This is a genomic window from Streptomyces sp. NPDC052052 (assembly GCF_040680455.1).
In the GTDB taxonomy this organism is placed as follows: Bacteria; Actinomycetota; Actinomycetes; order Streptomycetales; family Streptomycetaceae; genus Streptomyces.
Map to the genome: position 1 here is coordinate 1 of NZ_JBFAWU010000016.1, position 191,459 is coordinate 191,459.

Annotated in this window: 179 protein-coding genes, 4 tRNA genes, 8 pseudogenes and 1 riboswitch; of the genes and pseudogenes, 100 read left to right on the forward strand and 91 right to left on the reverse strand. The window is 69.8% G+C overall.

The window, feature by feature from the left end; translation table 11 throughout:
* Nucleotides 1–264 precede the first annotated feature (264 nt).
* The 5 genes and pseudogenes from gap to AB0L71_RS19935 form a co-directional block, all read right to left on the reverse strand.
* Nucleotides 265–1,263, reverse strand: coding sequence for a type I glyceraldehyde-3-phosphate dehydrogenase (gene gap, locus AB0L71_RS19915; RefSeq protein ID WP_365244372.1), 999 nt, complete (start codon nucleotides 1,261–1,263; stop codon nucleotides 265–267).
* A gap of 107 nt (nucleotides 1,264–1,370) precedes the next feature.
* Nucleotides 1,371–2,327 (reverse strand): helix-turn-helix domain-containing protein, encoded by a 957-nt coding sequence (locus tag AB0L71_RS19920; RefSeq protein WP_365244375.1) that lies wholly within the window; start codon nucleotides 2,325–2,327, stop codon nucleotides 1,371–1,373.
* Between the two features lie 254 nt (nucleotides 2,328–2,581).
* A complete protein-coding gene (locus AB0L71_RS19925; protein WP_365244378.1) occupies nucleotides 2,582–2,791 on the reverse strand; it encodes a DUF397 domain-containing protein in 210 nt (69 codons plus the stop codon).
* Between the two features lie 87 nt (nucleotides 2,792–2,878).
* Nucleotides 2,879–3,094: a DUF397 domain-containing protein gene (locus tag AB0L71_RS19930; protein ID WP_365244380.1), complete on the reverse strand. Its 216-nt coding sequence runs from the start codon at nucleotides 3,092–3,094 to the stop codon at nucleotides 2,879–2,881.
* A gap of 6 nt (nucleotides 3,095–3,100) precedes the next feature.
* Nucleotides 3,101–3,985, reverse strand: a pseudogene (locus AB0L71_RS19935) (helix-turn-helix transcriptional regulator).
* 280 nt (nucleotides 3,986–4,265) lie between these two features.
* Here AB0L71_RS19935 and AB0L71_RS19940 point away from each other — a divergent pair.
* From AB0L71_RS19940 to AB0L71_RS19950, 3 genes are all read left to right on the forward strand, one after another.
* A complete protein-coding gene (locus AB0L71_RS19940; protein ID WP_365244383.1) occupies nucleotides 4,266–4,739 on the forward strand; it encodes a hypothetical protein in 474 nt (157 codons plus the stop codon).
* 697 nt (nucleotides 4,740–5,436) lie between these two features.
* Nucleotides 5,437–6,006, forward strand: coding sequence for an SMI1/KNR4 family protein (locus AB0L71_RS19945; RefSeq protein ID WP_365244386.1), 570 nt, complete (start codon nucleotides 5,437–5,439; stop codon nucleotides 6,004–6,006).
* 278 nt (nucleotides 6,007–6,284) lie between these two features.
* On the forward strand, nucleotides 6,285–6,860 hold the full coding sequence (locus tag AB0L71_RS19950) for a GNAT family N-acetyltransferase (protein ID WP_365244389.1): 576 nt from the start codon (nucleotides 6,285–6,287) through the stop codon (nucleotides 6,858–6,860).
* 125 nt (nucleotides 6,861–6,985) lie between these two features.
* Here the strand turns inward: AB0L71_RS19950 and AB0L71_RS19955 are convergent, their stop codons facing one another.
* Nucleotides 6,986–7,573: an Imm21 family immunity protein gene (locus AB0L71_RS19955; RefSeq protein WP_365244392.1), complete on the reverse strand. Its 588-nt coding sequence runs from the start codon at nucleotides 7,571–7,573 to the stop codon at nucleotides 6,986–6,988.
* A 117-nt stretch (nucleotides 7,574–7,690) separates the two neighbouring features.
* Here AB0L71_RS19955 and AB0L71_RS19960 point away from each other — a divergent pair, with 117 nt between their 5' ends.
* Together AB0L71_RS19960 and AB0L71_RS19965 are read left to right on the forward strand one after the other, a co-directional pair.
* Nucleotides 7,691–9,052 carry a hypothetical protein gene (locus tag AB0L71_RS19960; RefSeq protein WP_365244395.1) on the forward strand — a complete coding sequence of 454 codons (1,362 nt, stop codon included), beginning with the start codon at nucleotides 7,691–7,693 and terminating at the stop codon, nucleotides 9,050–9,052.
* 267 nt (nucleotides 9,053–9,319) lie between these two features.
* Entirely contained in the window at nucleotides 9,320–10,114 is a 795-nt protein-coding gene (locus AB0L71_RS19965) for an inositol monophosphatase family protein (RefSeq protein WP_365244398.1), read from the forward strand.
* Between the two features lie 40 nt (nucleotides 10,115–10,154).
* Here the strand turns inward: AB0L71_RS19965 and AB0L71_RS19970 are convergent, their stop codons facing one another.
* Nucleotides 10,155–10,475, reverse strand: coding sequence for a MafI family immunity protein (locus AB0L71_RS19970; protein WP_365244401.1), 321 nt, complete (start codon nucleotides 10,473–10,475; stop codon nucleotides 10,155–10,157).
* Nucleotides 10,476–10,552: 77 nt separating this feature from the next.
* Here AB0L71_RS19970 and AB0L71_RS19975 point away from each other — a divergent pair, with 77 nt between their 5' ends.
* The 6 genes from AB0L71_RS19975 to AB0L71_RS20000 all read left to right on the forward strand — a co-directional run bounded on the left by AB0L71_RS19975 (nucleotide 10,553) and on the right by AB0L71_RS20000 (nucleotide 15,238).
* Nucleotides 10,553–10,705, forward strand: coding sequence for a hypothetical protein (locus tag AB0L71_RS19975; RefSeq protein WP_365244404.1), 153 nt, complete (start codon nucleotides 10,553–10,555; stop codon nucleotides 10,703–10,705).
* Complete coding sequence (locus AB0L71_RS19980) at nucleotides 10,702–11,181, forward strand: YbaK/EbsC family protein (RefSeq protein WP_365244407.1); 480 nt, start codon at nucleotides 10,702–10,704, stop codon at nucleotides 11,179–11,181. Before AB0L71_RS19975 ends, AB0L71_RS19980 begins: the two co-directional genes overlap by 4 nt.
* A gap of 170 nt (nucleotides 11,182–11,351) precedes the next feature.
* Nucleotides 11,352–12,008: a class I SAM-dependent methyltransferase gene (locus AB0L71_RS19985; RefSeq protein ID WP_365244410.1), complete on the forward strand. Its 657-nt coding sequence runs from the start codon at nucleotides 11,352–11,354 to the stop codon at nucleotides 12,006–12,008.
* A gap of 118 nt (nucleotides 12,009–12,126) precedes the next feature.
* Nucleotides 12,127–13,080 carry an N-acetylmuramoyl-L-alanine amidase gene (locus tag AB0L71_RS19990; RefSeq protein ID WP_365244413.1) on the forward strand — a complete coding sequence of 318 codons (954 nt, stop codon included), beginning with the start codon at nucleotides 12,127–12,129 and terminating at the stop codon, nucleotides 13,078–13,080.
* 185 nt (nucleotides 13,081–13,265) lie between these two features.
* A complete protein-coding gene (locus AB0L71_RS19995) occupies nucleotides 13,266–14,102 on the forward strand; it encodes a hypothetical protein (RefSeq protein WP_365244416.1) in 837 nt (278 codons plus the stop codon).
* Nucleotides 14,103–14,224: 122 nt separating this feature from the next.
* On the forward strand, nucleotides 14,225–15,238 hold the full coding sequence (locus tag AB0L71_RS20000) for an LLM class F420-dependent oxidoreductase (RefSeq protein WP_365244858.1): 1,014 nt from the start codon (nucleotides 14,225–14,227) through the stop codon (nucleotides 15,236–15,238).
* Here the strand turns inward: AB0L71_RS20000 and AB0L71_RS20005 are convergent.
* The 4 genes from AB0L71_RS20005 to AB0L71_RS20020 all read right to left on the reverse strand — a co-directional run bounded on the left by AB0L71_RS20005 (nucleotide 15,225) and on the right by AB0L71_RS20020 (nucleotide 18,416).
* On the reverse strand, nucleotides 15,225–15,809 hold the full coding sequence (locus AB0L71_RS20005) for a VOC family protein (protein ID WP_365244418.1): 585 nt from the start codon (nucleotides 15,807–15,809) through the stop codon (nucleotides 15,225–15,227). The two genes, AB0L71_RS20000 and AB0L71_RS20005, sit on opposite strands and share 14 nt — an antisense overlap.
* A 4-nt stretch (nucleotides 15,810–15,813) precedes the next feature.
* A complete protein-coding gene (locus AB0L71_RS20010) occupies nucleotides 15,814–16,899 on the reverse strand; it encodes a PHP domain-containing protein (RefSeq protein WP_365244421.1) in 1,086 nt (361 codons plus the stop codon).
* 139 nt (nucleotides 16,900–17,038) lie between these two features.
* Nucleotides 17,039–17,821, reverse strand: coding sequence for a maleylpyruvate isomerase N-terminal domain-containing protein (locus AB0L71_RS20015; RefSeq protein ID WP_365244424.1), 783 nt, complete (start codon nucleotides 17,819–17,821; stop codon nucleotides 17,039–17,041).
* 40 nt (nucleotides 17,822–17,861) lie between these two features.
* Nucleotides 17,862–18,416 carry a hypothetical protein gene (locus AB0L71_RS20020; protein WP_365244427.1) on the reverse strand — a complete coding sequence of 185 codons (555 nt, stop codon included), beginning with the start codon at nucleotides 18,414–18,416 and terminating at the stop codon, nucleotides 17,862–17,864.
* Between the two features lie 252 nt (nucleotides 18,417–18,668).
* Here AB0L71_RS20020 and AB0L71_RS20025 point away from each other — a divergent pair, with 252 nt between their 5' ends.
* Together AB0L71_RS20025 and AB0L71_RS20030 are read left to right on the forward strand one after the other, a co-directional pair.
* Nucleotides 18,669–18,932 carry a CopG family transcriptional regulator gene (locus tag AB0L71_RS20025; RefSeq protein ID WP_365244430.1) on the forward strand — a complete coding sequence of 88 codons (264 nt, stop codon included), beginning with the start codon at nucleotides 18,669–18,671 and terminating at the stop codon, nucleotides 18,930–18,932.
* Nucleotides 18,925–19,068, forward strand: a pseudogene (locus tag AB0L71_RS20030) (DNA-binding protein); the annotation flags it as partial. The gene AB0L71_RS20025 and the pseudogene AB0L71_RS20030, both read left to right, overlap by 8 nt.
* Before the next feature lie 75 nt (nucleotides 19,069–19,143).
* Here AB0L71_RS20030 and AB0L71_RS20035 read toward each other — a convergent pair.
* Complete coding sequence (locus tag AB0L71_RS20035) at nucleotides 19,144–20,085, reverse strand: aldo/keto reductase (protein ID WP_365244433.1); 942 nt, start codon at nucleotides 20,083–20,085, stop codon at nucleotides 19,144–19,146.
* 99 nt (nucleotides 20,086–20,184) lie between these two features.
* Between AB0L71_RS20035 and AB0L71_RS20040 the strand changes: the two genes are divergently transcribed.
* Nucleotides 20,185–20,775: a TetR family transcriptional regulator gene (locus AB0L71_RS20040; RefSeq protein WP_365244436.1), complete on the forward strand. Its 591-nt coding sequence runs from the start codon at nucleotides 20,185–20,187 to the stop codon at nucleotides 20,773–20,775.
* A 235-nt stretch (nucleotides 20,776–21,010) separates the two neighbouring features.
* Nucleotides 21,011–21,415, forward strand: coding sequence for a VOC family protein (locus AB0L71_RS20045; RefSeq protein WP_365244439.1), 405 nt, complete (start codon nucleotides 21,011–21,013; stop codon nucleotides 21,413–21,415).
* A gap of 238 nt (nucleotides 21,416–21,653) precedes the next feature.
* Here the strand turns inward: AB0L71_RS20045 and AB0L71_RS20050 are convergent, their stop codons facing one another.
* The 3 genes from AB0L71_RS20050 to AB0L71_RS20060 all read right to left on the reverse strand — a co-directional run bounded on the left by AB0L71_RS20050 (nucleotide 21,654) and on the right by AB0L71_RS20060 (nucleotide 23,740).
* Nucleotides 21,654–22,040, reverse strand: coding sequence for a hypothetical protein (locus AB0L71_RS20050; RefSeq protein ID WP_365244442.1), 387 nt, complete (start codon nucleotides 22,038–22,040; stop codon nucleotides 21,654–21,656).
* A gap of 121 nt (nucleotides 22,041–22,161) precedes the next feature.
* Nucleotides 22,162–22,728 carry a GNAT family N-acetyltransferase gene (locus AB0L71_RS20055; RefSeq protein ID WP_365244445.1) on the reverse strand — a complete coding sequence of 189 codons (567 nt, stop codon included), beginning with the start codon at nucleotides 22,726–22,728 and terminating at the stop codon, nucleotides 22,162–22,164.
* Nucleotides 22,729–22,801: 73 nt separating this feature from the next.
* Nucleotides 22,802–23,740 carry a MerR family transcriptional regulator gene (locus AB0L71_RS20060; protein WP_365244447.1) on the reverse strand — a complete coding sequence of 313 codons (939 nt, stop codon included), beginning with the start codon at nucleotides 23,738–23,740 and terminating at the stop codon, nucleotides 22,802–22,804.
* A 283-nt stretch (nucleotides 23,741–24,023) separates the two neighbouring features.
* On the opposite strand from AB0L71_RS20060, the gene AB0L71_RS20065 reads away from it, so the two are divergent.
* The 3 genes from AB0L71_RS20065 (at nucleotide 24,024) to AB0L71_RS20075 (ending at nucleotide 25,873) form a co-directional block, all read left to right on the forward strand.
* Nucleotides 24,024–24,566, forward strand: coding sequence for an SMI1/KNR4 family protein (locus AB0L71_RS20065; protein WP_365244450.1), 543 nt, complete (start codon nucleotides 24,024–24,026; stop codon nucleotides 24,564–24,566).
* 129 nt (nucleotides 24,567–24,695) lie between these two features.
* Entirely contained in the window at nucleotides 24,696–25,088 is a 393-nt protein-coding gene (locus AB0L71_RS20070; RefSeq protein WP_365244453.1) for a hypothetical protein, read from the forward strand.
* 173 nt (nucleotides 25,089–25,261) lie between these two features.
* Nucleotides 25,262–25,873, forward strand: a complete 612-nt coding sequence (locus AB0L71_RS20075; protein WP_365244456.1) for a hypothetical protein — start codon at nucleotides 25,262–25,264, stop codon at nucleotides 25,871–25,873.
* A 19-nt stretch (nucleotides 25,874–25,892) separates the two neighbouring features.
* Here AB0L71_RS20075 and AB0L71_RS20080 read toward each other — a convergent pair whose 3' ends face one another.
* From AB0L71_RS20080 to AB0L71_RS20090, 3 genes are all read right to left on the reverse strand, one after another.
* Entirely contained in the window at nucleotides 25,893–26,966 is a 1,074-nt protein-coding gene (locus tag AB0L71_RS20080) for a prenyltransferase (RefSeq protein WP_365244459.1), read from the reverse strand.
* Nucleotides 26,963–27,727 carry a class I SAM-dependent methyltransferase gene (locus tag AB0L71_RS20085; protein ID WP_365244462.1) on the reverse strand — a complete coding sequence of 255 codons (765 nt, stop codon included), beginning with the start codon at nucleotides 27,725–27,727 and terminating at the stop codon, nucleotides 26,963–26,965. Before AB0L71_RS20085 ends, AB0L71_RS20080 begins: the two co-directional genes overlap by 4 nt.
* Nucleotides 27,728–27,794: 67 nt before the next feature.
* The gene (locus tag AB0L71_RS20090) at nucleotides 27,795–29,126 is read right to left on the reverse strand and encodes a glycosyltransferase family 4 protein (RefSeq protein WP_365244465.1); all 1,332 of its coding nucleotides are present in this window, start codon (nucleotides 29,124–29,126) and stop codon (nucleotides 27,795–27,797) included.
* 231 nt (nucleotides 29,127–29,357) lie between these two features.
* On the opposite strand from AB0L71_RS20090, the gene AB0L71_RS20095 reads away from it, so the two are divergent.
* The 7 genes from AB0L71_RS20095 to AB0L71_RS20125 all read left to right on the forward strand — a co-directional run bounded on the left by AB0L71_RS20095 (nucleotide 29,358) and on the right by AB0L71_RS20125 (nucleotide 36,108).
* On the forward strand, nucleotides 29,358–29,978 hold the full coding sequence (locus AB0L71_RS20095) for a TetR family transcriptional regulator (protein ID WP_365244468.1): 621 nt from the start codon (nucleotides 29,358–29,360) through the stop codon (nucleotides 29,976–29,978).
* 314 nt (nucleotides 29,979–30,292) lie between these two features.
* Nucleotides 30,293–31,534, forward strand: a complete 1,242-nt coding sequence (locus tag AB0L71_RS20100; protein WP_365244471.1) for a substrate-binding domain-containing protein — start codon at nucleotides 30,293–30,295, stop codon at nucleotides 31,532–31,534.
* 18 nt (nucleotides 31,535–31,552) lie between these two features.
* On the forward strand, nucleotides 31,553–32,329 hold the full coding sequence (locus AB0L71_RS20105; RefSeq protein WP_365244474.1) for an ABC transporter ATP-binding protein: 777 nt from the start codon (nucleotides 31,553–31,555) through the stop codon (nucleotides 32,327–32,329).
* A complete protein-coding gene (locus AB0L71_RS20110; protein WP_365244477.1) occupies nucleotides 32,326–33,195 on the forward strand; it encodes an ATP-binding cassette domain-containing protein in 870 nt (289 codons plus the stop codon). Before AB0L71_RS20105 ends, AB0L71_RS20110 begins: the two co-directional genes overlap by 4 nt.
* Nucleotides 33,195–34,082 carry a branched-chain amino acid ABC transporter permease gene (locus tag AB0L71_RS20115; RefSeq protein WP_365244480.1) on the forward strand — a complete coding sequence of 296 codons (888 nt, stop codon included), beginning with the start codon at nucleotides 33,195–33,197 and terminating at the stop codon, nucleotides 34,080–34,082. Before AB0L71_RS20110 ends, AB0L71_RS20115 begins: the two co-directional genes overlap by 1 nt.
* The gene (locus AB0L71_RS20120; RefSeq protein WP_365244482.1) at nucleotides 34,079–35,227 is read left to right on the forward strand and encodes a branched-chain amino acid ABC transporter permease; all 1,149 of its coding nucleotides are present in this window, start codon (nucleotides 34,079–34,081) and stop codon (nucleotides 35,225–35,227) included. The genes AB0L71_RS20115 and AB0L71_RS20120 overlap by 4 nt, the downstream gene beginning before the upstream one ends.
* The gene (locus AB0L71_RS20125) at nucleotides 35,224–36,108 is read left to right on the forward strand and encodes an alpha/beta hydrolase (RefSeq protein ID WP_365244485.1); all 885 of its coding nucleotides are present in this window, start codon (nucleotides 35,224–35,226) and stop codon (nucleotides 36,106–36,108) included. The genes AB0L71_RS20120 and AB0L71_RS20125 overlap by 4 nt, the downstream gene beginning before the upstream one ends.
* A 91-nt stretch (nucleotides 36,109–36,199) precedes the next feature.
* On the opposite strand, the gene AB0L71_RS20130 is transcribed toward AB0L71_RS20125, so the two are convergent.
* Together AB0L71_RS20130 and AB0L71_RS20135 are read right to left on the reverse strand one after the other, a co-directional pair.
* Nucleotides 36,200–38,170 (reverse strand): GAF domain-containing protein, encoded by a 1,971-nt coding sequence (locus AB0L71_RS20130; protein WP_365244488.1) that lies wholly within the window; start codon nucleotides 38,168–38,170, stop codon nucleotides 36,200–36,202.
* Nucleotides 38,171–38,200: 30 nt separating this feature from the next.
* On the reverse strand, nucleotides 38,201–39,067 hold the full coding sequence (locus AB0L71_RS20135) for a 3-hydroxybutyrate dehydrogenase (protein WP_365244491.1): 867 nt from the start codon (nucleotides 39,065–39,067) through the stop codon (nucleotides 38,201–38,203).
* A gap of 317 nt (nucleotides 39,068–39,384) precedes the next feature.
* Here AB0L71_RS20135 and AB0L71_RS20140 point away from each other — a divergent pair, with 317 nt between their 5' ends.
* Nucleotides 39,385–40,881 carry a PHB depolymerase family esterase gene (locus AB0L71_RS20140; protein WP_365244494.1) on the forward strand — a complete coding sequence of 499 codons (1,497 nt, stop codon included), beginning with the start codon at nucleotides 39,385–39,387 and terminating at the stop codon, nucleotides 40,879–40,881.
* Between the two features lie 112 nt (nucleotides 40,882–40,993).
* Here AB0L71_RS20140 and AB0L71_RS20145 read toward each other — a convergent pair whose 3' ends face one another.
* Nucleotides 40,994–41,662 (reverse strand): SDR family NAD(P)-dependent oxidoreductase, encoded by a 669-nt coding sequence (locus tag AB0L71_RS20145; RefSeq protein ID WP_365244497.1) that lies wholly within the window; start codon nucleotides 41,660–41,662, stop codon nucleotides 40,994–40,996.
* Between the two features lie 150 nt (nucleotides 41,663–41,812).
* Between AB0L71_RS20145 and AB0L71_RS20150 the strand changes: the two genes are divergently transcribed.
* The gene (locus tag AB0L71_RS20150; RefSeq protein WP_365244500.1) at nucleotides 41,813–42,244 is read left to right on the forward strand and encodes a helix-turn-helix domain-containing protein; all 432 of its coding nucleotides are present in this window, start codon (nucleotides 41,813–41,815) and stop codon (nucleotides 42,242–42,244) included.
* 67 nt (nucleotides 42,245–42,311) lie between these two features.
* On the opposite strand, the gene sigJ is transcribed toward AB0L71_RS20150, so the two are convergent.
* The gene (gene sigJ / locus AB0L71_RS20155; RefSeq protein ID WP_365244503.1) at nucleotides 42,312–43,184 is read right to left on the reverse strand and encodes an RNA polymerase sigma factor SigJ; all 873 of its coding nucleotides are present in this window, start codon (nucleotides 43,182–43,184) and stop codon (nucleotides 42,312–42,314) included.
* Between the two features lie 97 nt (nucleotides 43,185–43,281).
* Between sigJ and AB0L71_RS20160 the strand changes: the two are divergent.
* Nucleotides 43,282–43,641 (forward strand): annotated as a pseudogene (locus tag AB0L71_RS20160) (hypothetical protein); the annotation flags it as partial.
* Nucleotides 43,642–43,785: 144 nt separating this feature from the next.
* Here AB0L71_RS20160 and AB0L71_RS20165 read toward each other — a convergent pair.
* The gene (locus AB0L71_RS20165; protein WP_365244505.1) at nucleotides 43,786–44,019 is read right to left on the reverse strand and encodes a ferredoxin; all 234 of its coding nucleotides are present in this window, start codon (nucleotides 44,017–44,019) and stop codon (nucleotides 43,786–43,788) included.
* Nucleotides 44,019–45,479 carry an aldehyde dehydrogenase gene (locus AB0L71_RS20170; RefSeq protein WP_365244508.1) on the reverse strand — a complete coding sequence of 487 codons (1,461 nt, stop codon included), beginning with the start codon at nucleotides 45,477–45,479 and terminating at the stop codon, nucleotides 44,019–44,021. Before AB0L71_RS20170 ends, AB0L71_RS20165 begins: the two co-directional genes overlap by 1 nt.
* 265 nt (nucleotides 45,480–45,744) lie before the next feature.
* Between AB0L71_RS20170 and AB0L71_RS20175 the strand changes: the two genes are divergently transcribed.
* Nucleotides 45,745–46,785 (forward strand): MBL fold metallo-hydrolase, encoded by a 1,041-nt coding sequence (locus tag AB0L71_RS20175; protein WP_365244511.1) that lies wholly within the window; start codon nucleotides 45,745–45,747, stop codon nucleotides 46,783–46,785.
* A gap of 29 nt (nucleotides 46,786–46,814) precedes the next feature.
* Here the strand turns inward: AB0L71_RS20175 and AB0L71_RS20180 are convergent, their stop codons facing one another.
* The 4 genes from AB0L71_RS20180 to AB0L71_RS20195 all read right to left on the reverse strand — a co-directional run bounded on the left by AB0L71_RS20180 (nucleotide 46,815) and on the right by AB0L71_RS20195 (nucleotide 51,126).
* Nucleotides 46,815–47,588: a glucose 1-dehydrogenase gene (locus AB0L71_RS20180; protein WP_365244514.1), complete on the reverse strand. Its 774-nt coding sequence runs from the start codon at nucleotides 47,586–47,588 to the stop codon at nucleotides 46,815–46,817.
* 82 nt (nucleotides 47,589–47,670) lie between these two features.
* On the reverse strand, nucleotides 47,671–49,077 hold the full coding sequence (locus AB0L71_RS20185; RefSeq protein ID WP_365244517.1) for an MFS transporter: 1,407 nt from the start codon (nucleotides 49,075–49,077) through the stop codon (nucleotides 47,671–47,673).
* Between the two features lie 167 nt (nucleotides 49,078–49,244).
* Complete coding sequence (locus AB0L71_RS20190) at nucleotides 49,245–50,174, reverse strand: VOC family protein (RefSeq protein ID WP_365244520.1); 930 nt, start codon at nucleotides 50,172–50,174, stop codon at nucleotides 49,245–49,247.
* 97 nt (nucleotides 50,175–50,271) lie between these two features.
* Nucleotides 50,272–51,126, reverse strand: a complete 855-nt coding sequence (locus AB0L71_RS20195) for a fumarylacetoacetate hydrolase family protein (RefSeq protein ID WP_365244523.1) — start codon at nucleotides 51,124–51,126, stop codon at nucleotides 50,272–50,274.
* Between the two features lie 345 nt (nucleotides 51,127–51,471).
* Between AB0L71_RS20195 and AB0L71_RS20200 the strand changes: the two genes are divergently transcribed.
* The 8 genes from AB0L71_RS20200 (at nucleotide 51,472) to AB0L71_RS20235 (ending at nucleotide 59,885) form a co-directional block, all read left to right on the forward strand.
* Nucleotides 51,472–52,179, forward strand: coding sequence for a GntR family transcriptional regulator (locus tag AB0L71_RS20200; protein WP_365244526.1), 708 nt, complete (start codon nucleotides 51,472–51,474; stop codon nucleotides 52,177–52,179).
* A 129-nt stretch (nucleotides 52,180–52,308) separates the two neighbouring features.
* Nucleotides 52,309–52,384: riboswitch (cobalamin riboswitch) on the forward strand.
* A 126-nt stretch (nucleotides 52,385–52,510) separates the two neighbouring features.
* Complete coding sequence (locus tag AB0L71_RS20205; RefSeq protein ID WP_365244529.1) at nucleotides 52,511–53,785, forward strand: prenyltransferase/squalene oxidase repeat-containing protein; 1,275 nt, start codon at nucleotides 52,511–52,513, stop codon at nucleotides 53,783–53,785.
* Nucleotides 53,782–54,474: an SCO2322 family protein gene (locus tag AB0L71_RS20210; protein WP_365244532.1), complete on the forward strand. Its 693-nt coding sequence runs from the start codon at nucleotides 53,782–53,784 to the stop codon at nucleotides 54,472–54,474. Before AB0L71_RS20205 ends, AB0L71_RS20210 begins: the two co-directional genes overlap by 4 nt.
* On the forward strand, nucleotides 54,471–55,625 hold the full coding sequence (locus AB0L71_RS20215) for an energy-coupling factor transporter transmembrane component T (RefSeq protein ID WP_365244535.1): 1,155 nt from the start codon (nucleotides 54,471–54,473) through the stop codon (nucleotides 55,623–55,625). The genes AB0L71_RS20210 and AB0L71_RS20215 overlap by 4 nt, the downstream gene beginning before the upstream one ends.
* On the forward strand, nucleotides 55,622–57,349 hold the full coding sequence (locus AB0L71_RS20220) for an ATP-binding cassette domain-containing protein (protein WP_365244538.1): 1,728 nt from the start codon (nucleotides 55,622–55,624) through the stop codon (nucleotides 57,347–57,349). Before AB0L71_RS20215 ends, AB0L71_RS20220 begins: the two co-directional genes overlap by 4 nt.
* A 5-nt stretch (nucleotides 57,350–57,354) precedes the next feature.
* Nucleotides 57,355–58,188 (forward strand): ECF transporter S component, encoded by an 834-nt coding sequence (locus tag AB0L71_RS20225; RefSeq protein ID WP_365244860.1) that lies wholly within the window; start codon nucleotides 57,355–57,357, stop codon nucleotides 58,186–58,188.
* A 321-nt stretch (nucleotides 58,189–58,509) separates the two neighbouring features.
* The gene (locus tag AB0L71_RS20230) at nucleotides 58,510–58,938 is read left to right on the forward strand and encodes a transglycosylase SLT domain-containing protein (RefSeq protein ID WP_365244541.1); all 429 of its coding nucleotides are present in this window, start codon (nucleotides 58,510–58,512) and stop codon (nucleotides 58,936–58,938) included.
* Nucleotides 58,939–59,180: 242 nt separating this feature from the next.
* Nucleotides 59,181–59,885 (forward strand): hypothetical protein, encoded by a 705-nt coding sequence (locus AB0L71_RS20235; protein WP_365244543.1) that lies wholly within the window; start codon nucleotides 59,181–59,183, stop codon nucleotides 59,883–59,885.
* A gap of 136 nt (nucleotides 59,886–60,021) precedes the next feature.
* On the opposite strand, the gene AB0L71_RS20240 is transcribed toward AB0L71_RS20235, so the two are convergent.
* Nucleotides 60,022–61,200 carry a steroid 3-ketoacyl-CoA thiolase gene (locus AB0L71_RS20240; RefSeq protein ID WP_365244546.1) on the reverse strand — a complete coding sequence of 393 codons (1,179 nt, stop codon included), beginning with the start codon at nucleotides 61,198–61,200 and terminating at the stop codon, nucleotides 60,022–60,024.
* A 280-nt stretch (nucleotides 61,201–61,480) separates the two neighbouring features.
* Here AB0L71_RS20240 and AB0L71_RS20245 point away from each other — a divergent pair, with 280 nt between their 5' ends.
* Together AB0L71_RS20245 and AB0L71_RS20250 are read left to right on the forward strand one after the other, a co-directional pair.
* Nucleotides 61,481–62,761, forward strand: coding sequence for a cytochrome P450 (locus AB0L71_RS20245; RefSeq protein WP_365244549.1), 1,281 nt, complete (start codon nucleotides 61,481–61,483; stop codon nucleotides 62,759–62,761).
* Nucleotides 62,762–63,264: 503 nt separating this feature from the next.
* Complete coding sequence (locus tag AB0L71_RS20250) at nucleotides 63,265–64,635, forward strand: MFS transporter (RefSeq protein ID WP_365244863.1); 1,371 nt, start codon at nucleotides 63,265–63,267, stop codon at nucleotides 64,633–64,635.
* Between the two features lie 15 nt (nucleotides 64,636–64,650).
* Here AB0L71_RS20250 and AB0L71_RS20255 read toward each other — a convergent pair whose 3' ends face one another.
* On the reverse strand, nucleotides 64,651–66,663 hold the full coding sequence (locus tag AB0L71_RS20255) for a bifunctional glycosyltransferase 87/phosphatase PAP2 family protein (protein ID WP_365244866.1): 2,013 nt from the start codon (nucleotides 66,661–66,663) through the stop codon (nucleotides 64,651–64,653).
* A 244-nt stretch (nucleotides 66,664–66,907) separates the two neighbouring features.
* Between AB0L71_RS20255 and AB0L71_RS20260 the strand changes: the two genes are divergently transcribed.
* Entirely contained in the window at nucleotides 66,908–67,384 is a 477-nt protein-coding gene (locus AB0L71_RS20260; protein ID WP_365244552.1) for a GNAT family N-acetyltransferase, read from the forward strand.
* Between the two features lie 118 nt (nucleotides 67,385–67,502).
* Here the strand turns inward: AB0L71_RS20260 and AB0L71_RS20265 are convergent, their stop codons facing one another.
* A complete protein-coding gene (locus tag AB0L71_RS20265; RefSeq protein WP_365244555.1) occupies nucleotides 67,503–69,560 on the reverse strand; it encodes an MDR family MFS transporter in 2,058 nt (685 codons plus the stop codon).
* 321 nt (nucleotides 69,561–69,881) lie between these two features.
* Here AB0L71_RS20265 and AB0L71_RS20270 point away from each other — a divergent pair, with 321 nt between their 5' ends.
* From AB0L71_RS20270 to AB0L71_RS20285, 4 genes are all read left to right on the forward strand, one after another.
* A complete protein-coding gene (locus tag AB0L71_RS20270; RefSeq protein ID WP_365244558.1) occupies nucleotides 69,882–70,832 on the forward strand; it encodes a peptidoglycan-binding domain-containing protein in 951 nt (316 codons plus the stop codon).
* A 158-nt stretch (nucleotides 70,833–70,990) separates the two neighbouring features.
* Complete coding sequence (locus AB0L71_RS20275; RefSeq protein ID WP_365244561.1) at nucleotides 70,991–71,653, forward strand: HAD-IA family hydrolase; 663 nt, start codon at nucleotides 70,991–70,993, stop codon at nucleotides 71,651–71,653.
* A 719-nt stretch (nucleotides 71,654–72,372) separates the two neighbouring features.
* Nucleotides 72,373–73,017: an HNH endonuclease family protein gene (locus AB0L71_RS20280; protein WP_365244564.1), complete on the forward strand. Its 645-nt coding sequence runs from the start codon at nucleotides 72,373–72,375 to the stop codon at nucleotides 73,015–73,017.
* 468 nt (nucleotides 73,018–73,485) lie between these two features.
* A complete protein-coding gene (locus AB0L71_RS20285) occupies nucleotides 73,486–74,175 on the forward strand; it encodes a VTT domain-containing protein (RefSeq protein WP_365244567.1) in 690 nt (229 codons plus the stop codon).
* Here AB0L71_RS20285 and AB0L71_RS20290 read toward each other — a convergent pair.
* The 4 genes from AB0L71_RS20290 to AB0L71_RS20305 all read right to left on the reverse strand — a co-directional run bounded on the left by AB0L71_RS20290 (nucleotide 74,162) and on the right by AB0L71_RS20305 (nucleotide 77,071).
* A complete protein-coding gene (locus AB0L71_RS20290) occupies nucleotides 74,162–74,386 on the reverse strand; it encodes a DUF2277 domain-containing protein (protein ID WP_365244570.1) in 225 nt (74 codons plus the stop codon). The genes AB0L71_RS20285 and AB0L71_RS20290 overlap by 14 nt on opposite strands.
* 53 nt (nucleotides 74,387–74,439) lie before the next feature.
* Nucleotides 74,440–75,837 carry a DUF1254 domain-containing protein gene (locus tag AB0L71_RS20295; protein ID WP_365244869.1) on the reverse strand — a complete coding sequence of 466 codons (1,398 nt, stop codon included), beginning with the start codon at nucleotides 75,835–75,837 and terminating at the stop codon, nucleotides 74,440–74,442.
* A gap of 81 nt (nucleotides 75,838–75,918) precedes the next feature.
* Nucleotides 75,919–76,353 (reverse strand): hypothetical protein, encoded by a 435-nt coding sequence (locus AB0L71_RS20300; RefSeq protein ID WP_365244573.1) that lies wholly within the window; start codon nucleotides 76,351–76,353, stop codon nucleotides 75,919–75,921.
* Nucleotides 76,354–76,855: 502 nt separating this feature from the next.
* Nucleotides 76,856–77,071 (reverse strand): hypothetical protein, encoded by a 216-nt coding sequence (locus tag AB0L71_RS20305; RefSeq protein WP_365244576.1) that lies wholly within the window; start codon nucleotides 77,069–77,071, stop codon nucleotides 76,856–76,858.
* 278 nt (nucleotides 77,072–77,349) lie between these two features.
* Between AB0L71_RS20305 and AB0L71_RS20310 the strand changes: the two genes are divergently transcribed.
* Nucleotides 77,350–77,646 (forward strand): GYD domain-containing protein, encoded by a 297-nt coding sequence (locus AB0L71_RS20310; protein ID WP_365244579.1) that lies wholly within the window; start codon nucleotides 77,350–77,352, stop codon nucleotides 77,644–77,646.
* Between the two features lie 104 nt (nucleotides 77,647–77,750).
* The gene (locus tag AB0L71_RS20315) at nucleotides 77,751–78,737 is read left to right on the forward strand and encodes a hypothetical protein (RefSeq protein WP_365244582.1); all 987 of its coding nucleotides are present in this window, start codon (nucleotides 77,751–77,753) and stop codon (nucleotides 78,735–78,737) included.
* Nucleotides 78,738–79,056: 319 nt separating this feature from the next.
* Here the strand turns inward: AB0L71_RS20315 and AB0L71_RS20320 are convergent.
* A pseudogene (locus tag AB0L71_RS20320) lies at nucleotides 79,057–79,257 on the reverse strand (SMI1/KNR4 family protein); the annotation flags it as partial.
* 95 nt (nucleotides 79,258–79,352) lie between these two features.
* Here AB0L71_RS20320 and AB0L71_RS20325 point away from each other — a divergent pair.
* Entirely contained in the window at nucleotides 79,353–80,081 is a 729-nt protein-coding gene (locus AB0L71_RS20325; protein ID WP_365244585.1) for an SDR family NAD(P)-dependent oxidoreductase, read from the forward strand.
* Nucleotides 80,082–80,341: 260 nt separating this feature from the next.
* On the opposite strand, the gene AB0L71_RS20330 is transcribed toward AB0L71_RS20325, so the two are convergent.
* Together AB0L71_RS20330 and AB0L71_RS20335 are read right to left on the reverse strand one after the other, a co-directional pair.
* On the reverse strand, nucleotides 80,342–81,400 hold the full coding sequence (locus tag AB0L71_RS20330) for an HNH endonuclease (RefSeq protein ID WP_365244588.1): 1,059 nt from the start codon (nucleotides 81,398–81,400) through the stop codon (nucleotides 80,342–80,344).
* A gap of 512 nt (nucleotides 81,401–81,912) precedes the next feature.
* Nucleotides 81,913–82,455: a hypothetical protein gene (locus AB0L71_RS20335; RefSeq protein ID WP_365244591.1), complete on the reverse strand. Its 543-nt coding sequence runs from the start codon at nucleotides 82,453–82,455 to the stop codon at nucleotides 81,913–81,915.
* A gap of 288 nt (nucleotides 82,456–82,743) precedes the next feature.
* Here AB0L71_RS20335 and AB0L71_RS20340 point away from each other — a divergent pair, with 288 nt between their 5' ends.
* Complete coding sequence (locus tag AB0L71_RS20340) at nucleotides 82,744–83,265, forward strand: hypothetical protein (protein WP_365244594.1); 522 nt, start codon at nucleotides 82,744–82,746, stop codon at nucleotides 83,263–83,265.
* Here the strand turns inward: AB0L71_RS20340 and AB0L71_RS20345 are convergent.
* Nucleotides 83,187–84,161, reverse strand: coding sequence for a hypothetical protein (locus tag AB0L71_RS20345; protein ID WP_365244597.1), 975 nt, complete (start codon nucleotides 84,159–84,161; stop codon nucleotides 83,187–83,189). The two genes, AB0L71_RS20340 and AB0L71_RS20345, sit on opposite strands and share 79 nt — an antisense overlap.
* Nucleotides 84,162–84,223: 62 nt before the next feature.
* On the opposite strand from AB0L71_RS20345, the gene AB0L71_RS20350 reads away from it, so the two are divergent.
* Nucleotides 84,224–84,895 (forward strand): helix-turn-helix domain-containing protein, encoded by a 672-nt coding sequence (locus AB0L71_RS20350; protein ID WP_365244600.1) that lies wholly within the window; start codon nucleotides 84,224–84,226, stop codon nucleotides 84,893–84,895.
* Between the two features lie 203 nt (nucleotides 84,896–85,098).
* Here the strand turns inward: AB0L71_RS20350 and AB0L71_RS20355 are convergent.
* Nucleotides 85,099–85,173: transfer RNA gene (locus AB0L71_RS20355), tRNA-Val, on the reverse strand.
* Between the two features lie 318 nt (nucleotides 85,174–85,491).
* Here AB0L71_RS20355 and AB0L71_RS20360 point away from each other — a divergent pair.
* From AB0L71_RS20360 to AB0L71_RS20370, 3 genes are all read left to right on the forward strand, one after another.
* Nucleotides 85,492–86,868 (forward strand): hypothetical protein, encoded by a 1,377-nt coding sequence (locus AB0L71_RS20360; protein WP_365244603.1) that lies wholly within the window; start codon nucleotides 85,492–85,494, stop codon nucleotides 86,866–86,868.
* 120 nt (nucleotides 86,869–86,988) lie between these two features.
* Entirely contained in the window at nucleotides 86,989–87,573 is a 585-nt protein-coding gene (locus AB0L71_RS20365) for a DUF4383 domain-containing protein (RefSeq protein ID WP_365244606.1), read from the forward strand.
* Between the two features lie 144 nt (nucleotides 87,574–87,717).
* Nucleotides 87,718–87,942: a zinc ribbon domain-containing protein gene (locus tag AB0L71_RS20370; protein ID WP_365244609.1), complete on the forward strand. Its 225-nt coding sequence runs from the start codon at nucleotides 87,718–87,720 to the stop codon at nucleotides 87,940–87,942.
* 86 nt (nucleotides 87,943–88,028) lie between these two features.
* On the opposite strand, the pseudogene AB0L71_RS20375 reads toward AB0L71_RS20370, so the two are convergent.
* From AB0L71_RS20375 to AB0L71_RS20390, 4 genes and pseudogenes are all read right to left on the reverse strand, one after another.
* A pseudogene (locus AB0L71_RS20375) lies at nucleotides 88,029–88,244 on the reverse strand (O-methyltransferase); the annotation flags it as partial.
* Between the two features lie 66 nt (nucleotides 88,245–88,310).
* Nucleotides 88,311–89,150 carry an HAD family hydrolase gene (locus AB0L71_RS20380; RefSeq protein ID WP_365244871.1) on the reverse strand — a complete coding sequence of 280 codons (840 nt, stop codon included), beginning with the start codon at nucleotides 89,148–89,150 and terminating at the stop codon, nucleotides 88,311–88,313.
* Nucleotides 89,151–89,260: 110 nt separating this feature from the next.
* Nucleotides 89,261–91,846 carry a phosphoribosyltransferase gene (locus tag AB0L71_RS20385; protein WP_365244612.1) on the reverse strand — a complete coding sequence of 862 codons (2,586 nt, stop codon included), beginning with the start codon at nucleotides 91,844–91,846 and terminating at the stop codon, nucleotides 89,261–89,263.
* 82 nt (nucleotides 91,847–91,928) lie between these two features.
* On the reverse strand, nucleotides 91,929–93,092 hold the full coding sequence (locus tag AB0L71_RS20390; protein ID WP_365244615.1) for an HpcH/HpaI aldolase/citrate lyase family protein: 1,164 nt from the start codon (nucleotides 93,090–93,092) through the stop codon (nucleotides 91,929–91,931).
* A 220-nt stretch (nucleotides 93,093–93,312) separates the two neighbouring features.
* On the opposite strand from AB0L71_RS20390, the gene AB0L71_RS20395 reads away from it, so the two are divergent.
* Nucleotides 93,313–94,212, forward strand: a complete 900-nt coding sequence (locus AB0L71_RS20395) for a TerD family protein (protein ID WP_365244618.1) — start codon at nucleotides 93,313–93,315, stop codon at nucleotides 94,210–94,212.
* Nucleotides 94,213–94,309: 97 nt separating this feature from the next.
* Here AB0L71_RS20395 and AB0L71_RS20400 read toward each other — a convergent pair whose 3' ends face one another.
* From AB0L71_RS20400 to AB0L71_RS20425, 6 genes are all read right to left on the reverse strand, one after another.
* Nucleotides 94,310–95,044: a Tellurium resistance gene (locus AB0L71_RS20400; protein WP_365244621.1), complete on the reverse strand. Its 735-nt coding sequence runs from the start codon at nucleotides 95,042–95,044 to the stop codon at nucleotides 94,310–94,312.
* Between the two features lie 142 nt (nucleotides 95,045–95,186).
* The gene (locus AB0L71_RS20405) at nucleotides 95,187–96,329 is read right to left on the reverse strand and encodes a DUF475 domain-containing protein (protein ID WP_365244624.1); all 1,143 of its coding nucleotides are present in this window, start codon (nucleotides 96,327–96,329) and stop codon (nucleotides 95,187–95,189) included.
* A 65-nt stretch (nucleotides 96,330–96,394) separates the two neighbouring features.
* The gene (locus AB0L71_RS20410) at nucleotides 96,395–96,970 is read right to left on the reverse strand and encodes a TerD family protein (RefSeq protein ID WP_365244627.1); all 576 of its coding nucleotides are present in this window, start codon (nucleotides 96,968–96,970) and stop codon (nucleotides 96,395–96,397) included.
* Between the two features lie 364 nt (nucleotides 96,971–97,334).
* The gene (locus AB0L71_RS20415) at nucleotides 97,335–97,910 is read right to left on the reverse strand and encodes a TerD family protein (protein ID WP_365244873.1); all 576 of its coding nucleotides are present in this window, start codon (nucleotides 97,908–97,910) and stop codon (nucleotides 97,335–97,337) included.
* Nucleotides 97,911–98,058: 148 nt separating this feature from the next.
* A complete protein-coding gene (locus tag AB0L71_RS20420; RefSeq protein WP_365244630.1) occupies nucleotides 98,059–98,517 on the reverse strand; it encodes a peroxiredoxin in 459 nt (152 codons plus the stop codon).
* Between the two features lie 204 nt (nucleotides 98,518–98,721).
* On the reverse strand, nucleotides 98,722–99,159 hold the full coding sequence (locus AB0L71_RS20425) for a DUF3052 domain-containing protein (RefSeq protein ID WP_365244633.1): 438 nt from the start codon (nucleotides 99,157–99,159) through the stop codon (nucleotides 98,722–98,724).
* A 469-nt stretch (nucleotides 99,160–99,628) separates the two neighbouring features.
* Here AB0L71_RS20425 and aceE point away from each other — a divergent pair, with 469 nt between their 5' ends.
* Nucleotides 99,629–102,361 carry a pyruvate dehydrogenase (acetyl-transferring), homodimeric type gene (gene aceE / locus AB0L71_RS20430; protein WP_365244636.1) on the forward strand — a complete coding sequence of 911 codons (2,733 nt, stop codon included), beginning with the start codon at nucleotides 99,629–99,631 and terminating at the stop codon, nucleotides 102,359–102,361.
* A 122-nt stretch (nucleotides 102,362–102,483) separates the two neighbouring features.
* Here aceE and AB0L71_RS20435 read toward each other — a convergent pair whose 3' ends face one another.
* Nucleotides 102,484–102,900 carry a peptidase inhibitor family I36 protein gene (locus tag AB0L71_RS20435; protein ID WP_365244876.1) on the reverse strand — a complete coding sequence of 139 codons (417 nt, stop codon included), beginning with the start codon at nucleotides 102,898–102,900 and terminating at the stop codon, nucleotides 102,484–102,486.
* Between the two features lie 209 nt (nucleotides 102,901–103,109).
* Complete coding sequence (locus AB0L71_RS20440; protein ID WP_365244639.1) at nucleotides 103,110–104,720, reverse strand: MFS transporter; 1,611 nt, start codon at nucleotides 104,718–104,720, stop codon at nucleotides 103,110–103,112.
* 153 nt (nucleotides 104,721–104,873) lie between these two features.
* Here AB0L71_RS20440 and AB0L71_RS20445 point away from each other — a divergent pair, with 153 nt between their 5' ends.
* Nucleotides 104,874–105,572 carry a TetR family transcriptional regulator gene (locus AB0L71_RS20445; protein WP_365244879.1) on the forward strand — a complete coding sequence of 233 codons (699 nt, stop codon included), beginning with the start codon at nucleotides 104,874–104,876 and terminating at the stop codon, nucleotides 105,570–105,572.
* 233 nt (nucleotides 105,573–105,805) lie between these two features.
* Entirely contained in the window at nucleotides 105,806–107,017 is a 1,212-nt protein-coding gene (locus AB0L71_RS20450; protein WP_365244642.1) for an alpha/beta hydrolase, read from the forward strand.
* Nucleotides 107,018–107,205: 188 nt separating this feature from the next.
* Here the strand turns inward: AB0L71_RS20450 and AB0L71_RS20455 are convergent, their stop codons facing one another.
* The 5 genes and pseudogenes from AB0L71_RS20455 to AB0L71_RS20475 all read right to left on the reverse strand — a co-directional run bounded on the left by AB0L71_RS20455 (nucleotide 107,206) and on the right by AB0L71_RS20475 (nucleotide 110,379).
* A complete protein-coding gene (locus AB0L71_RS20455) occupies nucleotides 107,206–107,682 on the reverse strand; it encodes a pentapeptide repeat-containing protein (RefSeq protein ID WP_365244882.1) in 477 nt (158 codons plus the stop codon).
* Nucleotides 107,583–108,272, reverse strand: a complete 690-nt coding sequence (locus AB0L71_RS20460; protein WP_365244891.1) for a hypothetical protein — start codon at nucleotides 108,270–108,272, stop codon at nucleotides 107,583–107,585. The genes AB0L71_RS20455 and AB0L71_RS20460 overlap by 100 nt, the downstream gene beginning before the upstream one ends.
* Before the next feature lie 423 nt (nucleotides 108,273–108,695).
* Nucleotides 108,696–108,845 (reverse strand): annotated as a pseudogene (locus AB0L71_RS20465) (IS110 family transposase); the annotation flags it as partial.
* Nucleotides 108,846–108,901: 56 nt separating this feature from the next.
* Complete coding sequence (locus AB0L71_RS20470) at nucleotides 108,902–109,918, reverse strand: aldo/keto reductase (protein ID WP_365244645.1); 1,017 nt, start codon at nucleotides 109,916–109,918, stop codon at nucleotides 108,902–108,904.
* Nucleotides 109,918–110,379: a MerR family transcriptional regulator gene (locus AB0L71_RS20475; RefSeq protein ID WP_365244648.1), complete on the reverse strand. Its 462-nt coding sequence runs from the start codon at nucleotides 110,377–110,379 to the stop codon at nucleotides 109,918–109,920. Before AB0L71_RS20475 ends, AB0L71_RS20470 begins: the two co-directional genes overlap by 1 nt.
* Nucleotides 110,380–110,897: 518 nt before the next feature.
* Between AB0L71_RS20475 and AB0L71_RS20480 the strand changes: the two genes are divergently transcribed.
* A complete protein-coding gene (locus AB0L71_RS20480) occupies nucleotides 110,898–117,146 on the forward strand; it encodes a DNRLRE domain-containing protein (protein WP_365244651.1) in 6,249 nt (2,082 codons plus the stop codon).
* Nucleotides 117,147–117,193: 47 nt separating this feature from the next.
* Nucleotides 117,194–117,667, forward strand: coding sequence for a hypothetical protein (locus AB0L71_RS20485; protein WP_365244654.1), 474 nt, complete (start codon nucleotides 117,194–117,196; stop codon nucleotides 117,665–117,667).
* A gap of 490 nt (nucleotides 117,668–118,157) precedes the next feature.
* Here AB0L71_RS20485 and AB0L71_RS20490 read toward each other — a convergent pair whose 3' ends face one another.
* On the reverse strand, nucleotides 118,158–118,547 hold the full coding sequence (locus AB0L71_RS20490; protein WP_365244656.1) for a hypothetical protein: 390 nt from the start codon (nucleotides 118,545–118,547) through the stop codon (nucleotides 118,158–118,160).
* A gap of 25 nt (nucleotides 118,548–118,572) precedes the next feature.
* On the opposite strand from AB0L71_RS20490, the gene AB0L71_RS20495 reads away from it, so the two are divergent.
* Nucleotides 118,573–118,710, forward strand: coding sequence for a hypothetical protein (locus tag AB0L71_RS20495; RefSeq protein ID WP_365244894.1), 138 nt, complete (start codon nucleotides 118,573–118,575; stop codon nucleotides 118,708–118,710).
* Nucleotides 118,711–118,750: 40 nt separating this feature from the next.
* Here the strand turns inward: AB0L71_RS20495 and AB0L71_RS20500 are convergent, their stop codons facing one another.
* The 4 genes from AB0L71_RS20500 to AB0L71_RS20515 form a co-directional block, all read right to left on the reverse strand.
* Nucleotides 118,751–119,143, reverse strand: coding sequence for a hypothetical protein (locus tag AB0L71_RS20500; protein WP_365244659.1), 393 nt, complete (start codon nucleotides 119,141–119,143; stop codon nucleotides 118,751–118,753).
* Nucleotides 119,144–119,303: 160 nt separating this feature from the next.
* Nucleotides 119,304–120,539 (reverse strand): hypothetical protein, encoded by a 1,236-nt coding sequence (locus AB0L71_RS20505; RefSeq protein ID WP_365244662.1) that lies wholly within the window; start codon nucleotides 120,537–120,539, stop codon nucleotides 119,304–119,306.
* A gap of 453 nt (nucleotides 120,540–120,992) precedes the next feature.
* Nucleotides 120,993–121,370: a hypothetical protein gene (locus AB0L71_RS20510; RefSeq protein ID WP_365244665.1), complete on the reverse strand. Its 378-nt coding sequence runs from the start codon at nucleotides 121,368–121,370 to the stop codon at nucleotides 120,993–120,995.
* A 130-nt stretch (nucleotides 121,371–121,500) separates the two neighbouring features.
* Nucleotides 121,501–121,743: a hypothetical protein gene (locus AB0L71_RS20515; protein WP_365244668.1), complete on the reverse strand. Its 243-nt coding sequence runs from the start codon at nucleotides 121,741–121,743 to the stop codon at nucleotides 121,501–121,503.
* Nucleotides 121,744–122,030: 287 nt separating this feature from the next.
* Between AB0L71_RS20515 and AB0L71_RS20520 the strand changes: the two genes are divergently transcribed.
* The 5 genes from AB0L71_RS20520 (at nucleotide 122,031) to AB0L71_RS20540 (ending at nucleotide 125,338) form a co-directional block, all read left to right on the forward strand.
* Complete coding sequence (locus tag AB0L71_RS20520; protein WP_365244671.1) at nucleotides 122,031–122,570, forward strand: winged helix-turn-helix domain-containing protein; 540 nt, start codon at nucleotides 122,031–122,033, stop codon at nucleotides 122,568–122,570.
* Nucleotides 122,567–123,094, forward strand: coding sequence for a transposase (locus tag AB0L71_RS20525; protein WP_365244674.1), 528 nt, complete (start codon nucleotides 122,567–122,569; stop codon nucleotides 123,092–123,094). Before AB0L71_RS20520 ends, AB0L71_RS20525 begins: the two co-directional genes overlap by 4 nt.
* 85 nt (nucleotides 123,095–123,179) lie before the next feature.
* Entirely contained in the window at nucleotides 123,180–123,647 is a 468-nt protein-coding gene (locus AB0L71_RS20530) for a hypothetical protein (protein WP_365244677.1), read from the forward strand.
* Between the two features lie 185 nt (nucleotides 123,648–123,832).
* Nucleotides 123,833–124,360 carry a DinB family protein gene (locus AB0L71_RS20535; RefSeq protein ID WP_365244680.1) on the forward strand — a complete coding sequence of 176 codons (528 nt, stop codon included), beginning with the start codon at nucleotides 123,833–123,835 and terminating at the stop codon, nucleotides 124,358–124,360.
* Nucleotides 124,361–124,516: 156 nt separating this feature from the next.
* A complete protein-coding gene (locus AB0L71_RS20540; RefSeq protein WP_365244683.1) occupies nucleotides 124,517–125,338 on the forward strand; it encodes a serine hydrolase domain-containing protein in 822 nt (273 codons plus the stop codon).
* Here the strand turns inward: AB0L71_RS20540 and AB0L71_RS20545 are convergent.
* Nucleotides 125,298–125,789, reverse strand: a complete 492-nt coding sequence (locus AB0L71_RS20545; protein ID WP_365244686.1) for an ATP-binding protein — start codon at nucleotides 125,787–125,789, stop codon at nucleotides 125,298–125,300. The two genes, AB0L71_RS20540 and AB0L71_RS20545, sit on opposite strands and share 41 nt — an antisense overlap.
* 85 nt (nucleotides 125,790–125,874) lie before the next feature.
* Between AB0L71_RS20545 and AB0L71_RS20550 the strand changes: the two genes are divergently transcribed.
* Together AB0L71_RS20550 and AB0L71_RS20555 are read left to right on the forward strand one after the other, a co-directional pair.
* Complete coding sequence (locus tag AB0L71_RS20550; RefSeq protein WP_365244689.1) at nucleotides 125,875–126,723, forward strand: helix-turn-helix transcriptional regulator; 849 nt, start codon at nucleotides 125,875–125,877, stop codon at nucleotides 126,721–126,723.
* Entirely contained in the window at nucleotides 126,683–126,949 is a 267-nt protein-coding gene (locus AB0L71_RS20555; RefSeq protein WP_365244691.1) for a DUF397 domain-containing protein, read from the forward strand. The genes AB0L71_RS20550 and AB0L71_RS20555 overlap by 41 nt, the downstream gene beginning before the upstream one ends.
* Nucleotides 126,950–127,030: 81 nt before the next feature.
* Here the strand turns inward: AB0L71_RS20555 and AB0L71_RS20560 are convergent, their stop codons facing one another.
* Nucleotides 127,031–128,275, reverse strand: a complete 1,245-nt coding sequence (locus AB0L71_RS20560) for a DUF4157 domain-containing protein (protein ID WP_365244693.1) — start codon at nucleotides 128,273–128,275, stop codon at nucleotides 127,031–127,033.
* Nucleotides 128,276–128,423: 148 nt separating this feature from the next.
* On the opposite strand from AB0L71_RS20560, the gene AB0L71_RS20565 reads away from it, so the two are divergent.
* A complete protein-coding gene (locus tag AB0L71_RS20565; protein WP_365244696.1) occupies nucleotides 128,424–129,014 on the forward strand; it encodes a GNAT family N-acetyltransferase in 591 nt (196 codons plus the stop codon).
* A gap of 33 nt (nucleotides 129,015–129,047) precedes the next feature.
* Here the strand turns inward: AB0L71_RS20565 and AB0L71_RS20570 are convergent, their stop codons facing one another.
* Both AB0L71_RS20570 and AB0L71_RS20575 read right to left on the reverse strand, forming a co-directional pair.
* Complete coding sequence (locus AB0L71_RS20570) at nucleotides 129,048–129,614, reverse strand: hypothetical protein (protein ID WP_365244699.1); 567 nt, start codon at nucleotides 129,612–129,614, stop codon at nucleotides 129,048–129,050.
* 187 nt (nucleotides 129,615–129,801) lie between these two features.
* Nucleotides 129,802–130,476 (reverse strand): pirin family protein, encoded by a 675-nt coding sequence (locus tag AB0L71_RS20575; RefSeq protein WP_365244702.1) that lies wholly within the window; start codon nucleotides 130,474–130,476, stop codon nucleotides 129,802–129,804.
* Nucleotides 130,477–130,636: 160 nt separating this feature from the next.
* On the opposite strand from AB0L71_RS20575, the gene AB0L71_RS20580 reads away from it, so the two are divergent.
* The 5 genes from AB0L71_RS20580 to fabF all read left to right on the forward strand — a co-directional run bounded on the left by AB0L71_RS20580 (nucleotide 130,637) and on the right by fabF (nucleotide 135,537).
* Nucleotides 130,637–131,836 carry a helix-turn-helix domain-containing protein gene (locus AB0L71_RS20580; protein ID WP_365244705.1) on the forward strand — a complete coding sequence of 400 codons (1,200 nt, stop codon included), beginning with the start codon at nucleotides 130,637–130,639 and terminating at the stop codon, nucleotides 131,834–131,836.
* A gap of 89 nt (nucleotides 131,837–131,925) precedes the next feature.
* Nucleotides 131,926–132,840 (forward strand): ACP S-malonyltransferase, encoded by a 915-nt coding sequence (locus AB0L71_RS20585; protein ID WP_365244707.1) that lies wholly within the window; start codon nucleotides 131,926–131,928, stop codon nucleotides 132,838–132,840.
* Between the two features lie 13 nt (nucleotides 132,841–132,853).
* Nucleotides 132,854–133,885 (forward strand): ketoacyl-ACP synthase III, encoded by a 1,032-nt coding sequence (locus AB0L71_RS20590; RefSeq protein ID WP_365244710.1) that lies wholly within the window; start codon nucleotides 132,854–132,856, stop codon nucleotides 133,883–133,885.
* A gap of 64 nt (nucleotides 133,886–133,949) precedes the next feature.
* On the forward strand, nucleotides 133,950–134,198 hold the full coding sequence (locus AB0L71_RS20595; protein WP_365244713.1) for an acyl carrier protein: 249 nt from the start codon (nucleotides 133,950–133,952) through the stop codon (nucleotides 134,196–134,198).
* Nucleotides 134,199–134,274: 76 nt separating this feature from the next.
* A complete protein-coding gene (fabF, locus tag AB0L71_RS20600; RefSeq protein ID WP_365244716.1) occupies nucleotides 134,275–135,537 on the forward strand; it encodes a beta-ketoacyl-ACP synthase II in 1,263 nt (420 codons plus the stop codon).
* A 119-nt stretch (nucleotides 135,538–135,656) separates the two neighbouring features.
* Here fabF and AB0L71_RS20605 read toward each other — a convergent pair whose 3' ends face one another.
* Nucleotides 135,657–136,151, reverse strand: coding sequence for a DUF3145 domain-containing protein (locus AB0L71_RS20605; protein ID WP_365244719.1), 495 nt, complete (start codon nucleotides 136,149–136,151; stop codon nucleotides 135,657–135,659).
* A gap of 350 nt (nucleotides 136,152–136,501) precedes the next feature.
* On the opposite strand from AB0L71_RS20605, the gene AB0L71_RS20610 reads away from it, so the two are divergent.
* Nucleotides 136,502–137,404, forward strand: coding sequence for an SGNH/GDSL hydrolase family protein (locus AB0L71_RS20610; RefSeq protein ID WP_365244723.1), 903 nt, complete (start codon nucleotides 136,502–136,504; stop codon nucleotides 137,402–137,404).
* 11 nt (nucleotides 137,405–137,415) lie between these two features.
* Nucleotides 137,416–138,411 (forward strand): aldose epimerase family protein, encoded by a 996-nt coding sequence (locus AB0L71_RS20615; RefSeq protein ID WP_365244726.1) that lies wholly within the window; start codon nucleotides 137,416–137,418, stop codon nucleotides 138,409–138,411.
* Nucleotides 138,412–138,492: 81 nt separating this feature from the next.
* On the opposite strand, the gene AB0L71_RS20620 is transcribed toward AB0L71_RS20615, so the two are convergent.
* The gene (locus AB0L71_RS20620) at nucleotides 138,493–140,964 is read right to left on the reverse strand and encodes a glycoside hydrolase family 3 C-terminal domain-containing protein (RefSeq protein ID WP_365244729.1); all 2,472 of its coding nucleotides are present in this window, start codon (nucleotides 140,962–140,964) and stop codon (nucleotides 138,493–138,495) included.
* A gap of 279 nt (nucleotides 140,965–141,243) precedes the next feature.
* On the opposite strand from AB0L71_RS20620, the gene AB0L71_RS20625 reads away from it, so the two are divergent.
* A complete protein-coding gene (locus tag AB0L71_RS20625; RefSeq protein WP_365244732.1) occupies nucleotides 141,244–143,190 on the forward strand; it encodes an FAD-dependent oxidoreductase in 1,947 nt (648 codons plus the stop codon).
* 79 nt (nucleotides 143,191–143,269) lie between these two features.
* Here the strand turns inward: AB0L71_RS20625 and AB0L71_RS20630 are convergent, their stop codons facing one another.
* The 3 genes from AB0L71_RS20630 to AB0L71_RS20640 form a co-directional block, all read right to left on the reverse strand.
* Complete coding sequence (locus AB0L71_RS20630; protein WP_365244735.1) at nucleotides 143,270–144,049, reverse strand: EI24 domain-containing protein; 780 nt, start codon at nucleotides 144,047–144,049, stop codon at nucleotides 143,270–143,272.
* 68 nt (nucleotides 144,050–144,117) lie between these two features.
* Nucleotides 144,118–145,137, reverse strand: a complete 1,020-nt coding sequence (locus AB0L71_RS20635) for an NADP-dependent oxidoreductase (RefSeq protein WP_365244738.1) — start codon at nucleotides 145,135–145,137, stop codon at nucleotides 144,118–144,120.
* 208 nt (nucleotides 145,138–145,345) lie between these two features.
* Nucleotides 145,346–146,119, reverse strand: coding sequence for a hypothetical protein (locus AB0L71_RS20640; protein ID WP_365244741.1), 774 nt, complete (start codon nucleotides 146,117–146,119; stop codon nucleotides 145,346–145,348).
* Between the two features lie 78 nt (nucleotides 146,120–146,197).
* Between AB0L71_RS20640 and AB0L71_RS20645 the strand changes: the two genes are divergently transcribed.
* From AB0L71_RS20645 to AB0L71_RS20655, 3 genes are all read left to right on the forward strand, one after another.
* On the forward strand, nucleotides 146,198–146,764 hold the full coding sequence (locus AB0L71_RS20645) for a hypothetical protein (protein WP_365244744.1): 567 nt from the start codon (nucleotides 146,198–146,200) through the stop codon (nucleotides 146,762–146,764).
* A 146-nt stretch (nucleotides 146,765–146,910) separates the two neighbouring features.
* A complete protein-coding gene (locus AB0L71_RS20650) occupies nucleotides 146,911–147,948 on the forward strand; it encodes a rod shape-determining protein (protein WP_365244746.1) in 1,038 nt (345 codons plus the stop codon).
* A 23-nt stretch (nucleotides 147,949–147,971) separates the two neighbouring features.
* Nucleotides 147,972–149,564, forward strand: coding sequence for a GAF domain-containing protein (locus AB0L71_RS20655; RefSeq protein WP_365244749.1), 1,593 nt, complete (start codon nucleotides 147,972–147,974; stop codon nucleotides 149,562–149,564).
* On the opposite strand, the gene AB0L71_RS20660 is transcribed toward AB0L71_RS20655, so the two are convergent.
* The gene (locus AB0L71_RS20660) at nucleotides 149,542–149,973 is read right to left on the reverse strand and encodes an Lrp/AsnC family transcriptional regulator (protein WP_365244752.1); all 432 of its coding nucleotides are present in this window, start codon (nucleotides 149,971–149,973) and stop codon (nucleotides 149,542–149,544) included. The genes AB0L71_RS20655 and AB0L71_RS20660 overlap by 23 nt on opposite strands.
* Nucleotides 149,974–150,193: 220 nt before the next feature.
* Between AB0L71_RS20660 and AB0L71_RS20665 the strand changes: the two genes are divergently transcribed.
* The 3 genes from AB0L71_RS20665 (at nucleotide 150,194) to AB0L71_RS20675 (ending at nucleotide 154,265) form a co-directional block, all read left to right on the forward strand.
* Nucleotides 150,194–151,330, forward strand: a complete 1,137-nt coding sequence (locus tag AB0L71_RS20665) for an MFS transporter (protein WP_365244885.1) — start codon at nucleotides 150,194–150,196, stop codon at nucleotides 151,328–151,330.
* Nucleotides 151,331–151,426: 96 nt separating this feature from the next.
* Entirely contained in the window at nucleotides 151,427–152,890 is a 1,464-nt protein-coding gene (locus AB0L71_RS20670) for an acyl-CoA synthetase (RefSeq protein ID WP_365244755.1), read from the forward strand.
* Nucleotides 152,883–154,265, forward strand: a complete 1,383-nt coding sequence (locus AB0L71_RS20675) for a carboxyl transferase domain-containing protein (RefSeq protein ID WP_365244758.1) — start codon at nucleotides 152,883–152,885, stop codon at nucleotides 154,263–154,265. Before AB0L71_RS20670 ends, AB0L71_RS20675 begins: the two co-directional genes overlap by 8 nt.
* A gap of 22 nt (nucleotides 154,266–154,287) precedes the next feature.
* Here AB0L71_RS20675 and AB0L71_RS20680 read toward each other — a convergent pair whose 3' ends face one another.
* The 3 genes from AB0L71_RS20680 to AB0L71_RS20690 form a co-directional block, all read right to left on the reverse strand.
* A complete protein-coding gene (locus AB0L71_RS20680) occupies nucleotides 154,288–155,553 on the reverse strand; it encodes an MFS transporter (RefSeq protein WP_365244761.1) in 1,266 nt (421 codons plus the stop codon).
* A 109-nt stretch (nucleotides 155,554–155,662) separates the two neighbouring features.
* Nucleotides 155,663–157,486 (reverse strand): ABC transporter ATP-binding protein, encoded by a 1,824-nt coding sequence (locus AB0L71_RS20685; RefSeq protein WP_365244764.1) that lies wholly within the window; start codon nucleotides 157,484–157,486, stop codon nucleotides 155,663–155,665.
* Between the two features lie 874 nt (nucleotides 157,487–158,360).
* Complete coding sequence (locus tag AB0L71_RS20690) at nucleotides 158,361–158,846, reverse strand: Lrp/AsnC family transcriptional regulator (RefSeq protein WP_365244767.1); 486 nt, start codon at nucleotides 158,844–158,846, stop codon at nucleotides 158,361–158,363.
* Between the two features lie 416 nt (nucleotides 158,847–159,262).
* Between AB0L71_RS20690 and AB0L71_RS20695 the strand changes: the two genes are divergently transcribed.
* Nucleotides 159,263–160,720, forward strand: a complete 1,458-nt coding sequence (locus tag AB0L71_RS20695) for an amino acid permease (protein WP_365244770.1) — start codon at nucleotides 159,263–159,265, stop codon at nucleotides 160,718–160,720.
* 22 nt (nucleotides 160,721–160,742) lie between these two features.
* A complete protein-coding gene (locus tag AB0L71_RS20700) occupies nucleotides 160,743–161,561 on the forward strand; it encodes an SDR family oxidoreductase (RefSeq protein ID WP_365244773.1) in 819 nt (272 codons plus the stop codon).
* A 10-nt stretch (nucleotides 161,562–161,571) separates the two neighbouring features.
* Here AB0L71_RS20700 and AB0L71_RS20705 read toward each other — a convergent pair whose 3' ends face one another.
* The gene (locus AB0L71_RS20705) at nucleotides 161,572–162,021 is read right to left on the reverse strand and encodes an Lrp/AsnC family transcriptional regulator (protein ID WP_365244776.1); all 450 of its coding nucleotides are present in this window, start codon (nucleotides 162,019–162,021) and stop codon (nucleotides 161,572–161,574) included.
* A gap of 247 nt (nucleotides 162,022–162,268) precedes the next feature.
* Between AB0L71_RS20705 and kynU the strand changes: the two genes are divergently transcribed.
* The 7 genes and pseudogenes from kynU (at nucleotide 162,269) to AB0L71_RS20740 (ending at nucleotide 169,304) form a co-directional block, all read left to right on the forward strand.
* The gene (gene kynU / locus AB0L71_RS20710; protein WP_365244779.1) at nucleotides 162,269–163,558 is read left to right on the forward strand and encodes a kynureninase; all 1,290 of its coding nucleotides are present in this window, start codon (nucleotides 162,269–162,271) and stop codon (nucleotides 163,556–163,558) included.
* Nucleotides 163,555–164,880 (forward strand): NAD(P)/FAD-dependent oxidoreductase, encoded by a 1,326-nt coding sequence (locus AB0L71_RS20715; RefSeq protein ID WP_365244782.1) that lies wholly within the window; start codon nucleotides 163,555–163,557, stop codon nucleotides 164,878–164,880. The genes kynU and AB0L71_RS20715 overlap by 4 nt, the downstream gene beginning before the upstream one ends.
* 99 nt (nucleotides 164,881–164,979) lie before the next feature.
* Complete coding sequence (locus AB0L71_RS20720; protein ID WP_365244785.1) at nucleotides 164,980–166,455, forward strand: 2-hydroxymuconic semialdehyde dehydrogenase; 1,476 nt, start codon at nucleotides 164,980–164,982, stop codon at nucleotides 166,453–166,455.
* 106 nt (nucleotides 166,456–166,561) lie between these two features.
* The gene (locus tag AB0L71_RS20725) at nucleotides 166,562–167,323 is read left to right on the forward strand and encodes a 4-oxalocrotonate decarboxylase (RefSeq protein WP_365244788.1); all 762 of its coding nucleotides are present in this window, start codon (nucleotides 166,562–166,564) and stop codon (nucleotides 167,321–167,323) included.
* Nucleotides 167,323–167,730: pseudogene (locus AB0L71_RS20730) on the forward strand (RidA family protein); the annotation flags it as partial. The gene AB0L71_RS20725 and the pseudogene AB0L71_RS20730, both read left to right, overlap by 1 nt.
* A 45-nt stretch (nucleotides 167,731–167,775) precedes the next feature.
* Nucleotides 167,776–168,297 (forward strand): 3-hydroxyanthranilate 3,4-dioxygenase, encoded by a 522-nt coding sequence (locus AB0L71_RS20735; RefSeq protein WP_365244888.1) that lies wholly within the window; start codon nucleotides 167,776–167,778, stop codon nucleotides 168,295–168,297.
* A 2-nt stretch (nucleotides 168,298–168,299) separates the two neighbouring features.
* Nucleotides 168,300–169,304 carry an amidohydrolase family protein gene (locus tag AB0L71_RS20740; RefSeq protein ID WP_365244791.1) on the forward strand — a complete coding sequence of 335 codons (1,005 nt, stop codon included), beginning with the start codon at nucleotides 168,300–168,302 and terminating at the stop codon, nucleotides 169,302–169,304.
* 270 nt (nucleotides 169,305–169,574) lie between these two features.
* Here AB0L71_RS20740 and AB0L71_RS20745 read toward each other — a convergent pair whose 3' ends face one another.
* The 4 genes and pseudogenes from AB0L71_RS20745 to AB0L71_RS20760 form a co-directional block, all read right to left on the reverse strand.
* Complete coding sequence (locus AB0L71_RS20745) at nucleotides 169,575–169,895, reverse strand: hypothetical protein (protein ID WP_365244794.1); 321 nt, start codon at nucleotides 169,893–169,895, stop codon at nucleotides 169,575–169,577.
* A 231-nt stretch (nucleotides 169,896–170,126) separates the two neighbouring features.
* Nucleotides 170,127–170,363: a hypothetical protein gene (locus AB0L71_RS20750; protein WP_365244797.1), complete on the reverse strand. Its 237-nt coding sequence runs from the start codon at nucleotides 170,361–170,363 to the stop codon at nucleotides 170,127–170,129.
* A gap of 797 nt (nucleotides 170,364–171,160) precedes the next feature.
* Nucleotides 171,161–171,568, reverse strand: a pseudogene (locus tag AB0L71_RS20755) (transposase family protein); the annotation flags it as partial.
* Between the two features lie 354 nt (nucleotides 171,569–171,922).
* Entirely contained in the window at nucleotides 171,923–172,741 is an 819-nt protein-coding gene (locus AB0L71_RS20760) for a hypothetical protein (protein WP_365244800.1), read from the reverse strand.
* A gap of 34 nt (nucleotides 172,742–172,775) precedes the next feature.
* Between AB0L71_RS20760 and AB0L71_RS20765 the strand changes: the two genes are divergently transcribed.
* Nucleotides 172,776–173,351, forward strand: a complete 576-nt coding sequence (locus AB0L71_RS20765) for a hypothetical protein (protein WP_365244803.1) — start codon at nucleotides 172,776–172,778, stop codon at nucleotides 173,349–173,351.
* An 87-nt stretch (nucleotides 173,352–173,438) separates the two neighbouring features.
* On the opposite strand, the gene AB0L71_RS20770 is transcribed toward AB0L71_RS20765, so the two are convergent.
* The 4 genes from AB0L71_RS20770 to AB0L71_RS20785 form a co-directional block, all read right to left on the reverse strand.
* Nucleotides 173,439–173,885, reverse strand: coding sequence for a hypothetical protein (locus tag AB0L71_RS20770; RefSeq protein WP_365244810.1), 447 nt, complete (start codon nucleotides 173,883–173,885; stop codon nucleotides 173,439–173,441).
* Nucleotides 173,882–174,145, reverse strand: a complete 264-nt coding sequence (locus AB0L71_RS20775) for a hypothetical protein (RefSeq protein WP_365244813.1) — start codon at nucleotides 174,143–174,145, stop codon at nucleotides 173,882–173,884. Before AB0L71_RS20775 ends, AB0L71_RS20770 begins: the two co-directional genes overlap by 4 nt.
* Nucleotides 174,146–174,291: 146 nt before the next feature.
* On the reverse strand, nucleotides 174,292–174,483 hold the full coding sequence (locus tag AB0L71_RS20780) for a hypothetical protein (protein WP_365244816.1): 192 nt from the start codon (nucleotides 174,481–174,483) through the stop codon (nucleotides 174,292–174,294).
* Between the two features lie 27 nt (nucleotides 174,484–174,510).
* Nucleotides 174,511–175,143, reverse strand: a complete 633-nt coding sequence (locus AB0L71_RS20785) for a TetR/AcrR family transcriptional regulator (RefSeq protein WP_365244818.1) — start codon at nucleotides 175,141–175,143, stop codon at nucleotides 174,511–174,513.
* 125 nt (nucleotides 175,144–175,268) lie between these two features.
* On the opposite strand from AB0L71_RS20785, the gene AB0L71_RS20790 reads away from it, so the two are divergent.
* The 4 genes from AB0L71_RS20790 to AB0L71_RS20805 all read left to right on the forward strand — a co-directional run bounded on the left by AB0L71_RS20790 (nucleotide 175,269) and on the right by AB0L71_RS20805 (nucleotide 179,918).
* Nucleotides 175,269–176,879 (forward strand): bifunctional 3-(3-hydroxy-phenyl)propionate/3-hydroxycinnamic acid hydroxylase, encoded by a 1,611-nt coding sequence (locus tag AB0L71_RS20790; protein WP_365244821.1) that lies wholly within the window; start codon nucleotides 175,269–175,271, stop codon nucleotides 176,877–176,879.
* Between the two features lie 8 nt (nucleotides 176,880–176,887).
* Nucleotides 176,888–177,763, forward strand: a complete 876-nt coding sequence (locus AB0L71_RS20795) for an alpha/beta fold hydrolase (RefSeq protein WP_365244824.1) — start codon at nucleotides 176,888–176,890, stop codon at nucleotides 177,761–177,763.
* Entirely contained in the window at nucleotides 177,760–178,773 is a 1,014-nt protein-coding gene (locus AB0L71_RS20800) for a VOC family protein (RefSeq protein ID WP_365244827.1), read from the forward strand. Before AB0L71_RS20795 ends, AB0L71_RS20800 begins: the two co-directional genes overlap by 4 nt.
* 95 nt (nucleotides 178,774–178,868) lie before the next feature.
* Nucleotides 178,869–179,918, forward strand: coding sequence for an amidohydrolase family protein (locus AB0L71_RS20805; protein WP_365244830.1), 1,050 nt, complete (start codon nucleotides 178,869–178,871; stop codon nucleotides 179,916–179,918).
* A gap of 600 nt (nucleotides 179,919–180,518) precedes the next feature.
* Here AB0L71_RS20805 and AB0L71_RS20810 read toward each other — a convergent pair.
* From AB0L71_RS20810 to AB0L71_RS20820, 3 genes are all read right to left on the reverse strand, one after another.
* Nucleotides 180,519–181,055, reverse strand: coding sequence for an SMI1/KNR4 family protein (locus tag AB0L71_RS20810; protein WP_365244833.1), 537 nt, complete (start codon nucleotides 181,053–181,055; stop codon nucleotides 180,519–180,521).
* A gap of 37 nt (nucleotides 181,056–181,092) precedes the next feature.
* A complete protein-coding gene (locus AB0L71_RS20815; protein WP_365244836.1) occupies nucleotides 181,093–181,320 on the reverse strand; it encodes a hypothetical protein in 228 nt (75 codons plus the stop codon).
* Between the two features lie 385 nt (nucleotides 181,321–181,705).
* Nucleotides 181,706–183,187 carry a DHA2 family efflux MFS transporter permease subunit gene (locus tag AB0L71_RS20820; protein WP_365244839.1) on the reverse strand — a complete coding sequence of 494 codons (1,482 nt, stop codon included), beginning with the start codon at nucleotides 183,185–183,187 and terminating at the stop codon, nucleotides 181,706–181,708.
* Between the two features lie 139 nt (nucleotides 183,188–183,326).
* Here AB0L71_RS20820 and AB0L71_RS20825 point away from each other — a divergent pair, with 139 nt between their 5' ends.
* A complete protein-coding gene (locus tag AB0L71_RS20825; RefSeq protein WP_365244841.1) occupies nucleotides 183,327–184,004 on the forward strand; it encodes a TetR/AcrR family transcriptional regulator in 678 nt (225 codons plus the stop codon).
* 296 nt (nucleotides 184,005–184,300) lie between these two features.
* Here the strand turns inward: AB0L71_RS20825 and AB0L71_RS20830 are convergent, their stop codons facing one another.
* From AB0L71_RS20830 to AB0L71_RS20845, 4 genes are all read right to left on the reverse strand, one after another.
* Nucleotides 184,301–184,519: a hypothetical protein gene (locus AB0L71_RS20830; protein WP_365244844.1), complete on the reverse strand. Its 219-nt coding sequence runs from the start codon at nucleotides 184,517–184,519 to the stop codon at nucleotides 184,301–184,303.
* Nucleotides 184,520–185,053: 534 nt separating this feature from the next.
* Nucleotides 185,054–185,127, reverse strand: a tRNA-Ile gene (locus AB0L71_RS20835).
* A 235-nt stretch (nucleotides 185,128–185,362) separates the two neighbouring features.
* Nucleotides 185,363–185,435: transfer RNA gene (locus AB0L71_RS20840), tRNA-Asn, on the reverse strand.
* A 5-nt stretch (nucleotides 185,436–185,440) separates the two neighbouring features.
* Nucleotides 185,441–185,513 (reverse strand) — tRNA-Asn (locus AB0L71_RS20845).
* A 193-nt stretch (nucleotides 185,514–185,706) separates the two neighbouring features.
* Between AB0L71_RS20845 and AB0L71_RS20850 the strand changes: the two genes are divergently transcribed.
* The 4 genes from AB0L71_RS20850 to AB0L71_RS20865 all read left to right on the forward strand — a co-directional run bounded on the left by AB0L71_RS20850 (nucleotide 185,707) and on the right by AB0L71_RS20865 (nucleotide 191,345).
* Entirely contained in the window at nucleotides 185,707–186,006 is a 300-nt protein-coding gene (locus AB0L71_RS20850) for a YtxH domain-containing protein (RefSeq protein ID WP_365244847.1), read from the forward strand.
* 64 nt (nucleotides 186,007–186,070) lie between these two features.
* Nucleotides 186,071–187,516 carry an FGGY family carbohydrate kinase gene (locus AB0L71_RS20855; RefSeq protein WP_365244850.1) on the forward strand — a complete coding sequence of 482 codons (1,446 nt, stop codon included), beginning with the start codon at nucleotides 186,071–186,073 and terminating at the stop codon, nucleotides 187,514–187,516.
* 164 nt (nucleotides 187,517–187,680) lie between these two features.
* Nucleotides 187,681–189,414, forward strand: coding sequence for an ABC transporter ATP-binding protein (locus tag AB0L71_RS20860; protein WP_365244853.1), 1,734 nt, complete (start codon nucleotides 187,681–187,683; stop codon nucleotides 189,412–189,414).
* Nucleotides 189,414–191,345 (forward strand): ABC transporter ATP-binding protein, encoded by a 1,932-nt coding sequence (locus AB0L71_RS20865; RefSeq protein WP_365244856.1) that lies wholly within the window; start codon nucleotides 189,414–189,416, stop codon nucleotides 191,343–191,345. Before AB0L71_RS20860 ends, AB0L71_RS20865 begins: the two co-directional genes overlap by 1 nt.
* The last annotated feature ends 114 nt before the right edge of the window (nucleotides 191,346–191,459 follow it).

Genomic DNA, 191,459 nt, shown 5'->3' on the forward strand with positions numbered 1-191,459 from the left:
GCACTCGGCGCCAACTCTCCCTTCCTGTTCGGCAAGGAGCTGTGGCGGGAATCGCGGCCACCGCTCTTCGAACAGGCCGTGGTCGTGAAGGCCGACGTCGTGTCTGCGGAGGGTGTCGGTTCCGTTGCGCGCCAAGAGGGCCGGCGGGGTTGCGGTGCCGGTCGTGCGATTCACCGAGGGTCTCCCGGACCGACAGGCACCGACACCGTGCGTTTTGGCACCGCGACGCGCGAGGAGCACCCCGGACCGCGCCGTGGCGACCGGTCAGCGGGGGGCGAGGAACTCAAGCGTGTCGATCACGCGGTTCGAGAAGCCCCACTCATTGTCGTACCAGGCGACCACCTTGACATGGCGGCCGTCGACGCGGGTGAGGGCCGAGTCGAAGATCGACGAGGCGGGATTGCCCGTGATGTCGGACGACACGAGCGGGTCGTCCGAGTACTCGAGGATGCCGGCGAGCGGCCCCTGCGCCGCGGCACGGTAGGCCTCCAGCACCTCGTCGCGCGTCACGTCGCGGGCGACGGTCGTGTTGAGTTCGACGATCGAGCCCACCGGCACCGGTACGCGGATCGAGTCGCCCGACAGCTTGCCGGCGAGATTCGGCAGCACCAGACCGATCGCCTTGGCGGCACCGGTCGTGGTCGGCACGATATTGACACCGGCAGCCCGGGCGCGACGGGCGTCGCGGTGCGGACCGTCCTGCAGGTTCTGCTCCTGCGTGTAGGCGTGCACCGTCGTCATGAACCCGTGCTCGATACCGGCGAGTTCGTCGAGGACCGCGGCCAGCGGCGCGAGCGCGTTGGTGGTGCAGGAGGCGTTCGAGACGATCGTGTGCAGGTCCGGGTCGTAGGCGTCGGTGTTGACCCCGAACGCGAGCGTGACGTCCGCGCCGTCCGACGGCGCGCCGACGAGGACCTTCTTCGCGCCCGCGTCGAGGTGGGCACGGGCAGCCTTGGCCGAGGTGAAGCGGCCGGTGGCCTCCAGAACGATGTCGACACCGAGTTCGGCCCACGGCAGCTGCGCCGGCTCGCGCTCGGCCAGCACCGTGATCCGCCTGCCGTCGACGACGAGTGCGTCCCCGTCGACAGTCACCGGACGCCCGAGCCGGCCGGCCGTGCTGTCGAAGGCGAGCAGCCGGGCGAGCGTGGCGGGCTCCGTGAGGTCGTTGACGGCGACGATCTCAAGGGCGCTGTCGCGCTCCAGCAGTGCCCGCAGGACATTGCGTCCGATACGGCCGAATCCGTTGATGGCGATGCGAGTCATGAATGGTGTCCCTTCCGTTCGCCACCAGGCTCTCCCGCAGATCGCACCGTCGGCAGTGGTGCGATCGCCACGGTTCGAAAGGATCCCGCCACGCGCTGCCGGGACGGCTACTCGCCCTGGCTGAAGGTGCGCCGGTAGTCGCTCGGTGTGGTGCCCAGGACACGCCGGAAGTGCAGGCGCAGGTTCGCGCCGGTGCCGAGCCCGACGTCGGCGGCGACCTGTTCGACGCTGCGCTGGGACCGCTCAAGCAGTTCGCGGGCCCGGTCGATGCGGGCGCGCATCACCCACTGCATCGGCGTGTAGCCGGTCTCCTCGACGAAGCGCCGGGAGAACGTACGCGGCGAGACCCCGGCCTGCCGCGCCAGTACGTCGAGGGTGAGGGGCTCGCCGAGCCGGCGCAGCGCCCACTCGCGGGTGGCGCCGAAGCGCTCGCCGAGCGGCTCGGGCACGCTGCGCGGCACGTACTGGGCCTGGCCGCCGCTGCGATAGGGGGCCGCGACCAGCCGGCGGGCCGCGTGGTTGGACGCGGCCACTCCGAGGTCGCCGCGCAGGATGTGCAGGCACAGGTCGATGCCGGAGGCGGCGCCGGCCGAGGTGAGCACGCTGCCCTCGTCGACGAACAGGACGTTCTCGTCGACCCGTATGAGCGGATGCCTGGCCATGAGTGCTCGCGTGTAGTGCCAGTGCGTCGTGGCACGCCTGCCGTCGAGCAGGCCCGTGGCGGCGAGCGCGAAGGCGCCCGTCGAGATGGCGGCGAGCCGTGCGCCGCGCGCGTGGGCGGCGATCAGTGCGTCGGCGACGGGCTGCGGCGGGTCTTCGCGGTCCGGGTGCCGATAGCCGGGGACGAAGACGATGTCGGCCCACTCAAGCGCGTCGAGGCCGTGGGCGACGGAGTACGCCAGGCCGTCGCCGCCGGTCACGGGACCGGGTGTCGCTCCGCACACCCGCACCTCGTACGGCATGCTCGCGCGCGTCGTGAAGACCTGCGCCGGAATGCCGACATCGAGCGGCTTGGCACCCTCCAGCACAAGGACGGCGACGCGATGCAAGGGGGAGGCAGGCACGGGAGAGAGCTTACGTGGGGAGTGATTTCCCTACGTATCGGGCATTGCCGTGACGTGCGGTGCGGCATTGCGGTTGCTAGGTGACTGCCGGGTCGGCCATGGGCCATGCACGAGTGAGGCACCCGGCCTCGGCGTGAGCACGAGGCGGGCAAGAACCCCGCCGCTTCTCCGCTCTTCCCGGCCGTAGCAGGCCGGGCCGCCGACGCGACGAAGGTCCCTGCCCACTCCCGACAGGGACCTTCGTTCAGGAGACCTCAGGCAACGGTGTCGCCGGTCTTGATCTCATCGACGAACGCGAGCCAGGCGGCGGCGGGAAAGACGCAGACGCCCTGCTCCGGGTCCTTGGAGTCCCGGACAGCCATCCGGTGCGCGTCGAGCCGGGCGCCCTCCACGCATTGGCCACCCTGGTCGTTGCTGTAGCTGGACCTGAACCAGTGGGCACCGGCGGGCGCATGAGTGGTCATGTGAATCAATGCTCCTTGATCGCTTCTCTGATCAGGCCGGGCGTGCTTCCGCGACCACTCCGGGCAGGGGCCCTTCGTTCAAGAGGCTCAGGCAACGGTGTCGCCGGCCTTGACCTCATCGACGAACGCGAGCCAGGCGGCGGCGGGAAAGACGCAGACGCCCTGCTCCGGGTCCTTGGAGTCCCGGACAGCCATCCGGTGCGCATCGAGCCGGGCGCCCTCGACGCAGTTACCGCCCTGGTCATTGCTGTAGCTCGACTTGAACCAGTCGGCTCCACGCAGGGTCTCAGCCGTGATGCTCATGGGTCTTCATAGCTCCTTGATTGCCGTCTGGATCATAGTCAGGGACTCCTGTGGTCCAGGAGCAAGTGCGGATAGGTCGGTGAACGCCTCGCCGTAGCGCTCAACGCTGCCCTCTCGCCGTGTGACTCACGCGTCTGCCAAGTTCTCCAAGTAGACGATCGGCTTGAGGGCTGCTCGGTCCGGAAAGTGCAGGACGACGAACGGCCCGTTCATCCCGGAGTGCGCACCCAGCTTGAAGGGAATGACCTGCACTCGTACGTTCGGCATCGAGTCCGCCAACTCGGCGATATGGCGGAGCTGATCACGCATGACAGTCCGAGACCCCACCTGCCTGCGCAGGACTGCCTCGTTGACGATGGCCGTGAATTTGAGCGGTGCGACCTCCCGCCGCAGCACCTCCTGCCGCGTCACGCGCACCGTGACGAGCTTGTCCACCTCGTCCATTCCAAGGCCTTGATGGGCCCGCTGGTGGATGACTCGGACGTACGCCTCGGTCTGAAGCAGTCCGGGCACGAACTCGGACTCGTACGTCTGAAGCACGCTCGATGTCGCTTCCAGACCGAGAAACGCCTTGAACTGGGGTCCGATGACCGGCCGATACTCCGGCGACTGCCACCAGTCCTGCTTGGTCTTGGTGACTGCCGCGTACCCCAGGAGCAGTGCACGCTTCTCCCGGTCGGCGCCATAGATCTCACACAGAGCCATCACGTCACTCGTCTCGACGGAGGCGTTCTCTCCTGACTCCAGTCGAGTCAGCTTGGACGGGCTCCAGATGAGTTGCTTGACCACCCGAGTGGACTTCAATCCGGCAGCGAGGCGTAACTGACGTAGCTCGCTTCCCAATTGGAGGCGGCAGAGAGCTGGTGTTGCCGACTCTATGTCCAGTGTCATGCGGCATCCCTTCACTGCACGTAACCCAGTGTGACGGAGAAGGTTCCGACTCGGCAAGGAACGTTCTGCGTCACAGCAGAAGGAGGCAGATTTTCGCGCGAACTCTCTTTCCAGTGAGAGACGTCCACACAAAAACTTGTCAGCAGAATTGCGCTGGTTCGGTTCCAACGATAGCCGTTTCGGTGCCACTCTTACCGTCAGCTCCCTAACGAGCGCACGGAGTGACCGATTTTCAGAGCTTCGCGCACGTGCACCCCCACACCTCCCGCCAGGAGTCCCCATGGCAGACCCCACGCCGACCCGGCCGTCGGGACCGGCCGCGAAGGCCGACGTCCCGCATGCCGCCGACCTCCCCTTGGACACCGAAACCGCGGCTCAAGCCGCTGATGACGCCCTACGGCTCCGACTCGGCACCATCACTCGCCAGGAAATCGATGTGCGGACGGCCGAACTGCGCGGATGCGTAGGCCTCTTGACCGAAAAGGTCTTCGACCGCGCACCGACCACCGCAACGCGCTCCATCCGAGAGGAGGTCGACCAACTCCTCACCTCTGCACCGGCGGACGACACGCTCGTCTTCCACGCCTTCCAGCACCTGCGCGACCTCGCCCGGATGCTGCACCGCCTGGTCGCCGAGCACGGGAAATGGGTTGAAACGGCCGACGGCGACGAACCTGTCAGGCCCCACCCGCCCCTCGTCGGCTCCGCAGCGGAACACAAGGCCCTGCCGACCAAGGAGGAGATGGGGGCATGACCGAACTCATGCGGCAGATCGCGTACATCGCCTGCCTCACCGCGCTCGGCGGCTCGCTGGTCGTGGCGGTGCTGCGATGACACAACAACCAATGACCGAAATCCACGACCCGGCGGGCACACCGGCCCGGAGGAGGGACCGCAGGCTCATGAGAGCGCCGCATACGGACGCGCGGCCGTGGGAATACACCACGTTCGCCCCCTCGGGAGAGACCTGCCCTGCGTGCATGAAACCGATCAAGTCCCTTGAGCGGTGCCACCGCGGTGAGTTCGGGCGGGCGTCCGGAGAACCGATCACCTTCTACCGACACATCGACTGCGAGAACCCGCAGGGGACAAAGAGGCGACCGAGGCGATGAGACCGGAGCGCTGCTGCGCCGCACCGCTCCGCCGCCGTACGCTCGTACCGTCCGCGAGAAACCACGGCAGCTTCGTCTTCATGGTCTGCCCGGCGTGACCAACTCATGCGCGAGCCCGCCGATGCTGCAGTCGCGGTAGCCGGGGCGCGGGCCTGCGTCGATGCGACGCAGGGGCAGTCGCCCCACTCCGAGTACCATGCCCGCGAGGTTTTCCGGTCAGCGCTCCGCAAGGTGGCCTTCTTGCGCGCGCTCAGGATTGCGGCCCCCGGCGTCGACGCTTCGAACAGAAACCCGCAGCGAAGCAGGCGCACAGGGTGCTCACGCAGAGAGCAGTGGGGAATGAGTGTGGTGGAGAGCTGGTCCCGCGTGATGAGTCTTCTTCGGGAGCACGCCCCGGCCGATCATGCGGATCTGCCCGGGCCGGCCACGGAACAGATGCTTGCGGCCGCCGAGGAACGGATGGGCATCCCGCTTCATCGGGAACTGCGCGCGTGGCTGTTGCAGAACAATCTGGATCTTCCTGAGGAAGACGTGGACGACTATGTGGCGTGTTGCGGTTTCGCCGGGTTTCCGGACGAGGGAAGTTTCTTTCTGGGCGTCCGTGCGATGGAGAAGCTCTACGCGAACCACTACACGTCCGGTGGGGTCAACCCGCCGGATCAGCCGGACAATCCGTTCTGGCGCAATGAGTGGATCCCGTTCCTGTCGGACCAGGACGGCTGGATGGGAAAGTTCATCGACGTGCGGGACGGCCGTATCGGCAGGTGGTTCGTGGGTGAGATCACGACCACGGGCGAGTACGCGTCACTGGCTCACTACTTCGACTCCGTGGCGGAAATGCTGACGAAGATCGCCGATGGAAGCCATCGGACCTGCTCGGCCGTCGAAGGACGACTCGTCTGGTCGTGAAACCAAAGTGCCCCCGGTTGTTCCGGGGGCACCTTTCATCTCGCGCTGACGACGTGGGCGCCGTGAACCCGTCCAGGTCAGCCGGTACTCGTAGGACAACAGCGGCGAACCCCTCTCGCCCCGCCACTCGGTAGCCGGAACCCGCAAGACCGCGCGCGTTGTTCACCTCGCAGCCCTGGAGAGCCCGCGCATGCCACACTGAGAACGGCACCTGCTTCTCTCAACTACCTTGCGGAACCCGGCCTTCAGCCGGTGGTCCTCTTGGGATGATTTCACTCATGCCGTATCTGGTCGATCCTCTGATGTCCCCCGGTTGTCTCTCCCAACAGACTCAGCCCGCCTTGTCTGCCGGCAGCGGCCTGGTGCTGCGGCCTTGGCTGCCCAAGGACGCCGCTCGCGTGGTGGAGGTGTTCCGGGACCCGGCGATTCAACGCTGGAATCTGCGACGGGCCGACTCCGAGGAAGAGGCACGGGAGTGGATCAAGCAGTGGCAGCAGGGCTGGGAGGAAGAAACAGCTGCGCACTGGGCCGTTGTCGATGGCACCCGCGACACGGCACTGGGTCGCGTGTCCCTTCAACATCTGATTCTCATGAGCGGTCAGGCCAAGATTTCGTACTGGACTGCGCCGTCAGTACGGGGCGCCGGCATTGGTCCGCGTGCGGTGGCCACGGTGGCCGAGTGGGCTCTGGGCGAGGCCGGGTTCCATCGCATAGAGCTGGGACATTCGACGACCAACGAGGCGTCTTGCCGAGTGGCAGTGAAGGCAGGGTTTGCATTGGAGGGTGTCCGCCGCAAGGCACTGTTGCACGCGGATGGCCTGCACGACATGCATCTCCACGCTCGCATTCGATAGCGGAAACGTCTTCTGGCCGGGCTGGACAGTCCGCGGATGCCTCCGGTCGCTTCATGTGAAGTCGCGATGCTCGGCATTGCCCATCTGCACAACCTTGCGCGGCGGGCCTGACCGCACCCGACCGTTCAGGATTCGGTGGGCAGGAGCTGGACCAGGCCGACCCAGTTCTCCTCGTCCACCTTGGTATGGGTGGCGCGGACCCTCCAGCAGCCAGCGGGCAGCGGGACCGATGCCTCGGCGGGCATCCCGCCGCCGGGGTACTCGATGCCCAGTTCGGAGCCCGCTTCGGCGGAGTCCATGAGCACGGCAGGACCGTCCGACACCCAGGTGCCGCACTCCTCCCACACCGTGGCCGGGTCTGCGAGGACTGTGTCTGCCGCAGCACTCAGTCCGGCCTCGGAGTCGGCGGCAAGCCACCGCAGGAACGCACGGCGGTCGGACAGGTAGCAGCTGGTGGCCGGCTCGTCCGCCAGCACCAGCGCCTGCGCACCGTTCTCGCCAACGGTGATCACACCGGCCAGATCGTCCACCGCACAGGCCCGGTCGTAGTCGTCGGGGGCGGTGGCTTCTCCCGCCATGACACCACTCTCGGCGCAGCCGCCCCATGCAGCCAGGGCGGAGACGGGGACGACGATCAGAGGGCCGCCCATCGACTCCACCCAGACAGGGGCGGGGCGGGAGGCATCGGCTGCGGTGGATGAAGAGGCGCTCATGCAGGCAGTGTGCCCTCGCCCACTGACAACGCCCGCGGCGCCCATGGCGGCGAGCGCATGGAGCAGCTCAATGCCTGCGCCAGCCAGCGGTTACGGGACAGCCTTTAGGTTGAGCGCATGACAAGCCTCGAACACCCCCAGCTGTCCGGGCTGGGACGGAACCCAGCAGCCCCTCAGGCCGTCCTGGTACGCCTGGCCGCACACAAGGCCGGCCGACACGGTATATCGCTGCGTCGCGGGCGGCTGGAGGACGCTGTTGTCGAGGCTCTGCTGACGCACGGCGACGGCCACACCGCGGTGGGCCTTCACGGGGACCGGATCTCCCCGGAGATGCGCCGAAGGATCGCCGAGCATCCGGACCCGGCGATCCGTGAGGCGTTCGCAGACTTTGTCCGCGACATGGTGGATCGCAAAGTGCCGATCGGCATCGATGACCTGGAGGAAGCCTATGGCCAGCCTCGGACGGCGCTCGTCGGCGCGGCAAGTCCGATCCTGCGCGCCGCGGTTGCGCGAGCCTGGCACGACCGGCCTCGTGCCGTGCAAGTGCAACTACTCGCCGACCCGGACCCGCAGGTCCGTGCTGCCGCCACCGAGCACAGGCAACCAGGTGTCCCGCCCGAGTGGAGGGAGCGTTGCCTTGCCGACCCTGCCGTTCGTGTCCACGTGGCGCGCTACATCCCGCTCACGTCGGAGCAGTTTGCGCAGCTCATGCAGAGCGAGGAAGAGGAGGTCCATCAGGCTGTCGCCATGAACCCTCATCTATCGGCAGAGATGGTTGCCCGGCTACAGGACATCGACGACCCGCTCGTGCGGGTCGCGGTTGCGCAGAGTCGCCATGTAGAAGCCGAAACCCGGGACCGGCTGTATGCGCTCGTAGAAGCCGAACGCACGAACGGAAGTATCGAGGCCGAGGTAGCTCTGGCTTGGAACTTCGCTGAACCGGACTGGCTGCGAGAAGCGCCCCTCAACGAGCGGATGACCTACCTGAACTGCCAGTACACAACCTTCCGACGCGTACTGGCCTCCTGCCATGACCTGCCTGAAGAGGCATGGCGTCAGCTGGACAACGACCCGGAACTCCTGGTCCGTCGTGCTGCCGCCCGTCGGCCAAACACGCCACCGGAGATCCTGGAAGGGCTGGTACGCGCACACGGCGACGTGTTCCACGTCCGACCGCTCCTCGTCGACCACCCCAACTTCCCCCGTCACATGCTGCGCACGTTCGTTGACGAACCAAGCCCGAACGTGCGCTCCCTTGCCCTGCAAGACCCAGAACTACCCGTGCCAGAACTTCAGCAACTCGCCGCCTCTGCCGAGTCGTTCCTGCGCAGCGGGGTCGCCCGCCACCCCAACATCACGGACGCGTTGCTGGAGCATCTGCTCTCTGACCCAGACCCTGAGGTAGTCGACGATGCCGCTGCCAACTCCGTGCTTCGGCAGACCCAGATGCATCGAATCCTCACCGCTTCTAGCTTGTGACTCCCCGAGAGGATGGCATCGGCGCGGACCCACGAAAGTTCCAGCTCGAAGAGGACTGCTACCCGAACTGACTAGGCCGCGCTTGCAGATCACAGTAACTCGACTGCGATCCGTCCATCCACTCAGCCAGTGAACCGATGCACCATCGCCCTTCGTCGAAACCTTCGACCACCGACCGGAGCGCTGCTACGCCGCACCACTCCGCGGCCGTAGACCCGTAGTGCCCGCGGGAGGCCACGGCAGCTTCACCTCGATAGTCTGCGCGGCGTGACCAACTCATACGCGAGCTCTGACGATGCCGCAGTCGCGATAGCCGGGGCGCGGGCCGGCGCGGACGTAGTCCGTACCATGTACGGTCAGCGGCTCAACCGCATCGACAAGGGTGCCGGGGACTTCGCCACCGAGGCGGATGTGGAGGCCGAGAAGGCGATCCTCGGCGTCATCCGTGCCGCACGCCCCCACGACGCCATGCTCGGCGAGGAAGGCGGGCAGCAGGGAGCCGCCGACGCCATGCGCCTGTGGTTGGTGGATCCTCTGTGCGGCACGCTGAACTACGCCGTCGGCAACATGCTGGTGGCCGTCAACGTGGCCCTGCGCGAGGGGGCGGCGGCGGTGGCCGATCCGTTCAGCGGCGAGGTCTTCTTCACTGACGGTGAGACCGCCTGGGTGCGCCATGACGGGGTCGACGACGCACGGCTGACGCCCACGCCCGCTACCCGGTTGGTGGACGTCAACCTGGATCCGCCGTTCCCGAGTGCCCCCGGATTCCGGGCCGTGGATCTACTGGCCCACCCCGAGTTCCGTGAACACTTCCGACCGCGCGTCGTGTCCACGACGCTGGCGCTGGCCTGGGTCGCCTCCGGCAAGCGCGCCGCGTATGTCACCGATGGCGCCGACCTCTCCAGGAGCGTGCACTTCGCAGCCGGCATCGCTTTGTGCCGGGCCGCTGGCTGCGTGGTCACCGGGATCGACGGGGCCCCGATCGGTGAGGCAGGCCGTGGGCTTGTGGTCGCCGCCGACGACCAGACCCACGGGCTACTGATGTCGATGATGCGGAGCTGAAGCAAGCGCTGCGACCGGGAATGTTGTCCGAGTTGGCGGATCACCCCTGTTCAGAGGCGGCGGCGAGGTGACGGCGGCAGATGTCGGCAGCCGTGAGGTGGGGCTTGTGCAGTGCATCGCTGTAGAGCCGCATCTCACGAGCCGCTCGGTCCAAGTGCTGCCAGAAACCGAGGGGCAGGTCGAGGTCGCCACCGAGATCGACCAAGCAGTCGAAGGCGAGTCCCAGCTCGTTGTGCTCCAGGAATTCCAGCATCGCTGAGAGATCGATGTCCGGCAGGCTTGTGAGCTGGGAACGGGCGGCGTCGAGGTGGTCACGGGTCTGGTTCCAGCTGCTCTGAAGAGCCTCACGATCACCTGTCATGCGGCCCAGTATTGCTGGTGCCGTCGTGAGGTCATGCGACCTTCACTGGACGTCCGCCCCAGCGGAGGGCCGCCTGGATGTCTTACCTTGTGCAGGCGATGCGCGACTGGCGGTCCTGGATCGATGTGCCGCCGTCCTTCGTCGACGTCTTCGTCAGCCGACCGGAGCGCTGCTACGCCAAGCCGCTCCCTGGCCGTACGCCCATAGCGCCCGTAGGAGGCCGTAGTTGAGCCCGTTCGAGCAGATCATCACCATCCTGGACCGTGAGAAGGCCCGTTACCGGGTGATCGAGCACGCAGCGGAGGGGCGGTCGGAAGAGGTGTCCGCTGTACGGGGAACGACGGTGTCCCAGGGCGCGAAGGCGCTCGTCTGCCGTGTGAAGGGGATCGACTCCCCTGCTGTGCTCGCCGTCCTGGCCGGTGACCGGCGTGCGGACCTGAAGAGGCTCGTCGCCGCGGTCGAGGGCAAGAAGGGCGGTTTCGCCCCGTCGGACCTGGCCGAACAGCTCACCGGTTGCACGGTTGGCGCGATTCCGCCGCTGTGGCTCTCCGAGGACGGTCTGCCCGTGGTCGCGGACGCGGACTTCCTGGCGGCGCACGAGGAGATCGCGTTCAACGCGGGGAGACTGGACCGGTCCGTGGTGATGGCCACGGAGGACTACGTGCGGATCGTCGGGCCGACGGTGGCGTCCATCGCGGCGGCGTAGCAGGCGGTGAGCCGGTCCTCGGCGGGAGTGGTGGCTCAACCGCCCACCGCGTCCTCTCCGTACCCCGGCCCGCGTGCCCGCCCCCGCCGACGCCGCGAGCAGCGGCGTACGGGACGATGGGGCGCCGCCGCAAGGCGTAGTCGCACCACCACGCTCACCAGGAGGAACCCGTGTCCGCCGAGTCCGTCGCCGAGCCGTCGCCGGAAATTCTCGCTGCCTTCCAGGCCGCCAAGGGCTTCATGCCGGTGGTCGAGGGACTCGCGTTGTACCGGGCCGCCGTCGAGGCCGCCGCGCTGGGGCTGCCGCTCCTGGAGGTCGGGACGTACTGCGGGCGCTCCACCATCCTGCTCGCCGATGTCGCACGGGCGGCCGGGGTGACGGCTCTCACCGTCGACCACCACCGCGGCAGCGAGGAGCAGCAGCCCGGCTGGGAGTACCACGACCCGACCGTGGTGGACCCGGAGGTGGGCAGGATGGACACACTGCCGACCTTCCGCAGGACCCTGCACGCGGCGGGTCTGGAAGACCACGTGGTGGCGCTGGTCGGACGGTCTCCGCAGGTCGCGGCCGTGTGGGGCGGGCAGCTCGGTTTCGTCTTCATCGACGGTGGTCACACCGACGAGCATGCGAACGGGGACTACGAGGGGTGGGCGCCGCATGTGGCCGAGGGTGGGTTCCTGGTGATCCATGACGTGTTCCCGGACCCCGCGCACGGCGGGCAGGCCCCGTACCGGGTCTATCTGCGGGCGCTGGCCTCGGGTGCGTTCACCGAGGTCTCGGTGACGGATTCGCTGCGGGTGCTGCGGCGTACAGGTACCGGGATCTGAGGTCTGGCGGGCCCGGACGCTCAGCTCCTCACGGCATTCCACGGACCCGGACGCCCAGCTCCGGACGGGTACGCGTGTTCGACCTGCTCGGTCCGACGCACCCGGATAGCATCGCGGGGTGCCGTACGACGAGAGCGTTCCCCCCACCCCACGCCGCCGGCCCCTGCTCGCCACCGCCGCCTTCACAGCCCTGTGTCTGTCCGCCGCGGGCTGCGGCGCGGGCGGTGACGACGGCGCGGCGCAGGCCCGGCCCGTGCAGGGCGGCAGTGCCACATCCGCCGCGACGCCGTCCGACCCGGCGTCGACGAATGACGCGGCGCCGGAGCGGACGTCCGCGTCCCCCGCTGCGTCCGCGACGCCGTCGAAGCCCTCGAAGTCCGCGGAGGTCCGGGCGTCGGGGCCGCTGGCCGGGAAGACCGTGGTCCTCGATCCCGGGCACAACCCGGACAACCGTCTGCACCCGCGTGAGATCAACCGCCAGGTGGACATCGGCACCACGCACAAGGAGTGCGACACCACCGGAACGTCGACCGACGCCGGTTACGCGGAGGCCGAGTTCACCCTCGATGTTGCGCACCGGGCGCGGAAGATCCTCCAGGCGCAGGGGGCGAAGGTCGTGCTGACACACGACGGCGACCGCGCGTACGGCCCCTGTGTGGACGAGCGGGCCCGGATCGGCAACAAGGCCAAGGCAGATGCGGTGGTCTCGGTGCACGCGGACGGTTCCGCGGTCGGCAACCGAGGGTTCCATGTGATCCTTCCCGCCCGCGTGCAGGGCGGTGGGGCGGATACTTCGAAGATCGTCGAGCCGTCGCGCGATCTCGGCACCCGGATCGCCGGGCTCTTCGTCCGCGACACCGGAAGTGCGCCTTCCAATTACGTGGGTGGGCATACCGGATTGGACGTCCGCAAGGATCTGGGCGGACTGAATTTGTCGACCGTGCCCAAAGTGTTCATCGAATGCGGCAATATGCGTGATCCGAAGGACGCCGCCCTGCTCACCAGTGCGGGCTGGCGTCAGAAAGCGGCACAGGGCATTGCCGACGGCATCAGTAGCTACCTCAACGGGTAGCAAGAGGTTGTTCTGAGGCGAAATTGGGGGAAGTTCGCCCAGATACCGGGCAGAGTCACCAGCAGCCCGACCAGACGATAGATTCATCCGTACGATGGGGAGCCGCCCCCGAGCTTCGCGCCGTGTCCGCCCGATCGGTGGCAGCGACGACCGCCCCGACGAGACGATCGACTAAGGACTTTCACGTGAATATCCGCTCCCTCACTCGAGGCGACGGCGTGGTGATCGGAGCAGCGGTGGTGCTGTTCATCGCCTCATTCCTCGACCTCTCCGGCTTCGACTGCCCCGCAGGTCTGAACTGTTCGGGCTACAACGCCCCCAACGCCTGGGATGCCCTCGGGGTGCTCATGAGCGTCTTCCTGGCGGGAATCATCGGAGCGGCACTCGTCGTCGTGGGTCGCTCGATGCCGGGCCGCAAGGTCCTGGGGCTCGACCTCGGTCCGTTCGGTGTCGCCTTCTGTGTCTTCGCGCTGTGGACGGCCTTCTGGACGACCATCGACGCCAGCGACGCGGGTGCCGGGATGATCCTGGCCCTGCTCGCGACCATCGTGCTCGCGGGCGGCGCGGTCGCCACCCCGCTGGTTCCCGCGCTCAAGGCTCCGCTGATGAACGCCCCGCGCCCGCAGCCGGTGCAGTCGCCGTACGGCGGTCAGCAGCAGCCCGGCCAGGGGTACGGCTACCCCGGCGGTGCCCAGCAGCAGCCGTACGGTGCGCAGCCGGGCCAGCAGCAGCCGTACGGCGGGCAGCCGCAGGCAGCCGCTCAGCCCGATCCGCAGCAGGTCCAGCAGGCCCAGCAGGCTTCGGCGGCGGGTGCGCCGGCCGGTGACTTCACGCCGTTCTGGTTCGCAGTGCCGGTGGCCCGTCCGCTGTACGGGGAGGACGGTTCGCCGTCGCCGATCGCCGAACTGGCGCCCGGCACCTGGTACCTCGCGGTGGAACAGCGCGGTCAGGCCCTTGTGGCCCAGACGCAGGACGGCCGTCGTGGGGTCCTCCAGGACACCACGGGCATCCAGCGCGGCTGAGTCCGCGCTTCCGCAGCACCGACAGCGGCCCCTCGCCCCTTCCGGGCGGGGGGCCGCTGTCGTACTCTCCGTTCCAGCACCATGAATCTGACGGTATGTCAGAACTGCTGGGAGGCGGCGGAATGCGGCTCGGACTCGCACTCGGATACTGGGGCCGCGGCCCGAACCCCGCCCATCTGGAGCTGGCCCGGGAGGCCGAGGAGCTGGGGTACGCATCGGTGTGGACCGCGGAGGCCTGGGGCTCCGACGCGTTCACCCCGCTGACCTGGATCGCCGCACACACCTCCCGTATCCGACTGGGCACCGGCATCGCACAGATGGCGGCGCGCACCCCGACGGCGACCGCCATGCACGCCCTCACCCTGGACCATCTCTCCGGCGGCCGGATGATGCTCGGCCTGGGGCTGTCCGGTCCCCAGGTGGTGGAGGGCTGGTACGGGCGGCCGTTTCCGCGCAGCCCGCTGACCGCGACCCGCGAGTACGTCGATGTCATCCGCCAGGTGCTCCGTCGCGAGGCCCCGGTCGAGTTGGACGGGCGTTTCCACTCCCATCCGTACAACGGTCCGGACGCCACCGGCCTGGGCAAGCCGCTGAAGCCGATCACGCATCCGCTGCGGTCCGGGCTGCCCGTCCTGCTCGGGGCGGAAGGGCCGAAGAACATCGCGCAGACGACGAGGATCGCCGACGGCTGGCTGCCGTTGTACTGGTCGCCGCTGCGCACCGATGTGTACGAGGCCTCGCTCACGGACCTGCCGGACGGCTTCATGATCGCGCCGATGGCCCGGGCGCACATCTGTGACAACGTCGCCGAGGGGCTGCTGCCGGTGAAGGCGATGCTCGGCTTCTACATCGGCGGGATGGGGCACGCGGCCCGTAACTTCCATGCCGATCTGATGGCGCGGATGGGCTTCGAGGAGGAGGCGCGGCGGATCCAGCAACTCTTCCTCGCGGGGCGCAAGGAGGAGGCGGTGCTGGCCGTGCCGGACGCGTTCGCCGACGAGATCTCGCTCGTCGGACCACGCCAACGGGTCGCGGAACGCCTGGAGTTGTGGCGCAAGGGGCCGGTGACCGACCTGCTGGTGACGGCACCGGACCCGCACACCCTGCGGGTGCTGGCGGATCTCAACGGGCAGTAGGACCGGGCCGGTCCGGGTCCGTGGGCCAGGCGCCGGCGCCCACCGTGGCGGGCCGCACGCGCCGCCGTGACGCGGTGCGCTCCCAGGGCTGGGGGTCGGGGTACGTCACGAGTTTCAGGGTGCTGCCCCACGGGGTGCGCAGATACGCGAACCGGTTGCGCTCCCCCGCCTCCGGGCCCGGCAGCGGCTGCGCCCCGGCGAGCAGAATGGCTCCCGCGGCCACGCAGTCCCGTACGGAAGCGTCCAGGTCGTCGGTGTAGACCGCCACATGCTGCCAGCCGAAGTCGCTGGGCCTGGCCGGGGGTTCGCGGCGGGGCCCCTCGAACTCGTACAGCTCGATGCCCGGCCCGTCGCCGGGAAGGGCCAGCATCCTGACCGCCAACTCCTTTGTGCCCGCCGGAACTCCAAGCCGTTGCTCGACGTCCAGACCGCCACGCGGGCCGTCCTGGCGGCGCAGGATGTCGTACAGCACCTCGGCGCCGAGCGCCCGGACGAGGAAGAGTGTGGCGGTCTCCAGGTCGGGGACCGTGACTCCGATGTGGTCGATGCCTCGTACGCGTGTGTCCGTCATGGGTTCACCGCTCCTGTCCCGGGGCCGCGCAGACCGCCCCGTCCGCCCCGGCGCGCTGCCGCTCCGGGGTCGTGGCCGTGCCCCCGTGCGACCAGGCCAGCAGTGCGTCGGCCGGCCATGTGGTGATGACGCGTTCCGCCGGTACTCCGCACTGCTCGGCGCGGGCGCAGCCGTGGATCTGCCAGTCCAGTTGGCCGGGTGCGTGGGCGTCGGTGTCGACGGCGAACAGGGTGCCCGCGTCGACGGCACGGCGCAGCAGCCTGCGGGGCGGATCGAGCCGTTCGGGCCTGCTGTTGATCTCCACCGCCGTGCCCGCCTCCGCGCACGCGGCGAAGACCTCGTCCGCGTCGAACCGGGACTCCGGCCGGCCCCGGCCGGTGACCAGCCGCCCGGTGCAGTGCCCGAGGATGTTCGCCCGCGGGTGGCGGACGGCGGTGAGCAGGCGCCGGGTCATCGGTGCCGCGTCCATCCGCAGCTTTGAGTGGACGGAGACCACGACGACGTCCAGGCGCTCCAACAGCTCTTCCTCCTGGTCGAGGGAGCCGTCGGGGAGGATGTCGCACTCGATGCCGGTGAGCAGCCGGAAGGGCGCCCACTGGGTGTTCAGCTCGGCGATCACGTCCAGCTGGCGGCGCAGCCGGTCCGGGGAGAGCCCGTTCGCCACCGTGAGCCGGGGCGAGTGGTCGGTGAGGACCGCCCACTCATGACCCAGCTCCGCCGCCGTACGCCCCATCTCGGCGATCGGGCTGCCGCCGTCCGACCAGTCCGAGTGCAGATGGCAGTCGCCGCGCTGGAGAGCGAGCAACTGCTCGCCGCCCTCGGCGAGCGGGGTGGCGGCGGCCTCCTCCTCCAGCCGCTCCAGATAACCGGGCACCTCCCCGGCCAGCGCCTCGCGGATCACCTGTGCGGTTGTGGGCCCGATGCCTCTGGCCGACTCCAGGGAACCGTCCGCCGCCCGCCGTGCGGCCTCGCCGTCCGCCATCGCCGCCACGGTGCGGGCGGCGGTGCGGAATGCCTGCACACGGTAGGTTTCGGCCCTGCCGCGTTCCAACAGGAAGGCGATCCGTTTCAGGGCGTGGACCGGCTCCATCGGCACCTCCACGGGGCCGCCGGACACAGCGGGCCACCCCCTCCAGCTTGGCCCAGCACCGCCGCGCCCGCACCGTGGAGGGAGGCCGTGAGGACGGGCGGCTCCTAGTGGTCTGCGCACGGCTGCGATCAGCGGCGGCTCAGCCGAACGTCGTCCGCTCCAGCCAGAAGTCCAGCAGGTGTGCGTCCCCGAGCACCTCGACCCTGTTGCTGTCCGGCGCGAGGCGCCGGTTGAAGACCAGCATGATGTCGGTGAGCGAGCCCCGCAGGGCCACGGTCGCCTTCTCGTGGGTGCGTCGCCAGGTGAAGGCGTCCTCACCGAACTCGATCAGCCATTCGGCATCCGGCACGTCCGTGGCGTGCAGATGGATCGAGCGCCCGCCGCCGCACAGTTCGGCGGCCTGGCTGTCACCCCCGGCCTGGGCGAAGGCGACGATCTCCAGCCACTCCTCGATGGTGTCGGCAGCGAGCTCCGGAGCCACCTCGTAGCCGGTCTTCGCGGTGAGTGCCGCGTCTGCCTGGTGGACGATCGTCTCGTGGGCCATGCGGCGCGCCCAGAAACCGGTGTTCTGCTTCCCCTCCCCCGCCCAGGACCAGACCTCCTGGTCCGGCCCGGCCGCCCTCAGTGCCTCGACGGTCTTCGCCGCGCCGTCCGCCAGCCAGGCGTCGAGCACGGCCGGATCGTCGCCCCCGGGCGTGAACTCCGGCACCTGCCGGTCCATGACCTCTTCGACGGCCCGGGTGCGGACGATCTCGTTCACCCAGCGATGAGCGCCGCCGAGATGAACGGCAAGGTCGCGCAGGGTCCAGTCGGGGCAGGTCACCACGGTCGCGCCGAGGTCGGCGCCCCTGACCGCCATTCTCAACGCATCGGTGCGGTCGATGATTTCGTCACAGAAGAGGTCGTACGGAAGTGAGCTCATGCGGCGCACCGTAGTGCGCCGCATGAGCTCCCGCATGTGGTTATCCACCCAGCTGAGAGGTGCTGGGAACCTTGTCCTTCACATCGGCGCCCACACTCTTGCCCGCGTTCTTGATTCCGTCGATCACGCCCTCGAGGGCTCCGATGTCACCCTCGCCCACTTTGCCCTTGCGCAGCTTGGTGCCGAGCTCCTTGAGCGATTCGATGCCCGCACCCAGGGGCGCGACCGCCTTCGACAGCAGCGGATCACCCTTGGCGTTCTCCGACGCGGCCTTCAACCGGTTGTAGGTGAAGCTGCCCGCGAGCCCGGCCTTGACCAGAGCGAGCGTCCGCCCGTCCGCACCCTTCTTGAACTTGCCCGCGCGATACGGCTTCACGATCCACTGGTACGTCGCACCCGCCGCGAGACTCGCATTGGTGACGAAGCGCGTCTTGGCGAACTTCTGCGCCTCGGCCGAGGTCGTACCGCTCGGGGACGCGGAACTGCTCGCGCTGCTGCTCTCCTTGCCGCCGCCGCATCCGGTGGCACCCACCAACACGGTGCAGGACAGCAGCAGCGACACGATCAGCCGGCGCAGCGATACGGATCGGTTCATCGCGGAATTGGGCACAGCGATCCTCCCTGGCCGGACATATCCCGGCAAGCTCTATGAAAGCGGCGCAAGCTGCCACTCTCCGTAGAGGATCACCCGGGGTGGGGAGGTGTGCCACTCGGGAAGCCCTTGGGGTTTCAGCCCGGGGAAACGTTCGCACGAAAGTCATGCGCCCTCGGACAGAAACGAGAAGCGCCCTCGCCGCAGGCAGGCAGGCAGGCAGGCAGGCAGGGGGATCAAGGCAGGATGGATGGCATGAGCGAGCCTACTGGCAAGCACCCCAGCTCCAAGCCGCGCGACATCGCCGGGCCCGCCAAGGCCCACGGCGACCCCTCCGACCGGTCCGCCTACGTCACCGCAGCCGTCGCCCGCCAGATCGAACGCGACAACATCAGCGACCTCATCGCCGTTGCCGAGGCTGAACACGACCCCATCACAGCTGCCGAGATCCAGGCCCTGCGTGACCAGCTCCACCGAGCACACCGGGGACAGAAGCAGGCTGGAGCAGAAACTGTGTGACCCGCTCCCCCGCCGGCCGCTGGTATTGGACAGCGAGGGACTGGCCAAGGCGGTACTGCGCGACCGCACGGTCACCGGTTGGCTCGCTCTGGCCCGAGCCGACGACCTCCGGGCAATCGCCTCCGCGGCCACCCTGCCCTCGCTCCGCCCGCCGCTCAAGCCGTGACCGCAGGGGGAAGAGGCACAGAAGGCTACCCGGACCGAGCCGGCGTCAGCTCAGGCGTCCACCGAGGCCGCCGTCGGGGGCGATCTCGGTGATGCGGGCGAGGTCATCGGCACTGAGGGCAAGGCCGGCGGCGGCAATGTTCTGCGCGACGCGATCGGGGTTGCGCGAGCCCGGGATGGGGACGATGTAGTCCTTGTGCGCCAGGAGCCAGGCGAGCGCGAGCTGCGACAGGGTGGCGCCCTTGGCCTCCGCGAACGTGGTCAGCTCGTCGCTGATGGCGACGTTGGTGTCGAAGTTCTCCGGCTTCCACCAGGCCAGGCGCTGCCGGAAGTCGTTCGCGTCGTACTGGTCGCGGGGCTTCACGGCGCCACTGAGGAAGCCGCGGGCGAGCGGCGAGTAGGCGACGAAGCCGATGCCGAGCTCCTCCAGGACAGGGAACAGGGGCGCGGCATCGTGGGGGGCGAAGAGGGAGAGCTCGTTCTGCAGCGCGGAGATCGGGTGCACCGCGTGAGCCCGGCGGATGATGTCCTCGTCGGCGTTGGACAGGCCGAGGTACTTCACCTTGCCCGCGTCGACGAACTCCTTCATCTCGCCGACGACTTCCTCGACGGGCACGTTGGGGTCGGGGACGTGCTGGTAGAGCAGGTCGATGGCGTCGACGCCGAGGTTGCGCAGGCTGTTGTCGACGACCTCGCGGATGTGCCCGGGTCGCGAGTCCTGACCGAAGGCCGGGGTGAAGCCGAACTTGGTCGCGATCGTCACCTCGTCCCGGATCGGCGCCAGCGCGCGACCGAGCAGCTTCTCGCCCTCGCCCCAGCCGTACATCTCCGCGGTGTCGAAGTGGGTCACGCCCAGCTCGTGCGCGCGGCGGATCGCGGTGATCGACTCGGTGTCGTCCGAGGGGCCGTAGCCGACCGCGGTCCCCATAGCGCCATAGCCGAGGGCCGACACGACCAGCCCCTGAGTACCCAACGTCCTTGTCTGCACGATGCCCTCCCGGAAAACCAAACCAAACTGTTCGGTTTTAACGTACGCCTGGACTCGCCCCTGGGCAAACCAAACGGTTCGGTCGGGTAGTTTTGAGGGATGACCCCCCCGACCGGAGCGGACTCCGCCCGCGATCGCATCGTCACCGCGGCCACGGCCGAGTTCGCGCGCCACGGCATCGCCGGCGCACGGATCGAGCGCATCGCAAAGGCGGCGCGGACCAGCAAGGAACGCCTCTACGCCTACTTCCGCAGCAAGGAAGAGCTGTACGCGACCGTCGCCGCCCACGAACTCGCAGCGGTTGCCGAGGCCACCCGCCTCGACCCCACCGACCTCCCCGGCTACGCGGGCCGCGTCCACGACTACTTCGCGGCCCACCCCGAACGCCTGCGCCTGATGAACTGGGGCCGGCTCGAACTCGGCGGCGCCCCCACCGCCCCGGACGACCCCGTCCAGGCGACCGTGCGCCACAAGACCGAGCAGCTGCGTGACGCGCAGGAGTCGGGCCGGCTGGATGCGGCGTGGGACCCCATCGACGTCCTGATGTTCGTCAACCAGCTGGCCATGTCCTGGGCCGGCCAGACCGACCTGCTTCCCGCCGACGGCGCACAGCGGGCGGCCTTCCTGGCCGCACGCCGGGAAGCGATCGTGACAGCCGTGCAGCGCCTGTTCCCTGCGGATGCCGGCTGAGGGCTGCACGGTAACCATCGAGCCCGAAACTGGACCGGTATTCCACTGTCGCCAGTTCATGGCCCGGGCTGGGAGTGGGTGACGCTCCGTGGCCGAAAAAGTCTCCTTCCTCGGAAGACGCCTCGACGGCGTGAGCGCTGCTGTTTAGGGTCCTGGGCACGGCATCGCGTGTCGGTCACCGGCTGGGTGAGGCATGGAGGTGCCCGTGAGATTGCCTTGCGGAGGCATTCCACACATGTCAGTCGAGTTGAATCACACCATCATCCATGCCCGGGACAACCGGGAGTCGGCCGAGTTCCTGGCGCACGTCCTGGGGCTTGAGGTCGGGACCGAGTGGGGCCCGTTCATTCCCGTGGCCACCAGCAACGGGGTCACCCTGGACTTCGCCGCCATCCCGGCGGAGTCGATCGTCATGCAGCACTACGCGTTCCTGGTCTCCGACGAGGAGTTCGACGCGGCCTTCGACCGTATCCAACAGGCCGGGATCACGTACTACGCCGATCCGCATCTGAAGCAGCCTGGAGAGATCAACCACCACCACGGTGGGCGCGGCCTGTACTTCATTGATCCGGCCGGGCATGGCATGGAGATCATCACGCGACCCTATGGCAGCCACGAGCAGACGCCGACGGCTTCGTGAGGCAGTGGCAGGTCAGGCAGTGTGCCCTGGCCTGCCACACCGCGGCCTGGTTCAACTGCCTTTACTTTCCGGTCGAGTTCATCCTGCCGGTGACCGGTTGCCAATCGTCCCATCGGTTCTCCCTGAGAAGGTCAGCAGGCCACCGAAGCCGGAGGAGCCTGGCGTCGTTACGCTCCTGACGGCTACGCACGGGAGCTACGTCTCCGCTCCGGGTTCGCCACTCCGCATACGTTCGAGATCAGTTGTGTGGCGGAAACTCCTGGTCCAGAAGCTCTAGTACCTCCTGCTGCCGCCGATGGAATCCGGGTAACGAAGGCCGCACGAAGGCGAGATGCTCCGCCATCGGCAAGCCCCGGCAAGCGGGTGGCCGCGCCGGGTGATTCCGGTCTACGGCCTTGCGTACCGAAGCGCAGAACAAGTACACCGTCCCCAGAGCTTCCGAGTCGAAGACGATCTGCCCGACCGCCACCGAATCGACCGGGCCGCACACGCCTTCGATCAAGGTTTCCAACGCATCAACGGCAACCGCCGGATCGCCGCCCGGATCCCACTGAGCATGCATGAGCGCAGCACGCATGGCCTCTGCCAACTCCGAAGCCGACAGCCCTGACAGATCACTCGCCATCCCCACATCGTCCCAACCTGACCCGCGGAAAGCCACCCTGAATCAGCTGCTCGGCGTGACCAATCTCAGGAGGTCCCAGCGAAGACACGACACATCAACATGCGAGCCCATGTGCGGGATCTCAGGCGCTCAGGCGCCTTACGTGCAGGTGGCCATCGCGGGGAAAGGTGGGCGGGGCCGCGGGCAGCACGCGATCGAAGTCGTACCGGCTCTTCCGCGCAACTCGGCATGATGCCAGGTTGTCCACCTGGTGCAGGAGTTCGAGGCGCTCCAGCCCGTCCGCTTCGAAGGTGTCGAAGACCCAGCCGGTGAGCGCCTCCAGAGCGCGGGGGGCCACTCCCCTTCCCCGAGCGTGTGCTGCCGTCCAGTAGCCCACCTCGGCTGTAGGCCCGCCGGGGGCGACTTCCTTGAGGGTCACGTTGCCCGCCAACTGTGCACGATACGGCTCAGGTTGTACCTCAAGGACGGCGAAGCTGAACCGGTCCCCGTCTGCCCAACCCTGCTGCTGAGCCCGCACCCACCGTGCCGCGTCGGCATCGTTCTCCACGACGTGGCTCATCCAGCGGCGCAGTGCGGGATCCCGGCACGCCTCGACCAATGCGCCGACGTCGTCCATGCACCAGGGGCGGAGAACGAGAGCGGGAGAGGCCGGAGTTGCGGCCGCTTGCAGGGTGACGGGTCCATTCACGGGCCGATCGTATGCGGCGGTGCGTGCACCCGGCACTGACCTTTCCGACCCATGCTGTCCGTTGTCCGCTCCGTCATGGCTGAGTCCGGGTGCGCAGGGCCTGGACGCACCAGTCGAACGCAGGAGTCAGACTCTCCGGCGCCGGCCAGCCGTTGACCACCGCAAGCAACTGGAGATAACGCTCCCTCCGGGGGTCGTTCACGTTCTCCAGCCGAACCGCCAGTCGGCGGCGAAGCTCACCGTCGTCGGGGCGGCCGAGCAGGTCCGCGTAGTGCGCCGTGAGCGCCGCGACGATCGGATCGGCCTGGGACGAGGCCGGATCGATACCGGCGGCCAGGGCCGGGCCGACCTGGTCATGGACGGTTGCGGCGATGTCGCGGCGCGGGGGTCCCGCTGTGCCGTTCTGGGGCTGCTCGGCTGCCTGGTCCTCAGTCATCTGTCGTACGACGGCGCGGAAATCCGAGTCCAGGGACAGTTCGGCCAACTCCACCCACGCCTGGATCTGCTCGGGCTCCGGGTTGTCGGGCAGTTCGGGGGTCATCGAGCGCATGACGCCCGCCCATACGGGGGCGACATCAGGACCGCGGAAGACGGCATCGAGGAAATCACCGATCAGCCGTCGGCGCTCGTCCTCGGAGAGCAGGGCCAGTTGGTGCATGAGTTCCATCTCCTCAGGGGTGGACCCGCGCTCGGCCACCGCCGTCAGCACCGCGCGCCGCAGGCGCAGGACGCGGATCTGCACGGCCAGCGCTTCGGCGTGCGCCGCGGCGACCTCGGGCAGTGAGAGCTCCCGGTCCGCGACCTTGCGGATCGTGGGGAGGTCCAGGCCCAGCTCGCGAAGGGTGCGTACGAGGTCCAGGCGTGCGACGGCGTCGGTGTCGTAGAGGCGGTAGCCGGCCGGGCTGCGGTCTGTCGGCGTCACGATTCCCCGATCGGAGTAGAACCGAATGGTCTTGACCGTGAGTCCGGTCCGTCGAGCGAGCTCACCGATCGAATAAACGTCGCTTTCCATGCCCCCACCTTTGCGTCTCCCCCTGCGGGAGACTCAAGTCGGGTGGCGGTACGACGTGCAAGCCCTCTGCGGTGGCCTCCTTGAGCTGCCGCCCCAGTAAGTGATCTCCTCATGCCGCGGCCTGACCGGCTTCGTCCACCAGAACCTGCGAAAGAACAGCGGAAGTTCACCGCTTCGGAAGGCGTCTGCCAACGGCTCTGTTCGCGTTCCGAACCTGCGGCGGCGCAACTCCGGGGTGACGCGGCCGCGATGGGCTGTCAGTTCCTTCTGTCAGCATGCTGCCGTGACAGACACACGTGACCAGCCTCCCGACGAGGCCACCCTCGTCTTCCTGCGCTCCGCGTTCCCGCCGGAATGGCGCGAGCCGACGCTCGGGCATGAAACCGTCGCGGAGTGGGAGCGGGAGAACGAGGTGCTCCTCCCAGAGCCCTATCGAACCTTCATAACGCAGATCAGTAACGGGTCGAGTCTCGGCCCAGCCGACGACGGCGGTCTCCAGCCGCTCGGCTGGCTACCCGACACATGGCCATACCTCGACCGGCGCCGGCCAGGGGAACCGTTCCCCCTGGAGGCGGCTTGGTCCTGGGAGGGCGACGATAGTGCCGACCCCGATGACCCACGGATCGCCGCCGCGTTCAACAAGGGGTCCATCGTGCTCGGGGCCGAGGACGGGCCGTCGTTCTGGCTCCTGCTCACCACCGGCCCCCGCCGCGGCGAGGTGTGGACTGTCTCCGAAGTCGGCGCCGGTCCGGCGCCCGGCGGCCAGGTATGCGGGTTCGAGGAGTGGGTGCGGCGCTGGCACACCGGCAACGGCTGGTGGGACTGAACCCCCACGTGGGACCGAACACGTAAAGACGGCGACGCCGTTCTTGACGAAGGCGAACAAAACCATGCCCCGCACCGGCCCGCCTGGGCCCCCGTGGCCGCTGCACCGCACCGAAGGAGTTGTCCCCCGATGAACCCCGCCTCCGCCACAGATCCGCAGTGGCCCGTCCCCACCGCGCCGCCCACCCATGACCCGGTGCTGTTCGCGCGGGCGATGCGGGACATGCGCCTGACCTGGCGCGCCCGGGGCGTCCTGGCCGAACTCGCCACCGGGTACGCACCCGGGCAGGCGCCCACGATCACTGACCTGGTCTACCTCACGCGAGACGAGCGGCTGGCCGCCGAGGGCCGCGTGGCCTACCGCACGGCCGTCCGCGAACTGCGCAGCATCGGGTACTTGAGGCCCGACGGCACCACGGCCTCCGGTGTCGGCGAGCGCCTGGTCGTGGACCTCACCCCTGCCGCCGACGCCTGCCTGATCCCCCACCCTTACGGCCACGCCCCCCTCACGGACGGGAGTTGACCGGCGGGAGAGAGCCGGGACGCCATCGAACGTGCCGACGGGTGGGGAAGCTTCGCGCGGGAGCCGTCCCAGCCCTGCTGCCGTACTCTGGGCTGCCACTCAGGACTCTGCAACTCATCAGGCCGCCACACGAAGAGGGTCAGCACCCTGACACCGATTGAGGGACACGTAACTTGCAACTACGCAGCATCTTGGCCGACCTTGATGTGTGGCTGGCGGAGCACGCCCCGGGCGACCACCGGCAGCTGATGCCGCCAGCGGATGCGGCGCGGGCAGCAGTCCTGGCTGCGGGGCGCTTCCGCGTCCATGAGGACGTACTGACCTGGTTGTCCGTGCACGACGGCTCTCAGCGTGATCCGGTGCCGGCGGCGGGCGCGTTTGTCCCTCAGGATTTTCCGCTCCTTGGCGTGGCCGGCATGGCGCAAGGTCTGGCGGACATGGTGGAGGAAGTCGAGCTGGCCGTGGCTGAGGGCGAGGAGGAATTCATTGTCGGTCTGGAGGCGGACGAGCGATGGCTGCCGGTGGCGATGAACCACACTGGGGGCCGGCTCGTCGTCGATCACCGGCCGGACGGTGATTACGGGGCGGTCCTCGAGGTGGACCCGTCCATCGGGGTGAACGGGGTGAAGCGGTGGGACAGCATGTCCCACATGTTCGATTCGATCTTGGAGGCCCTGCGATCCGGTTCGGCGCTCGTGACCGGCAGCGGGGTGAGGACTGTGCCCCGCATCGAGGAGCCCGGGGATGCGCTGCCGCACGTTGTCTGGGACCTCCACTTCGGCTGACCGCACGACGACGAGGGGCTCAGCGACAGCAGTCGGGTTCCAGTCCCCGCGGCAGGTGTTCGCCGCCGAAGACGGCTGTCGTCGCCTCGTCGCCGCCGAGCGCGGACACCGCGAGGAGCAGCGAACCGGCGGTCCAGGTGGTGAGTTCCTCCGGCCAGAACGCCCGGTTGCCCTCGAAGACGTACCCGGTCCAGTACAGGCCGTTGTCGGCGCGCAGGTGCTGGATGGACTGGAGGATCTCCAGCGCACGGTCGGACTCGCCCATCACCCAGAGGGCCAGGGCGAGTTCGCAGCTCTCGCCGCCGGTGACCCACGGGTTGGGGAGCACGCAGCGCACCCCGAGACCGGGGACGACGAAGCGGTCCCAGGACTCCTCGATCCGGTCCTTGGCGGGCGATCCGGTGAGCGCGCCGCCGAGGACGGGGTAGTACCAGTCCATCGAGTAGCGGCTCTTGTCCAGGAAGCGTTCCGGGTGGTTGCGGATCGCGTGGGCCAGCGCGCCGGTCGCCAACTCCCAGTCGGGCTGCGGCTCGTCGCGCCGTTCGGCGAGGGCGAGTGCGCAGCGCAGTGCCTGGTGGATGGAGGAACAGCCGGTCAGCAGCGCGTCGTCGACGGGGGTTCCGTCGGCTTCGCGTTTCCAGCCGATCTGGCCGCCGGGCTGCTGGAGGCGGAGCACGAACTCGATGGCGGCGTAGACGGTCGGCCACATCCGGTCGACGAAGGCTTCGTCGCCGGTGGCGAGGTAGTGGTGCCAGACGCCGACGGCCACGTACGCGCAGAAGTTGGTCTCCAGGCTGCGGTCGGTCGGCTGCCCGGGATCCCCGTCGTGGTACGCGGCGTACCAGGAGCCGTCCTCGTTCTGGTTGCGGGCGAGCCAGTCGTAGGCGCGTTCCGCGGCGGCGTGCTGCCCGGCCGCGTCGAGGGCCATCGCGGCCTCGGTGTGGTCCCAGGGGTCGAGGTGGTGGCCGCGGAACCAGGGCAGCGCGCCGTCCTCGCACTGGGTCGCCAGGAGGGCGGTGACGGTCTCGGCGGCCTGCTCGGCGGTGAGGACTCCGGGCAGGACGAGATGCTCGGTCTGCTCGGGAGTGGTCACGCCTCGGCCCTGGTGGGGTTCTCGGCGGCGGCCACGGGCAGGTGCGGTTTGGTCGCGTAGGCCACGAAGCTCTTGCCGACGACCGGGTTGAGGAGTTGCTCGGCGACCCGGGTGACGGCCGGCTTCTTCATGATGTCCCAGACCAGGAGCTTGTGGTACGCCCGGACCGGGAGCGCTGCGTCCTTGCCGTCGCGGCCGACTCCGAAGGCGCACTTGAGCCACCAGTACGGCGAGTGCAGCGCGTGGGCGTGGTGGGTGCCGTACGGCTTGAGGCCGGCGGCCCGGATCTTGCCGAGCAGTTCGTCGGCCTTGTAGATGCGGATGTGGCCGCCCTCGACCTCGTGGTAGGCGTCGGAGAGCGTCCAGCAGACCTTCTCGGGGCCGTAGCGGGGCACGGTGATCGCTATCCGGCCGCCGGGCTTGAGGACCCGGACCATCTCGGCGAGCACGCCCTTGTCGTCGGGGATGTGCTCCATCACCTCGGAGATGATCACGACGTCGAAGGACTCGTCGGGGAACGGCAGGTTGAGCGCGTCGCCCTGCATGGCGGTGGCGGTGGCGCCCGCGGGGGCCTCGCCGGCCTCCTTCATCGCCGCGAACCACTTCGCGACCTCGCGGATCTCCTCACCGTTCTGGTCGAGGGCCACGACCTGGGCGCCGCGCCGGTAGCACTCGAAGGCGTGGCGTCCGGCGCCGCAGCCCAGGTCGAGCACTCGGTCACCTGCGGCGAGCGGGAAGCGGGTGAAGTCCACGGTCAGCACGGATGCCTGCTTTCGCGGTCGAGGGGCCAGGGGACGGAGACGGTGGGGGTGGGAGCGGGCCGGGGAGTCACCGTCGGCCGCCGGGGCTCGTGGCGCCCGCACGGGCGGCGATGGCCTCGCGGTAGCGGGCGACGGTGCCGAGGGCGGCCTGCTTCCAGGTGAACCGGGACAGCACCCGGGCGCGGCCGGCGGCGCCCAGCCGGGTCCGCAGTTCCGGGTCGCCGAGCAGCCGGGCGAGGGCGTCGGCCAGCGCTCCGGCGTCGCCGGGCGGAACGGCCAGGCAGGTCTCGCCGTCCGGGCCGGCGACCTCGGGAATCGCGCCGCCGGTGGTGGCGACGAGGGGGGTGCCGGTGGCCATGGCCTCCGCCGCGGGGAGCGAGAAGCCTTCGTACAGGGAGGGGACGCAGGCGATCTGGGCGCCGCGCACCAGGTCGACGAGTTCGGCGTCGGTGATGCCCTTGACGAACTCGACGGCGTCCTGGAGTCCGTGCCGTTCGATGGCCTGCGCGACCGGTCCGTCCTCGGCCCGCTTGCCGACGACGACGAGGTGCGCCTGCGGGTTCTCGGTGCGCAGTTTGGCGAGCGCCTCGACGAGGTGGACGAGGCCCTTCAGCGGGACGTCGGCGCTGGAGGTGGTGACGATCCGGCCGGGTATCTCGGCGACCGACGGGTCGGGCGACCACAGGTCGGTGTCCGCGCCGATGTGGACGACGTGGATACGGCCGGGCCGCACCCCGAGATGGTCGACGATCTCCTGCTTGGAGGAGCCGGAGACGGTGAGCACCGAGGGCAGTCGGCGGGCGACGCGCTTCTGCATGCGGGTGAAGGCGTACCAGCGGCGTACCGAGGCGCGTCGGCGGCGGGTCTCGGCGGCGGCCAGGTCCAACTGCCGGTCGACCGTGATGGGGTGGTGGATCGTGGTGACGAGCGGGGCGCCGAGATCCGCCAACAGGCCGTATCCGAGGGTCTGGTTGTCGTGGATGACGTCGAACTCGCCGCGTCGGGCGGCGAGATGACGGCGGGCCCTGAGGCTGAAGGTGAGCGGTTCGGGGAAGCCGCCGGTCCACATGGTGGCGACCTCGGCGACGTCGATCCAGTCCCGGTACTCGCCGCGCTTCGGGGTGCGGAACGGGTCGGGCTGGCGGTAGAGGTCCAGGCTGGGCAGCTCGGTGAGCGGGACGCCCTCGTCGAGCACCGGATAGGGCTGGGCGCCGATCACTTCGACGCTGTGGCCGAGGCGGGCGAGTTCCCGGCCGAGGTGGCGTACGTAAACGCCCTGGCCGCCACAGAAGGGGTTGCCCTTGTAGGTGAGGAGTGCGATGCGCAGGGGACGTTCGTCAGCGGCGCCCGATGTGTCCCTGCCCGCGCGAGGGCCCTTCTCCACGGCCTCAGCGGTCACACCCGGCCCCCCTTCTCACTGCGTGTTCGCCGGAGCGTAACCGCTCACGCTAATCTAGAACAAGTTTCAGACTGGATCGTTCAATGAGCTACGAATCTACCGGCAAGTAGCGTCGGTGCAACGGCCGGATCAGGTGATTCGCGCCACCACCGGCCACCCTGGCAACATGTCCGCCGCCGGGAGACCGAGCGCCTCCTTCCGGTTGTGGACGGAAGCCATGGATGGGGACACATGACAGCGGAAGCCAGGCCGGCATCGCCGCCGCTGACGGAGCGGCAGGAAGGCCGCCGCCGCCGCATCCTGCACGCCAGCGCCCAGCTCGCCGGCCGGGGCGGCTTCGAGGCGGTGCAGATGCGTGAGGTCGCCGAGATGGCCGGGGTCGCCCTGGGCACGCTCTACCGCTACTTCCCGTCCAAGGTGCACCTCCTGGTCGCCACCATGCAGGACCAGCTCCAGCACATGCACACCACGCTGCACAAGCGGCCGCCGGTCGGGGACACCGCCGCGCAGCGGGTCGCCGACACCCTGATGCGCGCGTTCCGCGCCCTGCAGCGCGAACCCCACATGGCGGACGCCATGGTGCGGGCACTGACCTTCGCGGACCGCAGCGTCAGCCCTGAGGTGGACGCCGTCTCACGGATCACGACGACGATCATCCTGGACGCGATGGGCCAGGAGGACCCGACGCCGGAGCAGCTGTCCGCGGTCCGGGTCATCGAGCACACCTGGCACTCCGCGCTGATCACCTGGCTGTCGGGGCGGGCCTCGATCGCCCAGGTGAAGATCGACATCGAGACGGTGTGCCGACTGATCGACGTGACGTCACCGCGGGATGCCTCCCCATCGAAGTGACCTCGCCCCGGGAACGCCTTCCCCCGTCGATGTGACGGCTCCACGGGACGCCTCCTCCGTCGATGTGACGGCTCCCCGGGGCCCCGGTCGCCGGGCCCGCAGCTCGGTCACCTCTTGTGCGTGACGCCGGTCCCGGTTGCCACGCCGCGCGCCCGGGAAGGTACGAACCGGACTCACGCGCACCCCGCACCCCGCGCCCATGTGCGGCCCCCACATGTGCCCCCCTCCAGGTGGGGTGCCCTGCACCATGTTGACGGCGGCACGGTGTTCATACGGTTCGGCGACATCACACGCATCCGCCGAGGAGCCGCACCATGCGTCGTAGAACATCGGACACCGTCCGCCGCCACAGATCCCTCTCCGCCGTCGTCACGCTGGCCTCGGCCGGTCTGCTCCTGACCGGGTGCACCGCCGCCGGGACAGCGGGCGAGGCCAATTCCGGTAAGGACGCGAAGGACGAGACCGTCAAGGTGGGCCTGGTCTACTCCCGTACCGGGCTGCTCGCGGCCTACGGGAAGCAGTACCGCGACGGGTTCATGGCGGGTCTGGACTACGCCACGAAGGGCACCGGGAAGGTCGCCGGGCACCGTATCGAGGTCACCGAGCAGGACGACGCGGGCGACCCGGGCAAGGCGGTCTCCGCGGCCAAGAACCTGATCGGCAAGGGCTACAAGGTGCTGGCCGGCACCACCGACTCCGGTGTGGCCCTCCAGATGGCGCCGCTGGCCGCCCAGAACAAGGTGCTGTACATCAGCGGCCCGGCCGCCACCGACGCCGTGACCGGCATCAACGACTACACCTTCCGCTCGGGCCGGCAGTCCTACCAGGACATCCTCACCGCCGGGACGATGCTCGGCGAGGCCAAGGGCAAGAAGGTCACGGTCCTGGCCCAGGACTCCACCTTCGGCCAGGCCAACGTCGCCGCCGTGAAGGCCGTCCTCGGCGGCAAGGGCGCGAAGGTGGGCTCCGTGCTGGCTCCGCCGAGCGCCACGGACCTGACGCCGTTCGCCCGGCAGGTGAAGGCGGGCAGCCCCGACCTGGTCTTCGTCGCGTGGGCCGGCTCCACCGCACCGGCGCTGTGGACGGCGCTGGACCAGCAGGGCGTGCTGGACGCGGGCAAGGTCGTCACAGGCCTCGCCGGTACGGCCTCGTACCCGATCTTCGGAGACGCCGGTTCCAAGGTGTCGTTCCTGGCGCACTACTTCCCCGGTGCCGGCGGCGGCAACGCGGTGGAGAAGGCCATGCTCGACGCGGTCGCCAAGGACGGCGGCACCCCGGACCTGTTCACCCCCGACGGCTTCACCGCGGCCCAGATGGTCGTGCGCGCCATCGAGGAGGGCGGCGCCAACGACTCCGCCGCCATGGTCAAGGCCCTGGAGGGCTGGAGTTTCGACGGGGTGAAGGGCAAGGAGCAGATCCGCGCCGAGGACCACGCGCTGGTGCAGCCGATGTTCGTCGCGAAGCTCACGGGCAAGGACGCCGCCGCCAAGCCGGAGCTGCTGAACACCGTGCCGATGGACCAGGTGGCGCCGCCCGTGAAGCCCTCGGCGGGCTGACCCGTGGCAGCACCGGACATGACCGCGTCGCGCCCGGCCGAGGAGAGGAGCACCACCCCGGTGCTCCGCCTCGACGGGCTCGGCTGGGGCGTCGGCGGGGCGACGATCGTCGAAGACGTCTCGCTGAGCGTTCAGGAGGGCGAGTTCCTCGCCTTCATCGGCCCCAACGGGGCCGGCAAGACCTCACTGTTCAACCTGATCAGCGGGCTGACCACGGCCACGTCCGGCACGATCGCGCTGGACGGGGCCGATGTGACCGACCGTCCGGCGCACGTCCGGGCACGGCGCGGCATCGGCCGGACGTTCCAGACGTCCAGCCTCTGGCCGGGCATGAGCGTGGCCGACCACGTCCGGCTGGCCGCCCAGGCGGCCCGGGGCGGCTCGTACCGGCTGTGGCGGCGGGCGTCCCCGTACACCCGCGAGGTGGGCGACGTCCTGGAGCGCACCGGCCTCGGCCACCGGGCCCGGGCGATGGCGTCCGAGCTGTCGCACGGCGAGAAGCGGAAGCTGGAGCTGGCCGTGCTGCTGGTGGGCGAGCCGCGGCTGATGCTGCTGGACGAGCCGATGGCCGGGGTCAGCGCGGAGGAAGTACCCGCGCTGACCGAGCTGATCCGCACCCTGCACCGCGAGGAGGGCCGCACCGTCCTGATGGTCGAGCACCACATGGACGTCCTGCTGGGCCTCGCCGACCGGCTGGCCGTGATGCACCACGGCCGGCTGCTGGCGCTGGACACCCCCGAGGCAGTGACCGCCGATCCGACCGTTCAGCAGGCCTACCTCGGGGAGGGGCTGTGACCACCGACATCTTGCTCACCGTCCGGGACCTGCGGGTCCTGATCGGCGGCCGGCACATCCTGCACGGCGTCGACCTGGACGTCGCCCGGCACGGGGTGACCGCGCTGCTCGGCCGCAACGGCGCCGGGAAGACCACGACCGTGCGCGGCATCCTCGGTCTCGTCCCGCGCACCGGAAGCGTGCGGCTGGACGGCGAGGAGACCGTGTCGATGCCCACCCACACCGTGGTGCGGCTGGGCATCGGGTACGCCCCCGAGGACCGGGGCATCTTCGCCGGACTGACCGTGGCGGAGAACCTGCGTCTGGCCGAGCGGCGCGGCGCGGGTGAGCCCGACTACCCGCTCGTCCATGAACTCTTCCCCGAACTGAAGCGCCGGGAGAAGCAGTTGGCCGGAACGCTGTCCGGTGGGCAGCAGCAGATGGTGGCCATCGGCCGCACCCTCCTCAACGGCAACCGGCTGATCATCGCCGACGAACCGACCAAGGGGCTGGCGCCGAAGGTGGTGACCGAGGTCGCCCAGGTGCTGGAACGGGCCGCCGAAGCGGTGCCGGTGCTGCTCGTGGAGCAGAACCTGGCCGTGGTGCGGCGCCTGGCCGAGCACTGTGCGGTGATCTCCGACGGCCGGACGGCCCACCAGGGCCCGGCCGCCGAACTGCTGGGTGACGCGGAGGCGGCACGGCGCCTGCTGGGCGTGGGGCGCGGTCCGGGGGCCGAGGGGGCGGCGACCGGTTCGCCGTCCGCGCCGGCTCCGTCGGCCGTGCCGGAGCCCGACGCGCCTGCCTCGACCGTGTCCTCCCCGGCCGCACCGTCTTCGCTCACGCCGTCTTCGACCATGCCTTCTTCGACCGCGGAGGCGGATTCCTGATGTCCACCGTCGTGCTGCTCACCATGACCGGGCTCGGTCTGGGAGCGCTCTACTTCCTGATCGCGTCAGGACTCTCGCTGATCTTCGGCCTGATGGACGTGCTCAACTTCGCGCACGGCGCGCTGCTCTCCATCGGCGCGTACGGCACCTGGTGGGCGGCGTCCGGCCATCTGCCCGGTGCCGGACCGGGTGGGGCGGGCTTCGTCCTGGCGGTCCTGTTCGGTACGGCGGTGGGCACCGTGGCCGCCGTGCTGCTGGAACTCGCCGTCGTCCGCCCGCTCTACACCCGGCCGCGCGAGCAGGTCCTCGCGACGGTGGGAGTGGCGCTCGCCGTCCCGGCCCTGCTGTCGGGCATCTGGGGTTCGGACGCCCGCCCCTTCCCGGGGCCGAAGGCACTGTCCGGCACCTTCGGGCTGTTCGGCGCCGAGGTCCCGGTCAACCGACTGGTCCTGATCGGGGCGGCCGTCGTCGTACTCGTGGCCCTGCGGCTCTTCCTCGGCCGTACCCGCCACGGCCTGGTGGTACGGGCCGGGGTCGAGGACCGGGCCATGGTCACCGCGCTGGGCATCGACGTCCGCAAGGCGTTCACGCTCGTCTTCGCGATCGGCGGCTGCGCCGCCGCGCTCGGCGGGGCACTCGGCGGCCTGTACTTCGGCTCGGTCGACCCCCGCCAGGGCCCCTCGCTGCTGATCTTCGCGTTCGTCGTCGTGGTCACGGGCGGCATGGGATCGGTGACCGGTGCCGCCGTGGCATCCGTCGTCATCGGTCTGGTCCAGCAGTTCGCCAACTACTACACCGCAGCGGGCCTCGGCGACCTGGCCGTCGTCGTCCTGCTCGCCGCGCTGCTGCTCGTCCGGCCGCGCGGACTGACCGGGAGGCTCGCGTGAGCACCGTCACCGAGACACACGACCGCACCGGCGGACCGCACACGGCCGCGAAGGCGCCAGGGAACGCGGCCCGGCTGCTGCGCTGGTGGCCCGCCGCCGTGCTGCTGGTCCTCTTCGTCGCGCCGTACAGCACCCTGTCGCTGCCCGGCCTCCTGGACGGCCCGCTCGGCAGTGCGGGAAGTCTCCAACTCCTGGCCACCTGCCTGCTGTTCGGAGCCCTGGCGACCGGCTACGACCTGCTGCTCGGCCGCACCGGGCTGCTCTCCTTCGGGCATGCGCTCTATTTCGCCGTGGGCAGCTACGCCACCAACATGTTCCTGCTGGAGGCCGGTCTCCCGTTCGCCGTGTCCGCACTGCTCGGCCTCTGCTCCGGGATCCTGCTCGCCCTGGCCCTGGGGTCGGTGAGCCTGCGCGTCACCGGCATCGGCTTCTCCATGGTGACGCTGGCCTTCGCCCAGGCGGGCTCGATCCTGGTCTCCCGCAACCCCGGTGGGGTCACCGGCGGCGAGGAGGGCCGGGCCGCTCCCGCCGACCTGCTGCCGTCCGCGTTCGTCGGGATCGAGAACACCGCGAACCTCTACTGGCTGGCACTGGCCTATCTGATCCTCACCCTCGCCGTCGTCCACTGGGCGGTCCGGTCCCCCACCGGGCGGGTCTGGGAGGGCATCAAGGAGAACGAACGCCGCGTGGAGGTCCTGGGGTTGAAGCCGTACGGCTTCAAGCTGACGGCCTTCGTCCTGGCGGGCGCACTGGCCGCGCTCGGCGGCCTGGTGCACCTGCTGCTCACCGGCGGCTCGACCCCCCAGACGACCACCTCGGACTTCACCCTCTCCCTGCTGGTGATGGTGGTGCTGGGCGGATCGGGTACCCGCTGGGGCCCGATGGCCGGCGGCATCCTCTACACCTGGGCCGATCACCGCCTCGGCGATCTGGCCGGGTCGGGCGCGGTCGCCGATCTGCCCGCGGTGCTGCGGGTGCCGCTCTCCCAGCCGCTGTTCCTCCTCGGTGTGCTGTTCGTGGCCGTGGTACACCTGTTGCCCGGCGGCCTGGCCCGGCTGCCGTCCCGGCTGGCCGCTGCGCGCCGCCGTCCCGCCGCCGACACGCTCCCGGCCGCGAAGGCCCGGAAGGAGAACGCACGCCCGTGACTGCGTACGAAGAACTGCAGGTCCCCGTCGCCGGGGGCGAGTTGGCGGTGCTGAGGTGGCCGGCCCGGGAGCCGGACGCGCCGACCGTCATCGCGCTGCACGGCATCACGTCCAACGCACTGTCCTGGGGCCCGGTGGCACGGCTGCTGGACGGCCGCGTCACCCTGATCGCCCCGGATCTGCGGGGCCGGGCCGGGAGTTCGGCCCTGCCGGGGCCGTACGGGATCGCCACCCACGCCGATGACGTCGCCGCCCTGGCCGAGGCCCTGGGCCTGGGCCGGGTGGTGCTGGCCGGACACTCGATGGGCGCGTTCGTGACGGCGCTGGCCGCCGTGCGGCACCCGGACCGGTTCGGGCCGCTGCTGCTGGTCGACGGCGGCCTCGGCTTCCCCGCCCCCACGCACCTCACCCCGGACGAACTCATGACCGCGGTGATCGGCCCGGCCATGGACCGGCTGTCGATGACCTTCCCCGACCGGGCCGCCTACCGCTCCTTCTGGCAGGCGCACCCGGCGTTCGCGGGCGCCTGGTCGGACGAGGTGGACGCGTACATCCAGCGCGATCTGACCGGTGAGGAACCCGCTCTGCGCTCCACCTGCCGGATCGAGGCGGTACGCACCGACGGCATCGGCCTCTTCGACGAGGAGGTGCTGACCGCGGTACGGAAGCTGCCGGCTCCGGCGACGCTGCTGTGGGCGCAGCGCGGCCTGATGGACGAGGACCAGGGCCTGTACGACGAGACCCGCCTGGCCGTGGCCGATCTCGCGGGCACGGAGGTGACGCCGGTGGCGGTGCGGGACGTCAACCACTACACGCTGCTGACGGGTGAGGCGGGCGGCACGGAGATCGCACGCCATGTGCTGGAGATGTCCGGGGCCTGAGGCCCTTCGCCCGGTCCGGGCACTCGGGGGCGGTGGCAGGGGAACACCGGCCACTCCCCCGGGCCCCGGGGCTTCCGAACAGTGTCTTTCGCTACCGGCCTTCCATCAACCGGTGCAGCCGCAGGGCAAGTTGGAGTTCCAGAGCCCGCCCCGGCTCGTTCCAGTCCCGCCCCAGCAGCACCTGCACCCGGTCCAGCCGCTGCACCACCGTGTTGACGTGCACGTGGAGTTCGTCCTTGGCGCGGATGAGGCTGCCTCCGGCGCCGAAGTAGGCGTCGAGCGTCTGCACGAGGTGCGTGCCGCGCTGCGCGTCGTACTCCAGCAGCGGTCCCAGGGTCGCCCCGACGAAGCCGTCGACGTCCTGGGCATTGCCCAACACCACGCCCAGGAAGCCGAGTTCCGTGACACAGGCGCCTTCGCCGGTGCGGCCGAGGACCCGCATGGCGCGCAGGCAACGGGCGGCCTCCCCGTAGGCGGAGGCCAGTTCGCGGGCGCCGCGGACCGGGCCGGCAGCGGCGACGGTGACCGGGGCCTGGGTCAGCTGTCCGAGCTGGGCCGCCGCCGCACGCGCCACACCCCCGGCGGACACCGCCGTGCCTTCGGCTTCCACCAACAGCACGACGTTTCCGGCGTGTTCGGCGCTCACCCCGCGGATGTCGCCGCCGAAGAGATAGCGCATCGCGGCAGGGGCCAGCCGCTCGCGGACGCCGCCCTCGGCCACCAGCAGCAGCTGCGGGCGGTCGAGGTCGATGCCGAGACGACGGCCGCGTTCGGTGAGGCCGGCCGGGTCGCGGTCCGCCTCGGTGAGCAGATCGGTGATGAGTTCCCCGCGGATCCGGTTCTCGGTCTCGGCGACCGTGCGCCGCAGCAGCAGAAGAAGTCCGGTGACCACCGCCGCGCGCTCGAACAGCCGCCGGTCGGTGTCGTCGAGCTCCTCGCGCCGGTGCAGGACCAGGCCGGCCAGGAGCTCCCGCCCGGCCAGGACCGCGCAGATCCACCGGCCGTCGCGGCGCACGGCACGGGCGCCGGTACGGGACTCCTCGGCGGTCTCGGCCAGCCATCCGGCGTCCATGCTGTCGGCGGCGAAGTCCGCACCGTCGGGCCCGACGGCCGCCAGGGGCCGCCCGCCGGGGTCGTGAATGGTGAGCGGGGAGTCCAGCAGCCCCGCGACCGCCGCGGCGACGTCCTTGACGTCCCGGCCGCGCAGGACCAGATCGGTCAGCCGGTCATGGGACTCCTCGGCCCGCCGCATGGCCGCCGACTGGGCCCGTACCGCCGCATTGGCCTCGGCCAGTTCGACGTTCCGCTCCGCCAGTTCGTCCAGGGCGGAGCGGGTGTCGTCGAGGGCGCGGGCGGTGTCGATGGCGATCGCCGCGTGTGCGGCGAGCGAGCAGAGCAGGGCGACCTCGTCGGGGCTGAAGACGCGGGGCGCGCGGTCGGCCGCGAAGAGTACGCCGATGACCTTTCCGGCGCCGCCGCGACTGGAGCCGAGGAGCAGGGGCACGCCCAGGATGGCGACGAGCCCCTCGTCCAGCACCCCGGCGTTGATGTTGCCGGTGTGGTGGAAGCGTTCGTCGGTGCGGTAGTCGGGGGTCGCGTACGGGCTCGCGGTCTGCGCCACCAGACCACCGAGCCCGTGGCCGAGCTCCAGCCGCAGGCCTTGGAAGAGCGGGGACACCGACCCGTCGGTGACCCGCATGTAGGTGTCCCCGGCCTCCTCGTCGGGGAGCGTGAGATACGCCGTGTCCGTGCCGAGCAGCATCCTGGCCCGGCGCACGATCGCCTTCAGCACCTCGTCCAGGTCGCGGGAGGCGGCCAGGTCGCCCGCGGTGTCGAAGAGCGCGGTGAGCTGGAGCTCGCGACGCCGGTGCTGCCGCAGGGCACCCCTGATCCGCAGGGCGGTGGCCGTGGCCCGCTCCACCTCCGCCAGATCACCCGCGGCCACACCGGCGGCCCGCGCCTGCGAGGAGACGGCGCCCAGCGCCTCGGCGGGGGCGTTGTCGGCCAGCAGATCGAGGAGGCGCCGCAGATGGGGTGCGGCGGAGGAGGACGGTTCAGACATGAGCGGCCATCGTTCGTAGGGGCAAAAAGGTCAGTTGGCGGTCCAGCCGCCGTCCATGGCGATCGAGGTGCCGGTGATGTGTGAGGTACGTGGCCCGCAGAGCCACAGCACGGCCTCGGCGACGTCCTCGGGTTCGATCAGGCGCTTGATCGCACTGCGCTCCAGCATGACCCGCTCCACCACCTCCTCCTCGGAGATGCCGTGCGCCCGGGCCTGGTCCGCGATCTGGTTCTCGACCAGGGGGGTGCGCACGTACCCGGGGCAGACGCAGTTGCTCGTCACCCCGTGCTCCGCCGCTTCGAGCGCGACCACCTTGCTGAGTCCCTCCAGTGCGTGCTTTGCCGTCACATAGGCCGACTTGTAGGGGCTGGCCCGCAGGCCGTGCACGGACGAGATGTTGACCACGCGTCCCCAACCGCGTTCGTACATGCCCGGCAGGGTCCTGCGCAAGATCCGGAACGGAGCCTCCACCATGACGCGCTGGATCAGCGCGAAGCGGTCCGGCGGGAACGCGTGCACCGGAGCGACGTGCTGGAGCCCCGCGTTGTTGACCAGGACGTCCGCGTCGTCGGGCAGGGTGTCCACCGCTTCGGGAACCGAGAGATCGGCCACCCACGCCGTCCCGCCGATCTCCTCGGCCAGCTCCTCGGCGGCGTCGGCGGTCTTGTCCACCACATGGACATGGGCGCCCGCGGCGGCCAGGGCCTGCGCGCAGGCCCGTCCGATCCCGCTCGCGGCACCGGTCACCAGGGCGGTGCGCCCGGCGAGGAACCGGTCTGCGGCGGACGGCGCGGGGCCGGTTGCGGGCGGGGGAACGGTGAGCAGGGCGGTAGGCGATGCGGTGTGCGGGGCGGGGCGGGGGGCGGGCCCGCGGTCCGGGCTCTGAGGAGTCTCCATGGTCGTCACCGTAGGGAGACCGGAGCGCCCGTCACACGGGGTCGGTGCACATACCGTCACGCGTCGGCATGGTGCGGGCGTACATGGTGCGGGAGGGGCCCGAGGGCGTGCCCGGACGGCCCCGGCCGGGGTGGCGGTGAGGGTCCCGCCCCCGGTGCCGGGGACCGCGCAAGAGCGGTGCCGCACACAGCCGGGACCGGGGAGTGTCCGTCGGCCCCATGGGCGCGGCGGTCCCCGCCTCCTAACGTTCCGCCCCGCAGCCCACACGAGCACACCCCACCCGCACCGTCCGAACGACTCCGAACAAGGAGGCGCCCGTGCGCCCTTCGATCCTGCGACGCATGCTCCGGCGCGCCGCGTCCACGTCCGCCCTCGCCCTCGTCGCGGCGATGCTGAGCACCGTGGGGGCTGCCGGACCGGCCTCCGCCGCCAGTGGTCTGCAACAGGTCACCGGCTTCGGCACGAACCCCGGCAATCTGCAGATGTACGAGTACGCCCCGGCCGACCTGCCCGCGGACGCCCCGCTGGTGATCGCCCTGCACGGCTGCGGTCAGACGGCCGACGGCTACCACACCAACTCGGGCTGGTCCAAGTACGCCGATCTGTGGGACTTCGCCGTGGTGTACCCGCAGACCACGTCCGCCAACAACTCTCTGTCCTGCTTCGGCTGGTTCGACCCCAGCGAGGACAGCAGGGGCAAGGGCGAGGCCGCCTCGATCGTGCAGATGGTGGAGTACGCGAAGCAGCAGTACGGCTCGGACGCCGACCGGGTGTACGTCACCGGCCTCTCTGCGGGCGGCGGCATGACCGCCAACCTGCTGGCCGCGTACCCGGACGTGTTCGCCGGCGGTTCCGTGGCCTCGGGCCTGCCCGCCCAGTGCGCGACCAGCCAGACCGCCGCGTCCGGCTGTCAGACGGCCTCGCAGACGCTGACGCCCGCGCAGTGGGGCGACAAGGTCCGCGCCGCCTACCCCGGCTACACGGGCTCCTGGCCGCGCGTGGCGATCTGGCAGGGCACGTCCGACTACACGGTGTACCCCGCCAACGCCACGGCCCTGCGCGACCAGTGGACGAACGTCTGGGGCATCAGCCAGACGCCGTCGTCGACGGACACCCTCACCGGCAACACCACCCGCACCGTGTACAACGACTCCGCCGGGAACCCCGCCGTGGAGATGTACTCCATCTCCGGCATGGGCCACGGCCTGGCCGTGAACCCCGGATCGGGCACCGCGCAGTGCGGCTCGACGGCCGCGTACTTTCTGAACACCATCTGCTCGACGTACTACACGGGCGTCTTCTGGGGCCTGGACCAGGACGCGTCCGGCGGTGGCGGTGAGGACGGCGGCGAGGGCGGCAGCACACTCCCCGCCCCGACCGGCCTGCAGGCGACGGGCGTGACGGCGAACAGCGTCTCGCTGTCCTGGGACGCGGTCACGGACGCCGCCTCGTACGCGGTCTACCGCAACGGCACGAAGATCGCCTCTGCCACCTCCACGACGTACACCGACTCGGGTCTGACCGCCGGTACCACCTACACGTACACGGTGGCGGCAGTCGACGCATCGGGCGCCCAGGGCACCGTCTCGGCCCAGGTGACGGCGACCACGACCGCCGCCGCGACGGTGAAGTGCTACACGGCGAGCAACTACGCGCACGTGGCCGCGGGCCGGGCGTACACCACGGGCGGCTACACCTACGCCAACGGCTCGAACGAGAACATGGGTCTGTACAACGTCTTCTACTCGCACACGCTGAAGGAGTCCCCGACCGGGTACTTCGTCATCGCGGACAGTGGGTGCACGGCGTCGTAGGCGGACCGCGACCGGACCGCCCGCAGGCGGATCCGGCCCGGCAGCGGCCGGGCAGGCCGAACACGGCCTGCCCGGCCGTCCGGTCTGCCCGCCCGTCCCGGGCGCGGATGGTTCAGACGGTGAAGATCCGCTCGGCCTGGTCGCGGTGGGTGTGCAGGTCCCAGTAGACGGGCGAGATCTGGTCCGCGGTGGCGGCCGGGGCGCCTGCGGGGGCGCGGTCACCGATCCAGACGCCGATCGCGATGTGGGCGGCCTGGATGCCCTCGGGTTCGAGCTCCTTGTGCAGGTTGATCACCCAGTTGCGCAGCGCGGCACCAGCGGTGTTGATGTCGCCGAGCATCGGGGTCGGGTCGACCGAGCCGGCACCCGTGGTGAACAGCAGCGTGCCCGTACCGGCGGCACGCATCGCGGGCAGCACCGCACGGGTCGCGGTCATCGCGCCATACACGAGGTACTGCATCTGCAGGTCGACGTCCTCGGGCGAGACCCCGGCCGGGGTCAGGAACTTCGGCTCCGGGCCGCCCGGGGAGTACTCCAGCACATCGATGCCACCGAAATGCTCGGCCGCGTCGGTGAGGGCCTTGGTCAGGGAGTCGCGGTCCAGGACGTCGGCGGGGAAGCCCCTGGCGGTGATGCCCTCGGTGGCGAGCCGGGCGGCGAAGCCGTTCAAGCTTTCTGCGTTGCGGGCGATCAGGGCGACATCGAATCCCTTGGCACCGAAGGTGCGGGCGATCGCGAGACCCATTCCGGGCCCGGCGCCGACGACGGCAATGGTGGGCATGGGGGTTCCTTCCACAGCGGCCTGTCGCACGAGTGACAAGGCCTCCGCCAGGGAAGTGGCGGTTACGAACAGTGCCCAAGTAACTTTAGGGAACCGCTAGTGCGCGTCAATCAGGCACTTTGACGTGCCCAGGTTCCCCGGAGGTAACCCATGACGGACCAGACCCCCGCACCCCACAAGCAGCCACCTGCCCGAACGGCCTTCTGCGACTCCACCAGCTCCCGTGCGCGCGAGGTGCTCGACCTCGTGGCCGACAAGTGGTCCCTGTTGGTCGTGGCCGTGCTGGGGGACGGACCGTTGCGGTTCACCGAGGTCAAACGGTGCATCGGGGGCATCAGCCAGCGCATGCTGACCGTCACCCTGCGCGGGCTCGAACGCGACGGTCTGTTGACCCGCACCGTCCACGCCGTGATGCCGCCCAAGGTGACCTACGAGCTCACGCCCATGGGCCACACCCTCCTGGAGGCCACCCACCCCCTGATCGACTGGAGCCTGAAGCACCTGGCCGACATCGACGCCTCCCGGGAGGCGTTCGACCGTCGAGCCGAGGACCAGGCCCAGGAGACACCCGCATCGGGGTGACCACGGAGGTCACGAGCCGCGGGCCGATACGTTCCGTGCGATCTCCTCAGTGCCCCTGGTCGGGGTGTCAGGCCCACGCCCCGAGCTTCTCCGGGTTGCGGACCGCCCAGATGTGGGTGACCCGGTCGCCGGAGCCGGAGAACGCCGCCACCGTCACCGTGGTCCCGGCGTGCTGGGCCACGAGACCGGGCTGACCGTTGACGGTGCGCTCCAGGAGCGTCAGACCGGGGGCCTTCTCGGCGAAGTGGGCCAGGTACTGGGCGATGCGCTCGGCGCCCTCGACCGGACGGAGCGCGGCGACGGCCACGCCGCCCCCGTCGGCGGTCATCGTGGCGTCGGGGGCGAGGAGACCCACCAGGGCCTTGATGTCCCTGGCCTCCCACGCCTGCCTGAAGTCCCGTACCAGACCGGGCCGTCCGGACACCGGGACCTCGGCGGCGCGCACCCGGCGCCGTGCCGACGACGCCAGCTCGCGGCAGGCTCCCGGCGAACGGTCGAGGATCCCGGCGACCTCGGCGAAGGGGTACCGGAAGACGTCGTGCAGGACGAACGCCACGCGTTCGGCCGGTGTCATCGACTCCAGTACGACGAGGAAGGCCATGTGCACCGACTCGTCGAGGGTGACCTGGTCCGCGGGATCCACCGCGTGGTTGGTCCACTCCGTACGGTCGGGCAGCGGTTCGGGCACCCACGCGCCGACGTAACGCTCGCGCCGGACGCGCGCCGAGCCGAGCAGGTCCAGGCAGACCCGGGTGGCCACCGTGGTCAGCCAGGCACCGGGCGAGGCGATGTCCTGCTGCTGCCGCGGTGACAGCGCGTACCAGCGGGCGTAGCTCTCCTGTACGGCGTCCTCGGCCTCGGTCAGCGATCCGAGCAACCGGTAGGCGAGGTTGGTCAGATGCCGCCGTTCACCCAGGACCGCACTCGACTCCGTGGTCACGGTGACCGTCCCCCTGACATTTTCCGAACCTGCGTCGTCAAAGGAGCGCAACCCTACAGAAGATCCGCTGCCCCACGGCAGGAGAAGGGACCGCACCATGACCACCCGAACGACGGCAGTTCCGCGCGGCACCACGTTCCTCCAGGTCACGGTCGCCCTGCAGACCGCGACCATCTTCCTCCAGGCCGTCAGTGCCGGACTGCTGCTGACCGCGCACTACGGCGAGGTGATTCACGGCGTCGGTGCGCGCGTGATGTACGGCGCGACGATGCTGTACCTGATCGCCGCGATCCTCGCCTGGAAGCCGGGCGGAGGCTCGCCCCGGCCCATCCTCTATTCGTCGGGTTTCCTCGTCCTCGCCTCGGCACAGGTGGTGCTGGGCATCGCGCACATACCGTCGGTCCATGTCCCGCTCGGCGTCCTGATGTTCGGCCTGAGCGTGCTGGTACTGGCGCGCCACCGGCCCAGCGCATCTCCGGATCACGGCGCCGACCGGACGGAGACGCCTGCGACGCGGAGTGCGGCAGCACAGGCGGCGCATCGGTCGGCGCCGGCCTCGGAGCAGCGTTCGGACGGCCCCGGGGAAACGGTCTAGTCCTCCCTAGTCCTCCGGCGGGAAGACGGCCTCCCCGGAGCCGACCAGCGTGATCAGGATCGCCTCGACCGGGCATCCCTCGGCGGCGGCGAGGACCTTCTCGTCGGCGTCGGTCTCCGGGGCCGACGGGTGGGCCTGCCGGGCGGAGTCCAGTGCGAATCCGCCCGGCGCGTGGTTCAGACACATGCCGGAGCCGATGCAGATCCCCCGGTCGACCTCGACGGCCCAGCGGTCCCCCATCACGCCCCCTCGTATCCGGCCGGCAGGTGGATCATCTTGTGCTCGAAGTACTCGCCGTACCCCTCGGGGCCGAACTCCCGTCCCAGACCGGAGTTCTTGTATCCGCCGAAGGGTCCGAGCATGTCGAGGCTGAAGGTGTTCACGCTGTACGTGCCCGTCCTGACCCGGCGGGCGATGTCGATGCCGTGTTCCGTGTCGGCGGTCCAGACGCTGCCGCTGAGGCCGTACTCGGAGTCGTTGGCGATCCGTACCGCCTCGGCCTCGTCGCCGTACGGGAGCAGGCAGATGACGGGGCCGAAGATCTCCTCGCGGGCGATGCGCATGGAGTTGTCGACGTCGCCGAAGAGGGTCGGCTCGACGTACCACCCGCGTTCCTGGGACGCCGGACGGCCGCCACCGGTGAGGATCTTGGCGCCTTCGTCCTGGCCGATCCGGATGTAGTCGAGCGAGCGCCGCTGCTGGCGCTGCGCTACGAGCGGGCCGAGTTCGGTGGCGGGGTCGAGCGGGTCGCCGACCTTGAGCGCCCCCGCGGCGGCGGCGAACGCCTCGGCCGTCTCGTCGTAGCGGGAGCGCGGGACGAGGATGCGGGTCTGGGCGACGCACGCCTGGCCGTTGATCATCCAGGCGAAGGGGACGATCCCGGCGACGGCCGCGTCCAGGTCGGCGTCCGGGAGGATCACGGCGGCGGACTTGCCGCCCAGCTCCAGCGTGACCCGGGTGAGGTTGCGGGAGGCGACCTCCATCACCCGGCGTCCCGCGGCGACGGACCCGGTGAACGACACCTTGTCGACGCCCGGATGTCCCACCAGGTACTCGCTGACCTCGCGGTCGGCCGGAAGGATCGACAGCACTCCCTCGGGCAGTCCCGCCTCCGCGGCGATCTCGGCCAGGATGTAGGCGTCCAGCGGGGTTTCGGGCGAGACCTTGAGCACGGCGGAGCACCCGGCGAGCAGCGCGGGCGCGAGCTTGGCGGCGGCGGTGAACTGCGGGACGTTCCACGGCACCACGGCCGCGACCACCCCGACGGGCTCCCGGCGCACCAGGAGCGGTCCGAGCACCCCGGCGCGGCGCTCCTCGTAGGCGAAGCCGCGGGCGACGGTGATGGCCGCGTCCCACACCATCATCGCGGCGAGCGACTGCACCATCACGCCGGACGTGTACGGGGTGCCGTTCTGCGAGCTGATGACCCGGGCGATCTCCTCGTACCGCACGGCGAACGCGTCCTTGATCCGGGTGATCACCTCGATCCGCTCGTCGACGGTCATCCGCGGCCAGGGACCCTCGTCGAAGGCGCGGCGAGCGGCGGCGACGGCCCGGTCCACATCCGCTTCACTGGCATGCGGGACCCGGCCGATGACCTGTTCCGTGTGGGGCGATACGACCTCGATGACATCCCGGCCCAGCGGATCGACCAACTCCCCGCCGATGAACAGTTTTCCGTGTTCGACAAGCTCGGTCATGGTGCTGCCTCCCGCGACCCGGCAGATTAGCTGACTCACTGTCAGAACTGATACCAGTTCCAGTTCCAGGAGTCCACGGCCGCGACGCCACCGCCCGCGTCGACGACGGCCCCATTCGCACCACTGCCACGTGACATGACATCCCAGTCCCGGTGACCGGCCAGGGCTCTCCTACTGAAACGAGTTCTCGTTACAGTGGGTGCGGCGCACCGTACAGCCGTGCGTCCGGTGCGCCGACCAGACCGCAAAGAGAGATGGGGAGCCCATGACGCAGGTGACCGACCATGGCGGGGGCGTACACAGCATCAAGGTCCCCATCCCGGACAATCCGCTCGGCCACACCCTGGTGCACGTCCTCGACACCGACCGGGGTCCGGTCCTGATCGATACCGGCTGGGACGATCCGGACGCCTGGGACACCCTCACCGCCGGGCTCACCGCGGTCGGCACGGGGATCGCCGACATCCACGGGGTGGTCATCACCCACCACCACCCCGACCACCACGGCCTCTCCGCCCAGGTGCGCGAGGCCTCGGGGGCCTGGATCGCCATGCACGCGGCGGACACCGCGGTGGTGCGCCGCACCCGCGAGGCCCGGCCCGGCACCTGGGCGAACTACCTCGCGGCGAAGCTCGCCACGGTCGGCGCCCCGGAGGAGCACCTCGCGCCGTTGCGGGCCGCTGCCGCCGGGGGCGAACGGGCGACCATCCTGCCGGGTCTGCGGGCCGCGCTCCCGGACCGGGAGATCGTGCCCGGTGAACTGCTCGACCTGGCGGGCCGCCGGATCCGGGCGATCTGGACGCCCGGCCACACCCCCGGGCACGTCTGCCTCCACCTGGAGGAGGACCATCCGGGCCGCCTCCCCGGCCGGGGGCGTCTCTTCTCCGGTGACCATCTGCTGCCGGGGATCAGCCCGCACATCGGTCTGTACGAGGACCCGGACGACGCCACGGTCACCGATCCGCTCGGTGACTACCTCGACTCCCTGGAACGCGTCGGCAGGCTCGGTGTCGCCGAGGTGCTGCCCGCCCATCAGCACGCCTTCACGGACGCGGCGGGGCGCGTCCAGGAACTCGTCGGCCACCACGAGGAACGGCTGACCGGGCTGCTCGGGCTGCTGGCCGCCCCGTTGACGCCGTGGGAACTGGCCGAGCGGATGGAGTGGAACCGGCCCTGGGAGCAGATCCCGTACGGGTCGCGGAACATCGCCGTCTCGGAGGCCGAGGCGCATCTGCGGCGGCTGGTGAAGACGGGCCGGGCGGAGGCCGTCGCGGGGAGCGAACCGGTGCGGTACATCGCGGTGTGACGGCCGGCCGCCGGGTGGAGGGCGCCCACTCACACCATCTCCATCCCTCCGTCGGTCATCACCACCTGACCGGTGATGTAGTCGGAGTCGGAGGCGGCGAGGAAGATCGCCGTGGGGGCCAGGTCCTTGGGCTGGGCAACCCGGCCGACCGGAATGCGGGTGGCGTACTCCTCGAACATCTCCGCCCGGCGGCCCGTGTCGCCTCCGGAGGCCGCCTCCCACACGGCGGTGTCGACGATGCCCGGCGCGAAGCCGTTGACGGTGATGCCGTGTTCGGCGAGGGCGCGGGCCCCCGACTGCACCAGTGAATGGACGGCGAACTTGCTGGCAGCGTAGGCGGCGAAGTTCGGTCGGGCCTGGCGGGAGGCGATCGAGCAGGTATTGATGATCTTTCCGCCGCCGCCCTGGGCGATGAAGACCTTGGCCGCTTCCTGGGTACCGACGAGCACCCCGATGACATTGACGTCGTGGAGTTTCCTGAAGTCGCCCTCGGTGGCCTCCAGGAACGGCGTCGACAGGGTGATGCCCGCGTTGTTGAACATCACGTCGAGCCGCCCGAAGCGGTCGGTGACCGCCTTCAGCGCGGCGCGGACCTCTTCACGGTCGCTGACGTCGACGGCGTACGCCACGGCCTGACCGCCCGCGTCGGCGACGGCCCGCGCGGTGTGTTCGGCGCGTTCCGCGTCGAGGTCGAGGACGCCGACGCGGGCGCCCTCCCGGGCCAGGGCCACGGCGAACTCGGCGCCGAGCCCGGAGCCCGCTCCGGTGATCGCGACGACCTTTCCGTCCAGTCGTGCACGCATGGCATGTTCCTTTCGTACGGAGGAGGGGCCGGCGGTCTCCGCGGAGACCGCCGGCCCCGATCGATCCTGCACCCTGGCGGGATCAGCCTGTGGACGAGGGCACCGGCCCCGTGACAAGTGTCCGCTCGGCTCCGGTCTCCTGTTCGGGGAGCGGTTTGCGGACCCGGACCACGGCGGTCACCCCGAGGACCGCGGCAACGGCGATGAACATCAGCACGTACCGAGGATCGGTGCCTCCGCCCGCCGCGAGCAGTGCGGAGAAGATCATCGGGCTGAATCCGCCCGCGAGGGTGGAGGCCAGCTGGTAGCCGAGACCGGCACCGGTGTAGCGGGTGGAGGTGGGGAACAGTCCGCTGATGAAGGACGGGAGCGGCGCGAAGAACGAGGCGATGAAGACGACGGCGACCACATTGCCGACGATGGCCGCCCCGAGCGAGCCGCTGCCGAGCAGCAGGAGGAAGGGGTAGGCGAACAGGGCGGCGCCGATGATGCCGAACATCATGATCGGCTTGTGCCCGATCCGGTCGGCCAGGTATCCGGCCGTCAACGCGGTGAAGATGTTGACGAAGGCGCCGCACGCCTGGGCGGTGAGCGTCTGGGTACTCGACAGTCCGCCGTTCTCGCTGGCCCACACAAGGCCGAAGGTGTTCACGAACGCGTTGAGCGCGAACGGCGCCAGGCCGGTGCAGAGGGCGGCGATCAGCATGCCGGGCCTGCGCAGCACCTGCAGGATCGGGGCGGTCCGGTCCTCGCCCCGCGCCTCGCTCTCGGCTTCCTTCTTCTGTGCCTCGACGAAGAGCGGGGACTCACTGATCCGCAGTCGCATCCACAGCCCGACGAAGACCAGGACCGAGCTGAGCAGGAACGGGATACGCCAGCCCCAGGAGAGGAACTGTTCGTCGGGGAGCAGGGAGAACAGGCCGAGCAGCACCGCGGCGAGGGCCGTACCGGCCGGCATCCCGGCGTTGACCACACTGGCTGCGAAGGCTCGGCGGCCGGGCCGGGCGTGTTCGTAGCACATGGTCGTGGCGCCACCCCACTCGCCGCCGACACCGATGCCCTGGACGATGCGGAGCAGGATCAGCAGGACCGGGGCGAACCCGCCGATCTGCGCGCTGGTCGGCAGCAGACCGATCAGCGAGGTGGCGACGCCCATCAGGATCATCGTCATGGTGAGGGTCTTCTTGCGGCCGATGCGGTCGCCTATGTGACCGAAGACGACACCTCCGATGGGGCGGGAGAGGTAGCCGGCCGCCAGGGTGCCGAGCGCCGCGACGGTACCGGCGAGCGGCGAGAGGCCGCTGAAGAAGAGTTCGCCGAAGATGAGACTGGCGGCAGCCGCGTAGAGCAGGAAGTCGTAGTACTCGACGGCGGTGCCGATATAGCTGGAGATCAGCACCCGCCGGTACTCACGACGGTCGAAGGGGATCTGGGACCCGTCGTCCTGGGGTCGGGGCAGGTCGTGCTGGTGGGAAGGAGTGAAGCTCATCAGCGCTCCTTTGCGCGGCTCCGTGCTGAGATCGAGCGGGGGTGTGAGCGTGGGGGGAAGGGCGAGCGGGGTGTGAGCGTGGGGGTGAGCGGGTCCGCCGGCCGTTGCTCCGCCCACCGGTGTACGCGGTGGGCGCGCGGGCCCCGAAGGTGCCCGGTGGCTCCTGGTCAGGCCTTGGGGGCGTGGGCTCCCGTCATGAGTTCTGCCAGGTCGTCGGGGCGCAGGAAGGACGGCGGGGGCGGCGAGGCCCAGTTGTAGCGCGCGAGCTGCCCCTCGAAGACCTCCGGCTTCCAGAGCTGTTCGTCGAGGATCTGGTCGAGGTCGCTGTAGTACTCGGCGAACGTGCCCGAGGGATCGCGCAGGTACCAGAAGAAGTTGGAGCCGATGTGATGGCGGCCCAGGCCCCAGACATGCCGGGCGGGGTCCCCCGCCAGCATCGAGGAGGCTCCTCTCCCCACCTCGTCCACGTCCTCCACCTGCCACGAACTGTGGTGGACGAAGGTGACCGGGGTGTTCTGGACCAGCAGGTTGTGGTGGTCGGTGGAGCAGCGCAGGAACGAGCCCCGGTCCTTGATGCGGTCGCTGGCCTTGAAGCCGATCCCGTCCTCGAAGAACCTCATGCTGGTCGCGAGGTCGGTGGAGCCGAGGACGACATGGCCCAGTTTGCGCGGCCTGACCGGTCCGCCGCGGGCCAGCGCTTCGGCCCGCGCGTTCGAACGCACCGTGTTCCCGGGTGAGTTGGGCAGCACCGGGAGTATCCCGGCCTCCGGTGCCAGCGGCGGTGCGACCTCCAGCCGGACCTGGACTCCGGTGACGGGTTCCGTCGCGGTCAGCGCGGTGCCGTCGGGCCGGGATCCGAATCCTTCACGGGTGAGCCGGGAGGCGGCCCGGTACAGGTCGTCCTGGTCGTCGACGCCGATGACCATCTCGACCAGGCGGCGGGTGGGCCGCTGGACGAGCCTCAGCTGTTCGCCACCGTCGACGGAGGCGAAACGCCCCTCGCCGAGCGGCTGGAGCCCGAATTCGGTGTAGAAACGGGACACCGCCGGGACGTCGGGGACGCCGAGGGTGATCCGCCGCAGCGTGTGCAGTGCCATGTCGCGCCTCGTCTATGTCTTTGTGGTGTTTCTCTGTCCGTGGCCGAAGAGGGACTGCGCGAGGCCGACGGGAGGGGCGCCCGTCCGAGGCCGCGCCTCAGATCTCCTCATCGGCCACCGCGTTGACCAGCAGGCCGACTCCGTCGATGTCGACCTCGACGGTGTCACCGGGCTTCAGGAACACCGGCGGCTCACGGAACAGGCCGACTCCGCCGGGCGTACCGGTGACGATGACGTCGCCGGGGGCGAGCGGGGTGAAGGTCGAGATGTAGGCGATCAGCGCCGGAAGGTCGAAGATCAGATCGGCGAGCCCGGCGGACTGGCGGACCTCGCCGTTGACCCGCGTGGTGAGTGTGAGCGCCGTCAGGTCGGGAATCTCGTCCCGGGTGACCAGCGCGGGGCCGAAACCACCGGTCCCGGGGAAGGTCTTGCCCGGCATCCACTGCTTGGTGTGCCGCTGCCAGTCGCGGGCGGTGGCGTCGTTGTAGCAGGAGTATCCGGCGACGTGATCGAAGGCCTGCTCGACGGGGATACGCCGGCCCGGCTTGCCGATGACGACAGCCAGCTCCCCCTCGTAGTCGAACATCTCGGTCTCACGGGGCCGGATCAGCGGCTGCCGGTGGCCGACCTGCGAATCGGCGTAGCGCGGGAAGACGGTGGGATGGGAGACCGGCTGGTGGGACGTCTCCTCACGGTGGGTGCGGTAGTTGACTCCGACGCAGAGGACCTTCCCCGGATCGGGAACGGGCGGCAGCAGCTCGATCTCGTCCAGGGCGAAGTCGGCCGGGCGGTCCTCGGTCGCCTCGGCGACGGCCCCGAGCCCGTCCTGACCGATCAGGTCCCGGACGCTCGCGTACCTGCCGTCGAACAGCGGACCGCAGTCGATGACCTTGTCCCCCACGAGGCGGCCGAAGGACGTCCGCCCACCATGACGGAAACTCACCAGCTTCATGTGTTGCTCCTGTTGCGTCGATGAACTCGGCCCCGCTGACGTGCGCCCGGCCGCCGCCGGGGAACGGCGGCCGGGCGCACGGAGGGACCCTCCGCACCGGACCGACGCGTCACCGCGCCATGACCTCCGGCTCGAACACGTCGCACGCTACACAGTCATTGTGCAGTCGTCTAGACAGAATATTTAATGCGTTGCGTAGTCGACTCATACGCACCGTCACCGCACGACACGCACACTCCCGTCGATCAGCTTCACCCCGAGCACGCACATGAGGCGCCGAGAGTGGCGGTGCGTAACACCCAAACCCAACGAGAATGCATTATTTCAAAATGATATAGTCTCGACATGGCAAAGCGCGGAACAGCAGACAGCCTCGTCACGGAAGTCCACGAACGCATCAGGGCCGACATCCTCAACGGGCACTGGGAGCCCGGCGAGCAGCTGCGAGTGTCCGCGCTGGCCAAGCACTACGAGACCAGCACCACCGTGGTGCGCGAGGCCCTGACCCGGCTTGCCGGACAGCGGTTCGTCCATCTCCGGCCCAATCACGGCTTCTCGGTGCCCCGGCTGTCCCTGGCCGATCTCCAGGACATCACCCTGGTGCGTTGCCACACGGAGACCCTGGCCCTGCGTCTCGCGATCGAACGCGGCGATCTGGCCTGGGAGTCCGAGGTGGTGGCCGCGCACCATCGCCTGGCCAACACTCCACGCCGCCGGGAGGACGACCCGGAACGCGTCACCGAGGAGTGGTCGGCAGCGCACCGGAGCCTGCACCGGACACTGATCGAGGCGTGCGGGGTCCCGACGCTGCTCGACATGTGCGACACCCTGTTCGACATCACCGAACTGCGACGCCGGTGGAGCGCGCCGACCCTGGCCGCCTCGGTCCGCGATGTGGCGGCCGAGCACGCCGACCTGGTGGCGGCCGCCCTGGCCCGCGATACGGAACGCGCGACGGAGCAGCTGCGCGAGCACTACGAGCGGACCTCCAGGATCCTGCTGGAGAGCGGCCTGGTGGAAGGCGTCGAGCGCATGGACGACACGGCACGATGACCGAGGGGCCGCACCCCGGCCGAAATGGCACGGCAGGAGCGGGCGGGCCCGGTGGCGGGATGTGACCGCCACCACCCGGGAGCCCCCGCCCCGACCGGTAGAGTGGGCGCGTCGTCATCATGCCCGTTCAGGGGGAAGCCGGTGCGAATCCGGCACTGACCACGCAGCCGTGAGCCGTCGCCGCAGACGGCGAGTCGGAATGCCCTGTCCCCGGTCGTGACCGGCTCGGACCACCGGAAGACCGGTGGTCGGCACCGTCGAGGTATACGGAGCCGGAGCCTGGTGCGTGAGCGTGCCTTGCCCGGTTCTCCCAGGAGAGGCCCCGCCCGCCATGACCGTACGTCGCAGCGCAGCAGCGCTCGCCGCCCTCGCCACCGTGCTCTGTGCGGCCGCTGCCCCGGCCGCGGTCGCAGCGCCGTCCCCGTCGCCCTCGCCGTCCGCCGCACTGCCCTCCGGGCTCTACGGCACGAGCGACCCCACGTACGACGGGGTGTGGCGGCAGTCACTGGCCTTCCTCGCCCAGCGGGTCGAGGGCGTCACCCCCGCCACGCAGTCGGTGGACTGGCTGATCGCCCAGCAGTGCGGCAACGGCGCCTATGCCGCGTACCGGCCGGACGTCTCCCAGCCGTGCGACACGAAGACGGTGCTGGACACCAACGCCACCGCGGCCGCCGTCCAGGCCCTCGTCGAGGTGGGCGGGCACCGGGAGATCGTGAACAACTCGGTGCGCTGGCTGAAGGCCATCCAGAACGAGGACGGCGGCTGGGGTTACACCGCGGACGCTCCCAGCGACGCCAACTCCACCTCGCTGGTGATCGGCGCCCTCGCCCGGCAGGGACAGCGGCTCGGGGACATCACGACCAGCGGCGGCAAGACTCCCTACGCCCCGCTGCTCGCGCTCGCGATCCCGTGCGGCGACAAGGACGGCGGCGCCTTCGCCTACCAGCCGGAGAAGAACGGCAAGCTCACGGCCAACGCGGACGCCACCGCGGCCGCGGTGCTCGGCACCATGGGCAAGGCCATGGCGGTCGGGAACAACGCCGCCGCCAAGGCACCCACCTGCACCCCGGGATCCGACCCGACGCCCGAGCAGGCCGCCCAGAACGGCGCGTACTACCTGGCGGACGCCCTCGCCACGAACGGTCATCTGAACCTGGCGCCGATGCCCGGCGCCGAGGACTCCACCCCGCAGCCCGACTTCGGCAACACCGCGGACGCGGTCGTCGCCCTGTCGGCCGCGGGCCACCAGGACAAGGCGGCCAAGGCCGTGGCCTGGCTGAAGAAGAACTCCGGGTCCTGGGCCGAGCAGGGCGGTCCCGCCGCCTACGCGCAACTGGTGCTGGCCGCACACGCGGCCGGTGCCGACGCCCGCGACTTCGGCGGCGTCAACCTGGTCGACAAGCTGAACGCGACCGGCCCCGTCCCGGCGGTGGTCACGACCCCCGACCCGTCCGCCGACACCGGGTACGTGCCCACGGAGAAGGACGGGGTCCACAGCGGCGACGACGTGATCGGCGGCGTGTGGTGGTACGTCGGCATCGGCCTCGTCGTCGGTGCGGGCGCGGGCTTCCTGATCAGTGGCCGCCGGAAGAGCCAGCAGCTGTGAGGCGGGCCGGAAGGGCCGCCGCTCTCCTGGTGGTCCTGAGCGCCGTCCTCGCCGCGCTCGGCGCGGGTACGGCCCAGGCGGCGACCGGGTACCGGTACTGGTCCTACTGGACGGGCTCCGGCACCGGCTGGGCGTACGCCACCCAGGGCCCGTCCCAGGTGCGGCCGGACGACGGCACGGTGCAGGGCTTCCGGTTCTCGGTGAGCGAGGACTCCCAGGACTCGGCGGAGCCACGCCGCTCCCCGGACTTCGCGGAGATATGCGCGGACACCCCGGCCGAGGACGGCACCAAGCGGGTCGCGCTGGTCATCGACCCGGGCACGGCGGCGGACGCCCCGGACGGTGAGGCCCCGCCGGCGCTGCGCACCACATGCGCGCGGGTCGCCCCGGACGCGAGCGCCGCGGAGGCGCTGGCGTCGGTGGCCAAGCCGCTGCGCTACGACAGCAGCGCACTGCTCTGCGCCATATCCGGCTATCCGGCCACGGGCTGCGGCGAGCAGGTCGCCGACGGCGGTCACCAGGCGTCCGGCGCGTCCGCGACCCCGTCCGCTGCCGCATCCGCCGCCTCCACCGCTTCCACCGCTTCCGACGACTCCGGCGGTGGGCCGTCCGTCGGGGTGCTGGCCGGGGTCGGCGCCGTCCTCCTCCTCGGCGTCGCCGCCATCGTGCAGGCCCGCCGCCGCGGATGACCGCCTCGACCATCCGCCCGGTCCGGTCACGCCGCCCGCTGCGCGCCCCCGCGGCGACCCGGAGCAACGCCCTGCCCGCCGGGGCCTGGTGGGTGTGGGCACTCGGCCTCGCCACCGCCGCGTCCCGGACCACCAATCCGCTGCTGCTCGGGCTGCTGGTGGGGGTGGCGGGCTATGTCGTCGCGGCACGCCGGACGGATGCGCCGTGGGCCCGTTCGTACGGGGCGTTCATCCGGATCGGGCTGTTCGTCGTCGGGGTGCGGCTGCTCTTCTCCGCCGTTCTCGGTTCGTCGATCCCCGGGACGCACGAGATGTTCACCCTCCCCGAAGTACCGCTGCCCGACTGGGCACAGGGTGTCCGGATCGGTGGCCGGGTCACCGCCGAGCAACTGGTCTTCGCGCTGTACGACGGGGCGAAGCTGGCCGCCCTGCTGATCTGTGTCGGCGCGGCGAACTCGCTCGCCAACCCGGCCCGGCTGCTGAAGTCGCTGCCGGGCGCACTGTACGAGGCGGGGGTCGCCGTCGTGGTCGCGATGACCTTCGCGCCGAACATGGTCGCCGACGTGATGCGGCTGCGCACCGCGCGGCGTCTGCGGGGCCGTCCGACGGGCGGTGTCAAGGCGGTCCTCCAGATCGGACTGCCGGTCCTGGAGGGCGCGTTGGAGCGCTCGATCGCGGTGGCGGCCTCGATGGACGCGCGCGGATACGGGCGCACCGCCCAGATCCCGCCCGCCGTCCGGCACACCACCAACGTCCTCACCCTGGGCGGGCTGCTCGGGGTGTGCGCGGGCACGTACGGCCTGCTGGCCGCGCAGGGTGCGGTGTACGGCCTTCCGTTGCTGGTCGCCGGGCTGCTCGCCGCGACGGCCGGGCTGTGGCTCGGCGGGGCCCGCACGGTCCGTACCCGCTACCGCCCCGACCGGTGGGGTGTGCGGGCCTGGCTGGTGGCCGCCTCGGGGGGCATGGTGGCGGCGGCGATGATCTGGGCGGGCGGTGTCGACGCGGAGGCCCTGCACCCCGGGGTCGTCCCGCTCGTCGCACCGGTGCTTCCGTTGTGGCCCGCGGCTGCGGTGCTGATCGGGCTGCTGCCCGCGGTGGTGGCGCCCGTGCCGCCCCCGGTGGGCGCCCCGACTCCCGAGGAGAGCAAGTGATCCGGTTCGAGCAGGTCTCGGTGCAGTACGAAGGGACGGAGCGCCCTACCCTCTCCGGGGTCGATCTCACCATTCCGGAGGGCGAGCTGGCGTTGCTCGTCGGCCCGTCCGGGGTCGGCAAGTCGACGTTGCTGGGGGCCGTTTCGGGTCTCGTGCCGCACTTCACCGGCGGCACCCTGCGCGGCCGGGTGACGGTCGGCGGGCGTGACACCCGTACCCACAAACCACGTGAACTCGCCGATCTGGTCGGCACGGTGGGCCAGGACCCGCTCTCGCACTTCGTCACCGACACGGTCGAGGACGAGCTGGCGTACGGGATGGAGTCGTTGGGCCTCGCCCCCGACGTGATGCGGAGGCGGGTCGAGGAGACCCTGGACCTGCTGGGTCTGGCCGGGCTGCGCGACCGGCCGATCGCCACACTCTCCGGCGGCCAGCAGCAGCGGGTCGCGATCGGTTCGGTCCTCACCCCGCACCCGAAGGTCCTGGTCCTCGACGAGCCGACGTCCGCGCTGGACCCGGCCGCGGCCGAGGAGGTCCTCGCCGTGCTCCAGAGACTGGTGCACGACCTGGGCACGACGGTCCTGATGGCGGAGCACCGGCTGGAGCGGGTGGTGCAGTACGCGGACCAGGTGGTCCTGCTGCCGTCGCCGGGCGCGGCTCCGGTCATGGGCGCGCCCGCGGACATCATGGCCGTCTCCCCTGTCCACCCGCCGGTGGTCGCGCTGGGCCGGCTGGCGGGGTGGGAGCCGCTGCCGCTCTCGGTCCGCGATGCCCGGCGCCGGGCGGCGGACCTGCGGGAACGGCTGGCGCTCACCGGAACGCCCGCCTCGTCGTCCGCGCCGTCCGGGGCCGGCGTGCCCCTGCCGCCCCCCGCCCCCTCCCCCGCACCCGTGCGGCGCGGTGCGCTCGCCCGGCTGCTGCGCCGCGGCGTGCCGACCGCCGCGGCACCCGGTCCCGTCGCCGACGTCCCGGCCCGGGTCGAGCGTCTCGGGGTACGACGCGGGCGCGTCGAGGCACTGCGCCGGGTGACGCTCACCGTCGCCGCCGGTGAGACCGTCGCTCTGATGGGCCGCAACGGCGCGGGCAAGTCCACCCTGCTGAACACGCTGGTCGGCATGGTCGAGCCCACGACCGGCAGCGTTCTCGTCGGCGGCCGGACCCCGCACCGTACGCCGCCGCGCGAGATGGTGCGCCGGGTCGGCCTGGTGCCGCAGGAACCACGCGATCTGCTGTACGCGGACACGGTCGCCGCCGAGTGCGCGGCGGCCGACGCGGACGCGGGCGCGGCGGCGGGCAGTTGCCGGGCGCTGGTCTCCGAACTGCTGCCCGGTGTGCCGGACGACACACACCCCCGCGATCTGTCCGAGGGCCAGCGCCTCGCGCTCGCCCTGGCCGTGGTGCTCACCGCGAGGCCCCCGCTGCTGCTCCTGGACGAGCCGACCCGCGGCCTGGACTACGCGGCGAAGGCCCGGCTGGTCGGGGTGCTGCGCGGCCTCGCGGCCGAGGGGCATGCGATCGTGCTCGCCACGCACGACGTGGAGCTCGCGGCCGAGCTGGCACACCGGGTGGTGATCCTGGCCGACGGGGAGGCCGTCGCGGACGGGGAAACCCGGCAGGTGGTGGTCTCCTCCCCGGCGTTCTCCCCGCAGACCGCGAAGATCCTCGCTCCACAGGAGTGGCTGACCGTCGCGCAGGTGCGCGGCGCACTCGGAGTCACGTCATGAGCGACATGGACGACAAGGTCACCGGCGGGCGCCGGGCACGGCCGGTGCGTCTCGGGCCCCGTGCGATCGCCGCGCTCGTCCTCATCAGTGCGATCGGTGTGGTCGCGTTCGGCTGGCCGCTGCTGGCCGGTGCGCACTCCGGTCTGGCGCACTCCCAGGACGCACCCTGGCTGTTCGCGGCGCTGCTGCCGCTGCTGGTGGGCGTGGTCGTCGCGATGATCGCGGACTCCGGTCTCGACGCGAAGGCGGTGGCGATGCTGGGGGTGCTGGCCGCGGTCGGCGCCGCGCTGCGCCCGCTGGGCGCGGGCACGGCGGGGCTGGAACCGATGTTCTTCCTGATGGTGCTGAGCGGCCGGGTCCTCGGGCCCGGCTTCGGCTTCGTGCTCGGCTCGGTGACGATGTTCGCGTCCGCGCTGCTGACCGGTGGAGTGGGTCCGTGGATGCCGTTCCAGATGCTGTCGATGAGCTGGTTCACCATGGGCGCGGGCCTGCTGCCCGGCCCGGACCGGCTGCGCGGGCGGGCGGAGCTGCTGATGCTCGCGGGGTACGGGTTCGTGGCGGCGTTCGCGTACGGCACGGTGATGAACCTGTACGGCTGGACGATCGTGGCCGGACTCGGTTCGGGTGTCTCCTTCCACCCGGGTGACCCCCTGTCGGAGAACCTGGTCCGCTTCTTCGCCTACTGCGCGGCGACTTCACTCGGCTGGGACCTGGGACGCGCGGCGCTGACCGTGGTGCTGACCCTGACCGTCGGACCGACGCTGCTGAAGGCGCTGCGCCGGGCCACCCGCCGCGCCGCGTTCGAGGCCCAGGTCACATTCGACGCCTCCGCGAAGTGAGGCCTCCCACAGGCCCTCACCCCTCCACGACCGGGTTTAGTAGCGCACCCGCCCCCGCACGAACGACCCCCTATCGCCTCTGACCAGCCAGGACACCCTTGGGGACGATTCACCGACTTATGCGCTCTTTACCCTGGATGCGAAGGGTGCTCGTATCTGAGGCCTTTGCCAGGACCGGACGGCGCCGCTAACACTGGAGCACGTCGCCGAGCACCGCTTGGTCCACTCGAACGGACCGCGGTCGGCCACGACCGATCCACCGGGACCGCCCCACGGTCCGGACCGGCCCGCGACTTCCCTGCAACCGACGTTAGGACTCCCGTGTCGTTCACCCGCGCCCTCTTCGCCCTGCCCCGCACCGCACGTCGCAAGTCCGCCCTCGCCGGCACCGCCGTTCTCCTCGGCGCCACGGGCCTGACCCTCGGAGCCGCTCCGGCGATGGCCGCACCGACCGGTGTCACGGCAAGCGCGAAGGACACGGCACGGTCGATGGTCGGCAACGCCGCGCAGTTCCAGTGCTTCAGCAACATCGTCCAGCACGAGAGTGGTTGGAACCACACCGCGACCAACTCCTCGTCCGGCGCCTACGGTCTGGTCCAGGCCCTGCCGGGTTCGAAGATGGCCTCCGCCGGCGCGGACTGGAAGACCAACCCCAAGACCCAGATCAAGTGGGGCGTGGACTACATGAACTCCCGCTACGGCAGCCCGTGCGGCGCCTGGTCGTTCTGGCAGACCCACCACTGGTACTGAGCCACCACTCGCTGAGCGCCCACGAAGGCCCCGACCGCCCGGACTTCCGTTCCGGTGGCCGGGGCCTTCGCCGTGCCCGCTGGAGCCCCGCAGCCGGACGCGTGACACATTCATATAACTTGGCCGCCCCACCCACCCGTTGGTCCATTCAGGCGCATTTTGCGGAAGGATCCGTCTCCGTCAGTCGCCGGAACGTTGTCCCCTACGTGGAGCCTCGAGAAGTATGGGACCGGAACGCCCTGTTGGCGGAAGCATTCTGTGCCAGCGACGAACGTCTGCGCCGGGCACAGGCATCGCTGGACGAAGCGCAGGCGATTCGGAGCAGAACGCTGGCGGCTTTCGCCGTCACCATCGGCGACGACGGCACGATCGCGGATCTGCTGGGCCTGAACGAACGCGAAGTGCGCCTGGCGCGACGCACGGTCGGCCGTGGCTGCGCCCGGACCCTCGCTCAGGAACTTCTGAACCCGCCGCCCCCCACCGTGCAGGAAGCCGCAGTGGAGCCGCCCGCCGATCCTCCCGCCTGCCCTCCCCCCGATCCTCCTGCCACCCCTCCTGCCGGCCTTGCTGTCGCACCCGAGATCATCCTTCCCCACCCGCGCGAGGAGATGGCCGCGGCGCCGCCGCCCGTTCCACCGGCACCGCCCCCTCCCCCGGTGCCGCCCTCCGAGGTGGGCGACCCGGTGGTCTGGTCGCCCAGCATGGACTCCGTGCTGCTGTGGAGCTGGGAGTCCGGCCTCGATGTGCAGACGGTCGCCACCGAGCTCGGCCTGGAGGTCCGCGCGCTCCTGATGCGTGTGCAGGAACTCGCCAATGACGGGTTGCTCACGCTCGCGGCCCCGGTCGCCGAGGTGCCCCGGTCCGGGCGCCACCGCCGTCCGTACGAGGAGGAGTACGCCGCACTGTTCGGTCCCCCCACCACCTTCCCCCACCACGTGTCGTTCTGAGCGGCCCCGCCCCCGCCCACCGGGCGGCCTGGCTCCGGCGGGGGGACCGGCCGGTTCCACGGCGGTCGCCACGGGTCCGGCGCCGCGTGACAGCCGCGGGCCGCGGCGCTCCCCCGGCTGCCGCGCGGACACGGCCTCAGAGTCGCTGAATGATGGTCCCGGTCGCCAGCGCACCGCCCGCGCACATGGTGATCAGTGCGAACTCCTTGTCCTGGCGCTCCAGTTCGTGCAGGGCGGTGGTGATCAGCCGGGCTCCGGTGGCGCCCACCGGATGGCCGAGCGCGATGGCTCCGCCGTTGACATTGACCTTCGCGAGCCCGTCGAGGTCCCGCTCGAAGACCTGGGCCCAACTCAGCACGACGGATGCGAAGGCCTCGTTGATCTCGACGACGTCGATGTCCTTGAGCGACATCCCGGCCTTGCCGAGCACCGCGCGGGTCGCGTCGATGGGACCGTCGAGGTGGAAGTGCGGATCGGCGCCGACCAGCGCCTGGGCGACGATCCGGGCACGCGGCCTGAGCTTGAGGGCGCGTGCCATCCGCTTGGACGCCCACATGATCGCAGCGGCGCCGTCGGATATCTGCGAGGAGGTGCCCGCGGTGTGGACCGCGGTGGGCAGGACCGGCTTGAGCCGGCTGAGCCCCTCCATCGTGGTGTCCCGCAGCCCTTCGTCGCGGTCGACCAGACGCCACATGCCCTGACCGGCCGCCTGCTCCTCCTCGGTGGTCGGCACCTGGACCGCGTACGTCTCCCGCTTGAACCGCTCCTCGGCCCAGGCGGCAGCCGCCCGCTCCTGCGAGAGCAGCCCGAACGCGTCGACGTTCTCCCTGGTCAGCCCCCTGTTGCGGGCGATGCGCTCGGCGGCCTCGAACTGGTTGGGCAGGTCGACGTTCCACTCGTCGGGCCAGGGCTTGCCCGGTCCGTGCTTGGAGCCGCTGCCCAGCGGCACCCGCGACATGGCCTCGACGCCGCAGCTGATGCCGATGTCGATCACTCCGGCCGCGACCATGTTCGCGACCATGTGGGAAGCCTGTTGCGAGGAGCCGCACTGGCAGTCCACGGTGGTGGCGGCGGTTTCGTACGGAAGGCCCACGGTGAGCCAGGCGGTGCGGGCCGGGTTCATGGACTGTTCACCGGCGTGGGTGACCGTGCCGCCGACGATCTGCTCGACACAGTCGGCGTGGATGCCGGTGCGGGCCAGGAGTTCTCGGTAGGTCTCGCCCAGCAGGTAGGCGGGGTGGAGATTGGCGAGCGCGCCTCCGCGCTTGCCGATGGGGGTGCGTAAGGCTTCGACGATGACGGGTTCCGCGGCCATGGGCTCGTCCTCTCCTCACACTTCCGCAAGGCGTCCCGGCGCACGCGGAAGTGAACTAGTACGCGTTCTAGTTCTGCAAGCAGTCTTATGAGGGTGACCCCGGGTTCGCAAGGGTTGTGCACGCACCTTGCGCCCGCTTCGCCCCCACCCCGCCCTCTTCCCGCACAACGGATCGGACCGCGCCCCTTGCCAGTTGTAGAACTCGTTACTACCTTTCGGGCAGTTCTGATGAGTCGTCAGATAAAGTCCGGGCGGCTCTCGGCCCGACCTGGAGTTGCCGATGCCCTGCCCTCATCTGCCCGAAGGGTTCGACTTCACGGATCCCGATCTGCTCCAAGCCCGCATCCCGTTCCCCGAGTTCGCACAGATGCGGGAGACCGCCCCGGTCTGGTGGTGCCCTCAGCCGGTCAACATCTCCGGTTTCGGCGACGAGGGCTACTGGGTCGTCACCCGGCACGCGGACGTCAAGTACGTCTCCACCCACCCCGAACTGTTCTCCTCGAACACCAACACCGCGATCATCCGGTTCAACGAGTCGATCAGCCGCGACCAGATCGACGTCCAGCGGCTGATCATGCTGAACATGGACCCGCCGGAGCACACCCGGGTCCGTCAGATCGTCCAACGGGGCTTCACCCCCCGGGCGATACGCTCGCTGGAGCAGGCCCTTCGCGACCGGGCCCGCCGAATCGTCGAGAGCGCTCTCACCGCCGCGGGCGACGACGGTTCGTTCGACTTCGTCACCAACATCGCCGTCGAACTTCCGCTCCAGGCCATCGCGGAACTCATCGGCATACCGCAGGACGACCGGTCCAGGATCTTCGACTGGTCCAACAAGATGGCCGCGTACGACGATCCCGAGTACGCGATCACCGAGGAGGTCGGTGCCGAGGCGGCCATGGAACTCGTCGGGTACGCGATGAATCTGGCGGCGGCCCGCAAGGAGTGCCCGGCCAAGGACATCGTCTCCCAGCTGGTCGCCGCGGAGGACGAGGGCAACCTCTCCTCCGACGAGTTCGGCTTCTTCGTGATCCTTCTCGCCGTCGCCGGGAACGAGACCACCCGTAACGCCATCAGTCACGGCATGCACGCCTTCCTCACCCACCCCGATCAGTGGGAGCTCTACAAGCGCGAGCGGCCGGCGACGACGGCGGAGGAGATCGTGCGCTGGGCCACCCCCGTGGTCTCCTTCCAACGGACCGCCACCCAGGACACCGAACTGGGCGGACAGCGGATCAAGAAGGGCGACCGGGTCGGGATGTTCTACTCCTCGGCCAACAACGACCCCGAGGTCTTCGAGAACCCGGAGACCTTCGACATCACCCGCGACCCCAACCCGCATCTCGGCTTCGGCGGCGGCGGTCCGCACTTCTGCCTCGGCAAGTCCCTTGCGGTGATGGAGATCGACCTGATCTTCAACGCCGTCGCGGACGTCCTGCCGGACCTGCGGCTGGTCGAGGATCCCCGGCGGCTGCGCTCGGCATGGCTCAACGGGATCAAGCAACTCCAGGTCAGCACGGCCCTGCGCGTCGCGGAGGATGCCGGTACTACCGGGAACTGATCGCCGCCGCAAGGTGCGGACGGCGGGTGCCGCCCTCCCATGGCCGGCCCCGCCGCCCGTACGGCAGCCCCGCTTCCCCTTCCCCTGCGCCGTTCGAGTGGCGGAGCCGGGACGATGGGCGGATGCTGGTCATGCGGCGATCCACTGACGGGGTGCGGGGACGGTGCGCCCGTCCCCGCACCGTCGGCAAGGGTGGGATCCGAACGCCGGTTGCCGGCATCCGAGTTCGGACACCGACGGAGTTCCTGGATGGTGCTCCTGCGTCATGGGCCGGAGCGATACGGTCCGGTCGGCACCTGTCCCGGGTAGGGCTCCTTATTTCTGTTGACGGCCGAGCAGACGGCTTCGTAGGTTCGATGCGCCCATCCGCGCTACGAACCATCGGGGAATGCGAAGGCGCCGACATGACTCGCGAACTGATCGGTGGGGACGCCGAGTTACCCGGCCGGGCCGTATCCGGGAAGCAGGTGCCGTTCCCGGAGTCCTCCGGAACAGAGCCGGGGATGTTCTCGCCGCCCCATCGTGCCGCCACCGTGACGTTCGTCGTGGTGATGGTCCTGACGGGTTTTGCCGCGTTGGCCGTCGTGCCCACGTTGCCGATCGTGGTCCGGGACCTTCACGGCGTGTCCCTGTTCCCTCTCGTGGCGGGATGCTTCGTGGCCGCCAGTCTGCTCGGAGGGGTGCTGGGCGGCCACTGGGCGGACCGTCACGGGGCTCGTCGGCCCGTCGCGCTCGGCATGGTGCTGTCGGTGCTGACCCTGTTGGTGTCCGCGTCCAGTGTGTCGGTGTGGCAGCTCGCGGCCGGCCGGTTCCTGGACGGTCTGGCCGCCGGGATGGTGGCGGTGTGCCTGACCACCGCCATCGGCCAGACGTACCCCGACCACCTCCAGCCCCGCATGCTCGCGCTGATGAGCGCGAGTTGGGTCATCCCGTCCCTGGTCGGCCCGCCGCTGGCGGGCCTGATCGTGCAGTACTGGTCCTGGCGCGTGGTCTTCTACGGCCTGGCCGCCCTGACGGCCCTGCCCACCGTCGCCCTGGTGATCGTGCTCCGCTCACGCCCCACGGCGGACACCCACACCGACTCGGCCTCGACACCGCAGGTCACCGCGCCGGCGGACGGCAGAGCCGCACGGCCGCCCCTGCTGGTCGCGGCCCTGCTCAGCATCGGCGCGGCATGCGGGCAGTACGGGGTCTCGTCCTGGGACCCGCGCCACATCGCCTTCGTCGCTGTCGCGCTGGTCCTGCTCGCGGCCTGCGCGCCGCGGCTGCTGCCCCGCGGTACGTGGCGCAGCGCCAGGGGGCTGCCGACGGCGGTGCTGCTGCGCGGGCTGGCCTCCGGCACCTACTTCACCGTGGAAGCCCTGGTGCCGCTGCTGCTGATCACCGAACGGCACGTCGCCCCGGTCGTGGTGAGCATCGCCTTCACCGCCTCCGCGCTGCTGTGGGCGGGCGCTTCATGGGTCCAGGGCCGGCTGCTCCAGCACGTGGCCCGCCATCGCCTCGTCGTCGCCGGTGGGCTGATCCTGGCGGTCTCCGTGGCGCTCGCGGCTGCCGGATGCTTCGGCGGCGCACCCGCGTTCACGGCAGAGGCAGCCATGCCGCTTTCGGCCATCGGCATGGGTCTGCTCGACCCCTGCGTCACCGTGCTCTCGCTGAAGCACAGCGCTCCCCATCGCCTGGGCCGCACCACCAGCGCGATGCAGACCAACAGGAACCTGGGCCAAGTCGTCGTTCTGGCATGCGCGTCGGCCGTCCTCAACGGCGCCATGGCCGCGGGTGCGAGCCCTCTTGGCGGCTACCGGCTCGCCTTTGTGCTGCTGCTGACACCGCCGCTGCTGGTCGCTCTGCTCGCCGTTCGCGCCCGCGCGGACTGAACAGCCGCCCCGCCGTCAGGTCCGGTCGCGGAGTCCGCCGAGCGGCTCGCGCTGCTCGCTGTCCACCACCTCGTCGGTCGACCGTGGTACCGGTACCGGCGCCACTCCCCCGTCCTGCGGCTTCGACGCCGCCGCGGACAGCGTGGGCGGCTGGAGCCTGCGCGGCCCCGACAGCAGGTACGTCAGCCCGAAACCGAGCGCGACGACGGTCGCACCGCCCACCGCGTCCAGCACCCAGTGATTGGCCGTGCCGATGATCGCGGAGACCGTGAACAGCGGGTGCAGCAGTCCCAGCGCCTTCATCCACACCTTCGGGGCCAGCATGACGATGACCACACCGCACCACAGCGACCAGCCGAAATGCAGCGACGGCATCGCCGCGTACTGGTTGGTCATCGAGGTCAGCGTTCCGTAGTCCGGTTTCGCGAAGTCCTGGACGCCGTGCACCGTGTCGATGAAGCCCAGCCCCGGCATCAGCCGCGGCGGGGCCAGCGGATAGAGCCAGAAGCCGACCAGGGCGAGGATCGTGGCGAAGCCGATGGAGCTGCGCACCCAGCGGTAGTCCGCCGGGCGTCGTACGTACAGCACACCGAGGATCGTCAGCGGCACGATGAAGTGGAACGTGGAGTAGTAGTAGTCGAAGAACTCCCTCAGCCAGGTGACCTGCACGACCGCGTGGTTGGCCCAGTGCTCGATGTCGATGTGCAGCCACTGTTCGAGGGAGTGGACCTGACGGCCGTGGTGCTCGGCGGTGTCCCGGCCGGCCGTCGCCGCGAGCCTGACCCGGGCGTAGGCGGAGTAGACGACCCGGATCAGGAGCAGTTCCAGCAGCAGATTGGGCCGGCTGAGCACCCTCCGCCAGACCGGCGGCAGGGGGATGCGGCGCCGGCCGGCTGCCACCGGGGTCGCGTAGTCCGTGGGGATCGGCTGGTGCCAGTACGGCGAGGTACGCGGCAGGAACGGTGCGACGCAGGCCGCGCCGAGCGCCGCGATCAGCAGCACGTTGTCGCGTACCGGGTGGAGGAACGCCATGTTCGGCAGCAGCATCTTGCCCGGCAGTGTGAGCACCAGCACCACGACCGCCGGCCACACCAGCCGGTCGGAGGCCCGCCTGCCGACCCGGCCGACCACGGCGAGCAGCACCCACAGCAGCTGGTGCTGCCAGGCGGTCGGTGAAACGGCCACGGCGACGCAGCCGGTCACGGCGACGGCGAGCAGCAGCTGCCCGTCGCGGGCGTACCGGACGGCGCGGCGCAGTCCGAGGCAGCAGACGACGGCCGCCGCCACCACGAACAGGGCGATCTCGAGCGGGCCCGCCAGGCCGAAGCGGAGCAGCGCACCGTGCAGGGACTGGTTGGTCAGGCTGTCCGCGTCGCCGCCGAGTCCGGCACCCGCGACATGGTGCACCCAGTAGGTCCACGAGTCGTGCGGCATCGCGGCCCAGGCCAGCGCCGTGCAGGCGGCGAACGTGGCGCCGCCGGTCACCGCGGCCCGGCGGCGGCCGGTGAGCCAGAGCAGGACGGCGAAGAGCAGCACGGTCGGCTGGAGCGCCGCCGCGACTCCGATCAGGAGCCCCGCGGCGCGTTCCCCCCGGACCGTGAAACAGGCCAGCAGCACCAGGAGGACCGGCAGGATGCTGGTCTGCCCCAGGTGGAGGGCGTTGCGGACCGGCAGGGAGAGCATCAGCAGGCTGATCGCGACGGGGGCCGCCAGCAGTGCGGTACGACGGGTGACCTGGCCGGGCAGCGCGCGGGCGGCGACGACACCGAGGGCGGCGACGAGCAGCAGCGAACCGAAGGTCCAGGCGACGCCCAGGCTCTGTTCGGCGGCCCGGGTCAGTGGCTTGAGCACCAGTCCGGCGAACGGGGTGCCGGTGAACCGGTCGCTGTCGTACAGCGAGCCCGTCACATGCAGGACGCCGTTCTCACCGATCCAGGTCTCCAGGTCGGTGAGCCGTTCGCCCGGGGGCTGCCGCAGCACCACCGCCATCTGCCGTACGGCCAGTACGGCCACCACCAGCCAGAGCAGGGCCCGGGCCGCCCCGGTCCTCGCCTCCGTCGCTGCGTCACCGCTCACACTGTGCTCCGCATTCGCCACGCTGCGCCGACCCTCCCGCCGTTTCCGTGTCCGTCCCTCGATCCGGGCGTGCTCTGAAACCATCGCATTGCACTACGAGGTAGACGCAATCAACCCCCTCTTCACCTGACTGCCACCCTCCTCTTTCGAAAAAATGGCCGAATGATCGGCCGGGCCGACCGGCAGAATGGCGCCCATGACCTGGACCGTGACCCCCGAGCCCGTGGGCTCCCCGGCTTCCGCACTGCTGCGGCGCGACTACTACGCGGAGGTCGCCGGCCGCTACTGGGGGCGGCCCGCGACGGCCGAGGAGATCGACGAGGGGCTGGCCGACGACGGCGCCGACCTGCTCGTGGCGCCCACCGGCTGCTTCGTGGTCGGCCGGTTCGCGGGGGAGCCGGCGGCGTGCGCCGGACTGCTGCGGGTGGACGCGGACACCGCGGAGCTGACCCGGGTGTACGTACGCCCGGAGCACCGCGGCACGGGCGGCGGCGGGCTGCTCCTGGCGGCCGTCGAGAGCACGGCGCGCTCCCTCGGGGTCCGCACGGTCAGGCTCGACACCCGAAGCGACCTGATCGAGGCCCGGAAGCTGTACGCCCGGCACGGCTACCGGGAGGTCCCGGCGTTCCACCGGCGGCAGTACGCGGAGCACTGGTTCGCCAAGGAACTCTGAGCGCCGCGCCCCGGATCGCCACGGCCCGTGACGGTTCGCCGTGGGGCTCCAGGAGGTCCCTCGGGGCGCCCGGCACCGGCAGGCCGTTGCCGGGCACCGGGAGGCGGTGCCGGGCGCCTCACCTCCGTCCGGCCGCGTGGTCCCGTCTCGGCTCGGGGCTGTGGGGCCGCTCCCTCCTGGAGCCGTTCGTCTCGGCGGTCAGCTCCGCCACGAGCCGGACCAGGTCCGTCGGTCTCTGTGGCCCCCACCAGTCGCCCAGCAGCTCGGCCATCGACTCCTCACGGGCCCGTGCGAGCTTCGCCACCGCTTCCTCGCCGGTCTCGGTGAGCACCATCTGGACGCCTTCGCGCCGGCCCAGTCCGCGTTCCTCCAGCTGCCGCGCCGCCGCGCTGACCACCCGCAGCGGCACCGGGGCGACCTCGGCGAGCATGGCCGGTTCGACCGCGCCGTGCCGCTTCATGCGCAGCAGCATCCAGCTCGCCGCGGGCAGCAGGTCGTACCCGGCCCGTTCGGTGATCTTCTCGTAGACCTCGCGGCGCCCGGTGCGGGTGGCGAGCACCGAGAGGGCCCTGGCGCACTCGTCGTACGAGGACCGTTCGACCGGGTTCGACGCCAGGGTCTCGCTGGGCTCCGGGGCGGTCACCGAGCCGCGCAGCCTGTCCTCCTTGAGGAACCACGCGAAGGCGAAGGCGACCAGGACGACGGGGGCCGCGTACAGGAACACGTCGGTGATCGAGGTCGAGTAGACGTGCAGCACCGAGGAGCGCAGCGCGGGCGGCAGCTGGCCGATGGCGCGCGGGTCGGCGGCCAGCCGGTGTGCGTCGACTCCGGGAGGCAGGGGGCTGCCGGCGAGTGCGGTGGTGAGTCCGGCGGTGAGCCGGCTCGTGAAGATCGTGCCGAAGACCGCGACACCGAACGAGGATCCGATGGAGCGGAAGAAGGTGGCCCCGGACGTGGCGACGCCGAGATCCTCGTAGCCGACGGCGTTCTGCACGACCAGCACCAGGACCTGCATCACCAGGCCGAGCCCGGCGCCGAAGACGAAGAAGTAGATGCTCATCTCCAGCGTGCTGCTGGTCTCGGTGAGCCGGTGCAGGAGCTGGAGTCCGACCGCGGTGAGGAAGGTGCCCGCGATCGGGAAGATCTTCCAGCGACCGGTGCGGCTGATGATCTGGCCGGACAGGGTCGAGGCGAGGAACAGGCCGATCACCATCGGGAGCATGTGCACGCCGGACATCGTCGGCGTGATGCCGTGCACCACCTGCAGGAACGCCGGCAGGTACGTCATCGCGCCGAACATCGCGAAGCCGACGACGAAACTGATGACGGCGACGAGGGTGAAGGTCCTGATCCGGAACAGCTTCAGCGGCAGGACGGGCTCCGCGGCGCGGCGCTCCACGTGCACGAAGGCGATCAGCAGCAGCACGCTCAGGGCGGTGAGGGCGATGACCTGGGACGAGCCCCAGGCCCAGGTGGTGCCGCCGAGCGAGGCGACGAGGACCAGGCAGGTGGCGACCGCGGCGATGAGGAAGGTGCCGAGGTAGTCGATGGTGTGCCGGGTCCGGCGGACCGGGATGTGGAGCACGGCGGCGATCACGAGGAGCGCGACGACGCCGATCGGCAGGTTGATGTAGAAGACCCAGCGCCAGCTGAGGTGTTCGGTGAAGAAGCCGCCGAGCAGCGGTCCGAGGACGCTCGTCGTGCCGAAGACCGCACCAAACAGGCCCTGGTACCTGCCTCGCTCGCGCGGCGGGACGATGTCACCGACGATCGCCATCGAGAGCACGATGAGGCCGCCGCCGCCGAGGCCCTGGAGGGCTCGGAAGAAGATGAGCTGCGGCATGTTCTGGGCGATCCCGCAGAGCGCCGACCCGATGAGGAAGACGACGATGGCGGTCTGGAAGAGCTTCTTGCGACCGTACTGGTCGCCGAGCTTGCCCCAGAGCGGAGTCGCGGCGGTCGAGGCGAGCAGATAGGCCGTGACGACCCAGGAGAGGTGTTCCAGGCCGCCGAGGTCGCTGACGATGGTCGGCAGCGCGGTGGCGACGATGGTCTGGTCGAGTGCGGCCAGCAGCAGGCCGAGAAGCAGTGCGCCTATGGCCACCATGACCGACCGGGTGGAGCGGTCCTCGCCGGTCGCCGGGGCGGGGGCCTGGGGCCTCAGGTGCTGGGCCATGGAACATCTCCTCGGATCCGCTACTCCCCCATCCTGGCCGCTGCACACGGTTATGGCCTGCCGAGCCGGACGGGCCGGGACCTGCGGGGACATCCCCCGGACAGGCATCGCAGGGGGATCGGGCCCGGTACCTCGATCCGGCCGGGCGTTGGGGCATCCCGGGGGTGCGCTGCATAATCGCTGGCAATTCAAGGGGAGGGATCCACCATGGCCGGACACATGTGCCCGGAATGCGGCAGGGAACGCGGAGCGAACGGGAGACCGGGACCTGGCGCAGGACCGGGCGGGGGTCCGGAAGGCTCCGGAGTCCGCCCCGCTTGCATGTGCGGGGAGCAGACGAAGCGGCGGGCCGCCGCACAGCAGCACGCCGCCGAACAGCGGCGGGCGGAGCGGGCGGCGGAGATGGCGGCGGCGGAGGACTTCGATCCGCTGCGGATCCGGCCGTATGTGACGCTCGGTGGCGACGAGGCACCGACCGCCGACGACGAGGCGGAGTCGCACCACCGGCCGGCCCAGGACGCGGCCACGACGATGCAGCTCCGCCCGGTGACGGCCGGTCCGCTGCCGGACGCCGTCGAACCGGCCGGGGCCCTCGCCGCCACGGCCCCCGAACCGGGGCCCACACTCCCGTACGCTCCCGCCGACGATCCCGTTCAGCCGCGTCGCCGACGCCCTTACGCGGTACTCGCCGTGGGAGCGGCGGTGGCCGCGGTGGTGGGCGCGGCGGCCTTCGTGGGGGGCCTGTTCGAGGGACACGGCAACGGGGACGTCAACGGGGAGCAAACCCTGCCGAGCACGGTGGCCAGCGCACCCGATGCGAGCACCCCGGCGCAGGAGCCCGCATCGGCCTCCGCGTCGCCCTCGCCGTCCGCAACGGCGTCCGTGTCACCGTCGGTGTCCCCCTCCCCCACGGCGAGCACCTCGCCGTCGCCCTCCGCGTCCGCCTCACGGTCGGCCGCCGCCTCGCCCGCCGCGTCCGCCGCGGCCACCGCGGCCACGAGCCCGTCGGTGTCGACCGCCCCGCCCGCCACGCTCACCGCTCCCACCCTGCGCCTGGGTGACCAGGGGCCCGAGGTGGCCGAGTTGCAACGCCGGCTGGAGGAGCTCTGGCTGTTCCACGGCCAGGACGACGGCAACTTCACGAACCAGGTCGAGCGCGCCGTGCGCGTCTACCAGTCGTACAAGGCCATCGAGGGCGATCCGTTGGGCGTGTACGGACCGCTGACGCGCCGCGCCCTGGAGGCGGAGACGACCGGTCAGGGGCGCTCCTGACGCCGGCCGCACGACATCGGCGGAGTAGCGACTGGCGTTCCCGGACCGGTTTTTGTATCGTGATGGAACAAAGTGGCCTCCGCCCGTCACCCCCTGACCGGCGGGCGAGGTCGCTTGCTCTGCCCGCACCACCTCCCCCCACGTCCTGGAGCCCGCCCATGCCGGCCGCCGTCCTCACGACCCACGCACTCCTCCTGGACATGGACGGCACCCTGGTGAACTCGGACGCCGTCGTGGAGCGCTGCTGGCGACGCTGGGCTCTGCGGCAGGGGCTCGACCCGGAGGCCGCGCTCAAGGTGGTGCACGGACGGCAGGGGTACGCCACCATGGCGGCACTCCTCCCGGACCGCCCGATGGAGCAGAACTACGCGGACAACCGGGTGATGCTCGCCGAGGAGACCGCCGACACCGACGGCATCGTCCCGGTCGGGGGTGCGGCCGCTTTCCTGGACGCGATCGCCGAACTCCCACACGCCCTGGTCACCTCGGCCGACGAGACACTGGCACAGGCCCGGATGACCGTGTCCGGCCTGCGGATGCCGGCCATCCGCGTCACCGCCGAGTCCGTCAGCGCCAGCAAGCCGGACCCGGAGGGCTTCCTGAAGGGAGCGGCCGAGCTGGGCTTCGCCCCGGCCGACTGCGTCGTCTTCGAGGACTCGGAGGCCGGCATCGCGGCCGGGCGCGCCGCGGGCATGCGCGTGGTGGGCGTCGGCCCGCGAGCCGCGGCCTTCTCGCCCGACGCCCACGTCGAGGACCTCACCCGGATCCGGGTGGAGGCCACCGCCGACGGCCGGGTCGAGCTGCACATCAGCACGCGTTAGGACTTGTCGCGCGTGGCCGGGCGCCCGGAGCTCCGGCCACGTCCAGGCCGGAGCGGCCTCCATCACCGCCCAGCGACGATCCTCGACATGCCCGCGGACGATGCCGCGCTGTCGGCCGGACCGGTCCACGGCACTCTCTCAGCTGAACCGCCGGCCACCGGAAGCCGCCGCCGCTGCCCCAGCCCCTCCTGCACCGTTTTCGCACACCGCACGGCCCACGCCACCATTGCTCCCGGAAGGCGCATTGGCCGCGGCACCTGCGCCAGGACAGTCGCCCACCCGGAAGGCGTTCGCCAGGAGGGCACCATCGGCGCATAGCTGACTTCGCGCCAGAACACTGAGCGCGCGCCATGGGAGCCCCGCCCCCACCTCCCCGCACCCGACCGCCAGTTCGTCCGGTGCATTCCGCCCGCCGCGCTTCGCTCGCCGAGCGCGACGCCCCCTGAAGCGGCGCACACAACCCCACATCCGGTCCAAAACGGCCCCTCCGCGCGAATGAGCCGTATGTGCGCCGGATTTGGCGGTGTGTCAGCGCATGCACCCGCGTAGACGCATACGTACACCCCCAAGCCCCCACTCCGTTCGCCAGAACTCTTGATGTGACGTGCTCATGTCGTCACGCTGTTACCTGGCGCCCACTCCACGGAAACCTGGCGCCGCCACGATGGCCGGGCCCCCACGGGGTCGCCCGCCCAAGCCCCCACATCAAGGGAGTTCGCATGTCAGGTGTCTACGCGCGTCGCATAGCCGTCGCCGTCGCCTCCGCCGCCCTCGCCGCAACCACCGGACTGCTCACCGCCCCCACCGCCCAGGCGGCCATGCCCACCCCGGTCTCCGCATCGACCGCCCGTACCTATCTGAGCGAGCTGACCGTCTCCGCGGAGGGCTCGTCGAGCGGCTACAGCCGCTCCCTGTTCCCGCACTGGATCACCCAGTCGGGCACCTGCAACACCCGCGAGGTCGTACTCAAAAGGGACGGCACGAATGTGACGCAGGACTCCAGCTGCGCCGCCGTCAGCGGCAGTTGGTACTCCCCGTACGACGGTGCCACCTGGACCGCCGCCTCCGACCTGGACATCGACCACATGGTCCCGCTCGCCGAGGCCTGGCGGTCGGGTGCCAGCAGCTGGACGACGGCCCAGCGGCAGGCGTTCGCCAATGACCTCACACGTCCCCAGCTCATCGCGGTGACGGACAACGTCAACCAGTCCAAGGGCGACAAGGACCCGGCGCTGTGGCTGCCCTCGCGCACCGCGTACCAGTGCACCTACGTGCGCGCCTGGGTGCATGTGAAGCACTACTACGACCTGAGCGTCGACTCGGCAGAGAAGAGCGCCCTGCAGTCCGTCCTGAACGGCTGCTGAACGACGACGGCTGCGGCTGCCGATCAGCCGCCGGACCTTCGCGCGGCGGGAACCGCAGCACCCACCGGTACCCGCCAAGCGCCGGGGTCACCCGGATCACCCGCACCCTCCCCCGTCGCCGCGTACCGTACGGAGCCGTGCACACCGCACGGCTCCGCACCCGTGACCGCACAGCTCCGCACCCTTGTTTCGCGTGCGCACCGCCCCCGCGCCTGCGCGCGGCACCTCACACCCCCGCCCGTACGCCGGAGGGCCGGCCTCCAGGTCTGGAATGAGCCACGGGCCGCTCCCGCATACACCCGGAACACGCTCTTCCTGTTTGCCGGGCCCACGTGACCTTTCCAACATCGCCCGCTTTTTTTCGATCATCAGCTGAACGTCAGGCGTACGCTGTACAGCTGGCCCAGCCGCTCCTGCCGCTCCCCTGCGACTGTCGCGGCACTGTTCCTGATCGTCGGGGAGTCATAGGTGCTTGAGAGTTTGGGGGCGATGACCGGCAGCCCATGGATCTACGCCGTGGTCGCTCTCTCGGTGCTCCTTGACGTCTTCCTGCCCGTACTGCCCAGCGGGGTCCTGGTGATCGCCGCGGCCACGGCGGCCGCCGGTTCGACGACGGTCGCAGGCGCGGCCTCCGCGAGCCGCGCCGCCGAGCAGGTGTCCGTGGTCCCCTCGCTCCTCGCGCTGGGCCTGTGCGCGGCCACGGCCTCCGTGCTCGGCGACCTCGCCGCGTACCGGCTGGCCTGGCGCGGCGGCGAACGCCTGGACCGGGCCATAGCCCGCTCCCGCCGTCTCGCCTCCGCACACGAACGCCTCGGCGCGGCCCTCGCCCGGGGCGGCGGCATCCTCGTCGTCATCGCCCGCTTCGCCCCGGCCGGCCGCTCGGTCGTCTCCCTGGGCGCGGGCGCCTCGCATCGCCGGGCGAAGGAGTTCCTGCCCTGGTCGGCCCTCGCGGGCGTGGCCTGGGCCGGTTACAGCGTCGGCCTCGGCTACTTCGGCGCCCAGTGGCTCGGCGCGACCTGGGTGGGCACGGCCATCTCGGTCCTCGCCCTGTTCCTGGCGGGTTCCCTGGCCGCGTGCCTGATGCGCCGCCCGGCAGCGGCTGCGGCGGCCGCGGCCGCCCAGGGTTCCCCGGCCGTGACGGCCTCTACGGCTTCCTGACCGCGCCGCGTATCTCCAGCCCCTCCAGCAGTCCGGCGGTGGCTTCGGCGATCTCCTCGACGGCCCGGTCGAACACCTCCTGGTTGTGCGCGGCCGGAGCGCGGAAGCCCGAGACCTTGCGGACGAACTGCAGGGCGGCGGCCCGGATCTCCTCCTCGGTGGCCTTCTCGGGGAGCGCGGGCGGGCGAAGGGTCTTGATACTGCGGCACATGGCTCCAGTGTGACCCGAGCCACTGACAACGGACCGGGGCTCCGCCCCGCCGCTCACCCGCCACGCCGTGCGACGGCCGGGATCCGGTAGGTGCCGTCGAGAATCTCCGGCCCCGGTTCATGGAGTGCGAGCACCGCCCGGAAGTCCCCTTCGGGCACGGGCAGCCAGTTCGCCGCCGCGGCCGGGTCGTCCGGCCGCTCCCGCTGGAGGTGGATCGTCAGCGAACCGTCCTCGCCGTACACGAGGCCCGGGGTACGGTCCCCGATCGACCAGCGCCCGGCCGCGCCGCCCGTCGGGCGGGAGTCCCGCGTGCCGTGCACCGTCATGGACCAGAACGCGCCGACCGGAGGCTCCCGCTCGAAGCGGAGCACATGGCGGCGGGCGCCGTTCAGCTGTTCCCCGTCGGCATCGTGGGAGGTCCGGGCGTAGACCGCCTCGTAACCGTGGCTCCCCCACAACCGGCTCCATGCCGCCACGGCCCTGACCCGGTAGGAGGCCTCGCGGTCCGCGACCCGCCACTGCGGGGAGTCGATGGTCCCGACGCCGTACCGGTCGAGGTTGTAGTCGAAGAGGTGCGGATCCACCTGCCACCCCCCGCCCGCCTCGGCCGGCCGGCCCGTTCCGGCAGGGCCACCCGTTCCGGCGAGGCCGTCCGTCCCGGCGGGGCGGCTCGCCTCCTCCGCCCACGCCCTGCCGCGTGCCAGCCCCTCTCCCAGCGCGTGCGCGAGGGCGGGTCCGGCGGACACGTACGGCGACGGCCCCTCCTCCAGCAGCCACAGCGGCTGGAACCGGTCCTGATACGCCTGGTCGGCCGCGGACGACGGAAAATCGGCCGCCCAGACCCTCAGCTGCTCGAAGAACCTCAGCGACTCGGGAACGTCGGGGTCGGGTACCGGTAGCCCCGTGCGATGGGCGCCCGGTTCGAGGTACGCCAGGGAGAGCCGGGCCTGAAGCCCGCGGACCCGCCTCAGGTCACCCGGCCCGTTCAGGGCGAAGCGGCCGACGACGGAGACGACGGAGGTCGGTGCGTCGATCACCCCCCGCACCCCGTCGGGCACCCCGCCCGACCAGCCGGGCGGGACGACGAGCCAGTCGCCCTCCTCGGTGCCGGTGGCGCGGTGTCCGACGTACGCGAAGTTGTTGGTCCAGGCGTCCACGAACTGCAGCACGTAGTACGCACCGCCCGTGTCCGGAACATGGAGCAGGACCGGCCCTCCGGAGAGGTCGAGCTGGGCGATCGAGCAGGCCGTGTCGCTGCCCACGGACACGAAGTCCCGATCCGGGGTGACCGGCCCCTCGGAGTGCGTGAAGTGGTTGAAGGGGGCAGGCGGCAGCGCGCCGAAGCCCGTCTGCATGAAGTCCTCGACCGCCGACAGACTGCGGACCAGCGGACAGCCGTAGACGTATGCCTCGACGGCCAGCGCGACCAGTTCTTCCGTGTTGTCCTTCAGCACCGCAGCCCCTTCACACACGCGCCTGCTCGCTCTTTCCTCTCGCCCGGGACGGCGGAACCGGCCCGTGGACGGACGGGTTCAGATGACCGCCTTGGAGGGCTCCGCGCACAGCGCCCAGATCACGAATGAGTCGATGGCGATGGAGATGATCGCCCAGATCGGCTGATACGGCAGCCAGGCGAAGTTGATGACCACGCTGATGGCGGCGATCACCACACCGGTGACCCGGGCCCAGACGGCGCCCCTGAGGATGCCCCAGCCGACGATCCCGAGCACGATCCCGAGGCAGAGGTGGATCCATCCCCATGTGGTCACGTCGAACTTGAACGTGTAGTTCCTGATGCGCGCGTACACGTCGTCGCTGGCGATACCGGCGATGCCCTTGATCACTCCGAGGACGCCGTCGACGAGCAGCAGCACACCGGCGAACATGATTCCACCGGCCGCCCAGGGATTGATGTCCTCGGGCGCGGTGGAACGGGCAGGGCCGGACGCGGGGGCTGAATGTGCCATGGGAACTCCTGGACGGCCGGAACGGGTATGCACGACAGAACCGACCCTGCGCGGGACACCCCGGCCCGACCACCCGTACGCACCCGCGCGGGTCATACCCCGAACGGCCCACCGGGCTGGGGCGTTCGCACCCAGGGGCCGGGCCCCGTTCCGGTACGCCGTCTCCTCTACGCCGCCTCCGGCGCACCAGGTACGACCCGATGCGACCGCACCGGGCCGTACCTGGTGCCGCGATCGGCACTAGACTGACGCACGCCCGAAATGCCCCGATCCATGGAGGTGTGCGGCATGGCCAAGCGCGGCAACAAGCGACGCGCCCGCAAGAAGAAGAACGCCAACCACGGCAAGCGCCCCAACGCCTGAGCAGGCCGAGCAGACATCCGCGGGACGCCCCCGCCCGGTCGGCGACGCGCCCGCACCACCGGCCCGTCCTGCGCGCTCACGAACCACGCCCCCTGTTCCGGGCGCATCCGGAACAGGGGGCGTGCGCATGCGTCCGGGCTCAGTCGTCGCCCTGGTCCTCGTCCTCGGCCGGGTGCCGGACCACGCGCTTCAGCTCCCGCTCGATCTCGTACCGGGGCTGCCCGGTCGCCTCGGCATGGGCGGTGATCGCCGCCTGCACCCGTTGGGCGGTCTCCACGGTCAGCCGGTTCTCCTGCTGCTCAGTCCAGGCCGCCCGCTCAAGTTCGATCAGTTCATCTGTCAGTTCGATTGCCACGGGCCGGATCGTATGAACGTCCACTGCCGATCGGCGGACGACGCGCGGCCGGCTCCCGGCACACCACCCGTCCGCACCCCCCACCCGTCGACCGGCGCGAATCACTGGTCCGAGGGCCATGCAACGCTGCCCCGGAGCGCGACGGCCACCGCGAGCAAGCCACCCCCTCGGTGCCTCCAGTCGCTCGTACTGCTCGATCGGGTGCGCATCGCGTGCAGGTTCCAGCCCGGGTCTCCAGGCTTGGCCTCATCATGCGTCTCCCGTGGAGGTGAAAGAACATGCCGACCTACGTCGCCTTGCTGAACTGGACCGATCAAGGGGTCCAAAACTACAAGGACACCCCAAAGCGCGCCGAGGCCTTCGGGGCAGCACTACAGAAGCTCGGGGCTCAGCTCCTGAACATCTACTGGACCGTCGGTCCGTACGACCTCGTGGTCGTCGTCGAGGCACCCGACGAAGAAACGGCCACGGCAACACTCCTGCAGCTGGGAGCGGTGGGCAACGTCCGTTCCACGACTCTGCGGGCCTTCGGCCCGGAGGAGATGGGTCGCATCATCGCCAAGGCTGCTGGCTGACGACCCAGGTCCTCCAGAACGCCCAGCGCAAGGCAGTGAGCCACCAGCCACCTGGACCTTGACGACCTGCTCAAGCGGCGTCCCGGCCGTGAGTGACCACACCCATGACCGACCGCACCCATCCAAAGGTCCCGATCTTCACGGAGGGCAGGACGACGGGGATCAATCGAGAGCGCCTCGTCAGAACGCTGACGTTCTGGCTGCGGCCTGCCTTCGCGTTGCGGGTCATCAACCGGTTCCAGAAGATCGTGGGTTTCGACCGCTCGATGGCCCTGGCGTCCAGCGCCTTGACGGCATTGGTCCCGCTCTCCGTCCTCCTTGGCGCCGTCCTGAGCAACCTCGTGCACTACGACGCCGCAGAGCGCATCGTCAGGCGCTACAACCTCACCGGAGCAGGCGCCACGGCAGTCAGCTCGCTGTTCTCTCCTGCCGAAGCGACCAGCGCAGGCGTGGGCATCCTCGGGGTCGTGTTTCTGACGATCTCGGTGCTGAGCTTCGCCCGAGCCGCCCAGCGACTCTTCGAGCAGACGTGGGACCTCAGGCCCCTCAGTGTGCGCAACACGCGCAACGGCTTGTGGTGGATCCTCACCCTCGGTGGCTACGCGGCGGTCACCACGCTGCTCTCCGCGCTCCGCGGCGGGGCCGTGCTGGTTCTGGCGGCCTTCGTGTGTGAGGTGCTGGTGGCCGCCGCATTCCTCGTCTGGACCGGCCGGATCCTGTCGGCGAAGCGGATCAGCCGGCCGGACCTGCTCCCCTTCGGCGTCACCGGCGCCGTCCTGACGACGGCCTACTCCGTGGGCGCAACCCTCTACATGCCGCGTCTCTTCAACTCCTCCGCGGCACGCTACGGAGTGGTCGGTGCTGTCTTCGCGATGATCTCCGCCCTCTTCGCAGCCATGCTGATCGTGGTTGCGGCGGCGGCACTGGGCCGAGAAGTAGGAGACGAACTCAGCCGGATCCGCCAAGGCCACCGTCCTTCCGACCATGAGGTCCGCCAGGAGTGGGACAGCGTGGTCGAGCAGACGCGGTCACGGTGGCGCACAGCACGGGAACAGGTCTCTCATCGTCGGATCAAGGGCTCGAACGATTGACGGTTACGGTCAGCCACCGCCCGAGACGAGGCCTCTCCCCCGCCGTATTCGCGTAGGAACGATCAAGGCCGGGGCTCCCGGTTCCGTACCGGTGGCCTGGGCGCAGGGCCCGAAGCCTGGGGGCTCAACCCCTGCTCCGGAAGCCGCACCCACAAAGATCCTGGGGACATACGGCAGACGAGGACGATCCCCTGGTGGAAAGGTTCCATCACGACTGCACCTACGTCGCCGTCTCCTGTGGACCGCCTCCCTAGGCGGCCGCGAACCAGGAGCGGCCCCGGGCCCCAGCGACTCGCCCAACCCGTGAAGCCAGGGGTGCCGGACCGGTGCGCAGTCCGTCGCAGATCTCCGCCACGAACGCGCGGTACGGCTCCGGGAACACGATGCCGTGCGCCGCCTCGAAGGACCGCACTGCTTCCCAGCCGGCCGGCGACGCCGCCTCGGGGTGGGGCGCGAAGATCTCGCGGAAGGCGGCCCGTTCGGCCGGGTCACATGGTTCCGTATTCATGCCGGTCATCACGCAAGACCCTAAAGAGACGGCCCAGCACACTACGCCGCCGAAGTCAGCCGACGCACCACACTGCACCACTCGATCCACGAACCCGGAGCGACACCATGAGATTCGACCACCACCGCGTCGTCATCACAGCCGCCGGCCGCGACTTCGGGCGAACCCTGGCGATCCGGCTCGCGGACCTCGGAGCCGAGGTCTTCCTCTCCGCTCGCAGTCTCGATGCCGCCGAACGTGTCCGTGACGAGATTCGCGGCCGTGGCCATCAGCGGACACACGCCTTCGCCTGCGACCTGACGGACCCTGCTTCGATCCGCGACTTCGCCTCCGGCGTCGCGCGACACACGGACCGTGTCGACCTCCTCATCAACAACGGCTCCCGCTGGCTCGAAGGGCCGGACCTGCTGTCCGCAACGGACACCGATGTCATCGACACCATCGCCTCCGGTGCCACCGGCACGGTCCTGACCGTGAAGAACTTCCTCCCGCTCCTGCTCAACTCGGACAAGCCGGACGTCGTGACGATGGTCTCCGCCTGCGGAACAGCGGGCCACGACCGCTCGGACGCCCACGACGCCTTCTACACAGCCAAGAGCGCCCAGGCAGGATTCACCGAGATCCTCTCCAAGCGTCTGCGCCCTCAGGGAGTCCGCGTGATGTCGCTCTACCCACCCGACTTCGACAACGCCGACCCGCTCTCCGAGGAGTGGGAAACCACCCCACGCGGGCCCCAGGACACCCTCACCTCGCACTCGCTCGTGGAGTGCATCCTCTTCGCAGTCGCCCAGCCCCGCGACTGCTTCATCAAGGCGTTCCACTTCGAACAGGTCTGACCGACGCCCACACGCGGCGGCTGATGCCGGTCCGAAGACACCCCACGACTCCGGACCGCAGGCATGTCGAAGGCCCCCAACCGTGATCGGTTGGGAGCCTTCGCACTGGTGGGCGCGGACGGTTTCGAATCGCCGACATCTGCTTGGTAAGTTCGACCGGAGGTGCCCAAGCGCCCCGGCGAACTCGGCCACGACTGCCGTCCAGGTCTCTCCAAGGCCGCCGTAGTACAACGACGTTGATGTCAGGAGTGGATGTCAGCTCACGGGTTCGGCATCTGCTCGTCGGCGGCCCTGCGCGGTCGTGACACAGCCGTCGCGGCGCGCCTGTCGTTTGCATGCTTCTGCTCGATCGAGGCTCGCAGCTCCTCAGGGGTCGGCCATGGTGCGCGCCGGTGGATCATGCGGTGACAGTTGGCGCAGATGAGGGCAAGATCGCTGAGCTTGGTGCGGCCTTCGCCGGCCTCATGGAGAGGAACCACGTGGTGGCACTCGATGTAGCCTCTTCCGCGGTCGCCGTAGACCCGCTCAAAGTCGAATCCACACGCCTCGCACGCAAGTTGACGCCCTTGACGCTGCACCGCATCGATCTTCCTCTTGCGCAGACCTTTGTTCCGCTCGCGACTCCGGTGGCGGCCCAGCAGCAAGCGGCCTTCAGGGGCGCTGAAGTCTTCCTCCTCTTCGGCCCCCGGGGACAGGTCCTGAAATTCACCCGCGGTTAGGCCATGCCGGATCCGCTGGGCCACCTCCGCCATCTCGGCTGGCCTGGCAAGGAAGTCGTTCATGACTTCCGCATCCAGCATGTTGCCGTTCGTGGGTTTCCCGCGGTAGTCCGGGTGCTGGCATGTGATGTCAACCGTTTTGCGGGCAACGCCGTTGGGGTTCCGAAATAGCTCATTGCGTAGTTCTTCAGGATGGATCGGCATGGTTTGCAGGAGCGCAGACAGCTCGACCACACGTGGGTCGTTGAACTCCAGCCGCTTCCACCCGTTAGCCATGGCCAGGTCGCAGGCGAGGATGATCTCGTCGCGAGTCCAGTCGGGGCTCCGAGACGAGCGGATTACGAACCCGAGTCGGGCGAGCCACCTGGCAGCGTGCGACCTTCCCCCACTCAGCTCGTCCGGCCTCAGCACTCGACCTTGATCAAACTTGTGAGCCACGCCAGCGATGGCCTTGGAGTCGTACGTCTGCCCCTCGTGTACGAGGAGGTACCCGGTCGCCGGCTTGTATCCGTACTTGGATAAGAATTTTTCGCGCCCCAAGCCGTCGTACTCAGCTACGGCCTTGAGGACACCATCCCGGCTGATCGCACCCTTACGCATGGCGGAATCGTACGTGTGGCAATGACCTTCATGAGCCGGGGTTGAACAGAAGTCGAGGCCCCCGCCATGTAGTCGGGGGCCTCATCCCTACCAGGTCGACCGTGAAGGAGCAGCAAGGTCGGTCAATTGGCCATAGCCTTCGGCTGCTCGTTCGCCGGAGTGCGGCGTAAACCGTCACCGTCCGAGCTTGTAGATGTCAGGCGCTGGTGTCAGCCCGCCAAGAGGGTGTTGTGTTTTGCCTGCACCTCGGAGGGAGCGAGGACCGCAGCGAGCCCCGCGAACAGATGAGCAATCACGATAGCGATCACAGGGACCACCTCCCCTTCGAGCCAGACAGCCAGCATGAACAGGCATGTAGGTGTGAAGAGATGCAACGCAACTTCTCGGATCCAAGGTACCCAACTGCGGCCTGCGATTCCGCCTTTGCATCGCCCCGACATCGGATGACTCCGAGAGGCCGGCAAAGCGCAACACCGTCCCTGCGACTCTAGCCGAAGTCGCTCTGCTCGGACTCACTCACCTGCCGCGGGGTTGGCTCTTCCGACCTGGATGCGGGAAGGGAGTCTGACGCGATTGCCCACTAGGGCCTGGTAGATGTACACAGGATCGATCTCTTCGTTCAGCCCCAGGTCCTTTCGAACCTGCAGGAAGATGCACGCGAGGTCGTAGACCTTGTCCGGGTCGTTCGCGTTGAAACCGCCCGCTGCCTCGATCTTTGCCACGAGGCGAGACACCTCTTCACTGCCATACAGAGACATGCGCACCTTGGCTGACGTCCAGAGGGACGAGGCTGTCCGATGTCGTGACGCAAGCTCTTCTCTACGCTCATCAGGCGCGTTGGACGGGAGTTCGGCCAAGAGATTCTCACTCGTGCCAGCTTCGATGATGGCCTTCCAGCCGTCCAAGAACGCGTCCGTGGCCAACTGCGCGATCCGCTTGCGCTCTTCCAGCTTGCGGTTGGCCCGGGTTGTTATGACCGCCACTGCGATAGCGGAGATAACCGAGAGGCATGCACCGATGATGGCGACGTTCTTCAAGATGTCAAGGATCTGCATGGGGCAGTCATACAGCGCGCCACTGACAGAAGGGCTCGGCATGGTGCCACGCTAACCGCCAGCTCTGCCCCTGCCTCACCTACCACTCACCCCAGCTCCCATCCCGTCCGCCTTCGACCCACACACCGTGGAGCGGGCGTGGTTCAGGGCGTCAAGGTGGAGCGCGCCGCTGCACGAACGACCTTGACGCCCTGGGCCGCGACTGCTCGGCTCTGCCTGGGTCGAAGGTGGCCGGGATGGGAGTCCCACGACGCTCACCACGCCCAAGGGCCGTCGGCGATCCACCGGTTGACCACCGAGGACGTCGAGGCCGACGTCCAGGAAGTACGTCTCCACCTCGGCGACGTCCCCGTCCAGTTGCCTGAGCCCGTCGCCCACCTCGCCCGCACCGTCGTGGCGAACCGCAAGGGCCACGCGACCATCGGCGCCCTGACACCGTCTCGATGGCTCTTCCCCGGCGGACAGCCCGGACGGCCGATCAGCACCACACAGCTGACACAACGCCTCAACCAGCTCGGGATCCGCCCCAACCAGGCCCGAAGCACCGCGCTCTTCCAACTCGCCACCGAGATCCCCGCCGCGATCCTCGCCCGCACCCTGGGCATCCACACCGACGTCGCCGTCGCCTGGCAGCGACTCTCCGCAGGTGACTGGGCCACCTACGCCGCCGAGACAGCCAGCGAGCCCCCCGCTCGCTCCAGCAAGGAAAAGACGTACCTGACCTCCGGTGATCAGTGCGGCACGACCGGCGGACTGCCCAGTTCGTTGATGAGGCGCCGGTATGTTTCGAAGGCTGCCTTGGGGGTGTAGTCGTCGCGCAGCAGGCCGAAGCGGTGGAAGAGCCCCTCGGCGGTGCTGTCGGCGTCTCGCAGGGCAAAGAACGAGTATCCGTCGATGTTCAAGTCGGCGGAGAGGCCGGCCACGGTCCGCACCACGGTTTCGAGGACCGCGGCCTGCTGCTGCTCGCTGCGGTCCGGGCCGGTGGGCCAGCCGTTCTCGCAGATGCGGATCGCGACGCTCCCGGGGATGCCGGCGCTCTGAAGGTCGGTGCGCCGGAATGCGGTGAGGACCGCAGCGACCGCTTCCGCCAACTGCTCAGCGGCGATGGGACGGAACACGTCCGGGAAGAAGTCCAGTCCGACGTAGTCCAGGCTCTGCCGGAAGCGGTCGTCGGCCAGGGCCCCGAGCTCGGACCAGAAGGTGTCGGCCGGGTTGAAGGTCGGCACGGCGTTGAAACCGACCGCCACACTGCGACCCAGGGCCCGGGCCTCCTGCTTGGCCGCGACAACCCCCTCAATGAGCGCATGCAGAACGTTGGGAATGCTGCCGTCGACCACGGGCAGGTCGGCGTTGGGCTCTTCGCAGATCTGGACGGATGCCAGGTTCGACCCACCGGTGCGGACGGCCTGGCGGACGAACTCCCGCCACCCCTCCAACTCGCCGGTCGGCTCACGGAACTGCAGCACGAGGTCCAGCTTGCGGCCCCGTTGGAGATACGTCGCGGGATCGGCGGGCGTGGGCGGTTCCAGCGGCGTCACGGTCGTGGCGAACGAGTGGTAGGCACGCACCGACAGGCTGGCCGTGTCGCCTTGGAGCGTGTCAAGCGCCTCGGTGATGCGGTCCGGCACATCCGGGCGGACCGGGTGGACGATTCCCTGGTCGTCGCCCAGGATCCCGCCGGGATAGATACCGAAGTGCAAAGTCATGCTTACCCCACCCCAGAAATCTTGGCGTCACTGCAAATTTGTGGTGACACTATCATCTGAGCATGGGCCTTCGAGAGACCAAGAAGCAGCAGACCCGCACGGCGATCGCCGACGCAGCCCTGCCCCTCTTCCTGGAGCACGGCTTCGACCAGGTCACGGTCGCTGAGGTGGCACGACACGCAGGTGTCTCCACCAACACCGTGTTCAACTACTTCCCCACCAAGGAAGATCTCTTCTTCGATCGCCAGGCAGAAGTAGAGGGCCATCTCGCCACACTGGTACGCAACCGTGCACCCAACGCCTGCCCAGTGGAGACCATCCGCGACGACCTGCTGACCGCCCTGCGGCACTCAGAACCGGCACTTGGGCTGCACCCCGACGCGCCCCGGTTCTGGCAGGTCATCCACGACAGCACCGCACTGCGCGCACGCGAACGCGAGATCAGCGAACGCGCCGAGGCCGAGCTGGCGACCGCCCTGGCCGAACACCCGCCGAAAACCTCCGCCAGATGGAACCAGGGCAACCACTCGATGTTCAGACTCCTCGCAGGGGCCATCGCCGGCACCCACCGGGCCGCCTTGCATGAACTGCGACAACGCATCTTGTCCGGCGAGCCACCCACCAACGCCCGCGACAGCGTCGCCACAGCGGCAGTCCAGACATTCAACCTGCTCTGCTCCGGACTCCACACCGACGCCCACCAGACGTCGCAGGAGCTACAGCTCCCTCAGTAACCCTGCAGCCCAGCCGAGGCATTCAGACAGTTCCAATACCCGACGTCACCATTACACGTCGTCCAGGACACGCAGCGCGAGGCGGTGAGTCACCTCGACCGCATGCTGAAGCGGCAGCGTCCCGACCGTGGGTGATCGCGCCCGTTGATGTCAGAAGTAGATGTCAAAGGCCCCCAACCATGATCGGTTGGGGGCCTTTGCACTGGTGGGCGCGGACGGTTTCGAACCGCCGACATCTGCTTTGTAAGAGCAGCGCTCTACCCCTGAGCTACGCACCCGTGGATGAAGCAACAGCGTACATGGCCTACCGCCCCCGGTCACAAACGGTGCCTCACTGCAGACGGACCGGCAGAGAGCCGGGACGGCAGAGGCCGGTGCGCGGGCGTACCTCGGGGCCGGTGCCGGGGCGCGCCTCGGGAGCGCGGCGGGGGCGCACCTCGGGGGCGGGCACGGCGTGATGGCGGCCTCCGCGGAGGCGGGGCCGCAGCGGACTGTGACCGAGTCGTGGCCCGGAGCGCGAACTGATCGGACCGTGTGTTCGTCGTTACGTGATGGGAGAATGTACCGGGCAGGGCGGAACGGCACGGGAGAGGGATGTGACGGCGACACACGCGCGGCCGCGGGCGAGAGCGGGTGGGAATTCCGCCGTCAGGGATGTCACGGATGTTCTCGCGCTGATGCTGCTGCCGGTGCCGCTCTTCGCTGCCGTGGTGCAGGGCGCGTTCGCCGGTGGCGGTACGCGGCGCTGGTTCGGCGGGCGCGGGGAGAGTCAGCGCGCCGAGGCGCAGGCCGCGAAGGACGCCGCCGCTGCCGCCTTCTACGAGCTGGACACGGCCCAGCGCGATCTGCGGATCTCGATCGAGACGATCACCGCGGTGGACAGTTCGCCGGCCGCGCGCAAGGCCGTGGACGATTTCGCCGCTCTCGGGCGGCGGATCGACGAGGCCAGTCATGTGTACATCAGCGCGGTCGACGCCCATGACCTGGACCGGGACGAGCTGGAGTCGGCCGTCGCGTCCCGCGCCCGGGCCGAGCTGGCCGCGGCCAAGGACGAGTTGGTGCGGGTCAAGGGCGAGCTGGACCGGTTCGCGCGGGGCCTCGGGCCGCTGCTGAGCAGTGCGGAGACGCAGCTCGCGCGGCTCGCGCCGGCCGTGGAGCGGGCCCGGCAGGCGCTCCTCGGTGCGAGCAATGCTCTCGATGCGGTGCGGGCGTCCGGACTGCGAGCGGACGATCTCGCAGCGCGGTTGGCGGCCCTCGCCCCCGAGCTGACCAAGCTCAATCAGGGCGCCGGCCGGCACGGCGTCCCGGAGACCCTGCAGCGTGCCGACCGGGTGCTGCGGGACGCCGAGGCGGTGCGGACCGAGGCGGTACGGCTGCCGGAGCGGGCCGCCGAGATCGACCGCCGGCTGGTGTCGCTCCGTACCCGCGCCCAGGCGCTGACGACCCGGGCGGGCTCCGTGGAGCCGGTGCTGAGCGAACTGCGGCGGCGTTTCTCGGCAGCGTGCTGGCAGGACCTCCAACCCGTTCCCGAGCAGGCGGCGGTCCATGTGCGTCAGGCCGAGGAGAAGCTGAAGGAAGCCGCCCAGGCGCGGGACGAGCAGCGGTGGGCCGATGCGACCTCCCGGCTGAGCACGGTGCGCGCGCTGCTGAACACCACGGACGAGGCGGTGTCGGCAGCCGGTGACCGGCTGCAGCGGCTGAACGAGGTGGCCAAGGACCCGCAGCAGGAGATCCAGCGGACCCGGTTCGCCGTCCGGGACGCCCAGCGCCTGGCCATGGACGGACGCAACACCCCCGAGCCCCGTCACGCCCGCCCGCTGGACGATGCCGTGGCCCGGCTGGAGCGTGCCATCGCCGGTCTGGAGGGGCGCCACCCGGACTACTGGCACTTCCTGGCCGAGACCGAAGCGGTACGGCAGACAGCCGCGCGCGTGGTCTCCGAGATCCGTGAGGAGCGCGGGGCGGGCGCGTGAGCGGGCGTGCCCGGGAACGCATGCGCGGATGGCGCGGAGGCCGTGTGCTCCGGGCCCTTGTGATGAGGTGCGTGGGTACGGGCGTGGGCGGATCCTGGTAGTACGCCGAAGGAGACCGCCATGGCCACCCATGCAGCGCCCACCGCCGGACGGCGGAGCCCCCGTCGCACAGTCACCCGGCTCGACAAACATCTGCCGGTCGACTTCCGGCTCAACCGTGTCTACCGTGTCGGAGCGGGACTGATGGGGCTCGTGCTGCTGGCCTTCGGGATCCTGGGGCTGATCAACGAGATCGGCTTCTTCAGCACGGGCGGGGCGACCGTCGCGGGTCTCAACACCAATGGCGCCCTCAGCGTCCTGTCCATCTGCGTCGGCCTGCTGCTGTTCATCGGCATGGTGATCGGCGGCAACTTCGCCTCGACGCTCAACATGATCCTGGGCATCGCGTTCATCCTCAGTGGCTTCATCAATCTCGCGCTGCTCGGGACCGCCTACAACTTCCTCGCCTTCCACCTGCAGAACGTGCTGTTCAGCTTTGTGGTGGGTCTGATGCTGATGGTCTTCGGGATGTACGGGCGGGTCACCGGCGGTCTACCGCACGACAACCCGTACTGGCGCACCCGCCACCCCGAGGAGGCCGCGCAGGAGATGTTGGTGAACCGGAAGGCTACGACGCCGCCGATGCCGGTCGTCCGACGCAAGTGACCCGTCACGGCGGCGTGCTCCGCATCCCGGGCCGCCCGCGCCCGTTCCATGATCCGTGAACCGTGCTCCACGCATCCCGGGTCGCCCGCCGTGTCCGTATCCGTGCCTGTGTCCCCGCCGGGTGGCGCCGGATAGCCTGGGGTCATGCCTCGTTACGAGTACCGCTGCCGCTCCTGCGGAGACACCTTCGAACTCAGCCGCCCGATGGCCCAGTCCTCGGATCCGGCCTCCTGCCCCGCCGGGCACGCCGACACCGTGAAGCTGCTGTCCACCGTGGCCGTGGGCGGGTCGTCGGCCGGGTCCACCGCCCCGGCATCCGGCGCCGGCGGAGGCGGGGGCGGCTGCTGCGGCGGGGGCTGCTGCGGCTGAGAACGGGCCGCGGGAGTACCGAGTGGTGCGGGCGGCCGTGAAGAACGGCGGCCCGCACACCAACAGCACCGGCAGCCCGCTCGCTCCTACCGTCTGCGGGACAGTGTCAGGCCGTCCGCCACGGTGAGCAGCACGCTGTCCATGCGCGGGTCGTCGGCCACGTGGTCGTTGAACTCCTTGATCGCCGCCGCTCCGCCGGTCGCCCGCGGGTCGGTCACCCCACCGTGGAACAGCACGTTGTCCGCGACGACGAGCCCGCCCTGCCGCATGCGCGGGACCAGCTCCTCCCCGTACGGGATGTAGTTGTCCCTGCCACGGACACGCGGCCCTGCGGATCGGTCCCCACGGACACACGGCGGTGATCCGTGTCAGCAGGCCCGTCCCGGGTTCGTGCCCCGCAGGGAGCCCTCGTCCGAGGCCCGGAGGAAGTGCCCCAGGATCTCCTCGCCCGCGGCCACTCCGCGCGCGGCCGTCACGGCGACGTGGGGTGCGTTCCAGCCGGTGTCGGCGAGTTCGCCGTGGGCCGGGCGCCAGGCGCGGTCGGCGGCCAGGAGCAGGTCCGCGTCCAGGAGGCTGTCCCCGGCGGCGAGGGTGCGCGTGGCGCCGGTGCGCCGGGCGACCTCCTTCATGGCGGCGCTCTTGGTGAGCGGGCCCGGTACGGCGTAGATCTTGCGGCCCTGGAGGGAGACCGTCCAGCCGCGGGTCCCGGCCCACTCCCCCAGCTCCTCGACCCAGTCCTCGGGCAGCAGCGCGCGTTCGACGACGAGATAGGCGAAGAGGTCCTCGGCCACCCGTTCCTTGAGCAGCCAGGCGGGGTCGGCCGCGGCCAGGAGGTGGGCGCGGACCTCGGCGAGCGGCGCGCATTCGTCGGCGAGCCTGCGGGACACCTGGGTCTGCCAGTCGGGGTCGGACTCGCCGTCCACCAGGAGGTGTCCGCCGTTGGCACAGATCGCGAACCGCGGTGCGGGGCCGGGGAATCGGATGCGTTCGTACTGTTCACGGCTGCGGGTGGTCGTGGGGACGAAGACCGCGGTGCGGGCGAGTTCGTCCAGGAGGGTCGCCGCCGTCTCGGTCATGAAGGAGAGCGGCTTGTTGCGGTAGACCTCCACGCAGAGCAGCCGGGGGGCCGCGGCGTCCGGCATGAGGAGCTGGAGCGCTGCCGTCGAGTAGATCAGGGTGCGGTCGAGGTCGCTGGCGACCAGGGTCACGGGGCCGTCCGGGGCGGTCGGGGTGCCGGGGGCGGTGCCCCGGCTCTCGGGTGTGGTCGGGGTGGTTCGGGGGGAGGTGGTGGCCGGGGTGGTCGGGGCGGCCGGGGTGGTCACTGCGATGCCACCGCCCTGCCGTCCGCGCCTGTCGCACCTCTGGTGTATTTCGGGTGGATCAAGCCGACGCAGCTGTAAGGGAGTTCATCGATCTCCTCGACCGGTACGCCGCGCTGCTCGGCCAGCAGGCGGATGTGTTCGAGGTCGGCGCCCGCACCGCGCTTGGCGAGGATCTTCCACGGGACGCGGCGCAGCAGTACCCGGGTCGTCTCCCCGACGCCGGGCTTGACCAGGTTCACATCGTGGATGCCGTACTCCTCACTGATGCGTTCCACCGCGGCCCAGCCCTCCCAGGTGGGTGCGCGGTCGGCCGCGAGCAGTTTCGCGGTCTCGGCGTCGACGGCGTCGACGACCTCGTCGAAGCGGTCCGTGACGGTGTCGAGGAAGTGGCCGGACACGTCGGCGTCCGCGAGTTCCCGGTAGAACTTCGCGCCGTGGAAGTCGTGCGGGCCGACCAGGTCGGGGCGCAGGACGGTCCGTGAGATCAGCCCGGACACGGTCGAGTTGAGGCAGGCGGACGGGATGAGGAAGTCCTCGCGGGTGCCGTAGGTGCGGACGCAGCCGCCCGGATCCGCCAGGACCGCGATGTCGGGGTCGAACCCGTCGAAACCGGCGAGCGCGGCGGACAGTTCGCGGGTGATCGCCCCCTTGCCCGTCCAGCCGTCGACGAAGACCACATCCGCCGGATCATGGTGGTCGGCCAGCCAGCGCAGGGCGTTGGCGTCGATGCCGCGGCCCCGCACGATGGAGACGGCGTAGTGCGGCAGATCGATTCCGTGCCGGTGCCGGGCCCAGCGGCGCATGAGTACGCCGACCGGGGTGCCGGCCCTGGCGAGCGAGACCAGTACGGGGCGCGGGGTGCGTTCGGCGAGGACCGTCTCGGTGACGGTGCCGACGGCGCGGGCGACCCGCTCGGCCGACAGGTCCAGTGCGGCCTTGAACAGGCTCTGGTACTCGTCGGAGGGCTGGTACTCGACCGGCAGCGACTCGGCGTAGTGCGCTCCGCCGCTCTGTATCGCCTCCTCGCGCTCCTCGGTGGGTGCCTCCAGTTCGATGTCCGAGAGGTCCTGGAGCAGCCAGCCGACCTCGTCCGGTGCGTAGGAGGAGAAAGCGGGGCCGCGGAGGGGTTCGGGCAGCATGGGGAGTTCCTGCCGTTCGGTGACGTGCGAGGGGAGGCTCGGCGGGACGTGCGGGGTGCGGGCGGTCGAGGGGACCGACGGGACGTACGAGGGGACGACCGCGAGCAGGACGTGGGCGGTGTGGGCCGCCAGTTGTGCCAGCAGCCCTTCGGGAGCGTGGAGTTCGGGGGTGTCGGCGGTGGAGTCGACGGTCACGACCACGGCGTCGAATCCGGCGCCCGCGACGTTGTAGGCGTACCGTTCGCCGGGCCCGTCGGCCGGGTCGTCATGGGCCGGGAAGACCAGGCGGCTGCGTATCGCGTAGCCGGGGTCGTCCACGGCGAGGACGGGGGAACGGGTGGTCGTCGAGTAGCGCACCTCGGCGTCGGTGAGGTCCTCCAGGGCCGTGCCCAGGCGCAGGGGGGCGTACATCAGCTCCTCGAAGCCGAGGACCAGGACGCGGCGGGCGTCGCCCAGTGCCGCGGCGATGCGTTGGGCCATGGCCGGGAGGGCAGGCTCCAGGGCGGCCCGGTGGGCGGGGGTGAAGCCGTGCCGTCCGCCGTCGGGTACGCCGGCGGGCCACCGGAGGTCGACCCGGGTGACGGCCGGACGCGGGGACCCGACGGCCGTCTCCGGTGCGGCGGGGCCGGTCTCCTCGTGTGCGGCGACCAGGGCCTGGCCCTTCTCCAGGACGCCTTCCGGGAGGGTGACCGTGCCCGAGCCCAACGCCACCAGGTCGACGCGCGCGCCGATCTCCGCGGCGAACTCGGCCAGCCGTCCGTGGTCGGCGGGCGAGCGCATGTCGACCAGCGCGACGACGACGTACCGGCTCCGGGGGTAGCGGTCGTGCAGGGTGCGGATGGTGTTGAGGACGGTGTTGCCGGTGGAGAACTCGTCGTCCACCAGCACCAGGGGCGCGTCGGCGGAGACGGCGGTCCCGTCCGCGCGGCCGGTCCGCCCGGTGTCCGCCGGGACGCGCTGCCCCGCCAGCAGGTCCGGGTCCTCCGGGAGCAGCAGGTGCGAGGTCGCGTGCGAGTGCGACTCCTCGAATCCTCCTGCCCGGTGCACGCCGTCGACGGGGCGGCGTGTGGAGTGGAGGTACGGCGCCACGCCGAGCCCGTCGGCGACCGCGTGGCCGAGGCCGGTGGCGGTCTCCGCGTAACCGAGCACGACCGCCCGGTGTGCCTCGGCGTCGCCGAGGAGGGCGCGCACCCGGCGGCCCAGCTCGACTCCGACGCCGTAGACCACGGAGGGCTTCTGCGGGACATGCTTGCCGAGCACGTTCGACACGAGGAGGTGGGCCCGCTTCGGGTTGCGGCGCAGGGCGAGCCCCAGCAGTTCCTTCAGCTCACCGGCGCCGCCGGGCCCGCCGTCGCCGACGAGCTCGACACCCAGTCGCTCCGCCACCCAGTCGCCCGACCACACCACGTCCGCCGTCTCTTTCCCTGCCGCGCGTCCGCTCATCGGCCCACGCTCGTACCGCGGCGCGTGTCTGCTCCGCGGGGCCCGCTCGCCGTTGCCTGTTGCGGCACTGGGTGGGGTGCGCTCACTCGGCGACTCCCGCGGCCAGCAGATCCACGAAGCCGACGTCCTCCTTCGCCACGCCGAAGACCTCGGCCCGCTGCAGGGTCCGTTCGGCCCAGGCGCGGTGCGGTTTCACTTCGTTCATCTTGTTCGTGTACGCGGAGCGCAGGACGCCGCCCCCGTCGCGTTCCGGTCGCAGGATGTCCTGTGCGTCGCTGAACTCCTCGTGGCTGACCACGGACAGCGCGTGCACAGGTGCGACGTGCGAGGGATGGATGCAGGTCTTGCCGAGCAGCCCGTTGGCCCGGTCGAGCTCGATCTCGCGCAGCAGGCCGTCCAGGTCGTGCTCGATCAGCGTCGTACGCAGGTCCTCGGCCCGGCCCTCCAGGAAGGGGCTGCGGCGCAGCTGCGGTTTGAACATGCGTTCCTGGAGCCGGAAGTACTCCCACACCGGGCCGGTGATGGTGAAGCCGGTGCCGTTCGCCCGGCCCAGCACATTGACCACGTCGGCTATGACGGCGCCGACGATCTGTACGTCGTAGGCCGTCATGTCAGGTGCCCTGCGCAGGCCGTAGGCCGAGCAGAAGTCGGTGACGCCGAGTCGCAGTGCGAGTACCCGGTCCCGGTACGTGTCGACGGTGCGCGCGATCTTCCGGAGTGTTTCCCCGCGGGTCTCCAGGTGCAGCAGTTCGGGCGATTCGAGCACGGGCATCGCGAACAGCCGCCGCCCACATGCCTTTTCGGCCACGGTGAGCGCCTCCATGAAGGGCACACCGCGCTCTTCGGTGAACTTCGGGAGTACGAATCCGGACAACAGCCGGACCGTGCCACGGAGGCGGTTCACCAGGTCGGTGATCTGGCCCGGCTCCCGGACCCTGATGAAGAGCAGGGGTGTCTCGCAGCCGCGCGCATCGAGGTCGGCGAACTGCCTCACCAGGTTCTCCTCGGCGTCGGCCACCTCGGAGTCGTGGATCGAATCCTCCAGGCACAGCACCATCGAGACGACTCCGCGCCCGGCCTGTTTGACGACGTCGTCGGCGAGTCTCGGCCTGGTGGCGGGGCTGTAGAGGGTCGCGCCCAGAGCGGCCGAAAGTGTCCGGGCCGGAGCGTCCCCGTCGAATTCACACGGCTCCTGGACGAACAGATTCTTCCGCACAGCGGGCGCAACATGCCCGAAATGACGCATTTCTTTCCCCCTCACTACCTGCCCGAGCGGACACCTGTATGGCCGGTAATAGTACGTACGATCGGGTGCCAACAGTTCCCCACGTGCATGAACTCCGGGTAACTCGTCCATTTCCCGACGGGTCCACACACTGTGGACGCCGAGGTTCCGGCATGCCGTCGAGACATTCGTCACGACCCCGCGTTGTCCGCGCAGGCGGCCAGCAGGCAGGATGACGGGCATGACGCACGCGATGACGAAGGGCTCGAACGTCGCTCTGGGCGCCGCGGCCGTGCGGGCCGTACTGCGCTGGACCCCGGGCGCCGGGGTTCCCGATGTGGACGCCTCGGCCCTGCTGCTCGGAGCCGGCGGCCGCGTGCGCTCGGACGAGGACTTCGTCTTCTACAACCAGCCCCGCCACCCCTCCGGCCTGGTGCGACGGCTGCCCAAGCGCAGTGTGCCCGAGGGGCTCACGGACAGCATCGAGGCCGACCTCATGGCGCTCGACCCCTCGGTCGAGCAGGTGGTCATCGCCGCGTCCTCCGACGAAGCGACCTTCGCCCAGGTCCGCGATCTGCGGATCCTGCTGTACGACGTGGCAGCGGCGGACCAGGGCCCGCTCGTCGTCTTCGACGTGAAGCCCGAGACGGGCGAGGAGACCGCCATCATCTGCGGCGAGCTCTACCGGCGCGGCGATGGCTGGAAATTCCGGGCCGTGGGCCAGGGGTACCCGACCGGTCTGGTGGGCTTGGCGACCGCCTTCGGCATCTCCGTGGACGAGGCCGAGGCCGAGGCGGAACCCGGGCCGGCCCCCTCGCCGGTGACCGGCCCGGCTCCTGTGGCGGCGGCTGCCGCGTTTCCGCCACCCGCGTCCCCGCCACCCGTGTTTCCGCCCTCCCCGGCCCCCGGCCCCGACGCACAGGTCACGGTCCAGCACCACCAGCAGCCCGCGTACGGCTACCCGCAGCCCGCGGGGATCCAGCCGGCTCCGCAGCCCGTTCCCCAGCCCGCACACGGCTATCCGCAGCCGCCCGCGGCCCAGCCGGCCTACGGCTACCCGCAGCCTGCCGCCGCTGCGGCACCCGCCCCCGACCCGAACTTCGTACTGCCTCCCCAGGGGCCGCAGTTCATCCGCACCTGAGAACGGGGCCTGAGAACGGGGCCTGAGGACGGGCCCTGCGGAAGGGCCCTGAGGACGGGCCCTGAGGGCTGCGAACCGCCGTCCGGGCACCGCCCGTTCAGGCCCGGGACTTGTAGCCCCGCCCCCACTGCAGGCCCCAGCCGTACAGCCGGTCCAGCTCCGACTGGAACCCGTACACGAACTTCACCTCGCGCCGCACGATGAGGTCGCCCGCGACGTTCTCCAGCGTGAACACCGCGCAGGAGCGGGCCTGCGGGGCCCGCTCGTCGAGTTCGATCTCGATCCGCGGGCCGTTGCCGGGGTAGAGCGTCACCTTGGCGTGCGTGCGGTCGAAGGCCGGGGTCTGGTCGTAGATGTAGACGAAGAACAGCAACCGCTTGATCTGGTCGCGCTGGTCGAGGTTGACGTAGACGGTCTCGCCCGACGGCGCCCCGAAGCGGTCGTCCCCGCTGAGCCGGATGTACGGCGGGCCGTTCAGGTCGCCGATGAGGTTGCCCAACGGCTGGACCACGCCCTTGGTGCCGTCGGTCAGCTCGTACATGCAGCCCAGGTCCAGGTCCACGTTGACCATGCCCTGGGTGTGCGCCTGCACCACATCGGGCTGGAAGAGCTGCATGGGCCGCAGCAGCCGCCCACTCTGCCGCGATCTGCCCTCGATGTCGGACGTCCGCATCCGCCAGGAGAGATTGACCCGCAGACTGCCGGTCAGCGCGCCCTGCTTGGTCAGTGAGACCGTGGCACGCCGCTTGGAGAGCATGATCGAGTTGGTCGCGGCGTTGCCCGACTCGAACTGTGCCTCCCGCCTCGGCCACAGGCTGTCCCAGAACGCCATCCCCAACCCCCACACGTATCGGTACGTACACCGGCCCCGCACACGTCACAGCGGGGCGTCCGCCGGGCCGGATCCGGGTGTTCCCGGAGAACCGCCGCCGTTCGGACCGCCCCGCTGAGAGCGTTCCTCAATACCTACCGGGTCACACCCCGGACGGGACTTCCGCCTTGGAACCGGCGTCGTCGCCGCCCGCGGCCTCCAGCGCCTTGTTGCGCCGGACCGAGGACCAGAAGGACCAGGCGATCAGCACGACGCCGACGAGGCCGGTGATGATCTCGTTGATCTCGTACTGGATGGTGACGAGGAGGATGACGGCCAGTGCGCCGATGGCGTAGTGGGCGCCGTGCTCCAGGTAGACGTAGTCGTCGAGGGTGCCCTGACGGACCAGGTAGACCGTGAGCGAACGGACGTACATGGCACCGATACCGAGGCCGAGGGCCATCAGCACGATCTCGTTGGTGATGGCGAAGGCGCCGATGACACCGTCGAACGAGAAGGACGCGTCGAGCACTTCCAGGTAGAGGAACATGAAGAACGCGGCCTTGCCGGCGAGCGCGATCGCCGGAACCTTCTTGCCGGTCCGCTTGGCCTCCTCCTCGGCCTCGTGCTCCCGCTCCTCGTCCTCCTCCAGCTTGTTCTCGAAGAAGCCCGAGAGACCGCCCACGATGAGGTAGGTGATCAGACCCGCGACTCCGGCGAGCAGGACCGTCTCCGTCTTGTCCGCGTGGCCGCCGCCGTGCTGGTGCGCGTTGGTCGCGAAGGTCATGGCCGAGATCAGCAGCACGACCAGCGCGATGCAGACCGACAGCATGTCGACCTTGCCGAGCTTGGCGAGCGGGCGCTCGATCCAGCGCAGCCACTGGATGTCACGCTCCTCGAAGATGAAGTCGAGGAAGATCATCAACAGGAACATGCCACCGAAGGCGGCGATCGCCGGGTGGGCGTCCGTGACCAGTTCCTGGTAGCGGTCGGGTTCGTTGAAGGAAAGATTGACCGCGTCGATCGGGCCGATCTTGGCAGTGATGGCCACGATCACGACGGGGAACACCAGTCGCATACCGAAGACCGCGATGAGCACGCCGACCGTGAGGAAGATCTTCTGCCAGAAGGCATTCATCTTCTTCAGGATTCCGGCGTTGACCACCGCGTTGTCGAAGGACAGCGAGATCTCCAGGATGGAGAGGATCGCCACCACTCCGAAGGCCTGCCACCCCCCGTAGAACAACGCTGCGACCAGGCCGAGCGCGGTGATCACGAATGACCATCCGAAGGTTTTCAGAAGCACTGGCTACCCCATCGTGTGTGTAACGGGTCTCCCCCGGTTGGGGCTCCCCCGCGCAGTGCGCGGTTTTACGAAACGTTGACCCCAAAGTCTAGAGCGATGCCCCGCAAACCCGATGCGTACCCCTGTCCCACCGCACGGAACTTCCACTCGCCGTTGTACCGATAGAGCTCGCCGAAGATCATCGCGGTTTCGGTCGAGGCGTCCTCGGTGAGGTCGTAACGGGCGAGCTCCTGGCCGTCCGCCTGGTTCACCACGCGGATGAACGCATTGCTGACCTGGCCGAAGGTCTGCCCCCGGTTGTCCGCCTCATGGATCGAGACCGGAAAAATGATCTTGTCGCAGTGCGGCGGTACCTGGGTGAGATTCACGATGATCGACTCGTCGTCGCCCTCGCCCTCACCCGTGAGGTTGTCGCCGGTGTGCTCCACGGAGCCGTCGGGGCTCGTGAGGTTGTTGTAAAACACGAACCATTCGTCGCCGAGCACCCGGCCCGACTGGCACAGCAGCGCGCTGGCGTCGAGATCGAAGTCGGCGCCCGTGGTGGATCGTGCGTCCCAGCCGAGTCCGACCAGTACCTGGGTGAGGTTGGGTGCGGCCTTGGAGAGGGAGACATTGCCTCCCTTGGCGAGCGTGACGCCCATGGTGTGTCCTCCCCGATTCGATGAACTGTCTGCCGGGCTGCCGAGCCGTTGAGGCGTCGAGCCCGTCGGCCCGTCCGGCGGCCGGCCCTCCGGCCGCCGGACGGGTTTTCGAGCGCGTCCGGCGCCGCACGGGGGGTGCGGCGCCGGACGGGTACTGCTGGGGCATGCCCCGGCCGCACTGCTAGTGCCGCGGCAGGCAACGTTTGCCCGTGAAGGAGCGGCGTCCGGTGCGTGCTCTCGGCATGCCGCCCGGAAGTCCTACTGGACGTACTTGGGCTTTCGGCCGGTGCGGCGAGAGGGTGTGCCGGGCGTCGCGACGGGGCAAACGTTGCCTGTTGCGGCACTAAGGCCAGGTCACGCCTTCTCAGACGTTGACGCCGAAGTCCTGCGCGATGCCGCGCAGCCCCGAGGCGTAGCCCTGGCCGATGGCCCGGAACTTCCACTCGCTCCCGTTGCGGTACAGCTCGCCGAAGACCATGGCGGTCTCCGTCGAGGCGTCCTCGCTCAGGTCGTAGCGCGCCAGCTCGCTGTTGTCGGCCTGGTTGACCACGCGGATGTACGCGTTGCGCACCTGGCCGAAGCTCTGCTGGCGGCTCTCGGCCTCGTAGATCGAGACCGGGAAGACGATCTTGTCGACGTCGGCCGGGACGGCGGCAAGGTTCACCTTGATCATCTCGTCGTCGCCCTCGCCCTCACCGGTGAGGTTGTCACCGGTGTGCTCGACGGAACCGTCGGGGCTCTTGAGGTTGTTGAAGAAGACGAAGTTGCCGTCGCTGCTGACCTTGCCCTGGGCGTTCGTCAGCAGGGCGCTGGCGTCCAGGTCGAAGTCGCCACCGGTGGTGGTACGGGCATCCCAGCCCAGACCGACGATGACCGCGCTCAGGTTGGGTGCGGCCTTGGTCAGCGAGACGTTGCCGCCCTTGCTGAGGCTGACTCCCACGAGTCCTCCCATGTGGTTTCTTTGGGGGCCGGCTGACGCCGGCGCCTCCACGTTGCGTTGGCATCCGATGAACGACTGGATCCTAGTGACCGGTTCCCGGTCAAAGCAGGCTTTTGGCCGGGACGCCCGCAGATCCGGTGGCTCCGGATCAGAGCGTGTCGAGCGCCTTGAGGTAGTCGTTGAGGTCGCGGGCGTCCGGCAGACCGTTGACGACGGTCCAGCGCACCACACCCTCCTTGTCGATGATGAAGGTGCCGCGCACCGCGCAGCCCTTCTCCTCGTCGAAGACGCCGTACGCCCGCGAGGTCGCGCCGTGCGGCCAGAAGTCCGAGACCAGCGGGTATTCGAGGCCCTCCTGCTCGGCGAAGACCCGCAGGGTGTGGATGGAGTCGTTGGAGACCGCGAGCAGCTGGGTGTCGTCGTTCTCGAACTTCGGCAGTTCGTCGCGGAGCGCGCAGAGCTCACCCGTGCAGACGCCGGTGAAGGCGAACGGGTAGAACAGCAGCACGACGTTCTTCTCGCCACGGAAGTCGGAGAGCTTCACGGTCCGGCCGTGGTTGTCCTTCAGCTCGAAATCCGGGGCCTGGGTGCCGACCTCGATCGCCATGAGACGCGTCCCTTCACTACGTACACCGGGCTGGGCTGTCCGGGTGACCCCCACCCTACGCAGAGCAGGCACCGGGCCAAGCGGCGCCCGCGCGGCGCCGCCCGCGGGAAACGCGTCGGCCCCGCGAGGACCGGGTCCCGCGCGCGAAGAAGGCCTCCGACGTGCCGTCGGAGGCCTTCAAGGCGCGCGCCTGATGAATGCGGTTCAGCGCTTGGCCCGGGCCGCCTTCGGCGTGACCAGACGGCTGCCCGTCCAGTCCTTGCCCGCGCTGATGCTCTTGGTCTGCGCGAGACCGGCCGTCTGGGCGGCCTCGTTGATGTCGCTCGGTTCGACGTATCCGTCACGGCCGGTCTTCGGCGTCATCAGCCAGACCGCGCCGCCGTCCTCGATCAGACCAATGGCATCCACCAGCGCGTCCGTAAGGTCGCCGTCCTCGTCGCGGAACCACAGCAGGACGACGTCAGCGACGTCGTCGTAGTCCTCGTCGACGAGATCCTGGCCGATTGTGGCCTCAATGCCCTCACGGAGCTCCTGCTCGACGTCGTCGTCGTAGCCGATCTCCTGGACCACCTGTCCGGGCTCGAACCCCAGGCGTGCTGCCGGGCCGGTCCGCTCCTCCGCGTGGTCCGCGGTCGCGCTCACGGGTTGCCTCCTGATCATGTTTCGGAAAGTGCTTCAGCCACGCGCGCGGGCGCGGGGCATTGGCCGTAGTCCACACGGGAGCGGCGGATCGCGCAAGTACCCAGCGTCCGAGACCGCCTGAACGGTGACGTTCCCTGCCACGTCACCGCGCTGTCGGCAGGTCCCCGCGGGTCCCGCAGCCACCACACCCTTTACGTCCTTCCACAGCTTATGCCGTTTCGGTCCGCCATTTGGAGTCGAACGTCCTTTGGGAACGCTTGAACGGGTTGGGCGTATGGTTGCGGTTTGGGACAGCCCATCCCCGCGCCACGGACGCGATGTCTCGCAACACAGCGGTTACCCCGCAGTAGAGATGACGTTTGCGCCCTCGCAGTACACGATGGTGATGGCGTACTCGCGTGTACGTCCCGGGGGTCCGTTCTCCCGTCGTCGGGCCCCGTCGAGCAGCACCCGAGAGCGAAGGAACAGCGTGGCTTCCGGATCCGATCGCAACCCGATCATCATTGGCGGCCTGCCGAGCCAGGTCCCGGACTTCGATCCCGAAGAGACTCAGGAGTGGCTCGACTCGCTCGATGCCGCCGTCGACGAGCGGGGCCGTGAGCGTGCCCGTTACCTGATGCTCCGACTGATCGAACGCGCGCGCGAGAAGCGCGTCGCCGTGCCGGAGATGCGCAGCACGGACTACGTGAACACGATCGCCACGAAGGACGAGCCGTTCTTCCCCGGCGACGAGGAGACCGAGCGCAAGATCCTCAACGCGACCCGCTGGAACGCGGCCGTGATGGTCTCGCGCGCCCAGCGCCCGGGGATCGGCGTCGGCGGCCACATCGCCACCTTCGCCTCTTCGGCCTCGCTGTACGACGTGGGCTTCAACCACTTCTTCCGGGGCAAGGACGACGGCCTGGGCGGCGACCAGATCTTCTTCCAGGGCCACGCCTCCCCCGGCATCTACGCCCGCGCCTTCCTGCTCGACCGGCTGAGCGAGGCGCAGCTCGACGCCTTCCGCCAGGAGAAGTCGAAGGCGCCGAACGGTCTGTCCAGCTACCCGCACCCGCGGCTGATGCCGGACTTCTGGGAGTTCCCGACCGTCTCGATGGGCCTCGGCCCGCTCGGCGCGATCTACCAGGCCCGGATGAACCGCTACATGGAGGCGCGCGGCATCGCCGACACCTCCCAGTCGCATGTGTGGGCCTACCTGGGCGACGGCGAGATGGACGAGCCGGAGTCGCTGGGCCAGCTCTCCCTCGCCGCCCGCGAGGGCCTGGACAACCTGACCTTCGTGGTCAACTGCAACCTGCAGCGGCTCGACGGCCCGGTGCGCGGCAACGGCAAGATCATCCAGGAGCTGGAGTCGCAGTTCCGCGGCGCCGGATGGAATGTCATCAAGCTGGTCTGGGACCGCTCCTGGGACCCGCTGCTGGCGCAGGACCGCACGGGCATCCTGGTCAACAAGCTCAACACCACCCCGGACGGCCAGTTCCAGACGTACGCCACCGAGTCCGGCGCGTACATCCGTGAGCACTTCTTCGGGGACGACCCGCGGCTGCGCGACATGGTCAAGGACATGACCGACGACCAGATCCTGCACCTGGGCCGCGGCGGGCACGACCACAAGAAGGTCTACGCGGCCTACGCGGCGGCCAAGGCCCACAAGGGCCAGCCGACCGTGATCCTCGCGCAGACCGTCAAGGGCTGGACCCTGGGGCCGAACTTCGAGGGCCGCAACGCGACCCACCAGATGAAGAAGCTCACGGTCGAGGACCTGAAGCGGTTCCGCGACCGGCTGCACATCCCGATCTCGGACAAGCAGCTGGACGAGGGCTACCCGCCCTACTACCACCCGGGCCGTGACTCGGAGGAGATCCAGTACATGCACGACCGCCGCAAGAGTCTGGGCGGTTACGTCCCGACCCGTGTGGTGCGTGCGAAGCCGCTGGTGCTCCCCGAGGACAAGACGTACGCGACCGCGAAGAAGGGCTCGGGGCAGCAGTCGATCGCCACGACCATGGCGTTCGTCCGCATCCTGAAGGACCTCATGCGGGACAAGGAGATCGGCAAGCGCTTCGTGCTGATCGCGCCCGACGAGTACCGCACCTTCGGTATGGACGCGTTCTTCCCGAGCGCGAAGATCTACAACCCGCTGGGGCAGCAGTACGAGGCGGTGGACCGCGATCTGCTGCTGGCGTACAAGGAGTCGCCGACGGGCCAGATGCTGCACGACGGCATCTCCGAGGCCGGCTGCACGGCGTCCCTGATCGCCGCCGGCTCGGCGTACGCCACGCATGGCGAGCCGCTGATCCCGGTGTACGTCTTCTACTCGATGTTCGGTTTCCAGCGCACCGGCGACCAGTTCTGGCAGATGGCCGACCAGCTCGCGCGCGGCTTCGTCCTGGGTGCGACCGCCGGCCGTACGACGCTGACCGGTGAGGGTCTCCAGCACGCGGACGGCCACTCGCAGCTGCTCGCGTCGACCAACCCGGCCTGTGTCGCGTACGACCCGGCGTTCAGCTACGAGATCGCGCACATCGTCAAGGACGGTCTGCGCCGGATGTACGGCGAGAACAGTGAGGATGTCTTCTACTACCTCACCGTCTACAACGAGCCGATCCAGCACCCGGCCGAGCCCGAGAACGTGGACGTCGAGGGCATCCTCAAGGGCGTGTACCGCTACCGCAGCGCCGACCGGGGCGAGATCCCGGCGCAGATCATGGCGTCCGGTGTGGCGGTCCCGTGGGCGGTGGAGGCCCAGCGCATCCTCGCCGACGAGTGGAACGTCCGGGCGGACGTCTGGTCGGCGACCTCGTGGAACGAACTGCGCCGCGAGGCCGTGGAGGTGGAGCGGCACAACCTGCTGCACCCGGAGGAGGAGCAGCGCGTGCCCTACGTGACGCGCAAGCTCTCCGGCGCCGAGGGCCCGTTCGTCGCGGTCTCGGACTGGATGCGGTCCGTACCGGACCAGATCGCGCGCTGGGTGCCCGGTGCGTACCAGTCGCTGGGTGCGGACGGTTTCGGCTTCGCCGACACCCGTGGCGCGGCGCGCAGGTTCTTCCACATCGACGCGCAGTCGATCGTCCTCGCGGTGCTCACCGAGCTCGCGAAGGAGGGCCGGATCGACCGTTCGCTGCTGAAGACGGCGATCGACCGGTACGAGCTGCTGGATGTGACCGCGGCCGACCCGGGCGCGGCCGGCGGCGACGCGTAGGCACGACGGACGACAGCCGAAGGGCGGCGGGATCTTCTGATCCCGCCGCCCTTCGGCATATCCGGCCGCGTGCTTCCGGACGGCCGGTCAGTGCTCCTGGACGGCCGTGTTCTCCCGGCCGGTCAGTTCTCCCAGACCTTGAAGGCCCTGACCTGGTACGGGGACTGGGGTACCCAGGTGCCGCCGCCCGGATAGGTCTCGAACTCGCCGGTCTCGGCGCACTCGGCCGACTGATAGGTGGTGACGGGCCGGCCGGTGCGGTTGACGAGCGCCTGGGCCGTGCTGCCCGCGGTCAGCGGCACACAGCTCTCGATGTCGATCGTGGAGAGTTCATGGGTCTGCCGGGCGCCGGTGAAGTCCGGCTTCGCCCAGAGGCAGAGCTGGCCGCTCTCGCACGTCCCGAGGCCGGCGGACGAGGAGCGGGCCGCGGCCTGCGGGGCCGTGGAACCAGTCGTGGCCCGCGAGTGCGCGGAGTGGGCCGCGGCCCGCGGGATCAGGGCGGTGGTGGCCAGGACGGCGGCAAAAACGGCCGTACGCATGGACTTGGACATGGGCATGGACGTGGAGATGGACATGGGCATGGACCCCCGTGGTCGTCTGCATCAGTTGTCCGCACCCTGACCCGCCGGCCGGCGTACGGGGAAGGGGCCACGGCTCCACACCACCCAGATAGGCGACAGCCCCGCCGGAACGTTCCGGCGGGGCTGTATTGCGTACTGCGTTGACGCCAGGGCGTCGCGGGGAGCGATCAGATGTGGCCCACGCCCGCGCCGGCCTCGGCGTTCTCACCGCGCTTGGTGAGGGTGGCGACCAGTGCGGCGACCGCCGCGACGATGCCGGCCACCATGAACGCGGTGCTCATGCCGGACACGAACGTGTCATGGGCGACGTCCGCGATCTTCGCCGCGACCTCCGGCGGAGTGTTGTCGGCCACCGGCGGTACACCGACCTCGACGGCCGAGGACGCGGCGTCCAGCTGCTCCGGCGCGAGCTCCGGAAGCTGGGCGTCCTTCCAGTTGTCGGCCAGCAGCGAGTCGACCCGGGTGGCCATGACCGCGCCCAGCACCGCCGTACCGAGGCTGCCGCCGACCTGCATGGCGGCCTGCTGCAGGCCGCCCGCGACACCGGAGAGCTCCAGCGGGGCGTTGCCCACGATGACCTCCGTGGCGCCGACCATCACCGGGGCGAGGCCGAGGCCGAGCAGGCCGAACCAGATCGACATGGTCAGCGTGCCGGTGCCGGCGTCCAGCTGGGACATGCCGAACATGGCGACCGCCGTGCACACCATGCCGCCGACCAGCGGGACCCGCGGGCCGAACTTGGTGATCAGGGCGCCCGCGAGCGGCGAGGCGACGATCATCATCCCGGTCAGCGGCAGCATGTGCAGACCGCTGTCGACGGCACTCAGCCCGTGCACGTTCTGGAGGTAGAACGTGACGAAGAACAGCCCGCCCATGAAGGCGAAGGCCATCAGCACCATCAGGACCGTGCCCGCGGACAGGGGTACGGACCGGAACATCGCGAGCGGGATCAGCGGCTCCCTGACGTTCTTCTGGGAGAAGGCGAAGACCACGAACAGGACCACGGCCCCGCCCAGGAAGCCGAGCGTCTTGTAGTCGCCCCAGCCCCACTCGGAGCCCTTGATGAGTGCCCAGATCAGGCAGAACATCGCCTGCGACAGCAGCACGATGCCGCCGATGTCGAAGGAGCGCGGCGCGTTCTCGGCGCGGTGGTCCTTGAGGATCACCAGGCCCAGCACGAGCGCGACCACACCGACCGGGACGTTGATGTAGAAGACCGACTGCCAGCTGATGTGCTCGACGAGCACACCACCGAGAATCGGTCCGCCCGCGGTCGAGGCACCGATCACCATGCCCCAGATGCCGATCGCCATGTTCAGCTTCTCGGCCGGGAAGGTGGCGCGCAGCAGGCCGAGCGCGGCGGGCATCAGCAGCGCGCCGAAGAGGCCCTGGAGCACCCGGAACGCGATCACCAGGGCAACGCTGTCGGAGAGGCCGATGGCCCCCGATGCCGCGGCGAAGCCCACGACACCGATGAGGAAGGTCTGGCGGTGACCGAACCGGTCACCGAGCTTGCCCGCGGTGATCAGGGAGACCGCGAGGGCCAGCATGTAGCCGTTGGTGATCCACTGGACGTCGGCGAGCGAGGCACCGAGGTCCTTCTGGATGGCGGGGTTGGCGATCGCGACGATCGTGCCGTCGAGCGCGACCATCATCACGCCGATGGCCACGGAGAAGAGCGTCAACCAGGGGTGGCCGCGCAGTCCCTTGGCGGGAGCGGGGAGCCCCTTGCCCTGGGGCTCCTGCGACGCCTTGTCGACGGTGGTCTGACTAGTCATGCGGGGGACACTAGTGTCAGCCGCTGACAGTTGACAAACCTATTCACAAGTCAGTAACTGTCATGTAGCTCACAGGTACGCTGAGCTGCGTAAAGCCGGAGAAAGAGGACCTTTTCAGTGACCCAGGGGCAGCGGGTCCCGCATCCGATCGGGGTGTGTGGACGTCCGGCGGGAGCGCACGATCATCCGGCGGGACCACCCGGTCGTCCGGCGGGTCTGCGGGAACGGAAGAAACGGCGCACCCGGGACGCCCTGCTGCACACCGCTCTCGATCTCTTCACCACCCAGGGGTACGAGGAGACGACCGTCGACGAGATCGTCGACGCCGTCGAGGTCTCCCAGCGCACCTTCTTCCGCTACTTCGCCGGCAAGGAGGCGGCCGCCCTCGCGATCCAGGAAATAGTGGAGTCGCACTTCCTCCTGGAGCTGCGCCGCCGCCCCGCCGCCGAGACCCCGTTCGAAGCGCTGCGCGGAGCGGTCTTCTGCACATGGAACAGCATCAGTGAGGCGATCGAGGCGGCCGTCCCGGTCGAACTCCACCTGCGTACCTATCGGATGATCGAGTCGACGCCGTCGCTGCTCGCCGCCCACCTGCGGCGCAGCGCGGAGCTGGAGAACCAGGTCGCGCTGCTGATCGCCGAGCGCGAGGGGCTCGACATGGAGACGGACCCCCGGCCGAGGGTCGCCGTGGCGGCGTTCTCCGGAGTGATACGGGTGACCGAGAAGCTCTGGGCGCGGGGGCAGGACTCCAGCATGGACTCGCTGCGGGCGATGACCGAGGCGCACCTGGACCAGCTCGGGCCGGCACTGGCCGGGAACTGGCGCGCGGGGGTCGACACCGAACAGGGGTAGCACCATGGAAACTCCGTTCGACGAATCGCGTTCCCCATCAGCGCGTCCGGACCGAACGCACAACAGCCTTGTCCCGACGGCCATATGCGACGCTCCGGGAGGTATCGCGCGCACCGACGTGCGCGACGCGCACCAACACAGCGCGAAATAACCGGCGTTGAATTCCGGACAGTCGGGTGATGTGTGTCACCCTCTTCACGGCTGCCCGTGCGCGTCTCCTAATGTGGGCGGGAGTGACTTCCTTCGACTCCTCCCCCACGCTCAGCGCATGGCGCGCGTTGCTCGCCGTCGCGGTGGTGTTCGTGATGCTGGCGACCACCGGCTGGACCGCCGTACGTCACCAGCGCTCCGACGAACCGCGCGCCCTCGCGCTCGCCTCCTGGGCACGCGGCCATGTGGCAGGGCGTGCACTGCCGGACGCCGACGCGCCACCGCACCGCATGGCCGCGTTCTTCGCCACGCTCACGGCCGCGCAACGCACCACCCTGGCCGACAAGTACCCCTTGGTCGTGGGCAATACGAACGGCGCCCCGGTCACCCTGCGCTACCGCGCCAACCGGCGGGCCCTGGTGCAGGCGAAGGAGGTCGAGCGCCGGCGCCTGCACGACGCCAGGCTCTCCCCCGACGGTCGTGCCGAGGCGCTCCGCCGGATGACCCGCTTCAGTTCGATGCTCACCCAGGGACGTCAGGTCCTGGCCTTCGATCCGTCCGGAAAGGGCCGCGCCGCCGAGGTGTTCGGTGATCTTGACCGGGCCGAGCGGATCTCGGTGATCGTTCCCGGCGTCGACACCAACCTGCTGACGCTGGAGCGGGACGCCCCCAAGGTGAACGCCGCCCCGGTCGGCATGGCGAAGTCGCTGTACGCGGCGGAGCGCGCCACACGCCCCGGCACCCGTACCGCCGTCATCGCCTGGGCCGACTACACCACGCCCGTCGGAATCGGCATGGACGCGGCACTGGGCAACCTCGCCGCGCGCGGGGCGGTACGGCTGAACGCGCTGATGAGGGCGCTGCCCGGGAACGCCCCTGTCTCGCTGTTCTGCCACAGCTACGGTTCGGTGCTGTGCGGTGTCGGCGCGCACCAACTGCCCGCCAGGGTCACCGACATCGCGGTCGCGGGCAGCCCCGGCATGCGGGTGGAGAACGCCGCACAGCTGCACACCGAAGCCCGGGTGTGGGCGACGCGGGACCAGGACGACTGGATCAAGGACGTACCGAACCTGGAGCTCGGCGGCTTCGGACACGGTGCGGATCCGGTCGACCCGGCCTTCGGCGCACGCATCGTCTCGGCGGGCGACGCGGTCGGGCACAGCGGCTATTTCGAGCCGGGCACCGCGAGCCTCGGCAATTTCGCCGCGATCGGCGTGGGTGCGTACACCTCGGTGAGGTGCGCGTCCTCCGACCGCACCTGCCGCGACGGGGTCACCGGCGACCGGGGCGTCTGACCGGACGGAGGGCGGGCGTACGCGCCGGGGCTCGCACCGAGGGGGACGAGCGGGCAGGTAACGGTCCGTGGGCGAGGGGCTCCTGGGTCGCCAGTCAGGTCGCCGACGGAACCCTGAACCCCGCCACCGGCACCGGCACCGGCACCCACCTCAGGCAGACATCGCCCACGATCAGAATCGCACTGCGATCACCCATTGCCCGCCTCGCAAATCACGATACGGTTCAGGACCTCGGCCTTCCCGGCCACTGCTGCTGGCAGTCTTGTCGACCGGTAGATTCGCGCTTTGACGACTTGATTCGGTTCCAGATACCCATGCTGGGACTGCCTGTTGGTCACGGCAAGGTCTGCCTCCCTCAAGTCCGCGCGCAGAAGTTCCGCATCGCTCAGGTCCGTGTACAGGAAGCTTGCCCCACGGAGCACGGCACCGCTGAGCTTGGCGTTTCGAAGATCAGCCGCCTCCAAGTCTGCGACCTGGAGGTCTGCGCCCCTCAGATCCGCGCCACGCAGATCCGCACCTTTCAGGTCGGCGAAGCGGAGATTTGCCCCGCGAAGGTCCGCCATGCTCAACACGGCGCCGCGAAGGCTAGTTCCTTCGAACCTAGCCTCCCGCAAGTCCGCGGCCCGCAGATCTGCCTCACGCAGATCACCGCCCCGGAAATCCATGTTGCGCAAATCGACCCATTCATCGGACAGATTTCTTTTGGCCGTCTGGCGATCACCGACAATGCCGCTCTCACGTCCTCGGACAGGAGCACCGACGGGGGATCCTCGCTTGCGTTCGCAGAGTCCGTCGGTTGGTCATCCGCCGCGACCTGGTAGGTCCGTATGTACGCGGCAAGGACGCTCACGATCGTTGCGTGGTCCTTCGCGGAGTCGTGCATGATGCGCTGCAGGGCATAGATCCCCCCGAGTCGTTCGGTGCGGTTGTCGGAACCCAGCAGTTTGATTGCCTCCACGTAGCGATCGGTGACCTGCCCTTCGCGTTCGATCTCGGCTTGCACTCGGTCCTTGTCCCGCGTGTGCTGCAGCGTTCGGTGCGTGTAGTACAGACCGACCGCTGCTAGGCCACCGGCCCCCAGGGCAGCCAGCGTGGTGCGGAAGCCGGTGATCACCACGCCGTCTGCCGGCTCGAGGTCCCGCGTGCGCAGATGGCTTCCGTCCAACCACCAGGGGCCACGCCATAACAGCAGCGCATAGCCAAGAACTGCAGCGCTGAGGACCAGAACGCCCCCGAGCCTCCTCATCAACTTCATGCCAGACATCATGTCGACGTCATGTCTCCGACGGATCGGTTCGCCCGCATCCATGCGAGCGCTGACAGATGATCTAGTCTCTGGACAGCCGCCCACGACCAGGCTGAGTGCCCCGAGAACCGGTCACACCAGCCCTTTGACCCACGCCTCCAAGTCGGTGGAGTCCGGCTTGAATTCGCCCTTGAGGGGATCGTGGCGGTCAATCCGTGGGGGCCCCACAGCCTGCGGCTGGACGAGTGGATTCGGTGAGGCTCGGTGCGTGGGGTGTGGAGTTCTTCTCATGGAGACGGCTTCAAGACCAAGGCAGATGCGCTGAGCGAGCTGGTTGCGGGAACCTCGCGGGACCGGCGCTTCGCGGATTGCTGGCTGCTCTGGAGGCGGACCACACTTCCTCTCCGCGGTGACGCCTGACAGAGCGGGCGGTCAGGCTCTGGTCGGGCGCGGTTCGTAGAAGGTGCCGTCGTGGAGCAGGGCTAAGAGGACGCCGGCCCGGCGTAGGGCGAGGCAGAGCAGTGCCTGGGTGTGGCGCTTGTCCTGGGCGATCTTCTTGTCGTAGGAGGCCCGAGAGGCCGGAGACTCCCTTGCGGAGCCACAAAGAAGGGCTGGTGGGCCACCCGCCCCGGATTCGCCTACTCGCGCACCGTGGCCGTCGCGCTCATGTCCGGGTAGCGGTCCCCCGCCACCTGCCCCGCGATCGGCTCCAGCAACGCCAACTCCTCGGCGCTCAGCGTGAGTCGGGTGGCGGCCACGTTCTCCAGCAGCCGGCTGCTCTTGCGGGTGCCTGGGATCGGCACCACCGGCAGGCCGTGCACCTGGGCACGCTGCTGCACCCAGGCGAGCGCCACCTGTGCGGCCGACACACCGCGCGCCGCGGCGATCTTGTGGACGGGCTCCAGCAGGGCGACGTTCGTCTTCGCGTTGTCGCCGGTGAACCGGGGCTGGAACGTGCGGTTGTCGCCCTCCGAGAGGTCCTTGGCCGCGTCCGTGAACGCCCCGGTCAGAAAGCCCCGGCCGAGCGGCGAGTACGGCACGAGGGTCACCCCGAGCTCGGCGGCGGCGGGCACGGCGCTGCGCTCCACGTCCCGGCTGAAGAGCGACCACTCCGACTGGAGGGCGGCGATCGGATGCACGGCGTACGCCTCGCGCAGCTCCGCGCCGGTCACCTCGCTCAGCCCGAGGTGCTTGACCTTGCCCTGCTGGACCAGTTCGGCCATCGCGCCGACGGACTCGGACAGCGGGACGGCCGGGTCGCGGCGGTGCATGTAGTAGAGGTCGATGACATCGGTGTTCAGGCGGCGCAGGCTGCCCTCGACTGCCTGCCGGATGTACGCGGGGTCGTTGCTCACGCCCCGGTAGTGCGGGTCGTCGTCCTTCCGGACGACACCGAACTTCGTGGCAAGGGTGATCTCGTCCCGGTGCGCCGCGACGAACGGGGCGAGGAAGGTCTCGTTGGCGCCCATCCCGTAGACGTCGGCGGTGTCGAAGAGGGTGACGCCCGCCGCCAGCGCCGTCTCCAGCGTCTCGCGGGCCGCGGCATCATCCGTCTCACCGTAGAACTCGCTCATGCCCATGCAGCCGAGTCCTTGCACCCCGACCTGCGGGCCACCGCTGCCGAGCTCCACGGTAGCGATCTTGTTGTCAGTCATCAGGCACATGGCCTTTCCGGCGCCCGACGGGCACCCGCATAGAAGCTGATCTTGTGATCGAGGACGGCGAGGGTGTCCTGGAGCTCCGCGATCCGCGCCCTGACGTCACGCCGGGTCGACTCCAGCAGTTCCTGCCGCTCCTCCACGGTGTGCTCGCCCTCGCGCACCAGTTCCGCGTACCGGACCATGTCGGCGACCGGCATTCCGGTCAGCCGCAGCTTGCCGACGAACGCCAGCCAGTCCAGGTCGCGGTTGGTGAACCGGCGCTGGCCGGTGTGCGAGCGGTCGATGTGCGGCATCAGCCCGATCCGCTCGTACCAGCGCAGGGTGTGCGCGGTGAGCCCGGTGAAGGCGACGACCTCGCTGATGGTGTAACGGTCCTGGCCGTCGGGGCGCGGATGCGGATCGGGGGCCGAGGCGCATGCGTCGGTCTGCGCGGAAGTGCTCTCCATCACCGTCATGGCCTCCACGCTAGAACCTTGGAGTGCACTCGAAGCAAGCACAACCAGGGGCTAGTTTCGGCGGTGGCCCTGCGAGGACAGCCACGGATGAGGCAGTGACGACATAGCCGCCCGCGCCGCCGCGGCCGCGCTCGACTGCCCTGTGCAGCGGCCGCCGCACCCTTCACCGCACCGCGTTGTAGGTGCTGCTACTCGGCTCCTGCTCGTGATCCTGGTGGTGGCCGTCGCGTGCAGCATGGGCGTGGACAGCGGGCGCCGGTAGTTCGCTGAGAGTGGGGCTGGGGCGGCCGCCACTAGGCGAGACGTTAAGCAGAGTTAAGCGGAATGGCTAATTTCCCATAACGAATCCCGGTGGGTTGGTCGCTGATTGCGTCTCATTGCGGGCTCTATCTCTTTTGACCACTGCATAAATGGCACACGTTTTGATCACAAGCGTGAAGAGGTGTGCTGTGAAGCCAAGACAGGTACCCGACGGGCTGGAACGCTCGTCACTACCCTCTGCGAGAAGGCTGCGTCGCGTGGCGTGGCTGGCTGTGGGGGTCCTGGCCGCCGAGACTGCTTTGGCGGTTTCCACGACTGGGCAGGCTATTGCCCTCCCGGCCTCTGCTACCGCTGTTGCCGCAACGCCGGTCGTCAAGTCGGAGCCGACCGGTCCGGCCGAGGCAGCGGATGCGCTGTCGGCGTCGGTGATGGCGCGGCTGCAGGACCGGCGGATCGAGGTGCTGGATGAGCGCACCGAGGCCGACAGTGTCTTCATCAACCCGGACGGCACTACGACCCGCGAGGCGGCGACTGCGCCGGTGCGGTTCGAGGAGGGCGGTGTCTGGAAGGACATCGATGTCGATCTGGTGGAGACGTCCGACGGGGATGTGCGGGCCAAGGCCCATCCTCTGGATGTGGAGTTGGCCGGGGCCACTCCTGCGAAGGAGGCCGCCGAGATACGCGAGGCCGGGGACCCGGGCGAACCTCAGGTGCCCGCCAGCCCGCTGGTGTCCTTGAAGGACACCGACGGTCAGTTGATGACGTTGTCGTGGCGGGGTGTGTTGCCCCAGCCGAAGTTGAAGGACAACCGGGCCCGCTATGTCGATGCACTGCCCGGTACCGACCTGATCGTCGAGACGACGAAGACCGGCTTCGAGCAGTTCCTGGAGCTCAAGGACCGCTCGTCGGTCGACGCGAGCGGCAGCGTGACGATGTCCTTGAACGCCGGTGGTCTCAAGGCCCGGGCGAACGAGGACAGTTCGGTGTCGTTCCTCGACCCGGACACCGGCAAGCAGGTCGGTCTGCTGCCCGCCCCGGTGATGTGGGACGCGAGCGTCGACGAGCGCTCCGGCGAGCACACCCGTACTGCGCCGGTCGGGATGAAGGTCGCGCAGAAAGGTGACGAGGTCGACCTGACCGTCACCCCGGACGCTGACTTCCTCGCCGACCCGGACACGAAGTTCCCGGTCACGGTCGACCCTGCGGTCTCCCTCGGGGCGAACTTCGACGCGTTCGTTCAGCAGGGCTACACCACCGATCAGTCCGCCTCGACGGACCTCAAGCTCGGCAACAACGGCTCCGACCAGGTCGCGCGGTCGTTCCTACAGTTCCAGACCGGTGCGATCCAGGGCAAGACGATCCTGTCGGCGAAGCTGAATCTGTACAACTACCACTCCTGGGCCTGCAGCAGCTCCGGCTCGGGCAGTTGGGAGGTGTGGCGGTCCGGCACGGTGACCACCGCGAGTCGCTGGGATTCACAGCCTTCCTGGATCGCGAAGTTCGCAACCAGCACCTCGACCAAGGGCGCCTCGGGCTGCTCGGCCGGCTGGGTGTCCGCGGACGTCACCTCCATGGCGCAGGTCTGGGCGGACCACACTGCCACCTCGCACAACGCCGGCATCCGGGCGAAGGACGAGAGCGACCCGTATGGCTGGAAGCGGTTCTACTCCGGCAACGCCGCCTCCAACACCCCGTACCTGTCGGTGACGTACAACTCGCCGCCGGCGGTTCCGACCGCGGGCGCGATCTCGCCGTCGCAGGTCAATGCCTACAACAAGAGGCGGTATGTCACCTCGCTGACGCCGCAGCTGTCGGCGAAGGTCACCGACCCCGAGGCCGGAACGGTCAAGGCGCAGTTCGAGGTCACCCCCGACCCCGCCTACACGGACGCCGGTACCTACTCCTACACCGGCACCACAGCCGGAGTCGCCTCCGGTGGCACCGCGAAGCTGACGATTCCGTCTGCCAGCGCCTTCCCGGCCGGGTCGCACCTGCGCTACCGGGTGCGCGGCTACGACGGCAGCATCTACGGCTCCTGGAGCGGCTACACCGTCTTCGTGATGAACACCGCCAAGCCGGCGGCGCCGAGCATCACCTGTGACGCCTATGCCAAGGACACCTGGTCGTCGAAGTCGTCCACCGGTGCGACCTGCACCCTGGACACGTCCTCCACCGACGGCCAGGGTTACCAGTGGGGCCTGGACGATGCGGCCGTGCCGAACAAGGTCTACGACACCCTCGATGGCACCGGCGGCGACCCGCTGACGATCACCATCAACCCCGCTGACGGCTGGCACACCCTGTATGCCCGCACCATCGACTCCGGCGGCAACATCTCCACCGCCACCACCGCCTACTCCTTCGGCGTCGGTGACGGAGCGGCCCTGTTCACCCCCGGGGACGGCGACCGTCCCGCCCGGCGCACCACGCTGACGGGCAAGGGCAAGCCGGACTACACCGGTGTGACCTACCAATGGCGCCGCACCGACGACGACACGTGGGTGAACGTTCCGCTCGCGCACGTCAGCAAGGTATCCGACAGCTCCACCGTGGCCGCCTGGCCGCTCGCGACGACCGATGGTGTCCCGGCGGACCTGAACTGGGACATCGTCAAGACCGTTGCCGAGGACGGGCCGATCCAGGTCCGTGCCGCCTTCACCAACGGCACCAGCACCGCTTACTCGACGGTGTCGAACGTGACGGTGGACCGCAAGGCCGGCACCGCGCCGTCCGAGGAGGTCGGCCCGGGTGCGGTGAACCTGCTGACCGGTGACTTCACCCTCGCCGAGACCGACGTCTCCCTCTTCGGGCTCTCCGTGACCCGCACCGCCTCCTCCCGGGCCCCTGATGCCGGGGCCAAGCAGGACGGGCAGGCGGCGATCTTCGGTCCGCAGTGGACCTCGGGCACCGTTGCCGAGCTCACCGACTCGTCCTGGTCGCACGTCAAGCGCACGGTCGCGGGCAAGGACACCGCCCTGTCGGTCGTCACGGTGGACGGCGACGAGATCGGCTTCACCGCCAAGGGCAGCACCTGGATCCCCGAGCCCGGGGCCGAGACCCTCACCCTGACCGGTGCGGTCACCGGCAACCTGGTGCTGAAGGACACCGACGAGGGAACCGAGACCGTCTTCGCCCGCAACTCCACCACCGGAACCTGGCCCGTCTCCACCTCCAGCATCATCGGCCAGACCAACTCCACCACCACGGTCGTCTCCGAGGCCGTGAGCGGTACCAGCCTGGTGCGGCCCAAGCGGATCATCGCCCCCACGACCGCCGCGTCCGCGACGACCTGTGCGGCCACCCCGGCGACTGCCGGATGCCGGTCCCTGGAGTTCGTCTACGCCACCACCACGACCGCTACCGCGGACGCGGCCGGTGACTACGCGGGCCAGGTCAAGGAGATCCGTGCCTGGTCCACCGCTCCCGGTGCCTCGGCGGCGACGTCGAAGACGGTGCGGAAGTACGAGTACGGCGCCGACGGCACCCTGCGCAACACCTACGACCCACAGATCAGCCCGGTCCTGACGCAGGGCTACGTCTACGACAGTGCCGGCCGCGTCACCACCTACAAGATCCCGGGGCAGAAGTCCTGGAAGCTCGACTACGCCTCCACCGGCGACCCGCTCTACGCAGGCGACGGCATGCTCATCAAGGCCCGCCGCGACACCCTCGCCGCAGGCACCACCGACACCGTCAACGGCGAAGCCGCCACCAGCGTCATCTACAACGTGCCGCTGACCGGCACCAAGGCCCCCAACGACATGGCCCGCGCCACCGTTGCCACCTGGGGCCAGACCGACGCACCCACCGACGCCACCGCCGTGCTCCCGCACGGTGAGGACGTCCCCGCCTCGCACAACGGCGCCGACCTGTCGGCCGCCGTCTACGCCCGGGCCACGGTGACCTACACCGACGCCTCCGGCCGCGAGGTCAACACCGCCACCCCCGGCGGCAACATCACCACCACCGAGTACGACCGCTTCGGCAACACCGTCCGTGAACTGACCGCCGGCAATCGCCAGACCGCCCTGGGCGTCACCAACGACGCGCAGGCCACCCTGACGGACCTGGGCATCACCGAACAGGACTCCGCCGCCCGCGCCGAACTCCTCTCCACCCGCAGCACCTACAACGCCGCGGGCACCCAGGAACTGGAGGAAGTCGGGCCGCTGCACCTGGTGGAGATCACCGAGCCGGTCACCTCCGGCACCGACACTCTCTTCGCCAAGGGCGACATAGCCCCGGCCCGGTCGCGCACGGTCAACGAGTACGACACCGGCCGGCCCACCGACGGCACCGCCACCGTGGAGAACCAGGTCACCAAGACCACCACCGGCGCCCAACTCCTGGACGCCCCGGCCCTCTTCACCCACACCCGCACCACCACCACCCAGTACGACTGGGTCAAGGGCCTGCCCACCAGCACCATCAAGGACCCGGGCAGCCTGAACATCACCACCAGCACCCAGTACGACACCCAGGGACGCGTCACCAAGGAACTGCTGCCCGGCGCCACCGGCACCGACGCCGCAACCCGCGTGACCACCTACTACACCGCCACCGGAACCGGCACCTGCGCCGGCCGCCCGGAGTGGGCCGACCAGGTCTGCACCACCGGCCCCGGCGGCGCCATCACCGGCGGCGGCACCAACCCCACCGGCCTGGCGACCACCACCACCGAGTACGACTGGTGGGGCAACCCGGCCAAGGTCACCGAGACCGCCAACAGCGTCACCCTCACCACCACCAACTCCTACGACGCCTCCGGCCGCCCGACCACGGTCACCGTCACCGGCGGCCTCGGCGAAGCAGTGCTGCCGGTCACGACGGAGTACGACCCGGCCACCGGCCAGGCCGTCCGCACCGTCACCAGCGCCGCCACCATCACCAAGGGATACGACACCCTCGGGCGTCAGATCTCCTACAACGACGGCGCATCCGGCACGACCACCACGACCTACGACCGGTACGACCGGCCCGTGACGGTCAGCGACAGCATCCCGACCACCACCACCTACACCTACAACCACACCGCCGAACCCCGCGGCCTGGCCACCAAGATCACCGACTCCGTCGCCGGCGACTTCACCGCCACCTACGACGCAGACGGCGGCGTGGACAAGGAAGGCCTGCCCGGCGGCTACACCCTCACCGTCAAGGACGACCCGACCGGCGCAGACCTGTCCCGGGAATACACCCGCAACAGCGACGGCCTCCTGGTCTACGGCGACACCGTCACCGAGACCATCCACGGCCAGGTCGCCAACCACTCCGGCTGGTCCGACCAGACCTACGCCTACGACAACACCGGCCGCCTGACCGCCGTCAACGACACCGTCGGCGACGTGTGCACCACCCGGTCCTACCGGTTCGACCAGCGCACCAACCGCACCGGCTCCTCCAGCACCGCGGGAGCGGCCACCGAAGCCTGCCCGACCGCCACCACCCCGGCGGCGAGCAGCACGTTCGACAGCGCCGACCGGCTGATCGCCACCGGCTACGTCTACGACGCCTTCGGCCGCACCACCGCCCTGCCCGGAGCCACCGTCGACTACCACGTCAACGACCTAGTTCGCCGTCAGGCCACCGACACCCAGCGCCAGACCTGGACACTGGACGCGGCCGGCCGCCTCGGCTCCACCACCATCGAGGACTACCTCGATGACACCTGGACCACCAGCGCGGTCAAGACCAACCACTACGACAGCGACAGCGACAACCCCCGCTGGATCACCGAGGCCGACACCGCCGGAGCACTCATCACCCGGAACATCGAAAGCCTCGCCGGCGACCTCGCCGCCACCACCGGCAAGACCGACAACACCACCCTCCAACTGACCACCATCCACGGCGACATCGCCCTGAACCTGCCCCTCGACACCACCCAGGCCCCCACAGCCCTGGACAGCGACGAATACGGCAACCCCCGCGCCGACCAGCCCGCCACCCGCTACAACTGGCTCGGCGCCAAACAACGCTCCACCGAAACCCCCACCGGCATGACCCTCATGGGCGTCCGCCTCTACAACCCCCAGACCGGCCGATTCCTCAGCATCGACCCCTTCTACGGAGGGAGTGCCAACGCATACTCATACCCTGCCGACCCCATCAACCAGTTCGACCTCGACGGCAAGCGGTGGACGTGGAAGTTCTGGCGATACAGGAAGGTGCGCAGTTGGGGGGCGCGGGGTCTCGGCTATGGACTCGCAGGAGCCAGCCGCTTCGCGGGCTACAAGTGCCGAAACCGATACGGCATGAGAGTGTGCCAAGGCGGAGTGGGACTTCACGCCCGCGGTGGCACAACCCTAGGTACCACCTACTTCACCTCCAATAACCACGATTTCGTCACCCGTGCACGAATCAGCCATGAGAAGAAACACAGGTCTCAATGGATTCGATACGGTCTAGGATTCGGCATCCGATACCTGCGTGCAGGATCGAACCCCTGTCGTAACAGGTGGGAGAGAAAGGCGAATTGGAAATCGGGAGGCTACCTCCAGTGCTGAGATCTGGGCGACGTGTCCTTGGGCCATTGAAGTCCGGCAGTATCGCCGTGACTCTCCTCCTGGGCGGTTTGGCCACCTCATGTGGCCTGGTGCCCGAGCATCCGGGTGACGACGTCCTGGTACTGGGCTTCAGGGTCAGGGAGCACACGGTCGAAATCAAGGTCCCTATGTGCGCCGGCGAAAAGATTTCGCGCGTCGAAGTATGGGATCCGGGCGACGACAGAAAGAAAGAGAAAAGGCTGTGGTGGGGCCAGGATCCACTGGGTGCCACGGCTGGCAATGGGCAGTTGGAGCTTTGGTCGCCTACCGACTATCGGAAGGTTTCCAAGACCGAGAAACCCGCGAGCTTTCCGGCTCTGGTCGACGTATCCGCCGACTTCTCGGATGGGGAATCCGTCGGGGACCTGGTCGACCTCGATGAGGCCGCAAAACACCAAGCGGCAAACAAGTACTGGACGATCAAGGGAAAATATATGAGCGCGAAGGAAATTGACGAACAGCTGTCATGCCGGACCGGATGATGGCAGCCAGGTGAGCTGCTGTCCGAGGATCCACGAAAGTCGCTTCTGCTAAGGACGGCAGGACAGCTAAAGAAGGTTGAAGTCCTTCAGGATGCGGGGCCCCTTTTGGGCCTCGCATCCCCGCCGGAACCGATGCACCGCCTTATGGGAGAGACCCGCACCGGGTCCGGTGTCCGACCGGCTTCTTGACCGTCGATTGGCGCTGACCGCATCTCATATCTCTGGGAGGCCTCATCGGCGCCGGCGACGGTCCACCTGACGGCGTTGGTTCGCCCTCGACGGCCGAGGCCCGGGCGGCCGCACTGATCGGCCGAACGATGGTCACCAGCCTTGTGACATGCCTACGAGGCGGGACTGGTGGTGCCGGGCGAGGGGTGAGGCTGCCACCCTCGCCCGGGGCCGGAGCGTTTGGGCAGGGGCCCGGAGGGTCCGCCGCCCCCGACGGCGGACCCGTTCCCCCGCTCACCGCGCGCTCGGCGGTGGAACGTGCCTATGCCTTGGGGTTCTTGTGCCACGTGCCCTTGACGCAGGTGTCGCCGGTCCCCCAGACGTCGTTCTTGCAGACCACTACGCGGGCCTTGAGCACGTTGAAGGTGTCGGTGAAGCCGGGGAACGTGGAGGTCCTGCCCTTGCCGACGCAGTCCGAGTTGTCGTTCCAGGCCCGGCTCTCCCCCGTGATGACCGAGTTGCCCCACCGGCCACCCTTGAACTGCATGAAGGCGAACGTGTCGTAACCGTCCTTGCAGCTCTGGTCGTTGACGTAGACCTTGATTTTTCCGGTCTTGCCGGGGCCCGTCCACTTCCATGTGGCGTGTGCGTAGCCGAACTTCGCGTGGGCCTTCGACGAGCCCTTGGTACTGAGGACCTGCGGGCTCGCCACGGCATCGGTGTCCGTCTGCGCGGCCGTGACCGACCCGCCCGGCCGGGGCTTCGGCGCCCGTAGCGTGCCGGCCCGCACGGCCCACGGGCACACCGGCTACTTCGCCCCGGGCACGGACTCGCTCGGCGCCTTCGCCTCGATCGCCGAGGGGAGGGCCGGTTGATCGGTGCCGCGCCGCGGGCTTCGCTCTCGCCCTCCGGCAGTCACGTGGCCCGCAGTGCGACAGTGGCACTCGCCATCATCAGGAACAGGCCGATCACCACGAGCAGCAGGGCCGTCGACAAGGCCCGGGCGCGCCTGCGGTTGACGCGCCGCAAGGCCGTGATCGTGTCCGTCCTCACCCGGTTCCACTCCTCCGGCTCGAAACGGGTTCCGGGCCGGAGGAGCTGGGTGAGGTCCTCCGTGCCGGCGTGCGGCAGTCGCACCGGCACGTTGACGAGCAGTCCCAGGACGGCGGCGAGCACCTGCATGACCAGGGCCGCGACGAGCAGGAGTTGAGCCGTTCCCGGGAATGTCAGGGATCGGCCGCTGGTGGCCAGTGCGACGGCTCCGGTGATGATGCCGACGAGCGTGCCCGAGGCCGAGATGACGGCCATGCCGCGCGTTTCGAAGGACGCCTTCCTGGCCCGCTCCTCGGTCAGTTGCTCGGTCAGGAAGGCGGACGTGTGCTGGGTGCGCGTCTCGTGGTTCAGGACATTGCCTTCCCTGGGTCCTCGGGGACTCGTACGGGCGAGCGGCGGACGGCCGAGCCGGCCGTCATGACCGCTCGAACCCCTGGTTCAGGGTGTGGGGTGCCTGCTCGTCCAGGACGTGCAGCGGCCAGTCGAGACCCCGCGGGACGCTGAGGCGGGGCTCTCGCAGCCGGGTGAGACCGAGATCCTCGGCGGCACCGACGACCGCCGCTTCGAGCCCCAGTTCCCGGCCGAGTTCGTCGAGCCGGGCCTTCACGCGGCCGATCCGCAGCTCGGTGGCCTCCGCCTCGGCCCGGGCCGCCGCCAGTCTCCGCGGCGCCGCGTCCTCCTCCGGTCGCCCCCTGTTCAGCCCGGCCAGCGTCCGGCGCAGCCTTCTCGGCAGCCTGCCGTGCGACTCCGTCGCGACCATGGCGCGCAGCAGCGCCCGTATCGAGGTCCACTCGTCTTCCGCGACCGGCTCGTCGTGTTCGAGGCGCCGAGCCATCCAGGAGCACACGTCGACCTCCTCCGGCGCGAGGAGGCCGGAGAACGCCTCCAGGTCATCGATCAGACGGCGCTTGTGCGCGGCCCAGTGTGCGCGCGCGTTGTCGGCGGACGAACGCAACCGTCCCAGGCGGTCGCGGTGGCGGTGGCGGGCTTCGACAGCGGCGACGCGCTCCGCCTCCGCCTCGTCGATACGGGGGATGACGTGCTCGATCCGCGTCGTGATCCGCTTCAGCAGGTCGTACACGCTGGTGCCGTCCTTCATCGCGACGGCGAACGCGTTCCTCTGCTCCAGGTCGACGATCACGGCACACGGCACGAGGGACGCGGGTATCCCGAAGAAGCGCTGCATGGCCGAGACCGTGAACGTGAGGGCGAGCTGGTGCTCCTCCAGATCGTGCGGTCGGACGGCGGACGCCGCGGCGATCAGCCGCGGGGGCGGCGGCATCGCTCCGACCGGCCGACTCGTACCCATCCGCACGGACCCCGGGCATGTGCGGGACGACAGGTACAGCCGACTGCTGTGGCCGCCCGCTTCCTCCAGGCCGGGCACCCAGCAGGTCTCGGGGCTGTAGAACGAGTGGGGGCGCTCCGCGGAGATTCGGATCTTCTTCGGCGACGGGGAGAAGACGGCGATGTAGTGGCCCGTCAGGTCATCGATGTCGCTCCAGTGCTGGAAGAACCCTCTCTGCAGATCCGGGGCGTCGGCGGAGCGGGCGAGCACGAACACCATGGCGGCGAAACCGCCCCCGCTCAGAGTGCGGAAGGGCATGCGCAGGAAGCTCTCGACGGGCAGGTCCACCTCGGATGAGTACATACGCATCCCTGAGCCGGGTACCGGGCACTGGACGGAATGATAGGAGACGTCCGACCAACTGGGGAGCGGGACAAGGGACTTCCTTTCGCTCCTTCGCCGGTCGCGAACCGGGGGCGGGGCCCACGACCACCGGTGCGCGCCGCCCCGGCGCGGACCCCGCCACCCGGGCCGGACCCGCCTACTCGCGCACCGTGGCCGTCGCGCTCATTTGGGTGGTGTCCCTGCGAGAACAGCCAGCCTCAACACATCCGCAGAGTGGCTTCGTTGGCACCCTGGGCCGGAGGCCGGGCGGAAAAGTAGCACAACATCCCGAGCCACATCGGCGTCACCGCCGGCATCTACGTCCACGTCCGATCCCACTTCCCACGCCGGCCATCGACACCCTCAACGACGCCCTGAGGCCCGCTGAAGACAGCAACGATGACCCACCCGCGAAATGAGGGTTTCGTTGCATCAGCTACCGAATTTTTTCTCACCCATCGCGACGAGAGCCCCACGGGCGGCATCAACGACATCGCCCCATGCCCGCGTTTGGATAATTTCCGCATCACACGATGACGGCACGGAAATTGCGCGATCCAGCACCGAATTCAGTTCCTTCATAGCTGCAACTTCCTCTTCGCTGACGAGGACGAAACCCAGCCTCCCGCGTGGTTCCGCGAAAACGCCAGAGTCATCGAAGAAATCCAGCGCCTCATCGAGGCTGGAATCGCCTGGATCCCTCGACATCCAGTTCTTCTCCTGCCAACCCTGGTCACTCAGCCTCACCAGCCAGTCGATCAACTGAGCACGGATCCACGGAGTCTGTAGTTCAGCGGGCTCAGGGGGCATTCCAGCTCCTCCACATCTGCCACTCGCCAAGAGCTCTTCACACGATCTTGCTGAAGTGCACCGGTCGGGCGCTACCAGCGTGCGCATTCAGCGGTTCGTGACGCGAAGCGGCCGAAGGTCGCCCCGGTGTTCACTTTCTGACAAACTCAATGACGGCGAGTACCCCTCCGACGACCCCAGCAATTTCGGTAGCTATGGTCAGAACAGGGCGCTTAGGCCCCTCCTCGGCATCCTCAATGTAGCCATGTATACCCACTGCCGCTGATATACCAAAGATGATTGCCAGGGGTTCATAACCATCCTTCCACATAAGAATGAAGAGGAAAGATGCGAGGCCACTTAAGAGGAATACTCCTACCTGCTTGTCAGTCACAGCCGCCCTCTCCGTCACGATTTTTACGGCTACCCCTTCGCTCCCGATGGATAAGCGCAGGCGCCAGATACCCTTGCAATCCAAAATGAACGAAAGCCCGCATACCGGTACCATCCGGGCATTGGGTAGAGCTGAATTGTCGTCACGTACCCGCGTAGATTAGGGGATAGTGAGTTCCTTCCACTCCCGGTTTGCAGTTGAGGTGGAGGGTGGCTACTGAACTTGAACGGGTGATGTCGGGTCGGTTTGGCTGACGGGTGCTGATCGGCGCTGGTAGCCATCTGTGCGTGAGGTACGCGCAGGGCGGCGGGTTGACCGCCGCGGGGAGGGCCGCCCGGGAGCGGGTCAGGCTGCAGGCCGTGGAACGCTTCGAACGCGGGGAGAAGAACGGGGAGATCGCGGTCGCGCTGCGGGTCAGTGAGCGGTCGGTTGAGCGATGGCGCCGGGCTTGGCGGGAGCAAGGCGAGATAGGACTGCTGTCCGCAGGCTCGCCGGGACGGCCCAAGCTCAGCGCGGCCCAGGTCGACAGGCTGGAACGTGAGTTGGAGCGGGGACCGCTGGTTCACGGCTGGGTAGATCAACGGTGGACGCTGGCGCGGGTGAAGACCCTGATCGGCCGCCTCTTCCATGTCTCGTACACCGTGGAGGGCACCTGGCAGTTGCTGAAGCGGCACGGCTGGTCATGGCAGCAGCCTGCTCGGCGGGCGATCGAGCGCGATGACGAAGCCGTCGAGCTGTGGAAGAAGGAGGTCTGGCCGCGGGTAAGAACACCGCGGCGGCACTCGGGGCCTGGATCGTCTTTCAGGACGAGGCCGGGCAATCGATGACGCAGCCGCGTGCCAGGACCTGGGGCCGGGTCGGCCGCACGCCGGTGGTGCGGGTCCGCGGCCGGGGATCCGGACGGGTCTCGATGGCAGGAATGGTCTGCTACCGGCGGGGGAAACGGTCGCGGCTGATCTACGCCGTCCGCGAGTACCACGGTCGCAAAGATGAGCCGAAGGGCTTCGGCTGGCGCGATCTACGGGATCTGCTTGTCCGAGCCCGCATCCAGCTTGGCGGCCCGATCGTGCTCGTCTGGGACAACGTGCGCCTGCACCTGACCGCCGGGATGAGGGAGTGGGCCGCCGCGAACGTGCAATGGCTCACTATCTTCCAACTGCCCACATACGCACCTGACCTCAACCCGCAAGAAGGCATCTGGTCGCTGGTCAAGCGAGAGGTCGGCAACCTCGCCGCGGCCGACCTCGCCCAGATCACCAAGGCCGTCAAGCGCAGGCTCAAGCAGATCCAGTACCGACCGGACATAGTCGACGGTTGCCTCGCCGGCACTGGCCTTGCCATCCGCGAGTAGCGAACCAGGAAACGGCCAGCCGGCACGTGGCCCTACGATCGCGGCAGCCCGCCGAACGCTTGTGCCCGACGAATTGAGTGAGCCCGTGAGCGACGACGTCCTGTCGATCATTCCGACCGATCCACAGTGGCAGCCCGACCGGGCGGCGGCCGAGCGGACTGCCGCGCTCACCGCGGACCTGGCTCCCGGCCTGCCCGATGGCGTGGGGGTCGAGATCGACGTCACCTGGCACGACACCCTCACCCCCGTCGACTGCGGCGAGAACCTGGAACGGATCGGCTGCCCGCACTGCGGTGCCTCGATCGACACTGAGTGGTACGCCGACCTGCTGGAAAGCCACTGTGAGGACGGCTTCGCCACCTTGGCCGTGGAAGTGCCCTGCTGCGGCGCCGCCACGTCGCTGGACGTGTTGGACTACGACTGGCCGTGCGGCTTCGCCCGCTTCGAGATCGCCATCTGGAACCCCGAACGTGACTGGTTCGGCGACGAGGAACTGGCCACCATCGGTGACACACTCGGGCACCCGGTGAAGCAGATCAGAGCCCACATTTGACTCAGGTATCAGCAGGAACCAAGTGCAGCCGTCCAGCCCGACATCACCCATTCAAGTTCAGTACCAAGAACGCGTCACGCCGTCATGGGCGGGTCTTGTGCCCGGTCGACTTCAGTCGCCCCAGTCTGGCCGCGCAGCCCTCTTTCCTCTTGGCCCCCTCCCGGCCGGCAGTGCAGGGTGACTCCATGACATGGACAGCACCGCAGGTGGAGCGCACCGGGCAGTTGGGTGGCCTGGGTACGGCAACTGAGCGTCGGATGCTGGAAGGTTGGCTGAGCTGGCATCGCGAAACTTTGCTGGCCAAGTGCGCCGGGCTTGAGCCGGCCCAGTTGGCGCGGACCACCGTGGAGCCGTCGCCCCTCACCCTTCTCGGCCTGGTCCGGCACATGGCGGAGGTGGAACGATGGTGGTTCCGGCGAAGCTTCGCCGGTGAGGCCATCGGCGATGTCTTCACCGGCCCGTCGGATGGCAATGAGGGACTCGATGGAGTCCGCGCAGCCGACGCGGAGAGAGACTTCGGGTTGTTCCGGGCCGAGGTCGCAGCATGCGACGCGGCGGCGGCCGGGCACGATCTCGACGAGACCTTCGTCTCCTCTCGCGGAGTTTCCCTCAGCCTGCGCTGGGTCTACGTGGCGATGATCCAGGAGTACGCCCGCCACAACGGCCACGCCGACTTCCTGCGGGAGCGGACCGACGGGGCGACGGGCGACTGAGCTTCTTCCTCGGACCGGTCGGAGGGCTGGTGCCGGGAGATACCTGATCGTTCGGGGCACCTGGTTCCATCGCATCTCGCGGGAGCCGCTCCCGAGCGCACTTGATCACCTCGTCCGGACGGTGGCGCGAAACCCCCGCCAGTTACGCTCGTACGCATGCACAGCCTGGCAATGATCGACAACTGGCCCGTCCCCACCGCCGCGGCGGCCGTCGTACGAGCGGACGGCACCGTCGTCGGTACGCACGGCCCGACCGCGCACCGTTTCCCGCTCGCCTCCGTCACCAAGCCGCTCGCGGCCTACGCGGCGCTCGTGGCGTACGAGGAGGGCGCGATCGAGCTCGACGAGCCGGCCGGCCCCGAGGGCTCCACCGTCCGCCATCTGCTGGCGCACACCAGCGGGCTCGCCTTCGACGAGCACCGCTCGACGTCGGCCCCCGGCACCCGCAGGATCTACTCCAACGCGGGCTTCGAGATGCTCGGCGACCACATCGCCAAGGCGACCGACATCCCGTTCCCGGAGTACGTACGCCAGGCCGTACTGGAACCGCTCGGGATGACATCGACGACGATGGACGGCTCGCCCGCCAAGGACGGCATCTCGACCGTCGACGACATGGCGCGGTTCGCGGCGGAGGTACAGGCACCGCGGCTCCTCGACCCGCGCACGGTGCTCGCCGCGCAGACCGTCGTTCACCCCGGCCTGAAGGGCATACTGCCGGGCTACGGCCACCAGAACCCCAACGACTGGGGCCTCGGCTTCGAAATCCGGGATCACAAGTCCCCGCACTGGACCGGCAGTTCCTCGTCACTCGCGACCTTCGGCCACTTCGGGCAGTCCGGCACGTTCCTGTGGATCGACCCGGTCGCGGGCGCGGCCTGTGTCGCGCTCACCGACCGGGCCTTCGGCCCGTGGGCGGTGGAGGCGTGGCCGCCGTTCACGGACGCGGTGCTCGCGGAGCTTCGTTCCGGACGCTGAGCCCCGGCTCCCCCGGCCGGTCCGCCCCCTTCTTGGTCCAGCACTCGAACCACACCGTCTTGCCGTTTCCGTCGCGGCGCGGTTCGGCGCCCCAGCGGTCGGTGACGGCCTCGACCAGCACGAGCCCCCTGCCGCCCTCGTCGAAGACGTCCCCGGCCGTCACGGACGGCAGTGCGGGGCAGTCGTCCGCTACCTCGACGCGCACACCCCGGGCCGGGAGCAGGAAGATCAACGTCTGGCAGCGTCGGCCGGGGACGTGCCGCACCACATTGGCGATCAGCTCGGTGAGCGCCAACTCCGCTGCGTCGGCCAGGTCGAGGAGATCCCAGCCGGTGAGGTAGAGGCGCAGGATGTGGCGCAGATGCCGGGCCGAGTGCTCCCCCATGGCGAAGTCGGCGCGGTAGGTCGGCTCCGGCAGGTCATCCAGCCGGGGATCGATTACGTGATTCATGTCACCAGAGTGCAGTCACGTGGTTACGCTCGGCTATGTACCGAACCGAACGCCGTGAGGCGTTGAACGCCGGAGGTGCCTCGCCGTGCCGAACATCCAGACCCTTGACCCCAGCGCCTCACCGTTGGACTACTACGGCTGGGAACTGCGCCGCCAGAGAGAGGCCCACAACCTCAAACAGGGCCAGCTCGGCGACATCATCTTCTGCACCGGCTCATTGATCGGCCAGATCGAGACCACGAAGAAGCTCCCCACTCGCGACTTCTCCGAGCGGGTGGACGCGGCACTCGGGACGGACGGGATGTTCTCGCGACTGATCGGCCTGGTGCTGCGCAGCCAGCTGCCGACCTGGTTCCAGCCCTACGCCGAGATGGAGTCCTGCGCCGCGTACATCTCCACGTACCAGGCGCAGTTGGTGTACGGGCTGTTGCAGACGGAGGAGTATGCGCGGGCGGTGCTCGCCACCGGGATGCCCGACGACCTCGAAGGGCTGGTGGCAGCCCGGATGGAACGCCAGCGCATCCTGGAGCGGGAACGGCCGCCGCTGGCCTGGACCGTTCTCGACGAGGCGGTGCTGCACCGGCCGATCGGCGGTCACGGGGTGATGCGGAGGCAACTCCAGCGCCTGTTGGACTTCACCGGACAGCGCTGGATGCAGATCCAGGTGCTTCCCTTCTCGGCCGGTGAACACGCGAGTCTCGCAGGGTCGTTCAACCTACTTCGCTTCGACGAAGATCCCGACATCGTCTACACAGAGGACGTCATCTCCGGCCACATGACGGCCAGTCCCGACACGGTCAGGGAAGCCGCGCTCCGTTACGCTCGCCTTCAGGCCGCCGCCCTCTCCGTCGAGGACTCCGCGGCCCTGATCGCCCGGGTGATGGAGGAGCATTATGAAGACCGGCCCCGAGTTGACGAACGCCCTGTGGCGTAAGTCGAGTTACAGCGGAAGCACCGGTGGCGACTGCGTCGAGTGCACCGTCACCGGCGGCGCGGCCTGGCGCAAGTCCAGTTACAGCGGAAACACCGGTGGTGATTGCGTCGAAGTGGCCGACGGTCTCCCCTGCGCCGTGCCCGTTCGCGACAGCAAGAACCCCGACGGCCCCGTCGTGACCGTCGGGGCCCGTGCTTGGCAGTCCTTCGTGGACGGGCTTCGCTGAGAGCCGCCGCGAAGCCGGCACGACGAGGGGCTCGGGACGGCCACCTGCCTTCGTCCCGGGCCCTCTTCGTCTTCGTCTTCGTCAGACGAGCGGTTCGATCATGTGGGTCCGGCGCTGGGACCGCGTGGCCGCGTCACCCGACCAGGCCGTCCGGTTCGGGTCGAGCCCCACACCGTTGGCGAGCCCGAGACGGGCGATCACGGCATTGTGCTCGATGCATGCCTGCCTCATCGGGTCGATGAACTGATCCTGCAGCTCCACCTGAGTGACAGCCGCCGCGGCTCTGACCTTCGCCTCGATGAAGTCGTAGACGTGTTCCAGCTGTTCGGACCGGGGTGTGATGGAACCGTCCTCGGTGTAGTTGAGGTCCGGCCCGCTGCTGCCCGGGTCGTCGTTCCTGACCGCCGGCTCGGGGCCGAGGGCGAAGTTGGCCGGTACGTTCTTCAGGGCCTTGGAGACGGCGCCGGCTTGGGCGCTTGCCGTCGTGAACGCCGTCGGGGCGTGCGGCGCCAGCTCGGTCACGACGTCGGTCAGCTGGGTCGCGGTGAGGAGTGCGGCGAAATCCCCCAGCAGTGACTTGGGCACGATGTGGTGCAGGGTGTGCACCAGTGCGTTGCCCGGGTTGGCGGCCTTCTCCGCGGCCAGGGCGTTCTTCGTCGGGTTGTTCTTCCAGTCGCCGGCACGCTGGACCGGTGTCTCCGCGGTCGGGGACCCTCCTGCTCCCGGGTTCTCCCGGTCGCCGGTCGCTGCGGTCCGTGCCGGTGCGGACATGACCCGGCGGGCGTTCTGTTCCGCAGCCCGTTCGTAGGTGTCCGAAGGGTCGGAGATCCGCAGGCCCGCGCCGTTGTCAGTGCCGGAGACGGCGCCCTGCCGCTGCTGGATGACATGGGTCAGCTCGTGGGCGAGCGTGTGCTTGTCGCCTCCACCGGCGCCGACGACGACGTGATGGCCGGAGGTGTAGGCGCGGGCACCGACCTCGGCGGCGGAGGCCCGTGCGGCGCTGTCGTCGTGAATGCGTACGTCGGAGAAGTCGGCACCAAGTCGGGCCTCCATCTCCTCCCGCAGCGCGGTGCCCATGGGCTTACCTCCGGTACGCAGCACCTCGTGGACGGCGGAGCGCTGCACCTCGTGCTGCTCCTCGGGCTGCGCCCAGGAGTGCCCCGCCCGCCGGAGCAGTTGGACGACGGCGGCGTTGCCGAGACTGCTCTGCAGGGCGCGCGGCGTGTGCGAGGGGAGTTGGCTCGTGCCCGGCGCTCTCTCCGGAGTACGCACGCGAGCAGAGTCACGGGCTCCGTCAACGGTGTGGTCGGATTCGCGTGCGCGCATCAGAAGCCTTCCGGAGGGGTGCACGGGCTGGTGGCCTCTCATCACTACACGGCCCCTTCCGGTGCGGGCCAGGTACCCGAGGGCAGAATCGGCCGACTTGGCGGACAGGGAGGCATGGCCGCCGCGGCACCCGCTACCCTCCTCGGCCATGGCCGACATAGTCCGCGCTACCGCCGCCGATGTCCCGGGGCTCGCTTCCGTGCTCGCCAGCGCCTACGCCGAGGACCCCGTCTGGTCCTGGCTGATGCCGCACGACCGGGACCGGCGGCTGCGACTGCTGTTCACCGCGCATCTGGCGCAGCAGGTCCCGGCGGGTCGGGTGTGGACCGACCCGGACCGCACGGTGACGGCGGTGTGGGCGGAGCCCGGGAAATGGAAGCTGCCGGTGAGCTATCTGCTGCGCAACGCGGGCACCCTCCTGCGGGCCGGGCGGGCCCAACTGCCCAGGACCGGGCTGCGGTTGCTGGCGATGGAGCACCGTCATCCCGTGGACCCCGCGCACTGGTACGTCGAGTACATCGGCACGCACGCGGACGTGCGTGGCACGGGGCGGGGGTCACAGGTGCTGGGCGGGTTGCTGGAGCAGGCGGACGCGGACGGGCGGCCGGTGTTCCTGGAGTCGAGCAACCACCGCAATCTGACCTTCTACCAGCGGCACGGCTTCACGGTGCAGGAGGAGATGACGTTCCGGTCCGGGCCGCCGATGTGGTCGATGTGGCGACGGGACGCGGACCGGTAGCGTTTCGCGGTCGGTGGCACCCGGCTCGGGGCGTCAGTCGATGTAGTTCGTGAGCACGCAGCCGTCCACTTCCGCGGGTGCCTGCTCGAACCCGGTGGGGATGCCGCCCGTGTCCCGGCAGAACAGGTGCAGGAGCCCGGACTTCTTGAGGTCCTGCCGGGTCTCGACCGTCGAGGAGTACACGGCGAAGTCCTTCCCGACGAGGTAGCCGCCGCCGCGCTGCTGGGCTCTGGCCTGGAAGGTCTTCATGTGGTCGATGGAGAGGAGCCGGATCGACATCTTCTTGGCGTTGTAGCAGACGCCGCGCTCCTTGATGCCCCACTCGGAGCCCACCGACTCCTCCTCGGAGTTCTTCGGCTCCAGGTGCATGCCGGTGCAGGTGGTGCGTCCCGCGACGAACGTCTCGATGTCCGCCATGGTGGCGGCGCTCGGCAGGCCCGCGCTCAGCGACGTACCGCCCCCGGCTTCCGGCGAGCTCTGGCCGGCCGCGTCCGGTGTCTTCCCGCCGTCGTCGCCGGATGAGTCGCTGCTCCCGCAGGCGCTCATCGCGCCCAGCGCCAACACGGCCGCCGCACCGGCCACCATCCGCCGAAACCGCATCTCGCCCTCATCCCCTGTCGGCAGCCTCCGGGGGACGGGGGCCTGATCACTACTCCCCCGCCCCAACTCTTCCTCGTTCAGGGTCGGTTGCCAAAGACGAGCTCCGGCCGCGACACCTGGAAGATCAAGCCACAACCACGGAGTTCGCGCAACCGGTCGGCAGCCTGGACCGGAAACCGGCAGCAGCTCAGGCCGACAGTTCCCAGATCAGCACCTCGGCCGCCCCGGCCACCCCAGCCCCCTCGGCCGCCACCAGCTCCAGCCCCGCCTCCCCGCTGATCCGTGCCGCGTCACCGGCCGCCAGCGCCTCGTCGCCGATCCGCACGCCGCCGACCACCACGTGGACGTACACCCGCGCCGCGTCCGGCACCGCCGCACGCTCACCCGCGGCGAGCCTGCGCACCCACAGCCGGGCGCCCGCCTGCGGAACGGCGTACGGGGCGGAGGCGGCGAGGCCGGGGACGATCGTGTACGCGGGGTCGCCGCCGGGTTCGAGGGGGGCGAGCCACATCTGGAGGAAGGTGAGCGGACCGTCGCCGTCGTTGCGTTCCACGTGCCGTACGCCGGCCGCGGCGCTGAGGTGCTGGAGGTCGCCGGCCCGTACGACCGTGGCGTGGCCGGTCGAGTCGCGGTGGGTCAGCTCGCCCTCGACGACCCAGGTGATGATCTCGGTGTGGCTGTGCGGGTGCTCGTCGAAGCCCGCGCCCGGGGCGAGGCGTTCCTCGTTGCAGGCCAGCATCGCGCCGAAGCGGAGGTTGTCCGGGTCGTAGAAGGTGCCGAACGAGAAGGCGTGCAGCGACTCGATGCCGGCCGCTTCGTCCCCGCCCGTGAAACGGTCGTCGGAGCGCTGTACGGAGATCATCCGTCCACGGTAGCCGGGCGCGCCCGGCCCCGCGGGCCCCTCAACGACCTGCCGACCGCCCCCGAAAAAGTGGCCCGCGCACCGGTTCGCTACCCGGCAGTACGACCCGCGACCGCCCCGGCCCTCCGTGCACCTGGTCCGATGAGGCAGTCTTGTGTGCGTGCCCCGACCCGATCCTGAGCAGCCCGCTGCCAACGACGCCCCCCTGCATGCCGCGACCCTGAAGAGGCTGGAGCGGTCCTCCGGCCGACTGGCCGCCAACGCGATCGCCCGCATGGACGAGACGCTGCCGTGGTACCGGGCGATGCCCCCGGAGAACCGGTCCTGGATCGGCCTGGTGGCCCAGGCCGGGATCGCGGCGTTCACCGAGTGGTTCCGGCATCCGGAGACCCCGCAGGCCATCTCCACCGATGTGTTCGGTACGGCCCCGCGGGAGCTGACCCGGGCCATCACCCTGCGGCAGACCGTGGAGATGGTGCGGACGACGATCGAGGTCATGGAGGCCGCGATCGAGGAGGTCGCCGCGCCCGGCGACGAATCGGTGCTGCGTGAGGCGCTGCTCGTCTACGCGCGGGAGATCGCCTTCGCGACCGCCCAGGTGTACGCGCAGGCCGCCGAGGCCCGTGGTGCCTGGGACGCCCGGCTGGAATCGCTCGTGGTGAACGCGGTGCTGTCCGGCGAGGCCGACGAGGGTGCGGTGTCCCGTGCCGCGGCGCTCGGCTGGAACTCCCCCGAGCACGTCTGTGTGGTGCTCGGCACCGCCCCGGACGGTGACAGTGAGCTGACCGTGGAGGCGATCCGGCGGGCCGCCCGGCATGCGAAGCTCCAGGTCCTGACCGGGGTGCTGGGCAACCGGCTGGTCGTCATCGCGGGCGGCAGCGACAACCCGCTGCATGTCGCGAAGGCGCTGATCGGCCCGTACGCGGCGGGTCCCGTCGTCGCCGGGCCGGTGGTGCCCGACCTGCTGGCGGCCACCCGGTCCGCGCAGGCGGCGGCGGCCGGGCTGAAGGCGTGCACTGCCTGGCAGGACGCCCCACGCCCCGTGCTGGCCGACGATCTGCTGCCGGAGCGGGCCATGGCGGGAGACCCGGCCGCGCGGGACCAGTTGGTGGAGGAGATCTACAGACCGCTGGAGGAGGCGGGCTCCGCTCTCCTGGAGACACTGAGTGTGTATCTGGAGCAGGCGAGCAGTCTGGAAGGCGCGGCAAGGATGCTTTTTGTCCACCCGAACACCGTGCGCTACCGGCTTCGACGTGTGACTGACGTCACCGGGTGGTCGCCCTCCGACGTCCGCTCGGCGTTCACGCTGCGAATCGCCCTGATCCTGGGGCGCTTGGCCGCGAGAGACACCCAGTCCTAAACTTTTGTCGGACATCAACAATTCCCTATACGGTTCTTCGTCCCTGTCCCCACGGGCGTTACGGACCGTTCGCAAGAGAGAGTGTGAGGGTGCTCGTACTCGTCGCTCCCGGCCAAGGCGCTCAGACGCCCGGCTTCCTGACCCCCTGGCTCGACCTCCCCGGCGCTGCCGACCGCATCGCGGCCTGGTCCGACGCCATCGGTCTCGACCTCACCCACTACGGCACCGAGGCCGACGCAGAGGCGATCCGTGACACCGCGGTGGCCCAGCCGCTGCTGGTCGCCGCCGGTCTGCTGTCCGCTGCCGCAATCAACGCGTCGCCCGACATCGTCGCGGGTCACAGTGTGGGCGAGATCACCGCAGCCGCCTTCGCCGGAGTCATCGACGACGAGGCCGCGCTCCGTCTGGTGCGGGCCCGTGGGCTCGCCATGGCGGACGCCGCGGCGGTCACCGAGACCGGCATGGCGGCGCTGCTCGGCGGCGATCCCGAGGTGTCGGTCCCGCATCTGGAGAAGCTCGGCCTGACCCCGGCGAACGTCAACGGGGGCGGCCAGATCGTCGCCGCCGGCACCGCGGAGCAGATCGCCGCGCTGGTCGCGGACATGCCCGAGGGTGTGCGGCGCGTGGTGCCGCTCAAGGTCGCCGGAGCCTTCCACACGCACCACATGGCGCCCGCGGTCGAGCGGCTGCGTGAGGCCGCTCTGGAGCTGAAGATCGCCGATCCGGCCGTGACGTACGTCTCGAACGCCGACGGCGGGATCGTTGCCACCGGTGACGAGGTGGTCTCCCGACTGGTCGGCCAGGTGGCCAACCCGGTCCGCTGGGACCTGTGCATGGAGACGTTCAAGAAGATGGGCGTCACGGCCCTCATCGAGGTGTGCCCCGGGGGCACCCTCACGGGTCTCGCCAAGCGTGCGATGCCCGGTGTGCAGACCCTCGCGCTCAAGACCCCCGACGACCTCGACGCGGCCCGCGCGCTCATCACCGAGCACGCGGGCGCATAAGGAGCCCGAGAGCATGTCGAAGATCAAGCCCAGCCAGGGCGCCCCGTACGCACGCATCCTGGGCGTGGGCGGTTACCGTCCGACCCGTGTCGTGCCGAACGAGGTGATCCTCGAAACGATCGACTCGTCCGACGAGTGGATCCGCTCGCGCTCCGGCATCGTGACCCGTCACTGGGCCTCCGAGGAGGAGACTGTGGCGGCCATGTCCGTGGAGGCGTCCGGCAAGGCCATCGCGGACGCCGGGATCGATCCCTCGCAGATCGGTGCCGTGATCGTCTCCACCGTCTCGCACTTCAAGCAGACCCCGGCCATCGCGACCGAGATCGCCCACAAGGTCGGTGCGGGCAAGCCCGCCGCCTTCGACATCTCGGCCGGCTGCGCGGGCTTCGGCTACGGACTGACGCTCGCCAAGGGCATGATCGTCGAGGGTTCGGCCGAGTACGTCCTCGTCATCGGCGTGGAGCGGCTCAGCGACCTCACCGACCTGAAGGACCGGGCGACCGCCTTCCTCTTCGGCGACGGCGCGGGCGCGGTCGTCGTCGGCCCCTCCAAGGTGCCGGCCATCGGGCCGACCGTCTGGGGCTCCGAGGGCGACAAGTCCGAGACCATCAAGCAGACCGTGCCGTGGAACGACTTCCGCGTCGGCGACGTCGCCCAGCTCCCGCTCAACGAGGACGGCGAGGTCAAGTTCCCGGCCATCACGCAGGAGGGCCAGGCGGTCTTCCGCTGGGCCGTCTTCGAGATGGCGAAGGTCGCCCAGCAGGCGCTGGACGCGGCCGGGATCTCCGCGGAAGACCTGGACGTCTTCATTCCGCACCAGGCCAACATGCGGATCATCGACTCGATGGTGAAGACCCTGAAACTGCCGGAGAACGTCACGGTCGCTCGTGACGTGGAGACCACCGGCAACACCTCCGCCGCCTCGATTCCGCTCGCGATGGAGCGGCTTCTGGCGACCGGTCAGGCCAAGAGCGGCGACACGGCGCTCGTCATCGGATTCGGGGCGGGTCTCGTCTACGCCGCGACGGTCGTTACCCTCCCCTAGGCACACCAGGCCCTTTCGGCCCGGACGTCCCAACCCAGCACATACACACCGAAGGAGCGCCAACATGGCTGCCACGCAGGAAGAGATCGTCAAGGGTCTCGCCGACATCGTCAACGAGATCGCCGGTATCCCGGCCGAGGACGTCCAGCTGGACAAGTCCTTCACCGACGACCTGGACGTCGACTCGCTGTCCATGGTCGAGGTCGTCGTCGCCGCCGAGGAGCGCTTCGACGTGAAGATCCCCGACGAGGACGTCAAGAACCTCAAGACGGTCGGCGACGCCGCCGAGTACATCCTGAAGCACCAGGCCTGATCAGGCCGACCCTGTGTCGCCACCCGGCGGTGGCGCCGCTGATTCACGACCCCCTACACGTGGAGAAGATTTTCCAGTGAACTCGACCAATCGCACCGTGGTCGTCACCGGTATCGGCGCAACCACTCCGCTGGGTGGCGACACGGCGTCGACCTGGGAAGGACTGATGGCCGGTCGTTCCGGTGTCAGGACTCTCGAGGGCGAACGTTTCGCCGAACTGCCCGTCCGGATCGCCGCGACCGCGGCTGTCGACCCGGGCGACGTACTGCCCCGCCCGCTCGCCCGCAAGCTGGACCGCTCGGCGCAGTTCGCGCTGATCGCGGCCCGCGAGGCCTGGGCCGACGCCGGTTTCACCGGCAAGGCCGGTGAGGACGAGCAGGTCCGGCCCGAGCGGCTGGGCTCGGTCATCGCCTCCGGTATCGGCGGTGTGACCACCCTGCTCGACCAGTACGACGTGCTCAAGGAGAAGGGCGTACGCCGCGTCTCCCCGCACACCGTGCCCATGCTCATGCCGAACGGCCCGGCCGCCAACGTCGGCCTGGAGGTCAACGCCCAGGCCGGTGTGCACACCCCGGTCTCCGCGTGCGCCTCGGGTGCCGAGGCGATCGGGTACGCCGTCGAGATGATCCGCACCGGCCGTGCCGATGTGGTCCTCGCCGGTGGCACCGAGGCGGCCATCCACCCGCTGCCGATCGTGGCGTTCGCCAACATGATGGCGATGTCCAAGAACAACGACGAGCCCGAGAAGGCCTCGCGTCCGTACGACACGGGCCGTGACGGCTTCGTCCTCGGCGAGGGTGCCGGGGTCGTCGTCCTGGAGTCCGCGGAGCACGCCGCCGCGCGTGGCGCCAAGGTCTACTGCGAGGTGCTGGGCCAGGGTCTGTCCGCGGACGCCCACCACATCGCGCAGCCGGAGCCGACCGGCCGCGGCATCGCCACCGCGCTGCAGAACCTGCTGGACCAGACCGACCTGAAGCCGTCGGAGGTCGTGCACCTCAACGCGCACGCCACGTCGACGCCGCAGGGCGACGTCGCCGAGCTGAAGGCGCTGCGCAAGGTGCTCGGCGACGACCTCGACCACGTCGCGATCTCCGCGACGAAGTCGATGACCGGCCACCTGCTCGGTGGTGCGGGCGGCATCGAGACCGTCGCGACGGTTCTGGCGCTGCACCACCGGATGGCTCCGCCGACGATCAACATCGACGAGCTCGACGAGGCCGTGGAGGCGGACATCGTGCGCGACAAGCCGCGGCCGCTGCCGGAGGGCTCCATCGCCGCGATCAACAACTCGTTCGGGTTCGGCGGGCACAACGTCGTCCTGGCGTTCCGCAGCGTCTGACGCCCAGCCCGAGGCCCAGTCCGAAGCCCGATACACCGAAGCCCGCTTCCCCCGTCGGGGAGGCGGGCTTCGTCCGTCGTACGCGACGGTCCGGCATGGTCCGGACGCGGCACCGGGCCCTACACCACCTGGTGCAGCCAGCGCACCGGCGCACCCTCTCCCGCGTGGCGGAAGGGCTCCAGTTCGTCGTCCCACGGCTTGCCGAGCAGCTTGGCGATCTCGGCCTGCAGGTCGCTCTCGCCGCGCACGGACCGCGCCAGTGCGGCCCGCAGCCGGTCCTCGGGCACCAGGATGTCGCCGTGCATGCCGGTGACGGCGTGGAAGATGCCCAGGCCGGGCGTGGAGCTGTAGCGCTCGCCCTCCGCCGTGGGGCTGGGCTCGGCCGTCACCTCGAACCGCAGCAGGTCCCAGCCGCGCAGTGCGGAGGCCAGTTGCGACGCCGTGCCGGCGGCGGCCTGCCAGGAGAACTCGGCCCGCCAGGTACCGGGGGCGGCAGGCTGTCTGATCCAGTCCAGCTGGACCCGCACCCCGAGGACACCCGCCACCGCCCATTCGACATGGGGGCAGAGCGCGCGTGGTGCGGAGTGAACGTACAGAACTCCACGTGTCGTCACCGGGACCTCCAGTGTGGGACGAAGTTCGCCTTTCCCAGCGGCCCCGCGTCCGTACCGTCCCTTGTCCGCCGGCTCCCGAGGTCGTCATCAGTAAACAGCATCGGGGTGAATCTCCTGAAAAAGGACCGAATATGACGTGATGTGATTGTCGGAAAGCACCCGAGTGGAGCCGGGTACGGGGACATGCCGCTGGCTCGACGAGGAAAAGCTACCGCGCGGCGGCGTCCCGGGGGTGACGTACGGTCGGTCCCGGGCCCTTCCCTCGCTCGGCTTTCACCCTGCGGGGCACCCGGGCCCTCCGACCGGTGCCAGGAGGGGTTGCCGGAGGCATGAGCGAGGGGGATCAAGGGATGCGGAATCGTTCCGCCCGTCGTCGTCCGCGTACCGCGGCAGCCGTGCTGACGGTGGTCTCGCTGCTCGGCGCGGCCGCCCTGACGGGGTGCCAGGGGACGGCGGAGAAGCCGGGGGCCGAAAAGCGGTCGCCGTCCGCCGAGGCTCCGGACTGGAACCGCAGCCCGGCGTCGGTGGCCGCGGTCGGGGACTCCATCACCCGTGGTTTCGACGCCTGTTCGGCGCTGTCGGACTGTCCCGAGGTGTCCTGGGCGACCGGCACGGACAGCATCGTGCGCAGCCTCGCCGTGCGGCTGCTGGGAGCGTCGGGGGTCGCCGGACACAGCTGGAACCATGCCGAGACGGGGGCCAGGATCGCGCAGCTGCCGAAGCAGATGACGCTGGCCGCGAAGGAGAAGCCGGATCTGGTGACCGTGATGATCGGCGCCAATGACGCCTGCCGGGACACCGTGACCCAGATGACACCGGTGGCGGACTTCCGGGCGTCGTTCGAGGCGGCGATGCGCGAGTTGCGGACCAAGGCGCCGAAGACACAGGTGTACGTGACGAGCGTGCCGGATCTGATGCGGCTCTGGTCGATAGGGCGGGACAACGCCCTGAGCAAGCAGATCTGGAACCTGGGGATCTGCCGGTCGATGCTGGGCGATGCGGACGACATGGGTGCGGACGCCGTGGCCCGGCGCGCGTCGGTGCAGAAGCGGGTGGTGGCCTACAACGACGTGCTGCGGACGGTCTGCGCGAAGGACCCGCTCTGCCGCTACGACGGCGGGGCGGTCTTCGACTACCGCTTCACCGGCGCACAGCTCAGCCAGTGGGACTGGTTCCATCCGGGGCGCGACGGCCAGGCCCGACTGGCAGAGATCGCGTACCGCAATGTCACGTCGGCCCGTCCCCCGGCGTAGGGTCTGTGATCATGAACACGGGTTCGGGCACGGCGCTGCACAGGGACGTATTCGGCACGCTCGCGGACGGCACCGCTGTGCACCGCTGGACGCTGGAACGGGACGGCATCCAGGTGCGGGTGCTGACGTACGGCGGCATCGTGCAGTCCGTCGAGGTGCCCGACCGGGACGGGCGGCGGGCGGATGTCGCGCTCGGGCTGCCGGACCTCGACGGGTACCAGCGGTATCCGGGGCCGCACTTCGGCGCGGTGGTCGGGCGGTACGCGAACCGGATCGGCGGTGCCCGTTTCGAGCTGGACGGGCAGACGTACCGGGTGACGCGCAACGACGGCCGCAACCATGTGCACGGCGGGGACCGGGGCTTCAGCCGGCGGGTGTGGCAGGCGCAGGAGGTGGCCGACGGGGTGCGGCTCTCCCTGGTCGCCGAGGACGGCGAGGAGGGCTTCCCCGGCCGTCTGGCGCTGTCGGTGACGTACACCCTGGACGAGGGCGGGGCGCTGCGGATCGCGTACCGGGCCACGACCGACGCCCCGACGGTGCTGAACCTGACAAACCACACGTACTGGAACCTCGCGGGCGCGGACAGCGGCAGCGCGCTCGGGCAGGTGCTGCGGATCGCGGCCGGGCGGATCACCCCGGTGGATGCCGAGTTGCTGCCGACGGGCGAGTTCCTGCCGGTGGACGGGACCCGGTTCGACTTCCGTGAGCCGAAGTCGGTCGGCCCGGGCTACGACCACAACTTCGTGCTGGACCGGGCCGGGGAGCCGGCGGCCGAGCTGTACGACGAGGCGTCGGGGCGGGTCCTGACCGTCACCACGACGGAGCCGGGGATGCAGCTCTACACGGCGGACCACTTCGACGGGCAGCCGTTCGGGCCCTGTGCCGGGATCGCGCTGGAGACCCAGCACTTCCCGGACTCCCCGAACCGGCCCGAGTTCCCGAGCACGGTGCTGCGGCCGGGCGAGGAGTACGTCTCGACGACGGTGTACGGGTTCGGGGTGCGCTGAGCACCGACCGGGTGGCATGAGGAGAGCCCCGGCGCGGGGTGGGACACCGCGCCGGGGCTCTCCCGTACCGGGGGGGTGTCGCTACTCCTCGACGTCCACCGTCGCCCTGAGGCGTACGTCGCCGAGCGAGTGGGCCGCCTGGACCTCGTAGGTGCCGGGGACGAGGGTCCAGTCGTGCGCCGTCTCGTCCCAGATCTCGTACCCGCGCCGCTCCAGCGGGATCACGGCCTCGACGCTCTCGCCGGGGGCCGCCTCGACGCGGGCGAAGCCGGCCAGCCAGCGGGCCGGGCGTTCGGCGGTGTCTTCCTGGGGTGCCAGGTAGAGCTGGACGGTCTCGGCGCCGGGCCGGGTGCCGGTGTTGCGGAGGCGGACGGTGACGGTGCCGGGAGCGGCGTCGAGGCTCTCGTACTCCCAGGTGGTGTAGCCGAGTCCGTGGCCGAAGGGGTACGCGGGCGCGGTGCCGGCCTTCTCCCAGGCCCGGTAGCCGATGAACACGCCCTCGCCGTAGTGGAGTTGGCCGTCGATCGGGGTGGTGCGGGAGACCGGGGCGTCGGCGAGGGCGACCGGCCAGGTGGTGGGCAGCCGCCCGCCCGGTTCCTCGGCGCCGAGCAGGACGTCCGCCAGGGCGTGGCCGGCCTCCTGGCCGGGGAACCAGCTGAGCAGCACCGCGGCGACCTCGTCGCGCCACGGAAGCTCCACCGGGGCCCCGGAGTTGACGATCACGACGGTGTTCGGGTTCACCGCGGCGACGGCCCTGACGAGGGCGTTCTGGTGGCCGGGGAGCTCCAGGCCGGTGCGGTCGAAGCCCTCGGACTCGACGCGTTCGGTGGTGCCCACGACGACGATCGCGTTGTCGGCCGTGCGGGCCGACTCGACGGCTTCGGCGATGAGTTCCCGGGGGTCGCGCTGCGGGCCGAGGTGGCAGAGGGAGAAGAGGACGCCGGAGACCGGCGAGTCCTCGCCCAGGGTGTCGGGGACACACCGCAGGGAGACCTCGACGGGTTCGCCCGCGGTGAGGTGGATCCGGCCGCGTTCCACGGGGTTGCCGAAGAACGCCTCCCCGGGGTCGTCGGAGGCGGTGGCGCGCTGGACCCCGTCGTACAGGGGCTGCCCCGCGACGGTCAGGCGGAGCTCCCCGGTGCCGCGGGTGCCGAAGACGTGCTCGCCGCTGTCGCGGGGGACGAAGGTGCCGCTGATCTCGACGCTGTGCAGCGCCTGAGGGGTCACACCCTCGGGGAAGCCGGTGCCGATCCACTGGATGGTGCCCCGGTGCAGCGGGGCCGAGCCGATGACGGTGCCGGAGGCGTCGTGGCAGACGGCCCTGAGCTCGAAGCCCTTCTCGGCCAGGGTGAGTTCGTCGTTCGGGTCGGCGCCGACGCGGTAGTCGAGCACGCCCTCGGGCAGGGCGGCGGCGAGGCCGTCCAGCGGCGGGACGATGTGGTGCGGGGCGACCTGGGCGGAGCCGCCGCCGAGGACCCGGGCGTCCCGGGCGAGCGCCCCGCTGAGCGCGACCCTGCGGACGGCGGCCGGGTCGATGGGCAGGGCGGCGCGTTCGTTGCGCAGGAGGACGAAGGAGCGGCGGGCGATCTCGCGGGCCAGGGCGTCCCCGTCGACGGCGTCGGGGAGGGTGGCCTCGTCCACGGCGGGCGGGGCGCCGTCCAGGATGCCGACCCGGGCGGCCAGTCGCAGCACGTTGCGTACCGCCGCGTCGACGACGGACTCCTCGACCTCACCGGCCCGTACCGCGTCGGCGAGCGCCTTCCCGTACACGGTCCTGGGGCCCGGCATGGCGACGTCGAGGCCGGCGGAGATGGCGGCGACGGTGGAGCGGGCGGCCAGCCAGTCGGAGACGACGAACCCGTCGAAGCCCCATTCGCCGCGCAGCACGGTGTTCAGCAGAGGGTGGTGCTCGGTCATGGTGACGCCGTTGACCTGGTTGTACGCGGCCATGACGCCCCAGGGGCGGGCGTTCTTGACGACGCGTTCGAAGGGTGCAAGGTAGAGCTCGCGCAGCGGGCGCGGGGCGACGATGTTGTCGACCGTGAAGCGGTCGGTCTCCGCGTCGTTGGCGACGAAGTGCTTGACGGTCGTGGCGACTCCGCCGTCCTGCACGCCCCGCACATGGGCGGCGCCGATCTCGCCGGTGAGGTACGGGTCCTCGCTGTACGCCTCGAAGTGGCGGCCGCCGAGCGGGGACCGGTGGAGGTTCACGGTCGGCGCGAGGAGGACGTGCACGCCCTTGCGGCGGGCCTCCTGGGCGAGCAGCCATCCGGCTCGGCGGGCCAGGTCCGGGTCCCAGGCCGCGGCGAGCGCGGTCGGCGAGGGCAGCGCGACGGACGGGTCGTCCGGGTTCCATTCGGCCCCGCGGACACCGACCGGCCCGTCGGACATCACCAGCGGGAGCAGTCCGACCGCGGGGAGTCCGGGGAGCGACCACATGTCCTGGCCGGCCAGCAGCCGCGTCTTGTCGTCGAGCCCCAGCGCGGCGAGCGCCGCATCGACCGCGGCCTCGCGGACGGCATCGGGATGACTGGATGCGGGCGCACCTGCCACGGGCGTACCTCCTCGTCGACCTCCGGCACGGAAGGTCTCCCTAGTGACTCCCCCACGACCAGAGAAGTATGATTTGTCATCATTTCATTGACCGGCCCGCGGGGCTCGTTCATAGCCCGTAGCGCGAGGCGGCCCGGCGGCGCGGCACGGTCCGGCGGCACGGGGCGGCCCGCAACCGCCTGTACGACAAGATCGATAAGCACCACCTGCGGGTGATTTCGCAGCGGTCTACGCGCGTCCGGGATCATGACGCCGCCCAGGCGCCCCAGGGTGGGGCGCATGACTTCCACGCCTGCCGGATCTTCCTCCGGCCTGCCCTCGCGCCGCACCGTGATCACGGGCGCCGCAGCCGGTGCCGCCGCCCTTGCCGTGACGGCCGCGGGTTCCGCACATGCCGCGGCACCCGGCTCCCCCGACGCCCCGGTGACCGCGCTCGCGCCCGCGGCCACCGGCTCGGACTGGGACGCCTGTCTGACCGTGGCCCGCGCCATCGTCGTCCACGACGAGCAGGACCAGCCGCTGGTCCCCCGCTACCGGGACGTCCTGCTGTCCAAGGGGCTGCCGCGCACCCGTAAGGCTCCCAAGAAGGTGCTGGTCGTCGGCGCGGGCCCGGCCGGCCTCACCGCCGCCCGGCTGCTCCGCGACGCCGGGCACACCGTCACCGTGATCGAGGCCAACGGCAATCGGGTCGGCGGCCGGATCAAGACCTTCCGCGCGGGCGGACACGAGCACGCCAAGGCGCCCTTCGCCGACCCGAAGCAGTACGCCGAGGCCGGCGCCATGCGGATCCCCGACAGCCACCCGCTCGTCACCGGGCTCATGGACGGCTTCGAGCTGAAGCGCCGCCGCTTCTACCTCGCCGATGTCGACGCCGAGGGCCGGCCGGTGAACCGTACCTGGATCCACGTCAACGGCATCCGGATGCGCAAGGCGGACTACGCGGCGAAACCGCAGGCGATCAACCGCTCGTTCGGCGTCCCGGCCGCGTTCGAGGACAAGCCCGCCGCGACGATCGTGCGGGAGGCCTTCGCGCCCGTGCGCAAGGAGTTCGAGGGCAAGGAGGGCCGCGAACTCGTGGAGGGCTGGGCCCGGGTCATCCAGCGGTACGGGCACTGGTCGATGTTCCGCTTCCTGACCGAGGCGGCCAAGCTCGACGAGCGCACCATCGACCTCGTCGGCACCGTCGAGAACCTCACCTCGCGGCTCCATCTCGCCTTTGTGCACAGCTTCATCGGGTCGTCGCTGATCAGCCCGGACACCGCGTTCTACGAGCTGCCGAACGGCACGGCCACCCTCGCCGACGCGATGTACGCGCGGGTCAAGGACCTGGTGCGGCTGGACCGCCGGGCCGCCAGAATCAGCTACGGCGCGAACAGCGTCCGGGTCGAGACGGTGTCCGAGGGCCGCGACGGCAAGCCGCTCGTGCGCGAGGCCTTCACCGGCGACCGGGCGATCATCACCGTGCCGTTCTCCGGGCTGCGCCACATCCCGGTGTCCCCCGCGCTCAGTTACGGCAAGCGGCGGGCGATCACCGAGATCCACTACGACGCGGCGACCAAGGTGCTCCTCGAGTTCAGCCGCCGCTGGTGGGAGTTCGAGGAGAAGGACTGGAAGGCCGAACTGGACCGGATCAGGCCCGGTCTGTACGAGGCCTACCGGCTGGGCAGGGCGCCGGCCGACGGCTCGTTGCTGGGCGCCCACCCCTCCGTGCCGTCCGGGCATCTTCCGCCCAACCAGCGGGTGCACTACGCGGCGTACCGGGCCACCGCCCGCAACCAGCCCGAGGCGGCCCACGTCATCGGCGGCGGATCGGTCACCGACAACCCCAACCGCTTCATGTTCCAGCCGTCCCACCCGGTCGAAGGCAGTGCGGGCGGCGTGGTCCTCGCCTCGTACAGCTGGGCCGACGACGCGCTGAAGTGGGACTCGCTGGACGACGACGAGCGCTACCCGCACGCCCTGGGCGGGGTGCAGGACGTGTACGGGCAGCGCATCGAGGTCTTCTACACGGGTGTCGGCGCCACCCAGTCGTGGATGCGCGACCCGTACGCGTACGGCGAGGCGTCGGTGCTGCTGCCGGGGCAGCACACCGAGCTCTTCGCCGATGTGCGCTCCGTCGAGGGGCCGCTGCACTTCGCCGGCTGTCACACCTCGATCAAGCCGGCCTGGATCGAGGGCGCCCTGGAGTCGGCGGTCAGGTCCGCGCTGGAGGTGCACAGCAGCTGACCGGTGCGCGGCGGGCGTCACTCAGCGGGCCGGGCCCCGGGTGACGTCCAGCCCGACGAGCATCGCTCGGCTCGGCTCCTCAGCTCTTGTCGAGGCTGTACGGGGCGGGGCTCGCGTCCTCGTCGGGCGTCATCAGATCGCGCGCCAGCAGGGTGGCGCCGGCGACGGCGCCCGGCATCAGGAACACCGCGACGAGCGGAAGAAGGAAGGCGAGTCCCAGCGGTACGCCGAAGCCGAGGGTCAGCATGCGGCGCCCTCGCAGCAGGGCGAGCCGGTCCGCCAGGACCATGCCACGGCGCTGGAGCGCGACGGCGGTGAGTTCCTCGGAGAGGAAGTAGCCGGTGACGCAGAAGCCGATCACCGGGACGACGGTCTGGCCCACGACCGGAATGAATCCGAGGCCGAAGAGCAGGACCGAGTACAGCCCCACCCGGACCAGGATGCGGACGCTGTCGCGGGCGGAGATCCACAGGTCCTGCCACAGCGGCCGTCCGGACTCGAAGACCTCGCCGTCCTCCGTGCGCTCCACCTGTTCGGAGAGCGACTCGTAGAAGGGCTGGCCGACCAGCAGTGTCACGGCGGTGAACGTGATCACGGCGAGGAAGAGTCCCAGGGCGAAGACCAGCGCCGTCAGGGTCTTGCGGAGCAGGCCGGGCCAGGGCGACGACCAGTCGTCGGCGAAGGGGGTCGCCCAGCTCACCAGGTCGTCGGCGCCGTAGCCGAGGCCGACGAGCGCCGCCGCGTACAGCACGAGGGTGATGAGTCCGGGCAGCAGCCCGAAGCCGAGCCAGCGTCCGTGCCCGGCGACCCATCTCTGTCCCTTTATCAGGTAGCCGAAGCCCACCCCTAGATCACGCATGGCGTCAGCGTACGGTGCGGGCCGGGCACCCCGCCGCCCGCGGACGGGCGGTCGGGGCGCGGGGGCCGTCAGTCGAGAGACACGACCATCTTTCCGATGTTCTCGCCGCGCAGCAGCCCGAGGAAGGCGTCGACGCCGTGCTCGATGCCTTCGGCGAAGGTCTCGCGGTACTTCAGCTCGCCCGACGCCAGCCAGCCGGAGACCTCCCGGACGAACTGCGGCTGGAGGGCGGTGTGGTCACCGACGAGCATGCCCTGGATGCGCAGCCGCTTGGCGATGACCAGGGCGAGGTTGCGCGGGCCGGGGGGCGGCTCGGTGGCGTTGTACTGGGCGATCATGCCGCAGACGGTGATCCGGCCGTGCACGTTGAGCGAGGAGATCGCCGCTTCGAGGTGCTCGCCGCCGACATTGTCGAAGTAGATGTCGATGCCGTCGGGCGCGGCGTCGCGCAGCTGCTCGGCGACCGGGCCGTCCTTGTAGTTGAAGGCCGCGTCGAAGCCGTACTCCTCCACGAGGAGCCGGGCCTTCTCGTCGGAGCCGGCCGAGCCGATGACCCGCGAGGCGCCCTTGAGCTTCGCCATCTGGCCGACCTGGCTGCCGACCGCACCGGCCGCGCCGGAGACGAACACGGCGTCGCCCTCCTTGAAGGAGGCGACCTCGAAGAGGCCCGCGTAGGCGGTGAGTCCGGTCATGCCGAGCACGCCGAGATAGGCGGAGAGCGGGGCGAGCGAGGCGTCGACCTTGGTGGCGTGCTCGGCCGGGACCGAGGCGTACTCGCGCCAGCCGAGACCGTGCAGGACATGGTCGCCGACCTCGAAGCCCGCCGCGTTCGAGGCGATGACCTCGCCGACCGCTCCGCCGTCCATGGGGTGGTCGAGCCTGAAGGGCGGGACGTACGACTTCACGTCGTTCATCCTGCCCCGCATGTACGGGTCGACCGAGAAGTAGAGGTTGCGGACGAGGACGCGCCCCTCGCCGGGAGCGGCGACCGGGGTCTCACGCAGCGCGAAGTCCTCGGCCTTGGGCCAGCCATGGGGGCGTGCGACGAGGTGCCATTCACGGCTGGACGGGGGAAGTGCTGCGGACATGGGCTCGGGGTCTCCTCACTGCCGTGCGGCCTCCGTCGGCCGAGGGGGGCCGAGCAGGAGGGCGAACAGTTTCACCAGGTGGGACAACCTAACAACGATGCGCGCGGACGACGGGGAAGGGGGCTGGGGCGGCGGAGCAGTTGCGTGACTCGCTCGCGTTCGCCCGGGAGACAGGACGGCCCGGGGCCACGCGGTCGGGCGAGTCGGGTCACTGGCAGAACCACAGGAGCCAGCACGACTCGGGCTTGACCGAGGTGGGGCTGGAGGTGGGGGTGGGCGATGCCGGTGTCCCCGACTGTGTCGGTGTCGGGGACACGGACTGCGTCGGGTCGTCACCGGGCCGGGCGGGGTCCGACGGTTCGGCGGACGCCCCCTCGGCGCCGCCGGATCCGGAGGAGGGTCCGGTGGAGGCGGAGGGCTTGGCGGAGGCCGGTGCCAAGGAGGCGCGGGAACCCTGGGTGCGGGCACCGATGGCCGCTTTTGTGGTGGAGGCCGGACGGGAACCGGCGGCCGGGGAGGCGGAGGAGGCATCCGCGGACGGTTCGGCCGTGCTGCTCGGCGAGGAGGCCGGTGCGGTGGTGGCCGGGACCGATTCACGCATCTGGTCGGCCGCGCCGTCGCCGTCCGGCTCGATGGCCAGCTCCGCCAGGCTCAGCGCCCCGGCCGCCAGCACCACGCCGAGCGCGGCGAGCAGGGCCCTGCGGCCCCGGCGGCGGCGTGCGCGCCGGCCTCGCCCGTGGGCCCGGCCGCCGCGGCCCGCCGCCCCGGAATGCCGCCTGCCGCGCGCGGGCCCGTCGGCCCTCCGCCCCCGGCCGCGCCGGCCCCCGGGACCGGGCGGGGTGGCGGCCTCATGCTCCGTTTCCGGTTCGTCGCCCAGGAACGCGGGCGTGACACGGTGGCTCAGCGCCTCGGCCGGGGTTCCGCATCCGGCACAGGCCAGAGCACCGTTGAGATGCCGCCGACACGCGTCGCAGTAGTCCATGGCGCCCGCAGAATAGAGGGCCTCCAGGACACAGCGGAATGCCGCTCAGGTGACGATCCTGTGTGGAACGGTGGTGCCATGACCGCGCCCGCTCCTTTCGGCCCACGTGAGTTCCAGCTCGTCCTGCTGCGCCGGATGGCCGATCACCAGCCCGCTCTCGTGGACGACGCCCGGCAGGAGCTGAGCGCCTCGCTCGCCGAGATGCGGGAGGCCAACCGGCGCTGGCAGGCCATGGTGCGGGCGCCGCACGGGCGGGGCGCCCTGCGCCGCTACCGTTCGGTGCTCGGCGAACCCGAGTCCCGCGTCCACCGCACGATCGGTGACCTGGAGTGCGACGCACTGCTGTGGCCGGTGCCGCTCTGGCCGGATCTGCGGTTCGAGGTGATGGCCGCACCGGGCGGGGCCGTGTGGAACGCCTGGCTGGTCCGGGCACCGGGAGCGCCGGGGCCGAAGCTGCGTACGGCCGAGGATCTGCGCCCCTGGTCGTGCACGGTCGACGAGGTCGCGCGGGCCTTCGCACCGGCCCGCCCCATGGAGGGCAGCGCACCGACCCGGTGGGCTCTGGCGATCACCGCCCCGGGGACCGGTGAGCCGTATGTCGCCGAATTCACCTGGGGACTGTTCCAGCGGCTGCTGCCCGGCTGACCCTGTACCGCGTTTTTCTGTCGCTCCGTCAGGTCCGTACCTCGTACGGCCCATTCCAGCGCGCGCAATGAATCCGAACGGCGCACGATGCGAGGAGAGCCGGCTGCCGCCGGCACCACCGATCAGCGCTCTCGGGAGAACCCGTCGTGACCGTCAGCCTTGAGCAGTTGCGCCGTTGCCATGTCGCCGTCGACCTCGGGGCCGCGCGGACCCGGGTGTACGTCAAGGGGCTGGGGCTCGTCGTCGACGAGCCGAGCGCCGCCGCCATGAACACCCGTACCGGCTCGCTCATCGCCGTCGGTGCGCTCGCCGAGCAGATGACGGGCCGCACCCCCGACTACATCCGGGTGGTCCGCCCGGTCACCGGCGGAACCGTCGTCGATATCGAGATGGCCCAGCGCATGCTCCGGCAACTGCTCGGCGACCGGCTCCGGCGCCAACTGCGCCGCAAGCCCCGGTTGCGGGCCGCCGCCTGCACCCCGCACGACAGCGATCCGCTGGCCCAGCGGGCCACCATCGAGACCCTGGTGGGGCTGGGCGCCCGACGGGTCGAACTGGTCGACACCCTGATCGCCGCGGCCGTCGGCTGCGGGCTCCCGGTCGAGCAGCCGACCGCGTCCATGATCATGGTGTGCGGGGCGGCGACCACCCAGATCGCGGTGCTCTCGCTCGGTTCGATCGTGACCGCCGTGCGCATCCCGGTCGGCGGCGACGCGATCGATCACGCGGTGATCCAGCATCTGCGCCAGCAGCACGAGTTGATGCTGCCGAGCCAGTCCGTACGGCCGCTCCAGGTGGCGCTCAACGGCGGCGGCCTGAGCGCGCAGGGGCCCGCCACGGCCGAGATCCACGGCCGGGACGTGGCAACCGGTCTGGCCCGTTCGGTGCGGGTCGACACCGCGGCGGTGCGGCAGGCCATCCACGTCCCGCTGACCGCGGTGCTCGACGGGCTCGGCAAGATCCTGCGCGAGTGCCCGCCCGACCTGGTGGCCGACATCGCCGACTGCGGGATCATGCTGGTCGGCGGCAGCGCACTGTTGCCCGGCCTCGACCAGATGCTGCGGGCTGCCACCGGCGTGCCGGTGCACATCGCGGAGCGGCCCGACGTGTGCGCGGTCCAGGGGCTCGGCGCGATGATGGACGGCAAGATCGAGCCGATGGTCCTCGATCCGCTCTCCTGCTGAGTGCGGCACGGGGGGTGAGGCGGATGACCGACGAACCGACCGGCAACGAGGAGCGGACCCCCGCGGCCGGCCCCGCCCGTACGCCCCGGCTGCCGCTGCTCCTGGACGCGGTGCTGAGCATCGGCTCCGCGCTCGAACTGCGGGCCACCCTCCAGCAGATCGTGGATGCCGCCACCGTGCTGACCGGGGCCCGGTACGGCGCGCTCGGTGTGCTCGACCCCGAGCGGGGAACCATCTGCGAACTGTTCACCTCGGGGCTCGACGACGCCGAGCGGGAGCGGATCGGCCGTTTCCCGGACGGGCACTCGGGCATGCTCGGTGCCCTCGTCGACGATCCGCACCCGTTGCGCTCCGATGACCTGACCGCCGATCCGCGCTCCTGCGGGGTGCCGCCCGGCCACCCGGTGATGCGGTCCTTCCTCGGGGCGCCGATCCGGGTGAAGGACCAGGTGTTCGGCAACCTCTACCTCACCGAGAAGCGCACGGCCGGCTTCACCGAGGCGGACCAGTCGCTGCTGAGGGTGCTCGCCTCGCAGGCGGGGATCGCGATCGGCAACGCCCGGCTGTACGAGGCGGCCCGGCAGCGCGAGCGCTGGATCGAGGGGGCGGCCGCCGTCACCACCGCCCTGCTGACCGGCGGGGACGCGACCGACGCGCTGACGACCGTCGCCGAGGGGGCCAGGGCGCTCGCCGACGCGTCGGCCGGGGTGATCCTCCAGCCCACCGAGGAGGGCGGCATGGAGATCGTCACCGCGTCCACGCGCGACGACCCGGCCGGGATCGTCGGTACGACCATCGAGCCCGGTTCCGCCGTGCTGGCCCAACTACTGGGCGGCGAACCGGTGTTCATCGAGGACTCGGCGACCGATCCACGGATGACGACACGAGTGCGGTCGCGGTTCGGCCCCAGCATGATGCTGCCCCTGCAGAGCGGCGGGCGGCTGATCGGCACCCTCGCCCTGCCCCGTCGGCGCGGCGCCCGCCCGTACACGGCCCTGGACCGGCTGCTGGCCTCCCAGTTCGCCTCGCAGGCCGCGCTCGCCCTGGTGCTGGCGGACGCCCAGCACGACCGGGAACGGCTCGCGGTGTACGAGGACCGGGACAGGATCGCCCGCGATCTGCACGATCTCGTCGTCCAGCGGCTGTTCGCGACCGAGATGATGCTGGAGTCGACTCGCCGCAAGGCCGCGTCCCCGGAGACGGACGAACTGCTCGATCAGGCCGTCGACGAGCTGGACTCGACCATCCAGGAGGTACGGACGGCGATCTTCACCCTCCAGCAGCCGCCCGCCGAGGCCCCCGGCACCTTCCGCGGCCGGGTGCTGCGGGAGACCAGAGGTGCTGCGGCCGTCCTCGGCTTCCAGCCGTCGGTGCACTTCACCGGGGCGGTCGACGCCCTGGTCCGGGACCCCGTGGAAGGGCGCCTGATCGCCGCGCTGCGTGGCGCCCTGGCGGCGGCGCACCGGCGGAGCGGGCTGTCGGCGATCGAGGTGGAGGTGGACGCGACGGCGGCGCTGCCGGACGGGCGGGCCGCGGTCCGGCTGGCGGTCCGGGACGACGGCCGCGACGAGGAGGGCGCGCGCCCTCCGGCCGTCATCTGGCAGGCGCCGCTCTGAGCGCGACGCGGGTGTTGGAGTGGGCGACGCCGGCCTCCTTCTTGAGTCTGCGCAGCAGTGCGTCCAGGGCCGCGGTGTCGGCGACGGTGGCCCGTACGAGGTAGTCGTGGCCGCCGGTCACATGCACCACTTCGGTGATGCCGGGCAGGGCGAGCACCGCCCGCTCGAACGCCTCGTTCGTCGTATCCATCCGCAGCGTCACGTCGATGAAGACGACGAGACCGGTGCGGGTGTCGGCAGCCGGGTCGATGATCACGGTGAAGCCGCGGATGACACCGTCGCGCCGCAGCCGGCGCACCCGGTCGGCAGCGGCATTGGCGCTGAGCCCGACGCGTGTTCCCAGATCGCGGTAGGAGATCCGCGCGTCCTCCTGCAAGATACCGAGGATTTCCCTGTCGAGACGGTCCATACTGCGATTGTCGCAGCTCCGGCGCGATCACGACTGCGCAAGGCGCGACCGGATTCGACCGTGATCCCGTGCGCACCACCCGAGTGCCGTACCCCATACGGCGTATCCCGACGGGCCCGTACCCGCCGACCGCCCCTTGACTGAAGCGGTGCAATCAGTCGACAAGCAGACCGCCGCCCCGGCCGCCACCGAGTCCGCCGCCGCCTACCGCAACCTCGTCATGGCCACGATCGGCTTCGGGCTCACCTTCTGGGCCTGGAACCTGATCGCTCCCCTGTCCGCGGACTACAAGGAACGGCTGGGCCTGTCGTCCTTCGAGCAGTCGCTGCTGGTCGCCGTGCCGGTCCTGGTCGGCTCGCTGGGCCGGATCCCGGTGGGCGCGCTCACCGACAAGTACGGTGCGCGGCGGATGTTCCCCCTGATCTCGGCGCTCACCATCCTGCCGGTGCTGCTGCTGATCCCGGCGCGGGACTCGTACGGTGCGATGCTCGTCGTGGGCTTCCTGCTGGGCCTGGGCGGCACCACCTTCGCGATCGGTATCCCGCTGGTCAACTCGTGGTTCCCGCCCGCCAGGCGCGGGCTCGCACTCGGGGTGTTCGGCATGGGCATGGGCGGCGTGGCCCTGTCCGGGTACTTCACCCCGCGGATCGCCAAGCACGGTGACAACCTGCCGTTCCTGGTGGTCGCCGCGGCGCTCGTGGTGTATTCGGTGCTGGCCGCGTTCCTGGTCAGCGACCGCCCGGACCGCCAGGTGCCGACCGACTCGCTCGCCCACCGGCTCGGGTCCGCGGGGCGGCTGCGGGTCACCTGGGAGCTGTCCGCGCTGTACGCGATCGGCTTCGGCGGCATCGTCGCGTTCGGCGTCTACCTCCCCACGTACCTCAAGACCTGGTACGAGCTCTCCCCGACCGACGCCGGGACGAAGGCCGCCGGGTTCGCCCTGGTCACGGTCCTCTTCCGGCCGATCGGCGGCTGGCTCTCGGACCGTATCCACCCGGCCCTGGTCACGGCGGCGGCGCTGGGCCTGGCCGCCCTGATGGCGATCCTGCAGGCCTTCGACCCGGAGCTGGCTCCCGGCGGCACGATCGCGCTGCTCTGCATGGCGGCCGGCCTGGGCACCGCGAGCGGCAGCGTCTTCGCCCTGGTCTCCCAGGTGACGCCGCAGGCGAAGGTGGGCAGCGTGACAGGGATCGTCGGTGCGATGGGTGGCCTGGGCGGGTTCGTACCGCCGCTGGTGATGGGGGCGATCTACAGCACCAAGGGGTCGTACTCGATCGGCTTCATGCTGCTGTCGGACCTGGCCCTGGCGGGCTGTGTGTATGCGTACGGGCGCATGCGGAACCTCCAGCGGGACTAGGACCACTTGTGGGGATCAGGCCGGGCTCGCGTGCCCGCCAGCGGATTCGCTTTCGCCCTCTCCCGGTGGGGCGGGGCCCGGACCTAAGGTGCGGTAGTGACTCCTCTTCTCTCTGCGCCGGACGACGGGGCCGTTCGGGTGGCCACCCGGTTCGGCGAGCACACCATGACGTACGCCCGGCTGGCCGCCGCCTCCACCGCGCTCGCCGGGCGTCTCGCCGGGGCCGGACGGGTCGCCGTCTGGGCCACTCCCACTCCCGAGACCGTGGTCGCCGTCGTGGCCGCGCTGCGCGCCGGGGTGCCGGCGGTGCCGCTGAACCCGAAGACGGGAACGCGTGAACTCGCGCACATCGTGGCCGACAGCGCACCGGCCGTGGTGCTGGCCGGGGCGGGCGACGTGCTCCCGCCGGCGCTGGACGGGCTGGACCGGGTCGACGTCGACACCGGCGCGGGCGCGGACGGGCAGGAGGACCGCTCGTTCCCGGAGCCCTCGCCCGAGTCCCCCGCGCTGATCGTCTACACCTCCGGCACCACGGGCCCGCCCAAGGGTGCGGTCCTGCCGCGGCGGGCCGTCGCCGCCTCGCTGGACGCCCTGGCGGACGCCTGGCAGTGGACCGCCGACGACGTGCTCGTCCACGCCCTGCCCCTGTTCCATGTGCACGGTCTGATCCTGGGCGTACTCGGCCCGCTGCGCCGGGGCGGATCGGTACGGCACCTGGGCCGGTTCTCCACCGACGGGGTGGCCCGTGAGCTGTCGTCGGGCGGCACGATGCTCTTCGGCGTACCGACGATGTATCACCGGCTGGCCGAGGCCCTCGACGGCTCCGCCCCCGGCGCCCCCGGGCTGGCGAAGGCGCTGGCCGGGGCCCGGCTGCTGGTCTCCGGCTCGGCCGCACTCCCGGTGCACGACCACGAACGGATCGCGGCGGCGACCGGCCGCCGGGTCATCGAGCGGTACGGCATGACGGAGACCCTGATGAACACCGGCGTCCGGGCCGACGGCGAGGCACGCCCCGGCTCGGTCGGGACGCCCCTTCCCGGGGTCGAGCTCCGCCTCGTCGAGGAGGACGGCACCGTCCTCACCGCCTCCGGCCCCGATGCCATCGGCGAGATCCAGGTCCGTGGCCCGAACCTCTTCACGGGCTATCTGAACCGCCCCGACGCCACGGCGGCCGCCCTCACCGAGGACGGCTGGTTCCGTACCGGGGACATGGCCACCCTGGACACCGACGGCCAGGTACGGATCGTCGGCCGCAAGGCCACCGACCTGATCAAGAGCGGCGGGTACAAGATCGGCGCCGGTGAGATCGAGAACGCGCTCCTCGACCACCCCGGCGTCCGCGAGGCGGCCGTCACCGGCGAGGAGGACCCGGATCTCGGCGAGCGGATCGTCGCCTGGGTGGTGCCGGCCGACCCCGCCTCACCCCCGACGGAGGAGGAACTCGCCGACCATGTGGCCACCCAGCTCTCCCCGCACAAGCGCCCGCGCACGGTCCGCTACCTGGAGGCACTGCCCCGCAACGACCTGGGCAAGATCATGAAGCGGTCGCTCCATGGCTGACCGCCTGACGGCCAGAGCGGCGGTCCACGCCCTCGCCACCGACTTCGAGGAGCTGGCCGCGGCCGGTGCGGCCGGCCCCGGCGGCGCCGACGACGGGCCACTCCCCTGGGCCGGGTACGCGGACTCCCGGGCCCGCGCCACGGCCCGCACCGGCGAGGAGGAGTCCGTCATCCACGGCCTCGCCTCCATAGGCGGCCGGCCCTGTGTCCTGGTCTCGTTCGAGTTCGGCTTCCTGGGCGGCTCCCTGGGGCAGCGCACCGGGGACCGGCTGGAGGCCGCGTACGAGGCCGCCGGGGCCCGGGGGCTCCCACTGGTCTCGCTCATCGCGACGGGCGGCAGCCGGATGCAGGAGGGCATGATCGCCCTGACCCAGCTCCACCGGGTGGCCCGCGCCTCGGCACGGCTGCGGGCGGCCGGCTCCGCGCAGCTCGCGGTGGTGCGCGACCCGACGACGGGCGGCGGCTGGGCCACCCTGGGCGCGGGCGCCGATGTGATCCTGGCGCTGCCGGGTGCCCAGGTGGGGTTCGCCGGTTCCCGGGTGCGGCCCGCGGACGCGGATCCCCATGCGTACACGGCGGAGAGCCAGCTGGCCGCTGGCCAGGTCGACGCCGTGGTCCCGTCGGAGGAGCTCCCCCGGACGGTGGCCCGCTGGCTGCAGGCGCTGCACTCCCCCGGTTCCGGGACTCCGGCGCCCGCGCCCGTGCCGGACGCCCTCTCCGCCACCGGCCTGCCCGAGACCGGCTGGGACGCGGTGCGCCAGGCCCGCTCCCCCGCCAGGCCGCGCGCCGACGCCTATCTGGACGCGTACTTCGACCACCGGCTCCCGCTCGGCGGCGACCGCTGCGGTGGTACGGATCCAGGGCTGCGCTGCGGTTTCGGGTGGCGTGAGGGCCGGTCGATCGCGTACGTCGCCCAGTGCGGGACCGCGACCCGCCCGGCGGGCTACCGCACGGCGGCCCGAGTGATCCGGCTGGCCGACCGGCTCGGCGTTCCCGTGCTCACGCTGATCGACACCCCGGGCGCGGCGAACGACGCCGAGGCGGAGCGCGCGGGTGCGGGGGCGGCGATCGCGGACGCCTTCGCGGCGGTGGCCGGGGCCGGGGTCCCCGTCACGACGCTGGTGATCGGCGAGGGCGGGTCCGGCGGGGCGCTGGCGCTGGCCGCACCGGGGAACACCTACGTCACCCCGGACAGCTACTTCTCGGTGATAGCCCCGGAAGCGGCGGCGGCGATCCTGAAGCGCTCCCCGGACGAGGTGCGCGCCACGGCCGACCAGTTGCGGCTGCGCCCCCAGGACCTGGTGGAACTGGGCGTCGCCCGCGCCGTGGTGCCCGCGGCACCGCCGGGGGGCGGGGAGGCTGCCGGGGGTCTCTGACCGGGCGACCGGCGCCGAGCCGTCAGGGCTGCGGGTTCTTCGCGTCGTACCGGGCGAATCCGCGCCACCGCAGCCCCAGCAGCGTCACGGCGACCACACACGCGATCCCGCCGCCGGTGACCGCGACGCCGGGCGAGGCCAGATCGGCGACCGACCCGGCCAGGAAGTCGCCGAGCCTCGGCCCGCCCGCCACGACGACGATGAACACACCCTGGAGCCGCCCTCGCATCTCGTCCGGCACAGCCGCCTGGAGCATGGTGTTCCGGAAGACCATCGACAGCGTGTCCGCGCACCCGGCGAGCGCCAGGAGGAGCAGACCGAGCCAGAGGCGGCGGGTCAGCCCAAAGGCCGCGATGGCCATGCCCCAGGACGCGACGGAGAGGAGCACGGCGAGTCCGTGGCGGCGGACGCGCCCCAGCCATCCGGAGAACACCCCGCCGAGCAGCGCCCCCACCGCGGGGGCGGCGACCAGCAGCCCGGTGGTCTTCGCGTCCCCGCCGTACCAGAGCACGGCGATGGCGGGGAACAGTGCCCGCGGGTGGGCCAGCACCATGGCGCACATGTCGGTGAGGAAGGTCATCCGCAGATTGGGCCGGGAACCGAGGAAGCGCAGCCCGTCGGCGACGGATGCCCGCCCGGCGCCCGCGCCCTGCTTGCGCTCCGGCAGCATCGAGGGCAGCCGCCACATCGCGTACAGCGAGGCGGTGAAGGTGATGGCGTCGACCGTGTACGCGGCCCGATAGCCCCACCAGCCGACGACGAGCCCGCCGAGCATCGGACCGACCAGGGTGCCGGTGGTATTGGTCATGGAGTTGAGCGCGTTGGCGGCGGGCAGCTGCTCGGGCGGGAGCAGCCGGGCGATCATCGAGCTGCGGGCCGGTGCGTTGACCGCGAAGCAGGCCGCCTGCAGGGCGACGACCGCGTACAGCAGCCCCACCTGTTCCACTCCGACGACGGTGATGGCGACCAGCACGACGGAGAGGACGAACGACCCGATGGAGGAGACCAGCCCCAGCTTGCGCCGGTCGACGGTGTCCGCGACGGCTCCGCCGTACAGCCCGAAGACGACCAGTGGCAGGAAGGAGCAGAAGCCGATGAGCCCGACCGAGAAGGCGGACTGGGTGATGTCGTAGACCTGGAGCGAGACGGCCAGCGCCGTCATGCCCTGACCGATCCAGGAGACCATGTTCCCGAACCAGAGCCGCCGGTAGTCCGGGGAGGTCCGCAGCGGCGTCAGGTCGGCGAGTATGCGGGTGCGGTGTACAGGTTCTTCGGCTGTTTCGGTCACAGCGGATGGTAACGACCTGCCGGGGGCAGGTGGTCCGGCGCCTCAGGACGGCCCGTTCCCGGCCGTGCCCCGGGTGCGGGGCGCACGGTTCACGGCCGGGGGCGGCCGTCTAACGCCGGTGGATGCCTGACGGGCGGGCGGGGGCGTACGCGGTGCCGTCGACCGACGAGGCACGGCGTTCGAAGAGGTGGGAGTACAGGCCCTTCCGGCCGAGGAGCTGGTCATGGGTGCCGGACTCCACCAGACGCCCCTCGTCCAGCACCAGGATGCGGTCGGCGTCCGCGGCGAGCGCCAGATCGTGCGTGATCACGATGGTGGTGCGCCCTTCGGCGAGGCGCCGCAGCGGCGCGATGATGCGTTGTGCGGCGAGCCTGTCCAGCCCGGTGGTGGGCTCGTCGAGGAGCAGGACGGGTGCGTCACGCAGCATGGCGCGGGCGATCGCGATGCGCTGCAACTGGCCTCCCGAGAGCCGGGCGGTACCAGTGGAGATGACGGTGTCATATCCCTCCGGCAGCGTACGGATGAAGCCGTGGGCGTCGGCCGCCCGCGCGGCCTGCTCGACGTCCCGGGGACTCGCGCCTGGACGTCCGCAGCCGATGTTCCGTTCGATGGTGTCGTGCAGGACGAGCGTCTCCTGGGGCAGCAGCGTGATGTTGTCGCGAAGGTACGTCAGCGGCAGCTGGTCCGCGCGGACACCGTCCAGCCGGATGCTTCCGGTGTCCGGGTCGTAGAACCGCAGCAGCAGCGCCGCCAGGGTCGACTTGCCCGCACCGCTGGGACCGGTGATGACCAGCAGCTCCCCGGGACTCGCGGTGAACGAGAGATTCCGAAGTACCGGCTCGTTGCCGCCGGGATAGTGGAAGCAGACCTGCCGCGCCTCCACCTTGCCGAACGCACGTCTGTGCGGCGGGGCGGGCACGGAACCGGCCGGGTCGGTGACGGTGGGCCGGGCGTCGAGGATCTCCAGCAGTCGTTCGGCTCCCGCGGTCGCGGCGGTGGCCGTCAGACCGAGCTGACCCAGGGCGCGGATCGGCGGGTAGAGGTAGCCGATGAAGGCGGCGAAGGCCAGGAGCTGTCCGAGGGTCATCCGTCCTCTGGAGATCTCCCACGCCCCCAGGCCGATGATGGCCAGGACGCACACGGTTTCGAGGACCTCGACGAGTTGCTCGTAGAACTCGGTGAGGCGGACGGCCCGCACGGCCGTCCGCAGCCGGATCCGCGCCTTGTCGAGGAGCCGCTTCTCCTCGTCCCGCTGCCGGTTGTAGGCCTGCGTCATGACGACGTTGACCAAGGTCTCCTCGACCACGGCCGTGATGGCGCCGTCGGCGGCGCGGCCACGCCGGGACACCGCGCGCAGCGGCCCGGCGAACCGGGTGGTCGTGAACCAGAAGACCGGCACCATCAGGAAGGTGGCCAGGGCCAGGTCCCAGCGCAGCCACACCGCGGCGGCGGCGAAGAAGAACGTGCTGAACAGGGAGGAGGCCGCGCCGACGATGCCGGACACGACCAACGCCTCGATGGCTTCCACGTCACCCGTCAGACGCTCCACCAGGTCACCGCGGCGGTTGCGCTGGTAGAAGTGCGGTGGCAGCACCTGGAGATGGCCGAATACTTTTGCTCGCAGCCGCATGACGAATCGTTCGGCGATCCAGGCGGCGAGCGAGCTGCCGAGATACCCCAGCAACGCGCCGATGACGGCCACGGCAAGCCACTGACCGGCAGGTTTCCAGAAGGCACTGACGGAGCCGGCCTGCAGGGCGGTGTCGGTGAGTTGGGCGAAGAGCAGGACCGTGATGGTCTCGGCGACGGCGGCCAGGATGACGCAGAGGACGACGAGGAGGAGCCAGCGCCGGTCGCCCCTGGTCAGTGGCCAGAAGCGCCGGAACGCCACCACGATGCTGATGGGGTCCGTGCGGATCGGGACATCCGTCACCGATTCCTGGGACGTCTGTTCGGAAGGCTCTGAAGGCCTCAGTGAGCTGCGAGGGCGCATGGGCGTCACATCACACAGGTGCTCGGACTATGGACCATCTCCATAGGCACGGTCCCCGCACCGCAAGGCCGGCCCGCGCCGCAGCGCGAGCCTGCCTCGTGTTCGGGGATGGAGTCGGGATGTCGGCTGCGGGTCAGTAGCCCCCGCGACCTCCGCGTCCGCCGCGTCCGCCGCGTCCGCCGCGACCGCCGCGACCGAAGTCGCCATAGCCGCCGCCCCGGCCTCCGCGACCACGTCCGCGACCGAAGTCGCCGTAGTCGCCGTAGTCTCCGCGATCCCTGTCCCTGTGGTCGAAGATGCTACGTACGTTCATCTTCGTCTCCTTCGGAAGTTCGCTGGTGCCGCTCCTTGCTCTTGCTGCGGCACTTTCGACACTACGACTGCCTCAAACGACCAACAAGTCGTACAGCCACGAATCGGAGAAAACCTATGAAATAGCGCAAATCTTCGAAGCATTGCCATGGATGACTCTCCGGAGACCCCCGGGAACCAGCGGCCGGACGGCCCTTCAGTGGGCGCAACTCCTGCCCACCGCAGCACCCCCCGGCGAGGGCGTCACGCACGTCCAACAGATCGCGTGAGTACGGCTTCTGACGGACCGAACAGCCCGAGAGGGGCCCCACCGGGCCACGGCGCACAGGTGAGCCGATCCGGATCCGTCATCGCCGTCCAGGAGCCCACCGCCCCGCATGACACCTGCCAGTGGCATATGCCAACTCCTCGGTTCCTTCCGGTAACAGCGGGAGCGGGGAGGGCGAGGGCCCGAACCCAGTCGAGTGACACACAGGAAGACGCCGCGGCCCGGCCCGCCGGCCTACTCGATGTGCTCGAAGATCAGGTCCGTCTGGGTGTTGGCGATGTCGGGGTTCGAACTGAGCTTTTCCGACACGAAGTCCCGCAGTTCGGCGGGGGAAGCGCACACGACATGCACGATGATGTCGCGCTCGCCTCCCATGAGGAACGACGTGAGCACATGGGGCAGCCGGGACAGCTCTCGGGCGATCTCGACCATGCGCGAGCGGGCCTGCGGGCGGATGCGCAACGCGATCAGCGCCGCCGTCTTCAGGCCGAGCTTCTCGGGATCGACGGCGGCGTGGAAGCCCGTGATGACGCCGGACTCGCGCAGGGCCCGGACCCGGGCGAGGCAGGTCGACGGGGCGATGCCCGCGCGGGCCGCGAGCGCGTTGTTCGGGATGCGTGCGTCCTTCACCAGCTCCTGCAGGATGACCTTGTCGATGTCGTCCAGCTGAACGATGTTCGGTCGGACAACGCTCTGGCCGACGATCTCTGAACCGAGCACGCGGAACGCCTCTCCGGATGAGCAGATATTCGGAATCACTGTTCCGATCAGGCCGAATCTTCGAAACTCACCCTACGCAAACGGCGGAGGGAGAGCAGGTGATCATGCGCGGAGGCGACCTCCTGGGCGCCGGTCTCCCGTCACGCCGCCGTCGGCACCGGCTCTCGGCGCACCCGTCCGCGTTAACCGGCGCATAAGGGCTGCCCCCGAAAGCCCCGGCAGGCGCACGACGACAGCGCTTGCACGCAGCCCCAAGCGGTCCCAAGCGGTCCCAAGCAGTCCCCAGCGGTCCCCCTGGTCACGCTTCCCGTGCGCCCCGCCGACCGGACCACCCCCCACGGCCGTCCACGCTTTCGCGCACGTCGATCCGTTCGCCGTGCCCGGAATGCTTCATTTCCTCATCAAGGAGTTTGGGAATGGCAGGCTTTGAAAAGATCCAGCAGCGTGAGGACGGGCTCAAGCGGAAGCTGAGCCCGCAGCAGATGACCATGATCGCGCTCGGGGGTGCCATCGGCACAGGCCTCTTCCTCGGCAGCAAGATGGCCATAGGGCTGGCCGGGCCGAGCGTCATCGTGAGTTACGCGATCGGCGGGCTCATCGGGCTGATGCTGATGGGCAGCCTCTCCGAGATGACGGTGACGCACTCGACCTCGGGTTCCTTCGGCGCCTATGCCGAGCACTACGTCGGTCCACTGGCCGGATTCCTGGTCCGGTACATGTACTGGTCCTGCATCGTGCTCGCGGTCGGCACCGAGGTCACCGCCATCGGCGACTACATGAAGTTCTGGTTCCCCGATGTCCCCTCGGTGCTGTGGGTGGTGCTGTTCTCCGCCGCACTGATCGGCGCCAACGCCATGAACGTCAAGGTGTTCGGCTCGCTGGAGTACTGGTTCTCCAGCATCAAGGTGTTCGCCATCATCGCCTTCATCCTGCTGGCCGCCTATCTGGTGTTCGGCACCGACCGGAGCGGGACGGGATTCCACAACTACACGGCGGAGGGTGGCTTCTTCTCGCACGGCTTCTCCGGAATGTGGTTCGGCGTCATCGTCGCGATCTTCAGCTACCTCAGCATCGAGATGATCGCGGTGGCGGCCGGCGAGGCGGAGAACCCGGGGGAAGCGGTCAAGAAGGCCTTCAAGGCCACGACCGCCCGGCTCTTCCTCTTCTACATCCTGACCCTGGCACTGATCCTGGCGCTCTCCCCGGTCAGCGGAATCATGGAGGGCGGAAGTCCTTTCGTCACGGTCATGGAGGATGCGGGGATTCCCTTCGCCGGCGATCTGATCAACTTCGTCGTCATCATCGCCGCCCTGTCCGCCATGAACAGTCAGCTCTACATCTCCACCCGGATGATGTTCAGTCTCGCCAGGGCGAAGGACGCTCCGTCCGTTCTCGGAAGGATTCGCCCCAACGGAACCCCGTTGAATGCGCTCATCCTGTCCAGCGGCGGTATCGCGGTCGCCACGATCGCCTACGTCATGAACCCGGACACGGCGTTCACCTTCATGATGTCGATCTCGATGTTCGGCGCCATGTTCACCTGGATGATGATCTTCGTCACGCATCTCTTCTTCCGGCGGCAGATGAAGAGGGACGGCAGAGAACTCGCTTTCCGGGTGCCGTTCTCGCGGGTGGGGGCGATTGCGGGGGCCGGACTCATGATCGCCATCATGTTCAGCACGCTTGCCACCGACGCATTCGACATGACGCTGGTGTTCGGGGCACCCACGGTCGTCCTGACGACCGTCCTGTATTTCGTGGTCCGCAAGCGCAGGCCGGCGGCAATCGGCGCGGAGGACGACGCCGAGGTCGTGCCGGCCGACAGCGACCGTCCGGAAGACGTAGCTGACTCTTCCCGGCCCAGTGGCGTCTGAAAATCCTAGTCGAGGAGAAGAAATGGATATCGATCTGAGCGGCCGGGTGGCGCTGGTCACCGGAGGCCTCGGGGGAATCGGCGCCGCCACGGTACGGGTACTGGTGGAGGCGGGCGCGACCGTGGCCCTCACCTACGCCCAGGGCGTGGAGACGGCGGAGGGGGCACAGCCCCTGCTGGCCCTCGCACCGGACCGGATGTCGGCCCACCCTCTCGACCTGCGCTCCGGCGAGTCGATCGACCGCTGTCTCGGTGAAGTGGAGGAGCGCTGGGGGCGTGTGGACATCCTCATCAACAACGCCGCGGTCGGATCGGCGACGGTGGAGAGGTTCTCCGACAACGTGGCGGACCAGGACGCCACCATGTTGATGATCAACGCCAACGGAACCCTGCTGATGAGCCGTCGATTCATCGAAACGGTGATGCGGCAGCCTTCGGACAATGGTGCTGCCAAACTCATCAATCTGAGCTCGGTCGGCGGTGGCGTCAGCGCCTTCCCGAACTTCCGGCTCTCCGACGGGATGAGCAAGGCGGCGGTGGCGTTCCTGACCCGTCAGCTGGCTGCCGAGCACACGGGCAGTCACCTCGATGTGTTCGCCGTGTGCCCAGGGGCGACGAACACCGGAATGTTCCAGTCGAGCACCCTTGACCACCTCGGGGCCGACGAACGCCGGGACTTTCTGTACGCGCTTCCGAAGCATCGGCTGATCGAGCCGGAGGAAGTGGCCCGCGTCCTTCTGTTCCTGGCGTCGGCGCACTCGACCGTGCTGCACGGCGCGGTGATCGACGCGTCGATGGGGCTGGGCGTACGACCGGGCATCCTCACGGAAGGATCGGGCTGACGCTTCTCGGTCAGCCGTCGAGAGGGCGTACCGGGGTGACCGGGTGCCAGTCGAGGTAGGTGGCCAGCACCATGGTGCTGGCCGGACGGCCGTAGGACGACAGGCGGTCGATGAGCACCTGGAGCTCCTGGATCGAGGCCGCCTCGACCTTGAGGATGCAGCACTCGTCGCCGGTGATCCGGTGGATCTCCCGGACGCCGGGCCACTGGAGCACCTGCGGGTCGTTGAGCAGGCACCGTGAGCCGAAGCACGACATCCGGATGAAGCTCGGCACCCCCCAGCCCACTTTCGACGACTCCACGTGCGCGTGGTAGCCGGTGATCACGCCGGCGTCCTCCATCCGGCGCACCCGTTCGGCCACCGCGGGCGGCGAGAGGTGCACCCGGCGGGACAGCTCACTGAACGACAGCCGTGCGTCCTGCTGGAGTTCCCGTGCGATCGCCCAGTCCATGTCATCCATGAGGTGCTTTTCCATCTGAAAGTCAGACCACACATTCCATTGCGTTCGAAACGTCATTCAGCCGTTTTGCCGTTGATTCAGTATTCCACGGACCGGCCATCCCGAGCCATCATGAGCGGGCTCACCGGGCATGGAGCGAGCGGCCCGTGAACGGCCGTCACGCACCCCGGCGGGAGTGCCGGCCGAGCCGCACCCACCACAGGCGGGCGCCGCAGCCTTCACCCTGTGCAAGAGAAGAGGGACATCTGTGACCACCCCACTGAACGCCCCCGAGGAAGAGGCCCATCGGCTCGACGCGGCCGATCCGGGCCACCGGGACCTGTTCCACGTACCGCCGGCCGACGGTGGCCGGTACGCCGACACCGCCTACTTCGCCGGCAACTCCCTGGGCCTGCAGCCCAAAGCGACCCGCACGGAGCTGCTGGAGGACCTGGCCGACTGGCAGCGTCTGGGCGTCGAGGGGCACCACGAGGCCGGCCGGCCCTGGCTCCCGTACCACGCGCTGCTCACCGAGACCGCCGCACGGCTGGTCGGTGCCCGGCCCGAAGAGACCGTCGCCATGAACTCCCTGACGGTCAACCTCCACCTGCTGATGGTGTCCTTCTACCGGCCCCGCGGCGAACGCGTCCGTCTGGTGATCGAGGACAGCGCCTTCCCCTCCGACAGCTACGCGGTACGCAGCCAGGCGCGTCTCCACGGCCTGGACCCCGACGTCGCGGTGGTGCGCCTGCGGCCCCGCGCGGGCGAGGACAACCTGCGGACCGAGGACGTGCTGGACTTCCTGGCGCGGGAGGGGCACACCGTGGCCCTGCTGATGCTGGGCGGCGTCAACTACCTCACCGGCGAGTTCATGGACATCCCCGCGATCACGTCCGCCGGGCAGGCGGCGGGTGCGGTGGTCGGCTGGGACCTCGCCCACGCCGTCGGCAACGTCCCGCTCCGCCTGCACGACTGGGGGGTCGACTTCGCCGCCTGGTGCACGTACAAGTACCTGAACTCGGGCCCCGGAGCGACCGCCGGCGCGTTCGTCCACGAGCGGCACCTCGGTGACCGGGACCTGCAGCGCTTCGAGGGCTGGTGGAGCACCGAACCCTCGACCCGCTTCACGATGGCCCCGGTCGCCGACCCGCCCGCCACGGCGGACGCCTGGCAGATCTCCAACCCGCCGATCTTCGCCATGGGTCCGGTGCGCACCTCCCTGGAACTCTTCGACAAGGTGGGCATGACCGCGCTGCGCGAGCGCAGCGAGCGGCTGACCGGCTACCTGGAACGGCTGCTGGACGAGGTCACCGCGCACCGGCCGGTCACCGTCGTCACCCCGCGCGACCCGCAGCGCCGCGGCTGCCAGCTCTCGCTGCGGATCGGCACCGGCAGCGCCGCCGACCTCGCCCACCGGCTGCGCCACGAGCACGGCGTCGTCACCGACGCCCGCGAGCCGGACATCATCCGGGTGGCCCCGGTCCCGCTGTACTCGACGTTCCACGACTGCTGGCGGATGGCCGACGCACTGGCCCGGACCGTGGAGGAGCAGGCATGAGTCACCGCGACGAGATCGCCATCGTGGGCGCCGGCCTCAGCGGCTGCCTGCTCGCCTGTTATCTGGCCCGCCGCGGCTACCGGGTCGAGCTCTACGAGCGCCGCCCCGACCCCCGTCTCGGCACCGCCGAACGCGGCAGGTCCATCAACCTCGCCCTCTCCGAGCGGGGCCTGGACGCGCTGCGCCGGATCGGTCTCGAGGACCAGGTCATGGCCGACGCGCTGCCGATGCGCGGCCGGATGATCCACCCGGTGGACGGGCCGCTGGACTACCAGCAGTACAGCCACGACGGCGAGCGCGCCATCAACTCGATCAGCCGCGGCGCGCTCAACAACGTGCTGCTCGACGCGGCCGAGGCCGCACCCGGCGTCACGATCTTCTTCGACCACCGGCTGACCGGGCTGGACCCGAGGACCGGCGGGATGACGTACGAGACGGCCGACGGCGAGGTGCGGACCACCGCCTCCGTGGTGCTCGGCGCCGACGGGGCCGGATCCGTGGTCCGCGGCCGGCTCGTCGCCGAACCCGGTGCCGAGGTGCACACGGAGTTCCTCAACTACGGCTACAAGGAACTGACCGTTCCGGCAGTGGACGGCGAGTTCGCCCTCGATCCCGGGGCGCTGCACATCTGGCCGCGCGGCACCTCCATGATGATCGCGCTGCCGAACCCGGACCGGTCCTTCACCTGCACCATGTTCTGGCCGGCCGAAGGCGAGGGGAGCTTCGCGGCGCTGAACACCCCGGCCGCCATCGAGAACCACTTCCGCGCCCACTACCCGGACGTGGTGCCGCTCGCGCCGGACCTGGTCGACGACTATCTGCACAACCCGGTCGGTGTGCTGGGAACGGTGCGGTGCGCGCCCTGGCAGACCGGCGGACGGGTCGCGCTGATCGGCGACGCCGCCCACGCCATCGTGCCGTTCTACGGCCAGGGGGCCAACTGCGGTTTCGAGGACGTGGTCGAGCTGGACCAGTGCCTGACGGAGACCGGCGGCGACTGGGCGCGCGCACTCCCGCTGTTCGAGGAACGGCGCAAGGCGAACGCCGACGCGATCGGCGAGATGGCCCTGGAGAACTTCGTCGAGATGCGCGACAAGGTCGCCTCGCCGGTCTTCCGCTTCGTCAAGGGCGCCGAGCACGCGCTGGAGCGGGCGCTGCCCGGCCGGTTCGTCTCACGCTACGAGCTGGTGTCCTTCTCGACCGTGCCCTACGCCCAGGTGCGACGGCGGGTGCGGCGGCAGCAGCGGGCGCTGGGCGGCGCGGCCGTCCTGCTCGCGAGTGCGCTGGCCACCGGGCTGTACCGGATCGGCAGGAAGGCTTGACCGGCTGAGGGCCGGCTGCCCGGTCATACCGACTCCGGTATGACGCAGCACGAGAACCGCATCGGTCCGGCAGGGATACGGAGACTCAGAGTGGAACACATGACGGCAGACACGGGGCGGTGGATCCGCAACTTCGTGGCCGGGCAGTTCGTGGAGCCCGACGAGAAACACGGCTTCGACGACATCGACCCCGCCACCGGCCTGGCGGTCGCCCGGGTGCACGAGGCGGACAAGGCCCTCGTGGACCGCGCGGTCTCGGCCGCCAGACGGGCCCTGCACCAGGGCTGGGCGACGACACCGGTACGGGAGAGGACGGCGCTGCTGCGCCGGGCCGCGGACCGGATCGAGGAGCGCTTCGACGAGTTCGTCGCCGCGGAGATCGCCGACACGGGCAAGCCGGTGGCCCAGGCCAGGGAACTCGACGTCCCCCGCGCCGTGGCCAACTTCCGTACCTTCGCCGACGTGGTCGCGGCGGCCGGACAGGAGTCCTTCCTCACCGACCTCGCGGGCGGCCGGCAGGCACTCAACTACGCGGTGCGCAAACCGCTCGGCGTCGTCGCGGTCGTCGTCCCGTGGAACCTCCCGCTCCTGTTGCTGACCTGGAAGGTCGCACCGGCACTCGCCTGCGGCAACGCCCTGGTCGTCAAGCCCAGCGAGGAAACCCCCGCGACAGCAACGCTGTTGGCCGAGGTCCTCGCCGAAGTGGGGCTCCCCGCCGGGGTGTACAACGTCGTGCACGGCTTCGGCGGCGGTTCCGCCGGTGAGTACGTCACCTCGCACCCCGGCATCGACGGCGTGACCTTCACCGGTTCGTCGGCGACCGGCTCGCACGTCATGAAGACGGTCGCACCCCGGGTCCGGCCCGTCTCGTTCGAGCTCGGCGGGAAGAACGCCGCGATCGTCTTCGACGACGCCGACATCGACGAGACGCTGACCGGACTCACCAAGTCGGTCTTCACCAACACCGGCCAGGTCTGCCTGTGCACCGAGCGGGTCTACGTCCAGCGTCCGGTCTTCGACGCCATCGCCGAGGGCCTCACGGAGCGGGCCCGCAGGCTGCGGCTCGGCCGCCCGGCCGACCAGGACACCACCACGGGTCCGCTCATCTCGCAGAAGCACCGGGACAAGGTGCTGGGCTACTTCGACCTGGCCGAACGGGCGGGGGCCACGGTGCTCACCGGTGGCGGCGTACCGGAACTGGGCGGAGAACTGGCGGGCGGTTCCTGGATCGAACCCACCCTGTGGACCGGACTGACCAACAGCGACCGGGTGGTGCGCGAGGAGATCTTCGGCCCGGTGGCCGCTCTGATCCCCTTCGACACCGAAGCGGAGGCGATCGCCCTGGCCAACGACACCGAGTACGGCCTCGCCGCCTCGGTGTGGACCAACGACCTGCGCCGCGGCCATCGGGTGGCGCAGTCCATGAACGTCGGAATGGCCTGGGTCAACACCTGGTTCCTGCGCGATCTGCGCTCCCCGTTCGGCGGTGTCGGGCTCTCCGGCATCGGCCGCGAGGGCGGCGAGTCCTCGCTGCACTTCTACACCGAGCCGACGAATGTGTGTGTACAGCTGTGACCGCCCCTCGTCGCCGGCAGGAGGGGACGGAAGTGAGCTCGATCGTGGACGCCGCCCGGCCCCCGGCCACGCGGCGCGAGGCACTGAAGGAAGGGAGCAGCTCGTGATGGCTGCGGAACTGATCGGCATGCTGGCGGAGCGGCTCGACACGGCACAGACGACCTGTACCGACATCCCGAGTCTCTGCGACAGCCACGAGTTCGACATCGACGACGCCTACGCCATCCAGGCCGCGCTGCTGGAGCGCCGTCTGGCGCGCGGCGAACGCGTCGTGGGCGTCAAGCTGGGCTTCACCAGCAAGGCCAAGATGGCCCAGATGGGCGTGTCCGACGTCATCGTGGGGCGGCTCACCGACGCCATGCGGATCGAGGACGGGGACACCGTCGACCTGGCACGCTTCATCCACCCCAAGGTGGAGCCCGAGGTCGCCTACCGGCTGTGCAGCGATGTGGACCTGGACGACCCGCTGACCGACATCGAGTCGTGCGTCGACGCCGTGGCCCCGGCCCTGGAGATCATCGACTCGCGGTACCGCGACTTCCGGTTCACCTACACCGATGTCGTCGCGGACAACACCTCAGCCGCGGGCTACGCGATCGGCCCGTGGCGCCCCGTCGGGAGCGTGGCGGACCGGGCGGTGCGGCTGCGTACCCCGGACACGGAGTCCGCCGGTTCGACCGCCGCGATCCTCGGCGACCCGGTGCAGGCGCTGCACGCCCTGCTGGACATGTGCCGGCGCCGCCGGATCCCGCTGCGGGCGGGGGATGTCGTGCTCGCGGGCGCTGCCACCGCCGCCGTGCCGCTGGTGGCGGGGATCACCGAGTGCGAGGTGGCGGGGCTCGGATCCGTCACGGTGAGGGGGCGTTGATGAACGGCTCACGGGTCATCGAGGGGAAGGCCACCCCCCGCGGGCGGTTCCCCCATGTCAAGGTCGTCGGCGACCTGGTGTTCGTCTCCGGAACGAGCTCGCGCCGGCCGGACAACACGTTCGTCGGCGTCGAGGCCGACGCGTTCGGCACCACCCGGCTCGACATCCGGGCGCAGACCCGGGCGGTGATCGAGAACATCCGGGACATCCTCGCCGAGGTCGGCGCGGAACTCGGCGACCTCACCCAGATCACCACGTACCTCGTGTCCATGAACGACTTCGGCGGATACAACGAGGTCTACGGCGAGTTCTTCGACGAGAGCGGCCCCACCCGGACCACCGTCGCGGTGCACCAGCTGCCGCATCCCCATCTGTTGATCGAGATCCAGGCCATCGCGCATCTGCCCGCGGTCCCGCCCGTCCCACCCAGCTCAGAGCACGGAGGCTTCCTCATGACCGACCTTCCCCCCGTCATCGACTTCCAGGGCTGGATCGCCGAGCACGAGCACCTGCTCAAGCCGCCGGTGAACAACCGCACGATGGCCCTGGGCACGGACTTCATCGTCCAGATCGTCGGCGGGCCCAACCAGCGGACCGACTTCCATGTCGACCCGTACGAGGAGTGGTTCCACCAGATCAAGGGCGACATGCACGTCGACGTCATGACGGCGGACGGACTGCGGACCGTACACATCCGGGAAGGCGAGACCTGGCTGCTGCCCGGCAACGTGCCGCACTCCCCCCAGCGTCCCGCTCCCGGTTCGATAGGCCTGGTCATCGAACGGGTCCGCGAGGAGAACACGCTGGAGAAGTTCCAGTGGTACTGCGCCGACTGCGACGCGCTGGTCCACGAGGTCGAGCTCCAGGTGCGCGACATCGTCGAGGACCTGCCCCCGGTCTTCGCCGGCTTCTACCAGGACGAGCAGGCGCGCACCTGCCCGGCCTGCGGCGCCCTGCACCCCGGGAAGGGCTGACCGTGGACGGCGTCATCGACATCCACACGCACTACGTGCCGCGCGGCTGGCCGGACCTGACGGCCGAGGCCGGCCCGGACGCCCCCTGGCTGCGGATCGAGTCCGAGTCCGAAGCCATGATCATGATGGGCTCCCGGGAGTTCCGGCGGATCCAGGCCGACGCCTGGGACGCCGGGACCCGGCTGCGCGACATGGAGGCGGACGGGGTGGCGCGACAGGTGGTCTCGCCGACCCCGGCGTTCTTCACCTACGGGCGCAGCGGCGCCGAGGCGACGAAGATCGCACGGATCTTCAACGACCTCGCGCTGGAGATCGTCGCCCCGGCGGCGGACCGGCTGATCCCGTTCTGCCAGGTGCCGTTGCAGGACCCGGACGCGGCCTGCCGCGAGTTGGAGCGCAGCATCGCCAACGGCCACCGGGGCGTCGAGATAGGCAACCACGTCGGCGATCAGGACCTGGACAGCGAGGGGATCGTCACCTTCCTGCAGCACTGCGCGTCGCTGGACGTCCCGGTGTTCGTGCACCCCTGGGACATGGCCGGCTCGCCCCGGCTGGACCGGTGGATGGCGCAGTGGCTCACGGCCATGCCCGCGGAGACCCATCTGTCGATCCTCGCCATGATCCTGGGCGGGGTCTTCGACCGGATCGACGAGCGGCTGAAGATCTGCTTCGCCCACGGCGGCGGCTCCTTCGCCTTCTGGCTGGGCCGGATGGAGAACGCCTGGCACGGCCGCAACGACATCATCGGCACCTCCGCGTTCCCGCCCTCGCACTACCTCGGCCGCTTCTACGTGGACTCGGTGGTCTTCGACGAGCGGGCGCTCCGTCTCCTCGTCGACACGGTCGGCGCGGACCGGGTGATGGTGGGCAGCGACTACCCGTACCCGCTGGGGGAACGCCCGGTCGGCGAAGTGGTCCGCAGGAGCGCCTTCCTGGACGAACACAGCCGCCGGCTGATCACGCACGGCAACGCGGAACGCTTCCTGGGGCTCCCGGACGTGCCCTGAGGGCGGCCCGGTCGTCCCGGCGGCCGTCCGCAGCCGCCTCCTGCGCGGCGATCCGGCTGAACTCGGTGTTGGGCGCGAGTATCCCGGCCGCTGACCGCGCGACACAGCCCCTGCCGGGCGGGCGGACCATCCGGCGGGGCCTCGGTGCGGGACGATGATCCTGGTGCCCCACCCACCACAGCCGTCGTCCGCCGACGTTGCCGTCAAACGTCGCGCGAGCCCTCATCGACATCGCTGTCGATGAGGGCTCGCGCGCGATTTTTCAGGGTTTCAGGAATCCTGTTTTTTCAGAACGGATGATTCACCATCACCCACCCACGCCCACATAACCTTGACCCCATCAAGGGAAGCCACCCACAGGGTCACGCTTCCTCCACCGGTGAACCTCAAGTCCACTTCATGCCCAGCCCCATAGTCCGCAAGAGTCCACTTCCCAACACCTTCCACTGTCTCTTCTGAGACGACTTTGATGCCGGCGCCTTCCACGTAGTCGGTGTGCAGAGGTTTCGCGGAAAATTGCCCATCTGCCCGCAGAACGAGAGACGATCCACTTCTACTCTCCCAGTGACCGACCAGCTCGCCACCGATCACACGACTTACGTCCTTCAACTCACCCTGGTCACCGCATCCCGCAACGGAGACAGGAAGAAATAGGGCGAGCAGCCAACCAGACATAACGCGCCACTTGAAACGATCACCTGATCTCCCACGACACACGGGCACCCCCTTTCTCGTCATGGCCCGTAGACAAAGGTCTCGCGCCCTTGCAGACACCGAATTACCCCGGAGTGGCCTCGGGGAGCAGCAGTCGTACGCGCGCGATCAGGCGCTGTCGGCGCCGAGGAGCAGGTCCGCGACGACGTTGGTGTCGTAGGCGAAGTCCACCTGATGGCGACCGTCGCCGAGGGCCTGTACCGCGGTGACCTTGTGGCCCCGGCGGACGGTGCCCGCGGGCAGGAATTCCAGCAGCATCTGCCGCAGTTCGTCGCGCGGTACCTCCGGGCGTTCGGCGGTTCCGTCTTCGGGCAGGTCGAGCAGCGCGTTCCCCGTCTGATCCATGAACCGGTAAGCCTCGCGGCCAGTCGAGATCAGCGCTTTCCTTCCGGCACGTACCCAATTGCCATCAGGCCGATTCCCACAACGCAAACATAGAGGGAATCCAAGGACCAGGTGAGCGCCAGGAGTATCGCCCCCGCGCCCCATACCCGAGGACGTTGCACCAGGTACCGCAGCCACCGCCCAGGCACCCGACCAAGAAGAAGGGCATGAATCCCTGCTACGCAAAGGGCAATCGCGATCGCGATAGCCAGGACGAGCATTGTAATTACAACCATGCCGAGCATAATGAGACCTTCTGCTGCACTTCCACACCCGGACTCGCTTTCTGTCGAATATCTCTAACCGACAGAAAGCGCACCTACTCCGTACCGCTCGGGACGATTCTCAATCAACCCCCGAGTGCCCCGTCCGAGGACAGCGCTGTCCGCTCGTCCTCTGCCGCGCCAGCGAGAGCACCGGTACTCACGGACCAGGCCGACGGAGCAATTCCCCCAGCGCAAGGACCAACAACGCGGCCACTGCCCGCGAAGCTGTCCGTCTGGAAAACGACATGGCTGACCCACCCCTCCAGACCCCCCGGCCCCAACGCACGACGCGATCGCGTTCGGACCGCCTGCGAAACATAGGCCTTAGGTATATGCCAGGCAATGGAAGTTGAGAGGTTAAGCCCCCGATGTAAAAAGCTGACCCACCGATGAAAGCCACAAGTCAGGGCAAGGAGGACATACTAAAGGCTGTCGTAAGTGATCTTGCAGGAGGTGGTGGTGTGGGCGATCACGGTACGAACTCGCCGCCTGTCCAGTGAGGTTGATGTTGTGCAGGCGGGCGATGCCGAGCATGGCGTGGTGGACGTCCTCGCCCTCGAGGCGGCAGTCGCGCAGGATCTTCCAGCCCTTCATCCGGGCAAAGGTGTGCTCGACGCGGGCTCGGACTCGTTTGCGGGAGCGGTCGTGCTCTTCCTTCCAGGCCGGGAGATCCTCGCCCTCGGTCCGGCAGTGCGGGATGACAAGGCCGGTGCCCTGGTAGCCGCCGTCGGCGATGTTCATGGTGTTGCCGACCGCGTCCTTTGCGCCGGATTCCTCCCAGCCTCGGGAGTCGTGACGGTTCCCGGGCAGGGGCTGGCCGACCACGACGACCAGGCGGGTGTCGGCGTCGATGACAACCTCATGGGCAGTGGAGTAGCAGTAGTTCTTCGACTGCCCGGCGCATCCCATGGGCTGGAAGTGACGAAGTGGGCCAGCGCCTGCCGGTTCCCGTCCTTGCCCAAGCGGGCAACCGACCACCTCCTGCACGAAGCTGGGGATGCTTCGGCGTTCAGTGATTCCCGGTCCCCGGCGCAGATTGGACTTTCGGCAGTGTCGGACGGCGTCCGATGTCCGTACGTCACCTCCGTGGGCAGCGCAATGACCAATAGCGAGGCTGCGACTGGAGCTGCTGTGTCGAGACTGCGACTGGAGCTGCTTTGTTACGGCGAGCATATGGTCCTGGGACCATTCTCGTAGCGGCTACCACGGTGGCTGTCGGCCTGAGCGTGATCACCCGTGGTGGGCTGTCCCGACCTACCATCGCCGCGTTCCTGGCAGGACGACGGCCTGGACGGACGGCGCCGACAGCGCTCGCACTGCTTCCACGGACTCCCCGTGGGCCCCCGTCGAACACCGCCTACGAAGCGTGGAGATACGGCTCGCCTCAGTCAACTTCGCGTACGCGGCCTGCTCGATCATCCGTACCTGCCGCGCCGGCGGGGCGAACCTCCGCCAGGCGGCGATCCAGCAGGTCAGGTCCCTTACCCCGCACGCCTCCAGGAAGTGCGCGTACCTGTCGAAACGAGGAAGGGTCTCCCTCTCGGGATGGAGCATGTCTCCGATCGTGGACTTCTTGAGCCCGCCTCCGGTTTTCTCCTCCAACTCCCGGTAGGACGGCCGCATGGCCCAGTCGTGCACCTCGCGCAGCTTCCGCCGCAGGTCCACGGCGGACGTCGCCGTCAACGGGTCGGGAAGGGCGGCGTCGATGACGTGATTCCTCTTGATATTGCTCGTGCGCTTCCGCGGCTCCTGCTCGGCAAGGAGCATGATGTACCAGAAGTCGATCCCCGTTTCAGGCGAGATCTTCAGCAGGCCCCGGAGCGCCAGGAAGGCCGGCGGGTCGGGAATCGCCTCCGCGGTGAGGTAACTCCCCAGGACCGTGGGGGTGACGTTCAGCAGTTCGGCCAGCTCCCCCCACCCAGGCCAGATTTGCGATAGGCGTTGATCAGGCTGCGCCGCATGACGCCCCTGAACATCCCGCTGATCGGGTTCGTGAACCCGATGAGGTGGAGCCCCGGCGAGTACGAGAACCGCCTCCAGGCGACCGCCGAGCAGTGGTACCAGAACGGCCATGAGGAACACCGACACGTGGATGGGGCAGTAACCGATGGACAAGAAGTGGCTGCCACTGACCGTCGTGCTCGGCGTCGCCGGGGTGGCCGTCGTGACCGCGAGCCTCTGGCCTGACGGCGAGGAGAAACCGCCGCTGCCGCAGACGCTGTGCCACGGGGCGCTCAGCCGGCAGACGGCGGAACTGATCGACGACAGCAAGGGGGGCGAGGTCAGCGCGGAGGAGTGGGAGAGCAAGGGCAAGGGCACCGACTACGCGGTGTTCAAGGGGTGCAGCGTGCAGCGCGCCAACCCGGACAGTGACTACCCCCGCGGGATCTACCAACTGATCATCGAGGACACCCGGAGCGCCCCCGGCCACAAGAAGGACTCCGTCGCCCTCGGCCCCGGATTCACCGGCTGGGCGCTCCCCGACCAGGCCGAGGTCACGCTGCCGACCGGCTGCGCCGCCCTCATGGGCTCGACCGCCCCGTACATCACGGTGTCGCTCAGCGCGCCCTCGCAGGCGGAGAAGAAGGGCCTCGTCGACCGGGAAAGCGCGATCCGCAACAGTGCGACCGTGATGCGGGAGGCCGCCACCAATCTCGTCAAGCAGTACGGCTGCGCCGACTGACCGGTCAGTCCGCCCGCCGTCGCGGCACCCGGGCCGCGCCCTTCGGCTCTCCGGCTCAGCCGAGACGGCGGGCCCCGGCGCCTGCGGTCAGACCCTTTCCACCCGGATGCGATGGTCCGCCAGGAACGTGTCCATGTCGTCGACATCCGAGGTGAAGACGGTGACCTCGAATCCGCGCTGCGCAGTCTTGACGGCCACGGCAGCCAAAACGGCGTCGATGGCGTACTTGTGTCCGTGCAGCCCAGAGGTCTTCAGCATGCCGCGGGCGAGGGAGATCACCTGGTCATCGGTGTGCTCCACATCGATCCGGGACAGGGCCCAGTCCCACAGCCCTCGGCGTGCACCCTGCTGAGGGTTCCACGCCTCCAGCGTGGTCAGCGCGCTGGTGACTACAGCGATGTCCAGGCGCGGCGCCGCCTTCACCAAAGCCGCCATCCTTTGGTCGCCCTGGACCGTCTTGGACAGCGCTTCGGAGTCGAGGACGAAGGCACGCCGACGTACAGATGGAACACCGGCACACTTCGAACGGCTCACGCCGCGGCGCCGGGAGAGCGCTGCTCGTCATGCCAGTCATCGATGGCCGCGATGCGCTCCAGCGCCGCTCTCTCTTCCTCGGCCGACACCGGACCGAACTCTGTCTCCAGGCGGTCCGTCAGCTCCCGGAGCCTGTCCATGGCGTCCTGATGCGCCGCAGCTGCCGCGATATAGGCGGACACTCCCCGGGCATCGACCCGCCCCTTGATCGATTCGACCAGCTCATCCGGCACTGTGATCGTAATCTTCCGAGTCGCCATACTCGGAGTATGGCACACCATCGGTCGCGCACGAGATCCTTCGCGCCGGACAGACGGTGAGGCACCCCGTCGCCTTCCCGAGAGGCCATGGGTCCCCCTTGCCCCTCCCATGGACGCGGAACCAATAAAGACCAGGTCACAGCCACTCAGGGCTCTTCCTGGAAGCGCAGCGTCGCTACGTCGGCCCAGACCTCACCAAGGAGATCGCCGACCGGGCTGCCGCCCCGTTCGGCACCTTCGGGGCGAGCGACGAGGCACTGTTCGACGTGCTGTTCGGCCGCGCCCGTCCCCGGGGACAGCCCACCCTTCCAGCTTCCGCGCTCGATGGCGAGCGTCACGTGTGCGGCCAGGGCCGCCGGTCACGGTCAGCCCGCATTGCCGGACATCAGGCGACCTGCCGCGTCGTGTACGAGCTGGGCGTGCAACTCGAACATCGCCACCAGATCGACGGCTCCCCCACTGATCTCCCGTTGCACGAACAAGCCGTCCGCACCTGCTACGGCGTAGGTCGTCAGCGTGTGGATCGCCTCCTCGTCCAAGTCCGGGAAGAGACTCCGGGCGGTCTCGATGATCTTCCGACGGGCGGTCTCGCGCACCTGCAGGAACACGGTCCGACCCTGGGGCTCGGTGGGGCGCCGCTCCAGGGCGAGCATGAGGCCGAGGCGCAGGAAGTCGGGTGCGTCGACCAGCGACTTCGCCACGTTGGCGGCCATGGTGGTGACTCGCTCCAGGGAACTGCCCGACTCTTCGTCCGGCAGTTCGACCGCGGCCAGCCACGTCTCGAAACTGCGCTCGATAACGGCGGCGATCAGGTCGTCCTTGTCCTTGAAGTGCCAGTAGATCGAGCTTGCGGGCAGCCCGCACTTGGCACTGACGGCCGCGATGGACGTGCCTTCATAGCCGCGCTCACCGGCGATCTCCGCGGCGGCGTCGAGGATGCGCTGCCGCGACTCCACCCCGTTCGCCCGCTTCTTGCGCGTCGCCTGTGGCCTGGTCATGGGGTCTTCCCTCCTGTTGCGCCGACCCTTGACCGTATCTGGCACCGAGCTTACCGTAGCGCTCACTCCAATTGGAGTGAGCGCTACAGCATGAGCATCGTGACGAACGAGAGCGAGGTGGCCCGGTGGCAGCGATCAGCGCTCCAGACCTGAGGGCCAGGGACGACACGTACGACGTGGCGGTGATCGGTTACGGACCTACAGGGGTCACGGCGGCGAACCTGCTGGGCGCGATGGGCCTGAAGGTCGTCGTCCTGGACCGTGACGCCGAGATCTTCGGTCGTGCCCGGGCCATCTCCACCGACGAGGAGGTCATGCGGATCTGGCAGCGTGCCGGTCTGGCCGAGCGGCTCAAGCAGGACATGCTGACCGAGCGGCCCGTCGACTTCGTCGACGCACACGGCCGGCCCTTCATGACCGCCCACCCCACGCCCCGCGGGCACGGCCATCCGCCGCAGATGTTCATCTACCAGCCGGCGCTGGAGCAGGTGCTGCGCGACGGCGTCGGCCGCTACCCGACTGTGCGTGTGTTGCTGAGGCACGAGTGCCTGCGCGTGCGCCAGGACTCCGACGGAGTGGAGCTGACGCTCGTCGGCACGGCCGACGACTCCGTCCACCGGCTCCGCGCGTCCTATGTGATCGCGGCCGACGGCGGCTCCAGCCTCACCCGCGCCCAGCTCAACATCGGCTACGAGGGCACCACATACGAGGACCGGTGGGTGGTCATCGACACGAAGATGCTCAAGCCGTGGCCGGACCACGACAAGCTCCGCTTCCACTGCGACCCGGCCCGGCCGGCCGTCGACTGCCCGACCCCGCTCGGACACCACCGCTGGGAGTTCCCCATCCTCCCCGGCGACGACGAGAAGGAGCTGACCACCGAGGAAGCCGTCCACCGGCTGCTCACCCGGTACGGAATCGGCCGGGACAGCGTCAAGGTGCTGCGGGCCACCGTCTACAGCCACCACGTGCGCTTCGCCTCCCGCTTCCGCTCCGGCCGCATCTTCCTGGCGGGCGACGCCGCTCACGCCATGCCGCCGTGGATCGGCCAGGGCATGGCGGCGGGGGTGCGCGACGTCGCCAACCTCTGCTGGAAACTCGACGCCGTCCTACGAGGAGAGCTTCCCGAAGGCGTCCTCGACAGTTACGAGGCCGAACGCAAACCGCACGTCAGGGAAGTGACCAAGCGGGCTGTGTTCGTCGGCCGGATCATCACCGAACGGCGCCTGCCGGTCACCCGGATCCGCAACCGTTCTCTGCGCCTGCTGGACCGCCTGCCCGGCTTCGGCAACTGGATGCAGGACTCCCACTGGATACCCGTCGCCCACTACGGCGCCGGTCTCCAGGCCCGCCCCCGCACCAAGGCATCCGGCCACCAGGTCCCCCAACCCCAGGTGACCGGCCCGGACGGCGCCCTCGTGCGCCTGGACGATGTCCTCGCCGGCCGGTGGCTGCTGCTGCACGCCCGAACGGCCGCCCCGCAGCAGGAATGGGACCGGATGGGAGTGCCCTCGCTGGTCGTCACCCCCGCAGGCTCCCGGCCGGCCGAGGGCACCGTCGTCGACCACGACGGGGTCCTGCTGCCCTGGATGAACGCCCGCCGGGCGGCCACCCTCGCCCTGCGGCCCGACGCCTACGTCTACGCCGCCGCGCCCCTTGGCGCTCAACTCCCCCCGCCTCCCTCTGGTTTCGCCCCGTCCCCAGCCCCTCGCCCGACCTCGACCAGCACCCAGTGAGGAGCAACATGCCCACACCTACCGGCCTGCCCGCAATGCGGGAGGCGACCCACGACATCGGCGGCGGCAGGAAGATCTTCGTCGCCGAAACGGGCGAGGGCCCGCCGGTGCTCCTGCTGCACGGTGGCGGCCCCGGCGCCTCAGGCGTCTCCAACTACACCCGGAACATCGCCGCACTGGCCAACGAATACCGTGTCATCGTGCCCGACCTGCCCGGCTACGGACGCAGCACCAAGGGCATCGACGGCAGCGACCCCTTCGGAGACCTGGCCCACGGCATCCGCGGTCTGCTCGACGAACTCGGCCTGACAAAGGCCCACTTGGTGGGCAACAGCTACGGCGGCGCCTGCGCCCTGCGTATCGCACTGGACACCCCCGACAGGGTCGACCACATGGTGCTGTTGGGCCCCGGCGGCATCGGTACCACCCGCACCCTCCCCACCCAGGGCCTCAACAACTTGCTGAACTACTACACCGGCGAAGGGCCCTCGCGGCTGAAGCTGGAGAAGTTCATCCGGCACTACCTCGTCTTCAACGCCGCTGACGTCCCCGACTCCACCATCGACGAGCGCTACCGGGCGAGCATCGACCCCGAGGTGATCGCCTCACCGCCGCTGCAACGCCCCTCCGGACCGAACGCACTGCGGACCGTCTGGAAGATGGATTTCACCCGCGACCCACGTTTGTCCCGGCTGCCCGTACCGACGCTGGTGCTGTGGGGTGCGGCGGACAAGGTCAACAGACCCTCCGGCGGCAGCATGCTGGCCGACCGCATGCCCAACTGTGACCTCTACCTGGTCGCCAACACCGGTCACTGGGTGCAATTCGAACGCGCCGAGCTCTTCAACCGCCTGTGTGCCGACTTCCTGGCAGGCCGACGATGACCGATGTCCCCGCCCCCTCCGTCTTCGGTGCCGTCCATCTCGGCTACCTCGTCATCGAAACCAACCGCTTCGCCGACTGGCAGCGGTTCGGGACCGACGCCATCGGCATGCACCACGACGCCCTCTCCCGGGACCTGATGCGATTCCGTCTCGACGACCAGGAGTGCCGGTTCCTGCTCCGGCGCGGCCCCGCCGAAGACGTCGTCGCCACCGGCTGGCACATCGACGACCACACCGCCTTCGAGCAGATCGAGGCCCGCATCCGCGCCCACGGCGTCCCCGTCGTCGCCGGCACCGACGAGGAGGCCGCGCTGCGCGGCGTCGAACGCCTGCTGCGCTTCCCCGGCCCCAAGGGCATCACCCAGGAGATCTACACCACCCCGGTGACGTCCGCGGAACCGCTGCGCATGCTCGCCTCCGCGTTCGTCACCGGCGACTCCGGCATGGGCCACGTCGCGCTGACCTCCACCAAGCCGGCCCAGATCCGCGGGTACTTCAACACCGTCTTCGACGCCCGCCTGACCGACTACATCGACGAGACCATCAGCGGCGTCAAGCTCAGGATCCGCTTCCTACGCGTCAACGAACGCCACCACTCCATCGCCGTGGCCGCCACCCGGGGCCTGCCGCTCGACCCGGTCCCCACCCGTGTGCAGCACCTCAACATCCAGGCCGCCACCCTCGACGACGTCGCCCAGAGCTACCAGCGCGTCCACGAGCTCGGCTTCGACATGGCCCTGTCCGTCGGCCAGCACACCAACGACCGTGAACTCTCCTACTACGCCCGCACCCCCTCCGGCTTCGAGTGGGAAGTCGGCTGGAATCCCCTCGTCGTCGACGAGGACACCTGGGAACCCACCACGCACCAGGGCATCAGCATCTGGGGCCACCTCCCCGTCGGCCAGACCATCGTCGACAAGCTCACCCAGTTCAGGACCGGCGCCCGTTCCCTGGCCCGCTCCGAGAACACCGTGCCGGCTCTCAGCGGCGCGGGCATCCCCGACGACTGACAGCCCGGCGGTCGCCTCCTCGGTGAGCAGGTGACCGCCACCGCACGCCGTACCTTCTCCCAGCTGCTCCCCGCCCGCTCATGAAAGGCCGCTTCATGACCCACTCGGCACAGCGCATCGACGTCCACCAGCACACCGTGCCCGCGTTCTACCGTGACGTGCTCGCCAAGGCCGGCATCGGCGAGGCCGGCGGCCGGGCCCTGCCCGACTGGAGCGCCGCCTCCGCCCTGGAGCTGATGGACCTGCTGGGCACCCGGGCGGCCATCCTGTCCGTCTCCACCCCGGGAACGGGCTTCCTCACCGACCCGGACGAAGCCGCCTCCCTGGCACGGCGCCTGAACGACCACGCCGCGGCAGTGACCGCCGAACATCCCGGGCGCTTCGGCCACTTCGCCACCCTCCCCATGCCGGACGCCGCCGCCTCCGCCACCGAAGCGGTGCGGGCGCTGGACGAACTACAGGCCGACGGCGTCACCCTGCTCGCCAACAACCGCGGCACCTACCTCGGCGCCGACGGTCAGGAACCGCTGTGGCGCGTCCTGGACGACCGCGGCGCGGTGGTGTTCGTCCATCCCGCGGAACTGCCCGCACCGCCGGTCGATGGCATCCCGCCCTTCGCCGCCGACTTCCTCCTCGACACCACGCGGGCCGCCTACCTCCTCGTCCGCAACGGCATCGTCCGGCGCTACCCCCACATCCGGTTCATCCTCAGCCATGCTGGGGGCTTCGTCCCCTACTCCTCCCACCGCATGGCCGTCACCATCGCCAACGACACCGGGCGCAGCCCTCTGGTCGTGCTGGACGACTTCCGCTCCTTCTACTTCGACACCGCCCTGTCCTCCAGCCCGGCCGCCCTGCCCACCCTGCTCGCCTTCGCACACCCCGGTCACGTCCTGTTCGGAAGCGACTGGCCCTTCGCACCCACCCCCGCCGGCCAGTACTTCGCCAACGGACTCGACACCTTCCTGCCGCCCGGCCCGCTCAAGGCCATCAGCCGCACCAATGCTGAGGCGCTCTTCCCGCGACTGGCCGCCGGCGCCCCCGCGCCGGGCCCGGGCCGACCGGCCGCGACACGGCTGCGGCAGGCCGCCCAGCGCGCCGCCGCCCGACTCTTCTTCAAACTCGTCCAGCCCGGCACCGGCTGAGACAGGAACCGCTTCGTCGCGCGCCGCCACGCGTTCCGGGGCGCCCTCGCCGCGCAGGTAGACGGCTGAATCGCGGAACAGCACACTCCAGCGGCTCGGTTCCCGTGAAGCGGCCCGATCGGGACGCCGACGGCCATGTGCCCTGAAACTGCAGGTCACAGAGGTGTGAAAGCTCACGGTGACACACAAGGAAGCCCGTACGCCGCACCGATCCAAGGTGCCGACGCGCACCGAAAACGGGGCTTTCGCAGGCCAGAACGTTTCTCCTGACCTGCCGAGGGTGGGGCGGGTGGGACTCGAACCCGAATGGGTGACGCGCCTCACCTGCGGAAACGCCACAGAGGCGGACATTCACATCCTGCTGCATCCCGCTGCGTCCGGCTCGATCCCCGGCGACCACACTCCGGTGCGGTACGTACCGCACCGCGACGCCATGTCTGAGCGAGCAGCGCGAGGAGATCCGCCTGAGCGCGTCCGGCGGTCCGCTCCCGACTACGGCCCACCCGCAACGCACCCCGGCAACTCCCCGCTCTGGCCTCATCCCCCGCAGCCGACGACAGTCACAGTTCGTACCGTCCAGGCGCAGGGCCTTGCCGGTCCCTACACGCCGCGCCAGCTCACGAACTCATGCCCTCCGCTCGCCGAGAGCCGTTCGCTGAACGGGTGCACCTCGCCGGTCAGAGCCGCCACGCACAACGCCGCCACTCCGCCGTCGAGCACGGTCCAGCGGCTCGTCCCGTGCGGCGTCTGCCTCCGGAAGACAGCCACCCGCCAGTCGTCGGGAGCACCCTCGCGCAGCCAGAACGCGACATCGCTGCTCGCCGAGTCCGCGAAGGGCAGCAGCGGCGGCAGTACGCCTCCCGGCAGGAGGGCGCCCAACTCCTCGCGGTCCCGGTCCGAGAGAGCGGGTTCACCTCTGTCCAGGAGATCCCCGTACGGCGAGCCGGGGACCGGCGGCGTGCTCACGGACAGGTACTCGTCGATCTCACCGCCGCCGTACAACTCCACGAACTCACGGTAGTCGGCCGGCAACGCCAGGCCCGTCGTCCGCTCGATCTGCTCCCAGTCCACCGCGTCGCCGCCGGAGCTGGGCGGCGGGAGCAGCTCGCGCAGGCGGGCGACAGCAGGGTGAGACATACGGGGTTTCCTCCGTTTACAGGGTGGACGGCCAGGCTCACGGCTGCCCTGGTAGCGGAACCTCGGCGCTGGTGCGACTGTCCATGGCGGTGCCCAGGTTCTTCCAACCCTGGCCGGCAGTGTAAATAAGGTTCGAGACCGTGGTGGCGTCGGCACCCGCGTAGCGTCCCCTGCTGTTCCAGGCCGTGTAGGACATCCGGAACTCGTGGGACTCGGTCGCGGTGAGCAGCATTCTGGTCTGCCAGTAGCCGGACAGGATTCCCATGACCTGGCCCGGGTTGGGCTCCTGAGACTCTTGGGTGTTCGTTGCGTTCCTAGGCCTGGCTCCTCCTGGAAAGGAATCCGGGAAGTTGTCGCCTCTTCATTCTGGTCGCCCGCCCACTGACTGCCGACAGCCTTCGGTCCCGGGGTTCTTGACGGGATATCAGGGGGTCTTCGGAACGGCCCGAGGGCGGTCACACCCGTGTCAGGAATGCGTCAGACAGCGTGGTGGGCCGGTACGGGGAAAGCCACCGGACATGCGTCCGCCCCGTGCGGGCACGAGGCTGGCCCAGGGCGAGGACGACTTGACCCCGCGCCAGGTCCGGGGGGTGGCGATCTGGCACGGGGTTCCGGCGGAGGGGTCGGGCCGTGGCTGCCGAACCGTCGCCTCAGCGGGCCGCGGGGGCGTCGATGGACTTCGGGCCGGGAGATGCCTCCCGTTCCCCGGCCGGGGGGCCGGCGGCCGCAGGCGGAGCCTCGACGCGCCCGGGCAGGAAGAGGGTGGCGACGAGCAGTACCGCGAGGGTGCCGATCGCGAACCAGTACACCCCGTGGATGCCCTTCATCACATCGGTGCCGCCGATGGTCTTGAGGATGACGGTGACCAGTGCGATACCGATCGCCGCGCCCAGCTGGTTGAGCATGTAAAGCACGGAGCTGCCCTGCGGGACGAGGGGGCCGGGCAGGGTGCGGTAGAGCGAGCCCATCGTCGGCGCGCCGACGAAACCGAGTCCGAGACCGATGACGAGGGACGCGATCGATGTCAGCACTACGCGGGTGTCGGCACTGACCTGAGTGAGGGCGAATCCGCCGAGGGCCGCGACGATCGCGCCGCCCTGGGCGAGGCCGCGGCTGCCCATCTTGTCGCTGAGGCTGCCGGCCAGAGGCATGGCGAGTGCGGCGCCCAGTCCGATCGGGGTGACCAGGAGGCCGGATGCGAAGGTGCCCATGCCGTGCGCCTGCTGGTAGTAGAGGGGGAGGGCGAAGAGACTCGCGAAGGTGGCGAGACCGCTGAGCGTCATCACGGTCACGCTCGCGGTGAAGCTGGTGCTCTTGAACAGCCGCAGGTCGATCAGCGGCGGGGTGAAGGGACGCTTCCGCAGCGCGTGGACGCCGTAGCCCAGCAGCATGATGATGCCGAGAATCAGTGGGGTCAGTACCTGCCAGGCGGCGAAGGCGGTGAGCTCGGCCGACTGGGTCATGGCGAGGACGAGCACCGCGAAACCGGGGCCGAGCAGCGCCAGACCCGTGACGTCGAGCTTGCTGAACGGCTCGTCGGAGCCGCGCGGCAGGTCGGTCGGTACGACCTTCAGCGCCAGGAAGAGCGCGATCAGACCGACGGGCACGCCCAGCAGGAACATCCAGCGCCAGGACAGGCCCTCGAGGATGGCGCCGCCCGCGATCGGACCGAGCACTGGTCCGAGGGAGAGGACGACACCCATCAGACCCATGACGCGGCCTGCACGGGCAGGGCCCGCCCCACGGGCGAGGAGGATCAGCACGAGCGGATCGAGGACGCCCGCGCCGACACCCTGCAGAACTCGGAAGGCGATGAGGCTGCCGACGTCCCAGGCCAGGGCGCAGGCGAGCGAGCTGCCGAGGAACAGCAGGAGGCCAGTGATCCACATGCGCTTGCTGCCGAACCGGTCGACCGCCCACGAGGTGAAGGGGATCACGGCGGTGACGGCCAGCAGGAAACCGGTGGACGCCCAGCCGATGGTATTGAGAGAAGTACCGAACTCTTTGCTCAGGGGGTCGATGGCCACGGCCACCATCGTGCTGTTGAGGATGCCCAGCATCCCCCCCAGCAGGACGGCGACGATCAGCCGCACGAGTGCGGGTTCCAGGCGGTCATCCCGTAATTGCGTCATCGCTTCTCCGGTGGAAGTCCCAGGTCGTATGTGAACCAGCGGGTTCAAACTAGTGGTCCCCCACATCCCATGCAACCGAATCGTTCAGACTATTGAACCACCTGGTTCAATTAGAGGTCCCAGAGGATACGATGGCCGGGTGACCGGACCGAGTACGACGGCGGCGTCGAGGCCCAGGGCCTCCCGAGGGCGCATCGACAAGCGGCAGGCGATCCTGGACGCCGCGTTCACCGTGTTCGCGCGCGAGGGGTACGCGAACGCCTGTGTGAAGGCGATCGCGGCCGAGGCGAACGTCGCCAAGCCCACTGTCTACAACCACCTCAGCGACAAGGCGAACCTCTTCCGCAATGCGATCGAGGTGGCCGCCGAGACCGCGCAGTCGGAGAATCTCGCGGTCGTCGGGCGGCTCGCCGAGCCCGGCGACGACCTGCGGGCCGCCCTCCAGGACGTGGGACTGCGACTCCTCCGGTGCTACTCCAGCGACCGCTCGTGGGCACTGCGCCGCCTGCTCTACGCGGAGGTCACCCGCTTCCCCGACCTGCTGGAGACCGTGCGCGGCGGCGTGACCACCCGTGTGACCGGGGCGCTCGCAGACCGGCTCGCGCGCCTCACGCTCGACGGCCGGCTACGGATGACCGACCCGGCTCAGGCGGCCGAGCAGTTCATCGCGCTGCTGACCGGACCCGCCGAGGCGCGGTCGAAGTTCGGTACGGAACAGCTCCCCGAGGAGGAGCTGCGCGCGCTGGCGGAGGGAGCCGTCCGGACCTTCCTCATGGCTTTCGGCTCACCCCCCGCGAAAACTGCCGAAATACAGTGAGATGTCAAGGGATCGCGAAGTCGACAAGGCGGCGTCAGCTTCCACGGCACCGACCCGAGATCCCCGGATAGCGTCACCAACCGTTCACCCCAGCCCCCGCCCACCTGGTACGCCGCACCTCGCACGGTGGCATGCCGCTCGGCCCGTAGGGGGCCGGCCCGGATTGGTCCCCTGTTTCGATCCGGTTGCGTCCTACTCGATCCCGCTGGATCGGGGATGGCACAGCGTTCGCTGCACCGCCTCTCGAGCGCCTCGCAGATGGCTCTATTGCCACCGAGGTCCGGCTGGGGCCGGTTCTACGCGCTGAGCATGTCGGTATTCCTACGAGACTTCGATGCTCTGCCGGACAAGCGCGCGAGCAGCCGGCCCGCACCGACGGCCACGTAGAGCACGACCAAAACTCCGAGTGTGAGGCCGAGCTGCTTGATCAGGTTTTGGCGGAGCTCGGCGGGAAGCTCGGCCTTCGGGACGCGTAGCGCCATGGTGTTCTCTTCGGACGTCTGCCTGTTTGGCATGAAGACACCATCGGGCCCGCGAATGTGACAACCACCATCCCCGCCGACATTCACGGAGCCTGCCGGCCCTGGAGGCAGTGCTCGCCGAACCAGACATCACCGAGTGGGCCGACTACTTCCTGCACGCTCGCGCGACCGACGCCGACGCCCTCACGGCCCTCGCCCCACGGGATGGAAGCGACCACACACCGTGACACCCACTACCCCTCCGCAGCAGGGGGAAGCCGAACACCGACTACACGATCAACGACGCCTACCAACCCCGAGGCCGGGCCAGCACCACGAGCACCTCCAGCAGTCGGACGGCTGCGACAGTCAGGGTCCGGGCCCGTCCCCGGCTGGACCTGCACAGCTCGGCCGGGGACCGGTCACGTGTGCGATGTCTGCGCCCCTCGATCTCGCCGAAGGCTTCGCTGACACTTCGGCCGAGCAATGGCCGAGCTAACGATCTTGAAGGGCGAAAAAAGGCCCCCGCCGAAGCGGGGGCCTACCTGTATCTGCTGGTCAAACGGGTGAACCGTGCCAGCTTCACGGTGGGGCGGGTGGGACTCGAACCCACGGCCGACGGATTATGAGTCCGCTGCTCTAACCGGCTGAGCTACCGCCCCTTCTCGGCGTGGCGCGTACACCTGTACGCGCCGTCTGCCGCAGCATAGCCGGTCATACGATCTCTCGCTCCGGATGGTCGACTTCGCGTGACCATGAAGACCATGCTGGTCCGCGCCCGGTTCCGTACGGAGCGAAATCGACGCGAACGAGTCGCATGCGCCCCACAGGCACCGTGGCGACGGGTCGGCCCTGGGCACACGGAAAGAGGGCCCCGCAGGGCCCTCTTCCGTTCCGCTCCCCCGACTGGACTCGAACCAGTAACCCTCCGGTTAACAGCCGAATGCTCTGCCAATTGAGCTACAGGGGATCGCGCTCCCCCGACTGGACTCGAACCAGTAACCTGCCGGTTAACAGCCGGCTGCTCTGCCAATTGAGCTACAGGGGATTGCTGCGTGTGCACCGAACCCGGCCCACCTGGCTACTGCCGGGCGGCGCGTGCTCGCTGCGACACATACATTAGCGCAAGCAGGGGGGTGCTTTGCCAATCGGTATCCCCCCGGGTGATCTCGGGTGCCCGCGGGTAGGCGGGCAGCACACGTCGCACTGAGCGTCGTACGGAGCAAGGAAGGGTGGCAGCCATGCGGTACCGGCTCACGTTCATCGCCGGACTGGCCCTCGGATACGTGATCGGCACACGGGCCGGACGCGAGCGCTACGAGCAGCTGAAGAAGTCCGCACGCCAGTTCGCCCAGAACCCGGCCGTACGCAACACCGCCGAGTCCGCGGCGCAGAACAGTCGCGATCTGGCCGGCAAGGCGTACCACGCGGTCAGCGACAAGTTCGGCGAGAAGGTGCCCGCCCCGGTGGCCGACCGGATGCGCTCGCTGCGCAACCGCGGCCGGAACGGCGAGGACGACTGGGGCACCAGCAACACCTAGGACCGCGATCGGGGGCCGGACCAGCGGTACGGAAGCGCTCCCCCGGTGCGGCAGAATCGTGCGTATGGGCATAGTCGCCGGTCTGGACAGTTCCTCCGCCTTCACGCACATCGTCGTCTGCGATACGGACACCGGCGCTGTGCTGCGCCGGGGATACGCCGCACATCCCGTCGAGGAGAAGGCCACCGAGGCCGATCCGCAGGCGTGGCTGCTCTCGCTCGGCGAGGCGGCCACCGGCGGGATGCTCGAAGGTGTGCAGGCCATCGGGGTCTCCGCGCAGCAGCATGCCCTGGTGCCACTGGACCAGCAGGGCAATCCGGTGCGCCCGGCCCTGGTCGGCAACGACAAGCGGGCGCAGGTCGCCGCGGCCGATCTGATCGACGGACTCGGCGGGCGGCGGGCCTGGGCCGAGGCGGTCGGGTCGGTGCCGCAGTCCGCTCACCCGGTGTCGAAGCTGCGCTGGCTGGCGCGGAACGAGCCGGAGGCGGCCCAGCGGGTGGCCGCCGTGCTGCAGCCGCACGACTGGCTGGTGTGGCAGCTGCTGGGGCGACCGGCCCGCCGGACCACCGACCGGGGTGCCGCGTCCGCCACCGGTTACTGGTCGCCGGGCAGCGGTTCCTACCGGCCCGACCTGGTGGAGCTCGCGCTCGGGCACCAGGCCGCCCTGCCCGAGGTGCTCGGCCCCTGCGACACGGCCGGGACGACGCCCGAGGGGCTGCTGATCTCCGCCGGGACCGGGGAGACGATGGCGGCGGCGTTCGGGCTCGGGGTCGGGATCGGCGACGCGGTGGTGTCGCTGGGCGCATCGGGTTCGGTCATGGCGGTGCATCACGAGGCGCTGCCCGATCCGTCCGGGACGATCCACTCGTTCGCCGACGCGACCGGAATGCATCTGCCGGTGGTGTACACGTCGAATGCGGTACGCGCGCTGCGCGGGACCGCCGAGATGCTGGGCACCAACGGGCTGGAGGAACTGTCCGCGCTGGCGCTGAAGTCGACACCCGGCTCCTCCGGGCTCGTGCTTCTGCCGTACCTGGAGGGCGAGCGCACCCCGCACCTGCCGCACACGGCGGGAACGCTGTGCGGGCTGCGGCGCGAGTCGATGAAGCCGGAGCATCTGGCCCGGGCGGCGTTCGAGGGGATGCTGTGCTCCCTGGCCGACGCGCTCGATGTGCTGCGCGGCCGTGGCGTCGAGGTGCGGCGGGTGTTCCTGCTCGGGGCGGCGGCCGAACTGCCCGCCGTGCAGGAGATCGCGCCCGCGCTCTTCGGTACGCAGGTGGTCGTGCCGCAACCCGCCGAATACGCGGCGCTGGGCGCGGCCCGGCAGGCGGCCTGGGCGCTGGGCGTCTCGCAGGGGACGGCCGATCCCCACACCCCTCCGGCCTGGCAGGGAGCGGCGGCGCAGGTGCTGGAGCCGGGCGAGGAGCTGGCGGTCGGCCAGGCGGTCCGCCAGCAGTACACGGCGACGCGCGACCAGATCCATCCGGGAGCGTTCGACTCCGCGCCCTGATCCCCGGCCCGTGCGATGACCGGGTACACAGGGAGGAGGCCCGCCTCCCCCATGTGTACCCGGTCTTTTTTTTGACCTGGTCTTGAATAAAATCGCTCGCCGTGCCGGTCGGGGTACCGGAAAATGGTTCGCCTCCCGAATGCCGCCGACACCGAGAGACACGCGTGCTCATACAACTCCTGCGGGCCCATCTCGGTCCCTACAAGAAACCCATCCTGTTGCTGGTCGCGCTCCAGTTCCTGCAGACCTGCGCCAGCCTCTACCTGCCGACGCTCAACGCCGACATCATCGACAACGGTGTCGTCCAGGGCGACACGGGCTACATCCTGGAGTTCGGCGGCATCATGATCGCCGTCAGCATCGCCCAGGTGGTCTGCAACATGGGCGCCGTCTACTACGGTGCCCGTACCGCGTCGGCCCTCGGCCGCGACGTGCGGGCGGCGATCTTCGGCCGGGTGCAGTCGTTCTCGGCGCGGGAGGTCGGGCGCTTCGGCGCACCCTCGCTGATCACGCGTACCACCAATGACGTCCAGCAGGTCCAGATGCTGGTGCTGATGACCTTCACCCTGATGGTCTCGGCGCCGATCATGTGCGTCGGCGGTGTCGTCATGGCCCTCGGCCAGGACGTCCCGCTGTCGGCGGTCCTGCTCGCGGTACTGCCGGTGCTCGGGATCGCGGTGAGCCTGATCGTCAGGCGGATGCGCCCGCTGTTCCGCACCATGCAGGAGCGGGTCGACACCGTGAACCGGGTGCTGCGCGAGCAGATCACCGGGAACCGCGTGATCCGCGCCTTCGTCCGCGACGGTTACGAGGAGCAGCGCTTCCGTGGCGCCAATGACGAACTGACCGAGGTGGCGCTGTCGACGGGCCGTCTGATGGCGTTGATGTTCCCGACCGTGATGACGGTCGTGAACGTGTCCTCCATCGCCGTGGTCTGGTTCGGTGCCCACCGCATCGACAGCAACGGCATGGAGATCGGGGCGCTGACCGCGTTCCTCTCCTATCTGATGCAGATCGTCATGTCGGTGATGATGGCCACCTTCATGTTCATGATGGTGCCGCGGGCCGAGGTCTGCGCCGAGCGCATCCAGGAGGTCCTGGGGACCGGGTCGAGCGTGGTCCCGCCCGTCGATCCGGTCCGCGAACTGCGCGCCCACGGTCATCTGGAGGTCCGCGGCGCGGACTTCCGCTACCCGGGCGCCGAGGAGCCGGTACTGCGTTCGGTGGATCTGGTGGCGCGCCCCGGCGAGACCACCGCGATCATCGGTTCGACGGGCAGCGGGAAGTCGACGCTGCTGGGGCTCGTACCACGGCTGTTCGATGTGACGGACGGTCAGGTGCTGGTCGACGGCACGGATGTGCGGACGCTGGAGCCGGCCCTGCTGGCGAAAACGGTGAGCCTGGTCCCGCAGAAGCCGTACCTGTTCTCCGGGACGGTCGCGACGAACCTGCGGTACGGGAATCCGGACGCCACCGACGAGGAGCTGTGGCACGCGCTGGAGGTCGCGCAGGCCAGGGAGTTCGTCGAGGCTCTGGAGCACGGCCTGGACGCGCCGATCGCGCAGGGCGGCACCAATGTCTCCGGCGGGCAGCGGCAGCGCCTGGCGATCGCCAGGACGCTGGTGCAGCGGCCGGAGATCTATCTCTTCGACGACTCGTTCTCCGCACTCGATTACGCGACCGACGCCGCGCTGCGCGGGGCGCTGGCCCAGGAGACGGCCGAGGCGACCGTGGTGATCGTGGCCCAGCGGGTGTCCACCATCCGTGAGGCCGACCGGATCCTGGTGCTGGACGAGGGCCGGGTCGTCGGCTCCGGCACCCACCACGAACTGATGGACGGCAACGAAACGTACCGGGAGATCGTGCTCTCCCAGCTGACGGAAGCGGAGGCCGCGTAATGGCCGGGCCTGGCGGACGCATGGCGGCGGGCGGGGCGCCGACCGACCGGTCCATGGACTTCAAGGGATCGTCGAAGCGGCTGCTGAAGCGCTTCTCGACGGAGAAGACCTCGCTGTACGCGATGTTCGTGGCCTGCGCGCTGAGCGTCGGCCTGTCGGTGGTCGGACCGAAGATCCTCGGCCGGGCGACGGACCTGGTGTTCGCCGGGGTCATCGGCCGGCGGATGCCGGAGGGAACGACCAAGGAGCAGGCCGTCGAGGGCCTGCGCTCGACCAACAGCGGCCTGGCCGACATGCTCTCCGGCGTGGACTTCGTGCCGGGTCACGGCATCGACTTCGGGGCAGTGGGCGACGTACTGCTGCTGGCGCTGGCGGTCTACGTCGGTGCCGGGCTGCTGATGCTGGTGTCGACCCGGCTGTCGATCCGGATCATCAACCGGGTCGTGTTCCGGCTGCGCGAGGACATCCAGACCAAACTGGCGCGGCTGCCGCTGTCCTACTTCGACCGGGCCAAGCGCGGCGAGGTGCTGAGCCGGGCGACGAACGACATCGACAACATCTCGCAGACGATGCAGCAGACGATGGGCCAGCTCATCAACTCCCTGCTCACCATCGTCGGCGTGCTGATCATGATGTTCTGGATCTCCCCGCTGCTGGCCGTGATCGCCCTGGTCACGGTGCCGCTCTCGGCCGTCGTGGCGGCGAAGGTCGGCAAGCGGTCGCAGCCGCAGTTCGTGCAGCAGTGGAAGACGACGGGCAGGCTCAACGCCCACATCGAGGAGATGTACACCGGGCACACCCTGGTGAAGGTCTTCGGGCGGCAGGAGGAGTCCGCGAAGGACTTCGCCGAGCAGAACGAGGCGCTGTACGAGGCGGGCTTCCGGGCCCAGTTCAACAGCGGGATCATGCAGCCGCTGATGATGTTCGTCTCCAACCTGAACTACGTGCTGATAGCGGTCGTCGGTGGTCTGCGGGTCGCCTCGGGTGCGCTGTCGATCGGTGACGTGCAGGCCTTCATCCAGTACTCGCGGCAGTTCTCGATGCCGCTGACCCAGGTCGCCTCGATGGCCAACCTGGTGCAGTCGGGCATCGCGTCGGCCGAGCGGATCTTCGAGCTGCTGGACGCCGAGGAGCAGGGCGCCGACCCCGCGCCCGGCACGGGCGAGCGCCCCGAGGAGCTGCGGGGCGCTGTCTCGCTGGAGAAGGTGTCGTTCCGCTACGACCCGGAGAAGCCGCTCATCGAGGGTCTGTCGCTGAACGTCGAACCGGGTCACACGGTCGCGATCGTCGGCCCGACGGGCGCCGGCAAGACCACGCTCGTCAATCTGCTGATGCGCTTCTACGAGGTGACGGGTGGTCGGATCCTTCTCGACGGGGTCGACGTGGCGAAGATGTCGCGCGACGACCTCCGGTCGGGGATAGGCATGGTGCTCCAGGACACCTGGCTGTTCGGCGGGACGATCGCGCAGAACATCGCGTACGGCGCTGCGCGCGAGGTCACCCGGGAGGAGATCGAGGAGGCGGCGAGGGCGGCCCACGCCGACCGCTTCATCCGTACCCTGCCGGACGGCTACGACACGGTGATCGACGACGAGGGATCCGGCGTCAGCGCGGGCGAGAAGCAGCTGATCACCATCGCTCGGGCGTTCCTGTCCGACCCGGTGATCCTGGTGCTCGACGAGGCGACGAGCTCCGTCGACACCCGTACCGAGGTGCTGATCCAGAAGGCGATGGCGCGTCTGGCGCACGGTCGTACCAGCTTCGTGATCGCGCACCGGCTCTCCACCATCCGGGACGCCGACGTCATCCTGGTGATGGAGAACGGCTCGATCGTCGAACAGGGCACCCACGACGAGCTGCTGGCCGCCGAGGGCGCGTACGCCCGGCTGTACTCGGCGCAGTTCGCGCAGGCGGTCGCCGAGGTCGACTGAGTCGGCCGTGGCCGGCGCGGGGCCCGTACCTCCGGCGGAGGTACGGGCCCCGTGGTGAGGGTGGCCGCCGCCAGGGTCAGGCTGCCGCCGTCGACGGTGAGGATGCGGAAGGTT

What these genes read in the sequence shown, in the direction of transcription:
- AB0L71_RS20390 (WP_365244615.1), bottom strand. Translation starts at nt 93,092, where the DNA reads ATGCGTCATTTCGGGCATGTTGCGCCCGCTGTGCGGAAGAATCTGTTC.
- AB0L71_RS20720 (WP_365244785.1), top strand. Translation starts at nt 164,980, where the DNA reads ATGACGGCAGACACGGGGCGGTGGATCCGCAACTTCGTGGCCGGGCAG.
- AB0L71_RS20805 (WP_365244830.1), top strand. Translation starts at nt 178,869, where the DNA reads ATGACCCACTCGGCACAGCGCATCGACGTCCACCAGCACACCGTGCCC.
- AB0L71_RS20250 (WP_365244863.1), top strand. Translation starts at nt 63,265, where the DNA reads ATGTTCTCGCCGCCCCATCGTGCCGCCACCGTGACGTTCGTCGTGGTG.
- AB0L71_RS20505 (WP_365244662.1), bottom strand. Translation starts at nt 120,539, where the DNA reads ATGTACTCATCCGAGGTGGACCTGCCCGTCGAGAGCTTCCTGCGCATG.
- AB0L71_RS20315 (WP_365244582.1), top strand. Translation starts at nt 77,751, where the DNA reads ATGACCGACCGCACCCATCCAAAGGTCCCGATCTTCACGGAGGGCAGG.
- AB0L71_RS20640 (WP_365244741.1), bottom strand. Translation starts at nt 146,119, where the DNA reads ATGGACTACTGCGACGCGTGTCGGCGGCATCTCAACGGTGCTCTGGCC.
- AB0L71_RS20850 (WP_365244847.1), top strand. Translation starts at nt 185,707, where the DNA reads ATGCGGTACCGGCTCACGTTCATCGCCGGACTGGCCCTCGGATACGTG.
- AB0L71_RS20300 (WP_365244573.1), bottom strand. Translation starts at nt 76,353, where the DNA reads ATGGCACATTCAGCCCCCGCGTCCGGCCCTGCCCGTTCCACCGCGCCC.
- AB0L71_RS20700 (WP_365244773.1), top strand. Translation starts at nt 160,743, where the DNA reads ATGGATATCGATCTGAGCGGCCGGGTGGCGCTGGTCACCGGAGGCCTC.
- AB0L71_RS20150 (WP_365244500.1), top strand. Translation starts at nt 41,813, where the DNA reads ATGACGGACCAGACCCCCGCACCCCACAAGCAGCCACCTGCCCGAACG.
- AB0L71_RS20045 (WP_365244439.1), top strand. Translation starts at nt 21,011, where the DNA reads ATGTCAGTCGAGTTGAATCACACCATCATCCATGCCCGGGACAACCGG.
- AB0L71_RS20435 (WP_365244876.1), bottom strand. Translation starts at nt 102,900, where the DNA reads ATGCGTACGGCCGTTTTTGCCGCCGTCCTGGCCACCACCGCCCTGATC.
- AB0L71_RS20205 (WP_365244529.1), top strand. Translation starts at nt 52,511, where the DNA reads ATGACCGTACGTCGCAGCGCAGCAGCGCTCGCCGCCCTCGCCACCGTG.
- AB0L71_RS20460 (WP_365244891.1), bottom strand. Translation starts at nt 108,272, where the DNA reads ATGAAGTTGATGAGGAGGCTCGGGGGCGTTCTGGTCCTCAGCGCTGCA.
- AB0L71_RS20635 (WP_365244738.1), bottom strand. Translation starts at nt 145,137, where the DNA reads ATGTCCGCAGCACTTCCCCCGTCCAGCCGTGAATGGCACCTCGTCGCA.
- AB0L71_RS20475 (WP_365244648.1), bottom strand. Translation starts at nt 110,379, where the DNA reads ATGACGGTGATGGAGAGCACTTCCGCGCAGACCGACGCATGCGCCTCG.
- AB0L71_RS20410 (WP_365244627.1), bottom strand. Translation starts at nt 96,970, where the DNA reads ATGGGCGTCACGCTCGCCAAGGGAGGCAATGTCTCCCTCTCCAAGGCC.
- AB0L71_RS20040 (WP_365244436.1), top strand. Translation starts at nt 20,185, where the DNA reads ATGACCCCCCCGACCGGAGCGGACTCCGCCCGCGATCGCATCGTCACC.
- AB0L71_RS20625 (WP_365244732.1), top strand. Translation starts at nt 141,244, where the DNA reads ATGACTTCCACGCCTGCCGGATCTTCCTCCGGCCTGCCCTCGCGCCGC.
- AB0L71_RS20565 (WP_365244696.1), top strand. Translation starts at nt 128,424, where the DNA reads ATGGCCGACATAGTCCGCGCTACCGCCGCCGATGTCCCGGGGCTCGCT.
- AB0L71_RS20280 (WP_365244564.1), top strand. Translation starts at nt 72,373, where the DNA reads ATGTCAGGTGTCTACGCGCGTCGCATAGCCGTCGCCGTCGCCTCCGCC.
- AB0L71_RS20760 (WP_365244800.1), bottom strand. Translation starts at nt 172,741, where the DNA reads ATGGCCGTTCTGGTACCACTGCTCGGCGGTCGCCTGGAGGCGGTTCTC.
- AB0L71_RS20225 (WP_365244860.1), top strand. Translation starts at nt 57,355, where the DNA reads ATGGACGACAAGGTCACCGGCGGGCGCCGGGCACGGCCGGTGCGTCTC.
- AB0L71_RS19945 (WP_365244386.1), top strand. Translation starts at nt 5,437, where the DNA reads ATGAGTGTGGTGGAGAGCTGGTCCCGCGTGATGAGTCTTCTTCGGGAG.
- AB0L71_RS20420 (WP_365244630.1), bottom strand. Translation starts at nt 98,517, where the DNA reads ATGGCGATCGAGGTCGGCACCCAGGCCCCGGATTTCGAGCTGAAGGAC.
- AB0L71_RS20190 (WP_365244520.1), bottom strand. Translation starts at nt 50,174, where the DNA reads ATGGCACTGCACACGCTGCGGCGGATCACCCTCGGCGTCCCCGACGTC.
- AB0L71_RS20105 (WP_365244474.1), top strand. Translation starts at nt 31,553, where the DNA reads ATGACCGCGTCGCGCCCGGCCGAGGAGAGGAGCACCACCCCGGTGCTC.
- AB0L71_RS20195 (WP_365244523.1), bottom strand. Translation starts at nt 51,126, where the DNA reads ATGAAGCTGGTGAGTTTCCGTCATGGTGGGCGGACGTCCTTCGGCCGC.
- AB0L71_RS19960 (WP_365244395.1), top strand. Translation starts at nt 7,691, where the DNA reads ATGACAAGCCTCGAACACCCCCAGCTGTCCGGGCTGGGACGGAACCCA.
- AB0L71_RS19925 (WP_365244378.1), bottom strand. Translation starts at nt 2,791, where the DNA reads ATGACCACTCATGCGCCCGCCGGTGCCCACTGGTTCAGGTCCAGCTAC.
- AB0L71_RS20440 (WP_365244639.1), bottom strand. Translation starts at nt 104,720, where the DNA reads ATGACTAGTCAGACCACCGTCGACAAGGCGTCGCAGGAGCCCCAGGGC.
- AB0L71_RS20555 (WP_365244691.1), top strand. Translation starts at nt 126,683, where the DNA reads ATGAAGACCGGCCCCGAGTTGACGAACGCCCTGTGGCGTAAGTCGAGT.
- AB0L71_RS20180 (WP_365244514.1), bottom strand. Translation starts at nt 47,588, where the DNA reads ATGCGTGCACGACTGGACGGAAAGGTCGTCGCGATCACCGGAGCGGGC.
- AB0L71_RS20395 (WP_365244618.1), top strand. Translation starts at nt 93,313, where the DNA reads ATGACGCACGCGATGACGAAGGGCTCGAACGTCGCTCTGGGCGCCGCG.
- AB0L71_RS20630 (WP_365244735.1), bottom strand. Translation starts at nt 144,049, where the DNA reads ATGCGTGATCTAGGGGTGGGCTTCGGCTACCTGATAAAGGGACAGAGA.
- AB0L71_RS20855 (WP_365244850.1), top strand. Translation starts at nt 186,071, where the DNA reads ATGGGCATAGTCGCCGGTCTGGACAGTTCCTCCGCCTTCACGCACATC.
- AB0L71_RS20815 (WP_365244836.1), bottom strand. Translation starts at nt 181,320, where the DNA reads ATGGGAATCCTGTCCGGCTACTGGCAGACCAGAATGCTGCTCACCGCG.
- AB0L71_RS20350 (WP_365244600.1), top strand. Translation starts at nt 84,224, where the DNA reads ATGGGCCTTCGAGAGACCAAGAAGCAGCAGACCCGCACGGCGATCGCC.
- AB0L71_RS20290 (WP_365244570.1), bottom strand. Translation starts at nt 74,386, where the DNA reads ATGTGCCGCAGTATCAAGACCCTTCGCCCGCCCGCGCTCCCCGAGAAG.
- AB0L71_RS20570 (WP_365244699.1), bottom strand. Translation starts at nt 129,614, where the DNA reads ATGCGGTTTCGGCGGATGGTGGCCGGTGCGGCGGCCGTGTTGGCGCTG.
- AB0L71_RS20015 (WP_365244424.1), bottom strand. Translation starts at nt 17,821, where the DNA reads ATGAGCTCACTTCCGTACGACCTCTTCTGTGACGAAATCATCGACCGC.
- AB0L71_RS20020 (WP_365244427.1), bottom strand. Translation starts at nt 18,416, where the DNA reads ATGAACCGATCCGTATCGCTGCGCCGGCTGATCGTGTCGCTGCTGCTG.
- AB0L71_RS20400 (WP_365244621.1), bottom strand. Translation starts at nt 95,044, where the DNA reads ATGGCGTTCTGGGACAGCCTGTGGCCGAGGCGGGAGGCACAGTTCGAG.
- AB0L71_RS20765 (WP_365244803.1), top strand. Translation starts at nt 172,776, where the DNA reads ATGGACAAGAAGTGGCTGCCACTGACCGTCGTGCTCGGCGTCGCCGGG.
- AB0L71_RS20185 (WP_365244517.1), bottom strand. Translation starts at nt 49,077, where the DNA reads ATGAGCTTCACTCCTTCCCACCAGCACGACCTGCCCCGACCCCAGGAC.
- AB0L71_RS20735 (WP_365244888.1), top strand. Translation starts at nt 167,776, where the DNA reads ATGACCGACCTTCCCCCCGTCATCGACTTCCAGGGCTGGATCGCCGAG.
- AB0L71_RS19970 (WP_365244401.1), bottom strand. Translation starts at nt 10,475, where the DNA reads ATGACAGGTGATCGTGAGGCTCTTCAGAGCAGCTGGAACCAGACCCGT.
- AB0L71_RS19940 (WP_365244383.1), top strand. Translation starts at nt 4,266, where the DNA reads ATGGCAGACCCCACGCCGACCCGGCCGTCGGGACCGGCCGCGAAGGCC.
- AB0L71_RS20575 (WP_365244702.1), bottom strand. Translation starts at nt 130,476, where the DNA reads ATGATCTCCGTACAGCGCTCCGACGACCGTTTCACGGGCGGGGACGAA.
- AB0L71_RS20455 (WP_365244882.1), bottom strand. Translation starts at nt 107,682, where the DNA reads ATGGATTTCCGGGGCGGTGATCTGCGTGAGGCAGATCTGCGGGCCGCG.
- AB0L71_RS20215 (WP_365244535.1), top strand. Translation starts at nt 54,471, where the DNA reads ATGACCGCCTCGACCATCCGCCCGGTCCGGTCACGCCGCCCGCTGCGC.
- AB0L71_RS20335 (WP_365244591.1), bottom strand. Translation starts at nt 82,455, where the DNA reads ATGCAGATCCTTGACATCTTGAAGAACGTCGCCATCATCGGTGCATGC.
- gap (WP_365244372.1), bottom strand. Translation starts at nt 1,263, where the DNA reads ATGACTCGCATCGCCATCAACGGATTCGGCCGTATCGGACGCAATGTC.
- AB0L71_RS20810 (WP_365244833.1), bottom strand. Translation starts at nt 181,055, where the DNA reads ATGTCTCACCCTGCTGTCGCCCGCCTGCGCGAGCTGCTCCCGCCGCCC.
- AB0L71_RS20000 (WP_365244858.1), top strand. Translation starts at nt 14,225, where the DNA reads ATGCGGCTCGGACTCGCACTCGGATACTGGGGCCGCGGCCCGAACCCC.
- AB0L71_RS20510 (WP_365244665.1), bottom strand. Translation starts at nt 121,370, where the DNA reads ATGCCCCCTGAGCCCGCTGAACTACAGACTCCGTGGATCCGTGCTCAG.
- AB0L71_RS20705 (WP_365244776.1), bottom strand. Translation starts at nt 162,021, where the DNA reads ATGGATGACATGGACTGGGCGATCGCACGGGAACTCCAGCAGGACGCA.
- AB0L71_RS20260 (WP_365244552.1), top strand. Translation starts at nt 66,908, where the DNA reads ATGACCTGGACCGTGACCCCCGAGCCCGTGGGCTCCCCGGCTTCCGCA.
- AB0L71_RS20130 (WP_365244488.1), bottom strand. Translation starts at nt 38,170, where the DNA reads ATGTCTGAACCGTCCTCCTCCGCCGCACCCCATCTGCGGCGCCTCCTC.
- AB0L71_RS20265 (WP_365244555.1), bottom strand. Translation starts at nt 69,560, where the DNA reads ATGGCCCAGCACCTGAGGCCCCAGGCCCCCGCCCCGGCGACCGGCGAG.
- AB0L71_RS20095 (WP_365244468.1), top strand. Translation starts at nt 29,358, where the DNA reads ATGACAGCGGAAGCCAGGCCGGCATCGCCGCCGCTGACGGAGCGGCAG.
- AB0L71_RS20830 (WP_365244844.1), bottom strand. Translation starts at nt 184,519, where the DNA reads ATGCCAAACAGGCAGACGTCCGAAGAGAACACCATGGCGCTACGCGTC.
- AB0L71_RS20135 (WP_365244491.1), bottom strand. Translation starts at nt 39,067, where the DNA reads ATGGAGACTCCTCAGAGCCCGGACCGCGGGCCCGCCCCCCGCCCCGCC.
- AB0L71_RS20645 (WP_365244744.1), top strand. Translation starts at nt 146,198, where the DNA reads ATGACCGCGCCCGCTCCTTTCGGCCCACGTGAGTTCCAGCTCGTCCTG.
- AB0L71_RS20545 (WP_365244686.1), bottom strand. Translation starts at nt 125,789, where the DNA reads ATGAATCACGTAATCGATCCCCGGCTGGATGACCTGCCGGAGCCGACC.
- AB0L71_RS20715 (WP_365244782.1), top strand. Translation starts at nt 163,555, where the DNA reads ATGAGTCACCGCGACGAGATCGCCATCGTGGGCGCCGGCCTCAGCGGC.
- AB0L71_RS20820 (WP_365244839.1), bottom strand. Translation starts at nt 183,187, where the DNA reads ATGACGCAATTACGGGATGACCGCCTGGAACCCGCACTCGTGCGGCTG.
- AB0L71_RS20665 (WP_365244885.1), top strand. Translation starts at nt 150,194, where the DNA reads ATGGCCACGATCGGCTTCGGGCTCACCTTCTGGGCCTGGAACCTGATC.
- AB0L71_RS20385 (WP_365244612.1), bottom strand. Translation starts at nt 91,846, where the DNA reads ATGAGCGGACGCGCGGCAGGGAAAGAGACGGCGGACGTGGTGTGGTCG.
- AB0L71_RS20330 (WP_365244588.1), bottom strand. Translation starts at nt 81,400, where the DNA reads ATGCGTAAGGGTGCGATCAGCCGGGATGGTGTCCTCAAGGCCGTAGCT.
- AB0L71_RS20270 (WP_365244558.1), top strand. Translation starts at nt 69,882, where the DNA reads ATGTGCGGGGAGCAGACGAAGCGGCGGGCCGCCGCACAGCAGCACGCC.
- AB0L71_RS20470 (WP_365244645.1), bottom strand. Translation starts at nt 109,918, where the DNA reads ATGACTGACAACAAGATCGCTACCGTGGAGCTCGGCAGCGGTGGCCCG.
- AB0L71_RS20145 (WP_365244497.1), bottom strand. Translation starts at nt 41,662, where the DNA reads ATGCCCACCATTGCCGTCGTCGGCGCCGGGCCCGGAATGGGTCTCGCG.
- AB0L71_RS20750 (WP_365244797.1), bottom strand. Translation starts at nt 170,363, where the DNA reads ATGGATCAGACGGGGAACGCGCTGCTCGACCTGCCCGAAGACGGAACC.
- AB0L71_RS20175 (WP_365244511.1), top strand. Translation starts at nt 45,745, where the DNA reads ATGACGCAGGTGACCGACCATGGCGGGGGCGTACACAGCATCAAGGTC.
- AB0L71_RS20615 (WP_365244726.1), top strand. Translation starts at nt 137,416, where the DNA reads ATGAACACGGGTTCGGGCACGGCGCTGCACAGGGACGTATTCGGCACG.
- AB0L71_RS20725 (WP_365244788.1), top strand. Translation starts at nt 166,562, where the DNA reads ATGGCTGCGGAACTGATCGGCATGCTGGCGGAGCGGCTCGACACGGCA.
- AB0L71_RS20345 (WP_365244597.1), bottom strand. Translation starts at nt 84,161, where the DNA reads ATGACTTTGCACTTCGGTATCTATCCCGGCGGGATCCTGGGCGACGAC.
- AB0L71_RS20275 (WP_365244561.1), top strand. Translation starts at nt 70,991, where the DNA reads ATGCCGGCCGCCGTCCTCACGACCCACGCACTCCTCCTGGACATGGAC.
- AB0L71_RS20590 (WP_365244710.1), top strand. Translation starts at nt 132,854, where the DNA reads ATGTCGAAGATCAAGCCCAGCCAGGGCGCCCCGTACGCACGCATCCTG.
- AB0L71_RS20675 (WP_365244758.1), top strand. Translation starts at nt 152,883, where the DNA reads ATGGCTGACCGCCTGACGGCCAGAGCGGCGGTCCACGCCCTCGCCACC.
- AB0L71_RS20165 (WP_365244505.1), bottom strand. Translation starts at nt 44,019, where the DNA reads ATGGGGGACCGCTGGGCCGTCGAGGTCGACCGGGGGATCTGCATCGGC.
- AB0L71_RS20005 (WP_365244418.1), bottom strand. Translation starts at nt 15,809, where the DNA reads ATGACGGACACACGCGTACGAGGCATCGACCACATCGGAGTCACGGTC.
- AB0L71_RS19975 (WP_365244404.1), top strand. Translation starts at nt 10,553, where the DNA reads ATGTCTTACCTTGTGCAGGCGATGCGCGACTGGCGGTCCTGGATCGAT.
- AB0L71_RS20525 (WP_365244674.1), top strand. Translation starts at nt 122,567, where the DNA reads ATGACGCAGCCGCGTGCCAGGACCTGGGGCCGGGTCGGCCGCACGCCG.
- AB0L71_RS20115 (WP_365244480.1), top strand. Translation starts at nt 33,195, where the DNA reads ATGTCCACCGTCGTGCTGCTCACCATGACCGGGCTCGGTCTGGGAGCG.
- AB0L71_RS20865 (WP_365244856.1), top strand. Translation starts at nt 189,414, where the DNA reads ATGGCCGGGCCTGGCGGACGCATGGCGGCGGGCGGGGCGCCGACCGAC.
- AB0L71_RS20800 (WP_365244827.1), top strand. Translation starts at nt 177,760, where the DNA reads ATGACCGATGTCCCCGCCCCCTCCGTCTTCGGTGCCGTCCATCTCGGC.
- AB0L71_RS20170 (WP_365244508.1), bottom strand. Translation starts at nt 45,479, where the DNA reads ATGACCGAGCTTGTCGAACACGGAAAACTGTTCATCGGCGGGGAGTTG.
- AB0L71_RS20070 (WP_365244453.1), top strand. Translation starts at nt 24,696, where the DNA reads ATGAACCCCGCCTCCGCCACAGATCCGCAGTGGCCCGTCCCCACCGCG.
- AB0L71_RS20540 (WP_365244683.1), top strand. Translation starts at nt 124,517, where the DNA reads ATGCACAGCCTGGCAATGATCGACAACTGGCCCGTCCCCACCGCCGCG.
- AB0L71_RS19950 (WP_365244389.1), top strand. Translation starts at nt 6,285, where the DNA reads ATGCCGTATCTGGTCGATCCTCTGATGTCCCCCGGTTGTCTCTCCCAA.
- AB0L71_RS20500 (WP_365244659.1), bottom strand. Translation starts at nt 119,143, where the DNA reads ATGGCCGTCATCTCGGCCTCGGGCACGCTCGTCGGCATCATCACCGGA.
- AB0L71_RS20100 (WP_365244471.1), top strand. Translation starts at nt 30,293, where the DNA reads ATGCGTCGTAGAACATCGGACACCGTCCGCCGCCACAGATCCCTCTCC.
- AB0L71_RS20660 (WP_365244752.1), bottom strand. Translation starts at nt 149,973, where the DNA reads ATGGACCGTCTCGACAGGGAAATCCTCGGTATCTTGCAGGAGGACGCG.
- AB0L71_RS20325 (WP_365244585.1), top strand. Translation starts at nt 79,353, where the DNA reads ATGAGATTCGACCACCACCGCGTCGTCATCACAGCCGCCGGCCGCGAC.
- AB0L71_RS20595 (WP_365244713.1), top strand. Translation starts at nt 133,950, where the DNA reads ATGGCTGCCACGCAGGAAGAGATCGTCAAGGGTCTCGCCGACATCGTC.
- AB0L71_RS20245 (WP_365244549.1), top strand. Translation starts at nt 61,481, where the DNA reads ATGCCCTGCCCTCATCTGCCCGAAGGGTTCGACTTCACGGATCCCGAT.
- AB0L71_RS20610 (WP_365244723.1), top strand. Translation starts at nt 136,502, where the DNA reads ATGCGGAATCGTTCCGCCCGTCGTCGTCCGCGTACCGCGGCAGCCGTG.
- AB0L71_RS20200 (WP_365244526.1), top strand. Translation starts at nt 51,472, where the DNA reads ATGGCAAAGCGCGGAACAGCAGACAGCCTCGTCACGGAAGTCCACGAA.
- AB0L71_RS19930 (WP_365244380.1), bottom strand. Translation starts at nt 3,094, where the DNA reads ATGAGCATCACGGCTGAGACCCTGCGTGGAGCCGACTGGTTCAAGTCG.
- AB0L71_RS20310 (WP_365244579.1), top strand. Translation starts at nt 77,350, where the DNA reads ATGCCGACCTACGTCGCCTTGCTGAACTGGACCGATCAAGGGGTCCAA.
- AB0L71_RS20010 (WP_365244421.1), bottom strand. Translation starts at nt 16,899, where the DNA reads ATGGAGCCGGTCCACGCCCTGAAACGGATCGCCTTCCTGTTGGAACGC.
- AB0L71_RS20050 (WP_365244442.1), bottom strand. Translation starts at nt 22,040, where the DNA reads ATGGCGAGTGATCTGTCAGGGCTGTCGGCTTCGGAGTTGGCAGAGGCC.
- AB0L71_RS20025 (WP_365244430.1), top strand. Translation starts at nt 18,669, where the DNA reads ATGAGCGAGCCTACTGGCAAGCACCCCAGCTCCAAGCCGCGCGACATC.
- AB0L71_RS20240 (WP_365244546.1), bottom strand. Translation starts at nt 61,200, where the DNA reads ATGGCCGCGGAACCCGTCATCGTCGAAGCCTTACGCACCCCCATCGGC.
- AB0L71_RS20370 (WP_365244609.1), top strand. Translation starts at nt 87,718, where the DNA reads ATGCCTCGTTACGAGTACCGCTGCCGCTCCTGCGGAGACACCTTCGAA.
- AB0L71_RS20365 (WP_365244606.1), top strand. Translation starts at nt 86,989, where the DNA reads ATGGCCACCCATGCAGCGCCCACCGCCGGACGGCGGAGCCCCCGTCGC.
- AB0L71_RS20655 (WP_365244749.1), top strand. Translation starts at nt 147,972, where the DNA reads ATGACCGACGAACCGACCGGCAACGAGGAGCGGACCCCCGCGGCCGGC.
- AB0L71_RS20560 (WP_365244693.1), bottom strand. Translation starts at nt 128,275, where the DNA reads ATGCGCGCACGCGAATCCGACCACACCGTTGACGGAGCCCGTGACTCT.
- AB0L71_RS20795 (WP_365244824.1), top strand. Translation starts at nt 176,888, where the DNA reads ATGCCCACACCTACCGGCCTGCCCGCAATGCGGGAGGCGACCCACGAC.
- AB0L71_RS20775 (WP_365244813.1), bottom strand. Translation starts at nt 174,145, where the DNA reads ATGGCGACTCGGAAGATTACGATCACAGTGCCGGATGAGCTGGTCGAA.
- AB0L71_RS20695 (WP_365244770.1), top strand. Translation starts at nt 159,263, where the DNA reads ATGGCAGGCTTTGAAAAGATCCAGCAGCGTGAGGACGGGCTCAAGCGG.
- AB0L71_RS20060 (WP_365244447.1), bottom strand. Translation starts at nt 23,740, where the DNA reads ATGGAAAGCGACGTTTATTCGATCGGTGAGCTCGCTCGACGGACCGGA.
- AB0L71_RS20535 (WP_365244680.1), top strand. Translation starts at nt 123,833, where the DNA reads ATGACATGGACAGCACCGCAGGTGGAGCGCACCGGGCAGTTGGGTGGC.
- AB0L71_RS19955 (WP_365244392.1), bottom strand. Translation starts at nt 7,573, where the DNA reads ATGAGCGCCTCTTCATCCACCGCAGCCGATGCCTCCCGCCCCGCCCCT.
- AB0L71_RS20785 (WP_365244818.1), bottom strand. Translation starts at nt 175,143, where the DNA reads ATGACCAGGCCACAGGCGACGCGCAAGAAGCGGGCGAACGGGGTGGAG.